Origin of the sequence: Enterococcus sp. MSG3299 (assembly GCF_050555765.1) — a bacterium.
Lineage (GTDB): Bacteria > Bacillota > Bacilli > Lactobacillales > Enterococcaceae > Enterococcus > Enterococcus faecalis.
In genome coordinates this window covers 1,152,564-1,383,249 of the sequence record NZ_CP187869.1, presented here as the reverse complement: position 1 = coordinate 1,383,249, position 230,686 = coordinate 1,152,564, and the positions used below count along the sequence as shown (strand labels likewise).

Genomic DNA, 230,686 nt, shown 5'->3' with positions numbered 1-230,686 from the left:
ACTGTTCGGCCTTTTTCAATCTTGGGCTACAGAATTAATTAGCACCATGGCTGAAATATCACGAAACTAGGAGATGAACAAATTGGATTCAATGAATGAAATTGTTGAAGAAGTTGTTAAACGAATTCAGCAACAACAACAAAATACTTTTGAAGTTGAAGCTTCTGGCCGACATGTTCATTTGTCTCGTCAAGAGATTGATGCATTATTTGGACCAGGATATCAACTAACAAAAGTGAAAGATTTATCACAACCTGGACAGTTTGTTTGTAAAGAACGAATTACGGTTGCTGGACCTAAAGGACTTTTTCAAAATGTGGTTATTTTAGGCCCTGAACGTAGCGAATCACAAGTCGAAGTTTCTATGACGGATACACGTATTTTAGGAATTAATGCCCCAGTTAGAGAGAGTGGCAAGACAGAAGGGACACCAGGCGTCACGCTGATGAACGGATCAGCAGTTGTGACATTAAGTCACGGTTTAATCGTTGCCAAACGTCATATTCACATGACACCAGAAGATGCCTTAAAAAATAAAGTAAGCAATAGCCAAATTGTACAAGTCAAAGTGGAAGGCACACGTCCGTTAATCTTTGATGATGTAGTTGTGCGAATCAGTCCGCGATTTGCAACGTACATGCACATTGACTACGATGAAGCCAACGCTTGCGGCTTAACCAAAGGAGCTCGTGGCTATATTCTTAAGTAAAAGGAGGCAAGACAATGAACGTTTCTGAAATGGAAAATTTGATTCAACAGATTACTGATCGAATTTGCCAACAATTGCTGTCGTCGTCTTATTCAGTGGCTTTAGCAGAAGCAAAAGAAGCATTTCCTGAAGAAATGTTTGTTCGTTTTCCTGATGTAAATTGGGTAACCAAGGAGCAGAAGCTAGCACGAGGCTTGGTTGTAAAGAGGCTAACGATTTCCCAAGTAAATGCGATTGCGCATTTACAGGAAACGGATGAATTAGTCAAAAACATCTTAGCATTCTTATTTGAAGGTAAGCCGGTATTGGTTTTAACCCCAATACCTTCAGTGAGTAAAAACTCACGATTGAAGTATCGTTTGAAACAAACGATTCAGGAAAACGTGGACATGTGCCAACAGTTTGGGATGATTTTTTATCATGATTCAGAAAATTACGCTGTGTTTCAGGCGGCCTGTCAAAAACAACTTCGTTCTTTAGCTGAGACCAAACGAACCTACATTACTGAAAAACAATTGATAAGAATGACAGAATCAGGTGTTTCTTTAAGTAAAAACGCCTATTTAACCCCGTTAGCGAAAGATTATGCTAGGAAACATCAATTGCTGACGTAAGGAGGAAAAACGATGCTTTTAGGAAAAGTGACTGGTAGCCTTTGGTCAACAAGAAAAGATGAAAAATTAAATGGCTGGAAATTTATGATGGTTGATATTTTGAATCAAGAGGACGAAAAGCAAGGATTTCTAATTGCTGCTGACAACGCTGGAGCTGGTGTCGGGGACAAAGTGTTAATTAGTCAAGGCAATGCTGCCCGTATTTCGGCAGAAGATCCGAATGTCCCAATTGATGCAATGATTGTTGGTGTCATTGATTCTACAGAGGAAGAATAGGGAGGACGAGACATGAGCATTAATGAAATTATTATGTATATTATGGTTCTTTTCATGATTATTGGAGGAATCGATAAATGTATTGGCAACAAACTAGGTTTAGGGGAGCAATTTGAGGAAGGGATTATGGCTATGGGTTCTCTAGCGCTTTCTATGGTAGGGATTATCACTTTAGCGCCTGTCTTAGCCAATCTTTTAAGTCCGATTGTCGTTCCTGTCTATGAATTACTAGGGGCTGATCCAGCAATGTTTGCCACAACCTTATTGGCTAATGATATGGGCGGCTTTGCGTTAGCGCAACAATTAGCCAATGATCCACAAGCTGGTTTATTTGCGGGGGCAATCTTAGGTGCAATGATGGGGCCAACGTTAGTCTTTACAATTCCAGTAGCGCTGGGCATTATCCAAAAAGACGATCAGCAATTCTTAGCAACGGGTGTTTTGAGCGGGATTATTACAATTCCTTTTGGTTTATTAGCAGGTGGTTTAACAGCTGGCATGCCATTGTCATTGATTGTTCCTAACTTAATTCCAATTATTATTGTTGCCGCTTTAATTATTTTAGGTTTATGGTTAGCGCCAAATGGCATGATTAAAGGCTTCCAAATTTTTGGTCAAGGCGTAGTGATTGTCGCTATCTTTGGTTTAGTTGTGGGGGCGATTCAACTATTATTAGGAATTACAGTGATTCCTGGTATTGCACCAGTTACTGAAGGAATTGAAGTCGTTGGCGGGATTGCTTTAACTTTAGCTGGCGCTTTCTGTTTAGTAGCAGTGATTACGAAAGTCTTTAATAAACCATTGATGAAACTAGGAAAAGTTTTAGGAATGAATGAAGTAGCGGCTGCAGGAATGGTTGCTACATTAGCTAACAATATTCCCATGTTCCAAATGTTAAAAGACATGGATAATCGAGGAAAAATTATTAATATCGCTTTTGCTGTTTCGGCTTCTTTCGTTTTAGGTGACCACCTTGGTTTTACTGCAGGCGTAGCAAAAGAAATGATTTTTCCAATGATTGTTGGCAAATTAGTTGGAGGGATTACCGCCATTTTTGTGGCTATCTTTATGGCAAATCGAATGCTAGGGAAACCCGAAACAGAAGTGAAATAATGAGGTGTAAATATGACAGAATTAAATCGTGAAATGATTGAAACGCTTGTTCGACAAATTGTCACAGAAAAATTAATGCCGACTAAACAAGTGGATCCCAGTGGAATTATGCCCATCAAATTACCCGAAATTGACGTAACAGAAGACGATCGCTTAGATACAGGCAACCCAGCGGACATTGTTTACACAAAAGATCTGTTTTCTTTAGAAGAAAGCCCGCGCCTTGGTTGCGGTTTAATGGTGATGAAAGATACCACCTTCGATTGGACACTAGAATACGATGAAATTGATTATATTATTTCAGGACAACTAGATATACTGATTGACGGACGTAAAATTTCTGCAACAGCCGGCGAAATTATTTTAATCCCGAAAAGTAGCAAAATTCAATTTTCAGTGACGGGGGATGCCCGCTTTGTCTACGTGACTTATCCAGCAGATTGGCAAAGCCAATAATTATTTTGTCGGTATTCAGAGAATAATTTTGCCAAAACCCTTTACTCAGCGTTATAATAAATAAGAACGAAAAAAGGGGTTGAGTGAATGACATTTGAGAATCCAAGTCAAAATCAAATTTTTGATATTCTAAAACAAGCAAAAAATATTGCGGTGGTTGGTTTGAGTAACAAGCCCGACCGCACGAGTTACAAAATTGCGGAAATTTTACAGCAACATGGCTATCGTGTGTTACCTGTCAATCCAGTTTTAAAAGGTGAAACGGTGCTTGGCGAAACGGTTTATGGGGCATTAACAGAGATTCCTGAAAAGATTGATATTGTTGACGTTTTTCGGCGAAGTGAATTTTTGCCAGAAGTGGCCGCAGAAGCATTGAAAACAGAAGCGCCTGTCTTTTGGGCCCAACTAGGTTTGGAAAATGAAGAGGCAGCGAACTTGTTATTAAATGAAGGTCGTCAAGTTATTATGGACCGTTGTATTAAAATTGAATTGGCAAAAATGGCAGATGCTGAATAAACACGTGTAATTTTATAAAGAAAGAGCGTCCTGAACGGAAAGCTCTTTTTTTTTTGACCCAGATAGAGTATTATTGTAATGATGGTTTTAGAAGGAGCGAACGGAAAACGCAAGAAACCGGCTCACTCTTCTTCTAATTCTTTAAGAAATAGTTAATGTACGCTTATTAACTAAACGAGAATCTAAGTATAAGGAGTTTTTTCTTTGGCTAAAAAAATTAACAATGAGTACAATGATGCCTCTATCCAAGTCCTAGAAGGATTGGAAGCAGTGAGGAAAAGACCTGGTATGTATATCGGTTCAACCGATAGCCGTGGACTCCATCACTTAGTCTATGAAATTGTCGATAACGCAGTCGATGAAGCGTTATCTGGCTACGGGAATGAAATCAACGTAACTATCCAAAAAGATAATAGTATTTGTGTTGCAGACTCTGGCCGCGGAATGCCAACAGGGATGCATGCTTCTGGTATCCCAACAGTAGAAGTAATTTTTACTGTCTTACATGCGGGTGGTAAGTTTGGCCAAGGTGGCTATAAAACTTCAGGCGGACTCCATGGGGTGGGTGCCAGTGTTGTTAATGCCTTATCTAAGTGGTTAGAAGTTCATATTGTCCGTGATGGCGTAGAATACATGGAACGATTTGAGGACGGCGGTAAACCAGTTGGTACCTTAAAAAAAATCGGCAAAACAAAAAAACGCAACGGTACCTCTGTTACTTTTTTACCTGACGACACCATTTTCTCTACGACAAATTTTTCTTACGAAATTTTAGCAGAACGTTTGAGAGAATCAGCTTTCTTATTAAAAGGCGTCAAAATTACTTTAACAGATGAACGTGGGGAAGAACCCAAAGAAGAAGTCTTTCACTACGAAGAAGGCATTAAAGAATTTGTTGCCTATCTAAATGAAGAAAAAGATACATTAACACACGTTGTTTATTTTTCAGGAGCCAAAGAAGGTATTGAAGTTGAATTAGCTTACCAATACAACGATGGCTATTCTGAAAATGTTTTATCTTTCGTTAACAATGTCCGCACAAAAGATGGCGGTACCCACGAAGTCGGTATGAAAACGTCAATGACAAAGGCGTACAATGAATATGCACGTAAAGTAGGACTATTAAAAGAAAAAGATAAAAATTTAGAAGGTAGCGACTTCCGTGAAGGCTTAGCAGCCGTCCTTTCTATTCGAGTACCAGAAAACTTACTACAGTTCGAGGGCCAAACCAAAGGGAAATTAGGTACACCTTTAGCAAGAACCGTTGTCGATAACGTCGTAGGCGAACAAATGGGCTTCTATTTACAAGAAAACAGTGAAATGAGTCAATCATTAATTCGGAAAGCGATTAAAGCCCGTGAAGCCCGTGAAGCGGCTCGCAAAGCCCGTGAAGAAAGCCGGAACGGTAAAAAACGGAAAAAAGGCGAATCGTTACTTTCTGGAAAATTAACCCCAGCTCAATCCAGAAATCCTAAGAAAAATGAATTATATCTTGTCGAAGGAGACTCGGCCGGTGGTTCAGCAAAACAAGGACGCGATCGGAAGTTTCAAGCCATTTTACCGCTACGAGGAAAAGTCATTAATACGGAAAAAGCGAAAATGCAAGACATCTTGAAAAACGAAGAAATCAATACTATGATCTATACAATTGGCGCAGGCGTTGGTCCTGAATTTTCAATTGAAGATTGTAATTATGATAAAATCATCATCATGACCGATGCGGATACCGATGGTGCACATATTCAAGTGTTGCTATTAACGTTCTTCTATCGTTATATGAAACCATTAATTGAAGCCGGCAAAGTCTACATTGCCTTACCACCACTTTATAAAGTCTCTAAAGGAACTGGAAAAAAATCAGTCATTGAGTATGCTTGGACCGATGGTGAATTGGCAGAAGTGATTGATAAAGTTGGTAAAGGCTATATGCTCCAACGCTATAAAGGTTTGGGTGAAATGAATGCAGAACAACTTTGGGAAACAACGATGGATCCTGAAACTAGAACCTTAATTCGTGTTCGGATTGATGATGCAGCTCAAGCAGAACGCCGTGTGACCACATTAATGGGCGACAAAGTCGAACCTCGTCGAAAATGGATTGAACAACATGTTCAATTTACGTTGGAAGAAGATGGCAGTATTTTAGATCGTTCAGAAGAAGACACTTCTGCACCAACAGGAGAAAGTCTTTTAGATGCGGAAAAAACAAAAGAAGCAGAACAAACCGATGACACTGAAATCAGTTTGTTTGACATAGAGTAGGGAGTGACAATTTTGGAAAAACGCCAAGAAGTTCAAGAATTAACCCTTGAAGAAGTAATGGGCGATCGTTTTGGAAGATATTCCAAATACATCATTCAAGAACGGGCCCTACCAGATATTCGAGATGGGCTAAAACCAGTACAACGCCGCATTCTCTTTTCAATGAATAAAGACGGCAATACCTTTGATAAAGGCTTTCGTAAATCAGCAAAATCTGTCGGAAACATTATGGGGAATTATCATCCCCATGGCGACAGTAGTATTTATGAAGCGATGGTGCGTCTAAGTCAAGACTGGAAATTACGGGAAGTACTAATTGAAATGCACGGAAACAACGGAAGTATGGATGGCGACCCACCAGCGGCGATGCGTTATACAGAAGCTCGTTTATCACAGTTAAGTGGTGAGTTGTTAAAAGATATCGACAAAAATACCGTCGATTTCGTTTGGAATTTTGACGATACAGAAAAAGAACCCACTGTTTTACCAGCCAAATATCCTAATTTATTGGTAAACGGCTCAACGGGGATTTCAGCAGGCTATGCAACAGAAATTCCTACGCATAATTTAGCGGAAATCATTGATGGAACTGTGTATTTAATTGATCATCCTAATGCAAGTTTAGAGAAATTAATGGAATACATTCCAGGACCAGATTTCCCAACAGGTGGGATTCTACAAGGAAAAGCAGAAATTAAAAAAGCCTACGAAACCGGCCGTGGTAAAGTAATTTTACGTGCGAAGACAAAGATTGAGCCCTTAAAAGGCGGCAAGCAACAAATTGTCATTTCTGAAATTCCTTATGAAGTCAACAAAGCAACGCTAGTGAAGAAGATGGATGAAATCCGTTTAAATAAAAAAGTAGACGGCATTGCCGAAGTTCGTGACGAAAGTGACAGAACTGGCTTGCAAATTGTTGTTGAACTAAAAAAAGATGTCAATGCAGAAGGTATTTTAAATTATCTATTTAAAAACACTGAATTGCAAATCAATTACAACTTTAACATGGTAGCCATCGACAACATGACCCCGCAACAAGTGGGCCTAAAACGGATTTTAGAAAGTTACATTACGCACCGCAAATCAGTTATCATTAACCGTTGTCAATTTGAGTTGGACAAAGCTCGCAAACGTGAGCACATTGTTGCTGGTTTAATTAAAGCATTGTCTATCTTAGATAAAGTGATTGCAACAATCCGTGGAAGTAAAGATAAAAAAGATGCGAAGAAGAACTTAGTATCCGACTATGCGTTTACTGAAGAACAAGCTGAAGCAATCGTTACTTTACAGCTATACCGTTTAACCAATACGGATATTACTGATTTACAAGAAGAAGCGAAAACTTTAGAACAACAAATTGCTGAGTTATTGAACATTTTAAACAATGAAAAAGAACTATTCTCAGTCATGAAAAAAGAACTTCGCGAAGTTAAAAAGCAATATGGCAATCCGCGCTTAACTCAAATTGAAGAGGAAATCCAAGAAATCAAGATTGAAACAGCCGTGTTAGTTGCGCAGGAAGACGTGGTCGTAACCGTGACGCACGAAGGCTATATCAAGCGGAGTAGTATTCGTTCTTATACAGCATCAAAACCAGAAGAAATCGGCATGAAAGAAGGCGACTTTTTACTATATGCTGGCGAAGTCAATACATTAGATCATCTTTTACTAGTAACAAATAAAGGGAATATGATCTATCGCCCCGTCCATGAGTTGCCAGATTTACGCTGGAAAGAAATTGGCGAACATATTTCTCAAACCATTTTAAATCTTGCTATCGATGAATCGATTATTGCTGTATATCCTTATAAAGAGTTAAGTCCGACAAAAACCTTTGTTTTCATTACAAAAGCTGGCATGATTAAACAGACCAAAATGGCTGATTTTGAGCCTTGGCGCACTTATAAGAGCCGCCCGACATCTTGTATGAAATTAAAATCAGACCAAGATGAAATTACCAATGTTTATTTAACAAATGATCAAGACTTATTAGATGTTTTCCTCGTTAGCAATCGCGGTTTTGGCTTACGCTATCCATTATATGAAGTACCAGTCGTGGGTAGTAAAGCGGCTGGAGTTAAATCAATGAACCTCAAAGAAGACGATTATGTCGTTAATGGTTTACTGGTTCATTCTGAAGGGGATACACCGATTGTCATCGTTACCCAACGTGGCGGTGTTAAACGTATGTTAGCCCAAGAATTAACACAATTAGGACGAGCAAAACGTGGACTAATGGTCTTGCGGGAATTGAAGAAAAATCCACATCGTGTTGTCTTTATGTCTGAAAGTACCGATTTAGATTTATTAGTTACTACGCAAAAAGGCACACAAGAAGTTATTCAGTCGAAAAACTATCCAATCAGTGAACGAACATCCAACGGTTCCTTTGTCATCGATGAACAAAAAGATGGCCAAGTAATGGAAGTCCACGAGATGCATTCTGCAGTGATTGAAGAAGAACAAACAAACTAAACTGTGTTATAAATATCTCCACAGCAGCCATCTGTATTAATACAGATGGCTGCTGTTTTTAATACAGAAGTACATTTTTCACAAGTGATAACAACTATAAATCGTTCTTATTTTCACAAGTATAAATGTTTATATATCAGCGTTTAGAATCTTCAATCCCTATTTATTTATTAAGAAAGTGCAATAAATAATAAAAAAACGCTTGCATCTAAAAGGTTATGTGTTATACTAATCACATAAAGCTGTTACATACAATCAAGTAGCAGTTAACTAAGGAGGCAAACACTTCATGAAACAATGGGAAGGCTTTAAAGGCGACAAATGGAGAACAAGCGTTGACACTCGTGATTTTATTCAAAACAACTACACAGAGTACAAAGGCGACGACAGTTTCTTAGAACCAATCGCTCCGAGCACTGACAAATTATGGACAAAACTACAAGAATTATTTGAAATCCAACATGAAAAAAATGGCGTTTATGACATGGATAGCGATATCCCAGCAACTATTACGTCACATGAACCTGGTTACTTAATCAAAGAAGAAGAAAAAATTGTCGGTTTACAAACAGATGTACCATTAAAACAAGCATTTATGCCATTCGGTGGTATTAAAATGGCGAACAATGCCTTAGTTTCAAATGGTTATGAAACTGACGAAGAAATGACAAAAATCTTCACAGAATACAGAAAAACACATAACCAAGGTGTTTTTGATGCCTACACAGCTGAAATGCGTTTAGCACGTAAAAACAAAATCATTACTGGTCTTCCAGATGCTTATGGCCGTGGCCGTATTATCGGTGACTATCGTCGTATCGCATTATATGGTATCGACTACTTAATGGAACAAAAGAAAAAAGATCATGATAACACTGGTAACAAAGAAATGACAGACGATGTTATTCGCTTACGTGAAGAAATTTCTGAACAATACCGTGCGTTAAATGACTTAAAACAAATGGCTGCTTCTTATGGTTTCGATATTTCTCGTCCTGCTGCAAATGCGCAAGAAGCAATCCAATGGTTATACTTTGGTTACCTAGGTGCCATTAAATCTCAAAATGGTGCGGCAATGTCAATTGGTCGTATCTCAGCATTCTTAGATATCTATATCCAACGTGACTTAGAAGCTGGTTTAATCACTGAATTTGAAGCACAAGAAATGATTGACCATTTAATCATGAAATTACGTATGGTTAAATTTGCACGGACACCAGAATACAACCAATTATTCTCTGGTTATCCAATTTGGGCAACATTATCTATTGCTGGTATGGGTATTGACGGTCGTTCATTAGTTACCAAAAATGACTTCCGTATCTTACACACCTTAACAAACATGGGACCATCTCCAGAACCTAACTTAACTGTATTGTATTCTTCTCACTTACCAGAAGGTTTCAGAACATATGCAGCTAAAATCGCGAAGGAAAGCTCATCTATCCAATTTGAAAACGATGACTTATTACGTGAAAACTGGGGCTCTGACGACTGCGCAATCGCATGTTGTGTTTCTGCAACAGTTATGGGTAAAGATATGCAATTCTTCGGCGCTCGTGCGAACTTAGCGAAAGCTGTTCTTTATGCAATTAACGGCGGGGTCGACGAAAAAACTAAAATGCAAGTAGCACCAAAATATCGTCCAATGACTGGTGACAAATTAGATTACCACGAATTCATGGAACGCTATAAAGACATCTTAGACTGGTTAGCTGAATTGTACGTTAACACATTAAACATTATTCATTACATGCATGATAAATATGCATATGAAGCACCACAATTAGCTTTAATGGATACTGATTTACAACGGACATTCGCAACTGGTATTGCCGGAATCTCTCATGCGACTGATAGTATCATGGCAATTAAACACGGTGAAGTAGAAGTAATCCGTGACGAAGATGGTATGGCAATTGATTATGTACCAACAAAAGAATTCCCAACATACGGAAATGATAACGAAGAAGCCGATGCAATGGCTAACTGGATTTTAGATTACTTTATGACACAAATTAAACGTCAACACACATACCGTAACTCTAAACCAACGACTTCATTATTAACAATCACTTCAAACGTTGTTTATGGTAAAGCAACAGGGAACACGCCTGACGGACGTCGTGCCGGCAAACCTCTTGCACCAGGTGCGAACCCAAGTTATCAAGACGGTAAATTCTTAGGTGAGAAAAATGGCTTGTTAGCTTCATTAAACTCAACAGCTCGTTTAGAATATACAATCGCTTTAGATGGTATTTCTAATACACAAACCATCAACCCTAATGGTTTAGGTAAAGACGACGACACAAGAATTAACAACTTACGTAACGTATTAGATGGCTACTTCGATAAAGGTGGTTACCACTTAAACGTAAACGTATTTACAAACGAATTATTATTAGATGCACAAGCACATCCAGAAAAATATCCAAACTTAACTATCCGTGTATCTGGATATGCCGTGAAATTCCGTGACTTAACTCCTGAACAACAAGCAGACGTTATTTCAAGAACTTCACACGACAGACTATAAAAAACATTTACATTATTTAACTGAAAGGGTGACATTTAACGTGTCATCCTTTTCGTTTGAAAGAAGAGGGATCATTATGACAACACCAGTTACAGGTAGAATTCATTCAACAGAAAATTTTGGTACCGTTGATGGCCCAGGTGTCCGTTTTATCGTATTTACACAAGGGTGTCGCATGAGATGTCAATTTTGTCATAATCCAGATACTTGGAAAATTGGTTCCGGTGGTCGTGTGGTGACGACTGACGAAGTATTAGAGGAAGCATTACGTTTTCGCTCTTATTGGGGCGAAAAGGGTGGTATCACTGTCAGTGGTGGTGAGCCGCTATTGCAAATGGACTTTTTGATCGATTTATTTAAAAAAGCCAAAGCACAAGGCATTCATACAACCTTAGATACGTGTGGCAAACCTTTTACTCGGGAAGAACCCTTCATTAGTCAATTTGATGAATTGATGAAGTACACAGATTTACTCTTATTTGACATCAAACATATTGATAACGAGCAGCATAAACTGTTAACAACGCAATCAAATGATAATATTTTGGAAATGGCTACCTATTTATCTGAAATTGACAAACCTGTTTGGATTCGCCACGTATTGGTGCCTCAACGTAGTGATTACGACGAATATTTAATCCGTCTGGATGCCTTCATAAAAACATTAAACAATGTAGATAAAGTTGAAGTGCTTCCTTACCATACGATGGGCAAGTACAAATGGGAAGAACTAGGTATTCCTTATCCATTAGAAGGAATTGAGCCTCCTAAAAATGATCGTGTTGAAAATGCGAAAAAACTACTACATGTCGAGGACTATCAAGGTTATCTAGCACGTTAACAAACGAAAAAATAGAAAAGAAGACAATTTTTTTGTTGTTTCTTTTCTATTTTTTGTTATCATTAAGAGTGAATCAAAACCAAGGAGTGTGTATTATGTCAAAAATTTTAGTTTTTGGACACCAAAATCCTGATACAGATGCTATCGGAGCAGCAATTAGTTTTGCTTACTTACAAAAAGAATTAGGAAAAGAGACAGAAGCTGTCGCTTTAGGAACACCAAGTGAAGAAACACAATATGCCTTAGATTACTTTAATATTGAAGCGCCACGTGTTGTCACTGAAGCAGCTAGCGAAACAAACCAAGTCATGTTAGTGGATCATAACGAATTCCAACAAAGCATTTCAGATATCGCTGAAGTAAACATTTTAGCAGTAGTGGATCATCACCGGATTGCCAACTTCGAAACAGCAGATCCATTGTATTATCGTGCAGAACCAGTAGGGTGTACCAGTACAATCATCTATAAAATGTTTAAAGAAAATAACGTGACAATTCCAGCTCAAATTGCTGGTATGATGGTCTCAGCGATTATTTCTGATACATTATTATTTAAATCACCAACTTGCACACAAGAAGACATCGATGCAGCGCACGCCCTAGCTGATATTGCTGAAATTAATTTAGAAGGCTATGGTCTTGACTTATTAAAAGCAGGAACAAATTTAAGCGATAAATCAGCTGAAGTTCTTTTAGATTTAGATGCTAAGAGCTTCCCAATGAACGGCAAAACAGTTCGTGTTGCCCAAGTAAATACCGTCGACTTAGCAGAAGTTTTAGATCGTCAAGCTGAATTAGAAGCAGCTATGGCCGCAGAAAATGCAGCCAATAATTATGACTTGTTTGTCTTAATTATTACGAATATCTTAGACAGTGATTCTGAATTATTAGCGATTGGTGCGGAACAAGCCAAAATTGAAGCAGCGTTCAATGTAACACTAGTTAACAATCGTGCGTTCTTACCAGGCGTTGTTTCTCGTAAAAAACAAGTAGTACCACAATTAACAGAAGTCTTTAACTAAAACCGTAAGCGCCTAAGCAACGCGATAAATTCCTTGTTGCTTAGGCGCTTCAATAGTAAAGGGGCGTTAACATGAATGATTTAGCAATTTACTATCATTCTCCGCAACAAACGAAACAATACAATCATTTGCTCAACCAATCACTTTTTTTCCCTCTTGTTACTTTTATGTATGAACATCGGGAAGAAAGAATCATTTTAAGACAATTAAAAGCGGCCTTTGCAACAGAAGCCAAGTTAGAACAATTTTTATCAGAAATGATTGATTGTCAGTTAATCATTCGGGAAAATCGTCAATATCGTTTGAATTTTCCTATTTATACGGCAGCTGAAGTTGCGAGTTTGACCATGGCTGAAGACGAACTTCCTAAGTTTAAAGGAACTGTAACAGAGCAATTATTTTGGCTAGCTGAATCTTTTTGGCCACAAGTGTTTCCAGAAGAGGAAGACTATTTTTTTGGCGTGAGCGGTGGCCCCTCATTTTATCAAAAACAAAGATTGGCCTCGGCACAACTATCTATAATTACGCTTGAAAAAGAGAAGACAGAGGTTCCAACAATGCCGCGTTATTTTGATTATTTGGGCAAAGAGGAAGCCTTGCCAGAAGCCTTCAGCGCTTTATATGACTTGCTAGGGGACGTAAATCCTGAATACTATCTTTCGCAAGCGAGAAGAGTCATTAAACAAGCTCTGCGAGGCCGCAAAGTCAGTACTGTGCCTAATATTTTTCAAGAAAGTTTGCACTTGACCCAAGTGATTACGATTGACCAGGACCACTTAAAACTCCTTTTACCAGTAGCAACGGAACAAGCCGAGCCTTTAGAAGCACAGTCAGATATTCTAGCATTTTATTATGAAAAAATTGCTAACCGATCGGCCATCGAACGCTTAGTTTTTATGCAACAATTGATTGAGCAACTAGGTACGAACTCTCTAAGTTATCTTAGAATAAATTAAAGTTACGATAATTTTATTATGTAAACTAAAAATCAATAACAAGAAATGACGCCGCTTCTTAGTGAGAAATGGCGTCATTTCTTTTGCGAACTTTTTTCGTCCAAAAACCACCGGAAATGAACTTAGGCTCATAGGAAATGATAAATGCTCTCGGCTCTAATTGATTGATTAATTTGTACAATGTACGTTCGTTTTTTCTTGGGGAAAGAATTTCTAAAACCATTCGTTCTCCTTCGCGTCCGTAGGCAACACTTTGTGTAACACCATAGCCGTGTTCACGAAGTGTTTCTGGTAAATGAAATTGTTCAGTAGTAGAAGGGAGGATAACCGATACCATAATATAACCCAAGGCCAAATAGTCTTCGATTTTAATTCCTACACTAATGCCAACAGCGTAACCAAGCGCATAAACAAGTAAATTTAAAGGATTGTCTAACCGATTCAGAACCATACTTAGCCCTAAGACATAAATTGTTATTTCAGCCATACTAACCAGCGGTGCAATAACCCGATAACCTTTCATCGTTAACATAAAACGAATAGTATTTAAGGTAATATACGCAAAATTAATGATAAAAATCATAGCTAACATTTTCAAATCAACGACCATAAAATAAGTACCTCTTTTCAAAATCTTTACATCCAGCCCTCATTATAGTACAGAAAAACTGAGAATCAAAGGCGAAACACTTATAGAAATGAATTCTTTTTTTGAATACTCGCTCATATTATTCGCCTAATTTAACTGTTATTTGATATAATCTTAGTATGAAGTAAGAAGGAGGTAAGCGATGAAAATTTTTGTTTGGATTTTGTTATTTTTATTAGTAATTAACGTTATTGCTGCCTTAATTACTGTTTTTAGAAAACCTCGTAGTATTTCCAGCGTTTTAGCATGGATGATGACGTTGATTTTCTTGCCTGGTATCGGCTTTATTATTTACTTATTCTGTGGACGAGGTATCGATGGACAAGAAGTTTTTAAATTGTCTGATGATGAAAAACAAATGGTTCAACGAATTAAAGAAAAAGTGGACGTTGATAACAAAAAAGCAGGGCGCGATAAACGTTATGATTTACTTTATGATGCGAAAGTTTTAAATCGTTATTTCCGGAATATGGACGCATCACCGTTGGCCAAAAGAAATAGTTTGCAATTATTCACAGATGGCCAAGAAAAATTCCAAGCATTATTTGAAGATATTCGTGCAGCGAAAGAAACCGTTCATGTGGAGTATTATGCGTTTTTTAATGACACAATTGGCAATCAATTTTTAGATGTATTAATCGAAAAGTTGCATGAAGGCGTGGAAGTTTACTTAATTTACGATCCTTGGGGTTCACCCGGCGCAAATAAAAAGTTTTTTGCTCGTTACGTTGACGCTGGAGGAAAAGTAGCTCCCTTTATTACTTCTCGCGATATGATCCGTAAAACACGTCTAAATTATCACTTGCATCGGAAAATTGTTGTCATCGATGGGAAAATTGGCTGGACCGGCGGGTTCAATGTTGGGGATCAATATTTGAATGTCACCGAAAAATTTGGTTACTGGCGAGATACCCATATTCGTTTGGTCGGGACGGCCGTATTTTCATTGCAAGAGATATTTATCATGGATTGGAATGCTTCAGTCAAATATCCTGAAGAACGTATGACGTATCATGAAAAATATTTTAAATTACCAGAAGATCATGAAGTGGAGCATTTGTCCTTACAAGTTGTTTCAGATGGTCCTGATTCAGAAGAAGAAATTTTGAAAAGCGGGTTTGTTCGGATGATTTTTTCTGCAGAAAAGAGTGTCTGGATTCAAACACCGTATTTAATCCCTGACGATAGTATGATTAATGCTTTGTTAGTGGCAGTTCGTTCAGGTGTCGACGTGCGAATTATGATTCCTTGTATGCCTGACCATCCCTTTATTTACCGCGCAACACAATATTACGCGAATTACTTACACAAACGCGGCATTAAAATTTATATTTATGATAGTGGGTTTATTCATGCAAAAACAATGGTGATTGATGATGAATTAGCTATGGTTGGGACAACAAACCAAGATATTCGCAGTTATTCATTGAATTTTGAGGTGAGTACGTTTATTTACAATCCCGACATTGCGTGGATGTTAGCGCAAGTCTTTGAAGAAGATATAGAAAAAAGTGTCTTATTAACCGACGAGATAATAAAAAAACAAGGGTACTGGCTACGCTTCAAGCAAAACTTTTCACGCTTGTTGTCACCAGTCTTGTAATCAAATAAATCAGCAGTGAATGTAGTAAACTACTATTTTCACTGCTGATTTTAGTAACAAAACACTGAGTTGGTCTACCTAATTCATTGATAATCCCTCTAAATAATGGTAAATTAAAAATAAATTCAATCAGCTATTCTATCGTGAGAAACATAGTTATTACGTAGATCAGATCAAAGGGACATTCACGACGAGCAAATATTGAGTGTGTTTGCTGAAACGTGCATGTGTGATTTGGTCTTTTTTATTGAGCTGTTATTTTATAGATAAGGAGTGGTCACCATGGACTACCAAGCAATAGCAAAAGAAATTTTGAAAGACGTAGGTGGCAAAGACAATATCGTGGATGTCACACATTGTTATACACGATTGCGTTTCGTATTGAAAGATACGAAACAAGCGAAGAAAGAAGCCTTACTACAAACAGAAGGTGTCATTTCTGTTGTTGAAAGCGGCGGGCAGTATCAAGTGGTTTTAGGCAATAAAGTCGCGCATGTCTATAATGCTCTAGAACCTTTGTTGGCTCAGCAACTTACGACCAAAACATCCACAAAAGAAAAAAATTCATTAGGTAATCGAATTTTAAATACTGTTGCCGCGATTTTCACACCTGTCGTACCAGCAATTGCCGCTTCAGGCATGTTAAAAGGAATTCTAGCCATCGCTGTGATGGTCGCAAACAATTTTTACCAGGTCGATTTAAAACCTTTGAATACGTATATTATTTTAAGCGCCGCTTCCGATGCACTTTTTTATTTTATGCCAGTTATTTTAGGTTATTCAGCTGCTAAGGTTTTCAAAACAAACGAATATATCGCCATGGTAATTGGTGCCACCTTATGTTATCCAACCATCGTTTCATTAATGACTGAAGAATCAGCGGTTACCTTGTTTGGATTACATGTGACCAAAGCCAATTATGTTTCCACAGTAATTCCTATTATTCTTGCAATTTTTATTTTAGCTTATGTGCAACGCTTTTTGGAAAAAGTCATTCCAGAAGTTCTAAAAATTATTATGGTTCCTACGCTGTCATTACTTTTAATGATTCCAGCCACTTTATTATTATTTGGACCGATAGGGATTTATTTAGGTGACGGCGTGAATTGGTTGTATTATTATATAATGAATTTGAGTCCCATCTTGTTAGGCGGTTTTATCGGGGGAATTTGGTGTGTCTTAGTCATTTTTGGGGCTCACCGTGGGCTTGTGCCAATTGGGATTAATGATGTCGCTCGAACAGGACGGCAAAATTTGCTAGCGTTTGCTGGTGCAGCGAACTTTTCTCAAGCGGGCGCCGCATTTGGCGTGTTTGTCCGCACAAAAAATAAAGGCTTGAAAGCCGTTGCTGCCTCTGCAACAGTGACTGCATTATTTGGTATCACAGAACCAGCCATTTATGGTGCAAACTTGCGGCTAAAAAAACCGATGATTTATGCGGTGGCTAGCGGAGCAGCAGGTGGGGCCCTAATGGGCTGGGGCGGCTCCTATGGGACAGCCTTCGCTAACCAAGGACTCTTGACCATCCCAGTTTACGCAGAAGCAGGAACCAAAGCCTTTATTTGTTATTTATTAGGTTGTGGTATTGCTTTTTTTGGTGCATTTCTATTAACGATTTTTCTAGGCTTTAATGATTTACCGCTTGACGAGTCACGTCAAGAACCAGTCCTAAAGACAGAGGCAACGACAGTCAAAGAAAAGCAACGGATTCAAGCACCTGTTCAAGGACAACTCGTATCTTTAGACCAAATCAACGATGAAGTCTTTGCTTCTCAACAAATGGGAAAAACACTAGCTATTTATCCGATAGAGGAACAAATTGTTTCTCCAGGAAATGGGCAGGTGACGGCTTTATATCCAACTCATCATGCAATTGGCTTAAAGTTAGACAATGGTGCTGAAATCCTCCTTCACATTGGAATCAATACAGTCGAATTAAAAGGGCGGGGATTTGAAACGTTCGTAAAAGTAGGAGAAAGGGTCAGACTAGGACAAAAACTGCTCTCTTTTGATAAACAAATCACCCAAGCTGCTGGTTATGATCCAACCGTCTTAGTCATCGTAACAAATACTGCGGAAATGGCTGTAATTGAGACAACCAAACAAACAGAGATTACACCACAAACAAATTTATTTTTCATGCAAGTAAAGGAGCAAAACTAATGGTTAAACAATTTAAGAACGATTTTTTATGGGGCGCTTCTTCATCCGCTTTTCAAATTGAGGGCGCTTGGAATGAGGACGGCAAAGGCCTAACAGTCGCTGATTACAATTCTTTTAAAAAGTCAGCTGTACAAGCAGATACGAAAGTCGCCAGCGATTTTTACCATCGTTTCAAAGAGGACATTGCGTTAATGAAAGAATTAGGCTTAAAAACCTATCGTTTTTCTCTTTCATGGGCACGAATCATTCCAACAGGTGATGGCGAAATCAATCAAGCCGGCATCGATTTTTATAATGCTGTCATTGATACACTTTTAGAAAACGATATTTTGCCGTTTGTCACACTTTATCATTTTGATTTACCTTTTGCGTTGGTGGAAAAATACAATGGTTGGGCGGATTGTCGCTGCGTTTCCGCATTTCAACGCTATGCGCAAGTCTGTTATCAAGCGTTTGGTGATCGAGTCAAAAATTGGCAAGTTACAAACGAACAAAACTTAATGATTCGTGTCGATGAACGAATGAATATGTACGACGTTGCACCAGAAAATGCTGAAAAAATTCGTGCACAAATGGATTACCATATGTTTGTTGCCCATGCGTTAGCGACGAATGATTGTCACCAATTGGTCGCTGGGGGAAAAGTCGGTCCCTCTGTTTCCTCAACGATGACTTATCCTAGTTCTAATAAGCCTGAAGATGTTTGGGCGGCTCGTATGAATGATAACTTTAAAACGAATTACGCTCTAGAAATGTATTGTTTTGGCGAATACCCAGGTTACTATCAAGAGTATTTGACCAAATGTGGCATTTATCCCGAAACACAGCCAGAAGATCAAGCAATTTTGAAAGCCGCTAAACCAGATTTTATCGCTCTTAATTATTATCGGACGTTAGTCGCTAGCTATTTACCGACAGATGAGCAACACCCATTGGGTACGAAAGAAAAGGACATTGATTTTGATCTATACGGTTATTTTAAAATCGAAAAAAATCAACATTTAAAAACCTCTAAGTATGGTGCCCAAATTGATCCAACTGGTCTACGTTTAGTTTTAAATGATTATTATCGTCAATACCGTTTGCCGTTAATCATTACAGAAAACGGCTTAGGCACACCAGATCACCTAACAGAGGACGGAAAAATTCATGATGACTATCGAATTGCGTATTTGCATGATCATATTGCTGCTTGTCATGCGGCTATTTCTGACGGTGTTGAGTTGTTTGGCTATTGCCCTTGGTCGGTCATGGATATTTTAAGTTCTCATCAAGGATTCAAAAAACGCTACGGTTTTATTTACGTCAATCGTGAAGACCATGAGTTAAAAGATTTACGACGTATTAAAAAAGATAGTTTTTATTGGTACCAATCAGTAATTAAAAATAATGGGTTACCAGAAGAATAGTGCCCAAAAAGGATCATCCATTGCATACGCGGGTGATCCTTTTGTTTTCAAGTTCTGTCATTCCGTGTTAGATTTAAGTTAATAAACCCATTAAAGGTGGTGAGAGAGATGAATAAGTACGATTTATGGAAATGGGCTGCCGGGAAACGAACCGAAAAAGATAAAAATGAAACCTATAGCGCCAAAAATTGGTGGTATGTTTTACTAATGCTCGGTGTATTTGTAGGGATTATGTTGTTGTATTATTTAATCTCTTTGCTTTGGAATTAAGGGAAAATGGGCAAATGAGGAATTAAGAATAAAAAAAGACACCTTTTCAGGTGTCTTTTTTAACAGGATTCAGACAATGATAGCTGAATCGGAATAGGATAATTTTCCTCGAGCGCAACATCAGGATCCTTCATTCTACTAAGCAGTAAGTCAATCATAACGTCACACATCTCGTCGATTGGCTGCACAATGGTTGATAGTTGTGGGGCAATTCTTTTGATTAATTTTGTCCCATCATAACCAATTACTTTTAATTCTTCAGGAATGGCTATCTTCAATTTTTGAGCAATATTCATAACTGTAATTGCTGTCAAATCATCGGTACAAAAGATGCCGTCTACAGTTTTATTTTGAAGCAAACGTTCGATTTCTAGATTTTTTAATGTTGTAGAGGTTCCATTATCAATTTGTAGAATCGTTTTTTCTGTGCCATATTTTTCCATCGTTTGTTTATAACCAGCCAATCGATAATCGCTAGGTGCACCTGTGTTATTAGCACCAGTAATAATTGCAATCTTTTGTGCACCACTTGCAAATAAGGCTTCAGTGGCTTTTTGGCCACCTTGAAAGTTTTGCGAAGAGACAATTGGAATGCCAGGTGCCAAGAAACGGTCAAAGGAAACAATAGGTAGTGAAACATTTTCATATTCGTTAATAGCTAAGTTATGGCTACCAGTGATTACACCGTCCACTTTATTTGCAGCGAGCATTCGTAAATAGGCGCGCTCTTTTTCTGGATCTTTTTCACTATCACATAAAATCACTTTATATCCTTGAACAAAAAGCTTTCTTTCCAGTGTTTCAATTAATTCACCAAAAAATGGATGACTAACAGAAGGGAAGACTAAACCAATCAGCTGCGTACTTTTTCCTTGGAGGCTTCTGGCTAATCCATTAGGTTGATAATTTAATTCTTCCATCGCTTGATGAACTTTATCAATTGTTTTTTGACTAAGATAACCATAATTATTAATCACGCGGCTCACCGTTGTCGGGCTCACCCCAGCAAGCTTTGCTACATCCGTTAATTTAACCACCATCAAAATTCACCATCATTCCTAATTATTCGTATTTTCCAGCTCATAAAAACAAGCTTTTGCCGTCTTGGATAGATGAAGATACTGTTGCGCTTTATCTGGAAAGAAGCGACCAGTCATCGTTTTTTCACCTTTATTTACATAGATTTCTGCAACAGAACAATCAACAAAAATAGTTAACTGAACTGACTTATTTTTCCTAATTTTAGTTTCACGAATTGTGCCATACTTTTCAGCAAAAGGTTGGCCAGCAAATGTTCGATCAAGGGTTATTTTACCATGAATCGTATCAATTGTAATTAAAAGTCCTTTTGAACCCGTTTCGTTCGCTAAAAGCCGAATAAAAGCAATCTCATTTTTGGGAATATCCACTTTTAATTCAAAAGAAGCAGTAGATAAAAAATGGCAGCCATTTGATAAAGTAGTGGCGGATTGACGAAGCATTTCTGTTTCAGAAACTGGATATTGAAATAGTTTCCCGTTGTGAATTGTGAGTTCTTTAACCAGACTTAAGCCATTTGCCCAACCCTCCACATCACTTGGGTAAGTGATTTCTGGCAACCCAATCCAACTGACCGCAAGTGCACGACCATCTGGCGCATTAAAGGCTTGAGTGGCGTAGACATCAAATCCTTCATCTAAATTTTCAAAAGGCCCAGCCTGAACTAAAGAAAGATTCTCCAAATCAAACGTTTCGGCCAATGTGTACATATTCGGATAGATATTCTGATAACTTTTTACAGATGGAGATAGACCTTGTGGGCAAAATAATAAGACAGGCTGGCCATCAATAAATACCAAATTAGGACATTCAACCATGTAGCCTAATTCTTGGTCGGTGAACGTCAATTCGCCAAGTTGATGAAAATTGTGTACGTTTCGATCTTTAGAAAAATAGACCACAATTTTTCCTTGTCCATTTAAATCACTAGCACCAATTAATAAAACAAGTCCTTCTTGATAAGGAAATACCATCGGATCACGAAAATGGGAAGAATAATTGGGGTCAATAGGTAGGAATGGTGTTGATTCCTTTGTGATCGCACCTAAAGAATTCAGCCATGCAATATTTTGATATGCAAATCGTTGCCAAGTTTGATCACGAACATTTCCTGTATAAAATAAACATAGTTGGTTATCTATTGGTAAAGCTGAGCCTGAATAGACGCCATGAGAATCATATTCAGAGTCGGGATAAAGGGCAATTCCTTCATAATCCCAGTGAATTAAGTCGGAGGAAGTTAAGTGGGCCCAACTTTTTAGTCCGTGAACACTCCCGAAAGGAAACGCTTGATAAAATAAATGCCACTGGTTATTGAAATACGAAAAACCGTTGGGATCATTTAGTAGTCCTGTCTGTGGTTGAATATGATACTTAAAACGCCAACTAGATTGCGCGATAATAGAAGTTAGATTTTCGAGGTGAGCAGATGTCCAAGAAGAATAAGGCGCATAACGTAATTCATCAGTCCATTGGTTCATGATGCTTGACATAAGTAATGTCTCCTTTATTAGAAAATAGTAGTTAGTCTAATAGTATAAACAAATCAGAAAAAAGTCAAACGTATAACATATATAAAACTATTTAAATCAAAAGAATATTATAATTTACATTTATTTATGATAAACGTTTGACATATTACGCAAAAACGAGTATCATACAAAATGTAAAAACGGTTACAGAAAAAAATTAACAGGACTAGTTTAAGAGTGAGGAGAACCAGAATGAACAGAAATTGGTGGCAAAAAGAAGTAGCCTATCAAATTTATCCACGTAGCTTTTCGGATAGTAATAATGACGGAATTGGTGATTTACAAGGCATTATTCAAAAACTGGATTACTTAGAAAATTTAGGAATTACGCTGATTTGGCTGAGTCCAATGTACCCTTCGCCAATGGCTGACAATGGATATGATATTTCAGACTATTATGGTATTTCTAGCGATTTTGGTACAATGGCAGACTTCGATGAACTCATTGAAGAAGCAAAAAAACGAAACATAAAAGTTATTTTAGATTTAGTGGTAAACCATACATCTGATGAACATGCTTGGTTTCAAGATGTTTTAAAAAATCCTCAAAGTCGTTTTCGAGACTTTTATATTATAAAAGAAGGACGAGAAGCACCTACAAATTGGCGGTCTAACTTCGGTGGTAGTGTTTGGGAAAAATTACCTGGGGAAGATGCCTACTACTTTCATGCCTTTCATAAAAAACAGCCGGATTTAAATTGGGAAAATCCTGAACTACGCAAAGAAATCTATCAAATGATTCGTTTTTGGTTAAACAAAGGAATTGCTGGTTTTCGTGTAGATGCGATTAATTTTATTAAGAAAGATTTGACTTGGACAAACTTACCTGCTGATGGGGCAGATCAATTAGCCAAAGTAACAAAAGCTAGTAGAAACATGCCAGGAATGAGTGACTTTCTGAACGAATTAAAAGAAAAAGCTTTTGCTGGTTTTGATATTGTCACAGTTGCTGAAGCGGCCGGCGTCAATTATCCAAATTTATCAGAATTTATTGGAGAAACAGGGTATTTCGACATGATTTTTGACTTCAAATGGGCTGATTTGGATGTAAAATCAGGAAGCGAATGGTTTTATAGAATCGATTGGTCTTGGAATGATTTACGTACATTAATTTTCAAACAGCAAGAAGCCATGCAAGAGGCTGGTTGGAGTGCAAATTTTATTGAAAATCATGATCAACCTCGAGCGACAACGAAATATTTAAAAGAACAGGCTCAACAGCCAAATGCGGTTAAAACATTCGGCGCCATGTATTTCTTTTTAAGGGGTACGCCTTTTATTTACCAAGGACAAGAATTAGGAATGACCAATTTTGAAAGGGGTTCGATTGATGAATTCGATGATATTTCTAGCATTGATCAATACTATCGAGCAATAAAAGAAGGATTTACACCCAAAGAAGCCTTGTCACTTGTCAATTTGCGTAGTCGAGACAATGCCCGCACGCCTTTTCCATGGAATGATTCTATGTATGGCGGTTTTTCAAGCGTCAAGCCTTGGTTAGGAATGGTGGATAATTATAAAGAAATCAATGCCGAAGCAGAAATAAAAAATAGTCAAAGTATTTTTCATTTCTATAAGCGGATGATTGCATTTCGTCAAAAGAGTCCCTATACAGACATCTTACTTTATGGAACATTTGAGGGACTATCAAATCTTCCAGATAATGTTATTGCTTATAAACGCAAATTAAATGAAAAAACGATTTACGCCTTTTTTAATTTTGGTGAGGCGGTTCCAATCCCTCATTATTTAGTTAATGGCACAGTTATTTTTGATACACAGTCTGAAGAACGAGAGCAATTAGTTCAGCAGGGAACATTATTAAAAAGCTATCAAGGACTATTGATTACTATAAATGAGTAGCTAGGAGGAGTATAACATGGCAGAAAATTATCAGCAGGCAGCCAAAGACATTATTCAATTAATCGGTATGGATAACATTATATCGGTCACCCATTGTCAAACGCGGTTACGTTTTATTTTGAAGGACCACGAACAAGTAGATGGTAAACAACTAGAAAAAATCGATTTAGTCAAGGGTGTTTTTTATAATGGTGGTCAATACCAAGTGATTTTAGGAACTGGTATTGTGACTAAAGTGTATGATGAAATAGAAAAACTTGGAATCAATGTTGTGTCAAAAGCAGAGCAAACAGCAATTTTAAAAAATAATGAAACGGGCATGCGCAAAACAATGCGCATTTTAAGTGAAATATTCATTCCAATTGTTCCAGTAATTGCAGCAACAGGATTGTTCCTAGGGTTAAAAGGTGTTATTTTTAACGATACTTTTTTACAATTATTCGGAGCAAGTGTAGCCAATATTCCTGAAAGCTTTCAACAAATTGTCTCTGTCATTACAGATACCGTCTTTGCCTTTTTGCCAGCTTTGATTGTTTGGTCTACCTTTAAAGCATTTAATGCGACGCCTGTAATCGGGATTGTTATTGGTTTAATGATGGTATCACCCATTTTACCAAACGCTTATGCAGTTGCAACACCAGATTCTGGCGTGAAAGCTATTATGGCTTTTGGTTTTATCCCAGTTGTCGGTGCACAAGGTTCCGTTTTAAGTGCAATTGCTGCTGGTATAATTGGCGCAAAGATTGAACTTTTTTTCCGAAAAAAGATGCCGAATATTCTTGATCAAATTTTTACACCTTTTATGACTATGTTAATTACTTTTTTAATCATGATTCTCGGAATTGGCCCAATTTTGCATACCGTTGAGTTAGGCATGGTAGATGTTGTCCAATGGTTGATTGGGTTGCCCTTAGGATTAGGTGGTTTCGTGATTGGTGCCTCATATCCTTTAATGGTTTTGATTGGTATTCATCATACACTAACTATGGTAGAAACATCATTATTAGCAAATACAGGATTTAATGCATTGATTACAATATGTGCCATGTATGGGTTTGCCAACATTGGCAGTTGTTTAGCTTTTGCGAAAAAAGCGCAAGATAGCAAAGTGAAGTCGACGGCCATCGGTTCTATGTTGTCTCAATTATTTGGAGTTAGTGAACCTGTGTTATTTGGATTACTTATTCGTTGGAACTTAAAACCGTTGCTATGTGTCTTGTTTACGTCAGGTTTAGGCGGAGCAATTTTAGCTATTTTTCATATTCAATCAAATTCTTATGGATTAGCCGTTATTCCTTCTTTCTTAATGTATATCTATAGTGCACATCAATTAGTGATCTATTTATTAGTCGCACTTTTATCTGTCGGTGTATGTTATGCATTAACCAGTCTATTTGCAATTCCACAAGAGGTTTTAATTTCAGATAAAGTAATCGAAGAGGAAGAACGCGAAGTCTTTGAAATGCAACATAACACCTTAGATGAACAACTTTTTTCTCCGGTAAATGGTTACGCCATGAATCTTACTGCTGTTAATGACCCAGTATTTTCAAGCGAGATGATGGGCAAAGGTTTAGCAATCATGCCAACAGCGAACAAGGTTTACGCGCCTGCAGATGGTTTATTAAACTTGGTTGCAGAAACTGGGCACGCTTATGGTATCCAAACGGACGCAGGAGCTGAAGTATTAATTCATATAGGAATTGATACCGTCACGTTGGGGCAGGAAGTCTTTCAGACACAAGTAACCCAAGGTCACCGTGTTAAAAAAGGAGATCTTTTAGGAACGTTCGATCGAAAAGCCATTAAAGAAGCTGGGCTTGACTCAACTGTCATGGTTATCATTACAAACACTTCAAGTTATTTAAGCGTAGAACCAATGATGTCAGATCATAATGAAATTACGCCGGAACAAATCATTTTAAATCTAAATACACCTAACTAAACAAAAGAACAGCAAGAAGTAGTTATCACTTCTTGCTGTTCTTTTTCTTAATAAAAAACCAATGATTTTCGGTTGTATTTGTCTATCCGTTTGTAGTATGATTGAGTCAGTTTTAAAGGAAACATGCCAAGTATGGAAGACCATACTTGACACGCATTGACTAATTAAACATGGGGAACGTTGCCATAAGTTGATGTTCCAGTAAATAATGCAAGTAAATCAAACATAGCATGTACCTCCTTTAAGTGATAATCAAAGTATAACATTTTTTAATGAATTTACATAATAATACAAGTGGAGGTCTGTTCGTGAAGGTAGCAGGAGACAAAATAAAACAAGCGAGAAAACTTAAAAAAATCACACAATCAGAGCTGGCTAACGGCATCTGTACGCAAGCAACAATTAGTAATATTGAAAACCGTAATCTATGTGACAGTTTAGATATTTTCTCATCTATTTGCCTCCGATTAGATTTAGAAGTAGAAGAATGCATGATGATTTCTGAAGAAAAGAAAATTGAAAATCTACTAAACAAAGTCGAGGATTTATCTTTACGGTTATTTCACTTAGAGGCCTACAATTTATTACAAGAAGTGCCTGAAGGTCTTATCTTATCTAATAATGAACTAACGACTAAATTGTTATATTATAAGGGAATTACTTGTTTATTAGGAAAAAAAGATAAAGCAGAGGCCTTGTTTTACCTATACCGGGGCGCGGAAATTGACCGTAAAGTCAATATTTACAACATTTTAAGCCTGAATGCGCTAGGTACGCTATACGAACTGGAAAAAGATATGAGAAAAGCGCAAGTGTATTACGAAAAATCATTACAAGAATTGGAACAAGTTAAATTAGAATGTTCCTTGGAGCGTTGTAGAATTTATTATAATTCTGCTAAATTCTACTCGGAAATGAAAGACTACCAAAAAAGTGTCATTTTAAGCGAAAAAGGGATTCAGATTTGTCGTGACAAACACTCCATTTATTTGCTAGATTATCTTTTATATGAAAAAGCCTTTAACAAACAAATGCTCGGGGAAGACACAGCCGATGACTATCGTCAAGCCTATTATTTTACACAATTTTTTGGCAATACAGAAGTCCTACAATATATTGAGAAAGATATGAAAGCTTTTAATATTTCCTATTAATTTAATCAAAAAGCCGATAAAAGCTGAAAACCCAGTTTTTATCGGCTTTTTGAAAAGTCTAGGCAAGTTGCTTTTAAAAATCAGCAGTCACGGTTACGATAAGCAAGACGAAGTATTTAGGAGGATTTAAAAATGAAAAGAGTGATGTGGTTTAGACGTGATTTACGATTACAGGATAATAAAGCATTAGCACACGCGTTACAAAATTCTGCAGCTGATGAATTAATTTTATTATTCCAAATGAATCCTCAACAATTTATTCAAGAAAGTGCTAATCATAACGCTTTTTTTGCAAGTTTAGCCTCGTTTAAAGAACGAATCGATCAAGAGGCACATTTACAAATCATGGTCGGCGAACCGTTAGATTTATTTTTACGTTTGAAACGCAAATTACCCGATTGGCAGGCAATTTATTTTAATGAAGATACTTGTGGCTTTGGGGCAAAGCGAGACCAGCAAGCTATGCGCTTTTTTGAAGAAAATAATATTCAGTCTTTCTCTTTTCAAGATGCCTATTTGCATGGCTCTGAAGAAATTAAGAAGAACGATGGCAGCAAGTACCAAGTGTTTACGCCCTATTACAATAAATGGAAAGAGGCGCCTAAAGAAACCCCGATTCCTGTTTCCTATACAGCTGAAAAAATTTTTAGTGCGTGTCTTTTTCCAGAAGAGGAAGCAGCATATGGGGAACAGATTGCGAGGATTCCTTTAACACACTATAGTGTCGGCGAAGAAACAGCCAGAAGGCGCTTAAATACTTTTATTGATCAAAAACTTCAATCCTATGAAAATAAGCGTGATTTTCCTTATCAGGATCAAACGAGTCATCTGTCTACTTTTTTAAGAACGGGAGAACTTTCGATTCGCACCATTTGGCAAGAGCTTGCATCTGTGCCTTCTAGCTTAAGTAAAGAAACCTTCAAAAAAGAATTAGCTTGGCGCGACTTTTACAATATGATCTATAGTGCGTTTCCACAACAAAAAGAGGAAGCTATTCAAGAAAAATTTCGTTATATTCAATGGATAAATGACCCAGAAATGTTTGTCAAGTGGCAAAAAGGGGAGACGGGGTACCCTATAATTGATGCCGCAATGCGACAACTGAATCAAACTGGTTGGATGCACAATCGCTTAAGAATGATTACTGCCTCTTTTTTAGTTAAAAATTTACACATCGATTGGCGTTGGGGTGAAAAATACTTTCAAAAAATGTTGATTGACTATGATGCTGCCAATAATATCGGTGGCTGGCAATGGGCTGCTTCAACAGGAACGGACGCTGTCCCGTATTTTCGGATTTTTAATCCAATTATCCAGTCAAAAAAATTTGATAATGACGGCCAGTTCATCAAAAAATATGTTCCAGAACTTAAGCAAGTGCCACAAAAGTATATTCATCAACCAAATCTAATGAACGAAGCCTTACAAACGCAATATCATGTACATTTAGGAGAAAATTATCCAAAACCCATTGTCGATTATGCATCAAGTAAAAAACAAACATTATTTCTATATGAAGCGAGCAAAGAAATTCATCAAGAAATGAACAATCCAACGTTTCAATAAACAGTAAACCCAACTAGCTTAGCAAACAATTTGTAAGGTTAGTTGGGTAAATTAATTAGTCGAAAGAGAGGTGCAATTTATCGGCTAAAGTTTTTTATTCTATTCTAGTTAACATAATATACATTATACAAAGTAGAGTAAAAAGCATTGAAAAGCAAACAAAACCAGTCTTTAATTTATCTAGACTGGTTTTGTCACGTACGTTATATAAATTATGCTTGTTGATTAATTGCTTGTGCGACACGTGCTCCATATTCTGGATTTACTCTAGTGAACAAATCAATTTGACGCGCGATGATTTCTTGATTTTTCACTTGACCTAAAGATGCCGCTATATTGTTAATTAAGTTTTCTTTTTCTTCGCTTGGCAGCAAATTATACAAAGCGTTTGCTTGTGTAAAGTGATCTTGATTATAGCTATAATTACCAACATTTCCTTCAACTTCAAAGGAACTAATTTTCGCCTTAGGATCTTCTTTTGGTGTTTCAGTATAACTATTTGGTTCGTAATTAATTTCGCTATTGCCATTGTTAAAACGCATATTGCCGTCTTTTTGGTAGTTATTTACAGGCGCTTTTGCTTGGTTGATCGGCAATTGGTGACTATTAGCGCCCACACGATGACGATGTGCATCCCCATAAGCGAACAAACGTCCTTGCAATAATTTATCTGGAGAAGCTTCAATACCAGGAACGAAATTCCCTGGTGAAAAGGTTACTTGTTCAACCTCTGCAAAATAATTCTCTGGATTTCTATTTAAAGTCATCGTGCCAACTTCAATCAGCGGATACTCTTTTTGAGAAACCGTTTTTGTTACATCAAAAAGAGTTTCTTTCATTGTTAACGCATCTGCATACGGGATAATTTGCACAGATAATGTCCAAGAAGGAAATTCTTGATTTTCAATTGCATTATGCAAATCTTCAATATGGAAATCGGGATTTTTCCCAGCAATTTCTTCTGCTAATTGACTTTCTAGATTTTTGATTCCTTGATTCGTCTTGAAGTGATATTTAACAAAAAATACTTCTCCAGCAGCATTGACCCATTTGAATGTATGGCTACCAAAACCATGCATATGACGGAACGACAACGGAATGCCACGATCACTCATTAAAATTGTTACTTGATGAAGGCTTTCAGGTGAATGAGACCAAAAATCCCAAACAGCTTCTGGACTTTTCAAATGCGTCCGTGGATTTCTTTTTTGGCTATGAATAAAATCTGGAAACTTAATTGCATCACGAATGAAAAAAATGGGCGTATTATTGCCAACTAAGTCGTAATTTCCTTCGTCTGTATAGAATTTAAGCGCAAAACCGCGAGGATCACGCAATGTATCTGATGAACCTAACTCTCCAGCTACAGTTGAAAAACGAGCGAATAAAGGTGTTTCTTTGCCAACTTCAGATAAAAAATCGGCTTTAGTATATTGTGCCATTGATTGGCTCACCTTGAAAATTCCATGAGCACCAGCACCTTTGGCATGAACAACCCGTTCTGGTACGCGCTCACGATTAAAATGAGCTAATTTTTCTAATAAATGAACGTCTTGGATTAGGACAGGACCAAATTCTCCTGCAGTTAGCGAATTTTGATTATCGCCAACTGGACTTCCTTGTGACGTAGTTAAATGTTGATTTTTCACCTAAAACACTCCTTCATCTAAAATTATACTCATTGTATAAAAAAACCACTCTGCATAACAAAAATAATGCTTAAAAACACTCGAAAACATTTGTTATTTAATAGAATGATTAAAAATAGCAGTAGAATTTAAATCAAAAACAAATGTATTAACTTTAAACTGTTTACACCACCAAAAATAACAACCAATAATTCAAAGAAAACTAAAATGCTGTTTTTTTATTCAAAAAAGACCTAGCATCCCAATCATGCTAGGTCTTTCGTTACTTTTTTGAGCGACCGTTTTTATTGGTCATTCAGCGTTATTGATTGATCGCAACAGTCGTGTCTTCAGTCGATAGACCTGTCATAGAGGTGCTATCGGAAAATATTTTTTCAACTTCTTGTTCTGATAAAATATTTTCTTTCTTAGGCATTGAAATCGTCGCTTTTTTGGCTTTTTGTGTAATGCTAATTTTACTAGATAATGATTCAAGTCCCATGTCAACGTTCTTGTCTTGCTGCGGTTTCACATTAATCAACATATTTGTTTTATTTTCTTTTGTATTAACAGAAACTTTGGCAGAAACATCTTTGATTTTTTCGAAAGGATCTTGTTCTTTACCTTTTTCAGATGTTTCTGTCGTAATTTTGATTAACTTTTGTAATTCTTTTTTTGTAAACGTATGGGTAATGGTATCCCCTTTTTTCTCGAACGTATCCTTGTCTAATCCTTCTAAAAACTCTTTGTATTCCTTAGCAGACTGTTTTCGTTCTTTTTCCGATTCTTGATACTCTTTGATTGTATCTTGCCATTCTTTCGTACTTTCCTCGTTCATGGCTAAAAGATCAATGTATTTTCCTTTTAGTTTTTCTGTATCTAACTGAGAACTGTCAATAGCACCGTCAGTCATTGAGTCTGCGACAGCGACAATATATTCCATCATATCTGTTGCTAAATAGAGTTTTGGCTCTTTGCCCTCGTTATCTAATGATCCAATCAATGAAATCGGTACATCCATGCCCATCGCTTTTAATTTCATCTCTAAGCTGAATGCTTTTTCTTTTTTTGCATCTACTTGAATCTTCCCAGAAAGCGATGCGTCTTTGATTTGCGTGATGAGCATCCCAATCATAGGATTCGTTTGTGCACCATCTTCTTGTGAAAATTTCATGTCACTAATTGACATAGAGAAATCCCAAACCCCAGATTCTTGTGCGTTTTGATTGCCAATCCCTTGAATGAACTCGTCTTTCGCACTTTTGCCACAGCCTGTCAGTAACAAAGCTGAACAGAAAACGCCTGCGATAATCCCCACTTTTCTTTTTAACACACTTTTTCCCCCTCATTATATAAAAAATTAATTCCCTTTTATTAAGAATAGCAAACATTGCTTATAAATAGCAATGTTTAATTTTAGATTTCCTCTCTTTTAATAAGTGGGATTGATTTAATCTTTTAGGTTTGAATCATTAAGCTGTATTATTTTTAAAATAAAATTGCTTTTCGCCAAAAAATACTGGGAAAAGTTCTGCTAAACTGCCAGCTAAAGGACCTTCTCGCAATTCTTTTTCAGTGACCCAAAACAAGGGTTGTTCCGTTTCTTCTGGTAGTTCATCCGCTGTTTCTGCAATGAATAATGTGGCTAATTCCCGCGCACCCGAACAATCATTCAGCCATTCTGCAACACCTACTAATTGTGGCTTTAGCACTAAGCCTGTTTCTTCAAGGAGTTCGCGAACCATGGCTGTTTCCATGCCCTCGTTTTTTTCAACATGCCCGCCAGGGAACGTCCAACCAGGCCAATCCTTTTTTTGTCGTTCTTGCACAAGGATTTCATTTTTCTGATTTCTAATCATACATAATGTTGTTAATTCCACTTCAAAATTCCGTTTCATTTGGCACCTCATCATTTTTTCCTTTGTTAAGGTTACGATACAGAAAAACAGAGAAAGATTCAACTAAGAATTTTCTCTGTTTTATCATCTAGCTCTTTAATAAGTCGTATTGCGATTGATATAAATGATGATATAACGCATGTTTTGCCATTAGTTGATCATGAGATCCTTCTTCCACAATACGACCACCATCAATATAGAAAATTTTATCGCTATTTTTGATGGTAGAAAGCCGATGAGCAATAATAAACGATGTCCGTCCTTTCAGAAGTTGTTGTAGTCCTTCTTGTAACAACTCTTCTGTTTTTGTATCAATACTGGAGGTAGCTTCGTCTAAAATTAAAATTTTGGGATCTGCCAGTAAAGCACGAGCAAATGAAATTAATTGGCGTTGTCCTGCCGAGAGAGTACTCCCCCGCTCTTCCACAACTGTTTCATAGCCATCTTTTAAATCTTTGATAAAGTCGTGCGCACGAACAATTTTTGCGGCTTGGATAACTTCTTCCTCTGTGGCTGCTAAATTTCCGTACCGAATGTTTTCAATAATTGTTCCTGAAAAAATAAACGTATCTTGAAGCATTACCCCCATTTGTTTTCTTAACGAACGGAGTGTCACATCGCGAACATCATAACCATCAATTTTAACAGCCCCTTCATTCACATCATAAAAACGACTTAACAAATTGATGATTGTTGTTTTACCCGCACCTGTTGGCCCAACCAAGGCGATTGTTTGTCCTGGCTCAATATGAAAACTAACATCGGTCAAAATATTTTTTCCTTCTTCATAACGGAAATAAACATGCTGAAAGTCGACGGTTCCTTTAATTGGCGGCAACGCAATAGCGTGCGGCGCATCTTGAATTTCTGGAACAACATCCATCGTTTCAAAAATCCTTTCCAAATAGGCAGTTGCAGTAATCAGAGAATTGTAGAAGTTACCAATATTGATGACTGGATTCCAAAAGTTATTGATATAACCGATAAAAGCAATTAGCGTCCCAGTAGTAACGGACACACCTAATTGACGGATTCCTACGAAATAGATAAAACAAGTCGTAATGACGGATATATTTTGCACTGCTGGCCATAATAAATACTGGACACGCACAGCTTTCATAAAGGATTGACGATATTCTTCGCTTACCTCGTTAAAAATTTGGAAATTTTCATCTTCTCGTGCAAAAGATTGTGTAATTTTAATTCCTGAAATACTTTCATGAATATAGGCATTTAAGTTTGATTGTTTATTGCTAAGCTCTTGGTAAGCTTTCCGTTGTTTCCCTTGAATAAATAGAACCATCACGAACAACACAGGCAATAGCAGTAAACTGTATAAGGTTAATTTCACATCAATAAATAACATGAAAATTAAGGTAATAATCACATTAAATAAATCAGAAATTAAATTGATCAATCCATTACTTAATAAATCACTTAACGTATTGATGTAATTGACCACCCGAATTAAGATTTTTCCATGCGGCCGACTGTCGAAGTAAGAAAATGGTAATTTTTGTAGATGCTCAAAAATTGAAAAACGCATATCTTTTAAAATATCTTGTCCAATTTCTGTGATGGCATATATTCGATAACGCATACACCAACCAATAATCACCAAGGAAAATAGGAAAATAGCCCCTAGTATCAAGAGTAACGAGAGATTCTTTTGTGGAATTACTTGGTCAATCGCAATTTTAGTAAAGTAAGGGCCTAACATACTTGCCAGATTAGCTAATATGATGACAAATAATGTTTTAAAAACAGCTTTTTTGTAAGGCTTAATATAGGCGCCTAATCGTTTATAATGAGACCAATTAAATTCTTTTTCTAAAGTCTCATCTACATCAAACGTATTTCTAGCCACGCGACTCACCTTCCTTTGTCAGACCTAATTGTTTTTGATATACGTCAAAATATTTGCCTTTTTGTTCGACTAATTCGCTATGCGTACCGCTTTCCACCACACGGCCTTTTTCCATCATCAAAATTAAATTGGCCTCTCTCACAGAAGAAATTCGGTGGGCAATAATAAATGTCGTTTTCTTTTCCGTCAAACGACCTAGTTCTTTTTGAATTTTTGATTCTGTTTCCATATCAACAGCGGAAGTTGTGTCATCTAAAATTAAAATAGCTGGATCTTTGGTTAAAGCACGGGCTAGTGAAATCCGCTGTTTTTGGCCACCAGATAGGCCAACGCCGCGTTCACCAACAATTGTTGCATAACCTTCGGGCATTCTGGAAATAAAGCTATGGGCATCAGCAATTTCAGCCATCATTTGCACTTGTTCCAAGTTAGCCAGTGTATTACCAAAAGCAATGTTATCTTCTATCGTATTGGAAAAAAGAAAGACATCTTGCATAACCATGGAGATATTTTCTCGCAATTTACGAACAGAATAGCTTTTAGCATCTTTTCCATCAATATAAACAGTGCCTTTTGTTGGATCATAGAACCGAGCGATTAAGTTAACTAAAGTGGTTTTGCCTGAACCAGTTTCCCCTAAAATACCAATTGTTTCACCAGGTTTTGCTGAAAATGAAACATCCGATAAAATGGGGGTTTCTGGATCATCTGAAAAATGAAAGGACACGTGATCAAACGTCACATAGCCTTGGATCGGTTCTGCTTCTTTTTCCCGAGCAATGGGAATCTTCGGTTTCGTTGCTAATAACTGACGAATTTTAATGGACGATGCCGTAAAGCGTTGCACATCATTGATCAACCAGCCACTCATTCGCATCGGCATGTTCAACATCCAGAGAAAGCCGTTAAAGGCCACTAAATCACCAATTGTCATCCGACCTTGAATCACAAAGAGGCCACCAAGAACTAAGGCAATAACATTTAAACTACCTGCAAAACCGTCTAACCACGGTAAATATTTTTTTGAGACATCTGCAGAAGCCATATTCCATTTTTTATAGTCTTCATTGTGCTTGTTAAACTTTTCAATTTCATAAGGTTCTTGAGAAAAAGCTTTAACCACCCGATTTCCACCAATATTTTCTTCGACCATTGAATTTAACCGAGAAAAACTTTCCCGAATCTCAAAAAATACCGGATGCGATTCCTTCGACATTTTTTGTGTTAACAGAAAAATCAAAGGTGTAATTAAAATTAATGCCAGCATCAATTGCCAATTGATCGTCCCCATCACAATCACGGCTGCGATGAACCATAAAATACATTCTAAGAGGTTATAAGTGACCCAAGAAACGAAATGGCGGATAGCGTCTGTATCCCCTGTCATTCGCGCCATAATGTCGCCAACACGTGTATGATTAAAGAAATCAAAATCTAATTCTTGAAGTTTGATATACATATCTTTTCTTAAGTCAAATAACGCAGATTGTCCGACCGATTCAAACAAGACTTGATAACTATAACGAACAACTGTCCGAATAACGGTCACCCCAATCATAATCCCAAGAATTGGGACAAGCTCTTCAGTTTTCCCCTGATTGATTACTTGGTCTACAATTCTGCCAGATAACAATGGAATAATAACAATTAAAATAGCGTTAATAACGACAAAAATAACAGCTAGCAGTAACTTATTCTTATTTTTTTTAGCATATTGCCAAATCCATTCAAAACTATTCATTTTCTCCCCTACTCTCTCTTGTTTTTATGGACGTGTATAAGATTACTGTTTTTTTATAGGAAAAGAAATGGGCATTCTTGTATATTTTGATGTACAATATAGTATAGAAAGCGGATACAAGTAGGAGTGATTTTTTATGAACTACACAAATAGTCGAACGTTTAATCCTGAAATTTTATATGCCTTTGATCCTTGGAACGAAGAGACCCACCCTTATAATTGTCATCATCATGAATTTCTGGAAATATCTATTCTTTTAGAAGGTGAATCTGAATATATTGTTCAAGGGCAACAGTACCATGCCACTGCTGGTACAGTGTTTCTTTTTAATCCGCGAACGGAACATGGTGAGCAACAAAAAGCAGGAACTTACTCACATCAACTACACATTGGCATTTCAAATCTCTATTTAGAAGGCTTAGCGCGAAACGTATTTCCAAATAAATCAGCTTTATTAGATTTAAGTCATTTACATGGTGCTTTTTTAGAAAAAGCTTGGCAAATTGTTCATGAATTAAACCATCAAGAAGTTGAATCAGCGTTACAAATTAAAGCTTTAGTTATTGAACTATTGGTCTATATTTTAAGAAGCTTAGCAGTTGATCAAGAAAATAAAATTGAAACTCGGCTATCGAAAACGGAAAAAAGAAAACGAAATTTAGTCAATCATACGATTTATTATCTGGAAACGCACCATGACGAAGAAATTACTTTGGAACAGTTAGCTGAAATGCTATATGTGACCCCGACTTATTTGTCGAAAACCTTTAAAGCGGCCACAGGCGTTGGGCCAATCAATTATTTAATTCAAATCCGCTTAAACCATGCGAAAGAATTGCTGAAAAATGATTCCCTAAGTGTCAAAGAAGTGGCAAAAACGGTTGGTTACGAAGATGCCTATCATTTCAGTAAATTATTCAAAAAATATTATGGAAAATCCCCTTCACAATTTTAAGATAAAAAAACAAGGAATCGTCGGCTTCATTGCGTCCGTTTCCTTGTTTTTGCTTTACGTTGACTCTTTTAACTGTTTCGTCATTGTATAATCGGTATGGCGTTCATTTCCCATATAAAAATCATGTTCATCTGTTTTGACGAAGCCTAACGATTGATAAAATTTTTGCGCTGGATGATTATGTTCCCAAACACCTAACCAAACCGTCTCTTTTTCTGCTTCTTCTGCTAATTCAATTGCTTTCGTAATCAAATGTTTGCCTAAGCCTAAACGCTTAAAAGATTTACGAATATAAATGCGCTCAACTTGTAACGCTTGTGGATGTTGATAGGTAATCTGAGCATCACCGTGATTTAATTTCACATAACCTGCAAGTTCATTATTATAAAAAGCAAAGAAATATTGCGAATCTTTATGTAAGATTTCGCTTTCTAAAACTGCTGGACTAAATTTCCTCTCATAATGTGCCTGTAAATCCTCTTCGTTTTCGCCATCTCCATAAGTATCTGCAAAAGTCTCTTGGCAAATGGCCTCTAATTCTGGTACGTCTGCGACGGTACACTCTCTAATAAATACTGACATACTAAAACTCCTTTGTAGATTAAATCAACTGTTTAATTAAAATTAAACAAGGATTCCAAGCGTCCCATAATGTCGGAAAAACCTCAAGGCGCTTAAAACCCAATGATTCGTAAAAACGAATAGTATGATATTAACCTGTCTAGCGAATGACGTCAATCTTTTTGCTTTGTTTACATAACAAAATTATTGTATACCCAATCTTTTTTATTAAATAATAGCATAGGTAGTTTAAAAATGTAAGTTAGTCATTTATTCTTTATTATTTCCTTAAAACGACGCCTTTTCTCGCTAAATCTGCCCTTTCTTTATTTTTTTCTGTTAAACTAAACGTATTAAGTCTATGAGGAGCGTGCGTATATGGATTATCTGAACACTTATAAGCGGTTGCTAGCATTGGCAGATGCTGGTCTTTTTTACGGGAAAGATGCTTTTGATCAAGAACGTTACCAAGAACTACGAGAACTTACGTTACAACTTATTAGCGCAACCGGACACGAAGCGACTGTCTTGCCCGACTTAGAAAAAATCTTAACTAAAGAAGAAGGTTATCCAACACCGAAAGTAGATGTTCGCGGTTTGATAAAAAAAGAGAATCGTTTTTTATTAGTTGAAGATTTACGGACCAAAGAATGGTCATTACCTGGTGGCTATGCCGAAATTGGCTGCTCTCCTAAAGAAAATATTGAAAAAGAAGTATTGGAAGAAACTGGCTTAGTTGTTACAGCAAAAGAATTGCTTGCTGTTTATGATACAGATAAACGAAAAGACATTCCTCAACTATTTCAGTACTATAAAATGATCTTTTCTTGTGACATTCTAGAAAATCATCCCTTTGAAAAAAACATTGAAACCTCGAATTGTGCTTATTTTTCTTTAGATAATCTCCCCTCTCTTTCTATCAAACGAACAACGAAAGAGCAATTAATGGCATTAATGAACCAAACAACTGGAGCGCTTAGTGACTAACAAAAAGGATGAAGAACTTCTGTTCTTCATCCTTTTTCTATTATTAATTACATATTTTCTAAAGCGGCTTGGGCTAATAAGTTTAAGTAGTTCCAAGGGCGATCAAAATGTGGTTGGAAGAAGAAATCAGAAATCGCTAAATCTTCGACAGTCATTTTATTTTGGACCGCTAATGATAAAGTATTGGCAGATTGTGTGATATCATATTTAGACATCAATTGACCACCAACAATGCGTTGTGTTCCTTTTTCATAGACTAATTCCATCAGAACTTTTTCAGTTGTTGGCATAAACTCTGGACGATAGTTATCTTCGAAAACAGTCGCTTCGACATCTAGTCCGTTTAATTTGGCACTTTCTTTTGTCACACCTGTTGAACCAATTTTCCAACCGAATAAATATAAACCAGAAGTTCCCTGTGTGCCACGATAAGCCAATTTTTGTTCAGTCAAATTACGACCTACTAGCATACCTTGACGAACAGCATTCGTTGCTAATGGGATATAATTTTTTGTTTGACTTGGGTTGTAGTGAACAACTGCACTATCACCCGCAGCAAAAATATCAGGATTGCTTGTTTGCATATACTCATTGACTTCGATTGCACCGTTTGGTAACATGTCAACTTTATCTTTTAATAATTCTGTATTTGGACGGAAACCTACACACATAATCACCATATCTGCTTCGAATTCTTGACTTGGTGTAATAACTTTTGCTACTTTTCCTTGCTCATCTGCTACGAATTGTTGGACATTTTCACCTAAAGCTAAATTAACGCCACGATCAACTAATTCTTTTTCTAGAACATCTGTGAATGGCTTATCTAAATATTTATTTAAAATGCGGTCTAACCCGTCAACTAAAGTGACTTCTTTACCAGATTCTACAAAGGCTTCTACTAATTCAATACCAATATAACCGCCACCAACGACAACGACACGTTTGGCATCTTTCGCTTTTTCGATGATCACGTTGGCTTGTGAATAGTTTTTACATAATAAAATATTTTCAGCATCAATTCCTGGAATTGGTGGAATAATTGGCCAAGAACCAGTTGTCATCACTAATTTATCATAAGAAACGGTCTCAGTTGCGCCCGTTTGTAAGTTTTTCGCTGTAACAGTTTTGTCGTCCACGTTGATTTCTTCAACATTGTGTTCTATCTTCACTGTTGCTCCTAAAGAAGCCAGTTCTTCTGGATTTGAATAAAATAAATCAGCAGCATTTTTAACTACGCCTCCAACGTACAAGGCAATTCCGCAAGATAGGAAGGAAATATTGTCATTTCTTTCATATACAGTGACTTCCGCCTCCGGGTGATTTGCTAAAATACTTTTAACTGCTGAAGTTCCAGCATGGGTACATCCTACGACTACGACTTTCATGTTGTAAATCCCTTCTTTCACAATCTTTGTTTTGCAGAGGTGACGTCTCCCTCTGTCTGTTTAAAATATATCAGAGGAATCAAGCTTATTCGAGTTCTATGCTTGTGAATCGCATATAAAAAAATTCACAAACTGTTGCTAATTCTTAATAATAGCTAGTTAATTTTTTGTTTTTAAGAATTTAAAAGTCAATAACCACACAAAAAAACAAGCATAAGAGTGAAAACTCTTACGCTTGTGAAATTTGCCTAGACAAGTGACTTATCTTTTGATAAATTTTTAACAGTATGTAATTTTTTACACATTCTCCTGTTGTGCTTGTTGGCAATCTGGACATAATCCATATAATTCTAAACGATGTTCATTAATTTCGAAGCCTGTTAATTTACTAGCGGCCATTTCAACGTCCTCTAACCCTGGATAATGAAAATCAACGATTTTACCACATTTTTGACAAATCACGTGATAATGTTTCTTCGAACTAAAATCAAAACGACTAGATGCATCGCCATAACTCATTTCTTGAACGAAACCGATTTCAGTAAATAAACGTAGATTGTTGTAAACCGTTGCTACACTCATATTTGGAAAATGATTTTCTAATGCGCGATAAATTTCATCAGCTGTTGGGTGTGTATGATTTTCGATTAAATATTCCAAGATAGCATAACGTTGCGGAGTAATTCGGATATTGGCTTCTTTTAATTCAGCAAGTGCATTTTTAACCAATACGTTGTCCATCTTTGTATCCCTCCCCTGTCTATCTTTCTTAAATAATACTATTTCTTATTACGATTGACAAGAATTATTGTAGGATTCTCGTGGAAAAAACGAGCATTTTACTAAACTAAGAGAAATGCTCGTTTTTTGGTGTGTTTTTTATTCTGGAAATTCGTAAAGAGCTGTCGAAAGATAACGTTCACCATTATCTGGAACCAGCGCTAAGACACGTTTGCCTGCGCCTAATTCGACTGCCAAATCAATGGCCGCTTTAATTGCTGCCCCTGCTGAGATCCCCACAAGGATGCCCTCTTTTGGCCCCATTAAACGAGCAGTTTCTAACGCGTCTTCACTAGAAACGGCGGCAACTTTTTGATAAACAGTGGTGTCTAAAACTTCTGGGACAAAACCAGCGCCTATTCCTTGGATTTTATGTGGACCTGGTTCGCCACCTTCTAAAACAGGCGACTCCGTTGGTTCTACTGCAACAATTTCAATATCTGGAAAAATCCGTTTCAATTCATGGCCAACTCCTGTAACGGTTCCTCCAGTGCCAACACCAGAAACAAACGCATCTAAGCCACGTTTACCAAAGACATCAACAATTTCTTTTCCTGTTTTTTGTTCATGTACCATTGGATTAGCTGGATTATTAAATTGCAAAGGCATGAAGTACCCGTGTTCTTCTGCTAAGGCTGTGGCTTTTGCAATTGCCCCTTTCATTCCTTCGGTACCAGGGGTTAATAATAAATTAGCCCCATATGCTTGCATCAATTTGCGGCGTTCAATACTCATAGTATCTGGCATCACAATCTTAACTGGATATCCCAACGCAGCACCTACCATTGCTAACCCAATGCCTGTATTACCACTAGTCGGCTCAATAATCGTTTGTCCAGGTTTTAGGCGACCATCTGCTTCGGCTTGTTGGATCATGCTTAAAGCAATTCGATCTTTCACACTGCCACCAGGATTAAAGAACTCTAGTTTAACAAAAACCTCTGCAGCTTCTTCTGGTACCATCCGTTTTAATTTCACAACTGGGCTTTGACCAATTAACTCTGTTACTGATTTTACATAACCTTTAGTCATAATCCTACATCCTCCAATTTTACAAACAATATAACAATTCTTTCTCTAAGCATAGCTCAAAAAAACGATTTCTACCAGAAAAACGAATTTTAGTTTGTGAAATATTAAATAAAAAAACGAATTATACTCATCCAATAATTGCTGCTGGCCCTACCTATTTTCACGATAAAAGACCTTACAAAAACTACTGCTTTTGTAAGGTCTTTCTTCAACTAAATAATTGCAAAATTAACCGATTTGGATGGTTTGACCCACCGATAAAACAGAATCCAATGTTAATCCATTTAGTGACATTAAATTATCAACTGTCGTTCCAAAACGTGCAGCAATGTCCCACAATGTGTCGCCGTTTGCGACAGTGTAACTTTGACTAGCTACAGTTTCTGCTGTTGCTGTTGCAGAAGCCGCTGTATCGATTGTTGTATCAACGGTTCCCGTTGTATCTGAATAACTAGTGGTTTGAGCGACTGGTGCTCCCCAATCATATTGAGTTAAATTATATGCTTCAATTAACCAATTCAATTTTTCGGCATAGCCTGGATCAGTTGCATAACTTCCAGCTAAAGCGGCTGTTGCATCGCGATAACTGCTAGTATTACTCTTCCAAACGCCTGAATAATGGTATGTATCCCCAAAAGCAGTGGAACGAATAACATTGGCATGATCTTGGAACGATTCCGCATAAGAATTATAACTTCTAAATGCTGCTGTGACGGTCACCCATTGTCCGTCTAAATATTCTTTTGTTGGCATATAAACAGATTGTCCATTATAACTTCCTTTTACACCAAACAAGTTATAATTCGGTGCAGATGCTAACCCAGAACTACCATAACTACTTTCTAGCAACGCTTGAGCAATCATGACGGAAGCATACATATCATTGCTATTGGCAACGGCTGCTGCTGAATTTCCGATTTCATTAATAAATGCTTGCTGGCTTGATTCTGCTTGGGCAGGTACCGCAGCACCAACCACAGGTGCTAAAATCATTGAAGTCCCCGCAACGGCGGTAGCACGTTTATAAGCTTTTTGCTTTTTAAGAGCTTTTTGAATATGTTTACTACTTCTTGTTAACTGTTCGCTCATTCATTTTTCCTCCTCACTGTCTCACTTTTCTATTTTACCGTTAATTTCCTATTGAAACAAGAAATAAACGTATTAAATTTTGAGTTTTAAAATTTCTGTAATGTAATTGAAATCTTGTTTGTATTTAATTAACCCTCTTCACACTTGTGAAAACAACCACTTCTTCTTTTCAATTTGATGAGATTTTTGTTATTTATCCTCTTACTTTTCTTTATTTATTGTGATAAAATTTTTAATGGACTTGTCACTTTTTGAACAAACTTTATAGGAGAAGTCTGTTTTTGTAATCAAAATAACTATTGCCGAGTAGTTGTTGTATTACAAAATGAATTACATAGAAATGTAGGTGGTTAGATGAAGAAACAACAATCGGGTTTAACAAATCAAGTGACGTTTTTATTAGCGTTAACTTGCGGGGTCGTGGTCGCCAATATGTATTATATTCAACCAATTGGCACCCAAATTGCTCAGGCCTTTCAAGTCAGTATTGGTTCTATTGGTTTTGTTACTATGCTGACCCAATTAGGCTATGCGCTAGGATTACTTTTTCTTGTTCCATTAGGCGATGTCGTTGATCGTCGCAAATTAATCATTCGAGTAGCCGCGCTCTCCTCGCTGTCTCTAAGTGCTGCGTTTTTTGCACCAAATTTTCTCCTTTTTGCACTCTCTTCTTTTTTTATCGGGCTGCTCTCTATTGTCACCCAAATTATTATTCCTTATGCTGCGGTCATGGCGGGACCAGCGAACCGTGGTAAAGTAACAGGTCGAATGCTGGGCGGACTATTGACAGGAATTTTATTGTCTCGAACGATCTCGGGTTTCATTGCTAGTGCAGCTTCTTGGCGAACAGTCTACTTAATCGCCGTAATATTCGTGTTAGCATTGGTCGTTCTACTTCAATTAAAATTGCCCAAAACACCGATACATACTCAAACTTCAAATCGATTAACTTATTTAGGTTCTTTGAAAAGTCTTCCTAAGCTAATCAAATCGCAACCTTTGTTAAGAGAAGCAACTGTCAATGGCTTTTTTATGTTTGCAACCTTTTCAATCTTTTGGTCTACATTAATTTTCTTTGTTAGTAGTCCAGCTTATTATTGGGGACCGAAAGAAGTCGGTATTTTAGCAATTTTTGGTTTATCGGGAGCATTCGTAGCACCCATCATTGGTCGTCTATCCGATTATTATCCAGAACGGAAGATTGTTTTGATTGGCCTGTTGATGCAGTTCGGTAGTTTTATCTTACTTTTTCTAGGTGGAACACATGTGGTCTTACTAATCTTAGCAATTATTGTTTTAGATATCGGTACTCAATTTGGGCAAGTAGCCAATCAAACACGCGTCCAAAATTTGGGAGAAGAAGCCAGCAATCGTAACAATACCGTCTTTATGTTTTTCTATTTCATCGGCGGTTCACTGGGTTCATTGATTGGTACACTAATGTGGCAAAATTATGGATGGTCCGGGGTTAACTTTAACTGGTATTGGGTTCCAATTGTTCGCATTATTTTTTCACTTTATACTCTTTGCTCCCAAAAAGAAATGAAGCAAAAAAACCTGAATGCTATCACAAGCATTCAGGTTTTTTAATGTTTATTTATAGTGATTTATAGGTATTAACCACATTTTCAGGAGTAAAGCCGAATTTTTCAAGAACTAGACCGCCAGGTGCAGAAGCGCCGAAGTGATCAATTGTAATTGTTTTGCCTTCCGTTCCTACATAGCGTTCCCAACCAAAGCTTGCTGCAGCTTCAATCGCCACACGTTTTGTCACAGCTTTAGGTAACACACTTTCTTTATATTCAGCAGATTGTTTTTCAAATAAATCAAAACTTGGCATTGACACGACAGATACATCGATGCCTTCTTCCGCTAATTTCGCTTGTGCTTCCACTGCTAGATTTACTTCAGAACCAGTCGCAATTAAAATCCCTGCTGGTTGTTCACCTTTTTGTGGTGACAATACATAAGCACCTTTTTGAACAGAATCAGAAGCGTGTTCTAACGTTCCTTCTAAAACAGGTAAGTTTTGACGACTTAGAACTAAAATAGTTGGAGTTTCCGTAGAAGTCATAGCAATTTTCCAAGCAGCAACAGTTTCATTGCCGTCTGCTGGACGAATCACATGAACATTTGGAATGCAACGAACACTTGCTAATTGCTCAATTGGTTCGTGTGTTGGCCCATCTTCACCCACCGCAACAGAGTCATGCGTTAAGACGTAAGTTACAGGAACTTTTTGTAAAGCGGCTAAACGGATTGCTGGACGTAAGTAGTCAGTAAAGACGAAGAATGTCCCGCCATAAACATGGCTACCACCGTGTAATTGAATCCCGTTCATTGCTGCAGCCATTGCAAATTCGCGAACACCAAACCAAATATTACGGCCTTCGTATTGACCAGGTTCGAAATCTTTTTCTGCAGCAACCATTGTATTATTTGAGGCAGATAAATCGGCTGAACCGCCCCAGAAACTTGGAACAACTTTTGAAATAGCTTGAATCGTTTCTTTACTTGTTACACGACTTGCAGCACTTGTTCCTAGTTCATATTTAGGTAATTCTTGTTCCCAACCTTCAGGTAATTGGTTGGCAAAAGCTTCTTTAAATTGTTTGGCTAATTCTGGATGCGCATGTTCATAGTTCTTAAACATCTCATTCCAAGCCTCTTCAGCTTTTTGGCCTTCGTCAATCATCGTTTCTTTAAAACGAGCAGCGACTTCCTCTGGCACAGTAAAGTCAGGATATTCCCAACCATAAACAGCTTTAGCCGCTGTAATGCCCTCTTCGCCAATTGGCGCGCCGTGAACGGAAGAAGTTCCTTCTTTTGGTGCTCCGTAACCAATGACTGTTTTAACTTCAATCAATGTTGGTTTATCCGTTTCAGCTTTAGCCGCTTCAATCGCAGCCTCTATTTCATCTAAATCATTGCCATCTTTAACTAAAATATGTTGCCATCCGTATGCTTCATAACGAGCCCCAACATTTTCAGTAAAGGCTTTAGAAGTTGGTCCATCTAATGAGATGTCATTTGAATCGTACAAGACAATTAATTTACCTAATTTCATATGACCAGCTATTGAACTTGCTTCTTGAGAAACACCTTCCATTAAATCGCCATCACCACAAATTGCGTACGTATAATGATCCATAATAGGGAAACTATCACGATTATAAGTTGCAGCTAAATGCGCTTCAGCCATTGCCATACCAACAGCCATAGCAATCCCTTGTCCTAGAGGTCCTGTTGTTGCTTCAACACCATCTGTGTGGTGCACTTCTGGATGCCCTGGTGTTTTACTATCCCATTGACGGAAATTTTTCAAATCGTCAATTGTTACGTTGTATCCTGATAGATGTAATAAGCTGTACAACATTGCAGAGCCGTGGCCTGCTGAAAGTACAAAACGATCACGATCAACCCAGTTTCTAGAAGTTGTTGGGTTCACCTTTAAATGTTTTGTCCAAAGTGCATACGCCATTGGGGCAGCACCCATTGGTAAACCAGGATGTCCTGAGTTCGCTTTTTGTACGGCTTCAATACTTAATGTCCGGATTGTATTAACGCCCAATTGATCTGTCTTGTCAAACAAAAAAATCATCTCCTAATTTAGGTTTTTTTTACCTTTATTCATAGTGTAGCTTATTTCGACAATGAAAGCAATTACTTTCTGTTGTGAAGTCCTTTTTCACGTTGAATTTGTTTTAGTTTTTCAGGAGTCACATCGGTCCCTTCTTGATCCACGACCTTCATTCCTTCGATATGGTGACGCATCCCTCCACGAAATGCTTCTAAATACTCTTTACGTAATTCTTGTTGTTCGACTTTTTCTTTCGCACTAAGTTCTTCCACTTTTGCTTTATTCGCTAATTCATTTATACGGGCAATTTTTTCTTTCGATAACATCAAAATCCCTCCTTACTCTCACTGTCTATATTATAAGAACTGCCTTAAAAAAACAACTATATTCTGATATTTATAAAACACGAACGCTTGTTTGATTTCGTTCGCATTTTATGGTACACTAATTTTATCAATTGAAAGAAGGTGCGGGTTTTGGCGAAACGTACAGAAACAAGACAATTAGAAGTACTTAAATATATATACGAACAAGTCGAATTAAAGGGTTATCCGCCAACCGTTCGCGAAATTGGGAAGGCTGTTGATTTATCCTCAACTTCTACCGTTCACGGACATTTAGCTCGTCTTGAAAAAAAGGGTCTAATCTTACGTGACCCAACAAAACCGCGAGCAATCGAATTAACACCAGAAGGCTTGGAAAAGATCGGAATTCAACCAACAACTATTCCGATGTTAGGTGTCGTAACTGCTGGTGAACCAATTTTAGCGGTGGAAGAAGCATCAGATTTCTTCCCGTTACCTCCTGATTTACGTACAGAAGAAAATACTTTATTTATGTTGACGATTCGAGGAGAAAGTATGATTAACGCAGGTATTCTAGATGGCGACCAAGTGATTGTTCGTAAGCAATCGAATGCCAATAATGGCGACATCGTAATCGCAATGACCGATGAAGATGAAGCAACCTGTAAACGATTCTTCCGAGAAGTAGATCATATCCGCTTGCAGCCTGAAAATGATGCATTAGCGCCTATTCTTTTAGATAACGTTACAATTTTAGGTAAAGTTGTTGGTTTATATCGCAATCATATTTAATAAAAAAGGAAGTCACTCCGTTGAGCGGCTTCCTTTTTTGCTTGTTAACAAGTAAATAGCCTTTTGAGCTTCCTCGATAACCTCTGCTTCAGTTTCTACAGAAAGTAGATAATTTAAAGCTTCTAAACTTTGCTCGGGTTCTCTTTTTGCGAGCTGACCTAACGACCAAGCAGCTGTTCCGCGAATGACAGGACGCTGATCATTTAAACAGAGAATAATTTGTGGGATAGCTTCACGGCCGCCCAAATTCGCTAACGCAATTAAAGCATTCCGTTGCAATGGTTTTTTACCACGCCAAGATCCTGCTAAGTGTCCGAATTGCTGTTTAAATTCTTTATTGGAAATAGTTAATAACGGTGCCAATTTGGGATAAACTTCTTCAATCTTTGGTTCCATCTCTTCATGAAAATGAAAATCTTTTCCTTTATTATAAGGGCAAACCAGCTGACAAATGTCGCAACCATAAATGACGTTACGCATTTTTTTCCGATACTCTTCAGGCATCATGCCTTTTGTTTGCGTTTGATAAGACAAACATTTTTGAGCATTCATTCGACCGTCCCCTAACAAAGCCCCTGTAGGACACCCTGTGATACAACGAGTACAATCACCGCAACCATTTGGAACAGGTTCATCTGGTTCAAATTGAATGTTGGTGGTCACCTCACCTAAATATACAAAGGAACCAAATTCTTCGGTAATCAGTAGACCATTTTTACCAATGAATCCTAAACCCGCCCGCTGAGCAACAGCGGTGTCAACATATTCGCCAGTATCTACTTGTGGCCGAAAGCGCCAGTGTTCTTTTTCTGCTTCAGTGGCAGCTTGCTCTTCAATAAAAGCAATTAATTTTTGCAACCGATCCTGCAAAATGTGATGATAATCAATTCCCCAAGAGGCTCGCGCAAATTGTCCACGCTTTTCATCTCTAGGCATTTTTTCCTGAGCTTTGGTGGGATAAGCTAAAGCAATGGAGATAATACTTTTAGGATGCTCAAACGTTTTTTCTGGGTAAATTCGTTCTTCCACATTTTGATGTTCAAACCCCGAGTTATATCCTCGCTCTCGTTGTTCATGTAGAGAATCTTCTAATTCAATAAATGGTTCAGCATGAGTAAAGCCGATTTTATCGATGCCTAAACGTTGACTCTCTTGAATAATTTTTTCTTTCAATGTCGGCATTGCTCATGCCTCCCTTCATTTTATTATTTATCGTTTCGATGATACGTTTCATAGTCATGTGCATAGAGATTTTTCTCGTCCACGACGCCGGGAACAGTGGCAACTTTTTCCCAAACAGACCAGTCAATTTCTGGAAAGAAAGTGTCGCCTTCAAACGTTTCATGAATCATCGTCCGATATAAGACATCGCATGCGGGAATCAATTCTTTAAAAACGACAGAACCTCCACCAATAACGGTCACGCCTTCATACTTGTCAGCATACGCAAGAATTTCCTCTACGGAATGCATAACCAAAACGCCTTCAGCTTGGTAATCCGGATTACTGGTAAGAACAATCGTTGTTCGATTTGGTAACGGACGACATCCCATGCCTTCGAAAGTTGCACGTCCTAAGACCAATGTATTATGAATTGTTTTTTCCTTGAAAAATTTCAAGTCGTTGGGTAAATGCCAAGGCAATTTGCCTTCTTTACCAATCACTCCTTGTTCATCTTGGGCCCAAATAGCTGCTAACATAGCTTCTCTCTCCTTTTTTATACGGCAATCGGCGCTTTAATCGTTGGATGTGGGTCATAGCCTTCTACTTTAATATCTTCCATATCAAAATCAAAAACAGAAGCCTTGTCTGGATTCAAAACGAGCGTTGGGAAAGAACGAACTTCTCGTGATAATTGTTCTTGCATTTGTTCCACATGATTTTGATATAAGTGGGCATCTCCTAGCGTGTGTACAAACTCCCCCACTTCTAAACCTGTTTCATGCGCAATCAGATGTGTCAATAAAGCATAGCTTGCAATGTTAAAAGGAACACCTAAAAAAACATCGGCACTGCGCTGATAAAGTTGACAGCTTAATTTTCCTTCATTTACATAAAATTGGAACATAGTGTGACAAGGCGGCAACGCCATTGAAGGCACATCTTCTGGATTCCAAGCGGAAACAATTAAACGGCGAGAATCAGGATTGGTTTTAATCATTTCAATCACATTAGCTAATTGATCGATAAAGCTACCATCTTTGGTTTCCCAGTGACGCCATTGCGCACCATAAATATTCCCTAATTCACCATATTTTTCTGCAAACTCTGCATCATTTAAAATGGCGTCACAGAATTTTTGATGTTCTTCTTTGTATTGTTCTGCAAACGCTGGATCTTGTAAGACACGATGCCCAAAATCCGTCATGTCTGGTCCTTGATAATCTGCGCTTTTTACGTAACGTTCAAACGCCCATTCATCCCAAATATGATTATTTCGCTCTAACAAATAACGAATATTCGTGTCGCCTTTTAAAAACCACAATAACTCACTTTTAATCAAGCCAAACGGTACTCGTTTGGTTGTTAGTAAGGGAAATCCTTTGGCCAAATCAAAACGCATTTGATAGCCAAATAAACTATACGTACCAGTTCCTGTACGGTCTTCTTTAAAATGACCTTCTTCTAAAATCTTTTTTCCTAGCGCTAAGTATGCTTCTTCCATCTTATTCCCTCCGTCTCTTAATCCGCGTATTCACTCAAGTATTCCCAACGATTCATTTTTTCTTCTAACAATTGTTCCGTTGCTGTTACTGCTTCTTGCAATTCTTGTAAACGAACAAAATCATCACCCTGATGATTCATTTCTTCAGTTAATGTTTCTAATTTCGTTTCTAATTGTGTGATGTCTTCTTCAATTGTTGCCCACTCTTTTTGTTCCATATAAGTCAGCTTTGTTTTTTCTTTCTTTTCTGTCGATGCTTCTTTTACTGGTTTATTGAGCGGTTTTTCTTTGACCTTTTCTTGTTCTTTTTGGTTCGCCAAATATTCACTCATTGTGCCATAAAATGATAGGATCTGAGCATTTCCTTGAAAAACTAACAATTTATCCATTGTTTTATCCAAGAAATAACGGTCATGAGAAACCGCAATTACCGCTCCTTTGAACGTTTGAATATAATCTTCTAAAATGGTCAACGTATCAATGTCCAAATCGTTGGTTGGCTCATCCAATAATAACACGTTAGGCTGACTAATTAATAATTTTAAGAGATATAACCGGCGTTTTTCTCCACCAGACAGTTTGCCAATCAGTGTCCCGTGCATAAAACGAGGAAATAAAAAGCGCTCTAACATTTCAGCGACCCCAACGCTGCTTCCATCACTGCGTTTCACTTCTTCTGCTGCTTCTTGCAAATAAGCAATCATCCGTTGATTAGGATCCATTTCTTCGTTTTGCTGGGTATAATAGCCAATTCGGACGGTTTCACCGATACTATATAGGCCACTCTCTAAAGGAATGCGGCCAGCTAAAATATTTAATAACGTGGATTTGCCTGCACCGTTTTTACCAGTAATGCCAATTCGATCGTTTGCTTGAATGAGTAAATTAAAGTCTTTCAAAAGCTGTTTATGATCAATGGCATAATTTCCTTCCTTGATTTCCAGAACTTTTTTCCCTAAACGCTGCGTGGCAAAGTCTGCTTCTAAGGTGCCATTGGTTTGTACCTGATGCAAGTTTTCTTTTAAATCCTGAAACCGATCAATTCTTGCTTGCTGTTTCGTTCCTCGTGCTTGAACGCCTGCTCGCATCCACGCAAGTTCTTGTTTGAAGAGGCGTTTTCTTTTTTCTTCTTGTTCTACAGCGACACGTTCACGTTCGGCTTTTTCCATTACATACATTTCATAGTTTCCTTTGTATTCATACAGTTTTCCAAAAGAAAGTTCGAAAATCCGATTGGTTACTCGATCTAAAAAGTAGCGGTCATGGGTCACCATTAAAACCGCGCCACGATAGTTATTTAAAAAGTTTTCCAGCCATTCAATCGTTTCATAATCCAGATGGTTCGTTGGTTCATCCAATAACAGTAAATCAGGCGCTTCAATTAAGACTTGCGCCAAGCTTACTCGTTTTAACTGCCCACCAGAAAGCTCACCTATTTTCTTTTCCAATGTGGGAATACCTAATTTTTGTAAAATAATTTTTGCATTGGTATCTGCTGTCCAAGCATCTTGTTTATTCATGGCTTCTTCTGCTTGCGTGTAACGTCTTTGAACCCCTTCGTCTAAACCATTCTCACTTAAAGCAACTAACGCTAATTCATAATTTTTGACCGCTTTTATGATCGGGCTGTCTCCCTGAAACACGGCTTCTGCAATCGTAATATTCTCGTCAAATGTTTGATTCTGGGAAAGGTACCCAATTTGATAATCACTTGGCTGCTGAATTGCAGCAAGATCACCATCACCGCTATCTACGCCAGCAATAATATTTAATAAACTGGTTTTCCCTGTGCCGTTAATCCCAATTAAACCAATGCGATCTTTTTCATGAATCAAAAAAGAAAGATGATCAAATAGTGTTTTTTCCCCATATGTTTTGGTTAAATCTATTACTTTTAATTCTTTCACCGACACTACCAACTCCTTCTATTTTGGTCTTGCTTATTGTATCAAAAATCAGCGTATGCGGCTACCAAAAAAATAAATTATAGACGTTCAGAATAATCTTCGTCAAGAGAGAATTTCATATGTAGCGAACCTTAACCTTGGATAAAAATTCAAACCCGTTTTGTCTAAGGTTCTGTATGTTCTTTATTTTCTTGATAAATAGCCTCGAGCAAGCTCCCAAACATTGTCTTCATAATTACTAAAAACTGTGTATATATCTTTTCCCAAAGGATTGAACAGTGAAATACAGGAAACACCGGGATCACAACCTTCAATATAAATATGCGTATGATTTTTTGTTGGATTTACCAACCAAATTCCAAGTCCATAATGTTCTTTTCCATTTCCTGCATGTTTTTTAATCATTTCTGAAATGCTCTTTTCAGATAAGATTTCATAGGAGAACAGTCCATCCCAAAAGTTACAGTTGTTTCATTCAGGACTAAGATGCCTTGCATATTACGACTTGTAGATAGATATTATGTACACTTTGTTATCCTATGTTCATGATTTTTAATTTTAAACAGAGTGATTGTAGTTTGAATTAACTGCAATCACTCTACTTTTTTCTAATGTTATTTACTAATTAATTACCATTAAACACTTTTTTCATAAATTTGTTATATGAATCTTTGAAATGTAATAATCTAATTCCTAATTCGTCTGAGAAATCCCAAGTATCTACTATCAATTGAGGATAAGAAGCTATAATTTTTTTATAGATTGTGGATTTTCAACAGAACTAACCATAGAACTAATTTCTGAATAGATTAGTTTTAATTGTGTTTTTTGAACATCATCAGATATATTACATCTTTTATCTAATTCATTTAACAACTCCTTGCCTTCATTTTTTAACTTTACTTGATTTGTACTAAATTGTTTAGATTGGGAATATACCATTATTTCGCACCACCTATAAATCGTCTCTATTTAAAATAAAATCAAGTAGTAGATTGTATACTTTCACTGAGTTCTGCCCATTCATTATCTGAAAAGCTAGAAAATTCCAGACCAACAATCTCACTGTCTTCATTTAGAAATAAAGATACATGGTTAGACATTTTTACAACAGAATCTATCTTTTCTTTATCTAGCTTAAAATACAACCTTTTATATTCCCTAGATATTTTAAAACCAGATTCTTTAGTTATAATCGAATTTCCATTAAAAATATCTGTTTGAATTACTGGATTTTTTTCTGTATACTCATCAATAAATAAATTAGACTCCTCAATATCATTGATGGCTGTTAATACTACTTCTACAATTTTCTGTGTAACAGAATTGATTTTAAGCTCAACGAAGGATTCGTGTTCGTTAACGAATCTATAATAATAAAATTCTCCTAAACTATACTTATCATCATTTTCTGAAAATGATACCGTGATTGGGACATAATAGTCAACTTCCATATCATCTTTGACTAGTTTATCTTCATAACTTTTAATTTTCATAATTTGCTCCTTCCATAGTTAAGGCAGATATACAGCATGTTTAATAACTGGTAATTGTCCTGCTTCTCTAGCCGGACTAAATATTAATTCCCAATTATCTATTATTATTTTAGCATTAAATTTTATCCCTGTAGAGGTAGCTTGTTCTACAGCACCTTGAAAACTCCTTAATAATTGTTGTTCGGTAAGTTTTTGTCCATGAGATAAATTTCGAGTTGAATATTCTACCATGTGCTTGGTTCCGTTTGGATTTACCCACAATTTTCCCCATTAACACTCATTTCGAACGATTTAGGAATAGTAGTTCCTTCTCTTGGAGGTTGTGTACCTTTAATATCATCCCAGACTGTATTTGTAGACCCATTGACTTTCTTATAAGTCACAGTTCCTGTGCTTTTATTTCTATCTAATACATAATTTTTTCTGTTTTTATTGCTAGTTAAGGCGTCGTTAGCGGAACTTCTCCCTTTTTTCACATTCCCTACATTATCAAGTCCGTCCAGTCGTGAAGCGGCTTTATTTCCATAATATGAGCCTAAAACGACATTTCCAATCTCCGTAAGCGTTCCAGACCATGCAGTATACTTGAATTTATTGGCTTCTCTTTGACTAATTTTCTTTCCTGTATAAGGATTAATGCCTATATTTGCACAAGCAATGGTTTTTCTGCTGATTTCTTCTAGACTGTCGGTTTTCTTGATTAGCTCTATTTTTGGTTTGGCTGTTTCAAGAACCGTAGAAGCTTCTTTTTTAATTTCCGTGAAGTAACTTTTATCCACACCACTTGGCAAGGTGTAGAGACCGTTGCTTTTGACAGTTGTTTCATTCAGGACTAAGATGCCTTGCATCGCCAACTGCATTTCCTCTAAGCTAGTGGCGAACAGGTTTTTAGTTTGTCGATCAAACTCATTGAGCTTTTGTATTTGCTTGTGGAGTTTGTCAATGTCTTGAAGGTTGCGACTTGTAGATTGGTATTATGTAAGTTTTGTTATCGTGTATTAATAATTTTTAAATCCAGGTTCTATATTTATTTTAAACAGAGTGATTGCGGTTTAAATTGACCACAATCACTCTGTTTTTTCTGATAGATATATTTTGTTAGCTATTGACAACTGGATTGATGAACCTATATCCTTACTATCAAGGCCTTATTATTTAATTATCAATCAGTAAATCGTCTTTTTTTATATGATTTACATTAATTCTTTTAAAGCATAGAATACTTCATCTCTAATTTGTTTTTCGCTATAGTACACATTAGGTAATTTCAAATCTTCTGTATTATCAGAAAATCTAGCTGACATATCAGAAATATTTCCTAGAACTGTATATTCTTTATTCGACAATTCATCATAATCTATTTCTAAATCAAAAATTTTCATAAACTGATTTGTAAAATGGTTAATTTCTATTTCTCCAAGATTCAAACCATTTAATAAATAATATAGTTGCTCTTTTTTTGTCATTATAGTTTCCTCCAGTATTATTGTTTTGATACTGCTGGTAATGGGCCCAATGGACTTCTGTCATATTTAAAGTGATAAACAGTGTTTGTTGGTTTATCATAAAGCACTTCAAAATTATACTTCTTGTCATTAATATAAATTTTACTATAATACATTGTCGCACTAGAACCTCTGGGGTCAGACATTGAGATACCACCATTGATTACTTCTTTCAATGTTTGAGCTGGAACTGCTCTATCAGGATTAGCCATGTGCTCGTTCACTTTGTTTGTATAGTTAAAGATATCTTCTCCAGAAAATTTAGCCTCAGCACTCTTATTCCTATCAAGCGTATAAGCCCGTCCATTCTTACTTCCTTTTAAGCCATTACTCGTGCCACCAGTTTCGTTAGAGAATGTCTGGGTACTTCGGATTGCTGCGGTACTTGAGCCTAACATCCACAGGGAATCCCACACACCTGACTCTTGGATTTCATCCATGACTCCTTGACCTTTTGACAGGAGACCTAATCCCAAAACTCTGTCATCTTTTTCAAAGTAATTATAGCCTTTTTTCTGCTGATTATTGACTCGGGTAGTCAGTTCCTTTGGCGTCAATTCTACTACATCTAAGTCATATTTTTTTACTAGAGAAGCCAAGTTTCCTGATAGTTTTTTCTCGTCTATTCGGTAGGAATAGCCGTCCTTTTCTAGCATGTAATAATTGAAACCGTTCTTTTTATCATGAACATAAAGAATGGTGCAACCCGCTAACAGCTGTTTGTCAGTGACTTCATTTTTAGTATCTTTTTTAATCTCCGTAAAGTAACTTTTATCCACACCACTTGGCAAGGTGTAGAGGCCGTTGCTTTTGACAGTTGTTTCATTCAGGATTAAGATACTTTGAATATTACGGCTGTTAGTTTGGTATTATGTAAATTTTGTTGTCGTGGATTTATGATTTTTAATTTTAGATTCTGTATTTATTTTAAACAAAGTGATTGTAGTTGAATCAACTACAATCACTTTGTTTTTTGATAGATATAGCTATATTTTATTAGCTATTGTCAACTTGATTAGTAAGTCACTACTTACAATTCAAAGCTCTATCATTTAACTGACAATCAAGTGATAGTGTTTTTTCAGTTCTCTATATTAATTAAAAAGTTTTTTCCAAAACAAATATTCCCTACCTCTTGATCATCACGATAAATTTTCAAATAGTGATCTGCTTTTTGTAAACTTGAAATATCTTTTAATTCAATAGAAATCATATCCATTTCTTTATATTGCAAAAATACATTAATCCTTTGCTCATACGTATATATAAACATTGTTAAGTTGAAATTTTCATTACTTCTTCGGTATAAAATATCTCCATCTTCTATATTTCCTGTTAAACTTTGTCCTTCTGAATAGAATAGTTCCATTAATTCTAAATCATCGTATTTGATGTCCATTTCCACTCTTCCTTACATAATAATTATTTGGGTATAACTGTTACGACTTTACCACTATCATTAGTGATGACTTTAACATCTTTAGTTTCAAAAGACCAAGTATTGGGTCTGTTTCCTTTCAATTTCGTGCCATTTTGAATAGCCTCTTCTACTACAAAGGGCGGTATATTTCTTGGCTTTATATAATTGTTGACAAATTTATTATATGGATCAGATCCTGGAACTAAATCGTTATTTTTAGCAATTTCTTGAGCTCTTGTTCGCAGTTGTGCTCTGATTTCAGGAGTATGAGGAGCCATTCTTTCTAAAGCATGTCCTGAATAATCACGCCCATTTATATTTGCTCCATTTTTATTTAAACTCCAAGATATATCATCAATATTTTTATTCCCACTGACTTTCTTAGAAAAAGTCTGCGCATTCCTTACCGACGCAATGCCCATTCCTAACATCCACAGGGAATCCCACACACCTGATTCTTGGATTTCATCCATAACTCCTTGGCCTTTTGACAGGAGACCTAATCCCAAAACTCTGTCATCTTTTTCAAAGTAATTATAACCTTTTTTCTGTTGGTTATTGACCCGGGTAGTCAGTTCCTTTGGCGTCAGTTCTACTACATCTAAGTCGTATTTCTTTACTAGGGAAGCTAAGTTTCCTGATAGTTTTTTCTCGTCTATTCGGTAGGAATATCCGTCCTTTTCTAACATGTAATACTCAAAGCCGCGTGATCTATCATGAACACGAATAATCGTACAGCCTTCTAATAATTGTTTGTCAGTCACTTCATTTTTAGTATCTTTTTTAATTTCCGTAAAGTAACTTTTATCAACACCACTTGGTAAGGTGTAGAGGCCGTTGCTTTTGACCGTTGTTTCATTCAGGACTAAGATCCCTTGCATCGCCAACTGCATTTCTTCTAAGCTAGTGGCGAATAGGTTTTTGGTTTGTCGATCAAACTCATTGAGCTTTTGTATTTGCTTGTGGAGCTTATCAATGTCCTGTTGCATGCTTTCTGCCATCTTAATAAAGGTCCGTTGGGCATTTTGTAAGAGTTCATAAATTCCTGGAATTGGCTGACTATGGGCTAATGTGGCGACTGCTCTAGCAGAATCGTGCAATAATTGTTGATTGGCTTTCATGATTTTTATTTTTAATTTGAGTTTGTCTTCATCTAAAAAGCCCTCACTGGCAATAAATGAATCCGCAGCGTTGTATTTGACCAAATCACTTTGGACGTTATCAACGGCGGCAGTCATTCGATGAATCGTCGGAATCACTAATTCTGAAAATAGCCCTTTTCCCGCATTATAAGCAGCGCCAGACAATGTATGACCGTCGATGGCTGCGATTAGTTGCTGACAACCAGCTGTTAGCTCACTGGTGGTTGTTCGGGCAACTGCTAGGTTGCTGGACAGCGCACGCATCATTGCTGAAGAATCGCTACTGGAGTAGATTAATCCCATGACAACCGACTCCTTTCTCTTTGGAGCTGTAGTCGTTCTTCATTCGATTGTGCGGTTGCTTTTGTGTATCTTTGACTTAATTCATGTGTCTGTTGTTGTAAAAAGCCCTTTAAATAGCGTTGTTTTCCAGAGAGCTCCTCTTGCTCCCAACGCGTAAACTTACCGCCTTTATGAATCACTTCTGCATTGAGTTGCTCAAGTTCGCGAAAATTTCTAGTTAGTTCATACTCTAGTGTACCAAAAATGGTTTGGATTTGCTTCTTTTCCTTCGACAATTGATCCATCGCTCGTTCTTTTTCGACAATCTGTTCCGCATAGTTCCTTCTTAATTTTTCATTCGTATCCTTTTCCATCGTTTCTCCTTATTTAAACGTTGTTTGGCTATCTCTAGCCGCCATCGTTGCCGCTAATTTGGGGAATTTATTAGCTTGTGCGTTGACACCATTGACTACTTTTGCTAATTTATTGAGCAGTTGATTACTGACTTTAACCCCTTTTTTCATACTTGAAATATTGCTTTCTCCTAAATGACATGTTTGATTTTTACTCACAGATACATTCTTGATCCCGGCAATTGCCTTTTGGGCAGTGCCTTGATTGGATGCGATTTTTACCATCAGCTTCCTCCTTTAATTATTATATAAAAAGAGCATTCAAAAGAATGCCCTTTCAATTCATTAAAAATCAGAAGAAATTTCTTACTCTTCTGATTCTTCATGTGCTCGAAACATCTGATTATATCTTTCTTCATCTTCTTGATTATCTCTAATGACTTTAGATAAAGTGAATGAAGAAGAAATTAACCCTGCCAATCCCATTAAATAATATCCCTTTACCATTAAAGGCTCCTTTAATGTATAAAGTCCCACCAAAATTAATACCACAAAGAACAGAAACGAACCCCATGCTAACATCACAAAAGCTGGTGTGTTTCGATAAGCTTTTTTCTTTAAATGATTATTCATTTTCCCCTCCAACAACTATAATTATTTAAAAACCAAATGAATGTGCATCCTGTTGATCTCGTTGTGCGACAGTATCAGCGTATTTGTTCAATTGTTGATTGATGCTAATAAGTAATTCTTCCATTTTTTTCACGTTACCCTCTAATTGATTATATTGTTCCAAGTACGCTTGAAATGCTTCGCCTTTCCATTGTTGCGAAATTTGTTGATTCATTGAATTAACTTTGCGAATTGCATTGTTAATTTGATTCGAGGCTTGTGCGTAAACTTTAGCTTGACTCTTAAGTTGTTCTGGAGTTACCGCAACTGTCCCTACCATTTTCACCACTCCTTTTTAATCGTATATTTATTATTACAATAATTAAATTGTACACACAAACACCACATAAATAAAGGTTTTTTTAACGAAATATTAAAAATTGTTATTAAATAACGTTTTAGGCATATATCAAGAAATATAAACAAACGTTGCGAATAATCATTAAAATATTTATTTTATTAAAAATTATATCTATCAATGGATTTTGTTATTATTTTTAATTAAATGTATAATTATTATAAAGAAAAAACCACCGTAAAAATTCTTTAAAATAAAAAATTTTACGGTGGTTTTTAGTCTGTACTTAAAATTTAGTTATAGGATTTTTAAATTTTGAAGGAGATATCAACTCTTCTCATACACTATTACTTATTCTTTATTAAAATTTTTAACAAATCGTTTCAGCGGAACGTTATTCACTTCGCCGCTAATCGAATAACTCTCTAATAAATTGACATTTTTTCGTAACTCGTTCGCTTCGATAATTGAAATGCGTTCAGATTGTTCGTAATGATCAATCATCCGTCGTTCTTCTTGGAAGCCTAATAATAGGTCTTTGACATAGTCTGTCTCCGTATGAACAATATATGAATCAATAAATTCGCCTTTTTCAAACTTATGGGCTAAATCCAAGCGTCCGTCAATGAAGAAATCAATTAAATCATCATCATAGACACCGCGCAAATTATCTAAACTCTTCAGAATAACTTGAGAATTTCTTAGAAAAACTTGGCGAATATTTTCTAGTTCTTCATTTCGTAATTCTTTTTCTTCTTCAGAAGCTTCACCACGATTGAAAAATAGCTTAGGATGTAAAAGAATCGAAATGATTTGTCGAGCAAATAATAACCAAAAGCCTACAATCGATAATAATTGTTTGGCAATCGACCGTTGCATCCGTGTAATCAAGCGTTGATACATACGATAACTTCTGACACTAATTTCTCCTTGTTTCAGACTTTCTTCTAAGCCGTCTCGTTCAATGGACACAATTAACGTCCGCAACTCTTGCACTTCTTGTTTTCGTTCCGCACTTAGCTGCTCGGTATACAATTCTTTTAAACGATCTTGATAATTTTCAATGACCGCATTCATTTCACCACGAGGATTCTCTTCATTTTGCTGTTTTAAGACATCAATGACATCACGTAATAAATCAATTTCGACTGACTCTTCATTTTCCACTTCCGTCTCTGAATCAGTTAAAAATGGTAAAACTAGAATCCCGCCAATCAGAGTCACCAAAATAACACAAGCCGTAATGAATAGTAATAACGGTCGTTCTTTAAAATGCTCCCCGTTAATCGCTGTTGGCAAAATAAAGATGGTGGCTAAACTCACTGTTCCTTTAACACCGCCAAAAGTTAAAATCAGCATTTCATTCATTGCGTTTTTAACTTTCTTAAGGCCATGTTGAAGCGTGTAAACACTGAAAATGGCTAAGAAACGAATCAAAAAGACAACGGCGCTAATAATTAGAACAACCATTAGTAGGAACCAGTTTGAATATTGTTGGTCAATCCAAATTGGCGAAAACACTTGAGAAAGTTCAATTCCTAAGAATAAGAAAACTAAGGCATTTAAAGTGAACTCAATCATACTCCAAATACTTTCGCCAACATTTGACAGCTCTGCTTCAAAAAGCGAAACTTTTTTCAAACTAGACGCTTGCATAATTCCAGCAATCACAGCAGCAATAATTCCAGAAACGCCAATCAACTCTGAAATTAAATAAGCAATAAATGGCAAGAGTAATTCAATCAACAAGTAGCCTGTAACATCTTTTGCCACTGCAGTTTCAAGTAAATGAACAATTTGCTGTTTTAATAGAACTAACACGATTCCGACTACCGCTCCACCAATACTGGAAATAACCAAGGTCCCTGCCGCTTCCACCGGCGAAAATGACCCTGTTAATAAAGCCGCTAATGCAAATTGAAAGGCTGTAACGCCTGATGCATCATTAATGAGTCCTTCACCAGATAAAATGTTCATCGAACGTTCAGGAATGTCAATTCGACCTGATAACGAACCTACCGCCACCGCATCCGTTGGCCCTAAAGCCGCCCCAAAAGCGAAGCAAGCGGCTAATGGTAAAGTAGGCAAAATCATATGCAAGGTCCAGCCGACTCCGACTAAGGTAATTAACACACCAAAAAAGGCCAAGAAAAGAATCATCCCGAAATTTTTCATCATTGCTTTCAGATTGATTAGCTCCCCTTCTCTAAATAAAAGCGGTGCAATAATCATTACTAAAAACACTTCAGGCTCAAATTCAATTTCCTGCCCCATTTTAGTTAAACCAATTAGAACGCCTACAATAATTTGCACAATTGGCAGCGGAATGACGGGAACAATCCGGTTGAATATGTTTGAGAAGGTAATAGACAGTGCAAAAACAATGATTAGAAAGGTAAATTCCATCCTATCATTCCCTTCTATATTAAATTTTTATTGACTTACCGATCAAAACATTTAAGTAATTTTTTCTTTTTAAGAATAATTTTCTTTTCGACTTCTTCTAACTCAGAACTGCGTTCGCAAAGTTCCAATTGAGCGCGTCGTGCTTCTAAACGAAGAAGTTCTCCTTTAATTAATTCAATTTTTTTGTAGCGTAAGAAATTTTTCTTTTGCATACGTTCTGCAAAGTGTTGTCGTTTTTCTTCAGGGATTGCTTGATATTTCTTTTTCAAGTCAGCGACACACTTTTCAAATTCTTCACTCACCGAAACAACTTCCTTCCAAAATTTAATCTGACTAATTATAACAAATTTTACCAAAAGTACAAGCAAAATTGCTTTCTTTTTTTCAAAAGAAATTCAGACAAAACTTAACGCGTGAAAAGCTGATTTCTAGGAGCTGAACATGGTTAATCTTCATTAACAATAATATCAATTTCTGCCTCTTCATTCATCCGTGTTGAAAGAAAAAGAACCATTTCTTCTAGTGGCGCAGAAAAGCGTAAAACCACCCCTCTTCTGCCTTTTTTTAAATACCCTAAACGAATACCGTTCGACTTTTGAACAAGGACAATCTTTTCGATATCTTTAAAGGCCGTGCCCCGATTGTCAAAAGGATGCGTAATAATACAGTCCTCCGCAAAACCTCTTGCATCGTAAAGAAAACTGAAGATAATCAAAATATATAACACACTTCGAATCATTTCAATTTTATCTCCTGCCGAAAATGCATTGGCCAGAATCATTAAACTAAAAAAAGCAACTAAATATTTTGTTGTAGGATGTTTTGCAGCCGGAATTACAATACTTTTACGTACGAAGTAAAAGTAACCATACATAACGACGACAAATAAAAATAGCAATAACGTAAATCCATCGATAATCACAAACGACTCCTTTATTTCTTTTTCTTTTGAATATCTGTTAATATATCATTTATTTCTTTAATTTCTTTTTTTGATTCATTAATCTTTTTGATAACCGCCTCACGGTTTTTTCCAGGCGGTAAGTCAATTGATTCTTGGTAGTAGTTTGCTAAAGCTTGAACTTTTTTCATTTTTTCGCTTTGCAACAAGGCTATATTTCTTTTCATTTAACCGCCTCCTCTTCCTTAGTATACATTACTTTGTAAGGAATTGCTTAATTTGCAAGATATTTTCTAATAAAAAGGAGTAATTTTACATTTTCTTATAAACAAAAAGTATCCGGCTGAGTAACAGCAGCAAACGACAAAATAATAGAATAAAAGATGAGACAGAAGTAGTTTACTTTTGTCTCATCTTTTATTATTGAGCTGAAATCGCTAAACCAATTGCTTTTTCCCCTAGGTGGGTCCCGATAACTGGACCAAAATGACCGATTTCAATTTCTGCATTTGGGTATAGCTTTTGTAATTTTGCTTGTTCTTTTTCAGCAACGATGCGGTTATTGGCATGAATCACGTACAGTTTAACTGGTGCTTCAATCCCTGCGTTTCGTTCACCAATAATCTTTTCTGCACGAGCAAAAGCTTTCTTTGTTGAACGGATTTTTTCAAATAATACAATCTTTCCATCTTCAAAAGTCAAGATAGGTTTAATCTTCAATAGTCCAGCAATCAAGGCTGCGCCATTCGTTAAGCGACCGCCACGAACTAAGTTGTTCAGATCTTCTACAATTAGATATGCATACGTATTGTCACGAATTAAATCTAATTTGGCAAAAATTTCTTCTAAGCTGGCTTTTTCTTCTGTTAAATCTAAAGCAGCTTCTACCATGTGTCCCATTGGCATACTTGTAATTTTTGAGTCATATGGATACAAAGCAACGCCTGGGATTTCATCAGTAAGTCCGTGCAATGTATGAACAAAACCAGAGATTCCTGAAGAAAGATGAATGCTGATGATGGTGTCGTACCCTTGTTCAGCGATTGATTTGTAAAGCTCTAACACTTCTCCTAAAGCAGGTTGTGAAGTCGTCGGAAATTCTTTACTATTATTTAGCAATGCATAATATTCATCTGCTTCAATGTCAATGCCTTCGTTGTATATTTTTCCATCTAAAATGACTGGGATGGGAATTACAAAAAGATTCGGATGATCTTTAATGCGCTCGGGTAAATAAGCTGTACTATCTGTCACAATAGCAATTTTCATTTTGTAACCTCGTTTCACTAATTTTCCACGTTGTTTCTAATATAGCATAAAAAAGGATATTTTAAAATGCTTTCCTTATTCGTTCAGGAATTTTTCGATGGCGTCAGCATTTTTTTGTTCATCTACTTCTAAAATACTGCCTGCATAAGAGGATTCACCAAAATTCCAAGAATCTGGTACCGGAACCGATAATGACTCAACCCCTGTTTTTCCTTTAATCAACAATGATGGCCCATTCGTTAACATGAAACTAACAGGCACATCTGTCGACATATAGCCGACTAATTTCCCAAGTGATTCTGGGGTTCTTAATAAAGTCATTGGGTTTTTCATTTGGCTCATTACAGCTGACATAACTTGTTGTTGGCGACGAACCCGACCAAAGTCGCCTTCTTCATCCATCCTAAAGCGAGCGTATTGAAGTAAGACATGTCCATCCATGACCTGTTGCCCTTTTTCAATATCAACACCATCTAAATTCAGTGATTTTTCTGCATCGATTTTGACACCTTTTGGAAACATAGAGTCAACAATTTTTTCAAATGATTGGAAATCTACCTTAGCATAATATTTCGTATCTAAATTAAAGTTTTGTTTTAACGTTTCACGAACCAATTCAGCACCGCCATAAGCGTATGCGGCATTAATTTTATTCGGCCCGACACCAGGAATGTCCACGAATGTATCACGCATAAATGAAATTAATTTCGGTTTTTTTGATGGTCCATTTAGTTGGAGAACCATTATTGTGTCGGCTCGTCCAGCATCTTCCCCACGTGTATCGCTGCCAAGAATTAAAATATTCTTAGCCCCGTTGCTACTTTTGACACCATTAAATGTTTCTACTTTTTCTTGAGGCAACGAGTCATCATGTTCTGCTGCAGATTTTCCTTTTAAAAACATGACTGTACTATAGGCAAATAACAGAATCAATAGGATCACTAGCCATTTGAAAAAGCGTTTTGTTTTTGATTTTTTACGTTTCTTTTTTGGTTTCTTGTCTTTTTTTCCGCGGGGTGGTTGGTCAGAACCGTTGCCACCACCTGAATCTGTTTGATGTCGCCTCTCACTTCTGCGACTGTCCTCAGTATAGCTGTCTTCGTAAACTGGCTCTTGAAGGCTTTCAGCTAGTTCTTCTGGTTCTTCTTCTCTATGTTCACCCATTGATTTTCGGGGATTAAAGGTCTTTTTATGCTCTGCTGGTCTCGATTTTTCATGAATATGTTTATAACGATCTACACGACTCATCGTGTCACTCCTTTACCTCTGTGTTTTATCACCTTTCTTAGGATACCTCATTTCGCAGGAAATTCCTATTACAAATATGTAATTTAATAAAAAATGAAACTCACTTTATCTAATAAGTAAGCTTCATTTTCATTTTTAACTCTTTAAAGTGTGGACAAAACATAGATCGGGTAATCCCCTAAAATTTTTATTTCTGCGCCAATCAGTTCCAGTTCTGTTAAAGCTGCTTCAATTAGTTTTTCTGGTTGATCATTCACTAAGTCCATTAAAAAGAAGTACTCTCCGAGCTTTGTTTTCAACGGCCGCGATTCTATTTTGCTAAGATTAATCCCTCGCCAACTAAACACGCTTAATGCTTTGTGTAAAGAGCCAGGAACATTACTTGGCATCGTAATCGCCAGCGTTATTTTTTTCTCAGATAGCGGGAAAGAAATCGCTAAATTTTCAGAACCAAGAACCCAAAATCGGGTTTGATTTACCGATAAATCTTGTATATTTTTTTCAACAATGGTCAAATCATACATTTCCGCAGAAAGTTTTGGTGCAATAGCTGCAAAAGGTAATTCTGGATGTTCTGCAATGTATTTGGCGGCGTAAGCTGTTGAAGGCGTTGCTTCTAAAATCGCTTCAGGAAAGTTTTTCGCTAGAAACATCTGCGATTGAGCTAATGCTTGCGGGTGTGATAAAATTTTCTGACTTTGTTGCCAGATCGATTGATTCTCTTTTGCCACCATTAATTGTTGTTGAATTGGTAAAACCAACTCTGCTTGGACAGGTAACTGCGCTTGATGATACAAATAATCTATCGATGCATTAACGGTTCCTTCAATCGTGTTTTCTATTGGGATAATGCTCCATGCCACTTCTTGCTGTTCAATTGCTTTCAAGCAAGCTGGAATCGATGCGTACGGTATCAATGTAGCATCAGGAAAAGCAGCCAACGTTGCACTGTACGTAAAGGAACCAATCGGGCCTAAATAACCAACTTTCATCGTTTCTCTACTCCTTTAATTGTTGCAGAATTTCATTGATAATTTCTTCTGGTGAGCGATTGGTCGTATCAATTGTCATCTTCGCACATTCTTCATAAAAATTTTTACGAGACTCAAATAAAGTAATGATTTCTTTTGAAGAACGTTCTATAGCTAAGGGGCGTTGGTTTTCAGTATCTTCTGCGATTCTTTTTGACAGCTCTTCTGGTGTCGCATGTAAATAAATCACTTGCTGAAAAGATTTCAATAAGCTACGATTTTCTGGTCCGACAACAATCCCGCCACCAGTTGAAAGGACGGCTGTATTTTTTGACAGCTCCTTTAAAAGTTGGGTTTCCTGTTCTCGGAAAGCTGCTTCACCATATTTTTCGAAATAGTCAGGAATTGAGCGTCCTATTTTTTCAATTAACGCTGTATCTAAATCAAGATGAGGCATCTTTAGTTTATTGGCCAAACTTTGGCCGATAGTTGTTTTACCCGCACCCATGAAACCAATTAAAACAATGCTTTCCATGGTTCGTTATCCTCCTTCGTTAACAACTTAAACGTTCTAAGTCGTCAAAAAATGCTGGATAAGAAACTGAAACTGCTTCAGCCTTATCTAATTCAACAGTGCCTTCTTTTACAAGTAATGCAGCAATTTGTAACATCATCCCGATACGATGATCCCCATAACTGGTAACTCTTCCACCATGTAAAGAAGTTGGTCCATGTATAATTAAGCCATCATCAGTAGGCGTGATGTCGGCGCCTAAAATTGTTAATTCTTTCGCTACTGCATCAATCCGATTGGTTTCTTTGACTTTCAATTCTTCTGCATCTCGAATGATTGTCGTGCCAGTAGCCTGAGTGGCTAACAAAGCAATAATCGGTAACTCATCAATTAAACGTGGGATAATAGCGCCACCAATCTCTGTAGCTGTTAATTGACTCGTTTTTACAAGTAAATCGCCAGAGTGATTGGCCTCATCTTCATTTAAAATAGTGACGGAACCACCCATGTTTTTAATCACATCTAAAATACCTGTCCGCGTTTGATTTAAGCCAACATTTTTCAGAAGTATCTCGCTATCTGGGACTACTAAACCCGCAACTAAAAAGAAAGCTGCAGAAGAGATATCACCAGGAACTACCACATTTTGACCTGTTAATTGTTGCTGTCCAGTTAACATAATTTTTTTACCGTCTACTTCAAGTGTCCCACCAAATTGTCGAATCATCTCTTCTGTATGATCACGTGTCTTTTCTTTCTCAACCACTACAGAAGTGCCCTCGGCTTGCAAAGCGGCGAATAAAATAGCCGATTTCACTTGAGCACTCGCAACAGGCATTGTGTAGTCAATCGGTTGCAAATTTTGAGTCCCGCGAATAGAAATTGGCGGAAACTCCGTTTGTCGAACCCCTTGACATTCCGCTCCCATTTGGTTTAAAGGAAGCATCACACGATTCATCGGTCGTTTAGCAATAGACGCATCACCAGCTAGGCGCGTTTCAAAGGGACAGCCAGCTAAAATGCCTAGCATTAGACGAATTGTTGTCCCTGAATTTCCAACATCAATTGTATTCTTCGCCTTTTTTAAGCCTGCAAATCCTTGCCCCTCAACGGTGATTGTCGTCCCGTCATCTTCAATGTTCACACCTAAAGAACGAAACGCCGCTAAGGTACTTAAACAATCTTCGCCTCTTAGAAAATTTGTAATCGTCGTTTTTCCAGAAGAAATCGCTCCAAACATAATACTTCTATGGGAAATCGATTTGTCGCTAGGAACCATCAGAGTCCCTTGTAAATGTTTCACATTTGTACGTAGTTGCACCCTCATCACCTCTTATTTTTCGTAACACGTATAGTTCGTTTTTTTAGATAAAATTTGTTTTGCAGCTTGGCAGTCTGGTTGATTTTTAAAAGACAATTGAAGAATCCCATAGATTTCTTCTCTCGTTTCTAAAATTTTAATATTTGTAAGAGAAAGGTCCGCTTCGCCTAAAATTTGCGTAATTTCAGCAATGATTCCTGGTTGATCTGGTACATCAACAAACAGATCATAGAAAGCTGGGATTGCGCCTTCTTTATGAATGGGCAACTGAGCACGTGTTTCTTTGGCCTTATCAAAAAAATTACGAATAGCTGGGGCATTTTTTTCTGTTAACCATTGGCAAACAGTAGTCATCTCTTTTTGCCAATTTTCTAGTAAGTCCAATAATACTAAGCGATTGCTTAATAAAATATCCGTCCACATCGTTGCATCAGAGGAAGCAATTCGAGTAATATCTCTGAATCCTCCAGCCGCTAGCTGCTGCGCTCTAGGGTAAGTGGTATTCAGTTGCTGACTTTCGTTCACTAACGCTGCGGCAACAATATGTGGCAAGTGACTTAGAGCACCAGTAATTTCATCATGTTCCTGTGCAGGCATCGTAATAAACTTCGCATGCGTTCCTTTTAGTAACGTTTGTAACTCCTGAATCTGTTTGTTTTTTTCGCCATGGTCATCGGTAAAAATATAGTAGGCATTTTCAAACAAACGTTCATCAGCGGCTGTTACGCCAGATTTATGTGAACCAGCCATTGGATGACCACCAATAAAATTTTTCATGTTAAGCTTTGTTGCTAACTGATTAATTTCCACCTTGGTACTACCCACATCTGTGATCAGAGCAGTTTCTAGTGATAATTGGTTTAATTCTTCTAGTTGTACTAAAGTTGCTTTAACTGGGGAACAAAGAAAAATAATCTCTGCTCGTCTTGCCCCACTTGTTAAAGATTCAGCTATCTCATCAATTAGACCCGTTTTCTTAGCAAATTCAGTTGACTCCGCTTGATTATCGAAACCGATAATCTCACTGTTGGGATGTCCTTTTTTGATACACAAAGCCAGTGAACTCCCGATTAGCCCTAATCCTACGATTAAAATACGTTTCTTCATTTTTTCCCTCCATATACTTGCGACTTTCTTCCATTAAAAGTTTTGAGTATATAGACGATAACGTTTCACTGCTTCTTTCATTTGTTCAAATGAGTCACTATCAAATTTTTCGAGCATAGCCTTCGCTACTTCCGTTGCAACAACGGCTTCACAAACAACGCTAGCGGCCGGTACTGCCGTGCTATCAGAGCGCTCAACGCTGGCCTTATAAGGCTCTTTTGTATCAATATTTACGCTTTGCAATGGTTTATAAAGGGTTGGAATAGGTTTCATGACACCACGAACGATGATTGGCATTCCGTTGGTCATTCCTCCTTCAAAACCGCCTAAATTGTTGGAAGTTCTGGTATAACCTGTACTTTCGTCCCAAACAATCTCGTCCATCACTTGACTACCAGGGCGTTGCGCCATTTCAAATCCAATGCCAAACTCAGCACCTTTAAAAGCATTGATGCTTACAACAGCTTGCGCAATTTTGGCATCTAGTTTACGATCCCATTGAACATAGCTACCTAAGCCAGCTGGAACGCCACCCACAAGTACTTCTACTACCCCACCAATTGTATCGCCATTTTTCTTGGTTTGGTCAATTAGTTCTTTCATTTTTTCTTCTACGGAAGGATCTAATACGCGAACGGCAGATTGTTCAGACCGTTCTTGAATTTCACGGATCGTTAAATTTTCAGGGATCGTAGCTTCAATCCCGCCTAATACTGCGACATGCCCAGCGACTTGGATATTCAGTTCAGCTAAGAGTTTTTTAGCAACCGCACCAATCGCCACACGCATCGTTGTTTCTCGTGCCGAAGACCGTTCTAAAACATTCCGTAAATCATCATGTTGATATTTCATGCCACCGACTAAATCAGCATGTCCTGGACGTGGTTTGCTGACGCGGCGGATTTTCTTTTGTTTTTCAGGAACTGGCTCTACTGACATCACGGAGGTCCAATTTTTCCAGTCTTTGTTTTCGACAATCAACGTTACTGGTGAGCCAAGTGTTTTACCATGCCGAATGCCCGAAGTAATACGTACTTGGTCTTTTTCAATTTTCATCCGTCCCCCACGACCGTAACCGCCTTGACGTCTTGCTAATTCTCGGTTAATCTCTTCGCTACTTAAAGGAAGACCGGCTGGTAAGCCTTCAATAATAGCAGTTAATTCAGGTCCATGTGATTCGCCTGCTGTAATAAAGCGCATCTTAAATTCCTCCTTCTCTATTTAAAAATGCTCGAATTTCTTCCGTTGGTAAAGAGACAATTTTCGCTTGACCAATTTTTTCTAAGACAATGATTTTAATCTGTCCCCCACGTGTTTTTTTATCATGTGTAATTGCTTGATAGAGACGTTCTTCTGGCCAACAATCTGTCGTTACTGGTAAATCGAACTTTTCTAGCATGGTGACTAACTCTTGGGTAGTCCCAAGTGGGGAAAGCCCTCGTTGTTCTGCGACTTGAGTTATTTGAATCATTCCTAAAGAAACGCCTTCACCGTGAGCAATCACCCCGTAACCAGCTGTATTTTCTAATGCGTGGCCGATCGTATGCCCAAAATTCAGAATCAAACGTAAGCCCAAATCTAATTCATCTTCTTCGACGACATCACGTTTAATCTTGCAACAGGCCGTGATAATTTCTTCTGCATGTGCCACTAAATCTTGTTCATTTTCCAAAGAGGATAAACGGTGCCACAATTCAACATCAGCGATAGCTGCTGATTTTACAATTTCTGCAATTCCTTCACGCACACGTCTAGGTTCTAATGTTTTAAGTGTATTAGGATCAATTAAAACCCCATCTGGTTGGGCAAAAGTACCGACAAGATTTTTGGCTTTTTTAGTGTTAACCGCTGTTTTACCTCCAATGCTACTATCTACTTGTGCCAGTAAGGTTGTTGGTACTTGCAAAAAGTGAATACCGCGCATATAGGTTGAAGCGACAAATCCAGCTAGATCTCCCACAACGCCTCCACCTAGAGCAATTAGACCATCACTTCGAGTCAATTGCTGTTCCGCTAAAAAATCATAAAGCAGCTGAGCTGTTTCGAGGCTCTTACTTTGTTCACCTGCCGCTACAGCAATCAATGATGTTTCAAAACCAGCAGCTTGCAATTCTTTCTCAACAGCTGCGCCATATAATTTATTCACCGTTTCATCGGTAATAATCGCTACCCGTTGTGGCTGCCACAGGCTACGTACCCAGGTGCCAATTTTATCTAAGGCACCTGTTTCGATGGTTAAATCATATGAATGTGTAGGTAACGTTACGGTTAATTTCATGTCCTCTACTCCTCTGTCTTTACTAATCTTCTAAAGCATTAATTTCTTTCATTGCTTTTTCGATGATATGAACTTCTTTCATCATACGTAGGTAAGTTTTTTCATTCAAGGATTGTGGCCCATCTGACCACGCATTCGCTGGATCTGGGTGAATTTCTACAATCAAGCCGTCCGCACCTGAAGCAACACCTGCTCGGGCCATTGGCGGTACTAAATCCCAGATACCAACACCATGACTCGGATCAACAATAATTGGAAAATGACTTAATTTTTTAATTAAAGGCACCGCACTTAAATCAAGTGTATTGCGCGTAGCGGTTTCGTACGTACGAATCCCACGTTCAATGAAGATCACATTGAAATTCCCTTGCGCAGCAATGTATTCAGCTGCGTTTAGCCATTCATCAATCGTACCAGCAATCCCGCGTTTTAAGCCAATAGGTTTTCCAGTTTTACCAACCGCTTGTAATAACTTGAAATTTTGCATGTTGCGCGCACCGATTTGTAAAATGTCACTGTATTTTGCGACAAGTTCTAAATTCGCTTCATCCATTACTTCTGTAATGACTTGCATATCTAATTCATCAGCCGCTTGGCGAATGTATTTTAGTCCTTCTTCTTCTAGTCCTTGGAAAGCGTATGGCGACGTTCTAGGTTTGAATGCACCACCTCGTAAAATTGTTGCACCGCCAGCTTTAGCAATTCGCGCACATTCACGAATCTGATCTAAGCTTTCGATTGAACAAGGGCCCGCCATCATGGTCATACTGCCGTCACCGATTTTAACACCGTTCACATCAACCACTGTATTCTCTGGATGAAATAAACGACTCGTTAGTTTGTATGACAACGAAATGCGGACACTTTTCTCCACGCCTTCTAATGCTGTTAACTCTGCTTCAACTAATTTTTCTGTATCACCAATCAAGCCTATCACTGTTTTTCCATTATCTTGACTTGTTTGAGTAGTTAAGCCTGCACCTGTTACTAAATCAATGACTTGTTTCATTTGCTTTTCGGTTGCATTTTCTTTCATAATTACGATCATTATATTCTCTCCTCATGCCTTTAAACGGCGCTCTTTTTATCTATTTTCAATTTTACGTTTTACGACTGATACAGGCATTTTTTGTCCTGTCCATTGTTCAAAAGCAGCAGCTCCTTGATAAAGTAGCATGTCCAAGCCGTTGCTTGTTTCTGCGCCACGTAAACGGGCTTCTTTTAATAACTGTGTTTCTCTGGGATTATAAATAGCATCATACACGAATAACTTCGGTTGAATCATTGCATAATTTTCTATAGGACTACTATGTGCATGTGGATGCATACCCACACTCGTTGCATTAACTAACAAGACGCTTTCAGCAACATCTTTTGCTAGTTTTTCAGTATCCGCTAAATCGTTTAAATGAATTACACAGTTGGTTCGTTCAGTGAAATTTGCCAGTTTTTTTTGACTGTCGTTAAACCCCGCGCTTTTCCTGTTGTAAACGGCGATTTCTTTCACGCCATCTAAAGCAGCTTGGGCAATGATTGATAAGGCTGCACCACCTGTTCCTAAGATGGTCATTTTATTCTGAAAAACGTCAACCTTTTTCTCTTTCAAACTCCACATAAAACCAGTACCATCCGTGCTGTCTCCGTAAAGTTTTCCATCTTTGTTGACAATCGTATTAATTGCGCCAACCAGTTGAGCGGTAGGACTTAGTTCATCCATATAACTTACAGCCGCCACTTTATTGGGCATTGATAAGTTGGCCCCTAACATGTGAAACGTTCGAATCGCTTCAATTGCTTGTGGCAATGTCTCTTGTCCAACGTCAAACGCCAGATACCGAGCATCAACTCCTAAATTTTGAAATGCTGTATTATGAATCAACGGTGAAATACTGTGTTGGCTGGGTTTCGCGAATAACCCAGCTAAACGAGTAGCTCCAGTTATTTCTTTCATCCTGTGTGCTCCTTTACGAAATTTTTTTAGTAAGTTTCTGAAATCCTAATTTTTGGCCAAACAAAAAGGATATTCACAGTAAATTTTAAGAAAAATCTACAGTGAATACCCTACAAAAAAGCAATATAAAAGCCACTATAGATTTTCTTAAATCTACATGGCTGAAAGTCATCTTAAATTTCCCTAGCCATTATAGATACAAACGTTTGTTGTCTGTACCCATAATGTTATGAATACAAACCTATCTAAAATAGCTAAAGTAAAAGTTATTCAGTTGTGTATGGTTTTTCTTCGTTGTTGTCATAAGAATCACTCCAAAACTGATTTAATTAAGAATTGTTAACAGTATACCGCTAGAAAAAACATGTGTCAACACTTATTCGCTTATTTTTTTGACTATTCCATTAAAACCAATGTTATTTTATTCGTAAAAAGACTGAAAAAAGCCACAGGAACCAGTCATTTCACTGATTCCTGTGGAGCAAAAATTATTTTAATTCTTCAGCGTATACATCATCAACTGTTTGTGTTGGATCGATAACAATGTATAAGTTTTTAGTTTTTTCGCTGACTTTTGTAGATTGATAGATGTTATCCAAGCCCTCATCTGTTTTATCTTTGTAAGGGAAATAAACTAAATCTGGTGTGCCATTTTTGTAAAGAATTTCCATACGTTCGATATCTTCATATTTTAAAGCACGAGAGAACATCCCTAATTCTAAGCCACCTAAGTTAATATCGTGGGTTTGAACATGATCTCCTTCTTGGAAAATTTCAATTTTGAACCCTTCACATGGATGAATTTCAACAAATTCACTACCATGGATACGGCCAAAACTTGTTGTAATATGTTTGATCCATAAATCACCAATAAAACGACGATCAATCGTCCAAGTTTCACCATTTCTGAAATAAAATTTAAGTCCTGTCATTTCTCTAGCCATAGCACAAATCTCCTTACTTAAAAATAATTTCTTACATTATTAGTTTACCATACTTTTGATAAACGGTCACAAACTTTCGCTGTAGATTCTTAATCTTTTGTTATTCTTTTTAAAAAAGAATCAGTCTCAACTACTGCACGTTGGTGAAAACCTTTGGCAATTTGTCGTTCTCCTTCATAAGCAACAAATTCATAGCGTATTTTGTGCGCAGACTGTTCAATGTTGGTCATCGTAACAACGATTGTCGACCCTACCGCGGATGGATATAAGTGACGCAATTCTAACACCGTTCCGACAGTTGTTTCCCCAACTGATAATTGGTCCTTCACAGCTTCTTTGGCTGTTTGTTCAATCATGGCAGCTAAAGCAGGGGTTCCTAAAACTTCTAAGTCACCAGAACCGAGCATTTTAGCCATTTGTGATTCTTTCACCAAGAATTCTTTTGTGAACATTTCTGTTGGCATTATGCTTTCTCTCCTTTTGAACGTTGTTTTTTGGCAAACGAAAGCAGAACTTCTTGTTTATTCTCTAAGCTACCTTCAACAACGTGTTGCTCGATTTCAGCGATCAGTTCCCCTAACCATTTGCCTGGTGTTTCTTCTAAGACGGCTAAAAGGTCTTTTCCTGTAATGGCCAATTCATGTCTTTGATGGATGGGTAATGCCTTAACTAACTCTTTTGTTACTTGTACTTGACTCTCTTGTTGGTAATAATATAAAAGCCTTTCAACAAGTACTGCTGATTCTTCGCCTAATTCATAAAGCATCATTGGCTGCCAGTCGTTACTCAAGCGAAAACGCAAACCGCGTACTAATTGTGAAACGTTTTGGATTAATTGATTTGAAAGTTTCCAAGCCTTTAAGAAGGAGCGAATTTCTGCTTCTGGTAAATTCAATGATTGGATAAGTAACGTCCACGCTTCTGCTTCTGTTTCAATTTGACGAGCAGGCAAGTCCATTAAACGAAAAAGTCCAGCCCCTTGTTCTCGTAATTTTGGACAGTATTGATAGCATTCTGTTTCAATAAACGGAGCTAAGCCACCTTGTCGATTAACCCCTAAAAGCATTTTTACAAATTCAATTGTAATGCGTTCTACTGAAATTTTTTCCAATAAAGGATGAAATTCAGCGATAGCGGCTAAGGTTTTTTCTTCAATTTTAAAATCTAATTGGCTAGCAAAGCGTAAGCCCCGCATCATTCGCAGAGCATCTTCATGAAACCGCTCATGGGGATTACCGACTGCACGAATGGTTTGATTAGTTAAATCTTCGATACCATCAAATAAATCAATGATTTCGCCTGTGCTGTCAAGCGCCAAGGCATTAATCGTAAAATCTCGCCGTTTTAAGTCTTCTTTCAAGGAGCGAACAAAGGTGACTTCATCTGGTCGACGAAAGTCTTGATAAGTTGACTCGGTACGAAAGGTTGTTACTTCATACTGTTGGTCTTCCATCAATACAAGGACTGTGCCATGTTCGATGCCCACATCAACGGTTCGTTTAAAAATTTGCTTGATTTCTTCTGGATAGGCACTTGTCGCAATATCGACATCATGGATTGGTTTATTTAATAAAGCATCACGGACACTGCCCCCGACAAAATACGCTTCAAAGCCCTGTGCATTGATTTCGCGAATAACGGGAGCGGCTTCTTTAAATTCGTTTGGAATAGTTGTCAATTTCATAGCATCTGTTCCAATCCATAAAGTAGTTCTGTTCTCTGTACCACTTGCCGACAAGCTAACGCCACTCCTGTCATGAATGAACGCCGATCATAAGAATCATGCCGAATAGTGAGCCCTTCACCTACACTACCAAATTGGACTTGTTGGTGTGCCACTAAACCAGGTAAGCGGACACTATGGATTCGCAGACCCTCGAAATCAGCCCCGCGTGCCCCTGGTATTGATTCTACCTCTTGCGGATTCCCTTGTTTTTTTGCTGGCCGAACTTCTTGAATCATTTCTGCAGTTTTTATAGCCGTTCCACTCGGTGCATCCAATTTGTTATCATGATGTAATTCAATGATTTCCACATCTGGAAAATACTGCGCCGCTTTTTGGGCAAATTGCATCATTAAAACTGCCCCAATTGCAAAGTTTGGCGCAATTAAGCCGCCGATGGCTTTTTCTCGAGATAGGTTTGTCAATTCGTTGATTTGTTCTTCCGTAAAGCCTGTAGTCCCAACAACAGGCGCCATACCGTGTTCCAACGCAAAACGCGTATTTGGATAGGCGGCTTCAGGAACCGTAAAATCAATCCAAACATCTGGTTTGACAGCTAGGACTTCTTCTAAGCGCTGAAAAACGGGAATTGCTGTTTCATCATTGAAAGAAACAGTTTCTTGTGCTTCATGAGGATCATACACACCTACTAATTCAAAGTCTGCGGTTTCTAAGACCATTTGTGTAGCAGTACTGCCCATCCGTCCTTTAAACCCAGCGACAATTATTTTAATCATGTGTTTTCCCATCCTTTCTTTCAAAGCGATAGCGATCCCGCTTGTTAAATTTGGCCATATTTTCTTCAAAAACTTCGGTTAAATCAATCTCTAAAGAATTTGCCATGCTAATCAATACAAAAAAGACATCTCCAAGTTCCTCTGATACTGTCTTTGGTTTTTCGTCTGCTTTTTTCTGTTTTTCACCATAATAATGATTGACTTCACGGGCTAATTCTCCGACCTCTTCCGTCAAACGAGCCATTTGTCCTAATGGTGAAAAATAGCCTGTTTTAAACTGTTGAATATAATCATCAACTTCTGTTTGCATCGATTGCAAACTACGTTGTTCTGATTCTGACATTTTACCCCAACCTTTCTTACTCTACCTCCTACATCTTATCAAAAACTTGGCTATCTGGAAAGGTTCTACTTGTTGTTTTATATAGAGAATGATACAGTTTATACTGTAAAAGGACGTGATTAAATGGAAGAACAAAGATTTTATTTTAAAGATGTGTTATTTATTGTATTAGGAAGCTGTATCTATGCCTTTGGTTTGGTTACTTTCAATATTGCCAATGACCTGGCCGAAGGTGGTGTCACGGGGATTACTTTGATTTTAAGAGCCTTATTTCATTTTAACCCAGCATATACGACATTATTAATCAATATTCCGCTCTTATTAATTGGTGGTAAAATTTTAGGCAAACGTTCCCTCTATTATACGCTAATTGGTACCGTGTCGTTATCGGTATTTTTGTGGTTTTGGCAAAAATTTCCTGTTGAAATTAATTTAGATCATGATTTATTGATTGCTGCTCTCCTAGCTGGTTTGGCCGCAGGATTCGGGAGTGGCCTTGTTTACCGCGTAGGCGGAACCACTGGTGGGACCGACGTCATTGCCCGCATTTTCGAAAAATACTTTGGGATTAGCATGGGCCGCTCGTTGTTACTTTTTGATGTTGCAGTCTTACTCCTCTCGTTGACCTATATTGATGTCAAACGAATGATGTATACTTTAATTGTGTCCTTTGTTTTCAGTCGTGTTGTTGATTCTGTACTCGATGGAGCCTATGCTGCGAAAGGAATTTTAATTGTTTCCAATCATTCCGAAGAAATCGGTCAAAGTTTAATGGCTTCTTTAGAACGTGGAGTAACATATTTAAATGGTGAAGGTGCTTATTCACAAGTGGAAAAACGGGTTCTCTACACGGTAGTCAGCCCTCGAGAAATAATGGAAGTCAAACGGATTGCTAATGAAATAGATGAAAAAGCCTTTGTGTCCATCATTAACGTACATGAAGCAATTGGCGAAGGCTTTACTTATGCAAAACCCAGCAAACAACGGCGCTTTAAATTAAAACAATAAATAAAACCCAGCATTTATTGAAAATGCTGGGTTTTATTTATTGTTGTTTCAAACGATTTAATTCATCGGATAATTCTAAAAACGCTTCTTTGTTGCCTGTTTCTAAAGCATCATCAATTTGAGCTTTAATTAATGCCATTCGCTGCGTTTGTTCTTCTTGCTTAAAATATTGATCAATCGCTCTGGCAACTTCCTGATCCACTTGTTCATTCCATGGCGCAAACGGATTATCTTCTAAAACAGATAAATACTGGCTCGTTTGCCAAGCCTCTGGAAATACACATTCTAAATAAAGAGCTTTCCGCCAATTCATCCGAATCTCATGAAAAATTTGTTCCGGATCTGTAAATTCTTGTGCTTGGATAAAAAGCAATAACGGCTCCTTACCTAAACCATCCGCTACCACACGAATCCCCCGATCGGTTTTCTCTACGTTCTCAACAAAATGAACATTATTTAAAATCGCATCGTGCGTTAATAAGTAATTTAAAATCCACAGTACTTCTCTTCTTCCAAAAGGCACGGTATTCACTAACCAAGTTAAAAATTTTTTCTTTTCTGATAAACTAACAAACATCGTCGTTTCCTATCTTTCTTCCATATCTGCTAGCACAGATTGCATGTCGACATCACCAGGTTCATGTTCCAAATAGTGGTATAACAAGTGTTTTGCTTTTTCAAGTTCGCCTTCTTCTCGTAAGAACAATGCGTATTCTTTTAGAAATTCTGGTTCGTGAGACAATTCTTGCGCTGCTTGTTCATAATGAACTTTAGCGACGGCAAAGTCTTCTAATTCGTTGTACGCTTTTGCTAAGTTCCATTCAGCATAAGGATGATCCGTTTCCTCTAAATCATTTAAGATAGTAATTACTTCCTCAAAACGCTCTTCCGTGATGTAGAGATTACTTAAGGTCAAACGACTTTCATCTGTTTTCTCACCTAATTCCAAAGCTTTTAACAACCAGTTTTCAGCACCAGCAATATCGTGTAAGCGATAGGCATTTTCAGAGGCAAATTGGTATAACTCTACTTGGAATGGGTTTTCCGCAATTCCTTCTTCGATCACCGCTTTTGCTTCCTCTAATTGCTCTTCTTCTTGGAGCGCTTCCGCTAAATATAGATAAAGCGATTGATAATGTGGGTTTAGTGTTTTTAATTGCTGGAACAACGCAATGGCTTTTTGATTCTCATGTAACTGTAAATAAGTGAAAGCTAACTGGAATAAACGATCGTCTGTTTGTTCTTCTTTGACCGCGGCTTCCAAATAAGGAACCGCTTCTTCAAAATCACCTAACATGCTGTAACTACTTCCTAAGCGTTCATTCAAGGAAATAGCAGAGATTTGCGCTGTCCCGCTTTCTACAATGCTTTGATAACGAGTGATAGCCTCGACAAATTGACCATTTGTAAAATATAGTTCTCCCAAAGCAAATTGAATTAACGGCTCTTCTGGCATAAGATTAGCCGCTTCTTTTAATTTCGCTTCACTGACTTCTGGAATCCCTAAAACTTGGTACAAATCCGCAGTAACTAAGAGACTTTGAACATAACTGTCACTAGTTTCTGGAATTTTTTCTAAATAGATGAATGCGTCATCTATTTCATTATTTTCAATGGCGATTTCTGCTAATGGAATGTTTAAGCCATCTGCATCGGGAAATTGTTCCAACAATTGTTGGAAAATTTGTTTGGCTTCTTCTAGAAAACCTAAAGATAATAACGTTTCCCCTAAATCAGCTAAGGTATTTTCATCATCTTTCTTTAATGCTTCTTCAAACATTAACTGTGCTTCTGCTAAATTTTCAGCTTGTAATGCTTGAACCATTTTTTCACTGTATGACATAATTTCCCCTCAAATCTCTTTTAAAATTTCTTGGTATCTTTCAATCGTTGTTAACAGTTGATCGGGCGTTGGCTTTAAAGCTGCTCCTAGTTGACCGATTTTTTCCAACACCATAGGAGGACCTAGTGTTTCTGTGTGAAGCAAAACTTGTTCTGCGTAATCAGCACTTAAAATTTCTTTTGGAAACGCCACCGGAAAACCTAAGCGAATAAACCAAACGATAAAATTTTTAAATTGAAAGTCAAAGTGATTGACTTGCTGGCTCCATAAAACTTGTAACAATAATCCCAATAATCGTTTCATGGGACCTGATAACAAATGGCCATTTTCGGTTGTAGCAAAGGCCGCTTCAAAAACTCGGCCAAATTGATCCACTTTTTCCCCTGCTTGTTCATAAAAAGATAACAACTCGTCTAAAATACCATTAAATGACGTTTGATTCAACCGTTTTTTATCTGGATACGTTTGGTATAGCATTTGTAAATAAGCATAATCACAGACAAGACCCGCTCGAATAAAAACGAGCAAATCAATTAAAGGAGCGGCACCTTTTTTAATGGTCAAGGTACTATCAAACAAAATTTCTTCTGAATGATTTTCTATATGCATGGTTGCATGCTGTGCTTGCTGAATTGTGACACTTGGTAAAAGTCCTTGGCGTAACGCTTGAACAGACACAGGCATCAGCCAACATTTGGAGGAACACTTACTTACTTGGTGCAAAAATGCGGTTAATTGTAGTACCCCTTCATTACCCAAACCAATCAATAAAACATCCTGATTTTCTGGCCAATCAGCTAAGAAACGTAACACACTTTCTAATTCTGATAAGTCATTGCAATGAACATCATTGCGACAAATATACCAGTTTAATCCCAACTGTTCCCCAAAGGCATAATTAATCTTCTCCGAAAAAAGATCATAGTAACGCTGATTCGCCAAAACAACGATTGACTCCGTCGTTACTGGTCGTTTTTTTAGGACGGAAGCAAATGTTTCTCCATAAATAATAGCGACCTTGTTTTCCCCTCTAGAATAGTTGTATTTCATTGATTCACCACCTTAAGACTGTTTCCTCTTCCTTCACCCCAAGTCTAGCATAACCACTAAAAAACAGCTACTGGCAACAACTTATTTTTGTCCTTCATTCATAAATCTTTCTCTTTTTATCAAAAAAGCAAGGAGCGAGTGTCGAACCGTTCCCGCTTGATTCTCGGAGCGAAGCACGTTTTTCTCACCTAAGGTTCGTTACAATTTAGCCTTTTAGCGTGCTGTTTCGACCACCTCTTAAAATAACATTTTTTATGTATGATTCAAAAAAGAACCCTTGGAAACCAAGGGTTCTAATTGTCTGTCTTATTTCACTGCATCTTTCAATGCTTTACCTGGTTTGAATGCAGGTACTTTGCTTGCAGCGATTTGAATTTCTTGTCCAGTTTGTGGGTTACGTCCTTTACGAGCTGCGCGTTCGCGAACTTCAAAGTTACCAAAACCGATTAATTGAACTTTTTCACCTTTAGCAAGAGTTTCTTGAATTGTTGAAAAGACAGCGTCTACTGCTGCAGTAGCATCTTTTTTAGTTAAACCAGTTGAAGATGCAACGTTTTCGATTAATTCTGCTTTATTTGCCATGGATCATTTCACCTCCTCTATAAGAGATACGATGTTTTTACACACCTAAAGTTCCGTCTATTTTTGAGTGGTCCAAAAACAGACAGCAAATATTGATCTGGTTCAATATTCTGTTAACAAGATAGCATAAGAAAGTTGTAATAGCAAGGTTTTTAGTGTATTTTAACCAGTTTTTTCAAAAAATAATCATTTTTTCTCAAAGTTGATAAATTTATTTGAATATCTAAAAAAAGTATGGTAGAATGCACTATTTTCGGCGTCGCGGAATGATTTTAATTGGCGTGCCCTCAAACGTAAATGCTTTTCTGATTTGATTTTCTAAAAACCGGGCATAAGAAAAGTGCATTAGTTCTTCTTCGTTGACAAAAATAACAAATGTAGGTGGTTTGACTGCCACTTGTGTTGCATAAAAAATCTTCAAACGTTTTCCTTTATCGGTTGGTGTCGGATTAATTGCTACAGCATCCATTATAACGTCATTTAACAACGCTGAAGGAATCCGTAAGTTTTGATTCATACTAACTGTTTCAATTAGTTCAGGCAGTTTGTTTAAACGTTGTTTGGTTAATGCAGACACAAAAATAATGGGTGCATAATCTAAATATTGGAATTCATCACGAATTTCCGCTTCAAAATCACGCATTGTATTTGTATCTTTTTTGACTGTATCCCATTTGTTGACCACGATAATAATACCGCGACCTGCTTCATGGGCATAGCCCGCCACACGCTTGTCTTGCTCACGAATACCTTCTTCTGCATTCAAGACCATTAAAACAATGTCTGAGCGTTCAATCGCCCGCATTGCGCGCATGACGCTATATTTTTCAGTTGATTCGTATACTTTCCCACGTTTACGCATACCAGCTGTATCAATCATTAAGAACTTTTGACCTTCTTCAGATTCAAAATACGTATCGATTGCATCTCGCGTTGTTCCTTCAATATCTGAAACAATCACACGATCTTCACCAAGAATAGCATTAATCAATGATGATTTACCGACATTTGGACGCCCGATTAAACTAAATTTAATTGTATCTTCGTCCTCTTCTTCTGAAGTGTTAGGAAAATGTTTAACTGCTTCGTCTAACACATCGCCAATGCCTAACCCGTGACTACCAGAAACTGGGAAAGGATCCCCTAGTCCTAAAGCATAAAATTCATAAATATCATTACGCATTTCAGGATTGTCAACTTTATTAACAGCTAAGATAACTGGTTTATTACTACGATATAAAATTTTTGCTACTAACTCATCTGCATCAGTAATTCCTTCACGGCCACTAGCAACAAAGATAATCACATCTGCTTCATCAATCGCAATTTCTGCTTGGTGTTTGATTTGATCCATAAATGGTTCGTCACCTAAATCAATCCCACCTGTATCAATAATACTAAATTCACGCCCTAACCATTCTCCAGTTGTATAAATACGGTCGCGTGTTACGCCAGGAGTATCTTCTACAATCGAGATACGCTCACCGGCAATGCGGTTAAAAATAGTCGATTTACCGACATTCGGTCTACCGACAATCGCAATAGTTGGATTTGCCATTTGATTCCCTCCTTGAGAATTTCAATCCTTACTAGTTTACCTAATCAAACCTTAAAGTGCAAGAAAAGTTTTAGTTTCTGCTGATTTTCTAACCAATTCAAGAAAAAATGAGTTTGACATAGCCGATCTGTTTACGGCTATGTCAAACTCATAAATTTCAAGAAAGTAACGTGTTATTCCTCTTCTTTCGCATCAGATAAAGCGTCACCTAAAATATCGCCCATGGTAAAGCCAGTATTTTCTTCAGGCAATTCATATTCCTGTTCTTCTTTTGGTTCTTCTTGAGACTCAGGTTTTGGTTCTAACGCTTTGATACTTAAAGCAATACGATGTTCCTCTGGATTAACTTCTAAAACTTTCACTTGTACTTGATCCCCTTCATGAAGGACTTCATGAGGCGTTGCAATATGCTTGTGAGAAATTTGAGAAATATGCACTAATCCTTCCACGCCAGGGAAAACTTCCACAAAGGCACCGAAGCTTGTTAGGCGTTTTACTGTGCCATCTAAAACAGTCCCAGCGGCTGCTTTTGTTTCGATATCTGTCCATGGTCCAGGCAGTGTTTCTTTAATAGATAAAGAAATACGTCCTTCTTCTGGATTAATTGAAAGAATTTTTACTTGAACGTCTTCGCCAACAGTTAACGCATCACTTGGTTTGCCCACATGCTGATGAGCAATTTCAGAAACATGAACTAAACCATCCACGCCACCTAAATCAATGAATGCGCCGAAATCTGTTAAACGAGCTACTTTCCCTTCAACAACGTCTCCGTCATGTAAAGAAGAAAGTAATTCTTCTTTTTTCGATTCTTTTTCAGCTTCAACAACTGCTTTATGTGAAAGAATTAAGCGGTTTTCTGAAGGTTCGATTTCAATAATTTTAAATGCTAGTGTTTGACCTTTATATTCAGAAAAATCTGCAACAAAATGATCTTCAACCATTGAGGCAGGAACAAATCCGCGAACACCAACATCAACAACCAAACCACCTTTAACAACATTTGTAACAGGTGCTTCGATTACTTTGCCCGCTTGGAAATCTTGTTCAATTTCTTCCCAAACTTTTTTAGCATCTAAACGGCGTTTTGACAGTAAATAACTGCCGTTTTCTTTATCTTTGCCAATTGATGTGATCACAACTAAATCTAACACATCACCGACTTTCACAAGTTCGTGTACATCTTCAACTGGTAAAGTCGATAATTCCTTTGTAGGAACAACGCCTTCAACGCCCGCTCCTTCAATGCCGACAACAACTTGTTTGTCTTCAATGGCTAAAACTTCGCCTTTAACAATATCGCCAACACTGACTTCTTGAACGCTGTTCATTGCATCTTCCATTGTTTCGTTGTTTGCTACTTGTTTGTCTTCAAAATCTGTCATGCCTCTTATCCTCCTATGCCAACAAAAATTCCAAAACTTAGCTATATATACTTACATAGTACGAGATTTTTGTAAAAAAATAAAGCGATTTCTTCTATTTTTCTTAAAATTCTTTAAAAAAGTTCAAAACCTTTTTGTTTAATCACATTTTGTATGGCGGCGACGACTTCTTCAATCGTCAACCCTGTTGTATCGATTTTCACAGCATCACTTGCTTGGACAAGGGGTGATACTTCTCTGGTTGAATCTAAATAATCCCGACGTTCAATCTCCGCCTTCAAAGTTTCAAAATCCGTCTCAATCCCTTTTTCTTGATTTTCTTTAAAACGACGTTCTGCACGTTCTTCAACGCTAGCCACCAAGAATATCTTTACTTCGGCCTTTGGTAAAACTGCAGTACCAATATCTCGACCATCCATGACAACTCCGCCGGCTTGACCAATTTTCTGTTGTAACGCCACCATTTCTTCTCTAACTTTTGCATGTTTTGAAACAGCTGAAACAGCATTCGTTACATCTGGCTGGCGAATCGCTTCGGTCACTTCATGACCGTCGATAAAAACACGTTGGCCATTCTCTGCTTGCTGAAAAGAAATAGTGTGGTTGACACAAAGCGCTACTAATGGCTCTTCCGCTTGAATGTCGATTTGATTTTGCAAGGCCAAATACGTAATCGCTCGGTACATGGCACCCGTGTCACAATACACATAATTCAATTGTTTTGCTAAAATTTTTGCAACTGTACTTTTGCCTGACGAAGCTGGTCCGTCAATAGCAATACTGATTTTCCCCATGAAAAAACTCCTTAACTGATATGCATCCTTTAAAATGCGCTTCTTCTTTTATATTAAAATCAGAAGAAAAGAACTTGGATTTAAACTGATGACGAGTCTCTAACGAAAAAGCAATAAGCCGAAATCCCTCGAAAGACGCAAAACATCTTTCGGAAATTTCTGCTTATTGGCATTCTCATGTAATCATTCGTCGCGGTTTAGCCCTTGAAAGTGCTGCCCAAACCTCTTTTTCTGGATTATTTAATACGTAATGGTTGGCCTGGATAAAACACAGATGTATCAATCCCAGGATTTAACGCTAAAATTTGTTCTAATGTCATTCCGTTACGTTCGGCAACTTGACGTGCCCCTTCGCCACTTTGAACGGTATCATAAACAGGTTGTTGGTTCTGCGCTTGTTGCTGTTGTTGATTTTGAGCTTCTTGTTGTTGTTGCTGCTCTTGTTGTTGCTGTTGTTGTTGTGCTTGTTGGTCCTGTTGTTGCTGTGCAGCAGCATCTGAACTTGAAGGTGTTGTATTTTCAGCTGGTTGGCTGCTTGCTGGTTCTGAGCTTTCCACTGATTTTGACGTACTTTCTTTTTTCTTCTCTTTTGATGATGATTGGACTAATGAAGAAGATGGCTGGCTATTTTTGCTAGCACTTTCGTTCGGTTTCTTGTCTTGCATCATCCATAAGAAAGTCCCAATTGGAATGGCAATAATTAATAATAGCAAAATAACTAAAACAGTTAGAAATAATGAATTTCCTCGTTGCTGTTGGCGTTTTGCTAAACGAGAACCACCACCATTTTGATCAGGTTCATAAATTGATTGTTCCCATGGCTCACGAGCTTGGTTTTTCTTTTTGTCCTTTTTACTCACTGCTAATTTCCTCCTAAACTTCTCTCGCTTGTTATTATATCATAGCTTTTGCCAACTGCCGACTAAAAAAATGAATTAATCACGTTCTTTAAATAATTTTAGAAATTTAGAACGCCAATCTTCTTCATTTTGATTGCTGGTCTTGTTCGATTTTACTATTGAATCTTGGTAAATGTCAAAGAATAACGCACAATTATCACAACAAGTTTCCAGTGATTGTTTTACAATCGGTTCTTGAAAATAAGTTTGAATCAACGTTCTTCGACAGGTTGTGGTTTCAATATACGTCAGCATCCCTCTTAATTGCGCTTGACGATCTTTTTCTTTCTCCTCTAAACGATGCTCTAGCTCTTCAAAAGAATAATCCTTGGCTAAATAGCCTTGGACCCATTTTTGTTGTAACTCGGTGGCATTTTCTAACAAACCTGCTTGTTCTTCTCCTTCAATCAGCGATTTTAAGGTCGCTCGATTCGCTCTTGTCTCTTCTAAGAAAAACCGATGAATAAATTCATCCCCTTTTTTATACAATAATAGCGCCCAACTTTTTTGACCATCACGTCCAGCTCGCCCGATTTCCTGCAGGTAATTTTCTAAGCTATCAGGCAAATCAAAGTGAATCACTCCACGAACATCAGGTTTGTCGATTCCCATCCCAAAAGCATTCGTTGCACAAAGAATATCGATTTGATTATCAATAAATTGTTCTTGCAAGCGACTACGTTCACTAGCCTCCAAGCCCCCATGATAATAGGCCACCTTAAAACTGGTTTTCGCCTGAATAAGTTGACTAATTTGTTCTGTTTTGTTGCGCGTGGCGCAATAGATAATGATTTTACCAGCCGTTTTAGATAAGTAATCTAGTAACACTTCTTCTTTTTCTGACGTTTCCTTCACGAACAAGCCAATATTTTTTCGATTCACTGAAGAAAGAACTTCTTGATAGCTACCATGAGAAAATAATTGTTTTATAATTGCGTGCTGTACAACGGGTGTCGCTGTGGCAGTTAACGCCAAGGTCAAAGGAAAGTCTAGCTGTTTTTGGACCAGATCTAATTTACTATATTCAGGGCGAAAATCGACGCCCCACTGATAAACACAATGGGCTTCATCCACCACAAATAATGCAATTTTTTGGCGTTGTAACACACTAAGTACTTCTTGCTGCAAAAGCATTTCTGGGCTTAAAAACAGATAATCGTATTGGAACATTTTCGCTAAAATATAACGCTTTTCTGAATATTGTAACGTACTGTTTAAGGCAACCGCACCTTTAATTCCTTGTCTTTGTAATTGACGCACCTGATCTTCCATTAACGAAAGTAAAGGAGAAACAATTACCGTTAGTCCCTCTAACTTCTGGCCCACAAATTGATAACACAATGATTTACCGGTGCCTGTTGGCAAAACAGCCAATGTATTCATACCGTCAAGTAAGTTTGTAATCACTTCTTTTTGACCAGGCTTAAACGCTGCATAACCAAATCGAGTGAATAATTCTTGTTCTAATGTCAACAACACTCACTCCTTTTCTTGCCAAATTTGTTGGATTTGATATAAGCGGAAATCTAAATAAGAAAGCGTCTCTTCTTGCGCTCGCCAATCCCGATACACCCACAACCGCGGATCTTGTTCTATTTGAGCCAATTTTTGGAGCATTGCCTCCTTTTCAAGATAAACAGACGCCTGCAGCTGCCCTTGAATAGCCAACTCTAATAGATGATCATGAATGGTACTCAGTTTTATTTTTCGCTGCTCAGCAATTTCTTGAAGCGTCTTGCCTTCCGTTAACAATCGTTGGGTTTCTTGCATACTTTGGTTTAGATTTTTTTCTAGATACGGCCATACAAGCGTTTGTAAAGCAGGATAGTTTCCTCCGTACATTATCAACTGCAGTAAATGATGAACCGCTTGCGTATGCCATAAACGCTGTTCAAGAGCTGTCTTATGGCTTGTTAATTGCTGAGGAACTTTGCCAGTTTGCTGATAACCAGAAAGTTGCGCAACCAAATAGTCGGTTTCTGCTTCAGGTAGTAACTTAAACCCTCGCAACAGTTCTTCTTTGATTGATTGAATGCGCTGCTCTTTCTTGTCTTGTTGTAACCATCGTTTCAAATATAGTTGCGGAATCGGTGTTGATAAAAGTGGAATATACTGTTTTTCCTCAAATGATAAATACGAAGTCACTTGCACGGCAAATTGAATGAGTTGCCAACTTTCTCGATCACTTCTGCCAAAACGATAAAGATCAATTGCAGGATAATCCAGCAACGAAAAATGGTGCTCCTTTAAAAATAGTTGCCCTTCTTTTGTTAGTTGAATCTCATTTGTCTCTTTGTGATACTGAATTTGTTTCGCCTTCGAAAGTTTTTCAAGAAATTGAAAATAGGCTTGTTCGGAAATCGTTGGCCACCAGCCAATGAATCGTAAACAATCATATAAAAAACCATAAATCAAAACAGAGCTAGTCCGTTTGCCTTTTAAAAGATGATACAAAGTTGATGCACGTACCTTGTATCCATGAGATAATAACGCTAAAATAAAAGTTGCTTCCATAGTAAACCTCTTTTAGATAGGATGTGTCACTGTTTATGCAATCAAGTTTAGTTCCTGAAAAATGTATTGCTTGTGGACTTTGTCAAGTTTATGCGCCCAATATATTTGATTATGATGATCATGGGATTGTCCTTTTTAAAGACGAGCCGCATGCTCGACAACAATTTATTCCAGAAAACGAACGCGAGAATGTGTTAAAAGCGTACCGCAAATGTCCCACGCGTGCAATAGAAATAAGCAAAAATGAGTGCTAAATAATTTAGCACTCATTTTTGCTTAGAGTATTTTTTCGAGCCACGCAAGTGTTTGCTCATCTATCGAAACAAACTGTAATTGTCCTTCTTTTAGCGGTTCTTTGACTAAATGAATTTGATCATTTAGGCCATTGATCCATTCATAACGAAGACCATTTTCTTTTGCTTTAGAATTTTTAGCTTCTAAATAATAATTGACATGGTAATTTTCTTTACCATCCAATTGTAGCGTATTAATGGTCACTTCAAAATCTGGTGAAACATCGGTCGATTTCTTTTCACGTAATCGTTCAAGTGCTTCAATAAAAGAAGGAAATTGAGGATTATTTTCCCCACCAACGAGATATTTTTTAGCAAATTCTGTACTATCCGTATGACTTTTCACTTGTTTGGCAAATGCTTGATAAAAGGTTTCTAGCGCTTTGCGGGCATCATAGTCGCTAGCTAACGGAAAATTCAATTGTAGCGTTGGATTATCGGAGAGCGCTTCGACAAAATCATTTTCACCAATCGTTTCTTTTGATGTTTGAATTTCTTCTCCATTAATCGTCTTTTTAAGTTGAATCGTCATCCCTTTGGACCAGAACAAAGGGCCAATCGTTTTGCTTCCATTCGTTAGCGTACCAACTTTCCGATTATTAATATAAATATCTGCGTCTGGCAGATTGCTTTCCACAACAAAATTCATTCGTTTAAAATCTAAAGGAATACTAGAAATATAATTTTCCTCTTCTAATAAACGATACTCTTCTGTGATAACAGGTTCGCCGGTGCTATCTTTCACTGTGGCTGTAAAAGTATATTGTCCTGGCGCTAAGGGTCCCAATTCCTTTTGATAAGTGGTTGAGTCGGAAGTGCCCACTTCCCGCCCGTTCATTGCCAACGTCACACCGCGCTGATTCGTCGTTAACTGAACAGAAACAGGCGTTAAAATGAATTGATAACGGTGAAAGAAAAATGCTGTTTGACTTGTTTCGCGAATAGTTAAACCATGTAGCTTTTTATCCTTTAATAGCGCTTTTTCTAATTTTTTTAGCTCAGTTGGATTTTTTTGATAATAAGTGATTAAAGGCTTAATGCTTTGCGGATTCACTTGAAATTCAGACTCGTTCGTCCTCATTTTTTTACTTAATTCTTGGGCATCACCATTCTCAATCGCTTCAATAAAATGAGAAATTTGTTGTTCCTTAGAAAAATAATGCGTCCCGAGAAAATAGCTACCCGCTCCAAGAACGATGAACACAAAAAGAAACACCCAGATCCAGCTTCTTTTTGATCTGAGAGGAGTAGATTCGTTCCCTTTATTCATTGATGGTTGTGCTTGGTTTTCCTCTTGATGCATTGATTCATTCATTAGCGGAGCGCCGCATTCTTCACAAAAGGACTCCGTATCACGATTCACGTGACGACAATTTTTACACTTTTTCACTCAGGAAAACTCCTCTTTCTTTGATGATTTCTATCATACCAAGGGAAAGTTAAAATTACAATGCAGATGGTTTAGTATTTTTTAACAGAATGATGACAGATTATGACAACCTCTTTTCTTTTAGGCGTAAATTTTAAAAACCCACTGTCAAACATTGTTCAACAGCAGGTTTTTTATCATTTATTTTGTTAACGGTGTTTTTTTCTGAATAGTATGTTGTTTTTTTGATAGCCATGGCAATAACTTCGCATGTAGTACTAGAAAAACACCACTGACTAAGAGGCCTTTAATAAGGTTGAATGGCACAATACCAATCGCCACATAGCTTGCTAAAGATGTTCCTAAAAATTGTTGTGTGGTCACACCATATAATTGTAAGTAAATGGGTGTAATGACAAAATAATTCGCAATACTCATGAAAATCGTCAAGGCTAAGATCCCACTTACTAGGCCCACTATCCGATTTGTACGGATATTTTTCTTTTTACCAAAGAAATAAAAAATTGGCAAGGTGAAGATACTACTTGCTAAAAAGCTAGCGAAATCTCCCACCATATTTTGCGGTGCTAGTCCGGTTAAGAACAGGTGTAGCAACGAACGAACAAAAGCAGTAATTACTCCTGCTAACGGTCCGTACAAGAACATTCCGAGCAGAATCGGAATATCACTAAAATCGATTTTCAAAAAACTAAACGCCGGCATAATCGGAAATGCCACAAATTGTAATACTGTACCGATTGCGGCCAACATTGCAATGCTGACCATTTTTTGTACCTTGTTGTTCATCTGAAATCCTCCAATTAAGGACCCATCTTCAACGAACTTTTTGATTCGCTTCTTTGTCATACAAAAAAACCCTATTTTTCTGCAGGGAAAAATAGAGTAGGATTATCTGATGAAAAAGCGTCTCAAATAAGCCCTATCTTCTTTATCCAGACTATACTGTCGGTATTGGAATTACACCAATTCAATCGTTAAAAACGAGTCGTGGACTATAACCACCGGTCGGGAATTACACCCTGCCCCTGAAGACGAACCTTGTATTATATTTTTTTACTTACTTAGTGTAACCGATTTGAACAATGAATGCAACTAACTAAGCTTTTTTATTAAATTTCATTGATTGCTTCGTTTCTCAAAAAAAAACAATCCCTTCGCCATAAGCGCGAAGAGATCGAGTCATTTTATCTTATTTAGCTTGATTTAATAATTGACTGATTTCTTTTTTAGTTAAATCACGATATTGCCCTGGTCGCAAACCTTGTAAGGTCAACTCACCGTAACGTTCACGTTTTAATTTTTGAACAGGGAAACCAACAGCTTGAAACATTTTCTTCACTTGATGATTACGTCCTTCATGAATCGTTAATTCCACGACACTGCTACCTGTTTTAATATCCGCTGAAAGAATTTGAAAATTGGCTGGTGCTGTGCGTTTGCCATCAATGCGAATGCCTTTGGCTAATGGCAATAGATCTCGTTTAGTTGGTACACCTTTAATTTTTGCTACGTAGACTTTATCTACTTCATGTTTAGGATGGGTTAATTTTTGTGAAAAACTTCCATCATTCGTTAAAAGTAACAACCCAGAAGTATCATAATCCAGACGACCGACTGGATAAATTCGCTCAGTAACATCTGTAAAATAATCCGTTACTACTTTACGGCCTTTATCGTCAGACACCGCAGAAATAACCCCTCTTGGTTTATAGAATAAATAATAACCATATTCTTCTTGATAAATTGGTACACCATCAACCTCAACAGTATCTTGTTTACTTACTTGCGTTCCTAATTCTTTAACCACTTGGCCATTGACTTTTACGCGACCTTTGACAATTAATTCCTCTGCTTTGCGACGCGAAGTCACCCCAGCATGAGCAATTGCTTTTTGTAATCTTTCCATTGTTTAAGCTTCCTCGCCTTCTGTTGTTTCAGACATTGGGTTCGTTTCTTGATAACGATCAAAAAATAGATCCATTGGTAGTTCTTCTTCTAATTCATCTTCCATTTGTTGGATATCTGGTAATTCATCTAAACTTTTCAACCCAAAGTAATCCATAAAATACTTCGTTGTGCCATACAAAATTGCTCTACCAGGACCATCTACGCGGCCTTTTTCTTCTATCAACTGACGGGCAACTAACTTTTGGATAGAGCCAGAAGTCTGTACGCCACGAATTTCATCAATTTCAATACGCGAAATTGGTTGCTTATAAGCAATAATGGATAATGTTTCTAGCGCCGCTTGTGATAAGGCGTTCGACATAGGCGATTGCGCATATTTTTTTAGTAATGAGGCATATTTTTTCTTAGTTGTTAAGACAAAATGATTGCCGACTTCTAAAATATTCAACGCTGATTTATTGTCAGAAGCATAATGTTCTTTCAATTTCGTTAATTCTTCATAGGTTTTTGCTGTTGACTTCTCTAATAAGTACGCAAGCTCTTCCAAGCCAATTCCTTCTTCGCCAACCACAAATAAAATTGCTTCAATTTGACTAACTAATGTCACTGTGTTTCCTCCACCTCTGTTGTATCTTCCTGCTGGGTTTCTGTATTAAATAACAAAATTTCACTATAATTATTTTCTTGTTCAGCATAAATCACGCCTGTTTTCATTAATTCTAAAAGAGCCATGAACGTTGTCACAATTTCTTGTTTGGAATAAGAATCGAAGAAAGAATCAAACGACACTGCCTTCCCTTTCTGTACTTGACGCATACGTTCTGAAATAGCGGTGATTTTTTCTTCGATGGAAACATCGTCACTAGCAACAGTTGTTTCAACAGGCTGGCGATTTTTTTTCTTTTCTAACATGGCATGAAAGGCTAGAAATAAATCAATTGTATTAATTTGATTAGGCGGTAGTGTTGTATCTTCCTCTTTATAATCATCCATATCCATTGGTTCTTTTGTATAATAGAGTTTACGTTCTTCTTCTTTTTCATGTAAAACAGTCGCTGCATATTTAAATTTCCGATACTCCAATAACTGAGCTACTAAAGCTTCCCGTGGGTCTTCCTCTTCAAAAAAATCTTCATCATCAATGATTTCAAGCTCTTGTTTTGGAAGCAACATCTGACTTTTAATAGCCATTAAGGTGGCAGCCATGACTAGATATTCTCCAGCGACTTCTAACTCTAAGGTTTGCATCGCATGAATATAAGACATGTATTGTTCAGTTACTGCTGTAATGGGAATGTCATAGATATCGATTTCTAATTTTTGAATTAAATGTAGTAGAAGATCCAGTGGTCCTTCAAAGACATCTAGTTTTAAATTAATTTCTTGCAAAAACGACACCTACTTTCTTTTCTCGACTTCCTAGTTTACCATAAATTTATTCGTTTGTGGGCATTCTCGCAAATTAAGCCCGAGGAAAATGTTCCTTATAAACATCTGCCATTCGTTGTTTGGTAATATGTGTATAAATTTGTGTCGTGGAGATATCTGCATGTCCTAATAATTCTTGCACGATTCTAAGGTCTGCGCCATTTTCCAACAAATGTGTCGCAAAGCTATGTCGTAATGTATGCGGGGTAATATTTTTCTCTATCTGGGCTTCTCGAACAATCTGTTTTAAATTTTTCCAAATGCCCTGTCTAGATAACGGTTCACCATGATGGTTAACGAATAGGTGTGTTTCATTCGGATGATTTTTAATCAATTGAGGTCTGGCTTCGTTCATATAGCGCTCAATCCATTGAATCGCATAATCGCCTAAAGGGATAATTCGTTCTTTGTCCCCTTTTCCGATTGTTTGCAATAAACCAATGGATAAATGCAGATCCCCTAATTTTATTTCAATTAGTTCACTAACTCGCAGGCCCGTTGCATACATCACTTCTAAAATAGCACGATTCCGCATACCTAGTGGTTTACTTGTATCAGGCGTTTCAATTAATCGAGTCACTTCGTCAACAGATAATGTACTTGGCAATTTTTGAACTTTCTTGGGGGAGTCAATATGTTGCATCGGATTATGTTCGCTTAAGCGTTCTTGACGTAAAAATTGATGAAATCCTCTCAAACTAGAAATCATCCGAATCACACTTGCTGAAGCTTGCTGTTCTTCGTGAAGGGATTGCAAAAATTCTGTAATCATGTAACGGTCAACTTCGTCCCAAGAATGCAGGCCTTGTTCTTGTAAAAAGGCTACGTATTTTTTTAAATCTCGTTCGTAACTCCGTCGTGTGTTATTTGATAAGCCCCGCTCTATTTGTAAATAGTGTAAATAATCGACTAATTGTTCTTCCATTATCCTTCCCTCATTTCTAGTACTATCCTATCAGATTATGCCCTAGATTGCATGGGTAAATTCCAACTTATTAAAAAAAATCAACTGACAACAAAAGACTTGTTCACTAAGTCGTTAACTTAAGAACAAGTCTTTTGTTGTTGCTACTATTAGTAAAGAATAAATTTGTTATTTTATATATTTATCTAGAAAAGCAGCTACTGTTTCCTTATATTTTTCTGGGTTTTTATTATAAGCTTTCGCATGCTCTGCTCCAGGCACGACATATTTCTCTTTAGGTCCTTGGGTTGCATTATAAACTTCGTCTAACATACTAAACGGCACAAACGTATCATTTTCACCATGAATAAAGAGCATTGGTAAATGATTCTTTTGTAATTGTTTAACAGCGCTTGCTTCCCCAAAGAAATAGCCAGCTCTAAGTTTCGTAATCCCGCTAGTAACATTAACTAATGGGAAACTTGGTAAATTGAAAAGCTCTTTCAATTGATATTGCAACTCCTGATTGACTGTAGAATAGCCACAATCTTCCACAATGGCTTTCACGTTATCTGGTAATTTTTCCCCGCTCGTCATCATGACTGTAGCAGCACCCATACTGACACCGTATAAAGTGATTTGTTCTTGCTGACCATTTTCGGTTAAAACTTTCTCAATCCATTGGACATAATCTTTACGATCGGGCCAGCCGAACCCAATATAATCTCCTTGACTTTTCCCGTGACCACGCGCATCTGGCGCTAACACATTGTAGCCCCAATCATGATACATTTTCGCAAAGACAGACATCGTTTCTGCCGAACCCATATAACCATGCGCCATAATAACGGTACGATTACTTTTTTTGTCGGCTGGTAAATAAATGGCCTTTAGACGTAGCCCATCTTCCGAAGTAATTGACCATTCTTGTCGATTTTTGTCATCTTTAAACCACGCGCCTTCAGGTGTCTGGACCACTTTTGACCCTGGGGTATTCTCATTTATAAAGTCTTTCTTTCCTGGAACTACTGCATAATTATAAAAATATAAGCCTGCCGCAATTAAACCAATTGCAATTACTACAATAAGCGCAATCAAAATTTTTAACCATCGATTCATCTACGTACTCCTTTTATTTAAACTGTATGATTCATTATAAGTTGTCGCCCTTTTTTTGACAACTACCATTCAAAGATTCAGCCATCTTTCTTTACCACTACAATGGGACAATTTTGTTGCGACAAAAAAAGCATAGCACAAAAATATTACCTTTTACGCTATGCTCCACTTATCTATTTATAGGAAACTAAAAATTATTTATTTTCAATAAGTTTAAAACTTGACCATGGTTTCAAAAATTCTAATAAGAAACGTTCGTCATCAGAAATACGACCAACCACATTTACACGGCCATCATTTTTCATTTCTTTTAAAGCAATTTGTGTTTCCCCTTTGTATTGTCCATAGCCAACGTTGTCAATCAAGACATCGCCTCGAACAATATCTCTCGTTGTATGAGCTGGGAAAGGACGATCTTTATAGTAAACACGTGTCATTGTTGAACGCAAAACGTAATCAGAACGATCTCCACGATAACTGTGTAAGTTATCGAACAATGCAATTCTTTCATCTTCTGTGATTTCTGGTTCTGTATCCACTTTGATCGAAGGATACGGTGCATGAAAGGCTTCTGCCATTGCTGCTAATTCTGCTTCTGAGGCATAAGCATTTCCGACAGAAATATCATCGATTAATCCTGTTAAAACTAAATGCTTAACTTGCGTTGCAATTTCTAAATCGCGGTGGTCTTCCAAAGAACATAACCCATCTTGTGTCGGCCATGGCCCAAATGTAGCATCGTGTGAGTTCACAAACGCCATCGTATTTAAATTATATTTTCTAAATTTTTCTGAACAATAAACAAAATGCTCATAGCCTAAGCCTGTATAACGATGTGGATAGAAATTATGTGAGCCTAGTAAATTTTCTGTGTTTGGTGAGTAGGCCATAATATTATCTACATAACTTGTCCCTGAACTCATATTAATTTCAATTTTAATGCCATAAGGGTTTCTTGTCATATTCGCCTCTTCTTGCCCAGTAAAACCAAGATCTAAACGAATACCGTAAGCGCCCATATCATGGAAAAATGATAAATCATCATAAGAGATGCCTAATTGTTCGAACAATGCAGGATTAATATCGACCATCACTTCCATACCTAATTGGTTGGCGTAATCTACGACTTTTTTAAACTCTGCTAATACCTTTTCCCGATCATCATTGATTTGCAATAAACTAGTAAAGACACGCTTAAAGCCGTATTTATGAGCCAAATCCAAATATGCTTTGTCCTTTTCAAATGTTGAACGTTCTGGATAAATTGAAATACCTAATTTTCCCATGTGATTGCCTCCTAAATTGTAAAACATAATAATGTATCTGCTTACATTGTAACAAAAAAAACAAAAGTGGTCTACACCTTTCCTATAGGAAATCTTATAAAAATTCCACTGGTTTGTTATCTTCTCTTTTGTTATGATAAAAAAGAACCTAATTGTCAGTGTGAAAGGAAGAGGAAAACAGATGAAACATAAGAAAATGCTTGCTGTTGCTTCAGTTGCAGCATTCACCTTGCTTTTAGCAGGCTGTAACACAACCAATAATAAAGGCACGACCGCAACGAGTGATTCTGTCGCTAAATCCAGTGAAAGCAAAACAAAGGATCCGGTCGACTTAAATTCACTAGATTTACCACAACTAGATGACAAAGTTGCCGAAGATCAAGACTTAGTCCAAATGGTTACTTCAATGGGAAATATTGAAATCAAACTATTTCCTAAACAGGCTCCAAAAACTGTCGAGAACTTTATGAAACATGCCAAAGATGGCTATTATGATGGATTGACTTTCCACCGCGTCATCAATAACTTTATGATCCAAGGTGGCGATCCTAGCGGTGATGGAACTGGCGGAAACAGCATCTGGAATAAACCATTTGAAGATGAATTTTCAAACCAGTTATATAACATTCGTGGCGCGTTATCAATGGCGAATGCAGGACCTAATACTAACGGCAGTCAGTTCTTTATTGTCCAAAATACAGATGATCAATCTGATGGCCTTTTATATGATGATTATCCAAAAGCAATCATTGATGCTTACAAAAAAGGCGGCTATCCTTCTCTTGATAAAAAACATACTGTTTTCGGTCAAGTTACCAAAGGAATGGATATTGTTGATAAAATTGCCAAAGTCGAAGTTGGTGCCAACGATAAACCAAAAACCGATGTTAAAATTGAAAAAATCAATATTCTTCAAGAAGCAAAAAAATAACAAAAAGTCAGAACGTATCTTCAGCGTACGTTCTGACTTTTTGTTATTTTTGAATCGCTTGTAATGCCTTTTCTGGCACTTGGTCTTGATTGACCTCTTCATACGTATTGATGTGGGCTCCTTTATTTGAGACTTTTAGATAATGATCTGTTTTTAATTCATGGTCCGCTGTGAAAGTTATTTCTCGCGTTTTGCCTTCCTCATCTGCGGCTACTTGCGTATAACTAGCAATTCCATAGCCATTAACACTATCGGCTTTCTTTGTTTTAACATACACATTTCCTTCTTTAACCAATGGATTTAATTGATCTAACACACCAGCTAATTCGCCAGAGTTCTTCTCTGCGTAAAACTTGGCCCCAAATAAACCACCACCAATAACAATTGCTGTCACCACTAAAAATTTAATAAATTTCATCACATAAATCCTCCCGAGTAATTATTCTCTGTTACTTCTTCCAAAGTATAGCAAGTTTTAAACAATCCTTCCTCGGGCGCAACGACCAGTTTTTTCTCAGACTTATGTCGTATTTTTGTTATTTTGAATAAATAACAAAACACTACTCTTCTATCAATAATTGACTTAATAATTGAATTTCTTGATTCTTAGTTAAGTCAATTGTTTTCATTGTAACTGCTGTAGCTAAACCTAAATAGATTACCACCATTTTAGGAAATAATTCGACAAATTTTCCTTTGTCCATTTGTACATATTTTTTATCCAATAATAAACGCTCTTCAAAAAAAGTTTGAAGCATTTGCTGCAATTCTTCTTCATAACCATGTGCTTTCATAAATAACGCCGTATAGATTTTTTGATGTTTTTGGGCAAATAATATAAAGTTCAGACCCAATGCAATCACTGGGTCTGAGGCACCGACATCTGCTTTATAAAATAATTGCATACGATGAAATAACGATTTAATTAAGGTTCGTTTTAAATCGTCCATGTTGACAAATTCTAAATAAATTGGCTGCGTAGAAATCCCCATAGTATCTGCAATATTTCTAGCAGTTAAATTAGAAAAACCTTTATCTACTAAAATTTTTTCAGCTACGTTTAAGATTTTTTCCTTTGTATATACCTTCGTTCTAACCATTTTCATACCCCTTTTCTCTTTTAGTTAACAATAACTTTATTATGTTCACACAAAAGAAAACCATTTTCATTATATATATAATATTTTACACTTTTTTATGCGTTTCTTTTCTCAAAATTTTCTATACATTTCAAAAAAATTGAGAATTTTCATCACCTATAAACAAATAGGTCCAGAACAAAAGGTCATCACCTTTTGTTCTGGACACTAAACGGCTGCACTCTTTATTCTTCTATTTGTTTGCCTTGTTCTTTGGCAAGCTCATTTTTATCATAAGCTACAAAGAACGGATAGTAAATCAAGATGGCCACTAGAATTAAAACAATATTCAAAACAGCAGCACGCCAATCGCCGCCTGTCGCCATAAAGGCGCCAATTGGTCCTGGTAAGGTCCAAGGAGCGGTAAAGACAACTTCACTTACTAAACCTAATTTTGTGGCAAACCAAGCAATCGTTGCTAAAACCATTGGTGCAAAGATAAAAGGAATCATTAAAATAGGATTTAAGACAATCGGTACACCGAAAATAACTGGCTCATTAATATTAAAAATAGACGGTGCTAAAATAGCTTTTCCTAGTTTTGAACCATATTCTGATTTTGCCCGGAAGGCTAATAATATAGCTAAACCAATTGTGGCTCCAGCACCACCAATCCAAATAAACCATTGGTAAAAAGGTTCTGCCGCAATCCGAGGTAATGCTTCGCCAGCTGCTTTAGCAGTCGTGTTTTCCTCTAATAGTTGTAGCCATAGAGGACGCGCCAACGATCCTACGATTGAAGCGCCGTGAATCCCAAAGAACCAGAAAAATGTGGTTAAAAAGACTAACAGCAAGACACTCAATAAAGAGTCCGCTGCTTGAACTAGTGGTCCCACTAAGTTCCCTACAAATGTGTGCCAATCAAAGCCTAAATAATAAGTGATTGAACCAATCAATAACATGACAATTAACGTCGGAGTCAGCGATTCAAATGAACGAGCAACAGCAGGTGGAACGTTATCAGGCATTGTAATTTTGAACTTAGACTTATCTGTCACTCGATAGATTTCGACAGCAATAATTGACGTCACAATCCCAACAAACATCCCTGCACCACCCAAATTAGCCATTGGTAAAACAAACCCAGAAACGCCAGCTGCTTTACTGGCTTCCTCAGGAATCGCTACAGGTACTAATGTTAATAAAAAAGCAATCGTAGCCAAAATCCCTCCAGAGACTTGATCAAGATTATATGATTTCGCTAAACTAGCGCCAATGCCAAAAGTCGCATATAACGCCATAATGTACATTGTCATTCGGTAAGGCAGTAAAATTGTAGCAGCATTACTTGTTAAAAATTGAGTAATGCCCCAAGATTCTGGTAACGGCGGAAACGCAATAATTAGAAAAAAAGAACCGACAATAATTAAAGGTAATGTCGCAATAATCCCATCCCGCACCGCACGTAAATGGCGCTGATTGGCAATTTTAGCCATTGGTCCAGCTAGATGATTTTCAATCCAAACAGTCAGTTTATCTAACATAAATAACACTCTCCTCTGTTTTTCTCTTAAAAAATAACTCCTTTAATCAGCCATAAATAAGAGATAAGCTCTAATAAAATAAGAGAAATTAAAAACAACCAAATAAAACGCTTACAAAAACCTGTTTTCGTTTCAATAAAATAATGACTATACGCTAACGCAAAAGCAATCCCAACAGGCAAAAAAATCATGGCACCAATATTAAACGGCAGACCGAAAGTCCATAATAAAACACTCGGCAACAGGACACCACATAAGAGCCCCATACTAAAAAGAAAACCGGCACTTTTAACTGAAAACTTAGGAACCATTGCTTGATTGTTTTCCATTTCAATTTCGCTCCTTTCGTTTGTTATTTTGTTACATTTAAAATTATAAGCTATTAAAAATATTATTTCAATCTATTCGCTAATTTAATACTAATTTTAAAATAAAAAACCAGTTCACTGAGTGAACTGGTTTTATGCTTATTCGACAAATTCAAATTCAAAATTACCAATCCGAACAATGTCGCCATCTTTCGCGCCACGTGCTCGTAATGCCTCATCGACACCCATACCACGTAATTGACGTGCAAAACGCATTACTGTTTCATCATGATCGAAATTCGTCATTTCAAATAATTTTTCTAATTTTTCACCAGATAAAACCCATGAAGCATCTGGTTCACGATCAATCGTAAATTCTGGACCTTCTGGTTGGAAGCCATAACGAACGGTTTCTTCCTCTACCACTTCATCTTCATATAATGGGAATTCAGGCGTTACTTCCAACAAGTCAGCTGTTGCATTTAATAAAGGTTCAATACCTTTACGAGTAACCCCAGAGATTGGGAAAATAGGTAGCTTATCGGCATACTCATCGGTGCGTTCCTTCGCAAGTTGCTCTTTAAATTTCGCTAAATTCTCTTCTGCTTCAGGCATGTCCATTTTATTGGCAACAATAATTTGAGGTCGTTCCATCAAACGTAAATTGTGTGAAGCCAATTCTTTATTGATTGCCAAATAATCTTCGTAAGGATCGCGTCCTTCCATGCCACTCATATCAATGACATGTAAAATAACACGCGTCCGTTCAATGTGGCGTAAGAACTGTGTTCCTAAGCCGACACCTTGAGAAGCTCCTTCAATTAAGCCTGGCAAATCTGCTGCAGCAAAGCTTCGACCATCACTAGTAGTCACCATCCCTAAGTTTGGAACTAACGTCGTAAAATGATAGACACCAATTTTCGGACGAGCGGACGAGATAATAGAGAGTAACGTTGATTTCCCTACAGAAGGAAACCCAACTAAGCCAACATCTGCTAAAACTTTTAATTCTAATTCAATTTTACGTTCTTGGCCCGGTTCGCCGTTTTCGGCAATTTCTGGTGCAGGGTTTCTTGGGGAAGCAAAGCGAATATTCCCACGACCACCGCGTCCGCCTTTTGCTACTACTAAGGTCTGACCATTCTCAATTAAATCCCCAATTAAGGCTCCAGTTTCTGCATCACGAACTGTTGTACCTGGTGGAACTTTGACAAGTAAATCTTCTGAACCACGACCGTGCATTCCTTTACTCATACCATTTTCTCCAGGTGTCGCCTTAAAATGACGATTAAACCGGAAATCCATTAATGTGCGTAATCCTTCTTCAACAACTAAAACAACGTCGCCACCGCGACCGCCATCACCACCAGCGGGACCCCCGTCTGGTACATATTTTTCTCTACGGAAAGCAACCATTCCGTCGCCGCCTTTACCAGCTTTGACATCAATCGTCACTTGATCTAAAAACATGGACATATAATTTGTCCTCCTATTCTACTTCTACTATCTTTAATCACCTCAAAAAGCGTGATTCGAAAGTCTTTATTATTGTATCGGGAAAACAACCGTTTGTCTAGCAATTCTAGTTAGTTATCGTTGGAAAAAGCAAAATTTCTCATGAATCTTTCGCTTTCTTTTTGTCGCTTCGCTATCAGTCTTTTGACAAAAAAATTTTAGAGGTTCATACTATAGATAGTTGAAGAAAATCACTTTTTCAGCAAGGGTCCAAAGAAACACAAACATCTAAAGGAGGAATTTTTGTTATGACAGTCAAAGTAGGAATTAACGGTTTTGGAAGAATTGGTCGTTTAGCCTTTCGCCGAATAAAAGAAGTTTCTGATGATATTGAAGTTGTGGCAATCAATGATTTGACTAGCCCAACAATGTTGGCTCACTTATTACAATTTGACTCTACGCATGGCACCTATCCTGGCACCGTGACAGCCACTGAAAATGGCATTGTTGTTGACGGCGAAGAAACCCGTGTCTACGCAGAACCAGATGCAAGTAAAATCCCTTGGGTTAAAGAAAACGGAGTAGACATTGTGCTTGAATGTACAGGTTTTTATACCTCTGAAGAAAAAGCACAAGCTCATTTAGATGCAGGTGTGAAACGTGTGGTTATCTCTGCTCCTGCAGGCGCAATGAAAACAATCGTTTATAACGTCAATGATGATACACTTGATGCCAACGATAAAATCATTTCTGCCGGCTCATGTACGACAAACTGTCTAGCACCGATGGCTTACTTTTTAAATAATGAATTTGGTATTGAAGTTGGTACCATGACAACTGTTCATGCCTACACATCAACACAAATGCTATTAGATGGCCCTGTTCGTGGCGGAAATCTTCGTGCGGCACGCTCTGCTGCAGACAATACTATTCCCCATTCAACTGGTGCTGCTAAAGCAATTGGCTTAGTTATTCCAGAACTTAATGGAAAATTACAAGGCCATGCCCAACGTGTTCCCGTTGTGGATGGATCCTTAACAGAATTAGTTAGCATTTTAAGAACAAAAGTAACAGCTGATCAAGTAAATGAAGCAATGAAAAAACACACCATTGATAACCCTTCTTTCGGTTATGATGATCGCGAAATTGTTTCTGGAGACATAATCGGCACGACAGAAGGTTCGATTTTTGACCCAACGCAAACAGAAGTAACGACAGCTGGCGATTTCCAATTAGTGAAAACTGTGGCTTGGTATGACAATGAATATGGTTTTACTTGCCAAATGATTCGCTTATTGGAAAAATTCGCTAATTTATAATGCCAATAAATAAAAAACTGCCTTGCATTGAGCCGACCCCCAAAAGTTAGACCTAGAAATCTAACTTTTGGAGGTTTTTTTGTATGGCAAAATACAGTTTTGAATTTAAACTTAAACTTGTTCATGACTACTTATCTGGTCAAGGAGGTCTAAGGTTTCTCGCAAAGAAGTATGGGTTTAAAGATAGTTCTCAAATAAGCAAATGGATAAATGCCTATAAAGAACTTGGTGAAGAAGGCCTACTTCGCAGTCGAAAAAATAAGAATTACTCTGTTCAATTTAAGCTAGATGCGATAGAGTTATATTTAACAACAGAGTTGTCCTATCAAGAAGTAGCTAATCTTCTAAAAATGAACGAATCGCACGAATCATTCACAGTCTCTGAAGACACTTTCGATTAAAAGATATTTTGGAAACCCTAAGGTTTCCAAAATCTACTTACATGTACTGGCAAAAACGCCTCGACAGAACAGCTTCAACACAAATCATCGAAGAAGAAATTCAAGCGATTCGTAAAAAACATCAACATTATGGCTATAGAAGGATGACCCAAGAATTGAAACGACGTGGATTTCAAGTGAATAAAAAGAAAGTCCAGCGATTAATACAAAAGTTAAAGTTACAAGTCAAAGCTTTTACTAAGAAATCAAGAAAATATAATTCCTATAAAGGAACCATTGGTAAAATCGCTAAAAATTTGATTCGTCGCCGATTTAAAACTTCTGTTCCTCATCAAAAAATTACAACTGATACAACTGAATTTAAGTACTTTGAAGCAGATAACGCAGGCATCTTTCATCAGAAAAAACTATACTTAGATCCATTTATGGATATGTATAATAGTGAAATTCTAAGCTATAGCCTTTCTACTCAACCAAATGGTAAAACAGTTATGGAAGGTCTGAAAGAAGCAATTTCTCAAACAAATGATTGTCCCTATCGGCGCACCTTTCACTCTGATCAAGGCTGGGCTTATCAAATGAATGTCTATATACAAACATTAAAGGACAACAATATCTTTCAAAGTATGTCTCGAAAAGGAACCTGTTTAGATAATTCTCCTATGGAGAATTTCTTCAGTATCCTAAAACAAGAAGTGTACTATGGAAAAATCTATCAAAGTCAAAATGAATTGATAGAAGCAATTGAGAACTACATTTATTATTACAATCATCACCGAATCAAGGAAAAACTTAACTGGAAAAGCCCAGTAGAATTTCGACAATTCAATCAAAAAACTGCATAAAAATAGAGTGGAAAAATCCACTCTATAAAAAGTCTAACTTTTTGGGGTCACTACACATAAATTAATGCAAGGCAGTTTTTTTAATGTTTACTTTGACAACTTTGACAAATACCATGAAAAGTTAAGCGATGATCTTTGACTAAAAAATGATACCGACTTTCAACAATTTGCTCTACTTCACCAAGCAAGTCTTCTTCCACTTCCTCAATTGTGCCACATTCTAAGCATAACAAATGGTGGTGAAAGTGTTTGGCGCCTTCTTTTCTTAAATCATAGCGAGCTAAACCATCGTTAAAGCTCACTTTATCAACGACTTTTAAGTCTGTTAAAATTTCTAGCGTTCGATAGACTGTTGCTAGACCAATTTCCGGACTTTTTTGTTTTACCAAGAAGTAAATTTCTTCTGCTGATAAATGATCTTTTTCATTTTCCAATAATACAAGTACGGTTGCTTCCCGTTGTGGTGTTAATTTAAAGCCTGATTCATGTAATTGTTTTTTTGTCTTTTTTAAAGCAGCAGTCGAATCCATTATTACAGCTCCTTGTTTAGAATGATTACAAATTAAGAAACTTAATTTATCAATCAAATTAAAATAATTATAAAAGAAATAACTGTAATTTGCAAGATATTCTCAATTAGCTACCTTAATTTTTTTCTTTTGATTGTTCTAACGAGCCAATTAGAATTGTTTTACCGTCTTCTTGTTTAATTAATTTTTGTTTCATTAAATGGCCTAAGGCGCGTTTAAATTGAGCTTTACTAATGCCAAAGGTTTGTTTAATTTCATCAGGGCTTGATTTATCGGTGAAAGGAATTTGGTGATCGTTTGCTCTTTCTAAGAAAGTTAGAATCATTAACGCATCATCGCTGATTACTTCATGACTTCTTGGTTTTAATGAAAGATTCAATACGCCGTCCGGCCGCACGCCAATCACACGTCCCACTACTTTTTCACCTAAACGTGGTTCCTGGAATCGTTCAGAAGGATGGATAAATCCAATGTATAAATCATCAGTTAAAATATACGTTCCTGCAAGTTTCAGACGATACACATGCCCAGTTAAGTTTTGGTTTTGCATTTCAGCATTCCCGCGTTTTGCCATTGCTTTAAAGACTTTTTCATCTGCTAATTCGCCCCAAATGCGGTCTTTACTGTCCACTTTTAAAGTAACCATTACTCGGTCTTCTTTTTTAGGCCAAAGTTCCCGCATAGTTGGTAATTCATCCAACGAAATAACGACATCTTTATCTGGTAAGCCAACGTCTACAAAGACACCTAAATCACGTCTCGTTCCTGTGACAGTACCAAAGCCATAGCTACCAATGCGCACAGTAGGAATTGTAGTTGTCAGTGCTGGCTCTTGTTTTTGATTTAAATAACCAAACCCTTCTACAGCTTCCCCTATAGCATGCGTACCTTCTTCTTTTTTTAAACGGAATGTGATGCCATTTTTTTGAACAAAATAAAATTGTTCATTTTCATCGACCACAATGCCGGTAAATGTTGTTGCTAGTAATTCTCTCATTTATCATTAACTCCTCAAGGAAAATCAATCGAACAAAAGATTTCCGCTTTTGTTCGATTGTTTCTATTTTCTTTTATTGCCCTGCATTACGAGAAGCGTTCCCTTTGAACCAACCTGTTTTAGCATTGATTGTAACTAAATACATGTGAACATTTTTCTCTGTAGTGCCTTCTAATAATTTTGATTGATTGTTTGTTGCATAAAGATTGTAGTAACCTTCGCCATTCACAATTTTGGCAGGTTCTAAAGAATATCCGCCAGGAACCACATAGCCACGAGCAATCACTGTGTCTAAGACTTTTTCTTTCACACCTGGTGCCCATGTCCACGCTGGATTGCTACTATCAGCGATATCGGCAGCATCTGGCGCATAAAGCGGACTAGTGTAAACCCCGTCACTGTTCGGCGCCGTGTAGCCATTCGCTTCTGTTTTCGCTGTTTCTTCCTTCTTAGCGTTCTCTTTTTTCGCGGCAGCAGCTTGTTTTGCTTGTTCTTCTGCTTGTTTTGCTTGCTCTGCGGCAGCTTGTTCTTCTGCAATTCTTTTCTGTTCTTCTTCAACCTTGGTTAACGCTTGGTCAGCTGTCGTGACTTGTTTGACCAGTTCTTTTTTCAGCTTATCACTTGTTACTTTATCTACTTCTGCCTTAGCAGCTTGATACGTGTCTCGATTCAGCTGATTGGTAGTTTTTCCATCTTTATAAATGACCTCAACTGTTTTTTTAGCTTTTTGTAATTGGTTGTATTGTTGGTTCGCTTGATCGATAGCTTGGTTCATCAATTGGTCAAATGGATCATTTCCTGTTAATTTCTTTACGGAAATTGGTTGATCAGCAGCTAGAATCGCCGGTTTCAACTCATTGCCATTGACAATCGGGGCCTCAAATAATTGGTTGATTTGTTGAATGATTTGTTGCTTCTCTTTCAATGTTTGAATTTGTTTATTTAATTGAGAATACTCTTCTGAATCTTTAATTTCCGCGACTTGTTTTGAGAGTTTTTCTGGACTAACAGTCACCATATCGGGTTTAATAAAAACTTGCTCCTTCGTGGTATAAAAGGCTGCTAGTTCATCTTTCAGCGTATCTGTTTTCTTGGTTAGTGCCGCCGCCTCTTGTGCGGCAGCTTTTTGCGTTTGATCATGATACGCCCAAGCACTACCTCCAGCTAATAAAACAACCGCAAGCGCAACGAAAACTACTTTTTTTGATGGTTTCTTCGGAGCAGGCGCTGGTTGAGCATTCCCAGTTTCATTCATCGGTGGTATCACACCTGAATCTGAAACTTTTTCCTCGGTTGCATCAGCTTCACTCGGTGCTTCTAGCGACGCTGCACTTGTTAACCCTTCTTCAGAATCTGAAATGGATTCAGTTGGTGTTTCGGCTTGGGTTAATACTGCCTCACCGCTGTTTTCTAACTCTTGGGTCTCTGCTGTTTCTTCTGATGGATTTTCAGACATTTCTGTATCTGCTCGATGCGCTTGAATATAAGCTTGCAAAGTTTCGTTTGGTGTTACATCTTGATCTTCTATCGGTGGTTGTGAAAAAATTTCTTCTTCAGAAGTGGTAGAGATAACTTCAGTTCCTGAAATCTCTGTTAAAGCTTCCTCTTCAGACTTCACCGTCTCAGATACCTCAGCTGTTTCTGCTTCAACAGTAGTTGTTTCTTCCGTTGTTTCTTCTGTTGAATGAGTAGGCGTCTCTTCTGTCGCTAGTGTCGACTCCTCCACCGAATCATGAGTCTCCTCACTACCCCCTTCTTGAAGCGATGTTTCTAGACCAGAAACACCCTCTGAATCAGAGACTATTAAGTTATCTTCTGTTGACTCCTCTTTTTTGTCATCATTACTTTCTTCTTCTGGTGATTCGCCAAACAGTTCCATCACATGGCCTAAGCTCATATCTTTTAACTCAGACCATTCAATATTCTCATTTAATTGATCTTCGTGTTGTTCATTTTCCTGTGTTTCAAAATCTATATTTGTTGAAGTCGTTTCCACTTCTTCTTTATCAACTGTTGTGTCAGTTAGTGAATAGCCACATGTTGGGCAGGTCGTTAATTCTGCATCGAATTCGTTCCCGCACTTCGGACATTTCTTTGTCATTCTTCCGCCTCACATTCTGCTAATATTCCATTACTTCTAATTTACCACAACTTGCGCCTTCTTCCAATAACTAGCAATGACATTTAGAGACTTTTTAAAAATCAAAAGCGGCTCTTCTCGCATGCACGAAAAGAGCCGCTAAACGGTATGTTTATTCTAAAAAGTCTTTTAATTGTTTTGAACGAGAAGGATGTCTTAGTTTTCTTAACGCTTTTGCTTCAATTTGACGAATACGTTCGCGAGTGACACCGAAAACTTTTCCGACTTCTTCTAGCGTACGTGTCCGACCATCATCTAAACCAAAACGTAAACGTAAAACATTTTCTTCACGGTCTGTTAAAGTATCCAGAACATCTTCTAGTTGTTCTTTTAACAATTCGTAAGCTGCATGTTCAGCAGGACTGGTAGCATCTTGGTCTTCAATGAAATCACCTAAATGTGAATCATCTTCTTCACCAATTGGTGTTTCTAAAGAGACTGGCTCTTGTGCGATTTTTAGGATTTCACGAACTTTTTCTGTTGGTAAATCCATTTCCGCACCAATTTCTTCTGGCGTTGGTTCTCTACCTAAATCTTGCAATAGTTGGCGTTGAATCCGAATCAATTTATTGATTGTTTCAACCATGTGAACAGGAATTCGAATCGTTCTAGCTTGGTCCGCAATTGCCCGCGTAATCGCTTGACGAATCCACCAAGTAGCATACGTAGAGAATTTGAACCCTTTACGGTAGTCAAATTTTTCAACAGCTTTCATTAAGCCCATATTACCTTCTTGAATTAAATCTAAGAATTGCATACCACGACCTACATATCGTTTGGCAATTGAAACAACCAAACGTAAGTTAGCTTCTGCTAAACGTTGTTTTGCTTCTTGATCGCCTTCTTCAATTTTAAGTGCCAATTCAACTTCTTCTGCGGCAGTTAATAATTGAACGCGCCCAATTTCTTTTAGGTACATACGCACGGGATCATTAATTTTAACACCTGTTGGCGCAGATAAGTCTTCTGCTTGGGCCTTTTCCGCTTCTTTTTCATCTTTTTTCAAGCTATGTTCACTTGGGTCTCCATTTTCATCGACTACGCTGATACCAGCATCTTCAACTTTTTGGATCAATTTTTCCATAGCTTCTGCATCCAAAGTATACGGTGTGGCTAATTGATTCGCTAAATCATCATAAACCACTGTTCCTTTAGGCTTGTTTTCTTTGATAAATGCTGCCACTGCAGCTTCATATTTTTTACTTGTTTCTTTTTCCATGAAAGAAGGCCCCCTTCATTTTTCGGTTCACGCTTGAAATAACTGATAAATCACTGGGACTTATCAAAATAAAATGAACAAAACGCTTAGTTCTATTCATTTATTGCTTAAGTAAATGTTCGTTGAGCTTTAAGCTGTCGAGCCAATTGGATAATCTCCATTGTTAATTCGGCTTCAAGCTGTTGGTTGCCCACTCGTTTTGCTTCTTGCTGTTGAATCTTTTTCTGCTCAATTGCCTCTGCAATACTTGATAAGGCAATTACATGTAATAAATCGGCAACTTCTCGCTCAGAGCTTTCTTCTGATAAATTCTGATACGCAATTTCAATTGCTAATTGTTTGGTTTGATTATCTTGCAAGAAATTAATAAAATCGGCAATGTCGAAACTTTGATGCAGTGTCGCATAACTTTCTAGCAAGAAATACAATTCTTGGTATTCATCATGAGCGAATGAAAAATCTGGCAATTGTTGAACGGTTTGCCGTACTCCTTGTTCATTCATTAAACGAAATAATAAAGAACGTTCTGCTTTTTGAACTTGGGTTAACGGTAACTTGTTCTGGACGTGATTCTCTTCAAAAACAGGTTCTTCCATTGGTGGTGGCATCATTTCATCTTGATAAAATTGTTGCCTTTCTTGCCGTTGGACTGAACGTTGCTCTTGCTTCAATTGATTGAATTGTTCTTCTAAACTATGAACAGAAAGTTGAAATTCCTGAGCAATTTGGTTTAAATAACGATCACGTTCCAAGGGAGATTGAACATTGGTTAACTCCCGTAACAATTCGTTCACATAATCCAATTGTTCTTTTTCGTTATTCATGTTTCTAGTTAACCGATGATAGTTCATTTTAAAACTAAAAACTGTTTCTCGGCCATGATTGGCTAAATTTTGAAAAGCTTCTGCGCCATATTTCCGCACATATTCATCAGGATCCAGCTTTTCAGGGATGCTGACAATACTCAAGTCAAAATGACTGTTTTCTTGCAATAATTGAATCGCACGGTTTGTGGCTTGAACACCGGCATTATCGCCATCGTAACAAATAACTACTTCCTTAGCGACCCGTTCCAAATGCCGAATTTGTTCATTGGTCAAACTAGTCCCCATTGAAGCCACCCCACTTTTTACGCCTGATTGCCAAGCAGCGATAACATCCATGAATCCTTCAAAAAGCAAGACTGTATTTTCTTTACGAATTTCTTTTCTGGCTTTATCAAAGTTAAACAGCGTTTCTCGCTTATTAAAAAGTGTTGTTTCAGGACTATTCAAGTATTTAGGCATCTCATCCCCTGGAAAATCAGCTGTTTTTAACAAGCGACCAGAAAAGGCGATGACATTGCCTTGGGGATCATTAATTGGAAACATGATTCGTTGATAGAAACGATCCAAAAACGTACCGTTATCTCTTTGGACAAACAGCCCAGAAGGATCAAAAAGCGTTTCATCCAGTTGTTCATTTTTAAAAACTTGACTTAAGAAATCACGTTTTTGCGGCGCGAATCCAATTTGAAAGGTCTCAATTAGTTCTTGTGTTAACCCCCGCTCTAATAAATAGTTTAATGCGGGTTCGCCAATTTTAGTATTCACTAAAATATGATGGTAAAGTTCTGCGGCTTTACTATGCAGTTGTAACAAACTCCGTCTTTGTTGGTTTTCTGGGGTATCCGCTACTTCACGCGGCTCTGACCAATCAAAGTCCACAGATAAATGTTCCAAATCTGCAACACGTTTCACGGATTCTGGAAAACTAATGCCTTCAATTTCTTGCAAGAAATTAAAAACAGTTCCACCTTTCCCGCAGCCAAAACAGTGAAAAATTTGTTTGTCTTCTGCTACTGAAAATGAAGGGGAACGTTCTTCGTGAAACGGACATAAACCCATATAATTTTTACCGGATTTTTTTAACTGGACATACTGCCCAATAATATCTACTATATTCGTTCGGTGACGAACTTCCTCAATGACTTCCTGAGGAATGCGTTGTGCCATTGTCCTCACCTCCTAAGAATAGCATTGTGCTAACTCATGTGATTGACCGTTTAAAAAACGCACTGTCATTTCAGTGCGAATTCCAATGGACACATTTACACATGATTTATTGTATCACATAATCGCTGTTTTTCAAGTATCTTGTTTCACCTCAACAAAAAAAGAAAGTATCTAGGACAAAAGTCATCCTGACTCCTGCCCCAGACACTAACTCTTAAAATAATCAGTGAAACATCAAGCTTGCTCCGACTTCCTTCAAGATTTAAAGAAGAACTGCATTTCTAGAGACGAATACTTTTAGCTCAACCTCTGTTTTTTTATAAATCTTTAATTGTTTTTCCAGCACGTTTCATTTGTACGAAACCAATTGCTACACGCACCACAATATTAATGGCCATCATAATAAAGAAGAGACCCATTGTTTGCGAAGTTAAGAAACCAATTTCTAAAATGTTGTGGAATAACATAGCTGCTACATAAATACCAATAATGGTACTGAAAACCAAGAAAATGCGTAATGGATTTAAAGGCAGACATGCTCGAACAACAGCCATACAGCTAATTCCAACTAATAAATAATACATTAACGTCGTGGTGTCTAAAGAAGAAAATCCTTGATTTTGTCCAATCAGATAAACAGCAATGATATTCGCTACAACTAAAAGCGCATTAACAGACGCATTTTTCAAAGCCGTTGGTAAAAACTTCCCGACAACTTTTCGTTTGTCCCCTTCGAAAGATAAGAAGAAAGCAGGATACCCTTCAATTGCTAAATCAATCAAGGTCACTTGAATCGGAATGAACGGGAACGCAATGGCCGTTAAGGCACAAATGATTGAGAGAATAAACGAATAAATCGTTTTAATGAAGAAAACGCTGGAAACTCGGGTTACATTATTTACCACACGCCGTCCTTCAAACAAGACATCTGGTAACGTTGTAAAATCAGAATCTAGCAAAACTAGATTAGAAATTTGCCGAGTAGCGCCATCTCCTTCTGCCATGGCGATACTACAATCCGCTTCTCGTAACGCTAAAACATCGTTAACGCCATCGCCGGTCATCGCCACCACATGCTCTGTGTCTTTCAACTCACGTACAATGGTTCGTTTTTGCTGAGGCGATACACGTCCGAACACTGTGTATTGCTGAACTGCTTCACGCACTTCTGCTTCTGTCGTTTTGGTCGACAAATCAATATAAGACTCATAACTGGGTAGCCCAGCACGACGAGCAATATTTGAAACAGTCACCGGATTATCACCAGAAATTACTTTTAAGTCGATTCCTTCTTCTTTTAGATAAGCCAGTGTTTCTTTGGCATTTTGGCGAATTGGATCATCAATTTCTAGAATTGCTAATGGCTCTAAATAAGGCATTTTGGTTTCGTTTAACGGTTGTTGTTCCGCAATGGCTAACATCAAGACGCGATACCCATTCTCTTGTGCTGTAAAAACAGCTTCTGGCAACCGACTATCGTCTACCAAACGCTCAGGAGCCCCTAAATAAACTGTCCCAATTTCTGGAAATTCAATAGCCCCCCATTTTCGTTCAGAAGAAAAAGCCAAGACTTCTTTTGCGCCAAATCGATTGGATACTTCATAATGATCACGAATTGCTTGCATTGTAATATTATTATCCGTACTTTCAGATAGGTAGCTTCCGATAATCTGTGGGAAGAGTTCTTCATATTTGTCATGCAAGATAATCGCCTTTTGCACTTTCATTTTACCTTCTGTAATCGTTCCAGTTTTATCTAAACACAAAGTGTCCACATGGGCCAATGTTTCAATTGAGTACATATCTTGTACTAGAATACGTTTTTTGGCTAACTTAATGACACCTGTTGTCAGCGCAATACTAATTAATAGTACTAATCCTTTTGGTAACATCCCTAACAAAGCAGCTGCAGAAGCAACAACAGATGTTTTAATGCCAGCATCTCTTAACCAAAAAGCTTCAACAAATAAAATAATCCCTAGAGGAATAATCACCCAACTTGTAAATTTAGAGACTTTACGAATCGAATTGACTAACTCTGATTGAATTGGTTTATGCACTTTGGCTTCTTGGGTGATTTTCACAGCATAGTTTTCGGCACCAACGTGGATAACACGGGCATAGGCTTGTCCGCTAACAATGAAACTTCCAGAAAGCAAGGTATCGCCGATTTCCTTTTCAATTAAATCTGATTCACCTGTTAACAACGCTTCATTCGCTTCGACTTTACCGTCAATAACTTCCATATCAGAAGGAACTTGTTCCCCTGCAGAGATAATAACAATATCTTCCATAACTAGTTCTTTTGTATCAATTTCTTGTTGTACGCCATTTCGAACAACATGAACATTTTCTTTTGCCACAATAGATAATTTTTGAACTAAATTACGGGCATGAATTTCTTGGAAAATCCCGATTGACATGTTCACAATAATAATCGCTAAGAAAGCCAGATTGGAATACGCTCCGACAAATAGTAAACAAACAGCGATTGCAAAGTTTAAAAAGTTGAATAACGTCATGACGTTATCAAAAATAATATCTTTTGTAGATTTTGCTACATTTTCCTCATAATTATTTTGAAGGCCTAACTCTTTCTGCTTGGCAACTTCTTCTGTACTTAACCCTTTTTTCAGGTCGACTTTATTCAACATCCAGCTCTTTCCCTACCTTTTCAATTAATCAGTTACATCCCTTCTAGTTTACTTGCATTTTCATGAAACTGCAAGAAAAGCCTAAAAAATTCCTGTAAGTTGAAAGAATTCTTTAGACTTTTCTCGTTTTAATTTAACTTTTCAATAAACCAACGATTCATTTTGACAATTTCCGCATAGAACATATTGCCACCATTTTGATAAAGGTAACCACCATTGTAAACTAACGCTTGCCAACGATAATAACGATATTTCGTATTTTGGTCATTTCCTAGCAACGGTGAAAGGACTTCTCTTGAATATTCTTCTGCTAACTCTGTCGTGTGTTTCCCGCCGCGTTCTTTAACAAACTGAATATAATCCAGTCCATAATTATATGCTTGTACGCCTGTCCACTCATCACAGCCAGCTTCTTTTGCTTTCGCTAACGCTTCCGCGAGAAATTTGACGCCATGTGCGATACTTTCCTCTGGTGTTTCAATCACTTCTTGTTGTCCATAAACACTTTCACTGCTCTGCATAATATCGCCAGATTTCCCTTTAGATTCTGTATAGATAATCGCTAAAGCTAATGTTTTGTATTCAGGTATTTTATTTTTTTTGACTTCTGCTTCTACTTGTTTTTCAAAGGTCATTACCGTTTCAACATTTTGATGTATTTTATAGCCAAGATAGCCAAGACCAGCAACTAAACCAACAAACAAAAGTAGCATGATTTTATAAATTATTTTTCTTACTCTACGCATCGAATCATCCAAACTTTTTCTTTTAAGATACGTTCTATGTTACTTGAAATAACTGAAAAAAGCGAAGTTTTTGTTACTTCTTTAGTTTTATTTAATAAAAGTAACTTTTTTGTGAACAAACCGTAACTTCGCAAGATTGAACGTTTTCATCTAGAATAGAATAACAAGTAATTTTGTTCTATTGGCGCTTATTTATTGCATCAAAAAAGCCCAGATAAGAATGAACAAAATTCTTTTCTAGGCTTGATTTTATACAACTTATCTATTCTTTTAACAAACAGTCAATTGTTTTATGGAATTTTTTTCCCTGTCATTTCTTCATAGTCTCTACTCATCATTTTCCAAGCTTTTTCAATATCTTCATCTAATCCAAATAATCCGCTTCTACCAACAATATAAATATCAGGTCCTGCAGCATCAATTCGCTTAAATGAATTTCTATTCGATGAGCCATCCATTTCAATTACATAACGATAACTTTTTTCTTCACGTAAATTACGAAGAGCAACAATTTTATCAAGTGTTCCTTCAATAAATCGTTGGCCAGCAAAGCCTGGATCAACGGTCATGATTGTGATTTTATCCAACAATTCAATATATGGAAAGATTGATTCAATAGGCGTTTCGGGATTAAGGACGATCCCTGCTTTAAGATTAGCATTGTGAATTTGGTCAATTAGGCGAAATGCTAGACCATCTAAAACCTCTGCATGCATACAAATCCATTCACATTTGATATCTACTAGTTGTTGTACCCAAAAGCTTGGATTCGTAACCATTAGATGAGCAGATACTGGGAGCTTCGAAATTTTTCTTAACTCCTCAATAAACCACGGAGATAGCGTGATATTTGGCACATAGTGACCATCCATAATGTCTATGTGATACGAAGCAACATGATCATTCAAAAAGGTGATTTGTTGTTTAAACTTGTCCAAATCCATCGTCATTAGTGACGGAGAAAATTCAACTTTGTTCATTCTAATTTTCAACTCTTTCTATCTGATTATTTGTTTGATGTTTTTGAAAATTTTTCTAACTCGTTATATTCAGACGTTGACACATCTCTGACAGGCAATATAAATTGCATTAATTTTGTTGCGCTTTTTCATTTTGTTTAGAAAATCTGAATATCTTCCAAGTTTATCTCCTCTTCTTCTTTTTCTACTAACGCTTCCATATCTTTCTCAGTTACATCTTTCTTAATAATAGCTAAAACTAAACCAGTAACCACAGCGTTTACAACAATTGCAATAATGCCAGCCAGCGGTTTACTCATTGTTGGAATCATTAAAACACCGCCAAATGGAACTGTCGCATCTGCCCCTAAGATCATTGTTGTTGCGCCACCCACGAAGCCACCAATCGCTGTAGCAATGACTCCTCGGACAATATCATTCATAACTAAAGGAATAACACCTTCAACAATGTTAATCACTCCCATTGGTACGGCAGACTTTAACGTTTCAACTTCTAGTTTTGTATAAATATTTTTTCTAAATAATTTAGCAAAGAAGAAAGCTAATCCAAAGCCTATTGGCGTTGCTGTATTTACTAATTGCAATGCTGTAATTGGTCCATTAAGTCCTTCCGCTTGCATTGTCAAAACAAAGGCAAAAACAGTTTTGTTAATGGGTCCGCCATAGTCTATACCACTTAATAAACCAATTACACCACCAAAAATTAATAATGACGAGTTACCTAAGCTATCTAAAAAGTTCGTTAATAATGAAGTAAATGCCGTTATTGGGGTCCCGATAATATATACCATGATTAATCCACCAGTAATTGAGGTTAAAAATGGAATAATTAATGTTGGCATTAACCCTTTCGCCCAATTGGGTAATTTCACATATTTCAAAATAGCTAATACAAGATATCCTGCCAAGTAACCACCTAAGATACCACCAATAAAGCCGGCACCAACTGCATTCGCAGTTAAACCAATAATAAAGCCTGGAGCAATTCCAGGTTTACCGGCGATTGAAAAAGAAATGCCAGTAGATATAACAACCGGAAGTAAGCCTAAGCCAGCGCCACCCATAGTAGCTAAAGCATCCCAAAGCGAAAATTCACCTGGTACCAAGGTTCCTTGACTTGAGCCACCAAACCCCATACCAATTGCAATTAAAAAGCCAGCACCACAGACAATTGGAATTAAATATGAGATTGCTGTTAATAAATGACCTTTAAGATTTAACTCTTTTAGTTTTTTCATTTTTATCCTCCTAAACATTGTTCTTTTATTTTATTTTCTATTTAAAAAAATTGCTGTTATGAATTCTTCTGTAGAAAATATCCACAATATGCTGTCTCAGTAATTTCATTAAGAGAATGCCTTCACTACATCCTCTGGCGATTTTGATTGAAGGAGTTCTTTCACTACTTCATCATTTCCGAGTTTTCTGGCAAACAATGATAATAGTTTAAGATGGCTAGTTGTTTCTTTATGATCATTGCCCACAGCAAAAAGAATGATTCCTTTTACGCCATTATCATCTAAAGATTCCCAAGGAATTTCTGTACTATTAATACCAATGGCCACGCCTATTTTTTTTACATACGCACTTTTGCCATGTGGAATGGCTAGATAGTTTCCGATGCCTGTTTGGCCTTCCGCCTCTCTAACATAGATATCTTTTATAAAGCCTTTTTCATCTGAAATATTGCCATTTTCAAGCAAAAGATTGGCTAATTCTTTTAACGCTTCCTCTTTTGTATTTACATTCATATTCGTTTTAACGGTTTTTAAGTCAATGATATCCTTTACTTCCATTACAATTCCTCCTAGAAGGTTACTTTTCTTGTGTCATAACTTCTTCTGCTTTTTCAATTAGTTTAGTGGGTGATTTTACAGCAACTTCTGTAGGTACTTGAATGATTCGTTTCCCATCAAAACGCTCTCTTCCAGAAATTTTTACATCAATGGCTAATATAACAATGTCCGCTTCCTTAATTTGTTCATCCGTTAGTTTGTTTTCAATCCCAATGGTCCCTTGTGTTTCTATATGGATCTCAACTCCTGCTTTTTTTGCAGCGTTCTCCAATTTTTCTTGTGCGATATATGTGTGAGCAATTCCTACTGTGCAGGCTGCTACGCCGACTATCTTCATTATTTTTCCTCCTCAAATTTTTCTATATTTTTATAAAAATCTGTTTCTGTTTTTAAACGCAACAACTTTTCTAAGAAGTCTTCATTTGCTAATTTTCTAGTAAATCGACTGATTTCTTTTTTTACTTTTAACCGTTCATTTTCTTTTAGTAAGATGACAATAATTAATTTCACTTGCTTAATGTCTGCCGTCCATTCTTGGATTTCTGTTTTTAAGCTAATCAGATATATTTCACTTTTTTTCAAGAGTGCATTCTCTAAATGTGGCAAGACAACTTGCTCTGCAATCTGATTACTTCCCATCTTCTCACGATTTACCAAAGATTCCTCAATCTGCTTTTTTTCTTCGAGCGTTAACAAAGGTGCTGCTGTTTCTGCAATGAATTGATATACTTGCTGTTTTGAAAGAAGTTCTTGGTTTAGGAAAACTTGGTATAAAGGATTAACGTTCATGATAGATTTCCTCAACTTTTCTTTGTAATCGATACTGATCATCCATTGTAAACATGGCACTTACCAACAATGATTTAATAGGGACCTTTTCCTGTAAATGAATCGTTGTAAGGATCAATTCAATATCAGAATAATCTTTTAATGATTTCCTTATATTTCGTGTGGCAATAATTTCAACAATTTGTAATTCAGGAAATTTCTTTTCAACTTTTACTCTCAATAGTTCTGAAGTTCCAATTCCAGTGGTACACATAATCAAAGTACGAATAGGTAACTGATTGGTTTCAATCATTCGCGCAAAATACAATGTAATAAACCCATTCTCGTCTTCGTTTATAGCCGGTAGTTGATAGTTTTTACTTACTTGCTTAGAAACTTGCGCAATTTTTCTGAAAATTGTTTCATACGTCATTTTTATTTGATCCAATAAACTATTCTTAACATGTATGCCGTTTTCAAGACGATTTATCATTGGTTTTATATGACTAGCCAATTCAAGAAGTAGCTGATCATTATCAGTTAAAATTTTTAGTTGTGCACTCATTTCCTCTAAATAAAATTGAGTAATTTGCATTACTTTGAAAGAAAAATTAGTTACTTTACTAAATGAACCTTGCATCCTAGAAGAAACCAAATATTGATATAAGTAATAAATTTCAACGTTAGGCAGTCTCTTATTTAAATAAGTTTCAATCTGTTGAATCGTTGTTTGCGCGACCTTTTTGAGTACTAAGTCCTTTGTTAATTCTTGTTCTTCTTCGTTAGATAATTGGTATTTTTCAGAAATAGCTACTTTTCGTGAACGACTAATTAAGATATAAAGATGCGAAAAGATGTTTACGTTATATGGATGTGGAATAGTAATATCCAGTTTCTTTTCAATGTTCCTGACTTGATCTAACGTAAAAAGGACATCATAATTATTAAAATTTAATGCTTTGTTGTTTCGAAGATCCTCAATATCGATAATGTTCAACAGTTGTATTCTATCGGAAATGGCTTTCCTGATAGCTCTTTCCTCACCGATAATTGCCAACGTTCGATTTTTCCGTTTGAGTGTTAAATCATATTTCTTTAAATCTTCGGATAATTGTTGTTCATCGCTAAATATCACAGAGTCGCCAACATAATATCTTGCAAATAATTCATAAACATTTTTAGCTTGTGGAGAAGCTAACAACAATTCCTCCAGAATTCGATTGCGTCTTTCCCTTGGCGAAAAATCACTTTCTTTTTCGACTAAATGTCGATTCTGTTCCATAAATCGTTCATAGTCTAGCTTGTATCCTCGTCCTTTCTCAGATAATATGAGTGAACCTTCTGAAAATTCATCGTTAATTTTTTTTATCAAACGATAAACTGTCTTAGGAGAAGTACTTAGGCAGTTTGCCAATTCTTCTGCAGTCATATAATCTTGTTTTTTTGAGAGAAGTAACAACAATTTTTGTCCACGTTCTTTTTTCGAACTCATAGCAACCCCTCCTTGATATATTTATTATAATCCATATAAAAGAAAACGCTTCCTTGTTTTCTGTCCGTTACATTGGCCATTTTTGTGAGTGGTTAAAGTGTTCAATTATGCGAAACTTTCTAAGGCTATTTATAAATAAAAACCTGTAGAGCAAGCGATTTTTATTACTGGCTCTACAGACACTAACACTTTCAAAGAATACAAAAAAAGGGCTGCCTTGCGGCTAGCCCTTTTTTACTTTTATTTTACGGTAACATTTCCGATTACATCATTTATTGAAGTCGTTTGACCTGCTTTTTGTAAATCGTATTGAGCAACGATATCTTGATTTGTGAAAACAACAATTAAATCTGACTTTTTGCCAGCTTGTTCTAATGCGGCTAAATCAATAGTTGCAATTTTATCGCCTTGTTTTACAACTTGGCCTTCTTCAACATGTAATGTAAATGGTCCACCTTGTAACTCAACAGTATCTAGACCCATGTGTAATAATACTTCAATGCCTGAATCTGTTTGGATACCTAACGCATGTTTTGTTGGGAAAATGCTAGTAATTTTCCCAGCAACGGGTGTTGAAACTTCGCCGTCTGTTGGTACGACAGCAAAACCGTCACCCATCATTTTTGCTGAGAAAACATCATCTGGTACTTCAGAAATAGGAATAACTTTCCCATTCGCTACAGAATATAATTCAGTTTCTTTTGTTGAAACCGGTGCTTTTTCTTCAACAACTGGTTGAGAAACAGGTGTTTCTTTGACTGGTGTTGCTGGCGCTTGGTGGTTATATAATCGTTGCATTTCGTCAGCAACAAATTGTACTTCCGTACCAACGATCACTTGGATATTGGTGTCATCAATGACTTTCACACCAGGAACCCCAGTTGCTTTAATTTTTGCTTGATCCACTTTGCCTGTATCTTTCACTGTTAAGCGTAAACGAGTTGTACAGTTATCAATAGAAGTTACATTAGCATCAGCGCCTAAACCATCATAAATACGACGAGCTAGAGAAGCAAATTTGTTGTCGCCTTCCGCAACATCTGGCGTTTCTTCGCCATCGCCTTCTTCACGTCCTGGTGTCATTAAGTTAAACTTAGTGATTGCAAAACGGAAACCGAAGTAGTAAATTGCTGCAAAGACAAGTCCTTGAACCACCAACATCATTGGATGATTCGCGACTGGGTTTTTCAAACTTAAGAAGAAGTCTACAAAACCTGCACTAAAGGCAAAGCCAGCTGTCCAATGCATAAACGCAGCGAATGCTAAAGAAATACCTGTAAAGACTGCATGTAAAACATATAAAGGCCAAGCAACGAACATAAATGAGAATTCTAAAGGTTCAGTTACGCCTGTAAAGAAAGCCGCAAAACCAGCAGCTAACATTAATGAAGCTGTAACTTTTTTCTTCTCAGGACGTGCACATTGATAAATTGCAAACGCGCCTGCTGGTAAACCAAACATCATTACTGGGAAGAAACCAGCTTGATACATCCCTGTTTGTCCTACAATTGCTTTACCAGTATCTAACGCTTGTTGACCAGCTAAAAAGTTCCCAATATCATTGATACCAGCAACATCAAACCAGAAAACAGAATTCAAAGCATGGTGTAAGCCTGTTGGAATTAATAGTCGGTTAAAGAAACCATACAAGCCAGCTCCTACGAAACCTAAGCTAGAGATTCCTTTACCAAAAGCAACTAATCCGTTATAAACAACTGGCCAGAAGAAGAATAAGACAGCTGAGATTGCTAACATCGAAATAGCTGACATAATAGGAACTAAACGTTTTCCACTAAAGAATGATAAAGCCATTGGCAATTTCACACCAGAGAAACGATTATACATTGCCGCGGCAACTAAACCAGCGACAATCCCGACAAAGACATTGTTGTCCATGCTGTTGAAGGCTGGGTTTACTTCAGCAATATCCTTGAAGCCTTTAATGGCTTGGATAGAAGCAGGCGCTAAAACAGTTTTTGGCACTAAATAAGCGACTAAACCAGCTAATGCTGCCGATCCATCTTTATCTTTTGACATTCCTAACGCTAAACCAACCGCAAATAATAATGCTAAATTGTTTAAGATAGCCAAACCACCATTCATTAGAAAAGTTGTGGCTGGACTAGCGCCGATTGTTCCCACGATCCAGTTAGCAATACCGACTAATAAAGAAGCCGCCGGTAATACAGCAACTGGTAACATTAACGAACGTCCCATTCTTTGCATATACGCTTTCATTATACGTAACTCCTCACATAAACTATTTAATTTTTATTATTTGGTCATTCTTAATCGTTCAATGTGAATCGATAAATAACCAAGTTCTTCATTTGGTACTTGATAATGAAAATTTCTCATTAATAAGACTTGTACTTTTTTTGAGATTTCATAGCTTTCAGCATACTTTTTCTTTACGACTTCCAAAATTTCTTCATCTAAAACAGCATATTGATTTTGTTGGAAACGATGAATAAACAAACGTAAATGATTCACCAAACGTGAATAACTGAGACTATTTTTATCATCATGAATATCAATAGCCAATTCCTGCTCGATTAAATGAATAATTTCAGAAACGATTGTAACTTCACGGATACTTTTACTATTATCAGTACGCCCGCTGCGAGCACTATGGATATGAATTGCAATATATCCCGCTTCATCATAACTAAATGGAATCTCTAAGGTTTGTGTTAAATATTCTACAGCCCATTGAGCAATAGCAAATTCTTCACTATATAAAATCTCAATTTCACTTAAAAGCTTGTTCCGAACAATAATATTATTTTGAATATTTTCAGCTGCAAAAGCAATGTGATCACTCAACCCAATATTAATATGTTCATTCAACTTTTCACCCAATACCGTTTCAGCATGTTGGATAATTTCTTCACTCGCTAAAAAGTATTTGTCTTCAATTTGTGATAGCAGTACTTGAAGTTTTTTCAGTCCTTCTGGCTCCATCACAAACATCCGCTCCACCAATTGTCGAGATAAGACATCATTTTTAGTCTTATTAAACCCGACGCCTTTACCGACAGCTACTTTCTCCTGTCCTTCGTCAAGAACAAGTACAGCATTTTGATTTAGCACCTTTTTAATTTTCATAAATGACCCTCTTCTGCAGAAGTAATTCTAACATTTTCAGTGAAAACAACAAAAAAAGCATAGAACAATCCCGTTAAACATGTTGCGTAACCATTGTACACCACATTGTATTACGAAATTCTTCCATGCCTAGTATTATCTAGTCACATGAAAACGCTATTCATTTGTTAACAGTGCTTATTCTAACGAGTATCATTATTTTTGTCAACCTTTTTCAATTATTTTTTTATTAATTGTTGACTATTAACAAAAAAGAAGCTCTTATCGGGAAAAAAGCACCTTCAGCTAAAGGTACTTTTGTTCACTAATTTATTCTTTATAGGCATACTTATATGTGCTCGTTGCACCGAAGTTATGATACTGAATACCTTTGACACCTGGTCGTACAAGCTGACTACGGGCCTCTTGGTATAAAGGAATTAAAGCGGCATCTTCTTCCACCAATACTTTTTCAGCTTTAATTAATGTTTGCCAACGAGTTTCAGGATCATTTGCGTATTTAGTTGTTGACTCTTCAATTAGTTGATCAAACGTTGGGCTAGAATAGTTCATACGGTTACCACTAACTGAGCTTTCTAAGAAAGTCATTGGATCCTGATAATCGGGTCCCCACATGCCAACAGACAATTCATAATCCCCTTTTCTCATTAATTCAATCGCATTATTTAAAGGAACTGTTTTGACATTAATAGTGAGACCTGGCAACGTTTCTTGTAACTGGCCTTGGATAAATTCAGCAACTTTTCGGTCACTATCACCATCTCTTGAAAGAAGTTCAATGGCTACATCTCCGTTTAGCTCTGCTTTTGCTTTATCTAAATACTCTTTGGCTTTTTTGGCGTCTGTTTTGACAAGGGCGCCTGCTTCTTGACGAAAATCTTCATTCGTTTCTGGGTTATATACAAATTTTTCTGGAATGTACCCATAAATTTCTTTTGAACCATCTGCTAAAATATTATCGACTAAACTTTTTTTATCCAAAGCATAAGCTAAAGCTTTGCGGACATTCTCATTTGCAAAAATGGATGGTTTTTCGTTTCTTTTTTGGTTTAAACGTAAGGAATAGACTTTTGACCGTTCGATTGCTTCATAGTCTGGGTTGTCTCGATTTTGTTTAGCAAAATCTCCTGTTAAGACAGCCACATCTAATTCACCTGATTCGTACAAATTATAAACGGTATTGGTTTCTTTAAGAACTTCAAAATGAATCGTTTCTGATTTTACTTTTTCTTTATCGTAATAGTCGGGATTACGCACAAAATCCCACGACATCGCTGACTGATCCCAATTTTTCATTAAAAACGGACCATTAGATACAATCATTTCACTAGAAGTGCCATAGGCTTGTCCTTTTTCTTTCACGAATGCTTCGTTTTGTGGGAAAAATGGAGAAAATGCCAATAACGACGTAAAATACGGTACAGGCTTTTCCAAAGTAACCTCCAAAGTATAATCATCAAGCGCTTTGACACCCAATTCCTCTGGTGCTTTTTCCTCTTTTGTAATAGCTGTTCCGTTCAGAATCGTTCCTTCTAACAAGAAAAAGTAATTGGCTTGGTTTTTGGGATTCGCTAATTTACGCCAAGCAAAAACAAAATCATTGGCTGTTACAGCATCACCATTGGACCACTTGCCATCTTCTCTTAGTTTAATGGTATATCGTTTGCCATCTTCAGAAATTTCTGGCATCTCTTTAGCAGCAGCAGGTATTAGTTGATCTTTTTCATCCAATTGATATAACCCTTCAAAGACATTGGACTGTGCGTTAATACTGGCTTCATCTTGTGTGAAAATAGAATCCATTGAACCGATTTCCGAGTTCTCCATTAAATTTAAAACTTTTTTCGAGACACTGGTTTTCTCAGTTGCTTTCTCGTCTCTTTTTGTTTCTGCTGTTGTGCCACAACCTACCAAGACCGTACTAACAAATAACATAATCCCCATCATTTTTAACTTTTTCATACTATTCCCCCTATGTGTCAATCAAACGGCAACTCTTCCATGGAAAGCCGTTCTTGCGAAACTATCAAGCATGCGTAGGGCAAGCCCTCATTTTCGTACTCAAATTCTCCCCGCTGGTTGTCAATTGGGTCTGCACGCAATTGCATTTTCGCCGGCTGAAAGTCTGCCTGGATCTCACTATTTGCGACCATTCTAAAAACATCTAAATTGCCGAAATAATGATTCCACCGCTGTCTATCCCCGTCTCGGTAAGCACCTCCGCCAAAAGATAAATCCGCAAAGAGCCAGCCGTACGGTTCTATATAAAATTGTGCCCAATCATGACAGCCTGTATAATGTGTAGAAACATATAATCCCGATTGCCATTTGGCTGGTATCCCTGCAATCCGACAAAGCGTGATAAACAAAATCGCTTGCACGCCGCAGTCACCTTTTAAATTAGTTGCGGCATACTCTGAAATATTGGAAATTGTAAAATATTCACGCATGAAAGAATAATGAATCTTTGTCGTCACAAAGTCATAAATCAAGCGTGCCTTTTTTAAGGGATTACTTTCATCGCCCACAATCTCATCTGCTAAATTTCTTAAATAAGGCGTGAATCGAATATGCGGTAAATGTTCCTCTAAATCAAAGCTTGGTTGCATTTTGTCTACGTTATTTTCTTCTAACTGTTGGTAAACCATCCGATTAACATAACAATATTCAACTGTAAACGTTTGATTTTCTTTTAAGATTGTTTCAAAACACAGTGTTCGTTGAGGCGCATCTTCTGCCGCAATATAGGTTGCTTCAGGTGACGTAGCTAGGATTTCAATTTCTGATTGTTGTTGACACGCTTTGGGCAGCGGCAAATGGACACGAACACGCTCACCTGGACGCTCAAATTCTTTTTTCACCTGAATGGTGGCTTTAATTGTTGTTCTCACTTTTCTACCACCGTTTTTTTGCATTTGTTCGATGTTCTCTTTTAGTTCTTTTTTGCGGAGAATTTCTAACTGATTGCTTTCTGCTTCCCGCAAACGTGCAACATATGCCGCATTTGTTTTAATTAAATTGGCCAAAAATCGAAGTTGGAAATACGGTTCACCGTCAATATAAACCCAGTCCACTAATCCCGTTTCTTTTAAACGAATTAATTCCTCTGTTTGATAATCCTGAAAAGTGTCTCTCATCATTTGATCAGCTTTTGCAAAGCTATGAGGATACTCATTCATACGCATCATTTTAATGACATCTTTTTCAATTATCAAACGTTCTTTTAATGCCTGCGGAAGTTCTTTTGTCAACCAAAAATCAATGGCAATATCCGCACTTGCAAAATCGCCAAATTCTTTCACCCTTTGAATTTCCTCAGGCAAAGGAACACTAAGATACTTTAAATCATACTTCATTTGCTTTACTCCTTTTTTAATGAGAAATGCCTAATCCAGCTGCTTCTCCTAATTCCAATAATGGTTTTGCTTCTAAGGATACGCCCCCAGTTACGGGCGCAGTTTCTAAACCGAATGTCGCATCTAAATCTGCTCGTGTGATATTCTTTTGAGCAGCAGCTAAATGGGCAGCAGCCGTGATGCCAATGGTTGTTTCTTCCGCCATGCAACCAATCATGCATTCGATGCCTGCTGTTTCACAAATCTGATTAATTTTCAGCGCTTCATGAATGCCGCCACACTTCATTAATTTTATATTGATAACATCGACTGTGCCTTTTTTAACTAATTCCAACGCATCTTGAGCATCAAAACAGCTTTCATCAGCCATAATTGTCGTATTAACTTGTGAAGTAACGTATTTTAGACCTTCTAAATCGCGTCTTTTAACTGGCTGTTCCACTAATTCAATTTGATAATCTGCTAATTCTTGAATCGCTTTAACTGCATCTTTGGGCGTCCAAGCCTGATTCGCATCTAAGCGGAGCTTGATATCAAAGCCAACTGCTTCACGAATCGCTTTTACTCTTGCGATATCAGCTTCAATTCCTGTTCCGACTTTAATTTTTAATGTATCAAAACCTAGTTTGACTTTTTCGACGGCTTTTTGTGCCATCACATTTGGTTCATCAATACCTAGTGTAATATCCGTTATTACTTGGTTATCATAGCCGCCTAACAATTGATAAAGAGGCAGTTGAGCTTTCTGACCCATCAAATCATAACAAGCAATATCGATTGCTGCTTTTGCCGCTGGAGCGAAAGCAGATATTTTATCCATCACTTCATGAATTTTCTCAATATTAAAGGGGTTTAAGCCAATGATTGCTTGGCCAAATAATTCGATCGTTTCAATCGTGCCAGCCAACGTTTCACCGGTAATAAAAATGCCTGGCCCTCCTTCTCCATATCCAACTAATCCCTCTTCTGTTTCAATTTCCACAATTGCACTATCCGCTGATTCTATCGTCCCCAAAGCGATCGTAAATGTTTCTTTCAGTTTAATTTTCGATGCCCTAACATGTACCTGCTTAATTTTCATAAAATCCTCCCTTTGATATTTCCAATTGACTGAAAATTCAGTTTTTTAAAAATATCCAAAAATTAAATTTAGATTGTTATCGACCATTCTAAACTCATTGTTTTCTAATGTAAATAAAATAATGAGATTCAGATTAAAATAAAATGAATTTCGAATTTTATGAGCTTTTTTAATAAATCAGTAAATTCCATGACATGTGAGATACTTCTCATTTACAAACATTCTTAAAAAAGGTATGATAGTAAAGAGGCAACTTGCAAAGGAGTAGAAGACGAATGAGTGAACAACCTCAACAACGTTCAACCGAAGAAGTTGAAGCAATTAAAGAAGATATTTTAACTGCATTAGAAACAGTGATTGACCCTGAATTAGGCATCGATATTGTTAATTTAGGACTAATTTATGAAGTTGAATTTGCAGAAGAAACTGGTGATACTGTCATCAAAATGACCTTAACCACAATGGGTTGTCCGTTAGCAGATGTTTTAACAGAACAAATCCATGGTGTTTTAAAAGATATTCCTGAAGTGAATAATATCGAAGTAAAATTAGTCTGGTACCCTGCTTGGACAACGGATAAAATGAGCCGTTACGCACGAATTGCTTTGGGTATTCGCTAGTTATTTCGAGACTAATGATAAAAAACATATGAAAGAACTGATTGGTCCGTTCTTTCATATGTTTTTTTGTTTGTTTAATTTACTTATTTGATAAAAATTACCTAATGCCATCAATACTTGGTTTTTTCCAAATTTTTGCTACTGGATGGAAGTCTAATAAAAACTGCAGCTGCGTTCCACCGAAGCCTGACGCTCCAGCAAACATGATATGAAAAGTGAGCCCTCTATCCATAATCAGATACCCTGTATCCAGCACGCCATTTCTTTCATAAAACTGATAACGTTTTTCTCTTTGGGCTTCATTCGCTGCATTTTTGCCAATTTCTTCACTCTCCAAAAGAACCCCCTTAGGATAACGTGTCTTCAATAACGCTAACACGGTTGAACCTAATCGTTTGTTTCGGTGGTGCTGATCAATTGCAAAGAAAAAGACATAGGTTGCTTCAGGTGCAATTTGACTATTTAACAAAATCCCCACGTTCTCATCCGCCTCTTGAATAACAAACAAATGAAATTTTCCTGCTTGAGAAGACGTCAATAATTGATCAAACGGCAGTCTCTCTTCTTCTGGAAAAGCTTCTATGTAGGTTGCTTCCCAATAGGCTTGATTTCCTTGATTTAATAATGTGAATTGCATAAAAGCTCCTTTCTAAAATGATTGCTTCGTACTAATAACTTTTGTTACTTACATAAGACCTAAAAGTTATTTAAACATGCGACTGGTTATCCCTATACGCAATTATTTTTTGATACTAATCTAGTAGTTTAATCGTTCTCTGTTCCTGAGTCAATAAAAGAGCACACGATTCGAGACTTTCAACGTTTAGCGAAAAGGCGATTCTTATTTCATTACAACCGATTCACTATTCGCTGCCCTCTTTTTTCTATTCGTTGATTTACTTGAACTAAATATTCATTTATCTCCTCTATATTCTGAGGTAAGATAAACGAGTCTTTTTTCAAATGATTTTTCCATAGCGCTACTGGTTGATACTGTTCATTTAAAAATGGTTGCATCTCATACGTATGAACATAGCTTTCCCATGAATGAAATGAAGCTAAAAATATCGAAAGTTGTTCTAAAGAATAATCCCAATAATCTTTAAACGATAAACTTCTTCCACTGTTAAATCCTAGTGGAACTACTGTAATGTTTCCAATTGAATGGGTAAGTTCGGCAAAACGCTTTAATTGTGGGTCCTGATGGACTCGATCAAAGTTAGTAAAATTGTCGAGAAGGAATTCATTCCATGTATATTTTTTTGGTACAGGATTTGGTAAATAGTCAGGAAAAACTTGGTCAAAATAAGTTAAATATCGGTCCGAAATCACAGCCGATGTCCCGGAATCATGAGGCGGATACTTGCTATTTACTGCAAGCAAATTCTGTTCAGAAGGTTTTCCTAAATAGCTTTCTTGATTTTCCCCAATTACTTCCGCTGGTCTAAAGAAATTGGGATAAACAAGTTGTAACATAATTTTATACGTTGTCCAAAATGAGTTCATAATATCTTTGTGCGCGGTCGCCTTCCCAGTTAACTTTAAAAAAACATCCTCCACAACCTCGTACTTTTCAATATGGACATTCGATGTTCTAGCTTTTAAAATATTTTTAACTGGCTGCTGTTGGTCATACTCTTGACCCAAAAGCAACTTCTTTAAATCATCTTTCGCTGAAATTGTCTTAACTGTAATCTCCGCCACTTTGAATAACTCCCATCCTACGATTTTCTCTATATTCTTTTATATTATTATACTAAAAAAACGCTCCCTCCTGCCCTTTTTTAATCAACAAATCAGCAATTAGAAAACACCAGCGAAACAGAAGTGCAACACTAGCATGCGAAAAAATGCGATCGCAACTTATTTTTTAGACACTCTGTGTGTTTCGTATAGTCGAGGCTGGTTGCGTGTATTTTTTTCAAGAAAATTGAGAACAGCTATGGTATAGTCAAAACTACGATTATTTCAAACACGGAGCGACAGTTTATGGAAATGTACCAAGTAATTAGATATTTTTTAAATGAAATGGAGAAAAAGATTTGGCATGCCTTGTTAACATTAGTACTTTTTTGTCTTTATATTTCCATTTTTGATGTTCCTTTTACAATTAAAAATACATTCATCGGCAGACTACTTTTCCCGAAAGCTTTTATGAATGCAGGAAGTGCGAATCTGATTTTTTATTTGATTAGTTTTTTTGGTTTTTTATGGTCAATTTTCATTTTTGCTTATCTATTGAATAAGACACGCCTCAAATTATTAAATAAAACCTTTCCTTATCTTTTGGAAATATTAGAAGTCTGTATTTTGCCTTTAGTGATTCTTTTTGCTTACATTTATATTTATTTGCGGGTCCATGGCGAAGGTTTCAGCTATATACGAGAATCTCTTTTACAGCAAGAGTTAACTTATTCAATGAAATGGTTCCTTTGCCTTGGTAGTTTGGCGCCGTTATTTTTCTTTTTAAGCACTTTAAATTTAGCTAAACGAGTCAGACAAAAAAAAGACATGGGATCCTGAAAATCCATGTCTTTTTTAGTCGGATGTTGCTTTTACCGCAGGACAGTTTTCTTCCAAAAATTCAAAAATACTACTGTAATAATTTTCAGGTTCGTAGACACTTGAAGATAAATGTGGTGCTTTAGCAACAATGAGACCTTTTTTTATCCCCTGAGTTGCCGCTAAATTTTCTTCAAACATTGTCATTGGAACAAAGCGATCACCTGTACCGTGAATAAAAAATGTCGGCAACGTATTTTTGTGTAATTGTCTCACGGAAGAAGCGGTTTTCAATTGAAAGCCATAGTTATTTAATGCTAATTGATTAGCAATTGTTAAAATAGGAAAAGCGGGTAAATGAAAAGATTCATGTAGGACGTATTTAAATTCATCATAAACAGAAGTGTAGCCACAATCCACTATTAATCCGCGGACATTCGTTGGTAACTTTTCACCACTTGCCATCATGACAGTAGCCGCTCCCATGGAACCGCCCACTAAAATAATTTCTGCTTCCATATCAATGGCAAGAACTTCACTAATCCAACTTAATAAATCTAACCGATCCAGCCATCCCATCCCAATTTTATTCCCTGAACTTTTCCCGTGCGCACGCAAATCGGGAACTAAAACATTGTAGCCTTCTTCTGCAAAACGTAATGCAGTATATGCCATATCGCGTTTTCCGTTTGAACGATAACCATGCACACAAATCGCCCAACGATGGTTATCTGGATAAGGAATAAAGCACCGTGCATACAATATTTCATCTTTAATTTTCAACCAACGATCTTCAGCAAAAGACTCTGTCCAAAAAGCTTCGCCTTCTTGTTTTTGTTGTTCTTCTATTTTTGTATATCTTGTTTCTCGTTCTTGAAAATTATCAGGATTTAATAACCGATGCCCTTTTTTATGATACCAAGGGTTGTCTTTAAGCAACGCGATTTTCAAAAAATAATTGGCAATGTAAACAGAAAAAACAACGCCAATCATTGCAAAAATGATCAGTAACCCGAGGAGCCATTTCATCTGCAAATCACACCCTCTTCTAAAGTATTTCCTTCTTCATTTAATATACTATGGATTTTTCATTTCTGAAAGAAATCACCCTTACATTTTGTTATTTTTTGAAAAAAAGCAGCCGTCTCAAAAAGAGGCGGCTACTTTTAATCTATCAACAATCCAACGTTGTCATATCTTCATATGTCTCACGGCGAGCAACTAATTTTGCTTGTCCATCTTCGACAAAAACCACCGCTGGTCGAGGATTTCGGTTGTAATTACTTGCCATTGAATAACCGTAAGCCCCCGTACTACTAATGGCCAATAAATCCCCTGCTTTAACTTCTGGCAATAAAATATCTCGAAGTAAGACATCTCCTGATTCGCAATATTTACCAACCACTGTGACTTTCTTGACTGAATCATGCCCATCACGATTCGCTAGAAATCCATCATAAACCGCTTGATACAAAGCAGGCCGTATATTATCACCCATGCCACCATCTACGGAAACAAAATGACGAACACCAGGAACCTCTTTTTGCGCGCCAACTGTATATATCGTTGTGCCCGCTTCGGCAATTAAACTGCGGCCTGGTTCAATCCAAAGCTCAGGCAGTGGATACCCTAATTGTTCACAATGACCTTTCAAGGAATAAACAATTTTTTCAACAAATGTTGCTGGTGCTAATGGCTCATCTTGCTGCGTGTACTGCACACCAAAACCACCACCCATATTTAAAACACGTGCTGTAAATTGATGGACTTGCCGCCAGTCTTCTAAAATAGTGAACATTTTTTCAACAGCAGCTAAAAAGCCTTCCACAGCAAAAATTTGCGAGCCAATATGGCAATGGACCCCTTGCACATCAAAAGAGGGATTTGATAAAAGGCGAACGAGCGCTTCTGTTGCCTGGCCACTTGCAACATCAAAACCAAATTTTGAATCTTCTTGGCCTGTCAAAATGTAATCATGTGTTTCTGCATCCACACCAGGACTCACCCGAAAAAGAACTTTTTGTGTTTGGTTTCGTGTAGTTAATAATTCTTCCAACAAGTCAATTTCGTAAAAATTATCAATGACAATTGTACCTATTTTGTTATCCAAAGCATAACGTAATTCTTCAGGGGTTTTATTATTTCCATGGAACTCAATTTCCGCTGGCTCCATGCCCCCTTTTAAAGCTGTGAATAGTTCTCCACCAGAGACAACATCACAAGCAATATCTTCTTCCTTTAACACTTGATAAATAGCTAAACAACTAAATGCTTTACTTGCATAAACCACTTTATTTTTGATACCTAATTGATTTAACGTTTGTTTAAAACCACGTGCTTGTGCGCGAATATGAGCGACATCATAGACAAATAACGGCGTCCCGAATTTTTGCGCCAACTTTACGGTGTCACAACCACCGATTTCTAAATGATTTTCCCGATTCATTTTTGCTGTACCAAATAACATGTTTTCCCGCCCCTTCATTTTGTTTTATTAAAAATCATAGCATAAAACCCAGTAGCTTCCTATAATTTTCCACATTTTTCTCTGACTTTCTCCTGTTGCTTTTTTTCGCCAAATAGCCTACAATAATTGGCATACGAATAAAAAACCTTTATTATCAAGACTTTAATCTTTTAAATAAAAATTGGTATATACGAAAAAGAAAGAAGGCAGATGACTTGGCTACACTGAACCGCGATCAACAAATTGAAGAAATTATTAATTTGGAAGCAATTTTGAATTTACCGAAAGGAACAGAACATTTTGTCAGTGATTTACATGGTGAATTTGAAGCTTTTGACCATATTTTAAGAAATGGTTCTGGGCGAATCCGAGAAAAAGTTCAATTTTTATTTAAACAAGAATTAAATGCCCATCAGATGGACGAGCTTTGTTTTATTATCTACTATCCAGAAGAAAAATTAACACTTTTAGAAAATGAAAGCGCCCTCTCTTATGAATGGTGGCTATTAACGATTCGCCGTCTGGTTGAAATCGTCCGTTCTTCTTCGATGAAGTACACACGTTCTAAAGTTCGCAAAGCCCTTCCTGAAACCTATGGGTATATTCTCGAAGAATTGATTTATCAATATGATGAAACAACAACCAAAAACGGTTACTATCAACAAATTATTGAAAAAATTATTTTACTAGGTGAAGCCAAACGTTTCGTGACAGAATTAGCTTATCTAATCCAACGTCTGATTATCGATCACCTACATGTTATTGGGGATATCTATGACCGGGGGCCAGCACCAGATAAAATTATGGACCGATTAATGTCCTATCACTCCTTGGATATTCAACTAGGCAATCACGATATGATTTGGCTGGCTGCTTATAGTGGTTCACTGGCTTGTTTAGCCAATGTAGTACGTATTTGTGCTCGCTATGGAAATTTAGATTTGTTAGAAGAACGTTATGCTATCGATTTAACCGCCTTAAAAAAATTTAGTTTAGAAACGTATAAAGAAAATCCTGCTTTTGCACCCAAGAAAAATCCCTATCGTGCGTTAACTGAAGCTGAAAAACAAATAGCGATGCGTGTGCAACAAGCCATTGCCATTATTCAAGAAAAACTAGAAGGCCAAATTATTGGTCGACGCCCTGATTTTAACTTGGCACATCGGCTACGCTTAGATAAGATTCAAGGGGAAACTATTACTTTTGACGAATGTCGTTATACATTAATTAACAGCTGTTTCCAAACCGTTTCTGAAGAGCAGCCTTACCAATTAACACGTGAGGAAAAACAGATAATTGATGATTTATTAACGCAATTTCAGTCTTCACCGCGGTTAACAAAACACATGCGCTTTCTAATGGAAAAAGCTTCTCTTTACCTTGTGTATAATCAAAATTTATTGATTCATGGCTGTCTGCCTCTGAATGCGGACGGTACTTTTCAAGCTTACACATTTAAAGGCCACTCCTATTCAGGAAAAGCTTTAGTTGACTTCTTTCAGAAAATGTTAGAAGAAGCATACGCTCAGCCTGCTAGTACAGATGACTATGCGACAGATTGTTTATGGTATCTTTGGTGTGGCGAAGGTTCCTCATTATTTGGCAAACGAGCTATGAAAACCTTTGAGCGTTATTTTCTCGCTGAAAAAGAAACACATCATGAAGAAAAGAATCCTTACTACTCTTTGCGTGATACGGTTGAAGTTTGTGAAAGAATCCTAGATGAATTTGAAGTGACTGGTGAAAATCGACATATCATTAATGGCCATACACCAGTTAAACGAACAAAAGGCGAATCGCCAATCAAAGCAAATGGCGCGCTTCTCGTAATTGACGGCGGCTTTTCAAAATCTTATCAGACAATTACTGGAATTGCTGGTTATACATTGTTGTACAACTCGTTTGGTTTACAACTGACCGCGCATAAATCTTTTTCTAGTAAAGAAACAGCCATTTTAAATAATCAAGACATTCATTCCATCAAACAAGTCATCGATCGTCCCTTACAGCGGCTATTGGTGAAAGATACCACTATCGGCAAAGAGCTATTAAAGCAATCGCAAGCACTCCAAAAACAAATGAAACAAAACCAGTAGTGCCGTTAAAAAGACGCTTGCGCTCTTATCCGAAAAATGATTAAATGGAGGAGTTGAGAAAAATATCTATTAGAGAAACGGAAAGGGTTTTACATTGAAGAAACAGCAACTCTCACTATACGGCACCATTTTCTTTCTTTGCTTTTTCCTAATTGTGGGCTTCTTCTTCTCAAGTCGTGGCGAAGATTATGCCAAAGAATCTGAACAAAAAGTTACAATTGATTCCGCCAAACATGAGAAGCATACGAAAGACAAGGAAGAAAATAATTCAGCAAATACAGTATTTTTTGATAAAATAAATGACCTGCTCGTCGCTTCTGTCAAAGAATTTGAAGGAACGGTCGGGATTAGTTATTTGGATTTAGAAACTGGCGAACAGCGTTCCGTGAATGGCCAACATGAATTTTATACAGCTAGTACTATTAAAGTGCCACTGACGATGCTAGTCGCCGACACGGTTGCTTCTGGTCAAAAAAAATGGACAGACCTGATTCCCTATAACGCCGAAGAAGATTATGAAGAAGGAACTGGGATCATTGCCTATAATATCCAACCAGAATATCCATTAAAAACGTTACAAGAATATGCCATCACCTATTCTGATAATATCGCTAAAAATATGCTCTATGACACATTGGGTGGTGATGCAAAAGCAAAACGAGAAATGTATCAGCGTTATTTGCACAAGACACCTTCGATTGAAGAGCCACAATTTTCTTCTGAAGATGCGCTTGTTATTCTACAAAAATTATATACTGAAAAAGCAACAAAACCAGATTACCAAGCGATTTATGATTCTATGAAACAAAGTGTTTTCCATGAAAGAATGGAAACTCCCACAACTCAAGGAAAAGTTGCTCATAAAATTGGTTCCTATGATGAATTTATTCATGATATGGGGATTTTAGAAACACCTCACCCCTTTGCTTTAGCAATTTTTACGAAAGGACCTGATAATGCTAAGAGTGCTGCGTTTATTGCTTCAGTGACAGATAAGTTATGGCAATTACAGGTGTCTGAATATCCTAATCAATAACAGTTAAAAAATACCCTTGGTTTATTAAGACGACTTAATAAACCAAGGGTATTTTTATTGTTTGTTATTATTATCCGTTTGTACAGACAACAACTTCGTAAAACGTTCTGCCAACATTTGGTGGGCATCAATTTTTTTGGTTCCTTGTGCTTTTGCTGCAAAACTAGCAAAGTTTAAGCCAGCCCCAAATAGTTGTAACGCACCGTTGCCTAAATCTCCCTTTTTAAGAGCTTCAAGCCCATCTTCGATAAATTGGTTACTTTCATCTAAATGACACTCAGGAAGATATTTCACGCCGTGATGATATCGTTTTACATTCAGAATGATTTGCTTCGCGGCTTCTTCTGAAATAGCCGCTCCCAAGTTTAACAGTAGCTCATTGATTGGTTCCACCAAGCGAGCATAGTCACTTTCATACTTTTGACAATTCAGTGCAATCGCTTTGCGGCGTTCTTCATTTTTCATTTTTTCCACTCCCTTTTTTATTAAAAACGAGCCCGAAAGCTACCAACTGGCTTCGCACTCGTTCTTTCTAACCATTAATTTTCTTTGTTCATGCTTTTAATTTTAATTAGACGTGTAATTTCGCCACGTTCATTTTCTTCTAATTTCATTTGAATGTAGTAAATTGTTTCTTCTAATTGTGGAATCGTCATATACTCTAAGGCGTTGACACGACGACGCGTTTTTTCAATTTCTTTTGATAATAATTGGCACGTCTTTTCAACATTTGCAAGTGCTAATAATTTCGGTAAAATGCTTGAAATTTTAGCAAAAGCTTGATCAAGCTCGCTGTTTGAATTCACGTAGCCATAATCTAAGGGTGCTTCTTGAACCGATTCATCGTAATCAAAAATCATTTTAGGAACTGGCACACTTAAGATGTTCTGTTCAATAATTTCTAATTCAACTTTTTCAGCTGGAATTGCCACTAACTCTTCAATAAAGGCTTCGTTCAACGTTGCGTTTGCCAATACAAAATTTGATAACGCATCCGTCACTTCTTGTTCAACCTGAATACGTAACTCATTGTTTTCTTTGACTAGCGCAATAAACCGTCGCATCAATTCATCTTGTTTGTCTTTCAGCAACTTATGACCTCTCGTGGCCGTAGTTAACTGTTTTTTCAATCGGGAAAGTTCCATACGGGTTGGATTAACATTTAATCGAGCCATTTTTCTACTTCCCTTCAGTTAAATATTGATCGAGCATATCCTCTTTAATTCGTTTTAGTTCTGTTCTCGGTAGCATACTTAATAGTTCCCACCCAAGATCTAACGTTTCTTCAATCGAACGGTTTGTATCGAATCCTTGATTGACATATTCTTCTTCAAAACGTTGGGCAAAAGCTGCGTAAATTTTATCGACATCGGAAAGAGCTGATTCTCCTAAAATGACAGCTAATTCTTTGGCTTGTTTCCCTTGTGCATAGGCTGAGAACAATTGATTCATCGTCGCTGCGTGATCCCCGCGCGTTTTGCCTTCGCCAGTTCCTTTGTCTTTAAGACGGGAAAGTGATGGCAATACATCAATTGGTGGTTGGATACCGCTCTTATATAGTTCCCGAGACAAGATAATTTGCCCTTCCGTAATATAACCAGTTAAATCGGGAATTGGATGTGTTTTATCCTCCTCTGGCATTGTTAAAATAGGAATCTGTGTTACGGAACCTTTTGAGCCACGAATTCGGCCTGCCCGTTCATACAACGTTGCTAAGTTCGTGTAAAGATAACCTGGGTAACCACGACGTCCTGGAACTTCACGGCGTGCTGCTGAAATTTCTCGCAACGCTTCGCAATAATTGGTCATATCCGTCATGATAACTAAGACATGCATGCCCTTTTCATAAGCTAAATATTCAGCGGCTGTCAAAGCCATTCTAGGTGTTGCAATCCGTTCAATGGCTGGATCATTCGCTAAGTTCATAAACAAGACTGAACGATCAATTGCGCCTGTTTGACGGAAATCTTCCATAAAATATTCCGCTTCTTCAAAGGTAATCCCAATGGCCGCAAAAACTACGGCAAATTCTTCTTCACTATTTAACACGTTGGCTTGTCTGGCAATTTGTGCCGCTAATTCTTTATGAGGTAAGCCAGATGCTGAAAAAACAGGTAATTTTTGACCACGAACTAAGGTATTTAAATGGTCAATCGCTGAAATTCCTGTTTGGATGAACTCATCGGGATAATCACGAGCAACTGGATTGATAACTTCGCCGTTAATATCTAATTTTTTCTCAGGTAATAATTCTGGTCCATTATCTTTTAAGCGACCTAAGCCGTCAAAAACGCGCCCCATCATATCTGGCGAAACCCCTAATTCTAAAGGATGTCCCAGAAAGCGAACTTTTGAATCACGAATATTGATGTTACTCGTTCCTTCAAAAATTTGGACCATCGCTTTATCTCCATTGATTTCTAAAACTTGCCCTTGGCGAATTTCGCCATTTTGCATGCGTACTTCAATTAATTCTTCGTACTTTACGCCTGCCACTTTTTCAACAATCATCAGAGGACCAACGACTTCATTGATTGTGCGATATTCTTTAATCATTCGTCATTCCTCCTTCAGCAATGATTTCTTTTATCGTTGTTTTAATTTCTGCTTGTAAACGATCCAATTTTTCTAATTCTTCTTCTGGTAAATACTTGCTACGAGCAATGCGATCACGGATTTCAACTGTTCCCGCCATTAACTCAGAGAAATAAGTGCCTAAACTTAAGGCTTTTTGACCTTCTTCACCAAAAGTTAGAATCAATTGCAACATTTTCGCTTGTTTGGTTCGAGAAGTGAACGTATCCACGTCATCAAAAGCATTTTGTTGCAAATAGTCTTCCCGTAATGATTTGGCTGTTTCCAACGTTAAACGGTCTTTATCCGACAAGGAATCAATCCCAACCAAACGAACAATTTCTTCCAGTTGAGATTCCTCTTGTAAAATCCGCATCCCTTCAGCTACCATAGCGGCCCAGTTTCCTTGCAATTCCAAGTCTAAATATTGCCCTACTTCTGTGGAGTAAAGAGAATAACTTTGCAACCAGTTAATAGAAGGAAAATGACGTTTTTGTGCTAATTGAGAATCTAAGCCCCAGAATACTTTAACAACGCGTAACGTATTTTGTGTGACAGGTTCTGATATGTCCCCACCAGATGGCGAAACCGCACTAATCGCCGTAATGCTTCCTTCACGATGATCTTTTCCTAACGCGATGACTTGTCCTGCTCGTTCATAATATTCAGCTAAGCGACTACCTAAATAGGCTGGATAGCCTTCATCACCAGGCATTTCTTCTAACCGGCCACTCATTTCTCGTAACGCTTCTGCCCAACGAGAAGTAGAATCCGCCATAATTGCGACTGAGTAACCCATATCACGGAAATATTCTGCAATGGTAATCCCTGTATAAATCGAGGCTTCCCGTGCCGCTACCGGCATATTTGACGTATTCGCAATTAAAATCGTCCGATTCATCAAAGACTCACCAGTTGTTGGATCAATTAATTCTGGAAATTCATTTAAAACATCTGTCATTTCATTCCCGCGTTCCCCACAACCAACGTAAACGACTAAGTCGACATCGGCCCACTTGGCAATTTGGTGCTGAACGACTGTTTTTCCTGCGCCAAATGGTCCTGGAACTGCTGCCGCTCCGCCTTTCGTAATTGGGAAAAAGGTATCAATTACGCGTTGTCCGGTCACCATCGGTACTTTGGGACTTAGTTTTTCTAAAATGGGACGTCCCCGCCGAACGGGCCATTTTTGCATCATGCTAAAACTTTCCGTTCCTTTAGCCGTTTCCACTGAGTAAACTGTTTCATCAATGGCAAAGTCACCTGCTTTAATTTCGGCAATCGTTCCTGAAACGCCGAAAGGCACCATAATTTTATGTTGAATAATCGGTGTTTCTTGAACCACACCGACGATGTCACCTGCCGACACTTCTTCACCAACTGCCACAGTTGGTTCAAACGTCCATTTTTTCTCACGATCTAACGCATCAATTTTAACGCCACGGCCTAAAAAGTTACTGTGGGTTACTTCTTGAAATGTATCCAATGGTCGTTGAATACCATCAAACATTTCGGCAATTAAACCTGGGGCTAATTCAACAGATAATGGTTCTCCTGTTGAAATAACTGGTTCTCCTGGTCCAATGCCTGTTGTTTCTTCATATACTTGAATCGAAGCGACGTCGCCTCGCATTTCAATAATCTCTCCGATAACGCCTAAATCTCCTACATGACAAATGTCTTGGATACTAGCATCTGACATGTTTTCAGCTAAAATCAAAGGACCTGAAACTTTGACAATTTTTCCAATTTGCACGCTCATTCTCCTTTGCATTATAAAATATTTTGTCCAATTGCTTTTTCAACATTTTTTTCAATCTCACTTAAACCGATTCCGATTGTACCATTATGACTTGGGATTAAAATAATCGCTGGTGTCACTTGTTCTTTGTATCGTTCAATCGTTTCTTCTGCTAAAGTAGAGGCTTCTTCCGTTATGAAAATGACCCCAAACTTATTTTTCGCCATAGTTTCAATGGCTTCTCTAACTTGCATTTCTGAAATGGCATGATGGACCTCAAAGCCAAACAGTTTAAATGGTAAGATTGAATTTTTGTCTCCAATGACACCAATTTTATACCCCATTGACTTTTCGCATCCTTTCTCGAATTTTTTCATTTGAAAACCCACTATGTTTTCCGACCAAAATTAAACGTAGATTTTTCCATTCAACCTCTTTCGCATTCAAAAAGGCTAGTAATGGGAGCGGCCCAAAAGCAACCGTTCGACCGTTTTCATACATTGAGGTCAGGTAATCATCTTTGAGTTTTTCAAAAGCCAATAAATTTAATTCATTGGTTTCTTTATTGATAATCTTTTCTAATAGTTGTCCGTAATTCGTTGTTCTGACAAATGCTGTAAATTCTACAAGTGACTTTTCCGCATAGGTCAACAGCTCTTTCTTTGAGAGACTGCCAGCGCTAGAAAGCACGGTTGATAAAAAGTTACTGTTTTGATGTTGAACAATCCCTCTAGCCATCGTTGATAGATTGGTTAAATCAATAAAAGCGATGACTTCCTTCGTTAACTCTTCATAGCCCAATTCATCCGCTAATTTTCGCTGTTGCTGTAAAAATGCTCGATCATAAAGGATATCAATTGCTTGCGGCAAACCGCCTTCTTCCAGATAGGCAAAAACATCACGGATCACTTCTAATAATGCTGGCTCAAGTTCGGAAGAGTTTTTTGTATGAATGGCACTTTTGACTGTGTTTAGAGAATAACGACCATCTTCTAAATAAAGATAATCAAAATCTTTACCTGTTCGCTCAGCTTTCGTCAAAATTTTCAAGTTATGGAAGGTAAAACGCATCGTATACAACGTTACTACAGCTGGTTCTGGAGCCATTTCATATAACCAGCGATAAAGACTTCCCAGCGCTTCAGAAGAATGGTAGTCAAATTTTTCTTCAAAAGTTTCGGTTAAATAAGGTTGATAAACCGTACTTTTTAACATATTTTTAACGTCTTCAACTGTTTCCGCTTCTAAAAGTTGTTGAAACTGTTGCTCAGAAAGCAGCTCCGTTTCTTTTAAACGAATCAGCGGATTAATTTGATGATACGTTGGTTTTCTCATTCTACGTCCTCCCTTCTTAACTGAAAAGTTTTTCTGCTACTTTAAAGCCTTCTGTTTTTTGAATCTCTTCAACTAATGCTGAAAAGAGAAAATTATAATCCAAACCGTCTTTTGCAACGATAAAGCCACTTTCTTTTGGAACAACTTCCTCTGAAAGCTCCCATTGAACAGTAGCATCAGAAAGAGCGGTCAGCCATTCTTGCGTCACTTTCGTTTGAGAATACTCGCCTAAAAGAATGGTCGCTTTTCCTGTTAATTCAAGTGAACCTAATTGTGCTTTCATAAATTGTTGAAATTCTTCCGCTGACCATTCACTCATCTTTAAGACCACTTCGTCAAATAATTGGTTAAGATATGCTTGTTTTTTATTTAATGCATCCTGACGAATTTCTAGTGTTTGCCGTTGTTGGCGTTGTTTAAATTCTTTTAATAATTGTTGTTGTCGTTTTTCTATTTCATGTTCTTGCTTCAGCAAAATTTCTTGTTGTGCTGCTTGGAATTCTTGATCGATGCGCGTTTGTTCACTGGTGACATAGGCTTCGACTTCTTGCTTTCCTTGTTGCTTAATTTCACTGATGATTTTTTCAATGGCATCCATCCATCTGCCTCCTCAATTATTTGACGTTCAATACAAGTAAGAAGGAAATTACGAACCCTAAGATGGCATAAGTTTCAACCATGGCAGCATAGATAATTCCTTTTGTTGCATGTTCTGGTTTCTTCGCTAAAATTTGGATCCCCGCAGCGGCTACACGACCTTGGGCAATCCCAGAGAACAATCCTGCAAAAGCAATTGGTAAAGCTGCTACAAAATAGTTCAATCCTTGAACCATACTCATATCGTTTCCTAAGTTAATATAAATTAAGAAAGCAATAACAAAACCATATAGTCCTTGTGTACCTGGTAATAACTGTAAAATTAACGCTTGACCAAATTTTTCTGGCTGCTCCGTCGTTAAAGCTGCTGCTGCTTCCCCAGTAAAGCCAACCCCTTTGGCTGATCCAATCCCAGCAAAAATTGTCGCCATCGCCATTCCTAATACTGCAAAAACAATTCCACCATTATTATTAATTAAGTAATCCATCATCTCTATTTTCCTCCAATAAATAATTTTCTATTTTTTCTCAACATTGACATACTTTTCTTTTGTTTTTAGCGGATTAAACGCCCGGCCACCGCCTGTGTAAAATTTTCCAAAGAACTCAACATATTGCAAACGTGCGCCATGAACATAAGCACCTAATAACGATAAGAATATGTTTAATGCATGTAAAACAATTAACAGCAAGATCCCCACGCTAAAACGGGCAACTGGCGGCATAAACTCAACGAGCATATTAAACGCTGAAGCAATACTTCCCCCAGCAATTCCTAACGCCATCAAACGTGTATAACTAACTAAATCACCGACATAACCTGTCACACCGTATAGTCCATACAGTCCTTTGGCTAAGCCTTTTAATTTGGCCTTCGATTGAATCATTGGAATCACAATAATTGCAATGGCAGAAAGGCTAGCTAAAATCGCACCTGCTGTAAATAAGCCTTCATTTTTAACCACTAATTTACCAACGACTAACAATGCTAAACCAAACAAAATCCCTAACCAAGCGTAACTTTCGTTAATACTATCTAAATAGCGCTTTTGTTTTGATAACTGAATCCCATTAATCATTAAACCGACAACCAATTGGATAAACCCAAAAATAACCGATAAAATAAGAATCGTATTTACATCTTCGGTCGTTGATAAAATCGGAAATGGTGATTTGATTCCAAACATTGTTGGCGGTAATGCTGCACCGAAAAACGAACCGTAAATGAAGCCCCAAATAATTGTTGGAAATGATAAAATCAAGAAAAAGTCGGCAAAACGTTTCATGCCTCTCGGTAGAACAAATGCTTTCAACGCAATAATAGACAAGAGTAGCATCAGTAAGCCATAGCCAATATCTGCTACCATCATGCCAAAAAAGACTAGATAAAACGGCATCATCGCAGGTGTCGGATCAACTTCTTCATATTTTGGTAAGCTATACATCTCTGTTAACATTTCAAACGGCTGCACCAATTTATTATTCGCTAGTTTAACTGGTATATCCGTCTCAATTTCCGCCTTCGTAGGATTTTCAAAAGTAAGAGCTATTTCGTCCTTAGGAACTTTTTCTTCAATCGCTGTCAAAATCTCGGCTTTTTCTTCGACTGGAATCCAAGTTTGCAAGATGAAAAATGATGAAGCATTTAACAAATGTTGACGTGCTTGTTCTCTTTGGATAACCGCCAATAAGACTTCTTCAGCCAAACAAAACGTTTCATAAAAATCATGATAAGAAGCCAGTTGTTGCTTTAAGGCTTTTTCTTCTTTTTGTAAAATTTCATATCGTTCTTTGACTTGTTGATATGCCTCTTTAGGTGGAACATCATAACGGTATTGGAGTGGTTCAAAACTATATTGGTTTAATAACTCGGTTACACTCTGCTGATGTTCCTTCAGGTAAACGAGTGTAAAGTAACTATGATGCATACTTTGATAAATTTCTTCAAAATAAACCGTTGGCCATTGAGACAAAGCGCTCAAGAAACTGGCTTTATTGGCTAGATTTATCGAACCATGAACGACATAACTACTTTTTAACTGTTGTTTATGCGGTAAAATATCCAGATATTGCCAGCGGCCTAATAATTCTTCTTCGGCTTCTAACCCTTGACGATCCGTTTGAATTTGTTTCAAAGATTCTTGAATATTCTTTAATTCCGTCAAATAGCTTTGTAATGTTTTTTCATCAAAGGTTTGTTCCAACTCTTCTAAGGTATAGACTTTTCTTTTTATCTTTAAGCCTTTTCCTGAAGAGCGTGTCAAAAATAAAAGAAGCTCTTGCAATTGTTGTAGCATCGTTTCATATTTACGTAGCTGTTCAGTTGACTGTTCTGCTTGTAAAAAAGAATATTGACTCTTTAAGGCTTGTTCTTCTTCAGGCGAATGAAAAATCCGTTTTACTTCGACAATTTGCAAGCCTTGAATGGCTTGTAGAATTGCTGCTTCTTTTTCGGCAGCGGCAATTATTGTCATTTTTTCCATTTTACTAACTGCCATAAACGTCTTTCACCCTCTCAATAATTGAATCAATGACTTGTTCTTTGTTCGCTTCGTAACGTTCGTGAAGCGCTTGTTCAGTGCGCTTTGTTTCATCTAAAAGTTGTTCTTTTTCAAGTTGTAACATCTTTTCTTGCGTTGCTAGTGAATCCGTCAGCACTTTTTCAACAGCTTCTTCACTCTCTTGACGTAGTTTAGCTAAACGTTCTTGCTTCTGTTCTTCATATAAACGACAATTCATCTTAGCTTGTTGCCGATGCTCTTCCACCGCATCTTCCGCTGCCTTGATTTGCTCTAGTACTTCTTGTACCATTGTCTCCACCTCCTTAGTTTTTACACCTTTAGCATATAAGAAAAAGGACTAGCGAAATAGAGATACGCTCAGCCCTTTTGTTTTAGGTATGCAAAAAGGCGCAAACTCAAAAATTGTTCTTCTCACCCCTTGAAGAACTGAATCCTTGAAGCTTTCGCCCAACCATTCTTTATTCAATACTCTACCATCTTAGCAAAGTTTTTCGCAAAATTCAATACTTACCCAAATGAATTAAAATAACAAATTTTCACTTTTATAATAGGTAATAAAAAGGCATTATTTTTTTCGCTTTATAATTATTGATCTTGAATTTTTTTCACATAGATGTGCTATACTTACGTAAACAATTAAATTTATTTGGAGGGATCTCTGATGAATATACGATATATTTCAATCTCTGGTAATACGCGCTCATTTGTTCAACGTTTAACAACTTATGCTGAAGAGCAACATCAGCAAAACGAAAAAAATCCTACGATTACTTTCAAAGAAATTTCGGAAAATTCTCCGTTAGAAGTAGAAACAGAACCATTTTTTACCTTTGTGCCTACCTATTTAGATGGTGGCGATGGCATCAACAATGGCAATACCGAAATTTTAACAGAAGTCATGCGAGAATATCTTGCTTTTGAAAATAATTATCGTTATTGCTCTGGCGTGGTGGGCAGCGGCAATAAAAACTTTAACCACCAATACTGCCTGACAGCTAAACAGTATGCGGAACAATTTAACTTCCCCTTCTTAGCTGACTATGAATTAAGAGGTACCCAAGCGGATATTGAACGAATTTATGCTATTTTAAAGGAAAATCAATAAGCAAGTTTCATTACTAAAAAGCTCACCTATGATAGACTACATTTTGAGGTGAAGAAAAATGAGAAATACATGGTTAGCAGAACAACTTCAGTCAATCAGCGAAGAACCCAATTCTTTTATTATCGAGGAAACCATCAAATATATTGAACAATTAGAAGATGATAATGAAAGTCTTCAAGTTGCATTGGAAGGAACCATTTGGAGTCCTAAAAAATGGAACGAACCTTTGGAAAAATAATTTAAACAGAAGAAAAGAGCCAGAAACGTAAGTATTTCTGGCTCTTTTTTCTATTATTTACAAATTATAGACGTGCATTTAAATCTTTTGCTAATTCTTCAAAACCTGGTTTACCTAATAAAGCGAACATGTTGCGTTTGTAAGCTTCAACACCTGGTTGGTCAAATGGATTAACCCCATTTAAGTAACCTGAGATACCCACCGCAATTTCGAAGAAGTACATAACATAACCTAATGAATAAGCATCCATTGTTGGCACTTTAACGATCATGTTTGGCACACCACCATCTGTGTGAGCAAGCAACGTACCTTCGAACGCTTTTGTATTGACGAAGTCAATTTCTTTTCCTTGTAAATAGCCTAGGCCATCTAGATCTTCATTTTGTTCTGGAATTGAAATGCTATGGCGTGGATTTTCAATTTTAACCACTGTTTCAAATAAGTTACGCATACCTTCTTGAACATATTGACCCATGGAATGTAAGTCAGTTGAAAAGTCTGCGGCTGCTGGGAAAATACCTTTGCCATCTTTTCCTTCTGATTCACCGTATAATTGTTTCCACCATTCAGAGAAATAGTGCATGCCAGGCTCATAGTTAATTAACATTTCAGTTGTTTTGCCTTTACGATATAAAATGTTACGTAACGCAGCATACTGATAGGCTTGGTTTTCTTTTAAGTCGCTCGTTGCGCCGTATTCTTTACGTGCATCATTTGCACCTTCCATTAAACGATCAATATCCGCGCCGCTAACAGCGATTGGTAAAAGACCTACTGGCGTTAAAACAGTGAAACGGCCGCCCACATCATCAGGAATCACAAATGTTTCCCAACCTTCCGCATCAGCTTCAACTTTTACTGCTCCTTTAGAACGGTCAGTTGTCGCATAAATACGTTTATTGGCTTCTTCTTTGCCATATTTATTAATTAATAACTCTTTAAAGACGCGGAAAGCAATCGCTGGTTCTGTCGTAGTTCCAGATTTTGAAATAACGTTGACAGAAAAATCACGATCACCAATCACATTGATTAAATCAGCTAAATAAGTTGAGCTGATGCTATTTCCAGCAAAGAAGATTTGTGGCGCTTTCCGTTCTTCTTTTGATAATAGATTATTAAATGAATGTGTCAAAAATTCAATTGCTGCACGGGCACCTAAATATGAACCACCGATACCAATGACTACTAATACCTCAGAGTCAGATTGAATTTTTGCTGCTGCTTTTTTAATGCGCGCGAATTCTTCTTTGTCATAGTTTTCTGGTAAATCAATCCAGCCAGTAAAATCATTACCAGCTCCTGTACCTTCACGTAATGCTTTGTCCACTGCAGTGACTTGTGTTTGCATGTATTCCAATTCATGGTCAGCAACAAATGGTGCTAATTTGGAATAATCTAATTGAATGTGTGACATTCCTTTTCCTCCTCGAAAGTAAACTTACTACATGTATACTTTACGTGTTTTTAGACATTTTTTCAAGCAAATTCTTTTGGATAGACCAATTGTTTAATTTTAACTATTTAATTAGAGATATTTATTCTCTTAATCAAACAAACCAATAAAAAATGCTAGGAAATCCTAGCATTTTTTGTTATTAAACGAGTCCTTGACTTAGCATCGCTGCCGCTACTTTTTCAAAGCCAGCAATATTCGCACCTAAAACAAAGTTATCTCGTGCCTGATATTCGTTAGCTGTATCACGACAAGTCTCATAAATGTTTTGCATAATTTGATCTAGCATACCGTCAACTTTTTCAAAGGACCAAGCTAAACGTTCAGCATTTTGGCTCATCTCTAATGCAGAAACCGCAACACCACCTGCATTAGCGGCTTTGCCTGGACAATAAATTACAGCTGATTTAGCAAAAACGGCGACTGCTTCTAGTGTACAAGGCATATTTGCGCCTTCTGCCACGACTTTCACTCCGTTTTTCACTAAAATAGCGGCTTGCTTTTCGTTGATTTCATTTTGTGTTGCACATGGTAACGCAATATCATACGCTGTTTCGAAATCCCAAACAGATTCTTTATCATAATAAGTTGCGCCTTTACGTGTTTCAACATATTTTGAAATGCGTTCACGATTTTTTTCTTTTAGTTCTTTTACTAACGCCACATCAATTCCTTCTGGATCATAGACAAAACCAGACGAATCGGAACATGTGATTACTGTGGCGCCTAGCTCAGTTGCTTTTTCCATGGCATAAATTGCGACATTCCCACTACCAGAAACAGCGACTTTTTTGCCTTCAAACGTATCGTTTTTATCTGCTAATAAATGTTTAACAAAATAAACCGTTCCATAACCCGTCGCTTCTGTTCTTGCTTGGCTTCCCCAGTATCCTAAAGGTTTTCCAGTCAACACTCCTGCATCATAGTTGCGCAAGCGTTTATACATGCCAAACAAATAACCAATTTCACGAGCGCCTACGCCAATATCGCCTGCTGGAACATCTGTACTTGGACCAATATGTTTTTGAAGTTCGGTCATGAAACTTTGACAAAAACGCATGACTTCAGCATCTGACTTGCCTTTTGGATCAAAATCACTACCGCCTTTGCCGCCACCGATTGGCAAACCAGTTAAACTATTTTTAAAAATTTGTTCAAAGGCCAAAAACTTCATCACACTTAAATTCACACTTGGATGAAACCGCAAACCACCTTTGTATGGTCCAATCGCTGAATTATATTGGACACGATAGCCTCTGTTCACATGCCAGTTGCCCTGGTCATCTTGCCACGGCACACGAAATTGAAAAATACGTTCAGGTTCAATCAAGACACCTAAAACATTTGCTTCAATGTATTGAGGATTTTTTTCTAAAAAACCTTCTACGGTTGGTAAAAACTCATCGACTGCTTGTAAATATTCTGTTTGACCTTGGTCTAATTGGTGAATCTTTTCTTGAATATTTTTAACATATTGTTTTGCGTCCATTTAATCATCCTCTCATTGTTATAGGTTTATTTTAACTGAAAATTCAAAAATTACCATAGTCAAACGTTTATTTTTTTATTTATTTCTTTTTTGCATTTTTATTGCGCTAATGAAAGCGTTGACATATTTTTGTAAAGTATGTAATATAAAATTAGTAAGCAAAGATAAAAATTTGTTGATATTTTGCATTAAATACACTCTTATACATCAAGATATATTTAAAGAAAAGAGGAATATTTATGGAAATGGAAAAATTTAAAGATGATTTAAAATCGTTAGGTAAAAGAGTAACAAAATTAAAGGAAAATATTGCTACCGAAGAAGCAACCAAAACTTCTTTAATTATGCCCTTCTTTCAAATACTGGGTTATGACATTTTTAATCCTTTGGAATTCGTTCCAGAATTTACTGCTGATGTAGGGATTAAGAAAGGGGAAAAAGTAGATTATGCGATAGTAATTGATAGTATTCCTACTATGTTAATTGAAGCAAAATCTGTCAACGAGCAATTAACAAAACATGATTCTCAATTATTTAGATATTTTGGGACTACGACATCAAAATTTGGAATATTAACAAATGGTAAAGAATATAAATTTTTTACCGATTTGGAAGAACCCAACAAAATGGACGTCTCTCCATTTTTAACTATTGATATAACTAATTTGAAGGATACACAAATACCAGAAATTGCTAAATTCCATAAAGACACATTTGATATTGATAAAATTACAAGTAGCGCTTCTGAATTGAAATATTTAAATAAATTTAAAGCTTTCTTATCAGATCAGCTTTTAGACCCTTCAGAAGATTTTGTAAAATATTTTGTTGGAGAAATTTATGGCGGAGTAAAAACTAAACAAACATTAGATAAGTTTACACCTATAATAAAAAAAGGAATAAATCAATTTATCAATGAAAAAGTAAATGAAAAGTTAAGTGCTGCATTAAATACTTCTGTTTCGGACAAAGAAGATGATTTGTCTGAACAGCCTGAAGATGAAATCGAGAATAATATAGTTACTACTCCTGAAGAATTAGAAGTTTACACAATTTCTAAACTCATTTTAAAAGATACAGTAGTGTTGGATAGGATATTTTACCGAGATAATAAAAGTTACTTTAATGTACTCCTTGATAATAATATCAGAAAATGGATTTTAAGATTTTACATGAATAATAATGGTATGAAAATAGAACTAAACAACGGATTAAAAGAATTAATTTCAATCGAATCACCATTAGATGTGTCTAATCATTCAGAAAAAATAATAAAAATTGTAAACGAGTTCTTATAAAACTAAGGAGCCAGTTAGTAAATTTTCAATTAGCTGGTTCCTTAGTTTTATTTATTTTTTCCTTAAATCCAGAAAAAATCCCGTAATTATGGTACACTACCTATTGAATTGGAGGAGAACTATGAAGAAATTTGATGTAATTATTGTCGGCGCTGGGACGAGTGGTATGATGGCCACGATTGCGGCTGCAGAAGCAGGCGCTCAAGTATTATTGATTGAAAAAAATCGCCGTGTTGGGAAAAAATTATTAATGACTGGTGGCGGCCGCTGTAATGTAACTAATAATCGGCCCGCAGAAGAAATCATTTCATTTATTCCTGGGAATGGAAAATTTTTATACAGCGCATTTTCACAATTTGATAACTATGATATCATGAACTTTTTTGAATCCAATGGTATTCACTTAAAAGAAGAAGATCACGGACGCATGTTCCCTGTTACAGATAAATCGAAGTCAATTGTTGATGCGCTATTTAACCGCATTAACGAATTAGGAGTCACTGTTTTTACAAAAACACAGGTCACAAAATTACTACGAAAAGACGATCAAATAATTGGCGTTGAAACCGAACTGGAAAAAATTTATGCACCGTGTGTTGTATTAACAACTGGCGGCCGCACTTATCCTTCCACAGGAGCAACTGGTGATGGCTATAAACTAGCCAAAAAAATGGGGCATACCATCAGCCCACTATACCCTACCGAATCACCTATTATTTCTGAAGAACCTTTTATCCTTGATAAAACGTTGCAAGGTCTCTCTTTACAAGATGTTAATTTAACTGTTTTGAACCAAAAAGGAAAACCTTTAGTTAATCATCAAATGGATATGCTGTTTACACATTTTGGCATTTCAGGACCTGCCGCGCTCCGCTGTTCTAGTTTTATTAACCAAGAATTAACTCGCAATGGCAATCAGCCTGTCACGGTAGCCTTGGATGTGTTTCCGACAAAATCTTTTGAAGAAGTGCTGAAAAATGTTGATTGCATGATTGAGGAACAGCCAAATAAAGTGGCAAAAAATGCCTTTCATTCTTTAATACCAGAACGTCTGCTCACTTTTTATCTAGAGAAACTAGCAATTGAAGAAGTGCCTGCCAAACAACTAACAGAAAAGCAACGTCTTTCCTTTGTGGAACTACTGAAAGACTTTCAGTTCACTGTTACGAAAACATTGCCTTTGGAAAAATCTTTTGTCACAGGCGGTGGGATTTCCCTCAAAGAAGTGACCCCTAAAACAATGGAGAGCAAATTAGTCAATGGTTTATTTTTTGCTGGTGAACTTTTAGATATTAATGGCTATACTGGAGGCTACAATGTTACAGCTGCATTTGTCACTGGACATGTTGCTGGCTCCCATGCCGCAGAAATTGCAGAATACACCTATTTACCAATTGAAGAAGTCTAAACAAAAAGTCGCTAAAATAGCGACTTTTTGTTTGCTTTTTTTATTTATCAATAATTTTCCCGTTTTCTAAATAAATAGTGCGGGTGGCTACTTTTTCCACAAACGTTTCATCATGCGAGGTGAAAATTACTGTTCCTTGATAGGCACTTATAAATTCTTCAAGTGCTTTGATTGTCTCTAAATCAAGAAAATTGGTGGGTTCATCCAATAAGATAATATTATTTGGTTCTATAAACAATTGAGCCAAAGTAATTTTTATGGCTTCGCCACCACTTAGAGAAGATATCTTTGTCTGTAAATTTTCTTGTTGAAAACCTAGCCGATATAAACGTGAACGCACAACCTTTTCAGAATAATTTGTCCGCTTCAATAAATAAGTCAACAGTGGCTCATCATTTTTTAATCGATAATCTAATTGATGATACGTTCCTAACTGGACTTTGGGAGAAAAGTAAATGGCCGGGTGACGGGCTTCAATTTGTTGAAGGAAGGTACTCTTCCCAGCACCATTTTTTCCACAAAGTGCTATTTTTTCGTTTAAAGGAATTTGAACGTTCACTTGGTTAAGAATTGTTCGATTCTCATAAGCGAAAGTTAAATTTTCAATTCTAATTGGATATGGATTGTATAAAGAGAACTGATTATTAGTAGGAAAAATAATTTTTCGCTCTTGTTTTGCTTGCGCAACATCGGGTAATCTGTCAATTCTGGCATTAATCGCTTTCGCTTGTTTTTGGAGTGCTTTTTGTACGGTATCTTTTTGTTTAGAACCAGCTAAACGACTAGGTTTAATTTGCTTTTGTTTTTTTGAAACATGACTAGATTTTTGCGCTTGTGCTTGTTTCTTTGTGTAAGATTCCTGTAATTTTTTCTTTTCCTTTTGATACTGATGATAGACATTATATCGTGTTTGCTGTTCCAATTCTTTTTGACGACAATAGGCATCGTAGTTTCCTAAATATTCTTTGACATGTCCATCCGAAACTTCCCAAATTTTCTCTGCTAATTGATTCAAGAAAAAGCGATCATGACTAACAAACAAAACGGTCCCATAATAATACGTTAAATCTGCCACTAACAACTGACGATGTTCTTTATCTAAATGTGTGGTTGGTTCATCTAAAATAACCCCGGTTGGATACTCTGAAAATAATGTTGCTAAGCGTTTTTGGACTTTTTCGCCACCACTTAGTTTTTGATTTTTCTGATTTAGCAAACAGTTTTTGTCAGTTTTCTCTGATTCATTCGTTATTTCTTCAGCTACTTGTGCCAAGTAATGAAAGTCGTTCAATCTTTGCACTTTTCCTTTATCTGATTGAATCTTACCCATAATTAAATTGAGCAGTGTTGATTTTCCTGCGCCGTTTTTACCAATAATCCCAATTTTTTCATTTTCATATACAAATAATTCATCAATTTCTAGAATTGGTTTTCCCGAAAAGTGAATACTTACGTCTTTCAGATGAATACTTAATTTTTTCATTTTGCCCTCTTCTTTCATTTCTGAAACGAAAGAATCTTGGGTACGCAAAAAAGGACAGCCTAATCGCTATCCTTGTAGTTTCGTATAAAAGTACACACGTCACCCATGAATTTTAATTTCAGACTTTTTGATAAGATTTATTCAATTTATTTTGTCAAAAAGTCAATCCAAATTCTGATAGATGCCAACATACAATTATACCTCCTCGTTTAATTACTCCCACACTAACACCTCTGCTTTCTTTTGTCAATTCTGACCCTAAAATGAGAGAATCGGACTTTAGTAGGATACAATTTTACCGAAACTATGGCAAAATAAAGACGGAGGTGAAAACCATGAAGATTACATTGACACGAAAAACATCAGCTTGGGGCGCGTTACGCTATTTTACATTTTATAAAAATGGTGTGCATCAAGGGAAACTTTTTACTAATGTACCTATTGAAATTGAGGCTGATCCTGGAGATGTTTTAACGTTCTATGAAGGCTGGTTCCAATTTTATCGGCGCATTGAAGTTACTGAAGATACCAAAGAAATCACGATTATCAATTCTAAAAAATTGCAACATGTTTTTTATACCTGTGTCGTCTTATTTTTAATTTTAACGCTATTATTCCTTTCCGCACAGAAACTTTCGACGTTTATTATTGCTGAAATTTTAATTTACTCTGGTATTCAGTGGCTGTTCCGGCAACAAACCTATCATTTTACTGTCAAGAAAAAAACGGAATCCTTTGCTTCCTATTCTAAAAAAAGTATCGCACACTAAACGAATCTTTAGCGTGCGATATTTTTTAATTACTTTTCATTAATTCGGCCACATATGTGACTGTTTCTGGTTGTGTTTCTTCAATTTTATTAATCGCATCTGCAAAATTCGGTAAATGTGCTTTGTGGGCAATTAATAATTCGTCCAACAAGGTCTTCGCCATGACGCCGCCAGGAACTAATGGATTAATAGTGAAAGCATGCAATGCTGCGCCGTAATCACCATTGATGGCTGCTCGAATAACCGTTTCTTCCATAGCTTTCATATTTTGAATAATTCCTCGTGCTGCTGGCGGAAAGGCCCCCCAGTTGTAAGGTTCATGGCCATGTGCTGTCACAGGACCAGACACTTCTACAACACAATCATACGGTAAATCAGTAATTGTCCCATTATTTTCAGTAGAAACAACCATATCCGTTCGTTTATCATTATAAATTGATGCGATCATTTCACAAGCTGCATCGCTATAGTGTGTGCCGCCCCGTTCTTCTAATTCTTTTGGTTTGTAATCTAGTTTGGAATCTTTATACAATTCAAACAGACGACCTTCCGTTTCTTTAACCACTTGTGCTCTTGTTTCGCCCCGTTCATACTCTTCGATGGAATGCTTCAACATCTCATCTTCAATATAATAATAGCGATGATAACCACATGGTAACATTCCTAAATCTTTTAACTGTTCATAATGGAACGGCGCATCAAAAATATTTTTCAAATGACTTTCTTGCTCTTGCTTAGGTCCGTAAATTAAATCAATGAGTTCTTGTGTTCGCTCTTGTCCTTCTTTGTCCCAAACGCGGTGCCAATGGAAATGATTAATTCCAGCAAATTTAAAGAATAAGTCTTCTTCTGGAATTCCCAGCATTTCGGCCGCTTGTTTTCTATGACCAATCGGCACATTACATAAGCCAACTGTTTTTTTCCAACCGCCATGTTTAATTGCAGCTTCCGTAACCATTCCAGCTGGATTAGTAAAATTCACTAACCAAGCATCTGGGCAAAGGCGTTTCATATCGTCAATAATAGCTAAAATGACAGGAATTGTTCGAAATGCTTTAAACATTCCTCCCGCGCCATTTGTTTCTTGGCCTAATACTCCATGGGACAAAGGAATCCGTTCATCTTTAATGCGAGCATCTAATAATCCTACACGAAACTGTGTTGAAACAAAATCCGCCCCTTTTAAGGCTGCTTCACGGTCCAATGTTAAATGAACTTCCCAATCTAAACCAGCAGCTTTAATCATGCGCTTCGCCATTGCACCTACGATTTCCAATTTTTCTTTACCAGCTTCAATATCGACTAACCAAATTTCCTTAATTGGCAGTTCATCTTTTCTTTTAATGTATCCTTCAATTAATTCAGGTGTATAACTAGAACCGCCACCAATTGTTGCAATTTTTAATGCTCCTCTTGTCATCCGTCTTCTTCCTCCTTGATTAAATTGTTATCGTTTACATCTTTAGGATAAATTATGGGAATGTTCCCATGTCAAGCACTATTTTCAAAAAAATGTATGCTATACTTCTTATAAGAATACATTCCACTTTGGAGGTAAAAAATGACGTCTATCATTGATGTAGCAAAAGTTGCCGGTGTCTCGAAATCGACTGTTTCTCGCTTAATTTCTGGAAAAGGATATGTAAGTGCCGATAGTCAAGAAAAAATTCTCAAAGCAATGAAAGAATTAAATTATACCCCGAATTATGTGGCGCGGAATTTACGAGCAGGTGCCACAAAAACCATTGGCTTTTTAGCCCCTAGCTATTTAGGTTCCTTAGGCATTTTCTTGAATCGCTTTATTTCAATTGCCAAAAAATACAATTATTCCGTAACCTTATTTTTTACAGACGGCGATCAGCAGAAAGAAATTGATGCCTTGAACCAATTAAAATACAAACAATTAGATGGCTTGTTTTTATTGACACGAACAAATGAATGGTCGGTGATTGAGCCATACAGCGCGTATGGTCCTTTAGCAACCTGGCATCGTATCGATTCACCTAATATATACTCTTCCTACATTGATCATTACTCTGGTTATTATCGTTCCTTAGAATATTTACAACAACAAGGATACCAAAAAATTGGTCATGTCCTCGGTAATCCCGAAAATTTAAACACGCACGCACGAAAACGTGCAATGAAAGATTTTTATGAAAACACTCAGGCACCTTGGCAAGCTGAGTGGCTGATTAATGATCAGTATACTAACCATTCTGGTCGCAAAATTGCCCATTACTGGCAACAATTAACCGAAAAGCCAGAAGCTTTGGCCTTTTATAATGATCACGTAGCAGCTGAGTTTATTTCAGAACTTGAAAATCTAAATTATGCCGTTCCTCGCGATGTCGCTGTCATTGGCTTTGATAATAGTTATGTCAGTGAGTTGATGCATATTACGACTGTTGATTATGCCATTCAGTATCAAGCCGAAAACTCATTTATTTACCTATACAACCAATTAAATCAGACGAAGATTCCTGAAAAAAAATTAACCGTTCGTCTAGTTGAACGACGAACGGTGCCTAAAAAAGACCCGGCAGATCAGTCACTTTGACTGATTTACCGGGTCCTTTTAGAGTTAAACAAAAATTATTTATGCTTTTGTTCATTTTTTAAAATAGAAATTGACTGTTTTAAGGATTGAATCATACCGCCTTCGCTGTATACAAGAACGTTTGATTTGTATAAACGAGCAGAGAAGATTGTTAAAATAATTCCAAAAACTGCCAAAATCACTAATGAGACAATTGCTTCCATTGTTGATGCCGTTTCGGTCGCCAAGCGTACTGGCATAATGTATGACGAAATCAGCGGAATAAAGGAAGTCACTTTCACCACGATATTTTGTGGATCATTCGTCCCAAACGTAATGCCAATCATATAACCGATTAAACCAATATACATGATGGGCTGAACTGCTTTTGCTGTATCCTCTGGTTTGGAAACAAGAGAACCACAAAGTGCTGCCAAAACAGCAAAAACGAGAATACCAATAATGAAAAAGCCTAATGTAAAAATAAAGGTTGATGAAAAGATACTTTGTGGTGAAATACCACTTAATAGACTTTTCATAAAATCAAGATTTTTCAATTGAGAATAGCCGAGAACAAACGCCACTCCGTAAATAAAAATTTGTGTTAAAGCTACTAGAATAACCCCAGTTAATTTGCCATAAAAATGGGTTTGCGCTTTTGTACTAGAGAGAATAACTTCCATGATTCTAGTGCCTTTTTCAGAAGCAATCTCTTGGGCAATAATTGAAGAATAACTGCTGATGAAGACAAATAACAAAATTGTTATCCCCATTGCTAACGCCATTTGAATCCCTGTGTTATCTTCTCCTGTTTTTATTTTGCCATTTTCATCAAAACTAATTTTGGCTTTTTTAAATGTTGCTTGTTGATTCAACATGGCAACTTGCTCAGCTGTTAGGTTTAAACGATTGGCATTCGCCATTGTTTGTAATTGGTTTAACATTTGAGGAATTAGCATCTCGGTTGCATTTCCTAAAGAGCGTTCAGAGTAAAGCTGACCAGAAATCTGATTATCTGTAGTGTCCAAAAGTAAATAGGCATCAATTTTCTCGTCTTTTAATTGTTCTTGGGCTTTTTTCTCAGAAGAAACAGCTTTGAAAGAAAAGTCCTCTGTTTTATTCTTTGTCAACTCTTTAACCAGCGTTTGGTTTTCCGAAACCAGACCAATGGTAGTATCTCCTGAAAAACCGCTAGCTAGAGAGCCCGCTAAGTAAACAATTCCTACAAGAAGAAATGGCGCTAAAATCATGATTAAGAAAGACAGCGACTTCACATTTTTCTTATAGACATCAGTCGCAATAATCCAAAATTTACTCATCTTGCCCACCTACTTTCATTTTGAAAATTTCTTCCAATGTTGGTGGTTGTTGATTAAACATTGGAATGTAGCCGTTGGCTGTCGCTTTATCAAACAACACTTTGCCCACTTCAGCGTTTTCTAATGTCGCTTCTAAGACGCCATCTTGTCGCAAGTGTGCTTCTTTCACACCTGCTGTAGCAGCAACTTCCTCAACAGATAACGGTGATTCTAAGAATAATTTTGTTCGACCAAATTGTTGTCGAATTTCATGAACCTGACCATCTAAAACCATGCGTCCATTTTTTAACATGACTAAATGGTCACAGATTTTCTCCACATTGTCCATATTATGACTGGAAAAAATGACACAAGAACCTTGATTTTTCAATTCAATAATGCCGTCTTTTAATAATTCTGCATTAACTGGATCCAAGCCACTGAATGGTTCGTCTAAAATAATTAACTTCGGTTCATGAATAAGTGTCGCAATCAATTGAACTTTTTGTTGATTGCCTTTTGATAAAGATTTAACTTTATCCGTTTTTTTGCCTTTAACTTGGAATTTTTCCATCCAAAAGTCAATTTTAGGTTCAATTTCTTTTTTAGTTTTTCCCCGCAACGAAGCGAAATAAATTAGTTGGTCTTCAATCGTAATTTTAGGATATAAACCCCGTTCTTCTGGTAAATAACCAATAATATTGTACTCTTTTTCATTTAATGGTTGACCATTCCATAAAACCGACCCGCTATCTTGTGTTAAAAAATTTAAAATCAAGCGAAACGTAGTTGTTTTCCCGGCACCATTTTGGCCAATTAATCCTAAAATTTTCCCGTCCGGTATCGTAAAGGATACATGATCAACTGCTTTAAAATCCCCAAAGGTTTTGACTAACTCTTTTACCTCTAACACATAAACGCCCCCTTCACTTTTTCTAAACCGCTGTTTAGTTACTCATATCGTATCTTTCCTGTGTTGGCTTGTCAATGACAATTGTTATGGAAAGATGTTGCACTTTAATCAGACGCTTTATTTTCTGCTAAACGAAAAAGGCCATCCGTCTCGGCAGAAATATACACTTCATTTGCGGACAAGCCTGTACTTTCATAAAATGTATTTTTAAATTCCTTTGCCGATTTTGATGATTGACAGGCCCAAATTCGACCTGTACGATTCAGCCACGTACCCAATTCATTCATTAAACGCTCATCAATCAGTAATTGATTTGGTACTTTTTTAAATTTTATTTGATAAACGGGTGTTAGTATTTTCATGATCAGACGTCCTCTCTTTTAAGTTAGTTTTAGTATATCACGAAAGAAATCGTTATCATATTTTCTTGAGAGTTCAACTTTTCATGAAAAAATTGAATAAAAAAAACCAGACAAATTAGGAAAAGCACCTAATTTGTCTGGTTCATTTTCATTTATTTTTCTATCTCAGAGGTTGTTTCTTGGTGCAAATGACGATACACATTCTTTGCGACAGTTTCAGGTAACCCAGCTTTTCTTAATTCTTCAACACTGGCTGCCGTAATATTTTTAAGCGATTTAAATTCTTTTAAAAGATTTTTTTTACGTTTTGGTCCCAAACCTTCAATGTTATCTAATTTGGAAGCAAAACTATTTTTACTACGTAATTGACGATGAAATGTGATGGCAAAACGATGGACTTCATCTTGGATTCGTTGCAACAAGAAAAATTCTTGTGAGTTTCTTTCCAATGGTACAACTTCTAAGTTTGGACCAAATAAAAGTTCACTCGTTTTGTGCTTGTCGTTCTTGGCTAATCCAGCTACAGGAATATCGACTCCTAGTTGATTGGCTAACACATCTTTGGCAACATCGACTTGACCTTTACCACCATCGATTAAAATTAAATCAGGAAAAGGCAAGCCTTCTTTTAAAACTCGTGAATATCTGCGATAAATGACTTCTCTCATAGAAGCGTAATCATCAGGACCTTGGACAGTTTTTATTTTATATTTTCGATACTCATTTTTAGCTGGCCGTCCGTCAATAAACACAACCATCGCAGAAACAGGGTTTGTTCCCATAATATTTGAATTATCAAATGCTTCAATTCGAATGGGCGCAGGTATGTTCATCGCATTGCCTAATTTTTCAACTGCACCAATTGTTCGTTCTTGTTTCCGTACAATCAAATCGAATTTTTCATTTAAAGCAACTGCAGCATTTTTACTGGCTAATTTAACCAGTTTTTTCTTTTCTCCCCGTTGCGGCTGCAAGACTTTCGTAGCTAATAAAGCTTCGACGCTTTCTTTATCAATGTCATCAGGAATCAAGACTTCTTTTGGCACAAAATGCTCATTCTCTTGATAAAATTGTCCAATAAAAGTTAAAAATGCTTCACTGGCATCATCATAAAATGGAAAAATCGATACATCACGTTCGATTAATTTTCCTTGTCTGACAAAGAATACTTGGACACACATCCAGCCTTTATCAACAGCATAACCAAACACATCACGATCAATTAAATCCACATTCGTCATTTTTTGGCGGGTCATAACTGTTTCAATCGCTTTAATTTGATCGCGAAATTCTGCAGCTTTTTCAAATTCCATATGTGCAGCTGCATAAGCCATTTTTTCTTGTAAGCGGTCCTGAATTTCTGTATGTCCACCAGAGAGAAACCCTTTAATCTCTTCCACCATATCTTTGTAGACTTGCGGATCCACATCAAAAGCATAGGGACACAAACATTGTCCTAAATGATAATACAAACAAGGTGTTTTTTGCGATGGATTACATTTTCGCAAAGGAAAAAGCCGATCTAACAGTTTCTTTGTTTCATTCGCTGCATTTACATCTGGATATGGCCCGAAATATAACGCTTTGTCTTTTAAAACCTTTCGAGTAATCATTAAACGAGGATATTTTTCGTTTGTGATTTTGATAAAAGGATAGGTTTTATCGTCTTTTAACATGATGTTATATTTGGGATTATTTTTATGGATTAAATTAATTTCTAATAAAAGTGCTTCAATATTCGATTCTGTCACAATATATTCAAAATCATCGATTTCACTGACTAATCGTTCTGTCTTAGTATCATGGCTACCACGAAAATAAGATCGGACACGGTTTTTCAAAATTTTGGCTTTCCCAACATAGATAATCGTGCCGTTTTTATCTTTCATTAAATAACAACCAGGTTGATCAGGAAGCAGTGCTAATTTATTTTTTATTCGTTCGTTCATACGATACTTCCTTTCTAACAAAATGCTTCATCTATTATACACCTCTTTTTGTAATTAAACAAAAAAAGCCGCTACTTTATGTACGAAAGAAACAGCCTGAAAAGACAATCGCTAATGATTTCTCTTCAGACTGAATCAGACTATTCGTAATGACTAATCAACGTTTATAAGTGTTTGGCAATCATTGCTTGCAATTGGTCTTTTGTATGAACACCGACTGCTTTTTCAACAACTTCGCCATCTTTTTTCAATAGCAATGTTGGGATGCTCATGATTCCAAAACTTGCTGGTGTTGCAGGATTTTCATCCACATCCATTTTGACGATTTTCACTTCGTCTTCATCATATTCTTCAGATAATTGTTCTAAGATGGGTGCTTGCATACGACAAGGGCCACACCAAGTTGCCCAAAAGTCGATTAAGACTAATCCTTCATCTGTTTCTGTTGCAAAATCTTTATCGGTAATTGCTTGTGTCATTTCACAAACCTCCTACTCTTTACTCTTATTACATGCTTAGTATAACACGTCATCTCTAAGATAGCGAGTGTTCTGCTTACTTATTGTAAGTCCTTATTTATTGGAATTTTACGACAGTCGCACCATTACCACCTTGGTTTTGTGGCGCAAATTCATAGCTTTTCACACTGCGGTGATTTTTTAAAAATTCCGTTATTCCTGTTCTTAATGTACCTGTTCCTTTGCCGTGAACAATGGTTACTTGTGGATAGCCCGCTAGAATCGCAGCATCAATGTATTGGTCAACTTCTGCCAATGCTTCTTCGTAGCGTTTGCCACGTAAGTCTAGTTGTGTGCCAACATGACTGCTTTCTGCAGAACGAACCGTTGTAACTCTTGGTTTTGCTTCTTTTTGTGGAGCGACAGGCGTCATATCCTCTTCAGAGACGTTCATTTTTAAAATGCCCAATTGGACTTGCCATTGTCCTTTGCCGTTGTCTTTTAATAATGTCCCTCGTTGGCCGTAAGTATTGACAATTACTTCATCGCCAGCTTTTAATTTTTTCTGTTCTTTGGCCTTCTTCAACACTTTGTTTTTAGCAAGCTTGGTTTCTTCATGGTGTAATTGAGAAAGTTGTGTTTTCGCATCAATTAACTGATGTTCTTTGACACCACCTTGTTGGCCACTTTCCAATTGCATTTTGCGAATATCAGAAATAATGGTTTCCGCATTTTCTTCCGCTTCTGCAATAATTTTATTCGCTTCTTTCCGCGCTTTTTGTAATTCTTTTTCTCGTTCTTCAAAAAATACTTGATAGGCTTCTTTCAGTTCTTTATGCAAAGCGGCCGATTCATCGACATAGTGGCGAGCTTCTAAATATTCAGTTTCGGCCATTTTGCGACGGTTTTCCAGGTCTTCAATCATTTCGTTTAAATCTTGACTTTCACCGTCCATTATTTGTTTTGCAGCTTCAATAATACTGTTGTCTAATCCAAGACGTTTCGAAATTTCAAAAGCATTACTTCGGCCAGGCACGCCAATTAATAAACGATAGGTTGGACTCAAGGTATCTACATCAAATTCCATACTGGCATTGATTGTTCCAGCTCGATTATAGCCATACACTTTTAATTCAGGATAATGGGTTGTTGCCATCACATAGGCTCCTTTAGCACCCAATGAATCTAAAATGGCAATCGCTAAAGCGGCCCCTTCTTGCGGATCTGTCCCAGCACCTAATTCATCAAATAGTACTAAACTTTGATGATCGACTTTCTTTAAGACAGACACGATATTCGTCATATGTGAAGAGAAAGTACTTAAACTTTGTTCAATCGATTGTTCATCCCCGATATCCGCAAATACTTCTGTAAAAATACCCATTTTACTCTCTTCTTCAACTGGAATAGGTAATCCAGCTTGACCCATTAATTGTAAAAGACCTAACGTTTTCAGAGTAATGGTTTTCCCGCCGGTATTAGGCCCTGTAATCACAATTGCTTGATATTCTTCTCCAATCAAAATGTCATTGGCTACAGCTTTTTCTGGATCCAATAGCGGGTGCCGGGCTTGTTTAAAAACTACATGATTTGCTTGACTAATTTCTGGAACAACTGCTTTTAGTTCTTTTCCTAGTCGCGCCTTAGCATTAATAAAATCAAGTTTACCGATGACATAAGCATTATGCGTAATTTCACGGCGATAAGGGACCAACTCGGCCGACAGTTCTGCCAAGATGCGAGTAATCTCATTTCTTTCGGCAATTTGTTGTTGTCGCAAACGATTATTCATTTCTAAAATTTGTTTAGGTTCAATAAATAAGGTTTGTCCTGAAGCACTTTGGTCGTGAACCACGCCACCAAAAACATTTTTATATTCTTGTTTGACTGGAATCACGTAGCGTTCATTTCGCATAGTAACAAGGGCATCACTAAGGTAACGTGCGTTTTTCCCACGAATAATACTATCTAGTTCTTCTCGAATGGTCTGCTCACTACGTCGAATATTTTGCCGAATTGCCTTTAAGGCTGGCGAAGCTTCATCTGTGACGTAGCCATCATCATCAATGGCTTGTTTGAGTTGGCGATTTAATTCAGGCAAAACTTCTAGTTGCTCTCGCCACATATATAAACGTTCAAAATCCACTTCATTTTCACTTAACTCATCAAAAAAACGAGTCAGTTCTGAAGTAGTCGACAAGACACGGCCTACTTGTGCTAATTCTATGCCATTTAAATCCGCACCAATTTCAATCCGTTTCATGTGTGGTTGGATATTTTCTAATTTAGGAATGGGGATTCCACCACGTAATCGTTGAACTTTTAAACCATCCTGTGTTTCATTTAGCCATGATTGAATTTTATTTTCATCAGCAATCGGTAATAATTCCGAAACTTCGTTTGTCCCCTGAGCTGTCACAATAAATTGCAACAACTGTTGTTTTACTTTATCAAACCCTAATGTTGATAGAATACGCTGATTCATTTTTCCACCTACTTTTCTAACTTTTTCATTTGTTGAAAAGACTGAGACATAACATAAGAAGTTTCGCTTTGCTCACTTACTTCTTATCTCTATCTCAGTCCCATTCAGCTTTATTTCGTAATTGGTTCAACCCATAATTCATATGCTTGTTTTGTTAGAATTGGGGTATTTTTTACAATGCCTCGTGCCAAGCCACTTGACCGAAACTGATTTTGGACAATATCTGACGGAATCATTGACGCCGTAGCTAACACTAGAAAAAGACCCACGTATAACACAAGAACACTTAATACGCCACCTAATAGTCCATTTACCTGTTTCAAAACTGGAATAAATGTTAATCCATGTAAAAAGATAGCTAAAAAACGAACGACCAACCAGCCTGCAAACAGCAATAATAGAAACGCAACCGCTGAATAAAAGGCTTTGTCCAAGTCTAAAGAAATCTCTTGATTAAAAAAGACAAGCTTTGACGTTGGCGTAACCGATGGATATGGAATATACAATTCTAAATGAGAAGCGACCTCTTTGTAATAGGTTCGAGCAACAAAATATGAAATTAAGTAACCCACTGAATAGAGCACTTGTAAAATCAAGCCTCGTTTAGCTCCTGTATAAAATCCAAAGGCTAAAAGTAATAAAATAAGTATTGTTAACATCTTGTCATCCTTTCAGGAACTACTCCGAAACACCTTTATTTTGAATCTGCTGTTTTCGATTTTCATTCAAAATTTGTTGGGCTTCCACATGATTATGAATTTCTACATCTTCTTGTCCATTCTTTTTCAAAACATCTCGTGCTTCTTCTTCGATAATTTCCATTCGGCGCACACGATTCTCTAATTCAGCCAAACGAATGGTTTTCTGTTTTAAATCTGCTACTTGTTTTTCCAATTTTAAAGCATATTCTTGTTTTTTTAGTTGATCTGAAATTGCATTAATTGCTAATAAAACAGAAGCTTGTTCCGTATCAGTTTGCGGAGAAAGATGTTTAATTTCCGCCAGTTGTTCGTTGACAATTTTTGTGACTAAATCCATATGTTGTTTTGACTCTTGGCCAATAATTGTATACGTATGGTCTGCAATGATTGCTTTATATCGTGTTTTTTCATTTGATGCCATGTTGAGGTTCCCTCCTGTAAATCAATCCATTCTTGCTTATTGTACCATGAAAAAAAAGCGAAGCGCAATTTTCGTACAAATTCTCTCTTATTATATGCCACAAAGCGAAAAATTTAAAGATTTCTTTACAAGAACTCTGGCAATTTAAGAACGAATAGAAATTGTGTAGGAGAAAAAGCGTGGAACAAAAAGTCAAAGTGATTTTTGTCCCACGCTCAAACTCTGATAATCAGCTAAAAATGTTTGTTTCAGCTGTACTTTTTAAGGCTTAGTTATTATCTTTCATCTTTTCTACACGTAAACAACGCATAGCATTTAAAACAGCGATAATAGTTACACCAACATCAGCAAACACTGCTGCTTGCATTGAAGCCAAGCCTAATGCACCTAGTGCCAAGACAATGATTTTAACAGCAATCGCAAAGATAATGTTTTGTTTAACAATTCTCAATGTTTTTCTTGATAATTTAATCGCAGAGGCGATACGACTTGGTTCATCATTCATAATCACCACATCAGCAGCTTCAATTGCCGCGTCACTTCCTAAACCACCCATGGCAATCCCAACATCAGCCCGGGCTAAAACAGGTGCATCATTCATGCCGTCACCAACAAAGGCAACTTTGTTTTTAGGTGAAGATGCTTTTAACAACTCTTCTAAACGATCCACTTTGCCATCTGGTAAAAGTTCTGCATAAACTTTGTCAACACCAACTTCTTTTGCAATAGCTTCTGCAACTTGTTGATTGTCTCCAGTCAGCATAACAGTTTGTTTGACCCCTTCAGCTTTTAATTCTTTTATTGCTGAAATGGCGTCTGGTTTCAATTGATCCGCAATCACTAAGTAGCCCGCAAATTGATTATCAATAGCGACAAAAATTAAAGTTCCCGCTTCCTTCACTTCTGGTGCTTCGATACCAAATTGTCTCATTAACTTCGCATTACCGACTAAAACTGTTTTGCCTTCAATTGTGGCTTTGATACCGTGTCCGGCAACCTCTTCAATTGCTGTTGCTGGAACTGTTTCTTTGCCATAGCTTTCTTTAATAGAAATAGCAATAGGATGAGTGGATAATTGTTCTGCTGTTGCTGTTAAACGTAACAACTCTTCTTCAGGTAAAACAACACTAGTTATGTTTTGAACCACAAAATTTCCTTTTGTTAGCGTACCAGTTTTATCAAAAACAATCGTTTCCGTATTCGCTAAAATTTCTAAATAGTTGCTTCCTTTAATTAAAACACCTAGTTTGCTGGCTCCGCCAATTCCACCGAAGAAACTTAAAGGAACAGAAATGACTAAGGCACATGGACAAGAAATAACCAAGAACGTTAATGCCCGATAAACCCATTCATTAATAGAAGTATCAGGGAAAATAAATGGTGGAATCACTGCCAATAAGACAGCTAAAACAACGACAACTGGTGTATAGTAACGAGCAAATTTAGAAATAAAGTTTTCTGCAGGGGCTTTTTTACTGCTAGCATTTTCAACTAAATCTAAAATTTTGCTAACTGTTGAATCCCCAAATTTTTTCGTAACATTAATGGTCAAGGCCCCATTTTTATTGATAAAACCACCTAAGATTTCATCGCCGACTTTGACCGTTCTTGGAACGGATTCACCAGTTAACGCAGAGGTATCTACCATGCTTGATCCATCAATAATGTGGCCATCTAACGGAACTTTTTCACCTGGTTTCACTAATATTTGTTGCCCAATTTCAATTGTATCTGGAGCGACCGCTTTTATTTGTCCATTTACTAAAAGATTTGCTGAATCTGGACGAATATCCATTAATTTGGCAATTGATTTTCTGGATTGATCAACTGCAGCACTTTGGAACCATTCGCCGACTTGGTAGAATAACATTACTGCCACAGCTTCGGGATATTCCCCAATAAAGAATGCCCCAATCGTTGCCACAGACATTAAGAAATTTTCATCAAACACTTCCCCACGAAAAATATTCGTTACCGCTCGTTTGACAATGTCGCCACCAATTAAGACATAAACGACTAAATAAGACGCCAAAGCAACCCAATTATTACTTGGTTTAATGATAATAAGTGCTAAAAATAAAACAAATGCAATAATGATACGAATTAAGCGATTCTTATTTGGATTACGTCCCTCTTCTTCTTTGACATCTTTTAAAGAAATAACTTTGACATCTGGTTCTAACTTACCAATCACTGCACGCGCTTCATTTTCGACTTCTAAATCATGTCCTGATTCAACTTCCAGTGTCATTTTTTCAGCCATGAAGTCCACACGCGCTTTTTCTACTCCGTGAATTTTTTGGACAGATTTTTCAATTTTGTCTGCACAACTTGCACAATCAAGTCCTTCTAGTTTATAACTCTTTTGCATTTAAACACCTTCACTCCCTATATAATAGCGATTATTCCGTTTACATGAATAACCTTTCATGAATCCATTATAAATGAAGATGCAATCATATGTCAACCGCTTCACGTAATCTTTTTCTATTTTATAGACATAATGGCATAATTGCTGTAGGTGGAATGGATAACTGAGTAATAACTTTCGGATTGAGTCTATTGCTGCCTTTCCACCAAATTTTGGTTTGTTGGTGTTGAAACCAAGCACTTTGTTCAAAAGGTGCTGACAATGTTTGTAAGTGATGCACTTCGATTTGATTGGTTGCCTGCGGTTCTGTTGTGAAATCATGGGCCCGAATTCCAATAGAATGACAAGAAATAGGAACTTCTTGTGTAACCGTTAGTGTTTGTTGCCAGCCAATCACTTGGACTCTGTGCGCATCTATGCGTTTGACAGGCCAAATATTTTTACAACCAGTGAGTTTAGCTGCTTCAATCGTTTGAGGTTGGTTAAATAATTGATTTGTTGTACCAAAAAGTGTTTGGTTTTTTGTGATTATCACTAAACTCTGACATAACTTATACAGTTCATCTAAACTATGACTCACAATTAAGGCATGTTGATTTAAATTACTTAATCGCTGTTGAAGTTCAATTTGCAGCTCTTCCTTTAAGGGTGCATCTAATGCGGAAAATGGCTCATCTAATAACAGGTAAGCCGGCTGAGCCGCTAGCATTCGCGCAAAAGCCACTCGCTGTCTTTGTCCTCCAGAAAGTTGACTAGGATATTGTTGTTGGATTTTAGTTAAGTGAAAAGATGCAAGCAATTGAGTGACCAATTGTAAATCTTTTGTCACGCACGTCAGATTTTCTACTACCGACAAATGAGGAAACAACGCATACTGTTGAAACAAAAGACCAATTTTTCGTTGTTGCGGCGACAAATTGATCTTTTGTTCAGCATCGAATAAGACTTGATCATTTAAAACAATCTGACCTTTATCCGCAGTCTCAACACCCGCAATACATTTTAATAACATACTCTTGCCACAACCAGAAGCACCTAAAATTCCTGTTGTTTGCGTCTTTGTCTCAAACTGAATTTGCAAAGTATGACTTTTCAATTCTTTTTGAATATCAACAATTAATCTCATTCCGATCTTCTCCAAGCGCGCTGACTAAAAAATTCCGTAAAAAATAAAATAATCAGGCAAAGTAATAACATAATCACAACATATTGATTGGCTAAGCGCCAATCCCCACTTGCTACAGCAGAGTAGATAGCTAAAGGAAGCGTTCTTGTTTTGCCAGCAATATTCCCTGCTAACATTGTCGTCGCTCCAAATTCGCCTAACCCACGGGCAAAGGCTAACACGCCACCGGCCAAGAGACCGTTCATCGACAAAGGTAACGCAATTTTTCTAAAATATCGACTTTCCGAAAATCCGAGTGTCTGGGCCACCGCCAACAATTCACTATCCATTTGTTCAAACGCCGTTAAGGCTGAACGATACATTAAAGGAAATGAAACAGCAACGGCAGCAATAACCGTAGCTGGCCACGAAAAAACAACTTGAATGGCAAAAAAATCAAGTAAAAACTGGCCCACTGGTTGCTGAACACCAAAAATAGTTAAGAGAAAAAAACCAAAAACAGTCGGCGGTAAAACTAATGGCAACGTAAATAAACTATTCAAAAGAATTTTTAATTTACGATTTTTCAAACGAAAAACAATATATGCAACGCTTGTTCCTAAAACAAAAGTAAATAAAATGGCGATTATTGCTGTCTGAAAAGATAAAAGAATTGGTCGAACATCCATTTTCCCACCTACTTTGTTAACTTAAAGCCAATATTTTCAAAATATTTTCTGCATTGTTGACTCTGTAAAAAATTTAAAAAAGCATCCGCTGATTTTTGTTTCTTAGAGGCGGCAACTTTACCAACTGGATAGATGATTGGCTTTTTCAAAGCAGCTTCAGGCATGGCCGCAACAATCGCTACTTTTGAATTGGTTGCTGCATCTGTCGCATAAACCAAGCCAGCTTCTGCACTTGCATTAGCCACCCATTCAAGGACTTCTGTTACATTCGTACCAAAGCTTGCGTGTTTTTCTACATAAGACCAAGCGCCTAAAGCTTTTAAGCCTTCTTCGGCATATTGACCAGCTGGAACACTTGCAGGATCACCAATTGCTATCATTTGGGCTTTTTTTAAATCAGAAAAATCATGCCACTTTGCTTGATCTTGGTTAGGCACAATAAGAACGAGCTGGTTTTCCAATAAAGGAACGACACTTTTTTTATTAATTAGTTTTTCTGCAACCAATGCATTCATTTGTTTTGTCGAAGCCGAGAAAAATACATCGGCTTTTAGGCCTTTTTCAATTTGCATCTGTAATTTTCCAGAACTATCATAGGTTCCAGTTACCTGAATATCTGGATGCTCTTTTTCAAAGGCTGGAATAATTTTCTTCTCCATGACTGATTCTAAGCTAGCTGCTGCCGCAAGGGTTATTTCTTCTTTTTTTGTTGAAACTGTTTCTTTTTGCGGCTGATTTGTACATGCAGCAATTAGGGCAACTAAACTGAATAAACTAAGCAAGAACACAGCCTTTTTTTGTTTAGACATTTGAACGCCTCTTTTCTTTTATAAATACCCGCCATAACTCAAGTCAATAATTTCAGATTTTTTTATCACTTCTTTGGCCATTAATCTTGGTAACAACAAATCAAAAACCGTTTTTTCTGAAAATAAAACACCACCTGGTAAGCCAATGATCGTTTGCTCTCCTTTATAAGCCAGCAAAAACATTGAGCCTGGTAAGACTGGTGTCCCATGGGTTACGATTTCAGCACCTGTCTGCTTAATTGCTAACGGTGTCAAGTCATCAGGATCTACACTCATACCACCTGTACAAACAATCAGATCAAGCCCTTGTGCTAACATCTTTTTGATCGCAACAGTAATTTTTTGCGGCTGATCATCGACAATTTCTTGCTTGACAATCGTAACTAAAGGATACGCGGAGAACTTGGCTTTTAACACAGGGTAAAAAGCATCCTCAACCAATCCTGTGTAAACTTCACTGCCAGTAGTTACAATCCCGACCCGTATTTTTTTGAAAGGTTTCACAGAGATTAGTGGCTCAGACGTGCTGAGCTGGCGTGCCTTTTCTAATTGGCTTTTAGAAATCGTTAGTGGAATCACTCGAAAGGCTGCAACTTTTTCATCTTTCTGAACTTCTATATTGGTAATTTTAGTTGACAAGGCAAGACCTTCAATTTCATTTAAAGCAATTAATTTTTCTCGATTGACTTTTAAAAGACCTCTCGTGCTAGCTTTAGCAACAATTTTTCCTTCATGGACTTCACTCGGCTGACATGAGTCATCTGTTAACAGGTTATACAAAAATGTCGCTGCCTCTTCTTCATGTATTTCTGCTGGATCCAAGGAAACAAACAGATGTTTTTTCCCTAATGATAAAAGAATTGGAATATCTTCTTGAACAACTATATGTCCTTTTTTAAAACACACTTCCTTGGTCTTCCCATAGTCAATTCGCGTAATATCATGACTCAACGGAAGGCCAACTGCCTCTTCTGTTCGAATTGTTTTCATGGTTTATTCCTCATCATGTATGATTTTTTTATTTGTGATTAAATCCAAAGCGTGGGGCAAAACAGGCAACAAAAAATGCAAATGTTCTGTTACACTTTTCGGGCTACCAGGCAAATTAACAATGAGCGTGCGTCCTCTTTGAACAGAAACGCCTCGACTTAACATAGCAAATGGTGTTTTTTCCAAGCTAAGTTGACGCAAGCCCTCACTGATCCCAGGAATGATTCGCTCTGCTACACGTAAGGTAGCTTCTGGGGTCCGATCCCGTTCACTCAACCCTGTGCCGCCTGTCGTTAAAATCAAATCACAGGTCTTAGACCACTCTTGCAATAGCTCTACTAATTGATTTTCTTCATCTGGTAAAATGGTTTGTTTAGTTACCTGGTAGAGCGCAGGTAACTGTTCACGAAGCAAGGGACCCGATTGGTCGACAGCAAGCCCTTGAAAGCAACGATCACTTAATGTTACAATGCCCACTTTAAACAACGTCTAACTGGTCTCCTTTTTTAATATGACCTTCTGTCACAACAACTGCAAAGATTCCTTCTCTAGGCATGATGCAATCGCCCACTCGCGCGTATATCTGACAGTGTTTATGGCACTCTTTCCCAATTTGAGTAACCACCAATTCAGAATCGCCTATTTTCATTTTCGTTCCAACGGGTAATTGACGTAAATCAATCCCTGAGACGATAATATTTTCCCCGAAAGCACCATTGCCAACCCGAGCTCCTTTTTCATTGAAAGCCGTTATTTCTTCAAAAGATAACAAACTGACTTGTCGATGCCAATTACCGCCGTGCGCATCATTTTCTAATCCGAAACCTTTAATTAAGTTGACTTCAGGAATTTCCTTTTTCTGTGTGCCTCTTCGCGGGCTAATATTTATTGCAATAATTTCTCCTGTTTTCATACTTACCCTCCTATTTGTGACATAAATCGTTGTTCTCCTTGTTGTTCCAAGAAAAGATGTTTTTCAGGCTTACAGGCAATGCCACTCTTGATAATCCCTAACAATTCTGCTGTTTGTTCCATAGCTAAAGCTTCCTTTAACGAGTAGCCGTCTGCAGAATGCAGGCACGTTTTTAAATGACCGTCTGCAGTAATTCGAATCCGATTGCACGTCTCGCAAAAACAATGCCCTAATGCACTAATAAAACCTATTTTTCCTTTAAAATCTTTTAAGGCGTAATAACTAGCAGGGCCATTGCCCAATGGTTTTTGGTATGGTTGTAACGTTCCATAATGTTGGGTTAAAATGTCTTCTACTTCTTCTTGTTGCTTACCTGGATGCTCCTTCCCTAATCCAATTGGCATCATTTCAATGAAACGAAGATGCACAGTCTCTTTCTTAGCGATTTCAGCCAGTTCTACAATTGTTGCTTCACTTAGCTCTTTCCTAGCTACAGTATTAATTTTGATATTAGGTAATCCCACATCAATCGCTTGTTCTAAGCCCGCCAGAACATCCCTTAACTGACCAACTCTTGTTATTTCTCGAAATTCTTCTGGATCCAAAGTGTCTAAGCTAATATTAATGCCGTCCAAGCCCGCCTCTTTTAACCCTTGAGCCTCACGAGCTAACTTCATGCCATTAGTCGTTAGGGTTACTTTTTCGATGCCTGAGATTTGCTTTATCCTTTTAATTAAAGAGAGTAAATTCGGTCTAACAAGCGGTTCACCACCTGTTAATTTAACTTTTTTGATGCCTTCTTTCGCTAATATCCTCAATAAAAAAATAATCTCATCATCTGTTAGAAGCTGCTCTTTTTTTAAAAAGCAAAGACCTGTTGCTGGCATGCAATACGTGCAACGTAAGTCACAACGATCTGTTAAAGACAAACGAACATAATCAATTTCACGGTTAAATGCATCTTCCATGCTGTTCACTCATCACTTTCCTTTGATTTAATTGAAGAACGAATGAAATGACCACTGCGTCCACCATTTTTCTCTAATAAACCAATGTTTGTCATTGTCATTCCTCGATCAATTGCTTTACACATGTCATAAATTGTTAAGAGTGCTGTCTGCACACCTGTTAGCGCTTCCATTTCAACGCCAGTTGAACCCACTGTTTTTGTAAAGCAACGTACTTCTAAACAAGTTTGATTGCGCCAATTAAACTGAATTTCACACTTTGTCAAAGCAACCAAATGACACAAAGGAATCCATTCAAACGTTCGTTTTGCGGCGGTAATCCCAGCGACTCTTGCTACCTGTAATACTTCACCTTTTTTAATCATTTGGGTCTGGATCGCTTCTGCTGTCGCTTCTAACATGTGAATTTCTCCATAAGCGAGGGCTGTTCTTTCAGTGTCATTTTTTTCCGAAATATCAACCATATGCACTTCTCCTTGTGTATTCAAGTGCGTAAATTCCTTACTTTGAACCATTTCTCCACCTCACATTTGACATTTGTTAACGTTTACACAATACTTCTTTTTCAAGTGTATCACTCTTGCATCAAAAAAACAATCTGGCATCCACAATTTTTTTTAGCGAGAAATCGAAGTTAAAAAAGTTAAGCGACAAAAATTACGTGCTTCGCTTAGCCTGACCAGACTTTTGTCTTAGTCTTAAAACTTGATAAGCAATAAGCCACCAGTCGACTCGACTGATGGCTTACTTTCATACTAATCTTAGGTCAGGTTGTCATCAAGTTTGCCAATAATAGACTTTTACAAGCGCGCCTTTTTTGAGTAGTACACCAGCTGGTTGTTCTAGCAGGCAATTTGTTTCTAAAGTATTTGATAAATTGGATGAAAGATGACTTTTTGTCACTAAATTTACTGTGCCATCTATTTCTTTCGCTCGGTAAAATCGACGTAGTCTACTGGGGGCTAATTCATGCGCTAAAATTACTGTTCGTTCCTTTAGATTTAACTCGACACAATTAAAAAAAGTAGCTAATAATGTCCAGTAAAAAAGATGTAAATTAACCATTGCCGCAAACGGATTGCCTGAAACGCTTAAAATGAGTGTTTCTTGAAATTGACTTCCCATAACTGGGGTTCCAGGTTTCATATTTACAAAATGAAACAACTCTGTTCCTCCGATACGTTTAATCGCCAAAGGTAAATTGTCCTTTTCACCTACCGAAACACCACCACAAGTAATTAATAAATCAAGTTTTGGTGAAATCTCAATCAGCCTATTCGCTAATTCTTCAGGGTCATCTGAACAATGGTCTAGGTGGATTACTTCATTACCACTCGCTTTGACAAAAGCTGCTAACATGTAGAGATTACTATTATAAATTTTCCCAACTGACAGTGGTTCTTCCAAAGAAACTAACTCACTACCGGTCGCTAAAATCCCCACCTTCATGCGCTTCAAAACAACAACTTTATCAATCCCTTGCATTGCCAACAAACCAATCATGCGACTATTAATCTGTTGATGTTTTGCTAAAATTTTTTGCTGAAAAGCAATATCTTCTCCAATTTCCGCATAGTTTTGACCCGCAGTGACAGAGCGAAAAATTTTAACATGGTCTTGCCCAAAATCCGTCCATTCTTGTGGCACTACAGCATCAAAATCGGTTGGAATAAAAGCACCTGTCGTTATTTTAATCGCACAGTTATTCGTCTGATTACAATAAAACATGGAATCCCCTGCCACTAAAGAACCGACGACTTTTAAACAACTTGGGCTTTCAGCAGTCGCACCTCGTGTTTCTACTGCACGAACGGCATACCCATCCATCCCGGCACGAGGAAAATGAGGAATCGCTGTCTCTGCAAAAATGGTTTCTCCGCTAATCCGCCCCAAGGAATCAAGCAGCGCCACTTCTTCTGTTTCACATTGACTCTTCATATGTTGGGTCATTTTCTCTCGTGCTTCTTCCAACTCGATCATGTTTTAACCATCCTTTTTTATTTATTCACTGGTTTAATCGCAACGGCACAAACTTTATATTCAGGAATTGTGGCGATATCATCAAATACAGCATTGGTGATTTCGTTAACATTCCCATCTGGAAAGTGGAATGTCATAAAGACTTCTTGCGGAAATACTCGATTTCCGACAGCCGCATAGGTTTCGATTTTGCCACGTCGAGAATGAACTTCAACTTTGTCACCTTCTTGGATTCCCAGAGCTTGTGCATCGACTGCATTTATCTCAATATAAGAGTGATTCGCTATTTGGTTAATCCCTTCCGTTCGCCCTGTCATTGCTCGGGTATTGTAATGGTAAAGCATTCGGCCTGTCGACATTAAATACGGGTACTCTTCATCTGGTAATTCTTGTGCTTGTTTATACGGAATTGCTTTAAATAAACCTTTCCCACGAGCAAAACTGCCCACATGCATAATCGGCGTGCCTGGATCTGTCAAGCTCCGACAAGGCCATTGTAAGCTCTCCTTCTCTAATCGTTCATAATTAATTCCACCAAACGAAGGCGTCACAGCTGAAATTTCTTCCATAATTTCTTTTGCAGATTCATACGCACAAGGATAGCCCATTCGTGTCATGACTTCACAAAAAATTTCATAGTCTTCTCGCGCTTGCCCCCTTGGTTCAACAGCTTTACGAACTCTTTGCACGCGCCGTTCTGTATTTGTAAATGTCCCGTCTTTTTCTGCATAACTGATGCCTGGTAAAACGACATCTGCATAAGCAGCCGTTTCTGTCATAAATAATTCTTGAACAACTAAAAAGTCTAAACTTTCTAAAGCTTGACGAACATGTCCTGTGTCTGGATCCGTAACAATTGGATCTTCTCCAAAAATATAAAGGCCTTTGACGTTTCCTGCCGCTGCTGCTGGCAAGACTTTAGTAGAAGTTAAACCTGTGTTTCGATTTAACGGCACATGCCAAGCTTTTTCAAATTTGTCGATTACTTCTGGATTATTGACTTTTTGATAGCCTGGGAAATCATAAGGCATACAGCCCATATCGCAAGCACCTTGAACATTATTTTGACCTCGCAAAGGATTGACACCACAGCCTGGTTTTCCAACTTTACCAACCAACATTGCCAAATTAGACATACTCATAACACCCTCAGTTCCTGTCGAATGTTCCGTTACGCCTAAACAATAAATGATTGGTGCTTTCTCTGCTTTTGCATACATGCGTGCTGCTTGAATTAAATCTTCTGGATGAATATGACAAATTTCTGCGACTTTTTCCGGCGTATAATCAGCCACCATTTTTTCTAAATCTGAAAATCCTTCTGTCCGTTCTTCAATAAAGTGGCGATCTGCTAAACCTTCTTTCAAAATCACATGCATCATGCCATTAGCAAATGCGACATTCGTTCCCGCCTGAACTTGTAAATGCAGTGCACTATCCTTCACTAAGTTAATTTTCCGCGGATCAACAACAACAACTTGTGTTCCTCTTTGGACAGCTTGGCGAATTTGCGCACCAATAACTGGATGAGCTTCTTCTGGATTGGAACCTACTAATAAAATCATGTCGACATCTTCAGTGATATCAGCAATAGGATTGGTCATCGCACCAGAGCCTAAGGTTTGGGCTAAACCATGGACCGAAGCCGAATGACAAACACGGGCACAGTTATCAACATTATTGGTACCAAAAGCAGCACGCACCATTTTTTGAAAGACATAATTATCTTCATTTGTTGCTCTAGAGCACGAAAAACCAGCAAGAGCATCCGCGCCGTTTTCTGCTTTAATTTCGTTAAATTTTGACGAAACAAGCGTTAAGGCTTCTTCCCAAGAAGCAGGTTCAAAAATGCCATTCCGTTTAATTAATGGCTCCGTTAAGCGATCTCCTGACCCAACAAATTTATATGAAGCAAATTTTCCTTTCACACAAAGTAAATTTTTATTAGCTGGTCCATCCAGGGGTTCAACACCCACCAAACGATTATTTTTAACGAGTAAATTCATCTGACAGCCTGTCCCACAATGCGGACAAGTTGTAGGAATTTTCTGGGTTTCCCATTTGCGGTACTCTTTCGTATCTTTTGCTGTTAACGCTCCTGTAGGACAGGAAGAGACACAATTGCCACATGATTCACAGATAGATTGATCAAACGCCTGCCCATAACTCGGCATCATTTTTGTTTCAAAGCCACGATTAGCAATACTAAGTACATCTCTTCCCTGCCGCAATTGACAGACACGAGCACAACGACGACACATGATACACTTTTCTGGATCATAAGAGAAAAATGGATTACTGGTATCTTCTTGATGGCAAGGCATTCTTTTTCCCTCGGTAAAGCTAGTGGCATCAATCCCATAATCTAGCGCATACTGTTGTAATTGACAATCCCCGTTTTTTCCACAAGAAAAACATTCTAATTTATGATTACTCAATAATAAATCAAGAATAAAACGTCTGGAATCAGCAACTTTTTCAGAATGTGTTGCCACAACCATGTCCTCTTGACAATGTGCCGTACAAGCAGTTGTTAAGCCACCACGTCGGCCGCCTTCCACCTCAACCACGCACATCCGACAAGAACCATCAGGCGCTAATTCCTTTAAATGACAGAGCGTTGGGATTTCAACACCTAGCCCTTTCGCTGCTTCGAGAATGGTAGTCCCTTTAGGCACAGTTACTTCTTGGTTATCAATAGACAATGTAACTGTTTGCGTATGCAACTTTGTTTTCATTTTTACCAACCTCCTTTGCTGGTGGCATAGATTTCTGTTTCAGCAGTCGTTTCAAATTCTTCTGGAAACAAAGCCAATGCACTCTTCATTGGATTTGCGACGGATTGGCCCAAACCACAAGCTGATAATCGCGTGACATGCGTGAGCATCTTTTCCAATCGTGGCAAATCACTAGCTGTTGCCTCGTTCCGATTGAATTTACTCAATAATTCCAAAATCCTAGTTGTTCCCAATCGACAAGGGGTGCATTTACCACAGGACTCATGAGCAAAAAAGGCTGCCACGTGTACTAAATAGTCCACAACATTGACTGAATCATCCATTACTACAATTGCACCAGAGCCGACAGATAAGTCATGGGCCCATAAATCTTCGTAGGAATACAAACAATCCCTTAACGTTGCGACAGCACCAATTGGACCGGATTGTCCACCGAAGTGAATAAATTTTAATGATCGACCAGTTGCAGAGCCTCCGCCGTATTGCTCGCCATAAATTATTTCTTCTAATGGTGTTCCAAGGTTGACCTCGTATAAGCCCCGATTTTTAATATGTCCAGACAAACAAATTAGCTTTGTGCCGCCACCATCGGCAGTACCCATCTCTAAAAAGGCTTGTCCACCTTCTCGTAAAATTACGGGAACACTTGCAAATGATTCAACATTATTCACTAATGTTGGTTGCAAATATAAACCAACATCTGCTAAGTGTGGTGGTTTGACACGCGGCCGCCCCGTTTTTCCTTCAATTGAATTTAAAAGTGCTGAATTTTCCCCACAAATATAGGCGCCAGCACCAGAAATAATCGTAATATCATAATTGAATCCTTCAATTCCTAAAATGTTTTCCCCTAAAAAGCCAGCTTGTCGTGCATTATCGAGTGCTTCTTGAAATGTTTTTTGGATTCTGCGATATTCTCCTCGCATATAAATATAACCTGCTTTTGCTGAAAATAAATAGCCAGCAATGATCATTCCTTCAATCACACTCAATGGATCTTCAGATAAAAGTACTTTATCCTTAAAGGTCCCTGGTTCGCCTTCATCAGCATTACAAACAATGTACTTTGTGGTTCCTTTTGCATGATAAAGATGGCGCCATTTTTTTCCTAAAGGATAGGCTGCTCCACCGCGACCTCTTAAGTGAGCAACATCAAGTTCGTTTAAAATTTCTTCATCCGATAGTGAAATTGCTCTTTTTAAACCATCAAATCCATCGTATTTACAATATTCAGCAACATCGGTCGCAGATTGCATTTTTCCCATTCTCTCTAATAACATTGGTTGGTTTCTCTTAAGCATTGACTCACCTCCTACAGTCCTTCATAGCAATCATTTTGTAAATGTTGAATTAATTGATAAATTTTCTCTTCTGTTAGTTGACTAAAAACGGTGTCCTTAATTTTAATTACTGGACCTAAATCACAAGCCCCGATACAAGGAATACTGTGATACATAAATAAGCCATCTGGTGTCGGCTGATTCTCTGGCACTTCTAAAATGGTTTCTAAAACTTCGGCAACCATCGCCCCACCAGTATAATGACACGGTGTGCTGTTACAAATCTTCAAGACATACTTCGCTTGCGGTTCCGTCTTTAAAATGGCATAAAAACTGACGATTTCATAGACTCGCGCTTCCGTTAAATGTAGATGCTCTGCAACTAATTGAGCTGTCTCCTGATCGATATACCCTTCTTCTGAAGCAAATTGTAATTCAATTAAAATATTTAAAATTCGTTGTGGATCAGCATCGTTTTCTAGAATAATCGCTTCTTTTTCAATTAAGCTTAATGCACACATTCCTTTTTATTCCCCCTTTTTAGTGAAACTTGAAGTTGTTCTCCTTGATAATAGATACGCAATTCTTTTGGTATTTCAGCAGATAGTAAACAAAAATCGGCTTTATCTATGACTTTTTTTGCTGATTCTTTTTGGCGATTCTGGTTATTCATCATAAGAAATAGTCCTGGCTGCACAACATTACGTAATGAATTTGACTCACAAATGATTAATGCTTGGGCCGGCACAGCTTTCAAAAATTGCTGAATGGCTTCCGCCAAATTTTCTTGAAAAACTTTCAATAGAAAAACTTTTTGACAGCCTGCAGCTAATAATTTCATGGTATCTTTATTGCCAATCGTCTCTTGCTCTTCTACTAATTCATAACCAGCTGTAATACTGGTACAAATTCCGCATCCTTTTGTGCCTCGTTGACACACCCCTCGTTGACCACTAATCGTAATAATCTTCAAGCCATAAATTGGATAGACTTCTTGGTACTGTTTAATAAGAGCTTCGGCTAATGTCGTTTTGCCACTATTCCGACCAGTAGATCCAATTTGAATCATGTTTGGTACCTCAATTGCCATAGAGCTCCTCCGTCTGAATCGTTTTCTCAACTCTTGGTTTGACAGTTGCTGGTTTTGTCATAAAGATCAATGGTACGGCCATAAAAAGACTGCCCCCTACTGCATTGCCTAAAAATACCCATAATGTATTCTGCAAATAATCCCACCAACTGATTGTGGTACTTTGTGAAAAAATTGCCGCTGGAATAATAAATGCATTGGCGACCACGTGTTGAAACCCACAAACAACGAAAACCATGACAGGAAACCATAAGCCAAACATTTTACCTAAATATGATTTTGCCAACGCTCCGAGATAAACCGCTAAACAAACAAAAATATTACAGCCAATCCCTGAAACAAAAGCAACTAGCGGTGGATCAGCAATTTTCGCCTGAGCAACTGCGACTGTTTTATCCAGAAACGCACCTTCGGTTAACCCAACAATATGGCCAAATAAATACGCCACAAGAAATCCGCCTAGACAATTGGTCAATAAAACAACTAGCCAGTTATAACAAAGAGCGCCCACTCGAACCTTTTTCTGTAATACGCCTAATGTCATTACCATCATATTGCCTGTTGCTAACTCACCACCAACAAAAGTAAGCGCTATCAATCCAACTGGAAATAAAGCTCCACCCAGAAAGTTGTTAAAACTTCCCCATTCTGTGGGGGCGGTTCCAGTGATACGAATAAACGCCAAGTAACCTAGTGCAATACAAAAACCAGCCATGATGCCTAAAATACAGAGTCGAACAAACGATAATTTCCCTTTCATTTTTGCCTTATCACCTAAGCTTGCAACTATTTCTTCACTACTGAAAAAATCCATTACGATTCCTCCTTTTTATCGATACCACTGAGACAATTCTTCTTTTCGATTGACATTTTTAAGTTGATTCTCTTTTGATAGTTGCACCGTTTTTACAGATAGATGCTCAAATTCTTGCCGAATCTGATAGTTATTTTGCGCAAGCTGTTTTTGAAATGTTGGTAAACAAGAACATCGATAAAAGCCAAATAATGGTTCTTGACGACCTTCAAAGTCAAAGATTGTTACTTGATTTTGTCCACGCTTAGAGGCTAACTGATACACAAGTTTAGGAGAAAAAGTTGGTATATCACAGGCAATTACAAACACTTCAGCTTTCTGAGTATAGTTCATTGCTGTCACAATCCCACCTAATGGCCCCTTTCCAAGATACATATCTTGAATGATTGTGCATTTTCTAAACGCCTTAGGAAATTTTTGACTATCATTCGTTACTAAAATAACCTCTTCGAACAGTTCCATTAACTTTTCAGCTGTTTGCAAGATCACGTATTGGCCTTGAATTTTCAATAATGCTTTATCAAATCCCATCCGTGAACTTTTCCCGCCGCATAACAGCACTGCTGTACAATCAGCAATAATTTTCGCCACCCCTTTACCATAATTTTTATTAGCTCAAAAAAATATTTTTTAGTCATGTATTAAGTCTATTATAAGACATCCCTCGTACAAGTCAATTCCTTTTAAAAAAAAAGAACGAGAAAAAGAGCGACTCTTTTTCTCGTTCTACCTTATTCATCTGTTTGACGTTTTATTTCTTCAATCTCAATGCGTAATGATTTTCGTTTCTCAATGGCGACATAAACCAAGCCAATCAAAAAGGGTAACACAAAGCTACCAAATCGATACAGTAAAACAGATGCTACGGCATCAACATTGCCGACCAATGGTTTAAACAACAATAAGTAAACAAATTCAAATGGACCAATGCCAGCAGGTGTCGGAATAACTCCTGAAAGAATAACAGCAAAACTGGTAAAGGACATCACTAATAATAAATCAATATTCGGGTGATTTTCTACTAAAACAATGTAAGGAATAATGTACCAAAATAATAATTTAAATACATTCCATGAAAAGATTCGAAGCAACGCTGAGCGATCTTGTGTAATTGTTTGGACAGCTGCCCGCAAGGAATAGATTTGTAAATTACAATTATCCACCCAATCTCTTAGTTTTGGTCGTTTAAACCAACGATTGGCAAACTTAACCAATAAAACTTGCAACTTTAAGCTACTAGATAAAATAAGTAATGCTGCAATTATTACTAATGTTAAAATAACACCTGCTAAAATGAATGGAATCATCTTAGGCGCATTTTCATAAAACAGGGAAAATTGAATAATCAAACCAATAATTGCTAAAAAAATCACGGCTGCTTTGTACATAATCATATGTAATGCCGTTATCCCCACACTTTTAGAAACAGGAATTCCCTTTTTCTTATAAAAATAAATTTCTGAAAGCAAGGTTCCCGTGCCAAATGAAATAATCCGATAAAATGCTACATAACAAGAAGTAAAAAAACCATCCACTGTTGTAAAGTCTTTGTTAAAATAACGAGCTATTTCCTTGATTGAGCGCCCTTCTGCAAATTGATAAACTACTCCAAAAAAAATAACAGCAATCAGCACCAGCCAACTCGTTTCCATCAGTTGAGCAAAAATATCACTTAATGAATTATCCATGACATAAAAGATTACGCCTAAAACGATAATCATTAACAACATATTTAAGCCAATTTTTACTTTTCCTTTCATCGCTTCTCCTTTTTTGTTCTTACTTAAACGTTAGATAGATGCAACTAATCATCGCGATTACGCCAATTGAATAACACAATGCAAAAACTGGTTTTTGGGTTTTATGATGAAATTTCTTTTGTCCCATTAGCCCACCTAGACCGCCACCGACAAGTCCTATCGTCAATAAGCGGCGTTCTGGAATACGCCAGTTCCCACGTTTTGCTTGTTTTTTATCATAACCCATCATACTAAACAATACTAAATTAATGACGAGGAAATAAATGATTACTATCCACTGAAGCATTCTTTCTGGCCTCCTAACTAGTTACTGTACTAGGATACCTTGTTCTGATTCTAATTGCAAAAAAATTTTCAACGACTCATGAAACTACAACAGGAAAGTAAGTTCTCGGTTGCCCGTTTTCTTACTTTCCTATTGAGTGCCTCATTTATTTTGCATTTAATTCAGCAATTTTAATAATCACATTGGTCGCTTTTTCCATGGCTTGTAATGAAACAAATTCAAAACGGCCATGCATATTTTCGCCACCAGCAAAGATATTTGGTGTTGGAATCCCTAAATAAGAAATTTTTGAGCCATCCGTTCCACCGCGAACAGGTTCAATAATTGGTTGAATTGACAATTCTTCCATTGCTTGTTTAGCAATTTCGACAATGGACATATCTTTTTCAATCACTTCTCGCATATTATAGTATTGATCAAATAAATCAACTTTGATTCGTTCTTCATCAAATGGTGCATTCAATGTTTGCTGAATTTCTTTAATTTTAGCTTTACGTGCTTCAAAAATCTCGCGATTGTGATCGCGAATAATATACGTCATTGTAGCTTCTTCTGGCGTTCCAGCAAACGCTGCTAAATGATAAAAGCCTTCTTCACCTGCTGTTTTTTCTGGAACTTCGTCAGCAGGTAAGGCATTATGGAAATCAATTCCTAATTGTAACGCATTAATCATTGTATTTTTTGCTGTTCCTGGATGAACGTTTTTCCCTTGAATTGTAATTTCTGCTTGCGCCGCATTAAACGTTTCAAATTGTAATTCACCTACTGGTCCGCCATCCATTGTATAAGCAAAATCCATGTTAAATTGAGCGACATCAAATTTGTCGGCACCTACACCAATTTCTTCGTCAGGACCGAAAGCCACACGAATGGTACCATGTTTAATTTCTGGGTGATTAATTAAATATTCCATGGCTGTCATTATTTCCGCAATACCTGATTTATCATCAGCCCCTAATAAAGTGGTACCATCGGTTGTGATAAGTGTTTCACCACGATAATTTTTTAAGTTAGGAAAGTCTTTCGTATTTAAAGTGAATTTGCCTTCTTTATCTAAAGGAATCGTTGATTCTCCGTCATAGTTCTCAACAATTTGCGGAGAAACATTCACTGCATTAAAATCAGCCGTATCCATATGGGCAATAAAGCCGATTGAACGAACGTCTTTCTCCACGTTACTAGGTAACGTAGCAATCACAAAACCATTTGTTTCGTTATAAATAACATCGCTCATCCCTAATTCTTCTAATTCTTTTTTTAAGGTTTGTGCAAAGGCTACTTGTGTTTGTGTTGATGGTGTCGTTGTGCTAGTTGCATCTGAGCGTGTTTCTGTTTTCACATAGCGTAAAAAACGAGGTAATAAATTTTCATACATAAAAGAACACTCCTTTAATCTTCATTTTTTTATTTAAAACGAAATGGGTTGGTATTCGCTTCTGATTCAAAAATGGATACAGCCCACTCATTTTCTTGTTTCCATTGATTCATTAATTCCACAAGTTTTGGCTTACAAAGCGCTTCAATGTAATGACCAGGATCGATGACTGGTAAATCTTCAGCAATCATGTCATGTGCCGTATGATAATACACATCACCAGTAATATAGACATCGGCTTGTTTACGTAATGCATCATGATAGAACTTTTCACCACTTCCACCACAAATGGCTACCCGTTGAATCATTTTAGTATCATCTTTTGCAATGACCCGCAAGCCATCCAATTGGAAAGCTTCCTTGACTTGCTGTACAAAATCAGAGAGTCTCACAGGCTTGTCTAATACTCCAACCCGACCTAAACCAAATTCTTTTGATTGATTTTCAATGATATAAACATCATACGCCGGTTCTTCATAAGGATGCGCCTGTAACATAGCTGCAAGAACTTGTTCTTGCTTAGTTTCGGGGAAAATCACTTCGATTTTTGCTTCTTGGACGACACTTTCTTGACCAATTTCGCCAATCGTGGGATTTGCTCCTTGTGTTGGTGTAAAACGTCCTGTTCCAATTAAAGAGTAACTTGTTTTAGAATAATCACCTTGAGCTCCAGCGCCAGCTAGACCTAAAGCTTCTCTCATTTGCGGAGCTTCATCAATTGGCACAAAAACGGCTAATTTTTTATAAGGAACAGTATGTGTTTTAGTTAAAAAGGTGGTCTGTTTAATTCCCAATAATTCACAAAACCAATCATTTAGCCCATTGTCAATAATATCCATATTAGTATGCGCTGCGTAAACAGCAATATCGTGTTTTAATAAATCAGCGTACATTTTTTCTTGAAAATTATCTGTGGTTAATCGCTTAACTGGGCGGAAAATAGGTGGGTGTTTCGCAATAATTAAATCAACCTGCTTCTCAATTGCTTCTGCAACGACCTCAGGACGAACATCTAAGGTAACCATCACATTTTCAATTGGTTTATCTAACGTACCAATGTGCAAGCCCACAGGATCTCCCGTTTCAGCTAGCCACTCGGGACAATAGTCATTGAAGCGTCGAATCAATGTCTTACCGTTCACAGCCATTGGCCAGCACCTCCTCAATTAATTGTTGGTCTTGCTGTAGTTTCACTTGTTTTTCAATATGTTCTCCACTTGCTTTTGCTAGTTGTGCAAGAACAGTTTTGCGCTGTTTTAATTCTCGTTGCCATTTTTTGGTAAAAACCGGTCCTTGTTTTTTAATTAAAACTGGCCCAAATAGTAATTCTTGGTCCGTATAAGAAACGGATTGCTCTGTTTTTTCGGCTACGATAATTTCATACAACTTACGGTTTTCTTCCACGATTGTTTCATCAATAATACTGTAGTCGTTTGCCATTAACCAGCGGCGTAAAGTTGGTTCACCAATATTCGGTTGTAAAACAAGGCGTTCCTTCCCTGTTAAACGATTTTTTTTGCGTCCAGCTTCTAAAATATCTCGGATTAATGTGCCGCCCATTCCACAAATACTAATGACGTCTATTTGATCTTCAGGTTCAATTGCATCTAGCCCGTTCGCTAAACGTACGATAATTTTATCCGTCAAATTGGATTTACTGACTTGGGTTTTGGCAGATTGATAAGGTCCTTCTACCACTTCCCCAGCCACAGCAAAAGACAGTTTATTTTCTAACATTAAAGCAACTGGTAAATAAGCATGGTCTGAACCAATGTCTGCTAAGCGACTTCCTCTAGGGATTAAATCACCAACCGTTGCGAGACGTTTTGATAATTGATTTTCATTCATATTTTTGATTCCTCCGTTGCTTATTATACCATTGTCAATTGAAGATGAAAACTTACACATTCGTGCAATCTACTGTTTCCTCTCCTTAATCATTTAAAAAAAAGAACCCCCTTCAAAATCAATTTCATAACTTTGAAGAGGGCTGTCATTATTGCTATAAAGAGCATTCTCCTTATATTAATAATAGGGAAAACATTTTTAATTAGGCATTTGCCAACCAGTTTTCAACTTCTGCTAAGGCATCCGCAATCCCTGCTGGATTTTTCCCACCAGCTTGAGCCATATCAGGACGACCACCGCCGCCACCGCCAACTTTTGGCGCAATTGCTTTAATTAAGTCACCGGCTTTTAAGCCTTTTTCGTTCATGTCTTTTGTCATAGCCGCTAACAAGCTTACTTTTTCATCTTGTGCAGTTGCTAGAACTAGTACATCAGACAATTCTTTTTGTTTCCATTGGTCGGCCAATTGGCGTAATTGATTCATGTCTTTAACATTGACTTGAGCGGCAATATAACGAACACCGTTGACGTCTTTGACATCTTTAAAAATGTCACCAGCTTGTTGGTTCGCTAATTTGCCTGCCAATTGTTCGTTTTCTTTTTGTAGATCACGTAATTGTTGTTGCAATTGCTCTGTTTTCATAACCACTTCTTTTAATTGAGGTGATTTAACTAATGTAGCAATCTCTTTCAATTGACGTTCTTCTTCTTGTAAAAGTTGATACGCTTCTTTACTCGTCACTGCTTCAATACGGCGTACTCCTGCACCAATTCCAGATTCAGAAACAATTTTGAAAATCCCGATATCTTCTGTATTAGCAACGTGTGTTCCACCACATAATTCGATAGAGTAATCCCCAATATTAACTACACGGACTTCTTTGCCATATTTTTCGCCAAATAACGCCATTGCGCCCATGTTTTTCGCTGTATCAATATCTGTTTCAATTGTGACAACAGGAATAGCTTCCCAGATTTTTTCGTTAACGATGGCTTCCATCCGCGCTAGTTCTTCTGATGTAACTTGCCCAAAATGAGTAAAGTCAAAACGTAGATGTCCTGGTGCAACTAATGAGCCTGCTTGGTTGGCATGCTCCCCTAACACATCTTTTAAAGCACGATGCAATAAATGGGTTGCCGTATGGTTTTTCAAAATACGTGTCCGCATCCGTTCGTCCACTTGCAATTGATAAATTTGACCTTCTGCTAATGGCGCCAAAACTTCTACTTTGTGTAAAAATTGACCGTTTGGTGCTTTTTTCACATCCACCACGTTGGCAACGACTTCCCCTGCGGTATTTTTTACATAGCCGCGGTCAGCAATTTGTCCACCCATTTCAGCATAAAATGGTGTTTCAGCAAAAATTAATTCGGCTGTTCCTGCAGATGCTTCATTTACTAGTGCGTCACCTTGAATAATAACAAATAATTCACTATCATGTGTTAATTCTGTATAGCCAACAAATTTACTTTCTACTTTAATATCTGTTAATAAAGCAGATTGAACACCCATTGAAGTTTCTTTACTGCGGGCAGAACGAGCGCGTTCACGCTGTGCTTCCATTTCTGTTTCAAACCCAGCATGATCGACTTTCAAGCCTTCATCTTCCGCAACTTCTTCCGTTAATTCTACCGGGAAGCCAAAAGTATCATAAAGTTTGAAGATAATTTTTCCATCTAATGTATCGCCTTTTGCATCTTTAACTTCTTTAATAACCTCATTTAACATGCTCAAACCTTCATTGATGGTTTCATGGAAACGTTCTTCTTCTGTCCGAACCACTTTTTCGATGAAGTCTTTTTGTTGTAATACTTCTGGATAGTAGCTTACCATGATTTCGCCAACAACAGGCACTAATTTGTATAAAAAGGCTTCATTAATGCCTAATTTTTTCCCGTGCATTACCGCACGACGTAATAAACGACGTAACACATAGCCACGACCTTCATTTGAAGGAAGCGCACCATCACCAATTGCAAAGGATAAAGCACGAATATGGTCAGCAATCACTTTAAAGGAAACATCCGTTTGTGGTGCATCTCCATATTTTACGTTGGTTCCTAAAGCTTCTACCGCATGAATGATTGGCATAAATAAATCAGTTTCAAAATTTGTTGGTGCATCTTGAATGATAGATACAACACGTTCCAAGCCCATGCCCGTATCAATGTTTTTATGTGGTAATGGTTCGTACGTATCTTCTGGTGTATGATTAAATTCAGAGAACACTAAGTTCCAAATTTCTAAATAGCGTTCATTTTCGCCACCAGGATAATTTTCTGGATCATCTTCTGGAATATCTAAAAATTCTTCGCCGCGATCATAAAAGATTTCCGTATCTGGACCACTTGGACCAGCACCGATATCCCAGAAGTTATCTTCTACATCAATAATATGATCTTCAGATAAACCAACTTCATCACGCCAAATGCGTTTTGCTTCTGTATCTTTCGGATAAACAGTCACATATAATTTTTCTGGGTCAAAAGCAAGCCATTCAGCACCAGTTAAAAATTCCCAAGCCCAGTGAATCGCTTCATTTTTAAAATAATCTCCAATTGAGAAGTTCCCTAACATTTCAAACATTGTATGATGACGAGCCGTTTTCCCAACATTCTCAATATCATTTGTACGAATAGATTTTTGAGCATTCGTAATTCTTGGATTTTCTGGCACAACAGAGCCATCAAAATATTTTTTCAAGGTTGCAACACCAGAGTTAATCCATAATAATGTTGGATCGTTTACTGGTACTAAAGAAGCACTTGGTTCTACTGAATGTCCTTTAGACTTAAAGAAGTCTAAATACATTTGACGAACTTGACTACTTGTTAATTCTTTCATTGATTTTCCTACTTTCTATTAATAATTAACTATTTATATTTTGTACCCTCTTAAGTGGCAGATTGTGAACACAAAAAACACCATTGCAGTCAAGGACGATTGCTCGCGGTACCACCTTGATTGCAATGATGTTGGATCATTACCTCTTAAGCTCTATAACGCAGAGTCGCGTTGATATTTCTATCAAGTCCATCTAAAGGGAGCAAGTAAATTTATCTGATGCCCTTCTCTCAGCAATGAACGGCTTTCTGTGATCAAAATAAGATTCCTCATATCCTTTAGCTTATAGTCAAAAGTATAAGAAAGATCTGCTAAAAAGTCAATTGTTTTCGTAGGAATCTTTCCTTACTGAGCTGTTTCAAATAACGTTTGCTCTAAATAAGGCAAAATTTGTTCATTTATTTGATACCCTTTTCCCCAAGAGGTTGTAATAATCTCTTCGTTCATACCTGCATCACTAAATTTTTGTTTCACTCGTTTACATACGAAAGACAGCTGCGATTTTGTAGAAGCATCTGGTTCTTTCTGCCAAAGCAAGCGACAAATTTGATCACGATCCAACCCTTCGTGGGCATGCTGATACAAGATTTTTAAAAAGCGTTGCTCGTTTTTTGTAAAGCGAATCTTTTTTACTTGGTCATCAAGTAGCTCGGCTGTGACTTCGGCAAAACTTTGATTGACAGTGTCAATTTTTTCACGAATATCTTCCAATGAATCTTTGAGGCCTAACCACCGGATAATACCTCTTTCCTGCCAAATCTCTGCTTCACGTTTATTACACATCGATTGTGAACGTCGATAAATCGGCTTCTCTAACGATGAAAGACTTCCTAATAATCTCAAGCAATCGTTCTGAGATAGTGTTTCACTTAATACAATTGCATCAAAATAATTAAAAAAAGTTAACTCATGTTCTATAGTTTCTTCACAGCAGTTCGTACAAAAGACTTCATAATTTAAATGTTGTAATTGCTGCTGAAATGTTTGCTCAACTAAAATGTTCTTTGTTAATACCAAAATCCTTCTCATTTCTTCTTTCCTCCTAGAACTCTTTCTGCTACCAATAACTAAACGCACCAATCAAAATACGTTACCAAATCGCGTGTTTTCTCCATCGATTGGTTAATAAACACCTTTTTATCTTCATCTCTCTTCGCTCCTTTATTCTTTATTTTGGTGGTTATTTATATTATATTAGAAAATGATTTTTTTTGTGTGTAAAATTTTTTTATCCTCCGTAAAAAAAAATGAATTTCCTTTAATATCAATTAATAAAGCTGATTTTTTAACAAAAAAAGTGCCGAAACTTCCTACTTTTTGCTAAAACACGCCAAAAATTCTGTAATTTTATTATTTTTTTCTCGAGAAAACATCAAAATGTTGATGTTTAACACTAACATTTTGATGTTTTCGACAAAAATCTTTACAATTAATCGGTAATTTTCTCTACTTTTAACGATAACTACTTTTAAAAAAGAGTTATTTTAAAAGTGACTTAAATATTTATCATATAAAAAGTAAGGGACTAGAATCTATACGATTCTAGTCCCTTACTTTTTATAATCCACAATGTTTTTAGTTAGAAGAATTCTTTTTTGCTTTTCTAGCAGAACGATCTTTTTGACGACGTTCAATTTTACGTTTTTTCTTATTGCTGTCTTCAATTGCCCAATTAATTTTTTTCTTGTATCCTGGTTTAATTTTTTTCTTTTTCTTTTTCACTAAACCAATTAACGTTGGGTCTAATTCTTCTCGAGATTTTTCTCGTTTTGTTCGACGGTTGCGATCATACGTCTCTACAATCTCACCATTTTTAATTTCTTTTGGTTTGAAAGAAACACCTAACTGCTCAATCTGAGTAATCGCTTCATCATCTGCTGGTGAATATAATGTTATGGCAGTCCCATTCAATCCATTACGTCCTGTGCGGCCAACCCGATGGATAAAGAAGTCCAATTCATGTGGAACTTCTGCATTGATGACATGTGAAACCCCTTCAATATCAATCCCACGTGCGGCTAAATCAGTAGCTACCACATATTGGTAGTCAAGATTTTGAACTTGACGCATCACACGTTTTCTTTCGCGTGGTGTAATGTCTCCATGAATTTTGGCAACTTTTAGGCCCTGATCTTTTAAGTAATCGGTGATTTCATCAACTCTTTGTTTAGTATTTGCAAAAACAATCGCTAAATAAGGATGTCCGATAGTCAATAATTGATAAATTATTTGATTGCTGTTTTTTCCTTTGGTGGAAATCAACCAATTGTCAATTGTTTCTGAAATAACTGCTTTTGGTTTGATATGTTCAATCACTGGATTTTCTAAATATTTTTTTAAAAATGGTCGTAATTTTTCTGGAATGGTTGCAGAAAAAACGAGCATTTGTAATTTTTCTGGCAAACGACCAGCAATTTGATCGACTTCTGCTAAAAAGCCCATATCTAATGTCATGTCTGCTTCATCGACAACAAAGGCAAAAGCCGTATGCACTTTCAAGGCTTGTTCATTCATCATATCTAAAATCCGCCCTGGTGTACCAATCACCACATGAGGTTGTTGATGCTTTAATTTATTTAATTGACGTTGTTTATCTGTTCCGCCAACAAAATTTGACACTCGAATTTCTGGTTGACTGAAACGAGCCAGTTGCTGCGCTTCTTGATAAATTTGATTGGCTAATTCACGACTAGGCGCAGTAATCACAATTTGTACTTCGTCGATAGTTGGCTTAACTTTATCCATTAATGGAAGTAAAAACGTATGCGTCTTTCCACTTCCTGTTTGCGATTGTCCAATAACACTTTTCCCTTTCTTAATGATTGGGATTAATTTTTCTTGGACTTCTGTTGGTTCTTCAAACCCTTTTTCTGCGAGTGCTTCGTTGATAAAAGGTTGAAATTGAAATTGTTTAAATGAAGGCACTTGCCTCACCTCTTCTCGTTAAATTCTTTATGCACTTTGGCATTATAACACAAAAACAACTTTTACTCACCTGCTGATTCCTTTGTTTTCGCAACTTCTAATGTACTGACTGTATAAGTGTGGCTGGCTTTTTCATAAAACAAACGCCGTTTTTTACGAATCAAGGTTAAAAAAACGTTGATCAAAAATAGTAAATATAAAATTAAACAGAACAAATACAGAAGCAGTGACACCATTTGCAACATCCGATTAGAAGAATTCAATAAATCAGTGGCATTGGCTAGATAAATACTAATTAAACCATACACAAAATACAAATAACCGTAGCGAACAAACAAGGCTTTTAAACGAATTTTTTCATGTCCTGTTTCAACCACCCGAATGCGAACAACTTTTTTCCCTAACGTTTGACCATTTGTCAGTTTCATCATGACGATAAAGACCGCAAACACCATGATAAAGAACCACATCCGATCTGAAAAAATCGGATAATTGGTTGCCCAATTTTTATAAGCTGGAATGAAATTTAGTCCAAAAACGAGCAGGCCTTGCACAAAGCCAATCACCAACCAATCAATCCCCCATGCAAAGAAACGTCTCAACAGGCTAACTGTCTGCCCTTTTTCATAAGAGGTGGCATCAATTTCTTCTCGTGTTGGCAATAAAAAGGTAAAGAGTGGCGTCAACCAATAACCGACCATGCCTCCGACGGTATTATTAATTAAATCATTGACATCCGCCAAGCGATACGAACGTGGATAAATAAAATAAAGGCCAGATAACTGTGTTAATTCAAAAAATAATGACAATAAAAAACTCGCAAGAACTGTTTTTAAAAATGAACATTTGAAATAATACCGTAAATACACACCAAAAGGTAAAACTAATAAAACATTAAACAGTGGTTCTAAAACGGCATGCTGTTTTAATGCTGGCAAATACGTACTAGGATCTTTGAGCGAAAAAACAGTTTCGTTTAAAATCCCTGAAATAAAATGAAAAGGCCGCAGTTCCATTGTTGGTCCTGTGTATTGAGCCACCTCTGCCCGAGAAGGCAACGGTAAAATCACCAAGAAATAGGCACATAATAAATAAAAAACAAATGAATACAAAATCATTGCTCGTGTCCAAACAAAGGAACCATATTTGCGGTATTCATAGATTAATAATGCCCCAGAAATAAAAAATGCTAGAAACGGGAAAATAATGATTGCCCATTTAATTGGTTCGCTATATACTGCCATAAAAATTCCTCCAAGATAAACAATTTCAAGTATGAATGCCTCAATAACACTATACTTGTTTCTAAAAAAATGTACCAACAATAAATTTTATTTTGCAAATCCTCTCCTTTGCAGTATCATTAAGAAAAAGGAGGACGTTCTCATGTTACAGCCATATTTTGCGTTTGGAGTGCCGCTATTTTTACTTGTGCTCTACTTACTCTTTGCACTGATTCACCGTCAAACAACGATTCATTATTTACGGTTTATTTTGTTACTTATTTCAACATTTCTCATGGTTTTTAGTTTCCAAGTATTGCAAGAATCATGGACCATCAACCCTGAAACGTTAAAAGATGCCGCTTATTCTCCGCAATGGTTATGGATTCCTTTAGGTATCGGGTTAATCCTCACACTTTACAACGCTTGGCACGGCCTTCGTACAATGATAAAATACAAGACCGATAAACATTAGTAAGAGTCTAGGACGATGGTTGTGTCCTAGACTCTTACTGTCTCATCATTCAAATGAAATTTAATTTTTCTTAACAAACTCTGATTTTAACTTCATTGGACCAAAGCCATCTACCTTACAGTCGATGTTATGATCGCCTTCCACTAAACGAATGTTTTTCACTTTTGTGCCTTGTTTAATTGCGCCACTGGCACCTTTAACTTTCAAATCTTTGATTACAGTAACACTGTCACCATCCGCTAAAAGATTGCCATTTGAGTCCTTGACTACTAAGCCTTCTTCTGCAACTTCTTCTGTTGGTGACCATTCATGACCGCATTCTGGACAAATAAATAATCCGCGATCTTCATAGGCATATGCCGACCCACATTCAGGGCAGTTTGGTAATTGCTCTGTCATTAACGTTCTCCTTTGTAAAAAATAATTCTTTTTCATTTTACCTTATTTTCTAGTGAATGAAAAGTAGTCCTAATGATTTATCAACGTCCGATAACTACTTTCTAATTACTTATTTATTTTTGAGCCCACTCTTGGCAAGCTGCTTGGATTTCTTGGTAAATCACTTCAATTTCAGTCGCATCACCTGCATTAGCGCCACTTGCCAAAGGATGGCCGCCGCCATGATGTTTTTTAGCAATTGTATTAATGATTGGTCCTTTGGAACGTAACCGAACGCGATAATAACCTTCCGGCTGTTCAACAAAGATTGCCCATGAGAGAACATCTTCAATTTTTCCTGGCATTGAAACAATGGCTGCCGTTTCAGAATCGACAATATCATAACTGTTTAAAATACTTTGTGGTAAAACGACACGAGCAGCGCCATTTGCGTCGATTTCTAAATTTTGATAAATATAACCCGCTAATTTAGCAACCTTTAAAGGCATTTGGTCTAACTCACGATTTAAGTCTGCGGCATTAAAGTTAAACGTACGCAATTGCGCAGCGACAGCGAGTGTATGCGCCGAAGTGGAAGGATAAAGAAAACGTCCTGTATCCCCCACAATCCCAGCATACAATAAACGAGCTGCATTATCTGTCATCGTTAATTCTGCTAAATGCTGTTGCCAAAAATCAACAATAATTTCACTACAACTACTTGCATTTGTATTCACCCAAACTAAATCTCCATAAGGTTCATCATTCGGATGATGATCGATTTTAATTAATTGATCGCCTAAAGAAAAACGCGCATCACTAATTCGTGGAGCATTTGCAGTATCTGTTACAATGACTAATGCACCTCGATAGACATCGTCAGTAATAACGTCCATTTCAGCTAAAAACTCTAAGCCTTCCACTGGTCCGCCTACTTGATAAATATTTTTTTCAGGAAAGCTCGCTCTTAAGAGTTCTGCTAATCCAACCTGTGAGCCAATCGCATCTGGGTCGGGCCTTTGATGTCTATGAATAATAATTGTTTCATATTGTTTAATTGCTGCCATAATTTCTTTTACTACGTCCATTCTTTGTAGCCTCCTACGTTCTCTCCATCACTTGGCAAACAACAATTGCTTTTGCCACAATGACATTTTCTAAATAAACTTCAATATCTAATTTTGCAGAGCGACGACCAATTTCTAAAATCCGTGGACGAATGTCCAATTCACTTTCCAACTGGATTAGCCGCAAATAATGTAGATTCACTTGTTCAATTAGTACATTTCTTTTTTGATTCATCAACATTGTCCGTTGTGTCACGTTAGAAATAATTTCACTTAGGACACCGAACGAGATGGTACCAACACTGTTAACCATTTGGGGCGCAACCGAAAAACGGAAACGGGTTGTTTCTTTGCCATTTTCTTCAACAGGCATCACTTCCCCGGAAATTTGATCTGAAATTGTATCTGCAATTTGTGGTTGTCGTTGCACCAATTGCATAGCTTTCATCACATCTTGACGAGAAACAATCCCAACAAGCGCTAAATCATCTTCCACCACCGGCATGACTTCTAGACCATCCCAAATCATTTGATGACTAACACTTGCTACACTCATCATCTTTTTCACAACATTGGGATCCTTGGTCATGACTTTATCCACGGTTAAATGTTCACTTTTACCAATGACATCTTTGGCTGTGACAATCCCCACTAAACGTAATTTCTTATTTACTACTGGGAAACGAGAATGATGGGTACTTTCAGATAATGCCTGATAATCTGCAATCGTCTGAGTTGTCAACAAATAATTGGTTTTTTCAAGCGCTGTATAAATATCACTGACAAGTAAAATATCTTTTTTAATCAACTGATCACTTAAGGCACGGTTAATCATAGTAGCCACAGTAAATGTATCATATGTGGTTCTCAAGACAGGCATACCCAGACGATCTGCTAACTGTGCAATCTCTTCAGATGTTTCAAATCCACCTGTAATTAAAACGGCTGCCCCATTTTCTAAAGCAAGCTTTTGCACGCCTTGGCGGTTACCAACAATCATTAAGGATCCGGGAGTAATATATCGCGTCATTGCGGTTTCTGTCATTGCACCAATTACAAATTTATTAAGGACTTTGTCTAGACCAGAGCTACCGCCTAACACATCCCCTTCAATAATCCGGACCACTTCACCAAATGTTAATTTTTCAATATGTTTTTTTAACTTCCGCTCAATTCGTATCGTACCAACACGTTGAATGGTGGAAACAAGCCCAATATTTTCTGCATCTTTGATGGCCCGATACGCTGTTCCTTCACTAACACTTAAACTTTTGGCAATGCTTCGAACAGAGATTCGATCGCCAATTGGTAATTCTTCAATATGTTTTAAAATTTGATCATGTTTCGTCGCCATAATTTCCTCCTAAACTAGGATCGTCTCTCCTGGGTTTAATACTTTCCCGCCAACCACTTGCTCTACGAATATTGCTGGATTTTGTTGGATAACAGGAAAGGTATTGTAATGAATTGGAATTGTTATTTCGGGATTTAAGTAAGAGACTGCTTCTAGCGCATCCTCTGGTCCCATCGTGTAATTATCGCCAATTGGTAAGAACGCTACATCAATGGATTTGTCTTTTGCAAAAAGGCGCATATCTGAAAACAACGCCGTATCACCAGCGTGATAAATTTTTTTATCTTCTGCTTCTAAAATAATCCCACTTGCTTCGCCCATGTAGGTCATTACGCCGTCTATTTCATAACCGGAACTATGCAAAGCTGGCACAAATTTAACCGAACCAAAAGGAAAGACATAACGCCCGCCTAGATTCATTCCATGCGCTTTTACCCCTTGCGACTGTGCATACGTAGCCACTTCAGCTATCGCAATAATCGTTGCCTTGTTGGCTTGAGCAATTGCTAGCATATCGCCAATATGATCGCTGTGTCCGTGGGTGATTAAGATGTAATCAGGGTGTAAATCTTCAAGTGAAACGCCCGCTAAAGGGTTGCCATTAATAAAAGGATCAAATAAAAGGTTCGTGCCGTCGTTTAGACGAATTTCAATACAGGAATGTCCATGTCCTATCAGTTCCATTTGTATTCCTCCTACGGTATTTTCTACACAATCTTATGATAATTAATCGTCAAATTCATTCTTAAAAGTAGTACAGTTTAGTACAGTTTACTTTCTTTATTGTAACAGAGAATTAGAAATATACAATCGCATTTGCTTATTTTCTTAGCTAGTAAAGAAACAGACGAGAAAAATCATGAATCTTTCTCGTCTGCTTCTTTTTACTTATTTGGTTGTTTTCCGAAAACGTAAAATCGTTAATATAAAGGCCGCCACACATAATAGAAAGGCGACAAAAAAGGTTTCACGCATTCCCACAATAAATATATCTGGGCGATTAGCCAGATACGTGGTTACTCGTTCACCATAAGCTTCACTCATGCCACGATATAAAATGGTCGTTGACAACGCAATCCCAATGACCATTCCTAAGTTTCTAGCAAAAGAATTCATACTTCCTGCTACACCTAAATCTTGCTTTTCAACACTGCTCATAACCATTGTATTGTTTGGAGACTGGAAAAGTGCATTTCCCAAGCCCATAATGGCTGTTGCAATCACATAATACCAGATAGGCGAATTCATATCTAAAAACATATACATTAACGACGTACAGCACAAGAGCAACAATCCGCCAAATGTTAAAATACCTGGGCCAATTTTATCCGTCAAATAGCCACTCAGAGGAGCCCCAACCACCATTAATAACGGAAATACCATCATTAATAGACCAGCATAACTAGCACTTAGTTTGCGTGCATCCTGCAAATAAAATGGAATGACAACATTTACAAAAAAGTTTGAGGCAAAAATTAAAACGGCGGACAATAAACTTAAAGTAAAAATTTTGTTTTTAAAAATTGCGAACTTGATAAGTGGGCTTTTTCTTTTCCGTTCAACCATTATAAATAATCCTAATGCGATTACTGCAATAATGAACAATAAATAGGATTGTAACGAGCCAAACCCGCTCTCTTGTCCGAGGAAAATCCCGCCGAAGAACGTCATAATCGCAATGGCAATACAAGCAAATCCTGGAAAATCGATTTTTTCTTTTGTTTTTGTAATATCTTTTGGTAGAAACTTTTCGCCAATTAAAATTGTAACTAGCCCCACAGGAACATTAATCCAAAAAATATACGACCAAGAAAAGTTTGATAAGATCAATCCACCAATCCCAGGACCAGCAATCGCGCCTAAAGAGACAAAGGCACCTACTGCACCAAGCGCCCGCCCTCTTTCATTTAAAGGGAATACTTCCGTAATAATTCCTGAATTGGTCGCCATGGTCATGCTAGCACCAATACTTTGAACGACTCGCGCAAATAATAGAAAACTCAGCGATTGATTAAAGCCACAAAGTAATGAACCAATCGTAAAAATAACCGTGCCAATTCGATAAACTTTTATTTTTCCAAAACTGTCGCCAATTTTTCCAAATAATAATAAACAAGCACAGACAACCATTAAATAAATAGATACGACCCATTCCGCTTGATTCATGGGTACGGACATTTCTTTTGAAATAGTCGGTAAAGCAATATTTACAATGCTGGAATCTAATGTAGACATGAAGGTAAACATAGCCACAGAAACTAAAATCCACCAACGATTTTTCTGCACTTCAGAATCCTCTTGGTAACTTTTAATTTTCTCCATTGATTCATCCCCTCTCGCTCCAAAACAGTTTACTTACTAATAATAACTCTATTTCTTCTTTTTTTCATCGGAAATTTTCTAAAAAATCACTCATGAGATGTTCACCTTCTTATTACACGCTCGCAATTGACAACCATTCGCTTTTACGCTAATTTAAAATTAGCAAACGGAAAACGCAAGGAGGACTTGAAATGACCTTAATTTCTCGCATTAAACAACTAGCTCAGTCAAAGCAATTAACCCTCGCCCAATTAGAAAGAAACGTCGGCATTTCCAATGGACAAATTCGTCGTTGGGATACCTCTTCGCCTAAAGTAGAGAATCTTTTAAAAATAGCAGACTATTTTTCTGTTTCCTTGGACTATTTAATGGGCCGCACCCAACAAACAGAGATCAATCATCAGGCACCTATGACAAGCACACAAAAAGAGTTACATATTCACATTACTACGGAAGAGTTAACAGAAGAAGAAATTACTCAGTTAGAGGAAGAAGCAAATCGTTTCTTGCGGTTCCGTAAATTTGAAATGACAAATTCTTAAAGAACGTTCACTTCTCCTAGTCAATTGATAGCAAAAAAACTAGCACCTAAACAAAAAAAACCACCACGACCGTCGTCTGTGGTGGAAATGAAGGTTGTTATTTACTCTTGGTAGGAGTAAGTATGAAAAAACCAATTCGGGATAATTGGCATAACGTAAGTATAGTAGTTTGTGCCTTTTTTATCATGAGTTTCAGCTATATTTTTTATAAAACTTTTATTAGAACACCATTAACAGTCCTTTATTTAGATTCTTTAAAGCGTTTTCTTTTATTGAACATATTGTTTTAAACATTCGATTTCCTGTGCTACACTTACTTTTAGAAGGGGGATTTTATTATGGCAAATCAAAAAAAAGATAGCTTATCAACATTATTTTCTGAAGAAGTTCATGGACCGTTTGTTACTTTCTTGTTTAACACCCATGTCGCTCATCAAAACGTAGAAAAAGATTCGCTTGTTTTGAAAAATTTTGCAAAAGCGGCAAAAACACGCTTTGAAAAAAAATTTCCTGAGGAAAAATGGGCTGTTTTCCAAGAAAAAATTGACGCACTTCTAGCTGATGCTTCCTTCTGGCGCAACGGCACAGCAAGTGTTTCAATCATCTTATCTCCAGAAAACACCTTTGTTCAACGATTAGATGTGCCCGTTGACGATCAATATTACGTGGACACGATCCCTTATTTACTTGGACTAGTCAAAGACAAACAATTTAACTACCATTATTACCTACTTGCTCTAAATCGCGATTCAATGAAACTTTACAAGGTTGATCATACGACTGTGACTCCTGTTGAATTGCCTAAAGACGCGCCAACAGACGTGGTCACAGCTTTAGGTGATGAATTAACGGGTGGTAATTTAAACTTTTCAACTCAAGGTAGTTCTAACGGTTCTAAAGAAGGTGTCGCTTATCATAGCATCAATACTAAAGATAAAGAAGTTGAAATTGATTGGGTGAACTACTATCAAGCAGTCGATACTTTCTTAAAAGATCAACTGGATAATCCTGAAAAATTACCGCTTTATCTTTATGCTTTACCAGAAAACCAAACACTCTTTAAAAAGATTGCTAAAAACCCTTATTATGATTGCTCAATTTCAGTTGCTGCTTCACCTGCACAAGCAACCATTCAAGATATCCGCAGCGCTAGTGAAAAAATAGCTGCAGAGTTAACAGAAAAAGAAACAGCTTCTTATAACAAATTACTAGATCGTAAATTCTTAGATCAATTTACAGATATTTCGCCAGCGGCAGCTGACGGTAAAATTTCCCATCTTTTTATTGCAACGTCACTCTTTGTTACTGAAAACAATGAAATGTCATCTGAAGAGTACGATCGCCGCAAACTTTTAAACACCATTGCTTACCAAGTCATTCAAAACGGCGGTCAAGTTTTTGTTTTAGACCAAAAAGCTGCACCAGATGAAAAGTCTTTAGCGGCTATCCTCCGTTATTAAAAACAGGCAAAAAGCCCATTGTAAGAAAGCGCCTTACAATGGGCTTTTTTTCTGAGACTTATTGAAACAGCACTATAACAGCCTTATCTTCACTTTCTAGTTTTTAAAAAACATCCGATAAAAAAGAAAATAAGGTTATCGCTATACAAAAACCAGTTAGTATGCTATAGTAATAGATGTAGTTTTTGTTCGGTAATATGGGTAGCTGTTTCAAATAAACATCTTCCACATTTTTCACCTTTCAAGTAATTGCAAAATATGAATGTGTTATAACACACATCTAGGAGGATATTTATTATGGAAACAGGTACAGTAAAATGGTTTAACTCAGACAAAGGCTTTGGCTTCATCACTGCAGAAAACGGAAACGATGTATTCGTACATTTCTCAGCTATCCAAGGTGACGGCTTTAAAACTTTAGAAGAAGGTCAAGCAGTAACTTTCGAAATCGAAGAAGGTCAACGTGGCCCTCAAGCAACTAACGTTACTAAAGCTTAATTAAACAATACTGACTCAAAAACCTGACGTTAATCGTCAGGTTTTTTTTATAAAAAAAAGAACAAGAAAACTTTCTGAAACTAAGTGCTTCCTCTATTTTTTTTGAAGAGTTTTCGTTATACTGAAGAGGAAAAATGTTTTAAAGGAGTTTATTTATGCAATTTTATGGTGATTTAACCTTTTTAGGTGTTTATTTATTGGGTCTCTTTTTCATTCCCTCGTGGCGGAAAAAGAAAAAAGAACACGATTGGTTGCCGTGGATGTTTGGCTGGACCGTCTTTATGTTCTTCTCATATGTTTTATATTTAGAAATCATTCGTGGCACAGCCTTCTTTTTAATTCCCATTGCTTTTTTTGGCTTGTTTGCGCTCTTCTACTTCAAAGAAAAAAGGCGTTTACTGAATGGAACATTATTTAATATTTTTCTTGTGGTTCTAGCGACTTATTTAGGGATTACTGCGATTCGTACAAACAACTACTTTCTAATCACCTTAGCAATTATTGCCCTGCTGGCAATTTTTATCGCTTTGGCTTTAGGACTCTATGCCTTAATTATTTTCCTCTATTGGAATGCGGTCGTTGTTATGAGAAAAGAAGGTCGGTCTCTAGGGAACTTGTTGACGTTGTTGCTGGCAATTGGCTTAACATTACTATTAATTTATAATTTCTTTTTTCAATCGTTGTTACCAACGTGGCTCTCCTTACCATTAACTATTGCGCCATTTATTTTGACTTATTTCGCGTTTGTTTTTTATAATTTTTTAACTGTTTCTACGTTGTATCAATTTAATCAGCCAAAATATACACAGGATTATATTGTTGTGTTAGGTTCGGGGTTAATCAATGGTGAGATTGTGCCGCCGTTATTGCAAGCCCGTATCAACAAAGCCATTCAATTTTACAAGGCTCAAAATCGCGCAACGTTAAATCCACCAAAAATCGTCATGTCTGGTGGCCAAGGTCCCGATGAATTACTTCCTGAAAGTGTCGCAATGAAAATGTATGCTTTGACACAAGGTATTCCTGATGATGATATTTTAGTAGAAGCTCATTCAAAAAACACACTAGAAAATATGCGTTTTTCCAAAGAAACAATGATTGAGGATTTTGGAAATGCTAATTTCCAAGCCATTTTTACTACAAACAATTATCACCTTTTCCGAGCGGGTCTTTTCGCTCGAATGGCTGGCTTAAAAGCTGACGGCATTGGTGCAAAAACCGCTTTTTATTTTTTACCTAACGCGTTTATTCGAGAGTTCATCGCCATTGTAGTGATGTACAAACGCCGCCATATTATTGTTTGCGGCCTAGCTGCCATCGGTATGGTTATGTTATTCTTAACAGGATTGATTATTCAGTAAAGAAGGAGTTTCCCCTATGAGTTTGTATCAAAAATTTATTCAAAATGAACGTTTGCGACGTTTTTGCGTCCTTGCTTTGATTATTTTTGTGCTTTATTTATCCAGAAGTATGATTACAACAATTCTTTTAACATTTATCTTTACCTATTTAGCTGTTCGTTTGGTCCATTTTGTTCAACGCTATATGAAAATCCCGACGATTGTCATCGTTCTCTTAACCTATGCATTGGTTGTTTTTCTAATCTATTTAGCGATTACTAAATATGTTCCCGTTCTAGTTAACCAAACGACTCAAATGATTAATTCTGTAGTTGATTTTTATCAAAGTCCACATACAGATACAAATCAAGTATTGCAATTTATTGATCAATACTTGGAAAAATCTAACTTACTCTCTCAACTCCAGAATGGTGCTTCAATGATTTTGCGCTACATTCAAGATATTGGCGCTGTCGGTTTATCATTTGTCATGTCCTTTATTTTAAGTTTCTTCTTTATGATTGAGAAGAAGCAAATGGCCGATTTTTCTAAGTTATTTTTAAAAAGTGATTTTGATTGGTTTTTTCAGGATATCTATTATTTTGCCAACAAGTTTGTCAACACATTTGGTGTCGTAATGGAAGCTCAGTTTTTCATTGCTGTGGTGAATACAGTCATTACTACCTTGGCCTTGGCGATAATCGGCTTTACTCAGCTACCTAGTTTAGCTATTATGATCTTCATTTTGAGCTTAGTCCCAGTTGCTGGTGTGATTATTTCCTGCATTCCGCTAAGTTTCATCGCTTATTCCCAAGGTGGCTTGAACGATGTGATTTATATCTTAGCTTTAATTACAATCGTCCATTTATTTGAATCTTACGTGCTAAATCCTAAATTCATGTCTAGTAAAACAGAGTTACCAATCTTTTATACGTTTGTCATTTTATTAGTTAGTGAGCGTCTCTTTGGTGTATGGGGACTTATTGTAGGAATCCCTGTGTTCACTTTCTTCTTAGACGTCTTAAAAGTAAAACCGATTCGTGGCCTGAAACGGCTACCTAATGTGAAAAAAAATAGTTCAGCAGAATAATTTCTGCTGAACTGTTTTTTTATTGTTTTCTTAAATCATTTAAAATAGCCAAGGCTCGGTCTTGGTTCATCGTTTTTTGACGTTTTAATTGTTGAGCGACTGCCTCAACTTCTTTACCAGTAGCTCCGACCGTCATCGCTAAAGAACGTGCTTGTAGAGCCATGTGTCCTTTTTGAATTCCTTCAGAGACTAAGGCCCGTAACGCCGCTAAATTTTGGGCCAAACCAACAGCCGCTACTACTCGACTTAGTTCTTTTGCATCCGTCACTGCTAACAAATCAGCGGCTGCTTGAGATTTAGGTAAGACTTTTGTGGCACCGCCAACCGTGGCTAAAGCAAGCGGAACTGAAATTTCACCAATTAGTTGTTCGCCATCCAGCGTCCAACTAGTCAAACCTTGGTAGCGACCTTCCTTCACCGCAAAAGCATGACAAGAAGCGCTAACAGCGCGTGTATCATTTCCTGTAGCTAAAACTACAGCTTCAATGCCATTCATGATTCCTTTGTTATGCGTGACTGCCCGATAAGGATCTAATGAAGCATAGCGTGAAGCTAAAACAATTTTTTCAGCAATTTCCCGGCCATTGATCCCCTTACTTAAACGTGAAACTGGAATAGCCGTTTTCATCGTAACAACCGACTCCGTTGCGTAATTACTTAAAATACTGAATAAAATCTTTTGCTCCGCAAACCATTCACGGAACAACTCGGCCACACCTTCCAACATAGCGTTAACGATATTTGCCCCCATTGCATCCTTAACATCTACTAAAAAGTCGACAGATACAAATGATTCATCAAAAGCACGATACTGCAAATCTCTTAAGCCGCCGCCGCGTTTAACGATAGATGGATAACTTAACTCTGCTTGTTGAAAAATTTCCGCTTCTCTTACTTGTAGTTTATCAATCAATGACTCGGGATCTGCAACATCGTAAAAAACGATTTGTCCACGCATTAAACGTTGTTGATTCACTGTTTTAAATCCTTGTGCTATTTTTGCACCATTACTCAAAGCCGCAATCACTGAGGGCTCTTCTGTCGCCATTGGTACCAAATAATCAGTTTCGTCCACTGTTAAATGTAAGCCAACGCCCATCGGCACTTCTGTTTCACTGATTTGATTTTCAATCATATGATTGGCAATCTGCGAAGATAAAGCCGTATTTTCAAATTCTTTTTTTGTATCAGCAGAAATCTGGCCTTCATTAAGAAGAGAAGCCAGGCGTTCCTCAGGACTCATTTGATAAAATCGGCTGTTTTTTTTTTGCTGAGGTCTCTCTAGTAGCATAGCGAGTCCTAAGCCACCGCCGATACATAAAGAAGCCACTCCATATTTCTTTTCTTTTTGATTTAATTGATAACTTAAACTTGTTAATAAACGAGCACCTGTGGCACCAATCGCATGACCTAATGAAATACCGCCACCATAAATGTTAACCTTCTCCTCTGGTAAAGCCAGCTCTCTTTGGACCACAATTGAAGTTGCTGCAAAAGCTTCGTTGATTTCATACAGATCAATTTCTTCCGTAGTAAGTTGATTCCGCGTTAACAGTTTTTGAATGGCTTTAATCGGCGAAATTCCCATATAGGCTGGATCAATACCGACTTCCACACTGTCTCGAATAATAGCTAAATAAGGAAGACCGTGTGCTTCGGCATATTCTTGTGAAGCAATAATCAAAGCAGAAGCCCCATCATTAATGGTTGATGCATTCCCTGCTGTTACAGTACCGTCTTCTTTAAAAACTGTTTTAAGCGTTCCTAGCTTCTCAACGCTCGAATTAGGGCGAATCCCTTCATCTTTCTCCACAAGCGTTCCTGACACTTCTAATGGGGCTATTTCGTCAGCGAATATCCCTTCTGCTTGTGCTTGAGCTGCTTTTAATTGTGAATGTACAGAAAATTGATCTTGCTCTTCTCTAGTTACATGATACTTTTCGGCCACATTTTCAGCAGTTAAGCCCATTGCTTGACCACTAAAGGCATCCGTTAACCCATCGTACATCATACTAGAAAAAGGCGCATCGTAGCTTTCTGTTTCGTAATTAAATCGTTGTAATTTAGGTGCTTGGGACATATTCTCAATCCCGCCAGCAATTAAAACTTCCGCTTCTCCTAATTGAATCAATTGTTTCGCCAAAATAACGGCCTTCATTCCTGATCCGCAGACCTCATTAACCGTCATTGCGGGAATTTCATGAGACAAACCGCTGTTTATTGCTATTTGTCGTGCGGGATTTTGCCCATTTCCAGCTTGTAAAACATTTCCAAAGATTACTTGATCAATTTCTTCAGAAATAGTGGAATGTCTTTTTAAAAGTTGTGTTGTAACATGTGTTCCTAAGTCTACGGCACTTACTTGACTTAAGCTGCCTTTATATTTTCCAATTGGTGTTCGTAATGCATCAATAATAACTACTGTTTTCAACTAAATGCACCTCCATCTTGAAATATATCATAAAATCCCAGAATCACAAGTGCCAATTACTGAATGTTAACAGACTTATAAGATATTTTTTAATAATCTATGAAGTTAATACAAAAATTCCCCATTTTGGTTCATTTCGTGCTATTTTATATAATGAATCTATTTATCGTAAAGGAGTTAAAGAAATGACAATTGGGATTGATAAAATTAGTTTTTTTGTGCCCCCTTATTATATTGATATGACGGCACTGGCTGAAGCCAGAAATGTAGACCCTGGAAAATTTCATATTGGTATTGGGCAAGACCAAATGGCGGTGAACCCAATCAGCCAAGATATTGTGACATTTGCAGCCAATGCCGCAGAAGCGATCTTGACCAAAGAAGATAAAGAGGCCATTGATATGGTGATTGTCGGGACTGAGTCCAGTATCGATGAGTCAAAAGCGGCCGCAGTTGTCTTACATCGTTTAATGGGGATTCAACCTTTCGCTCGCTCTTTCGAAATCAAGGAAGCTTGTTACGGAGCAACAGCAGGCTTACAGTTAGCTAAGAATCACGTCGCCTTGCATCCAGATAAAAAAGTCTTGGTTGTAGCGGCAGATATTGCAAAATATGGCTTAAATTCTGGCGGTGAGCCTACACAAGGAGCTGGGGCGGTTGCAATGTTAGTTGCTAGTGAACCGCGCATCTTGGCTTTAAAAGAGGATAATGTGATGCTGACGCAAGATATCTATGACTTTTGGCGTCCAACAGGCCATCCGTATCCTATGGTCGATGGTCCTTTGTCAAACGAAACCTACATCCAATCTTTTGCCCAAGTCTGGGATGAACATAAAAAACGAACCGGTCTTGATTTTGCAGATTATGATGCTTTAGCGTTCCATATTCCTTACACAAAAATGGGCAAAAAAGCCTTATTAGCAAAAATCTCCGACCAAACTGAAGCAGAACAGGAACGAATTTTAGCTCGTTATGAAGAAAGCATCGTCTATAGTCGTCGCGTAGGAAACTTGTATACGGGTTCACTTTATCTGGGACTCATTTCCCTTTTAGAAAATGCAACGACTTTAACCGCAGGCAATCAAATTGGGTTATTCAGTTATGGTTCTGGTGCTGTCGCTGAATTTTTCACTGGTGAATTAGTAGCTGGTTATCAAAATCATTTACAAAAAGAAACTCATTTAGCACTGCTGGATAATCGGACAGAACTTTCTATCGCTGAATATGAAGCCATGTTTGCAGAAACTTTAGACACAGACATTGATCAAACGTTAGAAGATGAATTAAAATATAGTATTTCCGCTATTAACAATACCGTTCGTTCTTATCGAAACTAAGTATTTATATCCCCCGATTCAATCAACAAAAGAGCTAGACATTCAAGTTTTTGCTTGAATGTCTAGCTCTTTTTATGAAAGCCAAACTTCTTTGACCCCGTCTGTCACGGCGATACCATCTGTCAAAGCTAAACGTTGTGAATAAGAAACGTAGCCATAATAAACATCAACACCGCCGCCATTGTTCCAAGTAACAGTGATTTTAACATTTGGAGTAATCGATTTTGTAGCTGGTTGGGTCGTCGGGCGATAACTAGTCGTATCATAACTTAAAATAGTGCCCGAAGCTCCACTTATTTCGGCTTTTCCTGTGTAAATTTCGCCATTCGTATTCGTCTGCGTGACCGCTCCATTCGCTTCAATGATTAACCCCGCTTGCTTTTGATCTCCTCGTGGATAATAAAAAAGATACGTGGTTGCCCATTTAGCAAACTCATCTGGAATTGGTTTAAGTGATTCCGTTGGTGCCGGACTCGACTTCGTTTGCTTTTCAACCGCGACTTCTTCTTGTCTTTTTAAGCCTTCATTATTTTGATTATTTAGTTTCTCAACCGTTTCTTTAACGATTGAATAATGAGGTTTCCCTAAATCGCTAACAGGGATCGTAGCTAATTTTTCTTCTGATTCTTTATATTGCCTCTCTGCCGTTAACTTTTTAGCTTCTGTAATAATGGCATCATACTTGGTTTGGTCTACAGAAGAGGATGTGCTTTGTCCCGTAGCTTCGACTTGTTTTGTGACACTGGTTTTTTCCGTGGTCACGTCTGACGAACTTCCACAAGCACTTACAAACATTGAGCTAACGATTAATAAACATCCCACAATCACATGCTTTTTCATCTTTAAATCCCCCATTTGTTTATCTTTGTTATTTTTTGTTACTTAAATTATCCCATACATGAACAAAAGAAACCATTATTTATAAAAAAGTTTAGCAAGCGCTTCAAGAGAGGCACTTGCTAAACTTTTTTCTCACTGTTATTGATTGATTACTTTGACTAGTTCTTCAAATAATAATGCACTAGATGCTGCTCCTGGATCAATATGACCAATTGCTCGTTCCCCTAAATAAGAGGCACGTCCTTTTTTCGCCACCCAATCTTTTGTTGCTTCAGCAAATTGTTCAATTTTTTCTTCATTAAATTGTTCCGTTCCAATTACTTCAGCAACAGGTGACCAGACATCAACCATCGTTTTATCTCCTGGTTCAGCTTTGCCGCGCATCTGAATCCCAGCTAGACCTTGCTGAACAATTTCTTTTAATTGCTCTAGCGAACTGATGGTTTCCAAATCTTTTGTCGCTTTAGTCATATTCATAAACGCAGTACCATATAAAGGACCAGAAGCTCCGCCAACTTTTGAAATCAAAGCCATGGATAGGACTTTAAATGTCTCCGTGATTGTTGTTGGTACTTTTTTGTCAAACGCAATTTTGTATTCAGCCATACCACGAGCCATGTTGTTACCGTGATCCCCATCACCAATCGGCGTGTCTAATTCACTTAAATAGTCTTTTTTTTCTTCAATAACTTTTGAATAATTGTCTAACCATGTTTGAATATCTTTTACTGTTAATTCCATCTTTTATCACCCTTACCAAGAAATTGTTGTTACATTGCTTTCTAGCGCTGTTTGCCAGTCTTTTGTCGCCAAGTCAATCATCGTTAAAGATAATCCTTGCATGTCAATAGACGTCATATAGTTACCCACTTTATGGAAGGTCACTTGAACACCTTTATCTTCTAATAATGTTAGCACGTCGTTCATAAATACAAATTGTTCCATTAATGGCGTGCCGCCCATGCCATTGACAAGTACCCCCACTGTTTGTGGTTGTTGTTCATAGCTACTTAATGTTTTTTCAACTAATTCTTTCGCTAACTCTTTCGATGGTTGGATTTTTTCACGACGATAGCCTGGTTCTCCGTGAATCCCTACGCCAAATTCAATTTCATCTTCTGGTAAAGTAAAACCTGGTTTGCCAACTTCAGGCACAGTGGCTGCTTTTAAAGCCACTCCAATTGTTTTCGTGGCTGCTACAATCTTTTCTCCTAAAGAAACGAGCTCTTCTAAAGAAGCACCTTGGCGGGCATGATGTCCTAAAATTTTATGGACAAGAACAGTCCCGGCAACGCCTCGTTTGCCAGCGGTATAGGTGCTATCTTCGACAGCAATATCGTCATCGACAACGACCATTTCTACATGAATGTCTTCCATATCAGCCATATCTTTGGCCATTTCAAAGTTCAAAATATCGCCTGTATAATTTTTTACGATTAACAGAACACCGGCCCCTTGGTCTGCCGCTTGGATTCCTGTTAAAATTTGATCTGGTGTTGGTGAAGTAAAGACATCACCTAAAACTGCGGCATTTAACATTCCATCACCAACAAACCCAGCATGTGCAGGCTCATGACCACTTCCACCACCAGATACTAACCCAACTTGTTTGTTTGAGTCGTTGCGAGCAATCACGCGAGAATCTTCGACTTGATGAACAAGGTTTCCATAGCTTTTCACAATTCCTTGGAGCATTTCTTCGACAATTTTACCAGGTTCATTAATAATTTTTTTCATTTAGTTCCACCCTTTCTTACCAGCATTTTGAGCTTCTGCTAAAATTTGCGTCAAATCATCTGAGACACCTGCAGTAATTGCTGCCGCAAAGGCACCTTCAACCAATGGTGCATCGACTAAATGATAATGTTTCTGTTGGTCTTCTTCTAGCATATCAAAAGCTAATTCTGAACTTAAAACGGCACTGCCTAAATCGGCAAAAATTAAAAATTCTCGGTCAGAGTCCGCTTCGTTAATCGTGTCAATGATTTTCATTGGATCTGAACCTAATGAACCATCTGATGTACCACCAAGTGAATGAATCGTAGTTTCTTCACTGGCGTTCATCTGTTCAATCATCTCTTTAATACCATCTGTAATCATTTTGCTATGTGAAACGAGTAAAATATCTGCTTTCATGTGGACACTTCCTTAATCTAATTTATGTCTTGTTTTATATTCTTGTCCGACTTTATCTGCAACAATGATTGCATTCGCTACTTCTTCAACGACAATTGGGAATGGCATTGAATGAATTGATTCTTCTGGAATGCAAGCAATTTTGGCTACTTCCAACGCTTCTTCATAAGTGATTTCATCGACACCAATGTCTGAAAGCGTTAATGGTAAACCTACAGAAGCGCTAAAGTCTAAAACAGCTTCTAATTCGTCTTTTGCTGCATCTTCTAATACAAGTTGTGCAATCGTTGCAAAGGCTACCTTTTCACCATGTAAATAACTGTGCGCACCAGGTAAGACTGTCATACCGTTATGAATCGCATGCGCTGCAGCTAAACCGCCACTTTCAAAACCTAAGCCTGAAAGTAAGATATTTGTTTCGATAATCTTATTCAATGATTCAGTAACCACGTTTGCATCACAAGCTAATTTCGCTTTTAACCCATCTTCCTGTAGATTTTCCCAGCAAAGTTTTGCCATGGCCAAAGCTGCATATGTGCCGCTAGCAGCAGGCGTTAAGCCTTCTCTTGAACCCATTGGCAAACTAGCATTAACCCGAGAATATGAATTGTGTGTTGCGCGTGCTTCAAAATATGTGGATAAGGCATCCCCCATTCCAGCAACTAAAAATCTAGTTGGCGCTTTGGCAACCACTTTTGTATCAACCATAACGACGCTTGGACTTTGTTTAAAGTAAGCATAATCATCAAATGAGCCATCTTCATGATATAGTACAGCTGAATGCGAAGTTGGTGCATCTTGAGCCGCAATCGTTGGTACAATAATTAAGTTTTCACCTTCTGCTACGACTTTTGAAGCATCGATTGCTTTACCGCCACCTAAACCAATGATACAGTCTGCTTGTTCTTTTTGTCCAACGTTTTGCAAGCGCTTTGTTTCTTCACGCGTTACTTCTCCACTAAAGCCACCCTCTACGAAGGTAATGTCAAACTTTTTCGCTGTTTCTTCCAATTGTGGACGTACACGATCAACGTCAGCAGGATTTGCAATTAGTAACGCTTTTTTTCCAAAAGTTGAAACGAAGTAACCTAAGTTTAGTAATTCATCTTCCCCTTGAACATATTTCGTTGGTAAAATCAATGCTTTTCTCATGTTGATAGCCTCCTATATTTTGTTTACATACATAGTATAAAACGCTTTCATCCAAAAAGCATTGAACTTTTGGTATCGTTTTCTTGCAAAAAATGATAGAATTATTTTGTGAAATAATAAAATATTATGATTTTTAAACTTTAGATTGAAGGATTGCCTTATGACTGTAGAATTAAAAAATATTTTAGATTTAGAAAAGTGGGAAAAATTGCAAGAATCATTGGCCTTAAGCACTCGTTTAGCCATTATTTTAGTCGATTATAAAGGTCGACCTGTGACGAAACATAGCCAAGTTCAACCCTTTTGCCAACTGGTACGTCACTCCCCTGAGCTCTCGAAACTTTGTGAAAAATGTGATGCTCGTGGTGGCTTGGAAGCCGTTCGCACTGGTCAGCCTTTTATCTACCGTTGTCACTTTAACATCGTTGATATGGCCATCCCCATTATTGTTGATGACCAGTATGTAGGAGCCATTATGGCTGGTGAAGTTTTGCTCGAAGATCACCAAGAAGAGTTAGAACAGGTTTTAACCATGAATGATGCCTTCATTCAAGAATTTTTAGTAACACACCAAGAGCTGTATCAACAATACCCTGTTTTAGAACTAGCAGACTTAGAAAAGAGCGCGACATTAATCGCTGATCTAAGCCAATATATTATTTCTGAAGCCATCAAAAAAGATTATTTAATCAATACGTACAAACAATCCTTACAGATTAGTTCGCGAAAAGAAGAGCTGGAGCCATTGAATATGATCCAAAAAGATATTCAACAAACTTTATTAACTGCTCAATTAACTCCTTCAAGTGCCTATCAAACTAAAAATAAGCAATTACAACCGGTTTTAGATGCCCTTTGGGAAAACAAATCGCTGCGTTTAAATTTACAAGAACTGGCAGACCTTGTTCATTTGACACCGACGTATTTAAGTCGTTTATTAAAAGAGGAGTTTGGTATTCCCTTTAGTCAATTTTATCGACAATTAAAAATCACATGGGCTAAACAGCTTCTTTTGGAGACAGATAAAACGATCGCCCAAATCAGTGAAGATTTAGGGTTTGTTGAAGATAGCTATTTTGTCCGTATCTTTAAACAAGAAACGGGTGAAACACCTCTTAAATACCGTAAAAGAAAGAACAGAGCATAAAAAAAACAACGACTCCGAGAAGTCGTTGTTTTTTTTACACCTTTTGCACTTGCTGTGGCTAATGCAACAAGTGCAAAAGGCGCATTATATCTGTCGTGCGACAAAGTGATACTATTAAATATGAATTGGTAAACCTAAAGCCAATTCAGCTGTATCCATAGTAATTTCGCCCAATGATGGGTGTGGGTGGATTGTTAAAGCAATGTCTTCTGCATTCATGCCAGATTCAATAGCTAAAGCTAATTCAGAAATCATGTCACTTGCACCGACACCGGCAATTTGTGCACCGATGATGACATTGTCTTCTACAGTTGTAACTAAACGCATGAATCCTTCAGTTTTATCTAAAGAGATTGCACGGCCGTTACCAGCAAATGGGAATTTGTAGCCTTTTGCTTCGATTCCCGCTTCTTTTGCTTCTGCAACAGTCATACCAACGCTTGCCAATTCTGGATCAGTAAAGGCAACAGCTGGCATTGCTTTGTAATCAACTGCAACTTTCTTACCAGAAATTGCTTCAGCAGCAATTTTTGCTTCGTAGCTTGCTTTATGCGCTAACGCAGCACCTGGTACGATGTCGCCGATTGCGAAGATGTTTTTCACGTTAGTACGTCCTTGGTTATCAACTGGGATTAAACCACGTTCGCCAATTTCAACGCCCGCTTGTTCTAAGCCTAAGTCGTCTGTGTTTGGACGACGTCCAACAGTGACCATTACGTAATCTGCTTCAACACTTTCTTCTTTTCCGTTAACTTCATATTTAACAGTGACGCTATCGCCATTGTCAACAGCTTCTTTAGCCATTGCAGAAGTCACGATTGTTACGTTTTTCTTCTTGAAATCGTCTGTGACAACTTTAACCATATCTTTTTCATAAGTTGGTAAAATTGATGGGCTACCTTCTAAAATTGTTACTTCTGAACCTAAGTTAGCATAAGCGCCACCTAATTCAGCACCGATGACACCGCCACCGATAATAACGAATTTTTTAGGAACTTCTTTTAAGTTTAAACCGCCTGTAGAATCTAACACGCGTCCGCCAAATTTGAATCCTGGGATTTCAATTGGACGAGAACCTGTTGCTACAATAGCATTATTGAATGAGTAAGTTTGTGCTGAGTCTGGGTGAATAACACGCAATGTATTTTCGTCAACGAAGAATGCTTCGCCTTCAATAATTTCTACTTTGTGTTTTTTCAATAACATGCCAACGCCGCCTGTTAATGATTTAACAACTGTGTTATCTTTCCAGTCTTGTGTTTTTGCAAAGTCTAATTCGACTCCTTTAGCTGTTACACCAAAAGTTGAAGAATCTTGTGCTTCTTGGTAATGATGTCCAGCAGCAATTAAAGCTTTTGAAGGAATACATCCAACGTTTAAACAAACGCCTCCGATGTATTCACGTTCGATAATCGCAACTTTTTGACCCATTTCTGCGGCACGAATTGCGGCAACGTATCCTCCAGGACCAGCTCCGATTACGACTGTATCTAGTTCAATGGCGAAATCTCCTACTACCATTTGTTAATCATCCTTCCATTAATAGTAATTCTGGATCAGCTAATAAGCGTTTAATGTTGTTCATTGCTTTTTGAGCAGTTGCGCCGTCAACGATACGGTGGTCAAAGCTTAATGATAATTTCATCATGCGTCCCACAACGATTTCGCCGTCTGCATTAACAACTGGTTCTTGTGCAATTGTACCAACGCCTAAAATAGCAACTTCAGGGTAGTTGATTACTGGTGTAAACCAGCCGCCACCGACTGAACCAATGTTACTAATTGTGATTGTACCATCACGCATATCTTGTGCAGTTAATTTGCCTTCGATAGCCAATGCTGCTTTTTCGTTGATTTCATCAGCGATAGCAAACATGCTCTTCGTATTAGCATTTTTAACATTTGGTACATATAAGCCATGATCTGTATCAGTAGCGATACCAATGTTAAAGTAATTTTTGTAAACAATTTCTTGTGCTGCGTCATCAATTGATGCATTCAAGATTGGGAATTTTTGAACAGTTGAAGTCAATGCTTTTACAACGTATGGTAAGAATGTTAATTTTGTACCATTTGCAGCAGCAACATCTTTAAATTTCTTACGGTGATCCCATAATTTAGAAACTTCTACTTCATCATGTAATGTTACGTGAGGAGCAGTGTGTTTGCTGTTAACCATTGCTTTAGCAATTGCTTTACGTGTTGGTGTCATTTTTTCACGTGTTTCCATTTCGCCTAAATCAGAAGTAAAGGCTTTTGGCGCTGCTTTAGGTGCAGCTGCTTCCGCTTTAGGTGCTGCTTCTGTTGCGGCAGCTTCAGTAGCTGGTGCTGCTTGAGAACCACCAGAAGCAAAGGCATCAATATCCGCTTTAATGACACGGCCACCTTTACCAGTTGCAGTTACTTGTGTAATATCAACGTCTTTTTCACGTGCATACTGACGAACAGATGGCATTGCTAAAACGCGTTTGTTTGGATCCGCGGCTGCAACCACACCTGTTGAAGCGGCTGGAGCTGATGCTTCCGCTTTAGGAGCGTCAGTAGCTGGTGCTGCGGCTGCCGGTGCTGCTGAATTATGACCAGGTGCGTCAATTTCAACTAACACGTCACCCACATTGGCAACTGTTCCTTCTGGTACAACGATATTTTTTACAGTACCTGTTACTGGTGATGGAATTTCTTCTACTGATTTGTCATTTTGTACTTCTAATAATGAATCATCTTCATTAATTGTGTCGCCCGCTTTAACGAACCATTTAACGATTTCGCCTTCGGCAATTCCTTCACCGATGTCTGGTAATTTGAATTGGAAAAATCCGCCAGCTGCTTCGGTTGTTGGTACAGCAGCAGGTTGTGCTGGTGTTTGTTCTTGTGCAGGAGCTGCTGGTGCTGCATCGTTATCTTCGTGACCAGGTGCGTCGATTTCGATTAACACGTCACCAACGTTTGCAACTGTTCCTTCTGGTACAACGATATTTTTTACAGTACCTGTTACTGGTGATGGAATTTCTTCCACTGATTTGTCATTTTGTACTTCTAATAACGTATCGTCTTCGTTGATTGTATCGCCAGGTTTTACAAACCATTTAACGATTTCGCCTTCGGCAATCCCTTCACCGATATCCGGTAATTTAAACTGATAAGCCATTTTTTAAGTCTTCCCTTCTTCGTTGGATCTGTCTATTTTCTTAGGAGCAAAACGCGGGGAAACGACTATAGTAGCTGAACATTTCATGCCTATAGCCGTATTCCACCTGTTTAATTCTTCGTTTATCTACTTCGAATAACTATTAAAATTCGACGATTTCTCTAGCTTTTGCTTCGATATCTTTCGCATTTGGTAACCAGATATTTTCTGCTTGTCCGAATGGGAAGATTGTATCTGGAGCAGATACACGTCCGATTGGTGCTTCTAATGATAATACGGCACGTTCAGAAATTTCAGAAACAACCATAGCGCCAACGCCAGCTTGTTTTTGTGCTTCTTGAACGACAACCACACGGCCAGTTTTTTCAACAGAGTTAATAATTGTTTCCACATCTAAAGGAGCCACTGTACGTAAGTCAATGATTTCTGCTGAAATATTGTCTTTCGCTAAGCTATCAGCTGCTTTAATCGCTTCACGAACCATAGCACCGTAAGTGATGATTGATACGTCTGTTCCTTCACGAGTTACAGCCGCTTTATCTAAAGGCACTTCATAAGCTTCGTCTGGCACTTCCTCACGGAATGAACGGTATAATTTCATGTGCTCTAAGTAAACAACTGGATCGTTGCTACGAATAGATGAAATTAATAGTCCTTTTGCATCGTAAGGGTTTGATGGAATAACAACACGAACACCTGGTGATTGTGCGATTAATCCTTCTAAGTTATCTGAGTGAAGTTCTGGTGTATGAACACCACCACCAAATGGGGCACGAACAGTAATTGGCATATTACGAGTTCCACCCATACGGTAACGCGTACGAGCCATTTGACCAACGATTTCGTCAAATACTTCAAAAACGAAACCAAAGAATTGGATTTCAGGAACTGGACGGTAACCTTGCAAGGCAAGACCGAAAGCCAATCCACCGATACCAGATTCAGCTAAAGGTGTATCGAAGACGCGGTCTTCACCAAATTTTTCTTGTAAACCTTCAGTTGCACGGAAAACCCCACCGTTGTTACCAACGTCTTCACCGAAGATTAAGACATTTTCGTCTTTCTCTAATTCAAGAGCTAAGGCATCTGTAATTGCTTGGATCATAGTTTTTTGTGCCATTTTTATTTCGACTCCTTCGCTTCATAAAATGCAATTTGTTCTTTAATTGTTTGAGGTTGAACTTCAAACATATTTTTCAAGAAATCAGAAACTTTTTGTTTTGGCGCTTTATCCGCTTCTGCAATCGCTACTTTGATTTCTTCTTTTGTTTTTTCAATAATTTCTTCTTCTTTTGCTTCAGACCATAAGCCTTTATCTGTTAGATATTTACGGAAACGAGTCAATGGATCTTTTTGTACCCATTCGTCATCCATTTCTTTTGAACGGTAACGTGTTGGATCGTCTCCAGATAAAGTATGTGGACCATAACGATAAGTTAATGTTTCAATTAAAACTGGACCGTTTCCTGCAGCTGACCAATCGCGTGCTTCTTTTGCAATTGCGTAAACTGCTAATGGATCCATACCATCAACTTGAATACCAGGAATTCCTGCTGCAACAGCTTTTTGAGCTAAAGTTTTAGCCGCTGTTTGTTTTTCACGAGGTGTAGAAATCGCAAAACCATTGTTTTGGATAATGAAGACACCGTTTGCTTGGTAAGCACCAGCAAAGTTAATTGCTTCATAGAAGTCCCCTTGTGAAGAACCGCCGTCACCAGTATAAGTGAAGACAACATTTTCTTTTCCACGTTTTTTCAATCCTAAAGCAACACCAGCTGCTTGGATGTATTGAGCACCAATGATAATTTGTGGTGGTAATGCATTTAAATCTTCCGCGTAGTAGTTCCCTGCTACGTGACCACGAGACCATAAGAAAGCTTCTCTTAATGGTAAACCATGTTGCACTAATTGAGGTACATCACGGTAACCTGGTAGTAAGTAGTCTTCTTTTTCCATTGCAAATTGGCTTGCCAATTGGCTTGCTTCTTGTCCAGCTGTTGGTGCGAAGAATCCTAAGCGTCCTTGACGGTTTAATGCAGTAGAACGTTGGTCTAACACACGAGACCAAACCATGCGTGTCATTAATTCAACTAATTCCTCATCCGATAAATCAGGTACTAAATCTTCATTCACAATTTTTCCATCTTGATCCAAGATTTGGAAAGTTGGGAAATCAGCGTCGACTTTAGCCATTAGCTCTTTAAAGTCAATAGGTTTTTGTTTCTTAGCCTTTGCCATTTTGTCACACAATCCTCTCTATTACGTTTCTTTAATTTCGATAAAAGTAAAACAGAGTGCGAAACTGTATTACTTTTTATCGACTACACTTAACAAATTATCACTAAATTCGAAAAAGCGCAAGAAAAAAACTCTAATTTCTTCATTTTTTCACAAAAGAGCAAAACCGCATGTTTTTGCGGTTTAGTGATAATTTTCACAAACAAGAAAACGGTTTCCGTTCTACACTTCTTCTGTACTATTTTTCTCCTAACTGTTATATTCTATTTTGAAAATATTATATAACAGTTCTATTAATTCGAGTCCCCTCATCCCCGAGCTGGCTAGTAATCTGATTTCCGAACTTTGCGTTTTCATGAAAATTATCTTGAAAAAACCAAAAAATAAAAACCGTCAGCCGAGTAACCTACTCAGCATGCGGTTTTTTATTTTTTAGAGAACAAAGTTTTTTTCGTTAATTTTTATTTTTTTTTGGCTCGTTTTTTTGCCAAATACTTTACCTTAGGTTTTATCACGAACATTCATTGCTTAAAATCACCAAATTTTCGCAAAACGAGTAATACAGCTTAGCAAATTCTTTTCTCTTTCAGTAGATTTTACTAAATCCATTCCTTGGTAATTTTAATATATAAACGTTTAGCTACTTCAACAGTTAACATGTACGCAATGATGATTCCAAAGAACCATGGCCAGTAGTTAGCCGGAAGTTTCACAAAGTCAAAAACCTCTCTTATAGGCGTTGCTACAATCAAGAAACCGAGTAAAATTGCGCCTAAACTACTTAACATCACAGGCATTGACGCACGACTTTGAATGAATGGTATTTTCCGCGTCCGGACCATATGAACAACTAACGTTTGACTAACAAGTCCCACCATAAACCAACCTGTTTGGAATAAATGTTGAGTTGCCAAACTATTGGCGCTAAACACAAACCACATGACAAGATACGTTAGAATATCGAAAATACTACTTACCGGGCCAATACATACTGTAAATTTCGCTAGTCCGTTCGTTTCCCACCGAACAGGGCTTAATAACTCTTCTTCATCGACATTATCCCAAGGAATTGTCAACTGAGCCACATCATAAATCAAATTTTGAATCAAGAGTTGTAAGGAAAGCATTGGTAGAAATGGTAAAAAGGCACTGGCTACTAAAATTGAAAAGACATTCCCAAAATTAGAACTGATGGTAATTTTAATATATTTCATCATATTGCTAAATACTTTTCGTCCTTCAATCACACCAGATTCCAGTACATTTAAACTTTTTTCCAGTAAAATAATCGAGCTAGCATCTTTAGTAATATCAGCTGCAGTATCTACTGAAATGCCCACATCAGCTTTTCGTAATGCTGGTGCATCGTTAATGCCATCCCCCATAAAACCAACCGTATGACCTTTCGCTTGTAGCAATTCAATGATTTTAGATTTTTGCATCGGATTTAATTTGGCAAATAAACTAGTTTCTTCCACTTGCGCCCGCAACTCTTCATCTGTCATTGCTTCAATTTGAGAACCTAATAACACATGGGAAACTTCAATACCTACATCTTTACAGACTTTTTTGGCGACAATATCATTATCGCCCGTTAGCACTTTCACGTTGACACCATGTTCATGTAAGGAGCGGATAGCGCTGACGGCTGACTCTTTTGCTGGATCAAGAAAACCCATAAATCCAATCAATGTCATCTCTTTTTCATCTTCAACTGAATAAACTGCTTCTTTGTGGACATCTTTTTTTACAGCTACCGCTAACACACGCATCCCTTGTTTGTTCATTTGAACATTCACTCGGCGTAGTTCTTCTCGTACAGCACTGCTTAATGGTACAATTTCGCCATTAATTTGCGCATGCGTGCACACTTCTTCCATTTCTTCCACGGCGCCTTTCGTAATCATCAATTGATGATCATCTGCATTCACGACAACCGTTAAGCGGCGTCTGGAAAAATCAAAAGGAATTTCATCAATTTTAGTGACATTTTTAAACGGCGTTTTCCATTGATGCTCTTCATAAAAATTAATAACGGCAATATCCATTAAATTTTTCCAACCTGTTTGATAAGAAGAATTTAAGTAGGCTAAATTTAGAACCTCGTCACTCAAATCACCTAATGGATTCAAATGTTGAACCAAAACTACACGATCTTCGGTAATCGTTCCAGTCTTATCTGTACAGAGCACATCCATACCACCCAAATTTTGGATAGCCGCTAATTCTTTAACAATGACTTTATGTTTCGATAAGGATAATGCACCCTTGGCTAAGTTACTCGTAACAATCATTGGCAACATTTCTGGTGTCAAACCAACTGCAACGGCAATCGCGAAGAAAAACGCTTCGCCCCAAGCACCTTTAGTTAAACCATTAATCAAGAAAACGATTGGAAACAAAATCATTACCATTCGTAATAAAAACTTACTGACTTTTGCTAAGCCTAAGTCAAAACTAGTTTTTCCTCGTTGTGTTGTAGCATTTTTAGCAATATCACCAAAAAATGTATGTTGCCCAGTTTTTAAAATAATCGCTTTTCCTTGTCCACTCAAGACATCTGTGCCCATAAACACTAGGTCTTGCATATCTAATGCAGAAACCTCTGTTTGTTGACGATCCACACCTGCATCCACAAATTTTTCGACAGGCATGGATTCGCCTGTTAGCGACGATTGATTAACGAATAAATCTTTGGTCCAAATCAACACGGCATCTGCAGGAATCATGTCTCCTGTAGCTAAAGTTACAATGTCTCCTGGAACAATTTCGTCCATTGGAATTTCTTTCGTAATTCCTTCCCGTGTCACTGCAGCGGTATTTTCAATTAATTCTTTTAAATCCAAACTCGCTTTTTGAGAACGATATTCTTGTATAAAAGCAATCAAGACACTGGCTAAAATCATCACGCCCATCACGATAGCGGCTTCGAAATCTTTCGTTAAAGTTGAAACGACCATCAATAAGGCTAAGACATAGACAAACGGATCTTTGAATGCACTTAAAAATAAAATAATTGCTGGGGTTGGCTTTTGTGCAGAAACTTCGTTTGGTCCAAATTCCTCTAATCTTTTTTCGGCATCTTCATTCGAGAGTCCTTTTTCAGATGTCCGTAATTCCATCATTAATTCCCGTTCAGAAAGCAACGCCAATTTACGTAATTCTTGATCTTTGGTGGCTTTTCTCATATCCATTGTTTTTTTGTTCATCATTTTCTTTTCCTCCAAGGTTGTGGTCACCTGCCGAAAAGAGCGCTAAAATCTTCTCCTTTCGTTGGTGACTGTATTTTGTTTCTCTGTTCACTTCCAGGGTCTTCCATGACAGTCATCCTTTCTTTTTCTTATTTATACTTCCAGTGAATAATTGCTTTTTTGCCAAACACACAAAAAAGGACCTACTCAACAATAGAGTACGTCCCAAAATACCATCTTTAAATAAGATTCTCTATCGTTGAGCTTTAGCACTATAGGGCGTAGATAACATGTATCAGCTACATTATGAATAACCTTCACGATTATTCCTGTTCAACCAACTAAGGGTCTCTCGATCCTTTCGCGGCAGCAGCATTTGTCCAAATAGGAGCCTCACCTAACAATTATTCAGTTTTTATCCACTTCTTATAATAGAGGAGTTTGACATTCTTGTCAAAAGATTTATGACTTTTTTGTTATAAATAAAAAATGACTACTTTAAAATTTCCTTTATTTCTGCTTTTCGCTCAGGAATAAACCACATGACTAAAACAATCGTATCAATAATCAGGACAGCGATTGGCGCTACCATTTTACCCACAATCAACGCAATAATATTCAACACAATCGAAAGCGTTAATTTTGGATAGTGGCCAAACAAACGTTGTACTTCGGATTTGGGCCCATTTGCCTGAATTAATGCCCGCACCACTAGATAATAAGCAACATCAGCTCCTAATACTACTAAGCCATACAAAGCTTGTGGCGGCCAAGAAAACGGATGTTCACCTACCCAACCAGTAACAAACGGGAAAAACGTCAACGTCAAAATTAATAAATTATTCATCCAAAGGACACGTCCATCAATTTTACGGACACTTTGAAATAAATGATGATGATTGTTCCAATAAATTAATAAAGTAACAAAACTAATTAAATAAATAATGATTTTGTGTCCAGATTGGGTCAGAGCAGACCAATCTGCTTTTTCAGGAATTTTTAATTCTAAAATTAATAACGTTAAAATAATCGCAATGACTGCATCTGTAAATGCTTCTACACGTGTTTTCGGCATCATTTCCCCCTACTTTCATAAAAATTAAATAACTTACCCAAAGTAAGTATAACGCATTTCTGTAAAAATTCAATTATTTATGAAGTCTCTCGGTTGTTGAAGTTCCTAAAAACGAGTGCAAGAGCCCCACTTAAAAGTAAGCCTCTTGCACTCGTTATAGAACAAATCAGTTATTGGAAGACGCCTGCCTGATAAGGTGCTAACTGCATCCGTTTCTTCACCGTAAAATCTTGATTCCCTAATAATTGTTGCCACTTTCTGCCTAGTAATTTATTCGGCAAGTCAAATTGGCACTTTTCTCCACTTAAATTGACAATCACTAACGCTGTTGCCTCAGTTGTTTTTCTTAAAAAAGCAAAAACAGACGGATGATTGGGCGCTAATAGTTCAAACTGTCCATCTGTAAAGACCGGATTGTCTTTCCGCAACGCAATTAACTTTTTATAATAATTCAACACGGATTGCGCATCCGTTTCTTGGTCAGCCACATTTATTTCTTTGAAATTGGGATGAATTGCTAACCACGGATGCCCCGAGGTGAATGAACTTGCCTCTTGACTCGTCCACTGCATAGGCGTACGCGAATGGTCCCGCGTCCAATGCGCCACTTCTTTTAATGCTTGTTTCGCATCGTAGCCACTTTCTATAAGCAAACGATAATGGTTATGAGAATCTTTAGCATCTAACTCGTCAATCTGTTGAAACGGATAATTAACCATGCCGATTTCCTGTCCTTGATAAATAAACGGTGTTCCTCGCAAGAGCAAGGCGATTGTTCCAATCGCCTTAGCAGAATGAGAGGTTTCATTGCCTAAAATTGAATTGATTCTGGGATTATCATGATTTTCTACATATAATGCATTCCAGCCTTCTGTCCCTAAATGCTTTTGCCAGCGAGCCATTACTTTTTTATAGCCTAAAATATTTAACCGTTCTTCTCCTGGCTTTCCTTCTCGAACATTGTGCTCTAATTCAAAAATCATATTCAGATAGCCCGCATCATTGGTCCATTCCACCGCTTTTTTACTTGAAACGCCACTAGCTTCCCCCACTGTCATGATGTCATACTCAGCAAAAATAGCTTTCAAATCCAGCATATAGTCTTCAATGCCTTTTACATTCATAAATGGAGCCCACGGATTCGTGGTAATTTTAAAATCCCAAGGTTCTTTTTGGATATGACTAATCGCATCCAATCGGAAACCATCAATTCCCAAATCTAACCACCAGCGAATCATCGCATAAATCTCTTCACGAACTTTAGGATTTTTCCAGTTCAAATCAGGTTGCTCTTTTGAAAACACATGAAAATATGCTTGCTTTGTACCCGCGTCATACGTCCAAGTCGAGCCACCAAAAAAGCTTTGCCATTCATTCGGCATACGATCTGGTGTCGCATCGGCCCATAAATAATACTCACGATACGGATTATCTAAACTTTTTTTCGCTTCAACAAACCACGGATGTTGATCACTTGTATGATTGACCACTAAATCAAGAATAATCTTCAAACCTAATTGATGCGCTTGGTCCAAAAGTTCTTGAAAATCTTCCATCGTACCAAATTCTGGCTGAATCCCTTGATAATCCGCAATATCATAACCATTGTCAACGTTTGGCGAAGTGTAAATCGGATTTAACCATAAAAAATCGACCCCTAGTTCTTTTAAATACGGTAATTTCTCAATAATTCCCTGCAAATCACCAATGCCATCCCCGTTGCTATCTTTAAAACTCCGAGGATAAATTTGATAACCGACAGCATTTTTCCACCATTGTTCCATCTTATTGACTCACTTTCACAACAAATGCTTGCCAAGGCGCTAACGAATAGTCTGCTAAAGCAGTGACATCTGTCGGCATATTTTCAATCATTACTTGTTCTACAGAAACATCTGCAGAAAATGGCTGAACTTTGTCAGAAAAGTTCGTTAAAACAAGCCAGCGTTCCTCACCATAGGTACGATAAAAACTGATCACTTCCTCCACTGTTTCCAGCAATTCAAAGTCGCCCCAAACAATTAAAGGATGTTCTTTTCTCAAACGAATCATTTCTTGGTACGTATAGAATAGTGAATTTTTATCTGCCAAAGCAGCAGCGACGTTAATCGTTTGATAATTGGGATTAACATCAATCCAAGGTGTACCCGTCGTAAAGCCAGCATTTTTTTCAGCGGTCCACTGCATAGGCCGGCGTGCATTGTCGCGACCTTTAGTATTAATTTTCAGCAAAATTTCTTCTTTAGAATATCCTTTTTCCAAATACTCATGGTACATGTTAATCGTTTCGATGTCCCGCGCTTCACGAATATCTGTAATCGGCGTATTGGTCATACCAATTTCTTCCCCTTGATAAATATAAGGTGTGCCTTTCATCATGTGCAGTAAAATAGCGAATAACTTACTACTTTCCAACCAATATTCCTGATCATTTCCCCAACGTGAAATCATTCTCGGTAAATCATGGTTATTCCAAAACAAAGAATTCCAGCCATCATTTCCTAATTCTGTTTGCCATTTTGCAAAAACCTGTTTCAACTTGGCAACTTCCATTGGCTGAAGGTCCCATTTTTCTTTACCTGGTTGTTGATCCAAGCTCATATGTTCAAACTGAAAAATCATAGATAATTCATGACGCTCTGGACTAGAGTACATTTTTGCAATCTCAGGTGTGGCCCCCCATGTTTCACCTACAGTTAACAGCTCTTTGCCGCCAAATGTCGCGGCGTTCATTTCTTGTAAATAACGATGTAAATGAGGCCCATTCGCGGTGATCTCTTCTCCTGGAATTTTACCCACTAAGTCAATTACATCTAAACGGAAACCGCCAATTCCTTTATCAATCCAAAAATTCATCATCTCGTAAACCGACTGACGCATTTGTTGGTTTTCCCAATTTAAATCTGGTTGTTTTTTACTAAACAAATGCAAATAGTATTGCCCACTCGCTTCATCAAACGTCCACGCCGAACCCGAAAAGGCAGATTTCAATCGGTTAGGCACACCGCCATCTGAAGCAGGATCAGCCCATACATAATAGTCTCGGTAGGGGTTCTCCTTGCTTTTTTTCGCTTCAATAAACCAACGATGTTCATCTGACGTATGGTTAACCACTAAATCCATAATAATTTCAATCTTTCGCTTTTTCGCTTCCTCAATTAGACGATCCATATCCGCCATCGTCCCAAACTCTGTCATAATCGCTTCATAATCAGAAATGTCATAACCATTGTCATCATTGGGTGATTGATAAACTGGTGATAACCAAATAGCCCCAATGCCTAACGTTTCCAAATAATCCAATTTTTCAATAATTCCTGGTAAATCTCCAATGCCATCTCCATTGCTATCCTTAAAACTGCGAGGATAAATCTGATAAACCACGACTTCTTGCCACCAATGTTTTTCCATTCTTCTTCACATTCCTTTGCTTAATTATTATGCTTGATATAAAAGAAAACCTTTTGGTAAAACCATTATCTGTTCTGAAGCAATTTCGATAGAAGAACTTAGCAAAACTTCTCGATCAGTTCTATCGACAAATTGTGTCTCTTGGCCAGTATTAAAAATCCCATAGATCGTTTGTTCCTCCAAACGACAAGCGAGTCTAATCAACCCCGTTTCAAAAGAAGTGCCTGTCCAATCGATTGTTCCACCAGAAAAAACAGCCGCATACTTTTTGCGAAGGGCAATCAATGATTTTACAAATTCCTTCAAATCCAAATCTTGCTGATTTTCCTCCCAAACCATACAACGACGACAATCAGGATCCATATCACCTGTCATACCAATTTCATCACCATAGTAAAGACAAGGGACGCCTGGTTGAATATACGTAAACGCTAATACTTGGCGCATCAGCTCTTTATCCTCTTTCGTTTCATGCAATAAGCGTGGTGTATCGTGGGAATCTAAAACATTAAACTGCATTTGATTCGTTTGTTGTCGATAAAGCATTAACTGGTTGTTCATTTCAGAGAGCATCTTTTCCAAGGACAGTTCTTGCTTGACAAAGTAGCCCATAATCGCATCTGTGTATGCATAATTCATCACTGCATGAAATTCGTCTCCTTGGAGCCAGCTTTGCGACGAGTGCCAAATTTCTCCTAAAATATAAAAATCTTTTTTTGCGTCATCACATGTTTGCCGGAATTTTTTCCAGAACGCATGATCCACTTCGTTTGCCACATCTAAACGCCAGGCATCAATATCATATTCCTCAATCCAATAACGAGCAATTTCTAAAAGATAGGCTTGCACCTCTGGATTTGCTGTATTTAATTTAGGCATATGCGGAGTGAATGCAAAAGTATCATAAGTAATGTTGCTTGCTTCTTCAAAATCAGCACTTTCTTCATAGCTAGCTGGAAACTCATTTACGTGGAACCAATCGGCATAAATTGAGTCCTGGCCATTTTTTAACACATCTTGCCATTGAGGCGAAGTGTCCCCCATATGATTAAAAACGGCGTCCAACATAATCTTAATGCCCCGTCGATGACACTCTTCGACTAAACGCTTAAAGGTAGCGCCATCACCAAAAGCTGGGTCAATTTTTAAATAATCAATCGTATCATATTTGTGATTAGAAAACGCTTCAAAAATCGGGCAAAAATATAAGCCGTTAACACCTAAATCTTCAATGTAATCAAGATGATCTAGCACCCCTTGCAAATCCCCACCAAAAAAATCTTGTCGATCTGGTCTTTTAGATCCCCACGGCAACGTCCCTTCAGGATCATTGGCGGGATCACCATTTGCAAAACGCTCTGGAAATATTTGATACCAAACCGTTTCTTTTACCCATTCAGGTGCTTTAAAACGATCGATTTCATGAAAATACGGCATCCGAAAATAATTATTCGCCATCGCTAAATACTTTTCTTCTAAAGGATAAATGCCGTGTTCGCCATAAAACGCCGTCAAGCCATCCGTCCCTACTAAAGTAAAAGCATATGAAAGGCGTTTAAATTTTGCACTTAATGCAATAAACCAGTAATCATATAACTCCGTAGATACTAACTTCTTCATTGTTAACGACTGTTGGTACCACTTTTCTTTCCCTAAAAGATAAGGATCTCCTTGCACTAATTGGACAGAGGCAATGTCGCCTTTTGCCGTACGCAAACGAATATGCATTGTTTCTTCTGTATAAAGATAAGCAAATTCACTTTCTGGACGATGGTAGATTGCAGCAGTGTTCATTTAATTCTCTCCTTTAATTGTCGCTTTTCGTGTATTTTCTAATACTCGAACACATTTTAGCGCAAACGATTGCATTTGTATACCCTTTTTTATTTTTTTATTTAAAACGCTTAATTAGTGGTATACACCACTTTAAACAAACAGTATGTTATTTATAACAAAAAACTTTTTTAACTTTCTCGATGAAAAACACTTGATTATTTCCGCAATCGGTTGCATAATAAGACTTGTAAAAAATAATTTTTGGAGGGTTCAAAAATGAAAGCGAATTGGAAAAAGATTTTAATGGGCGGTATCCTTTTAAGTGCTTCCGCGGTTTTACTTACTGCCTGTGGTGGCGCAGAAAAAACGAAAGCTGAAAATGAAAGCGGTTCAGCAAATAAAGCAGCTGGTGACGTAAAATTATGGGTTGATACTGAATATATGGGCGTCTTTAAAAAAGTTGTCGCCGATTTTGAAAAAGAAAACCCCGATATTAAAGTTAACTTAACTGCTGGAAATTCGGCAGATGCTAAAAAAGACATTGCAAAAGATCCTAAAGCTGCCGCAGATGTTTTCATGATGCCACATGATCAAATTGGTCAAATGGCAGAAGCTGGTCTGATTTACCCTAACACAAAATATGAAAAAGAAGTCAAAGAAAACAATATCGACTCGGCAGTAGCAGGAGTCACTTGGAAAGACAAAGTCTATGCCTACCCTTATGCCGTAGAGTCACAAGTTCTTTATTATAACAAAGATACGTATTCTCCAGAGGAAATCAAAACTTGGAAGTCTTTAACTGAAAAAGGCAAAATCGGTACCAATTTTGGCGAAGATGGCGCAAATTATATCTTCGGTCCTCTATTTATGAGTAACGGCGATTACTTATATGGTGAAAATGGCGAAGATCCAAAAGGTACCAACTTTAACAACCAACAAGGTATAGAAGTATTACAATGGATTGCCGATCAAAAAAATAATCCTGGTGTGATCCAATCAAATACAGAAGCATTGTCTAATCTAGGTTCTGGCAAAACGGATGCCTTCCTTTCTGGCCCTTGGTCTAAAAACGATGTAGAAAAAGCTCTTGGCGACAAAATGGGGGCCGCTGCCTACCCAACCATTGATTTTGGCAATGGAGAAAAACAAATGAAAGCTTTCTTGGGCGTTCGTAGTTTTGCTGTCAACCAACAAACACAAGCACCATTGGCCGCTATGACATTAGCAAACTATTTAACCAGCGAAAAAGCACAAATGACTTACTTTAAAGAAATCGGTTTTGTCCCTTCAAACAAAAAATTACAAACAAACGAAGAAATTACACAAGATACTGTTGCAAAAGCTATCTTAGAAATGGCGCAACCAACCCACTCTGTGGTAATGCCAAAAATCCCAGAAATCGTTTCATTCTGGCCTGCGATGGATGCAGTGATCAATGATACGTACAAAGGCAATATCAAACCTGCGGATTATCAAGCAAAATTAGATAAATTAGTCCAAGACACATCAAAAGAAGCAAAAGAATAAAAAGAGTAAAGAAATGGGACGAGCTTCAATCTGCTGTCCCATTTCCTCTATCTTTTTTATTTAAGTAGAAAGTGAGTGAACGAAGATGTTCAAGAAAAAGAAAGCCCAGACGTCATTTCGAGAGGTCTTTAAAAAAGGCGACTTCGCTACAAAACTATCTTTTTTAGTTATGGGTGCTGCAAACTTCGCCAACAAGCAGTGGTTAAAGGGAATCATCTTTTTAACAGCTGAAATTGGCTTTATCTATTGGTTAATCCGTAATGGTTTCCACGCATTAATGATGCTAGGAACACTAGGGACCCAACAGCAAGGATTAGTATATGATGATTCTTTAGGGATTGAAGTTCTAAAAGAAGGCGATAATTCAATGCTCTTATTATTATTCGGAATTGCAGCAATTTTAGTCTGTTTATCGCTAATCATTTTATATGTAATCAATTTAAAAAGCGCCCGTCACCTATATGAATTAAAGACAGCCGGCAAAAAAATTCCAACAACTATGGATGATTTACGTAGCTTGTTAAACGAACGTTTCCATGCAACTTTAATGACGATCCCCTTACTAGGCGTTCTTTTCTTTACCATCTTGCCGTTGTTGTATATGATTTCAATTGCCTTTACCAACTACGACCATAACCATTTGCCACCGAAAAACCTTTTTACTTGGGTTGGATTGGCAAATCTAGGCAATGTAATCACAGGCGATATGGCTTCAACGTTCTTTCCAGTACTTGGCTGGACCTTGATTTGGGCTGTTTTCGCAACCGCAACTTGTTTCTTTTTTGGAATCATTTTAGCCTTGCTTATCAATACAAAAGGCTTAAAATATAAAGCATTTTGGCGGACTATTTTTGTTATCACGATGGCCGTACCTCCGTTTGTTTCACTTTTAATTATGCGAAACCTCTTAAATGGTTCTGGACCTATCAATGCTCTGTTGTTAAATTGGGGCTTAATCGATTCTTCTATCCCCTTCTTAACAGATCCGAATTGGGCAAAATTAACCATTATTGTTGTCAATATGTGGATTGGTATTCCTGCTACGATGTTAATCTCTACAGGGATTATCCAAAACCTTCCTGAAGATCAAATCGAAGCAGCTAGAATTGACGGTGCCAATAAATGGCAAATTTTTAAAAGTATTACGTTTC

Annotated in this window: 210 protein-coding genes, 4 pseudogenes, 2 riboswitches and 1 other annotated feature (2 of these 217 only partly in view); of the genes and pseudogenes, 50 read left to right on the top strand and 164 right to left on the bottom strand. The window is 37.4% G+C overall.

All coding sequences use genetic code 11. The annotated features are described in order from the left end of the window. The 13 genes from IGL23_RS06810 to IGL23_RS06750 form a co-directional block, all read left to right on the top strand. Window positions 1-70 carry the 3' end of a hypothetical protein gene (locus IGL23_RS06810; RefSeq protein ID WP_002415554.1) on the top strand. Its footprint begins 500 nt before the window's first position, so the window shows 70 of its 570 coding nt (coding positions 501-570); its start codon lies off the left edge, out of view; its stop codon occupies window positions 68-70. A gap of 3 nt (window positions 71-73) precedes the next feature. Further along, window positions 74-709, top strand: coding sequence for an ethanolamine utilization phosphate acetyltransferase EutD (gene eutD, locus IGL23_RS06805; RefSeq protein WP_002357516.1), 636 nt, complete (start codon window positions 74-76; stop codon window positions 707-709). 14 nt (window positions 710-723) lie between these two features. Then, the gene (locus IGL23_RS06800; RefSeq protein WP_033594736.1) at window positions 724-1,323 is read left to right on the top strand and encodes a TIGR02536 family ethanolamine utilization protein; all 600 of its coding nucleotides are present in this window, start codon (window positions 724-726) and stop codon (window positions 1,321-1,323) included. A gap of 12 nt (window positions 1,324-1,335) precedes the next feature. Then, complete coding sequence (locus tag IGL23_RS06795; protein WP_002357519.1) at window positions 1,336-1,599, top strand: EutN/CcmL family microcompartment protein; 264 nt, start codon at window positions 1,336-1,338, stop codon at window positions 1,597-1,599. 12 nt (window positions 1,600-1,611) lie between these two features. Beyond that, a complete protein-coding gene (gene eutH, locus IGL23_RS06790; protein ID WP_002379468.1) occupies window positions 1,612-2,712 on the top strand; it encodes an ethanolamine utilization protein EutH in 1,101 nt (366 codons plus the stop codon). A gap of 12 nt (window positions 2,713-2,724) precedes the next feature. Further along, the gene (locus IGL23_RS06785) at window positions 2,725-3,168 is read left to right on the top strand and encodes an ethanolamine utilization protein EutQ (RefSeq protein ID WP_033594734.1); all 444 of its coding nucleotides are present in this window, start codon (window positions 2,725-2,727) and stop codon (window positions 3,166-3,168) included. Window positions 3,169-3,255: 87 nt separating this feature from the next. Beyond that, complete coding sequence (locus IGL23_RS06780; RefSeq protein WP_010713382.1) at window positions 3,256-3,684, top strand: CoA-binding protein; 429 nt, start codon at window positions 3,256-3,258, stop codon at window positions 3,682-3,684. A gap of 204 nt (window positions 3,685-3,888) precedes the next feature. Then, entirely contained in the window at window positions 3,889-5,946 is a 2,058-nt protein-coding gene (parE, locus tag IGL23_RS06775; RefSeq protein WP_033594732.1) for a DNA topoisomerase IV subunit B, read from the top strand. A gap of 12 nt (window positions 5,947-5,958) precedes the next feature. Further along, window positions 5,959-8,421 (top strand): DNA topoisomerase IV subunit A, encoded by a 2,463-nt coding sequence (gene parC, locus IGL23_RS06770; protein WP_002357527.1) that lies wholly within the window; start codon window positions 5,959-5,961, stop codon window positions 8,419-8,421. Between the two features lie 289 nt (window positions 8,422-8,710). Beyond that, a complete protein-coding gene (gene pflB, locus IGL23_RS06765) occupies window positions 8,711-10,957 on the top strand; it encodes a formate C-acetyltransferase (RefSeq protein ID WP_002357529.1) in 2,247 nt (748 codons plus the stop codon). A 76-nt stretch (window positions 10,958-11,033) separates the two neighbouring features. Next, complete coding sequence (gene pflA, locus IGL23_RS06760) at window positions 11,034-11,798, top strand: pyruvate formate-lyase-activating protein (RefSeq protein ID WP_002357530.1); 765 nt, start codon at window positions 11,034-11,036, stop codon at window positions 11,796-11,798. Between the two features lie 95 nt (window positions 11,799-11,893). Continuing rightward, window positions 11,894-12,820, top strand: a complete 927-nt coding sequence (locus IGL23_RS06755; RefSeq protein WP_002360265.1) for a manganese-dependent inorganic pyrophosphatase — start codon at window positions 11,894-11,896, stop codon at window positions 12,818-12,820. A gap of 71 nt (window positions 12,821-12,891) precedes the next feature. Beyond that, entirely contained in the window at window positions 12,892-13,776 is an 885-nt protein-coding gene (locus IGL23_RS06750) for a DUF1803 domain-containing protein (RefSeq protein ID WP_002396319.1), read from the top strand. Window positions 13,777-13,834: 58 nt separating this feature from the next. Here IGL23_RS06750 and IGL23_RS06745 read toward each other — a convergent pair whose 3' ends face one another. After that, window positions 13,835-14,386: a DUF2179 domain-containing protein gene (locus IGL23_RS06745; protein WP_002361848.1), complete on the bottom strand. Its 552-nt coding sequence runs from the start codon at window positions 14,384-14,386 to the stop codon at window positions 13,835-13,837. Window positions 14,387-14,567: 181 nt separating this feature from the next. On the opposite strand from IGL23_RS06745, the gene cls reads away from it, so the two are divergent. The 4 genes from cls (at window position 14,568) to IGL23_RS06725 (ending at window position 19,870) form a co-directional block, all read left to right on the top strand. Further along, window positions 14,568-16,028, top strand: coding sequence for a cardiolipin synthase (gene cls, locus IGL23_RS06740; protein ID WP_002371124.1), 1,461 nt, complete (start codon window positions 14,568-14,570; stop codon window positions 16,026-16,028). A 282-nt stretch (window positions 16,029-16,310) separates the two neighbouring features. Then, window positions 16,311-18,191: a beta-glucoside-specific PTS transporter subunit IIABC gene (locus tag IGL23_RS06735; protein ID WP_033594731.1), complete on the top strand. Its 1,881-nt coding sequence runs from the start codon at window positions 16,311-16,313 to the stop codon at window positions 18,189-18,191. Then, entirely contained in the window at window positions 18,191-19,600 is a 1,410-nt protein-coding gene (locus IGL23_RS06730) for a glycoside hydrolase family 1 protein (RefSeq protein ID WP_033594729.1), read from the top strand. The genes IGL23_RS06735 and IGL23_RS06730 overlap by 1 nt, the downstream gene beginning before the upstream one ends. Window positions 19,601-19,708: 108 nt before the next feature. Then, complete coding sequence (locus IGL23_RS06725) at window positions 19,709-19,870, top strand: hypothetical protein (protein ID WP_033594727.1); 162 nt, start codon at window positions 19,709-19,711, stop codon at window positions 19,868-19,870. A gap of 59 nt (window positions 19,871-19,929) precedes the next feature. On the opposite strand, the gene IGL23_RS06720 is transcribed toward IGL23_RS06725, so the two are convergent. Together IGL23_RS06720 and IGL23_RS06715 are read right to left on the bottom strand one after the other, a co-directional pair. Next, window positions 19,930-20,910, bottom strand: coding sequence for a LacI family DNA-binding transcriptional regulator (locus tag IGL23_RS06720; protein ID WP_033594725.1), 981 nt, complete (start codon window positions 20,908-20,910; stop codon window positions 19,930-19,932). Between the two features lie 18 nt (window positions 20,911-20,928). Next, window positions 20,929-22,389, bottom strand: a complete 1,461-nt coding sequence (locus IGL23_RS06715) for a sucrose-6-phosphate hydrolase (RefSeq protein WP_033594827.1) — start codon at window positions 22,387-22,389, stop codon at window positions 20,929-20,931. A 243-nt stretch (window positions 22,390-22,632) separates the two neighbouring features. On the opposite strand from IGL23_RS06715, the gene IGL23_RS06710 reads away from it, so the two are divergent. The 4 genes from IGL23_RS06710 to IGL23_RS06695 all read left to right on the top strand — a co-directional run bounded on the left by IGL23_RS06710 (window position 22,633) and on the right by IGL23_RS06695 (window position 28,971). Beyond that, window positions 22,633-24,306, top strand: coding sequence for a glycoside hydrolase family 13 protein (locus IGL23_RS06710; RefSeq protein WP_002404311.1), 1,674 nt, complete (start codon window positions 22,633-22,635; stop codon window positions 24,304-24,306). 16 nt (window positions 24,307-24,322) lie between these two features. Then, window positions 24,323-26,251 carry a sucrose-specific PTS transporter subunit IIBC gene (locus IGL23_RS06705; RefSeq protein ID WP_033594723.1) on the top strand — a complete coding sequence of 643 codons (1,929 nt, stop codon included), beginning with the start codon at window positions 24,323-24,325 and terminating at the stop codon, window positions 26,249-26,251. Between the two features lie 272 nt (window positions 26,252-26,523). Continuing rightward, window positions 26,524-27,405, top strand: coding sequence for a helix-turn-helix domain-containing protein (locus IGL23_RS06700; RefSeq protein ID WP_430619688.1), 882 nt, complete (start codon window positions 26,524-26,526; stop codon window positions 27,403-27,405). 132 nt (window positions 27,406-27,537) lie between these two features. After that, window positions 27,538-28,971 carry a cryptochrome/photolyase family protein gene (locus tag IGL23_RS06695; RefSeq protein WP_033594722.1) on the top strand — a complete coding sequence of 478 codons (1,434 nt, stop codon included), beginning with the start codon at window positions 27,538-27,540 and terminating at the stop codon, window positions 28,969-28,971. A 212-nt stretch (window positions 28,972-29,183) separates the two neighbouring features. Here the strand turns inward: IGL23_RS06695 and IGL23_RS06690 are convergent, their stop codons facing one another. From IGL23_RS06690 to IGL23_RS06670, 5 genes are all read right to left on the bottom strand, one after another. Beyond that, window positions 29,184-30,620, bottom strand: coding sequence for a catalase (locus IGL23_RS06690; protein ID WP_002357549.1), 1,437 nt, complete (start codon window positions 30,618-30,620; stop codon window positions 29,184-29,186). Window positions 30,621-30,921: 301 nt separating this feature from the next. After that, window positions 30,922-31,932 carry a hypothetical protein gene (locus IGL23_RS06685; protein WP_033594721.1) on the bottom strand — a complete coding sequence of 337 codons (1,011 nt, stop codon included), beginning with the start codon at window positions 31,930-31,932 and terminating at the stop codon, window positions 30,922-30,924. A 139-nt stretch (window positions 31,933-32,071) separates the two neighbouring features. Then, on the bottom strand, window positions 32,072-32,497 hold the full coding sequence (locus tag IGL23_RS06680) for an 8-oxo-dGTP diphosphatase (protein WP_002394459.1): 426 nt from the start codon (window positions 32,495-32,497) through the stop codon (window positions 32,072-32,074). Between the two features lie 88 nt (window positions 32,498-32,585). Then, window positions 32,586-34,364 carry an ABC transporter ATP-binding protein gene (locus IGL23_RS06675; RefSeq protein WP_002378276.1) on the bottom strand — a complete coding sequence of 593 codons (1,779 nt, stop codon included), beginning with the start codon at window positions 34,362-34,364 and terminating at the stop codon, window positions 32,586-32,588. Further along, a complete protein-coding gene (locus tag IGL23_RS06670; protein WP_002369380.1) occupies window positions 34,357-36,105 on the bottom strand; it encodes an ABC transporter ATP-binding protein in 1,749 nt (582 codons plus the stop codon). Before IGL23_RS06670 ends, IGL23_RS06675 begins: the two co-directional genes overlap by 8 nt. Window positions 36,106-36,241: 136 nt before the next feature. Here IGL23_RS06670 and IGL23_RS06665 point away from each other — a divergent pair, with 136 nt between their 5' ends. Continuing rightward, the gene (locus IGL23_RS06665) at window positions 36,242-37,060 is read left to right on the top strand and encodes a helix-turn-helix transcriptional regulator (RefSeq protein ID WP_002357554.1); all 819 of its coding nucleotides are present in this window, start codon (window positions 36,242-36,244) and stop codon (window positions 37,058-37,060) included. Between the two features lie 54 nt (window positions 37,061-37,114). Here IGL23_RS06665 and IGL23_RS06660 read toward each other — a convergent pair whose 3' ends face one another. Then, window positions 37,115-37,642 carry a GNAT family N-acetyltransferase gene (locus IGL23_RS06660; RefSeq protein WP_002357555.1) on the bottom strand — a complete coding sequence of 176 codons (528 nt, stop codon included), beginning with the start codon at window positions 37,640-37,642 and terminating at the stop codon, window positions 37,115-37,117. A 19-nt stretch (window positions 37,643-37,661) separates the two neighbouring features. Continuing rightward, a pseudogene (locus tag IGL23_RS06655) lies at window positions 37,662-37,766 on the bottom strand (GNAT family N-acetyltransferase); the annotation flags it as partial. 233 nt (window positions 37,767-37,999) lie between these two features. Here IGL23_RS06655 and IGL23_RS06650 point away from each other — a divergent pair. Further along, entirely contained in the window at window positions 38,000-38,608 is a 609-nt protein-coding gene (locus tag IGL23_RS06650) for an NUDIX hydrolase N-terminal domain-containing protein (protein WP_002357557.1), read from the top strand. Window positions 38,609-38,655: 47 nt separating this feature from the next. Here IGL23_RS06650 and IGL23_RS06645 read toward each other — a convergent pair whose 3' ends face one another. The 4 genes from IGL23_RS06645 to IGL23_RS06630 all read right to left on the bottom strand — a co-directional run bounded on the left by IGL23_RS06645 (window position 38,656) and on the right by IGL23_RS06630 (window position 42,897). Beyond that, window positions 38,656-39,996, bottom strand: coding sequence for an NADH oxidase (locus IGL23_RS06645; RefSeq protein ID WP_430619693.1), 1,341 nt, complete (start codon window positions 39,994-39,996; stop codon window positions 38,656-38,658). 297 nt (window positions 39,997-40,293) lie between these two features. Beyond that, window positions 40,294-40,737 carry a Fur family transcriptional regulator gene (locus tag IGL23_RS06640; RefSeq protein WP_430619687.1) on the bottom strand — a complete coding sequence of 148 codons (444 nt, stop codon included), beginning with the start codon at window positions 40,735-40,737 and terminating at the stop codon, window positions 40,294-40,296. A 138-nt stretch (window positions 40,738-40,875) separates the two neighbouring features. Next, the gene (gene cysK, locus IGL23_RS06635) at window positions 40,876-41,808 is read right to left on the bottom strand and encodes a cysteine synthase A (protein ID WP_033594719.1); all 933 of its coding nucleotides are present in this window, start codon (window positions 41,806-41,808) and stop codon (window positions 40,876-40,878) included. Window positions 41,809-42,036: 228 nt separating this feature from the next. Then, the gene (locus IGL23_RS06630; protein ID WP_002357562.1) at window positions 42,037-42,897 is read right to left on the bottom strand and encodes a glucosaminidase domain-containing protein; all 861 of its coding nucleotides are present in this window, start codon (window positions 42,895-42,897) and stop codon (window positions 42,037-42,039) included. A 354-nt stretch (window positions 42,898-43,251) separates the two neighbouring features. Between IGL23_RS06630 and IGL23_RS06625 the strand changes: the two are divergent. Next, a pseudogene (locus IGL23_RS06625) lies at window positions 43,252-44,443 on the top strand (MFS transporter). 51 nt (window positions 44,444-44,494) lie between these two features. On the opposite strand, the gene tkt reads toward IGL23_RS06625, so the two are convergent. Then, window positions 44,495-46,489 carry a transketolase gene (tkt, locus tag IGL23_RS06620; RefSeq protein ID WP_033594717.1) on the bottom strand — a complete coding sequence of 665 codons (1,995 nt, stop codon included), beginning with the start codon at window positions 46,487-46,489 and terminating at the stop codon, window positions 44,495-44,497. A 71-nt stretch (window positions 46,490-46,560) separates the two neighbouring features. Further along, window positions 46,561-46,803, bottom strand: coding sequence for a DUF896 family protein (locus IGL23_RS06615; RefSeq protein WP_002384502.1), 243 nt, complete (start codon window positions 46,801-46,803; stop codon window positions 46,561-46,563). A gap of 150 nt (window positions 46,804-46,953) precedes the next feature. Here IGL23_RS06615 and lexA point away from each other — a divergent pair, with 150 nt between their 5' ends. After that, window positions 46,954-47,574, top strand: coding sequence for a transcriptional repressor LexA (gene lexA / locus IGL23_RS06610; RefSeq protein WP_010825248.1), 621 nt, complete (start codon window positions 46,954-46,956; stop codon window positions 47,572-47,574). A 12-nt stretch (window positions 47,575-47,586) separates the two neighbouring features. On the opposite strand, the gene queG is transcribed toward lexA, so the two are convergent. From queG to IGL23_RS06430, 36 genes and pseudogenes are all read right to left on the bottom strand, one after another. Further along, complete coding sequence (gene queG, locus IGL23_RS06605; protein WP_002369389.1) at window positions 47,587-48,756, bottom strand: tRNA epoxyqueuosine(34) reductase QueG; 1,170 nt, start codon at window positions 48,754-48,756, stop codon at window positions 47,587-47,589. 23 nt (window positions 48,757-48,779) lie between these two features. Next, a complete protein-coding gene (dfr, locus tag IGL23_RS06600) occupies window positions 48,780-49,274 on the bottom strand; it encodes a trimethoprim-sensitive dihydrofolate reductase (protein WP_002360302.1) in 495 nt (164 codons plus the stop codon). A gap of 17 nt (window positions 49,275-49,291) precedes the next feature. Beyond that, complete coding sequence (locus IGL23_RS06595) at window positions 49,292-50,239, bottom strand: thymidylate synthase (protein ID WP_002357569.1); 948 nt, start codon at window positions 50,237-50,239, stop codon at window positions 49,292-49,294. A 17-nt stretch (window positions 50,240-50,256) separates the two neighbouring features. After that, the gene (locus tag IGL23_RS06590) at window positions 50,257-52,146 is read right to left on the bottom strand and encodes an ABC-F family ATP-binding cassette domain-containing protein (RefSeq protein ID WP_033594825.1); all 1,890 of its coding nucleotides are present in this window, start codon (window positions 52,144-52,146) and stop codon (window positions 50,257-50,259) included. Between the two features lie 183 nt (window positions 52,147-52,329). Then, window positions 52,330-52,551 (bottom strand): hypothetical protein, encoded by a 222-nt coding sequence (locus IGL23_RS06585; protein ID WP_016617329.1) that lies wholly within the window; start codon window positions 52,549-52,551, stop codon window positions 52,330-52,332. A 339-nt stretch (window positions 52,552-52,890) separates the two neighbouring features. After that, window positions 52,891-53,088 carry a hypothetical protein gene (locus tag IGL23_RS06580; RefSeq protein ID WP_016617328.1) on the bottom strand — a complete coding sequence of 66 codons (198 nt, stop codon included), beginning with the start codon at window positions 53,086-53,088 and terminating at the stop codon, window positions 52,891-52,893. 41 nt (window positions 53,089-53,129) lie between these two features. Further along, window positions 53,130-53,642, bottom strand: coding sequence for a hypothetical protein (locus tag IGL23_RS06575; RefSeq protein WP_016617327.1), 513 nt, complete (start codon window positions 53,640-53,642; stop codon window positions 53,130-53,132). A gap of 18 nt (window positions 53,643-53,660) precedes the next feature. Further along, window positions 53,661-53,873 (bottom strand): hypothetical protein, encoded by a 213-nt coding sequence (locus IGL23_RS06570; protein ID WP_016617326.1) that lies wholly within the window; start codon window positions 53,871-53,873, stop codon window positions 53,661-53,663. Window positions 53,874-53,893: 20 nt separating this feature from the next. Next, window positions 53,894-54,496: a hypothetical protein gene (locus IGL23_RS06565; RefSeq protein WP_050443321.1), complete on the bottom strand. Its 603-nt coding sequence runs from the start codon at window positions 54,494-54,496 to the stop codon at window positions 53,894-53,896. A gap of 339 nt (window positions 54,497-54,835) precedes the next feature. After that, window positions 54,836-55,108 (bottom strand): hypothetical protein, encoded by a 273-nt coding sequence (locus tag IGL23_RS06560; protein WP_016617324.1) that lies wholly within the window; start codon window positions 55,106-55,108, stop codon window positions 54,836-54,838. A gap of 17 nt (window positions 55,109-55,125) precedes the next feature. Beyond that, a pseudogene (locus IGL23_RS06555) lies at window positions 55,126-55,995 on the bottom strand (hypothetical protein); the annotation flags it as partial. Window positions 55,996-56,228: 233 nt separating this feature from the next. Further along, window positions 56,229-56,546 (bottom strand): hypothetical protein, encoded by a 318-nt coding sequence (locus IGL23_RS06550; RefSeq protein WP_029742320.1) that lies wholly within the window; start codon window positions 56,544-56,546, stop codon window positions 56,229-56,231. A 23-nt stretch (window positions 56,547-56,569) separates the two neighbouring features. Further along, window positions 56,570-58,012, bottom strand: a complete 1,443-nt coding sequence (locus IGL23_RS06545) for a T7SS effector LXG polymorphic toxin (protein ID WP_033594712.1) — start codon at window positions 58,010-58,012, stop codon at window positions 56,570-56,572. After that, entirely contained in the window at window positions 58,003-58,365 is a 363-nt protein-coding gene (locus IGL23_RS06540) for a hypothetical protein (RefSeq protein WP_016617320.1), read from the bottom strand. Before IGL23_RS06540 ends, IGL23_RS06545 begins: the two co-directional genes overlap by 10 nt. A 9-nt stretch (window positions 58,366-58,374) precedes the next feature. Beyond that, a complete protein-coding gene (locus IGL23_RS06535) occupies window positions 58,375-58,629 on the bottom strand; it encodes a hypothetical protein (protein ID WP_016617319.1) in 255 nt (84 codons plus the stop codon). Between the two features lie 81 nt (window positions 58,630-58,710). Further along, the gene (locus tag IGL23_RS06530; RefSeq protein ID WP_033594710.1) at window positions 58,711-58,977 is read right to left on the bottom strand and encodes a YiaA/YiaB family inner membrane protein; all 267 of its coding nucleotides are present in this window, start codon (window positions 58,975-58,977) and stop codon (window positions 58,711-58,713) included. Between the two features lie 25 nt (window positions 58,978-59,002). Then, the gene (locus tag IGL23_RS06525) at window positions 59,003-59,296 is read right to left on the bottom strand and encodes a WXG100 family type VII secretion target (RefSeq protein WP_033594709.1); all 294 of its coding nucleotides are present in this window, start codon (window positions 59,294-59,296) and stop codon (window positions 59,003-59,005) included. A 369-nt stretch (window positions 59,297-59,665) separates the two neighbouring features. After that, a complete protein-coding gene (locus IGL23_RS06520; protein ID WP_002360309.1) occupies window positions 59,666-61,720 on the bottom strand; it encodes a cation:proton antiporter in 2,055 nt (684 codons plus the stop codon). A 35-nt stretch (window positions 61,721-61,755) separates the two neighbouring features. Then, complete coding sequence (locus tag IGL23_RS06515; RefSeq protein ID WP_002357572.1) at window positions 61,756-62,088, bottom strand: ACP phosphodiesterase; 333 nt, start codon at window positions 62,086-62,088, stop codon at window positions 61,756-61,758. A gap of 77 nt (window positions 62,089-62,165) precedes the next feature. Beyond that, window positions 62,166-62,642, bottom strand: coding sequence for a hypothetical protein (locus tag IGL23_RS06510; protein ID WP_002357573.1), 477 nt, complete (start codon window positions 62,640-62,642; stop codon window positions 62,166-62,168). A gap of 11 nt (window positions 62,643-62,653) precedes the next feature. Next, window positions 62,654-62,848 (bottom strand): hypothetical protein, encoded by a 195-nt coding sequence (locus IGL23_RS06505; RefSeq protein WP_002357574.1) that lies wholly within the window; start codon window positions 62,846-62,848, stop codon window positions 62,654-62,656. A 193-nt stretch (window positions 62,849-63,041) separates the two neighbouring features. After that, the gene (locus tag IGL23_RS06500) at window positions 63,042-63,890 is read right to left on the bottom strand and encodes a DegV family protein (RefSeq protein ID WP_002382324.1); all 849 of its coding nucleotides are present in this window, start codon (window positions 63,888-63,890) and stop codon (window positions 63,042-63,044) included. 75 nt (window positions 63,891-63,965) lie between these two features. Beyond that, window positions 63,966-65,138, bottom strand: a complete 1,173-nt coding sequence (locus tag IGL23_RS06495; RefSeq protein ID WP_002384513.1) for an LCP family protein — start codon at window positions 65,136-65,138, stop codon at window positions 63,966-63,968. Between the two features lie 143 nt (window positions 65,139-65,281). Continuing rightward, window positions 65,282-66,130: a prephenate dehydratase gene (gene pheA, locus IGL23_RS06490; protein WP_002379448.1), complete on the bottom strand. Its 849-nt coding sequence runs from the start codon at window positions 66,128-66,130 to the stop codon at window positions 65,282-65,284. Between the two features lie 7 nt (window positions 66,131-66,137). Further along, complete coding sequence (locus tag IGL23_RS06485) at window positions 66,138-66,644, bottom strand: shikimate kinase (RefSeq protein ID WP_010777637.1); 507 nt, start codon at window positions 66,642-66,644, stop codon at window positions 66,138-66,140. Window positions 66,645-66,663: 19 nt separating this feature from the next. Next, window positions 66,664-67,950 (bottom strand): 3-phosphoshikimate 1-carboxyvinyltransferase, encoded by a 1,287-nt coding sequence (gene aroA / locus IGL23_RS06480; RefSeq protein ID WP_033595193.1) that lies wholly within the window; start codon window positions 67,948-67,950, stop codon window positions 66,664-66,666. 6 nt (window positions 67,951-67,956) lie between these two features. Continuing rightward, window positions 67,957-69,051, bottom strand: a complete 1,095-nt coding sequence (locus IGL23_RS06475; protein ID WP_002379446.1) for a prephenate dehydrogenase — start codon at window positions 69,049-69,051, stop codon at window positions 67,957-67,959. Window positions 69,052-69,084: 33 nt separating this feature from the next. Then, window positions 69,085-70,251: a chorismate synthase gene (aroC, locus tag IGL23_RS06470; protein WP_010713405.1), complete on the bottom strand. Its 1,167-nt coding sequence runs from the start codon at window positions 70,249-70,251 to the stop codon at window positions 69,085-69,087. 1 nt (window position 70,252) lies between these two features. After that, on the bottom strand, window positions 70,253-71,329 hold the full coding sequence (aroB, locus tag IGL23_RS06465; protein WP_033595195.1) for a 3-dehydroquinate synthase: 1,077 nt from the start codon (window positions 71,327-71,329) through the stop codon (window positions 70,253-70,255). 22 nt (window positions 71,330-71,351) lie between these two features. Next, the gene (aroF, locus tag IGL23_RS06460) at window positions 71,352-72,377 is read right to left on the bottom strand and encodes a 3-deoxy-7-phosphoheptulonate synthase (protein ID WP_002363948.1); all 1,026 of its coding nucleotides are present in this window, start codon (window positions 72,375-72,377) and stop codon (window positions 71,352-71,354) included. A 36-nt stretch (window positions 72,378-72,413) separates the two neighbouring features. Then, window positions 72,414-73,280: a shikimate dehydrogenase gene (aroE, locus tag IGL23_RS06455; protein WP_002369402.1), complete on the bottom strand. Its 867-nt coding sequence runs from the start codon at window positions 73,278-73,280 to the stop codon at window positions 72,414-72,416. Window positions 73,281-73,768: 488 nt separating this feature from the next. Next, window positions 73,769-74,224 carry a hypothetical protein gene (locus tag IGL23_RS06450; protein WP_002357586.1) on the bottom strand — a complete coding sequence of 152 codons (456 nt, stop codon included), beginning with the start codon at window positions 74,222-74,224 and terminating at the stop codon, window positions 73,769-73,771. A gap of 89 nt (window positions 74,225-74,313) precedes the next feature. Next, entirely contained in the window at window positions 74,314-74,688 is a 375-nt protein-coding gene (locus tag IGL23_RS06445) for a thioesterase family protein (protein ID WP_033595197.1), read from the bottom strand. After that, on the bottom strand, window positions 74,688-75,908 hold the full coding sequence (locus tag IGL23_RS06440) for a CCA tRNA nucleotidyltransferase (protein ID WP_002365655.1): 1,221 nt from the start codon (window positions 75,906-75,908) through the stop codon (window positions 74,688-74,690). Before IGL23_RS06440 ends, IGL23_RS06445 begins: the two co-directional genes overlap by 1 nt. After that, window positions 75,905-76,684 carry a 4-hydroxy-tetrahydrodipicolinate reductase gene (dapB, locus tag IGL23_RS06435; RefSeq protein ID WP_002357591.1) on the bottom strand — a complete coding sequence of 260 codons (780 nt, stop codon included), beginning with the start codon at window positions 76,682-76,684 and terminating at the stop codon, window positions 75,905-75,907. The genes IGL23_RS06440 and dapB overlap by 4 nt, the downstream gene beginning before the upstream one ends. Further along, window positions 76,677-77,027, bottom strand: a complete 351-nt coding sequence (locus IGL23_RS06430) for a nucleotide pyrophosphohydrolase (RefSeq protein WP_002363944.1) — start codon at window positions 77,025-77,027, stop codon at window positions 76,677-76,679. Before IGL23_RS06430 ends, dapB begins: the two co-directional genes overlap by 8 nt. A gap of 123 nt (window positions 77,028-77,150) precedes the next feature. On the opposite strand from IGL23_RS06430, the gene IGL23_RS06425 reads away from it, so the two are divergent. Then, window positions 77,151-78,035 carry a YitT family protein gene (locus IGL23_RS06425; protein ID WP_002357595.1) on the top strand — a complete coding sequence of 295 codons (885 nt, stop codon included), beginning with the start codon at window positions 77,151-77,153 and terminating at the stop codon, window positions 78,033-78,035. Window positions 78,036-78,072: 37 nt separating this feature from the next. Here the strand turns inward: IGL23_RS06425 and IGL23_RS06420 are convergent, their stop codons facing one another. The 10 genes from IGL23_RS06420 to IGL23_RS06375 all read right to left on the bottom strand — a co-directional run bounded on the left by IGL23_RS06420 (window position 78,073) and on the right by IGL23_RS06375 (window position 88,660). Then, a complete protein-coding gene (locus IGL23_RS06420) occupies window positions 78,073-78,612 on the bottom strand; it encodes a ReoY family proteolytic degradation factor (protein WP_002361802.1) in 540 nt (179 codons plus the stop codon). Between the two features lie 9 nt (window positions 78,613-78,621). Beyond that, window positions 78,622-79,878, bottom strand: coding sequence for a tetratricopeptide repeat protein (locus IGL23_RS06415; RefSeq protein ID WP_002360336.1), 1,257 nt, complete (start codon window positions 79,876-79,878; stop codon window positions 78,622-78,624). Window positions 79,879-79,887: 9 nt separating this feature from the next. Continuing rightward, complete coding sequence (locus tag IGL23_RS06410) at window positions 79,888-80,928, bottom strand: hypothetical protein (RefSeq protein WP_033595199.1); 1,041 nt, start codon at window positions 80,926-80,928, stop codon at window positions 79,888-79,890. A 306-nt stretch (window positions 80,929-81,234) separates the two neighbouring features. Beyond that, the gene (locus tag IGL23_RS06405; protein WP_002357604.1) at window positions 81,235-81,510 is read right to left on the bottom strand and encodes an HU family DNA-binding protein; all 276 of its coding nucleotides are present in this window, start codon (window positions 81,508-81,510) and stop codon (window positions 81,235-81,237) included. Window positions 81,511-81,757: 247 nt separating this feature from the next. Continuing rightward, on the bottom strand, window positions 81,758-83,068 hold the full coding sequence (gene der / locus IGL23_RS06400; protein ID WP_002360340.1) for a ribosome biogenesis GTPase Der: 1,311 nt from the start codon (window positions 83,066-83,068) through the stop codon (window positions 81,758-81,760). Window positions 83,069-83,241: 173 nt separating this feature from the next. After that, on the bottom strand, window positions 83,242-84,453 hold the full coding sequence (gene rpsA, locus IGL23_RS06395; protein ID WP_033595201.1) for a 30S ribosomal protein S1: 1,212 nt from the start codon (window positions 84,451-84,453) through the stop codon (window positions 83,242-83,244). A gap of 113 nt (window positions 84,454-84,566) precedes the next feature. Beyond that, a complete protein-coding gene (cmk, locus tag IGL23_RS06390; RefSeq protein WP_002357612.1) occupies window positions 84,567-85,247 on the bottom strand; it encodes a (d)CMP kinase in 681 nt (226 codons plus the stop codon). Between the two features lie 236 nt (window positions 85,248-85,483). Further along, a complete protein-coding gene (locus IGL23_RS06385) occupies window positions 85,484-86,107 on the bottom strand; it encodes a LysM peptidoglycan-binding domain-containing protein (RefSeq protein ID WP_002371160.1) in 624 nt (207 codons plus the stop codon). A gap of 75 nt (window positions 86,108-86,182) precedes the next feature. Then, complete coding sequence (locus IGL23_RS06380) at window positions 86,183-87,625, bottom strand: RecQ family ATP-dependent DNA helicase (RefSeq protein ID WP_050443330.1); 1,443 nt, start codon at window positions 87,623-87,625, stop codon at window positions 86,183-86,185. Beyond that, window positions 87,626-88,660, bottom strand: coding sequence for a helix-turn-helix domain-containing protein (locus IGL23_RS06375; RefSeq protein WP_033595205.1), 1,035 nt, complete (start codon window positions 88,658-88,660; stop codon window positions 87,626-87,628). 35 nt (window positions 88,661-88,695) lie between these two features. Here IGL23_RS06375 and IGL23_RS06370 point away from each other — a divergent pair, with 35 nt between their 5' ends. Further along, window positions 88,696-88,914, top strand: coding sequence for a ferredoxin (locus tag IGL23_RS06370; RefSeq protein ID WP_033595207.1), 219 nt, complete (start codon window positions 88,696-88,698; stop codon window positions 88,912-88,914). Between the two features lie 22 nt (window positions 88,915-88,936). On the opposite strand, the gene IGL23_RS06365 is transcribed toward IGL23_RS06370, so the two are convergent. The 8 genes from IGL23_RS06365 to IGL23_RS06330 form a co-directional block, all read right to left on the bottom strand. Then, on the bottom strand, window positions 88,937-90,268 hold the full coding sequence (locus tag IGL23_RS06365; protein ID WP_033595275.1) for a zinc ribbon domain-containing protein: 1,332 nt from the start codon (window positions 90,266-90,268) through the stop codon (window positions 88,937-88,939). 255 nt (window positions 90,269-90,523) lie between these two features. Next, the gene (locus IGL23_RS06360; RefSeq protein ID WP_002382314.1) at window positions 90,524-91,189 is read right to left on the bottom strand and encodes an ECF transporter S component; all 666 of its coding nucleotides are present in this window, start codon (window positions 91,187-91,189) and stop codon (window positions 90,524-90,526) included. Between the two features lie 71 nt (window positions 91,190-91,260). Further along, window positions 91,261-91,380: riboswitch (FMN riboswitch) on the bottom strand. A gap of 152 nt (window positions 91,381-91,532) precedes the next feature. Further along, window positions 91,533-92,249 carry a pseudouridine synthase gene (locus tag IGL23_RS06355; protein WP_002357624.1) on the bottom strand — a complete coding sequence of 239 codons (717 nt, stop codon included), beginning with the start codon at window positions 92,247-92,249 and terminating at the stop codon, window positions 91,533-91,535. A gap of 3 nt (window positions 92,250-92,252) precedes the next feature. Continuing rightward, on the bottom strand, window positions 92,253-92,858 hold the full coding sequence (gene scpB, locus IGL23_RS06350; RefSeq protein WP_002357625.1) for an SMC-Scp complex subunit ScpB: 606 nt from the start codon (window positions 92,856-92,858) through the stop codon (window positions 92,253-92,255). Beyond that, a complete protein-coding gene (locus IGL23_RS06345; RefSeq protein WP_002390627.1) occupies window positions 92,855-93,649 on the bottom strand; it encodes a segregation/condensation protein A in 795 nt (264 codons plus the stop codon). Before IGL23_RS06345 ends, scpB begins: the two co-directional genes overlap by 4 nt. A 64-nt stretch (window positions 93,650-93,713) precedes the next feature. Then, on the bottom strand, window positions 93,714-94,604 hold the full coding sequence (xerD, locus tag IGL23_RS06340) for a site-specific tyrosine recombinase XerD (RefSeq protein ID WP_002360354.1): 891 nt from the start codon (window positions 94,602-94,604) through the stop codon (window positions 93,714-93,716). Window positions 94,605-94,772: 168 nt separating this feature from the next. Further along, window positions 94,773-95,702, bottom strand: a complete 930-nt coding sequence (locus tag IGL23_RS06335; protein ID WP_002357629.1) for an alpha/beta hydrolase — start codon at window positions 95,700-95,702, stop codon at window positions 94,773-94,775. Between the two features lie 194 nt (window positions 95,703-95,896). Then, window positions 95,897-96,988: a DUF871 domain-containing protein gene (locus tag IGL23_RS06330; protein WP_002360357.1), complete on the bottom strand. Its 1,092-nt coding sequence runs from the start codon at window positions 96,986-96,988 to the stop codon at window positions 95,897-95,899. Between the two features lie 181 nt (window positions 96,989-97,169). Between IGL23_RS06330 and IGL23_RS06325 the strand changes: the two genes are divergently transcribed. After that, window positions 97,170-97,919, top strand: coding sequence for a peptidylprolyl isomerase (locus IGL23_RS06325; protein WP_033595209.1), 750 nt, complete (start codon window positions 97,170-97,172; stop codon window positions 97,917-97,919). A 43-nt stretch (window positions 97,920-97,962) separates the two neighbouring features. Here the strand turns inward: IGL23_RS06325 and IGL23_RS06320 are convergent, their stop codons facing one another. From IGL23_RS06320 to obgE, 5 genes are all read right to left on the bottom strand, one after another. Further along, entirely contained in the window at window positions 97,963-98,337 is a 375-nt protein-coding gene (locus IGL23_RS06320; RefSeq protein ID WP_002357632.1) for a YxeA family protein, read from the bottom strand. Between the two features lie 142 nt (window positions 98,338-98,479). Further along, the gene (locus IGL23_RS06315; protein WP_002360361.1) at window positions 98,480-99,025 is read right to left on the bottom strand and encodes a TetR/AcrR family transcriptional regulator; all 546 of its coding nucleotides are present in this window, start codon (window positions 99,023-99,025) and stop codon (window positions 98,480-98,482) included. A gap of 218 nt (window positions 99,026-99,243) precedes the next feature. After that, a complete protein-coding gene (locus IGL23_RS06310; RefSeq protein ID WP_002363934.1) occupies window positions 99,244-100,542 on the bottom strand; it encodes a PTS sugar transporter subunit IIC in 1,299 nt (432 codons plus the stop codon). 26 nt (window positions 100,543-100,568) lie between these two features. After that, window positions 100,569-100,871 (bottom strand): hypothetical protein, encoded by a 303-nt coding sequence (locus IGL23_RS06305; RefSeq protein WP_033595210.1) that lies wholly within the window; start codon window positions 100,869-100,871, stop codon window positions 100,569-100,571. Between the two features lie 138 nt (window positions 100,872-101,009). Beyond that, the gene (gene obgE, locus IGL23_RS06300; protein WP_430619686.1) at window positions 101,010-102,326 is read right to left on the bottom strand and encodes a GTPase ObgE; all 1,317 of its coding nucleotides are present in this window, start codon (window positions 102,324-102,326) and stop codon (window positions 101,010-101,012) included. A 287-nt stretch (window positions 102,327-102,613) separates the two neighbouring features. Here obgE and gap point away from each other — a divergent pair, with 287 nt between their 5' ends. Both gap and IGL23_RS06290 read left to right on the top strand, forming a co-directional pair. Then, window positions 102,614-103,624, top strand: coding sequence for a type I glyceraldehyde-3-phosphate dehydrogenase (gene gap / locus IGL23_RS06295; RefSeq protein ID WP_033595214.1), 1,011 nt, complete (start codon window positions 102,614-102,616; stop codon window positions 103,622-103,624). Window positions 103,625-103,707: 83 nt separating this feature from the next. Beyond that, window positions 103,708-104,870 (top strand): annotated as a pseudogene (locus IGL23_RS06290) (IS3 family transposase). An 80-nt stretch (window positions 104,871-104,950) separates the two neighbouring features. Here the strand turns inward: IGL23_RS06290 and IGL23_RS06285 are convergent. The 18 genes from IGL23_RS06285 to IGL23_RS06200 form a co-directional block, all read right to left on the bottom strand. Continuing rightward, window positions 104,951-105,400: a Fur family transcriptional regulator gene (locus tag IGL23_RS06285; RefSeq protein ID WP_002357640.1), complete on the bottom strand. Its 450-nt coding sequence runs from the start codon at window positions 105,398-105,400 to the stop codon at window positions 104,951-104,953. Between the two features lie 115 nt (window positions 105,401-105,515). Then, the gene (locus IGL23_RS06280; RefSeq protein WP_002361792.1) at window positions 105,516-106,397 is read right to left on the bottom strand and encodes a CvfB family protein; all 882 of its coding nucleotides are present in this window, start codon (window positions 106,395-106,397) and stop codon (window positions 105,516-105,518) included. A gap of 73 nt (window positions 106,398-106,470) precedes the next feature. Continuing rightward, window positions 106,471-108,498, bottom strand: a complete 2,028-nt coding sequence (locus tag IGL23_RS06275) for a cell division site-positioning protein MapZ family protein (RefSeq protein ID WP_033595218.1) — start codon at window positions 108,496-108,498, stop codon at window positions 106,471-106,473. Window positions 108,499-108,649: 151 nt separating this feature from the next. Next, on the bottom strand, window positions 108,650-109,756 hold the full coding sequence (gene rpoD / locus IGL23_RS06270) for an RNA polymerase sigma factor RpoD (protein ID WP_002360364.1): 1,107 nt from the start codon (window positions 109,754-109,756) through the stop codon (window positions 108,650-108,652). 107 nt (window positions 109,757-109,863) lie between these two features. Next, window positions 109,864-111,750, bottom strand: coding sequence for a DNA primase (gene dnaG / locus IGL23_RS06265; protein ID WP_033595220.1), 1,887 nt, complete (start codon window positions 111,748-111,750; stop codon window positions 109,864-109,866). A gap of 317 nt (window positions 111,751-112,067) precedes the next feature. Continuing rightward, the gene (locus IGL23_RS06260) at window positions 112,068-114,404 is read right to left on the bottom strand and encodes a cation-translocating P-type ATPase (protein WP_002369424.1); all 2,337 of its coding nucleotides are present in this window, start codon (window positions 114,402-114,404) and stop codon (window positions 112,068-112,070) included. 128 nt (window positions 114,405-114,532) lie between these two features. Then, a complete protein-coding gene (locus IGL23_RS06255; protein WP_002357646.1) occupies window positions 114,533-115,150 on the bottom strand; it encodes a lysozyme family protein in 618 nt (205 codons plus the stop codon). A gap of 290 nt (window positions 115,151-115,440) precedes the next feature. Beyond that, entirely contained in the window at window positions 115,441-116,130 is a 690-nt protein-coding gene (gene alsE, locus IGL23_RS06250; RefSeq protein ID WP_002379434.1) for a D-allulose 6-phosphate 3-epimerase, read from the bottom strand. 137 nt (window positions 116,131-116,267) lie between these two features. Continuing rightward, window positions 116,268-117,368: a PTS fructose transporter subunit IIC gene (locus tag IGL23_RS06245; RefSeq protein WP_002371174.1), complete on the bottom strand. Its 1,101-nt coding sequence runs from the start codon at window positions 117,366-117,368 to the stop codon at window positions 116,268-116,270. A gap of 108 nt (window positions 117,369-117,476) precedes the next feature. Continuing rightward, a complete protein-coding gene (locus tag IGL23_RS06240) occupies window positions 117,477-117,926 on the bottom strand; it encodes a PTS sugar transporter subunit IIA (RefSeq protein ID WP_010710400.1) in 450 nt (149 codons plus the stop codon). Between the two features lie 19 nt (window positions 117,927-117,945). Next, the gene (locus IGL23_RS06235; RefSeq protein WP_002408519.1) at window positions 117,946-118,263 is read right to left on the bottom strand and encodes a PTS fructose transporter subunit IIB; all 318 of its coding nucleotides are present in this window, start codon (window positions 118,261-118,263) and stop codon (window positions 117,946-117,948) included. Beyond that, window positions 118,263-118,715 carry a PTS sugar transporter subunit IIA gene (locus IGL23_RS06230; RefSeq protein WP_033595222.1) on the bottom strand — a complete coding sequence of 151 codons (453 nt, stop codon included), beginning with the start codon at window positions 118,713-118,715 and terminating at the stop codon, window positions 118,263-118,265. The genes IGL23_RS06235 and IGL23_RS06230 overlap by 1 nt, the downstream gene beginning before the upstream one ends. Then, entirely contained in the window at window positions 118,705-120,186 is a 1,482-nt protein-coding gene (locus tag IGL23_RS06225) for a BglG family transcription antiterminator (protein WP_033595224.1), read from the bottom strand. The genes IGL23_RS06230 and IGL23_RS06225 overlap by 11 nt, the downstream gene beginning before the upstream one ends. Window positions 120,187-120,426: 240 nt before the next feature. After that, the gene (gene nagE, locus IGL23_RS06220; RefSeq protein ID WP_002369431.1) at window positions 120,427-122,424 is read right to left on the bottom strand and encodes an N-acetylglucosamine-specific PTS transporter subunit IIBC; all 1,998 of its coding nucleotides are present in this window, start codon (window positions 122,422-122,424) and stop codon (window positions 120,427-120,429) included. Between the two features lie 36 nt (window positions 122,425-122,460). Next, window positions 122,461-123,294 carry a PRD domain-containing protein gene (locus tag IGL23_RS06215; RefSeq protein ID WP_002357655.1) on the bottom strand — a complete coding sequence of 278 codons (834 nt, stop codon included), beginning with the start codon at window positions 123,292-123,294 and terminating at the stop codon, window positions 122,461-122,463. 309 nt (window positions 123,295-123,603) lie between these two features. Next, a complete protein-coding gene (locus IGL23_RS06210) occupies window positions 123,604-125,256 on the bottom strand; it encodes a peptide ABC transporter substrate-binding protein (RefSeq protein ID WP_033595226.1) in 1,653 nt (550 codons plus the stop codon). Between the two features lie 17 nt (window positions 125,257-125,273). Continuing rightward, window positions 125,274-126,650 (bottom strand): transglutaminase-like domain-containing protein, encoded by a 1,377-nt coding sequence (locus IGL23_RS06205; protein WP_010822801.1) that lies wholly within the window; start codon window positions 126,648-126,650, stop codon window positions 125,274-125,276. A gap of 16 nt (window positions 126,651-126,666) precedes the next feature. Beyond that, on the bottom strand, window positions 126,667-127,731 hold the full coding sequence (locus IGL23_RS06200) for a dipeptide epimerase (protein ID WP_002360381.1): 1,065 nt from the start codon (window positions 127,729-127,731) through the stop codon (window positions 126,667-126,669). 275 nt (window positions 127,732-128,006) lie between these two features. Between IGL23_RS06200 and IGL23_RS06195 the strand changes: the two genes are divergently transcribed. Beyond that, window positions 128,007-128,351, top strand: a complete 345-nt coding sequence (locus tag IGL23_RS06195; RefSeq protein ID WP_002357660.1) for a metal-sulfur cluster assembly factor — start codon at window positions 128,007-128,009, stop codon at window positions 128,349-128,351. A 97-nt stretch (window positions 128,352-128,448) separates the two neighbouring features. On the opposite strand, the gene IGL23_RS06190 is transcribed toward IGL23_RS06195, so the two are convergent. Both IGL23_RS06190 and IGL23_RS06185 read right to left on the bottom strand, forming a co-directional pair. Further along, window positions 128,449-128,988, bottom strand: a complete 540-nt coding sequence (locus IGL23_RS06190) for a GNAT family N-acetyltransferase (protein WP_002369435.1) — start codon at window positions 128,986-128,988, stop codon at window positions 128,449-128,451. A gap of 212 nt (window positions 128,989-129,200) precedes the next feature. After that, window positions 129,201-130,055 (bottom strand): hypothetical protein, encoded by an 855-nt coding sequence (locus tag IGL23_RS06185; RefSeq protein ID WP_033595228.1) that lies wholly within the window; start codon window positions 130,053-130,055, stop codon window positions 129,201-129,203. 285 nt (window positions 130,056-130,340) lie between these two features. On the opposite strand from IGL23_RS06185, the gene IGL23_RS06180 reads away from it, so the two are divergent. After that, a complete protein-coding gene (locus IGL23_RS06180; RefSeq protein WP_002379424.1) occupies window positions 130,341-130,874 on the top strand; it encodes a hypothetical protein in 534 nt (177 codons plus the stop codon). Between the two features lie 15 nt (window positions 130,875-130,889). Here the strand turns inward: IGL23_RS06180 and IGL23_RS06175 are convergent, their stop codons facing one another. Together IGL23_RS06175 and lysA are read right to left on the bottom strand one after the other, a co-directional pair. Next, on the bottom strand, window positions 130,890-131,882 hold the full coding sequence (locus IGL23_RS06175; RefSeq protein WP_033595279.1) for an alpha/beta hydrolase: 993 nt from the start codon (window positions 131,880-131,882) through the stop codon (window positions 130,890-130,892). Between the two features lie 145 nt (window positions 131,883-132,027). Beyond that, entirely contained in the window at window positions 132,028-133,338 is a 1,311-nt protein-coding gene (gene lysA, locus IGL23_RS06170) for a diaminopimelate decarboxylase (RefSeq protein WP_002361781.1), read from the bottom strand. A 197-nt stretch (window positions 133,339-133,535) separates the two neighbouring features. Between lysA and IGL23_RS06165 the strand changes: the two genes are divergently transcribed. Together IGL23_RS06165 and IGL23_RS06160 are read left to right on the top strand one after the other, a co-directional pair. Continuing rightward, complete coding sequence (locus IGL23_RS06165) at window positions 133,536-135,416, top strand: fructose-bisphosphatase class III (RefSeq protein ID WP_002357667.1); 1,881 nt, start codon at window positions 133,536-133,538, stop codon at window positions 135,414-135,416. 154 nt (window positions 135,417-135,570) lie between these two features. After that, window positions 135,571-136,452: a serine hydrolase gene (locus IGL23_RS06160; protein WP_002374908.1), complete on the top strand. Its 882-nt coding sequence runs from the start codon at window positions 135,571-135,573 to the stop codon at window positions 136,450-136,452. Between the two features lie 54 nt (window positions 136,453-136,506). Here the strand turns inward: IGL23_RS06160 and IGL23_RS06155 are convergent, their stop codons facing one another. The 10 genes from IGL23_RS06155 to IGL23_RS06110 all read right to left on the bottom strand — a co-directional run bounded on the left by IGL23_RS06155 (window position 136,507) and on the right by IGL23_RS06110 (window position 145,510). Beyond that, the gene (locus IGL23_RS06155) at window positions 136,507-136,917 is read right to left on the bottom strand and encodes a hypothetical protein (RefSeq protein WP_002374910.1); all 411 of its coding nucleotides are present in this window, start codon (window positions 136,915-136,917) and stop codon (window positions 136,507-136,509) included. 74 nt (window positions 136,918-136,991) lie between these two features. Next, the gene (locus IGL23_RS06150; RefSeq protein ID WP_002357673.1) at window positions 136,992-137,627 is read right to left on the bottom strand and encodes a V-type ATP synthase subunit D; all 636 of its coding nucleotides are present in this window, start codon (window positions 137,625-137,627) and stop codon (window positions 136,992-136,994) included. A gap of 4 nt (window positions 137,628-137,631) precedes the next feature. Next, window positions 137,632-139,008 carry a V-type ATP synthase subunit B gene (locus IGL23_RS06145; RefSeq protein ID WP_002357674.1) on the bottom strand — a complete coding sequence of 459 codons (1,377 nt, stop codon included), beginning with the start codon at window positions 139,006-139,008 and terminating at the stop codon, window positions 137,632-137,634. Continuing rightward, window positions 139,001-140,782: a V-type ATP synthase subunit A gene (locus IGL23_RS06140; protein WP_002371187.1), complete on the bottom strand. Its 1,782-nt coding sequence runs from the start codon at window positions 140,780-140,782 to the stop codon at window positions 139,001-139,003. Before IGL23_RS06140 ends, IGL23_RS06145 begins: the two co-directional genes overlap by 8 nt. 17 nt (window positions 140,783-140,799) lie before the next feature. After that, on the bottom strand, window positions 140,800-141,111 hold the full coding sequence (locus IGL23_RS06135; protein ID WP_002357676.1) for a V-type ATP synthase subunit F: 312 nt from the start codon (window positions 141,109-141,111) through the stop codon (window positions 140,800-140,802). After that, window positions 141,101-142,102, bottom strand: coding sequence for a V-type ATPase subunit (locus IGL23_RS06130; protein ID WP_002363908.1), 1,002 nt, complete (start codon window positions 142,100-142,102; stop codon window positions 141,101-141,103). Before IGL23_RS06130 ends, IGL23_RS06135 begins: the two co-directional genes overlap by 11 nt. 16 nt (window positions 142,103-142,118) lie before the next feature. Next, window positions 142,119-142,700, bottom strand: coding sequence for a V-type ATP synthase subunit E (locus IGL23_RS06125; protein ID WP_002365627.1), 582 nt, complete (start codon window positions 142,698-142,700; stop codon window positions 142,119-142,121). A gap of 16 nt (window positions 142,701-142,716) precedes the next feature. Beyond that, a complete protein-coding gene (locus IGL23_RS06120; RefSeq protein WP_002363905.1) occupies window positions 142,717-143,190 on the bottom strand; it encodes a V-type ATP synthase subunit K in 474 nt (157 codons plus the stop codon). Between the two features lie 27 nt (window positions 143,191-143,217). Continuing rightward, window positions 143,218-145,197: a V-type ATP synthase subunit I gene (locus IGL23_RS06115; protein ID WP_033595230.1), complete on the bottom strand. Its 1,980-nt coding sequence runs from the start codon at window positions 145,195-145,197 to the stop codon at window positions 143,218-143,220. Then, the gene (locus IGL23_RS06110) at window positions 145,187-145,510 is read right to left on the bottom strand and encodes a hypothetical protein (protein WP_002391201.1); all 324 of its coding nucleotides are present in this window, start codon (window positions 145,508-145,510) and stop codon (window positions 145,187-145,189) included. Before IGL23_RS06110 ends, IGL23_RS06115 begins: the two co-directional genes overlap by 11 nt. A gap of 116 nt (window positions 145,511-145,626) precedes the next feature. Further along, window positions 145,627-145,674 (bottom strand) — a sequence feature (sodium ion sensor (DUF1646 type); this cis-regulatory element may regulate processes involved in with the transportation of sodium ions). Window positions 145,675-145,882: 208 nt separating this feature from the next. Here IGL23_RS06110 and nrdI point away from each other — a divergent pair. Next, on the top strand, window positions 145,883-146,326 hold the full coding sequence (gene nrdI, locus IGL23_RS06105; RefSeq protein ID WP_002389303.1) for a class Ib ribonucleoside-diphosphate reductase assembly flavoprotein NrdI: 444 nt from the start codon (window positions 145,883-145,885) through the stop codon (window positions 146,324-146,326). Window positions 146,327-146,384: 58 nt separating this feature from the next. Then, the gene (locus IGL23_RS06100) at window positions 146,385-146,564 is read left to right on the top strand and encodes a hypothetical protein (RefSeq protein WP_002357684.1); all 180 of its coding nucleotides are present in this window, start codon (window positions 146,385-146,387) and stop codon (window positions 146,562-146,564) included. Window positions 146,565-146,628: 64 nt separating this feature from the next. On the opposite strand, the gene IGL23_RS06095 is transcribed toward IGL23_RS06100, so the two are convergent. Continuing rightward, window positions 146,629-147,978 (bottom strand): glucose-6-phosphate isomerase, encoded by a 1,350-nt coding sequence (locus IGL23_RS06095; protein WP_002369451.1) that lies wholly within the window; start codon window positions 147,976-147,978, stop codon window positions 146,629-146,631. A 181-nt stretch (window positions 147,979-148,159) separates the two neighbouring features. Beyond that, entirely contained in the window at window positions 148,160-149,506 is a 1,347-nt protein-coding gene (gene gdhA, locus IGL23_RS06090) for an NADP-specific glutamate dehydrogenase (RefSeq protein WP_002360402.1), read from the bottom strand. 239 nt (window positions 149,507-149,745) lie between these two features. On the opposite strand from gdhA, the gene IGL23_RS06085 reads away from it, so the two are divergent. Beyond that, window positions 149,746-150,804: a type I restriction endonuclease gene (locus IGL23_RS06085; RefSeq protein WP_002357690.1), complete on the top strand. Its 1,059-nt coding sequence runs from the start codon at window positions 149,746-149,748 to the stop codon at window positions 150,802-150,804. Between the two features lie 121 nt (window positions 150,805-150,925). After that, window positions 150,926-152,212, top strand: coding sequence for an NAD(P)/FAD-dependent oxidoreductase (locus IGL23_RS06080; RefSeq protein ID WP_033595232.1), 1,287 nt, complete (start codon window positions 150,926-150,928; stop codon window positions 152,210-152,212). Window positions 152,213-152,252: 40 nt separating this feature from the next. Here the strand turns inward: IGL23_RS06080 and abc-f are convergent, their stop codons facing one another. Further along, window positions 152,253-153,713, bottom strand: a complete 1,461-nt coding sequence (gene abc-f, locus IGL23_RS06075; protein ID WP_033595281.1) for a ribosomal protection-like ABC-F family protein — start codon at window positions 153,711-153,713, stop codon at window positions 152,253-152,255. Window positions 153,714-153,958: 245 nt separating this feature from the next. On the opposite strand from abc-f, the gene IGL23_RS06070 reads away from it, so the two are divergent. Further along, window positions 153,959-154,465, top strand: a complete 507-nt coding sequence (locus tag IGL23_RS06070) for a hypothetical protein (protein ID WP_002357693.1) — start codon at window positions 153,959-153,961, stop codon at window positions 154,463-154,465. A 25-nt stretch (window positions 154,466-154,490) separates the two neighbouring features. On the opposite strand, the gene IGL23_RS06065 is transcribed toward IGL23_RS06070, so the two are convergent. After that, a complete protein-coding gene (locus IGL23_RS06065; protein WP_033595234.1) occupies window positions 154,491-155,885 on the bottom strand; it encodes a 6-phospho-beta-glucosidase in 1,395 nt (464 codons plus the stop codon). Between the two features lie 141 nt (window positions 155,886-156,026). On the opposite strand from IGL23_RS06065, the gene IGL23_RS06060 reads away from it, so the two are divergent. Beyond that, complete coding sequence (locus tag IGL23_RS06060; RefSeq protein ID WP_033595236.1) at window positions 156,027-157,025, top strand: LacI family DNA-binding transcriptional regulator; 999 nt, start codon at window positions 156,027-156,029, stop codon at window positions 157,023-157,025. A 35-nt stretch (window positions 157,026-157,060) separates the two neighbouring features. Here IGL23_RS06060 and IGL23_RS06055 read toward each other — a convergent pair whose 3' ends face one another. From IGL23_RS06055 to IGL23_RS05895, 33 genes are all read right to left on the bottom strand, one after another. Beyond that, window positions 157,061-158,323, bottom strand: a complete 1,263-nt coding sequence (locus IGL23_RS06055) for an ABC transporter permease (protein WP_002404204.1) — start codon at window positions 158,321-158,323, stop codon at window positions 157,061-157,063. Then, a complete protein-coding gene (locus tag IGL23_RS06050) occupies window positions 158,316-159,215 on the bottom strand; it encodes an ABC transporter ATP-binding protein (RefSeq protein WP_002357699.1) in 900 nt (299 codons plus the stop codon). The genes IGL23_RS06055 and IGL23_RS06050 overlap by 8 nt, the downstream gene beginning before the upstream one ends. Before the next feature lie 104 nt (window positions 159,216-159,319). Continuing rightward, window positions 159,320-159,577, bottom strand: coding sequence for a DUF3884 family protein (locus tag IGL23_RS06045; RefSeq protein ID WP_002377612.1), 258 nt, complete (start codon window positions 159,575-159,577; stop codon window positions 159,320-159,322). Window positions 159,578-159,729: 152 nt separating this feature from the next. Then, window positions 159,730-161,526 carry an excinuclease ABC subunit UvrC gene (uvrC, locus tag IGL23_RS06040; RefSeq protein WP_002357701.1) on the bottom strand — a complete coding sequence of 599 codons (1,797 nt, stop codon included), beginning with the start codon at window positions 161,524-161,526 and terminating at the stop codon, window positions 159,730-159,732. Between the two features lie 164 nt (window positions 161,527-161,690). Next, window positions 161,691-162,005 carry a thioredoxin gene (gene trxA, locus IGL23_RS06035; protein ID WP_002357703.1) on the bottom strand — a complete coding sequence of 105 codons (315 nt, stop codon included), beginning with the start codon at window positions 162,003-162,005 and terminating at the stop codon, window positions 161,691-161,693. Between the two features lie 97 nt (window positions 162,006-162,102). Further along, window positions 162,103-164,469, bottom strand: coding sequence for an endonuclease MutS2 (locus tag IGL23_RS06030; RefSeq protein ID WP_033595238.1), 2,367 nt, complete (start codon window positions 164,467-164,469; stop codon window positions 162,103-162,105). A 110-nt stretch (window positions 164,470-164,579) separates the two neighbouring features. Continuing rightward, window positions 164,580-165,128 carry a CvpA family protein gene (locus IGL23_RS06025; protein ID WP_002357705.1) on the bottom strand — a complete coding sequence of 183 codons (549 nt, stop codon included), beginning with the start codon at window positions 165,126-165,128 and terminating at the stop codon, window positions 164,580-164,582. 19 nt (window positions 165,129-165,147) lie between these two features. Next, entirely contained in the window at window positions 165,148-165,591 is a 444-nt protein-coding gene (gene zapA, locus IGL23_RS06020; protein WP_002357706.1) for a cell division protein ZapA, read from the bottom strand. 268 nt (window positions 165,592-165,859) lie between these two features. Further along, complete coding sequence (locus IGL23_RS06015) at window positions 165,860-167,962, bottom strand: heavy metal translocating P-type ATPase (protein WP_033595240.1); 2,103 nt, start codon at window positions 167,960-167,962, stop codon at window positions 165,860-165,862. A gap of 121 nt (window positions 167,963-168,083) precedes the next feature. Continuing rightward, entirely contained in the window at window positions 168,084-169,088 is a 1,005-nt protein-coding gene (locus IGL23_RS06010) for an ATP-binding cassette domain-containing protein (RefSeq protein WP_033595242.1), read from the bottom strand. Then, window positions 169,085-169,756, bottom strand: a complete 672-nt coding sequence (modB, locus tag IGL23_RS06005) for a molybdate ABC transporter permease subunit (protein WP_010828167.1) — start codon at window positions 169,754-169,756, stop codon at window positions 169,085-169,087. Before modB ends, IGL23_RS06010 begins: the two co-directional genes overlap by 4 nt. Window positions 169,757-169,764: 8 nt before the next feature. Continuing rightward, window positions 169,765-170,565 carry a molybdate ABC transporter substrate-binding protein gene (modA, locus tag IGL23_RS06000; protein WP_002360416.1) on the bottom strand — a complete coding sequence of 267 codons (801 nt, stop codon included), beginning with the start codon at window positions 170,563-170,565 and terminating at the stop codon, window positions 169,765-169,767. 18 nt (window positions 170,566-170,583) lie between these two features. Continuing rightward, entirely contained in the window at window positions 170,584-171,555 is a 972-nt protein-coding gene (locus IGL23_RS05995; RefSeq protein ID WP_033595244.1) for a molybdopterin-binding protein, read from the bottom strand. Between the two features lie 3 nt (window positions 171,556-171,558). Beyond that, complete coding sequence (locus IGL23_RS05990; protein ID WP_033595246.1) at window positions 171,559-172,041, bottom strand: MogA/MoaB family molybdenum cofactor biosynthesis protein; 483 nt, start codon at window positions 172,039-172,041, stop codon at window positions 171,559-171,561. Continuing rightward, entirely contained in the window at window positions 172,034-172,468 is a 435-nt protein-coding gene (locus IGL23_RS05985) for an MOSC domain-containing protein (RefSeq protein WP_002357714.1), read from the bottom strand. The genes IGL23_RS05990 and IGL23_RS05985 overlap by 8 nt, the downstream gene beginning before the upstream one ends. A 2-nt stretch (window positions 172,469-172,470) precedes the next feature. Next, window positions 172,471-173,445: a GTP 3',8-cyclase MoaA gene (moaA, locus tag IGL23_RS05980; RefSeq protein ID WP_080279908.1), complete on the bottom strand. Its 975-nt coding sequence runs from the start codon at window positions 173,443-173,445 to the stop codon at window positions 172,471-172,473. Beyond that, a complete protein-coding gene (moaC, locus tag IGL23_RS05975) occupies window positions 173,442-173,951 on the bottom strand; it encodes a cyclic pyranopterin monophosphate synthase MoaC (protein WP_033595250.1) in 510 nt (169 codons plus the stop codon). Before moaC ends, moaA begins: the two co-directional genes overlap by 4 nt. A gap of 262 nt (window positions 173,952-174,213) precedes the next feature. Further along, complete coding sequence (locus tag IGL23_RS05970) at window positions 174,214-175,416, bottom strand: molybdopterin molybdotransferase MoeA (protein ID WP_033595252.1); 1,203 nt, start codon at window positions 175,414-175,416, stop codon at window positions 174,214-174,216. Window positions 175,417-175,433: 17 nt separating this feature from the next. Beyond that, window positions 175,434-178,154 carry a formate dehydrogenase subunit alpha gene (gene fdhF, locus IGL23_RS05965; RefSeq protein WP_033595254.1) on the bottom strand — a complete coding sequence of 907 codons (2,721 nt, stop codon included), beginning with the start codon at window positions 178,152-178,154 and terminating at the stop codon, window positions 175,434-175,436. A gap of 2 nt (window positions 178,155-178,156) precedes the next feature. After that, the gene (locus IGL23_RS05960; RefSeq protein WP_002394421.1) at window positions 178,157-179,455 is read right to left on the bottom strand and encodes a complex I 51 kDa subunit family protein; all 1,299 of its coding nucleotides are present in this window, start codon (window positions 179,453-179,455) and stop codon (window positions 178,157-178,159) included. Between the two features lie 11 nt (window positions 179,456-179,466). Continuing rightward, window positions 179,467-179,955 (bottom strand): NAD(P)H-dependent oxidoreductase subunit E, encoded by a 489-nt coding sequence (locus IGL23_RS05955; protein WP_002357722.1) that lies wholly within the window; start codon window positions 179,953-179,955, stop codon window positions 179,467-179,469. Next, the gene (locus IGL23_RS05950) at window positions 179,943-180,524 is read right to left on the bottom strand and encodes a hypothetical protein (protein WP_002363879.1); all 582 of its coding nucleotides are present in this window, start codon (window positions 180,522-180,524) and stop codon (window positions 179,943-179,945) included. The genes IGL23_RS05955 and IGL23_RS05950 overlap by 13 nt, the downstream gene beginning before the upstream one ends. Next, complete coding sequence (locus IGL23_RS05945; RefSeq protein WP_002366617.1) at window positions 180,514-181,338, bottom strand: formate/nitrite transporter family protein; 825 nt, start codon at window positions 181,336-181,338, stop codon at window positions 180,514-180,516. The genes IGL23_RS05950 and IGL23_RS05945 overlap by 11 nt, the downstream gene beginning before the upstream one ends. A gap of 15 nt (window positions 181,339-181,353) precedes the next feature. Continuing rightward, window positions 181,354-181,929 carry a molybdenum cofactor guanylyltransferase gene (gene mobA, locus IGL23_RS05940; RefSeq protein ID WP_002361748.1) on the bottom strand — a complete coding sequence of 192 codons (576 nt, stop codon included), beginning with the start codon at window positions 181,927-181,929 and terminating at the stop codon, window positions 181,354-181,356. Between the two features lie 140 nt (window positions 181,930-182,069). After that, entirely contained in the window at window positions 182,070-183,098 is a 1,029-nt protein-coding gene (locus IGL23_RS05935; RefSeq protein WP_002360426.1) for a lysylphosphatidylglycerol synthase transmembrane domain-containing protein, read from the bottom strand. Window positions 183,099-183,117: 19 nt separating this feature from the next. Continuing rightward, on the bottom strand, window positions 183,118-183,384 hold the full coding sequence (locus tag IGL23_RS05930) for a DUF1294 domain-containing protein (protein ID WP_002360427.1): 267 nt from the start codon (window positions 183,382-183,384) through the stop codon (window positions 183,118-183,120). A gap of 145 nt (window positions 183,385-183,529) precedes the next feature. Continuing rightward, a complete protein-coding gene (gene pepT, locus IGL23_RS05925; RefSeq protein WP_430619685.1) occupies window positions 183,530-184,759 on the bottom strand; it encodes a peptidase T in 1,230 nt (409 codons plus the stop codon). A 29-nt stretch (window positions 184,760-184,788) separates the two neighbouring features. Next, window positions 184,789-185,907 carry a Nif3-like dinuclear metal center hexameric protein gene (locus IGL23_RS05920; protein ID WP_033595256.1) on the bottom strand — a complete coding sequence of 373 codons (1,119 nt, stop codon included), beginning with the start codon at window positions 185,905-185,907 and terminating at the stop codon, window positions 184,789-184,791. Then, a complete protein-coding gene (locus tag IGL23_RS05915) occupies window positions 185,891-186,607 on the bottom strand; it encodes a tRNA (adenine(22)-N(1))-methyltransferase (protein WP_002360431.1) in 717 nt (238 codons plus the stop codon). Before IGL23_RS05915 ends, IGL23_RS05920 begins: the two co-directional genes overlap by 17 nt. Window positions 186,608-186,809: 202 nt before the next feature. Continuing rightward, a complete protein-coding gene (gene alaS / locus IGL23_RS05910; RefSeq protein WP_033595258.1) occupies window positions 186,810-189,452 on the bottom strand; it encodes an alanine--tRNA ligase in 2,643 nt (880 codons plus the stop codon). A gap of 345 nt (window positions 189,453-189,797) precedes the next feature. After that, the gene (locus IGL23_RS05905) at window positions 189,798-190,481 is read right to left on the bottom strand and encodes a helix-turn-helix domain-containing protein (RefSeq protein ID WP_050443332.1); all 684 of its coding nucleotides are present in this window, start codon (window positions 190,479-190,481) and stop codon (window positions 189,798-189,800) included. A gap of 546 nt (window positions 190,482-191,027) precedes the next feature. After that, window positions 191,028-192,386 (bottom strand): DEAD/DEAH box helicase, encoded by a 1,359-nt coding sequence (locus IGL23_RS05900; RefSeq protein ID WP_002385937.1) that lies wholly within the window; start codon window positions 192,384-192,386, stop codon window positions 191,028-191,030. A 53-nt stretch (window positions 192,387-192,439) separates the two neighbouring features. After that, window positions 192,440-193,621: a VanZ family protein gene (locus IGL23_RS05895; RefSeq protein ID WP_033595262.1), complete on the bottom strand. Its 1,182-nt coding sequence runs from the start codon at window positions 193,619-193,621 to the stop codon at window positions 192,440-192,442. Window positions 193,622-193,676: 55 nt separating this feature from the next. Here IGL23_RS05895 and IGL23_RS05890 point away from each other — a divergent pair, with 55 nt between their 5' ends. Next, window positions 193,677-194,075 carry a hypothetical protein gene (locus tag IGL23_RS05890; RefSeq protein WP_002382283.1) on the top strand — a complete coding sequence of 133 codons (399 nt, stop codon included), beginning with the start codon at window positions 193,677-193,679 and terminating at the stop codon, window positions 194,073-194,075. A 60-nt stretch (window positions 194,076-194,135) separates the two neighbouring features. Here the strand turns inward: IGL23_RS05890 and IGL23_RS05885 are convergent, their stop codons facing one another. From IGL23_RS05885 to IGL23_RS05865, 5 genes are all read right to left on the bottom strand, one after another. Continuing rightward, complete coding sequence (locus IGL23_RS05885; RefSeq protein ID WP_002357741.1) at window positions 194,136-194,474, bottom strand: zinc ribbon domain-containing protein YjdM; 339 nt, start codon at window positions 194,472-194,474, stop codon at window positions 194,136-194,138. 113 nt (window positions 194,475-194,587) lie between these two features. Beyond that, window positions 194,588-195,541 (bottom strand): DHH family phosphoesterase, encoded by a 954-nt coding sequence (locus tag IGL23_RS05880; protein WP_033595264.1) that lies wholly within the window; start codon window positions 195,539-195,541, stop codon window positions 194,588-194,590. Between the two features lie 13 nt (window positions 195,542-195,554). Next, window positions 195,555-196,874 (bottom strand): DRTGG domain-containing protein, encoded by a 1,320-nt coding sequence (locus IGL23_RS05875; RefSeq protein ID WP_002357743.1) that lies wholly within the window; start codon window positions 196,872-196,874, stop codon window positions 195,555-195,557. A 9-nt stretch (window positions 196,875-196,883) separates the two neighbouring features. Then, entirely contained in the window at window positions 196,884-197,558 is a 675-nt protein-coding gene (locus tag IGL23_RS05870) for a metal-dependent hydrolase (protein ID WP_033595266.1), read from the bottom strand. Between the two features lie 204 nt (window positions 197,559-197,762). Further along, on the bottom strand, window positions 197,763-199,196 hold the full coding sequence (locus IGL23_RS05865) for an MFS transporter (RefSeq protein ID WP_002369482.1): 1,434 nt from the start codon (window positions 199,194-199,196) through the stop codon (window positions 197,763-197,765). Window positions 199,197-199,387: 191 nt separating this feature from the next. Here IGL23_RS05865 and IGL23_RS05860 point away from each other — a divergent pair, with 191 nt between their 5' ends. The 5 genes from IGL23_RS05860 to IGL23_RS05840 all read left to right on the top strand — a co-directional run bounded on the left by IGL23_RS05860 (window position 199,388) and on the right by IGL23_RS05840 (window position 204,126). Then, entirely contained in the window at window positions 199,388-199,738 is a 351-nt protein-coding gene (locus tag IGL23_RS05860; protein WP_002357747.1) for a helix-turn-helix domain-containing protein, read from the top strand. Window positions 199,739-200,076: 338 nt separating this feature from the next. Next, entirely contained in the window at window positions 200,077-201,198 is a 1,122-nt protein-coding gene (locus IGL23_RS05855) for a hypothetical protein (RefSeq protein ID WP_002357749.1), read from the top strand. 297 nt (window positions 201,199-201,495) lie between these two features. Further along, window positions 201,496-201,696: a cold-shock protein gene (locus IGL23_RS05850; RefSeq protein ID WP_002357750.1), complete on the top strand. Its 201-nt coding sequence runs from the start codon at window positions 201,496-201,498 to the stop codon at window positions 201,694-201,696. Between the two features lie 155 nt (window positions 201,697-201,851). After that, window positions 201,852-203,057, top strand: coding sequence for a YdcF family protein (locus tag IGL23_RS05845; RefSeq protein ID WP_002382277.1), 1,206 nt, complete (start codon window positions 201,852-201,854; stop codon window positions 203,055-203,057). Between the two features lie 16 nt (window positions 203,058-203,073). After that, entirely contained in the window at window positions 203,074-204,126 is a 1,053-nt protein-coding gene (locus IGL23_RS05840) for an AI-2E family transporter (RefSeq protein ID WP_002357754.1), read from the top strand. A 19-nt stretch (window positions 204,127-204,145) separates the two neighbouring features. Here the strand turns inward: IGL23_RS05840 and IGL23_RS05835 are convergent, their stop codons facing one another. Continuing rightward, entirely contained in the window at window positions 204,146-206,557 is a 2,412-nt protein-coding gene (locus IGL23_RS05835) for a hydroxymethylglutaryl-CoA reductase, degradative (RefSeq protein ID WP_010712394.1), read from the bottom strand. Window positions 206,558-206,742: 185 nt separating this feature from the next. Between IGL23_RS05835 and IGL23_RS05830 the strand changes: the two genes are divergently transcribed. Further along, window positions 206,743-207,894, top strand: coding sequence for a hydroxymethylglutaryl-CoA synthase (locus IGL23_RS05830; RefSeq protein WP_002361740.1), 1,152 nt, complete (start codon window positions 206,743-206,745; stop codon window positions 207,892-207,894). Between the two features lie 72 nt (window positions 207,895-207,966). Here IGL23_RS05830 and IGL23_RS05825 read toward each other — a convergent pair whose 3' ends face one another. From IGL23_RS05825 to IGL23_RS05805, 5 genes are all read right to left on the bottom strand, one after another. Beyond that, window positions 207,967-208,749 carry a hypothetical protein gene (locus tag IGL23_RS05825; protein WP_033595268.1) on the bottom strand — a complete coding sequence of 261 codons (783 nt, stop codon included), beginning with the start codon at window positions 208,747-208,749 and terminating at the stop codon, window positions 207,967-207,969. A gap of 123 nt (window positions 208,750-208,872) precedes the next feature. Next, complete coding sequence (dhaL, locus tag IGL23_RS05820; protein ID WP_033595270.1) at window positions 208,873-209,475, bottom strand: dihydroxyacetone kinase subunit DhaL; 603 nt, start codon at window positions 209,473-209,475, stop codon at window positions 208,873-208,875. A gap of 12 nt (window positions 209,476-209,487) precedes the next feature. After that, window positions 209,488-210,471 carry a dihydroxyacetone kinase subunit DhaK gene (dhaK, locus tag IGL23_RS05815; RefSeq protein ID WP_002357760.1) on the bottom strand — a complete coding sequence of 328 codons (984 nt, stop codon included), beginning with the start codon at window positions 210,469-210,471 and terminating at the stop codon, window positions 209,488-209,490. Beyond that, window positions 210,472-210,870 carry a dihydroxyacetone kinase phosphoryl donor subunit DhaM gene (dhaM, locus tag IGL23_RS05810; protein ID WP_033595272.1) on the bottom strand — a complete coding sequence of 133 codons (399 nt, stop codon included), beginning with the start codon at window positions 210,868-210,870 and terminating at the stop codon, window positions 210,472-210,474. A 12-nt stretch (window positions 210,871-210,882) separates the two neighbouring features. After that, window positions 210,883-212,022: a glycerol dehydrogenase gene (locus tag IGL23_RS05805; protein WP_002363858.1), complete on the bottom strand. Its 1,140-nt coding sequence runs from the start codon at window positions 212,020-212,022 to the stop codon at window positions 210,883-210,885. 160 nt (window positions 212,023-212,182) lie between these two features. Here IGL23_RS05805 and IGL23_RS05800 point away from each other — a divergent pair, with 160 nt between their 5' ends. After that, entirely contained in the window at window positions 212,183-213,169 is a 987-nt protein-coding gene (locus tag IGL23_RS05800; RefSeq protein ID WP_002382271.1) for a PocR ligand-binding domain-containing protein, read from the top strand. A 114-nt stretch (window positions 213,170-213,283) separates the two neighbouring features. Here IGL23_RS05800 and lpdA read toward each other — a convergent pair whose 3' ends face one another. The 9 genes from lpdA to IGL23_RS05755 form a co-directional block, all read right to left on the bottom strand. After that, on the bottom strand, window positions 213,284-214,690 hold the full coding sequence (lpdA, locus tag IGL23_RS05795; RefSeq protein WP_002357765.1) for a dihydrolipoyl dehydrogenase: 1,407 nt from the start codon (window positions 214,688-214,690) through the stop codon (window positions 213,284-213,286). A 7-nt stretch (window positions 214,691-214,697) separates the two neighbouring features. Then, window positions 214,698-216,317 carry a dihydrolipoyllysine-residue acetyltransferase gene (locus IGL23_RS05790; protein WP_104869643.1) on the bottom strand — a complete coding sequence of 540 codons (1,620 nt, stop codon included), beginning with the start codon at window positions 216,315-216,317 and terminating at the stop codon, window positions 214,698-214,700. A gap of 142 nt (window positions 216,318-216,459) precedes the next feature. Continuing rightward, on the bottom strand, window positions 216,460-217,437 hold the full coding sequence (locus tag IGL23_RS05785; RefSeq protein WP_002357767.1) for an alpha-ketoacid dehydrogenase subunit beta: 978 nt from the start codon (window positions 217,435-217,437) through the stop codon (window positions 216,460-216,462). A 2-nt stretch (window positions 217,438-217,439) separates the two neighbouring features. Next, the gene (gene pdhA / locus IGL23_RS05780; RefSeq protein WP_002357768.1) at window positions 217,440-218,555 is read right to left on the bottom strand and encodes a pyruvate dehydrogenase (acetyl-transferring) E1 component subunit alpha; all 1,116 of its coding nucleotides are present in this window, start codon (window positions 218,553-218,555) and stop codon (window positions 217,440-217,442) included. Window positions 218,556-219,154: 599 nt separating this feature from the next. Then, window positions 219,155-221,767, bottom strand: coding sequence for a magnesium-translocating P-type ATPase (mgtA, locus tag IGL23_RS05775; RefSeq protein WP_080279870.1), 2,613 nt, complete (start codon window positions 221,765-221,767; stop codon window positions 219,155-219,157). 223 nt (window positions 221,768-221,990) lie between these two features. After that, window positions 221,991-222,158, bottom strand: a riboswitch (M-box (ykoK) riboswitch). A gap of 81 nt (window positions 222,159-222,239) precedes the next feature. Then, entirely contained in the window at window positions 222,240-222,821 is a 582-nt protein-coding gene (locus tag IGL23_RS05770) for a TMEM175 family protein (RefSeq protein WP_010820795.1), read from the bottom strand. A gap of 170 nt (window positions 222,822-222,991) precedes the next feature. Next, window positions 222,992-224,605, bottom strand: coding sequence for a glycoside hydrolase family 13 protein (locus IGL23_RS05765; protein ID WP_010820794.1), 1,614 nt, complete (start codon window positions 224,603-224,605; stop codon window positions 222,992-222,994). Between the two features lies 1 nt (window position 224,606). Next, a complete protein-coding gene (locus IGL23_RS05760) occupies window positions 224,607-226,232 on the bottom strand; it encodes a glycoside hydrolase family 13 protein (RefSeq protein ID WP_430619684.1) in 1,626 nt (541 codons plus the stop codon). 27 nt (window positions 226,233-226,259) lie between these two features. Beyond that, window positions 226,260-228,026, bottom strand: coding sequence for a glycoside hydrolase family 13 protein (locus IGL23_RS05755; protein ID WP_033593927.1), 1,767 nt, complete (start codon window positions 228,024-228,026; stop codon window positions 226,260-226,262). A 258-nt stretch (window positions 228,027-228,284) separates the two neighbouring features. Between IGL23_RS05755 and IGL23_RS05750 the strand changes: the two genes are divergently transcribed. After that, window positions 228,285-229,535, top strand: a complete 1,251-nt coding sequence (locus IGL23_RS05750; protein WP_002382263.1) for an extracellular solute-binding protein — start codon at window positions 228,285-228,287, stop codon at window positions 229,533-229,535. A gap of 85 nt (window positions 229,536-229,620) precedes the next feature. Further along, window positions 229,621-230,686, top strand: the 5' portion of a protein-coding gene (locus IGL23_RS05745; protein WP_002357775.1) for a carbohydrate ABC transporter permease. Its footprint extends 278 nt past the window's final position; the window shows 1,066 of its 1,344 coding nt (coding positions 1-1,066); the start codon lies at window positions 229,621-229,623; its stop codon lies off the right edge, out of view.

Bases quoted from the DNA above. Each gene is read 5' to 3' on its own strand.
- IGL23_RS05865 (WP_002369482.1), bottom strand. From the start codon at position 199,196: ATGGAGAAAATTAAAAGTTACCAAGAGGATTCTGAAGTGCAGAAAAAT.
- dnaG (WP_033595220.1), bottom strand. From the start codon at position 111,750: ATGGCACAACGCATTCCTCAGGAAGTCATTGAGGAAGTTCGTCACCGA.
- IGL23_RS06735 (WP_033594731.1), top strand. From the start codon at position 16,311: ATGGACTACCAAGCAATAGCAAAAGAAATTTTGAAAGACGTAGGTGGC.
- IGL23_RS06110 (WP_002391201.1), bottom strand. From the start codon at position 145,510: ATGGTACAAGAAGTACTAGAGCAAATCAAGGCAGCGGAAGATGCGGTG.
- IGL23_RS06530 (WP_033594710.1), bottom strand. From the start codon at position 58,977: ATGAATAATCATTTAAAGAAAAAAGCTTATCGAAACACACCAGCTTTT.
- IGL23_RS06225 (WP_033595224.1), bottom strand. From the start codon at position 120,186: ATGAGTTCGAAAAAAGAACGTGGACAAAAATTGTTGTTACTTCTCTCA.
- IGL23_RS05825 (WP_033595268.1), bottom strand. From the start codon at position 208,749: ATGGGGGATTTAAAGATGAAAAAGCATGTGATTGTGGGATGTTTATTA.
- IGL23_RS05885 (WP_002357741.1), bottom strand. From the start codon at position 194,474: ATGACAGAGCAATTACCAAACTGCCCTGAATGTGGGTCGGCATATGCC.
- cmk (WP_002357612.1), bottom strand. From the start codon at position 85,247: ATGGGGAAAATCAGTATTGCTATTGACGGACCAGCTTCGTCAGGCAAA.
- IGL23_RS06410 (WP_033595199.1), bottom strand. From the start codon at position 80,928: ATGAAATACAACTATTCTAGAGGGGAAAACAAGGTCGCTATTATTTAT.
- IGL23_RS06335 (WP_002357629.1), bottom strand. From the start codon at position 95,702: ATGAATCGATGGTTAAAAATTTTGATTGCGCTTATTGTAGTAATTGCA.
- IGL23_RS05995 (WP_033595244.1), bottom strand. From the start codon at position 171,555: ATGAAAACAATTCGAACAGAAGAGGCAGTTGGCCTTCCGTTGAGTCAT.
- cls (WP_002371124.1), top strand. From the start codon at position 14,568: ATGAAAATTTTTGTTTGGATTTTGTTATTTTTATTAGTAATTAACGTT.
- IGL23_RS06365 (WP_033595275.1), bottom strand. From the start codon at position 90,268: ATGAATGAATCAATGCATCAAGAGGAAAACCAAGCACAACCATCAATG.
- IGL23_RS06450 (WP_002357586.1), bottom strand. From the start codon at position 74,224: ATGGCTAGAGAAATGACAGGACTTAAATTTTATTTCAGAAATGGTGAA.
- IGL23_RS06015 (WP_033595240.1), bottom strand. From the start codon at position 167,962: ATGCAAAAGAGTTATAAACTAGAAGGACTTGATTGTGCAAGTTGTGCA.
- IGL23_RS06585 (WP_016617329.1), bottom strand. From the start codon at position 52,551: ATGATTAAAAAACATGCAGGAAATGGAAAAGAACATTATGGACTTGGA.
- IGL23_RS06535 (WP_016617319.1), bottom strand. From the start codon at position 58,629: ATGGTAAAAATCGCATCCAATCAAGGCACTGCCCAAAAGGCAATTGCC.
- eutD (WP_002357516.1), top strand. From the start codon at position 74: ATGAACAAATTGGATTCAATGAATGAAATTGTTGAAGAAGTTGTTAAA.
- IGL23_RS06505 (WP_002357574.1), bottom strand. From the start codon at position 62,848: ATGAAAAGAAATATAGCCTTGTTGCAAAGCGAAAAAATGAAAAAAGTT.
- IGL23_RS06615 (WP_002384502.1), bottom strand. From the start codon at position 46,803: ATGTTATCGAAAGAAAAAATTGCCCGTATAAATGAATTAGCGAATAAA.
- aroF (WP_002363948.1), bottom strand. From the start codon at position 72,377: ATGATCGTAATTATGAAAGAAAATGCAACCGAAAAGCAAATGAAACAA.
- IGL23_RS06175 (WP_033595279.1), bottom strand. From the start codon at position 131,882: ATGAAATGGCTCCTCGGGTTACTGATCATTTTTGCAATGATTGGCGTT.
- IGL23_RS06650 (WP_002357557.1), top strand. From the start codon at position 38,000: ATGGATTATCTGAACACTTATAAGCGGTTGCTAGCATTGGCAGATGCT.
- dhaM (WP_033595272.1), bottom strand. From the start codon at position 210,870: ATGAAAGCAGATATTTTACTCGTTTCACATAGCAAAATGATTACAGAT.
- IGL23_RS05950 (WP_002363879.1), bottom strand. From the start codon at position 180,524: ATGGCAATTGAGGTACCAAACATGATTCAAATTGGATCTACTGGTCGG.
- dhaL (WP_033595270.1), bottom strand. From the start codon at position 209,475: ATGGAATTAACAGTAAAAGATATTCAAACATGGTTAGACAATTATTCA.
- IGL23_RS06745 (WP_002361848.1), bottom strand. From the start codon at position 14,386: ATGGTCGTTGATTTGAAAATGTTAGCTATGATTTTTATCATTAATTTT.
- IGL23_RS06355 (WP_002357624.1), bottom strand. From the start codon at position 92,249: ATGGAAAGATTACAAAAAGCAATTGCTCATGCTGGGGTGACTTCGCGT.
- IGL23_RS06135 (WP_002357676.1), bottom strand. From the start codon at position 141,111: ATGGGGTATAAAATTGGTGTCATTGGAGACAAAAATTCAATCTTACCA.
- trxA (WP_002357703.1), bottom strand. From the start codon at position 162,005: ATGACACAAGCAATTACCGATAAAGATTTTGCAACAGAAACAGATGAA.
- IGL23_RS06670 (WP_002369380.1), bottom strand. From the start codon at position 36,105: ATGAATAGTTTTGAATGGATTTGGCAATATGCTAAAAAAAATAAGAAT.
- abc-f (WP_033595281.1), bottom strand. From the start codon at position 153,713: ATGAAAGAAGAGGGCAAAATGAAAAAATTAAGTATTCATCTGAAAGAC.
- IGL23_RS06055 (WP_002404204.1), bottom strand. From the start codon at position 158,323: ATGAGTAAATTTTGGATTATTGCGACTGATGTCTATAAGAAAAATGTG.
- dhaK (WP_002357760.1), bottom strand. From the start codon at position 210,471: ATGAAAAAAATTATTAATGAACCTGGTAAAATTGTCGAAGAAATGCTC.
- dfr (WP_002360302.1), bottom strand. From the start codon at position 49,274: ATGTTAGCAGCTATTTGGGCCCAAGATGAACAAGGAGTGATTGGTAAA.
- aroB (WP_033595195.1), bottom strand. From the start codon at position 71,329: ATGAAATTAACCGTAACGTTACCTACACATTCATATGATTTAACCATC.
- IGL23_RS06230 (WP_033595222.1), bottom strand. From the start codon at position 118,715: ATGAACGTTAATCCTTTATACCAAGTTTTCCTAAACCAAGAACTTCTT.
- IGL23_RS06570 (WP_016617326.1), bottom strand. From the start codon at position 53,873: ATGGTAGAATATTCAACTCGAAATTTATCTCATGGACAAAAACTTACC.
- IGL23_RS05805 (WP_002363858.1), bottom strand. From the start codon at position 212,022: ATGAGAAAAGCATTGATTTTACCAACGAAATATGTTCAAGGGGAAGAT.
- IGL23_RS05880 (WP_033595264.1), bottom strand. From the start codon at position 195,541: ATGGACGTAGTAAAAGAAATTATGGCAGCAATTAAACAATATGAAACA.
- nrdI (WP_002389303.1), top strand. From the start codon at position 145,883: ATGAATATACGATATATTTCAATCTCTGGTAATACGCGCTCATTTGTT.
- IGL23_RS06755 (WP_002360265.1), top strand. From the start codon at position 11,894: ATGTCAAAAATTTTAGTTTTTGGACACCAAAATCCTGATACAGATGCT.
- IGL23_RS06285 (WP_002357640.1), bottom strand. From the start codon at position 105,400: ATGGATTCGACTGCTGCTTTAAAAAAGACAAAAAAACAATTACATGAA.
- IGL23_RS05840 (WP_002357754.1), top strand. From the start codon at position 203,074: ATGAGTTTGTATCAAAAATTTATTCAAAATGAACGTTTGCGACGTTTT.
- IGL23_RS06560 (WP_016617324.1), bottom strand. From the start codon at position 55,108: ATGACAAAAAAAGAGCAACTATATTATTTATTAAATGGTTTGAATCTT.
- pflB (WP_002357529.1), top strand. From the start codon at position 8,711: ATGAAACAATGGGAAGGCTTTAAAGGCGACAAATGGAGAACAAGCGTT.
- aroE (WP_002369402.1), bottom strand. From the start codon at position 73,280: ATGAAAGAAATAACTGGAGCTACTCGTTTAGCTGGGTTATTCGCGAAA.
- IGL23_RS06780 (WP_010713382.1), top strand. From the start codon at position 3,256: ATGACATTTGAGAATCCAAGTCAAAATCAAATTTTTGATATTCTAAAA.
- IGL23_RS06280 (WP_002361792.1), bottom strand. From the start codon at position 106,397: ATGAGAGAATTACTAGCAACAACATTTACCGGCATTGTGGTCGATGAA.
- IGL23_RS06155 (WP_002374910.1), bottom strand. From the start codon at position 136,917: ATGAAAAATGAAGAACGCCGCAAAGCGATTGCACTGAATTGTCAAAAG.
- IGL23_RS05955 (WP_002357722.1), bottom strand. From the start codon at position 179,955: ATGTGTGCATTAAGCTTAATTGAAAAAGAAGCGATTATTCTAGAAAAC.
- IGL23_RS06475 (WP_002379446.1), bottom strand. From the start codon at position 69,051: ATGAAGAAACGTATTTTAATCGTAGGATTAGGGCTAATCGGGAGTTCA.
- IGL23_RS06630 (WP_002357562.1), bottom strand. From the start codon at position 42,897: ATGAGCGAACAGTTAACAAGAAGTAGTAAACATATTCAAAAAGCTCTT.
- pdhA (WP_002357768.1), bottom strand. From the start codon at position 218,555: ATGGCAAAGGCTAAGAAACAAAAACCTATTGACTTTAAAGAGCTAATG.
- der (WP_002360340.1), bottom strand. From the start codon at position 83,068: ATGGCAAATCCAACTATTGCGATTGTCGGTAGACCGAATGTCGGTAAA.
- IGL23_RS06580 (WP_016617328.1), bottom strand. From the start codon at position 53,088: ATGGTATATTCCCAATCTAAACAATTTAGTACAAATCAAGTAAAGTTA.
- alaS (WP_033595258.1), bottom strand. From the start codon at position 189,452: ATGAAAGAATTAACAAGTAGTCAAGTTCGTCAAATGTATTTAGACTTC.
- IGL23_RS06245 (WP_002371174.1), bottom strand. From the start codon at position 117,368: ATGAAAAAACTAAAAGAGTTAAATCTTAAAGGTCATTTATTAACAGCA.
- IGL23_RS06425 (WP_002357595.1), top strand. From the start codon at position 77,151: ATGGAAGAACAAAGATTTTATTTTAAAGATGTGTTATTTATTGTATTA.
- IGL23_RS06195 (WP_002357660.1), top strand. From the start codon at position 128,007: ATGAGTGAACAACCTCAACAACGTTCAACCGAAGAAGTTGAAGCAATT.
- fdhF (WP_033595254.1), bottom strand. From the start codon at position 178,154: ATGAAAACAAAGTTGCATACGCAAACAGTTACATTGTCTATTGATAAC.
- IGL23_RS06200 (WP_002360381.1), bottom strand. From the start codon at position 127,731: ATGAAAATTAAGCAGGTACATGTTAGGGCATCGAAAATTAAACTGAAA.
- IGL23_RS05905 (WP_050443332.1), bottom strand. From the start codon at position 190,481: ATGAGAAGGATTTTGGTATTAACAAAGAACATTTTAGTTGAGCAAACA.
- IGL23_RS06680 (WP_002394459.1), bottom strand. From the start codon at position 32,497: ATGAAACGGAATTTTGAAGTGGAATTAACAACATTATGTATGATTAGA.
- IGL23_RS06115 (WP_033595230.1), bottom strand. From the start codon at position 145,197: ATGGCAGTTAGTAAAATGGAAAAAATGACAATAATTGCCGCTGCCGAA.
- IGL23_RS05960 (WP_002394421.1), bottom strand. From the start codon at position 179,455: ATGCTTAAGAGAAACCAACCAATGTTATTAGAGAGAATGGGAAAAATG.
- IGL23_RS05785 (WP_002357767.1), bottom strand. From the start codon at position 217,437: ATGGCACAAAAAACTATGATCCAAGCAATTACAGATGCCTTAGCTCTT.
- IGL23_RS06405 (WP_002357604.1), bottom strand. From the start codon at position 81,510: ATGGCAAATAAAGCAGAATTAATCGAAAACGTTGCATCTTCAACTGGT.
- IGL23_RS06705 (WP_033594723.1), top strand. From the start codon at position 24,323: ATGGCAGAAAATTATCAGCAGGCAGCCAAAGACATTATTCAATTAATC.
- gap (WP_033595214.1), top strand. From the start codon at position 102,614: ATGACAGTCAAAGTAGGAATTAACGGTTTTGGAAGAATTGGTCGTTTA.
- IGL23_RS05930 (WP_002360427.1), bottom strand. From the start codon at position 183,384: ATGCTTCAGTGGATAGTAATCATTTATTTCCTCGTCATTAATTTAGTA.
- IGL23_RS06215 (WP_002357655.1), bottom strand. From the start codon at position 123,294: ATGAAAATTAAAAAGGTGCTAAATCAAAATGCTGTACTTGTTCTTGAC.
- IGL23_RS06315 (WP_002360361.1), bottom strand. From the start codon at position 99,025: ATGAAAATGGTTAGAACGAAGGTATATACAAAGGAAAAAATCTTAAAC.
- IGL23_RS06440 (WP_002365655.1), bottom strand. From the start codon at position 75,908: ATGAAATTGACAACTATTCCAAACGAATTTAAAGAAGCCGCTCCCGTT.
- IGL23_RS06800 (WP_033594736.1), top strand. From the start codon at position 724: ATGAACGTTTCTGAAATGGAAAATTTGATTCAACAGATTACTGATCGA.
- IGL23_RS06320 (WP_002357632.1), bottom strand. From the start codon at position 98,337: ATGAAATTTATTAAATTTTTAGTGGTGACAGCAATTGTTATTGGTGGT.
- pepT (WP_430619685.1), bottom strand. From the start codon at position 184,759: ATGTATGAAAATTTATTACCTCGTTTTTTACGCTATGTGAAAACAGAA.
- IGL23_RS05750 (WP_002382263.1), top strand. From the start codon at position 228,285: ATGAAAGCGAATTGGAAAAAGATTTTAATGGGCGGTATCCTTTTAAGT.
- IGL23_RS06125 (WP_002365627.1), bottom strand. From the start codon at position 142,700: ATGGATGCCATTGAAAAAATCATCAGTGAAATTAAGCAACAAGGAAAG.
- IGL23_RS06545 (WP_033594712.1), bottom strand. From the start codon at position 58,012: ATGGGATTAATCTACTCCAGTAGCGATTCTTCAGCAATGATGCGTGCG.
- lpdA (WP_002357765.1), bottom strand. From the start codon at position 214,690: ATGGTAGTAGGAGATTTCGCCATTGAACTAGATACAGTCGTAATCGGA.
- IGL23_RS06370 (WP_033595207.1), top strand. From the start codon at position 88,696: ATGCAATCAAGTTTAGTTCCTGAAAAATGTATTGCTTGTGGACTTTGT.
- IGL23_RS06700 (WP_430619688.1), top strand. From the start codon at position 26,524: ATGAATTTACATAATAATACAAGTGGAGGTCTGTTCGTGAAGGTAGCA.
- IGL23_RS06595 (WP_002357569.1), bottom strand. From the start codon at position 50,239: ATGGAAGAAGCATACTTAGCGCTAGGAAAAAAGATTTTAGAAGAAGGT.
- IGL23_RS06145 (WP_002357674.1), bottom strand. From the start codon at position 139,008: ATGATTAAAGAATATCGCACAATCAATGAAGTCGTTGGTCCTCTGATG.
- IGL23_RS06045 (WP_002377612.1), bottom strand. From the start codon at position 159,577: ATGAAAATACTAACACCCGTTTATCAAATAAAATTTAAAAAAGTACCA.
- IGL23_RS06525 (WP_033594709.1), bottom strand. From the start codon at position 59,296: ATGGTAGGGACAGTTGCGGTAACTCCAGAACAACTTAAGAGTCAAGCT.
- IGL23_RS06305 (WP_033595210.1), bottom strand. From the start codon at position 100,871: ATGGAAAACAATCAAGCAATGGTTCCTAAGTTTTCAGTTAAAAGTGCC.
- IGL23_RS06430 (WP_002363944.1), bottom strand. From the start codon at position 77,027: ATGTCAGAATCAGAACAACGTAGTTTGCAATCGATGCAAACAGAAGTT.
- rpoD (WP_002360364.1), bottom strand. From the start codon at position 109,756: ATGGAAAAAGAAACAAGTAAAAAATATGAAGCTGCAGTGGCAGCATTT.
- dapB (WP_002357591.1), bottom strand. From the start codon at position 76,684: ATGATTAAAATAATTGTCGCTGGGTTTAAAGGACGGATGGGCAGTACT.
- IGL23_RS06750 (WP_002396319.1), top strand. From the start codon at position 12,892: ATGAATGATTTAGCAATTTACTATCATTCTCCGCAACAAACGAAACAA.
- IGL23_RS06100 (WP_002357684.1), top strand. From the start codon at position 146,385: ATGAGAAATACATGGTTAGCAGAACAACTTCAGTCAATCAGCGAAGAA.
- IGL23_RS06025 (WP_002357705.1), bottom strand. From the start codon at position 165,128: ATGTTAACAATACTTATTTTATTACTTTTAGCCTTTGGATTTTATACA.
- modB (WP_010828167.1), bottom strand. From the start codon at position 169,756: ATGGATGTTCGACCAATTCTTTTATCTTTTCAGACAGCAATAATCGCC.
- queG (WP_002369389.1), bottom strand. From the start codon at position 48,756: ATGCCGACATTGAAAGAAAAAATTATTCAAGAGAGTCAACGTTTAGGC.
- IGL23_RS06240 (WP_010710400.1), bottom strand. From the start codon at position 117,926: ATGGAAGTAAAGGATATCATTGACTTAAAAACCGTTAAAACGAATATG.
- IGL23_RS06210 (WP_033595226.1), bottom strand. From the start codon at position 125,256: ATGAAAAAGTTAAAAATGATGGGGATTATGTTATTTGTTAGTACGGTC.
- IGL23_RS06720 (WP_033594725.1), bottom strand. From the start codon at position 20,910: ATGGTGGTTAAATTAACGGATGTAGCAAAGCTTGCTGGGGTGAGCCCG.
- alsE (WP_002379434.1), bottom strand. From the start codon at position 116,130: ATGAACAAAGTTGAATTTTCTCCGTCACTAATGACGATGGATTTGGAC.
- xerD (WP_002360354.1), bottom strand. From the start codon at position 94,604: ATGGAAGAACAATTAGTCGATTATTTACACTATTTACAAATAGAGCGG.
- IGL23_RS06120 (WP_002363905.1), bottom strand. From the start codon at position 143,190: ATGATGGATTACTTAATTAATAATAATGGTGGAATTGTTTTTGCAGTA.
- IGL23_RS06725 (WP_033594727.1), top strand. From the start codon at position 19,709: ATGAATAAGTACGATTTATGGAAATGGGCTGCCGGGAAACGAACCGAA.
- aroC (WP_010713405.1), bottom strand. From the start codon at position 70,251: ATGCGCTTTATTACAGCAGGCGAATCACATGGACCTGAATTAACTGCT.
- IGL23_RS06130 (WP_002363908.1), bottom strand. From the start codon at position 142,102: ATGAGAAAACCAACGTATCATCAAATTAATCCGCTGATTCGTTTAAAA.
- mgtA (WP_080279870.1), bottom strand. From the start codon at position 221,767: ATGATGAACAAAAAAACAATGGATATGAGAAAAGCCACCAAAGATCAA.
- cysK (WP_033594719.1), bottom strand. From the start codon at position 41,808: ATGACTAAAGGTTATGTAAAATCAGTAACAGAGTTAATTGGTCAAAGC.
- IGL23_RS06640 (WP_430619687.1), bottom strand. From the start codon at position 40,737: ATGGACAACGTATTGGTTAAAAATGCACTTGCTGAATTAAAAGAAGCC.
- IGL23_RS06375 (WP_033595205.1), bottom strand. From the start codon at position 88,660: ATGGAAGCAACTTTTATTTTAGCGTTATTATCTCATGGATACAAGGTA.
- IGL23_RS06645 (WP_430619693.1), bottom strand. From the start codon at position 39,996: ATGAAAGTCGTAGTCGTAGGATGTACCCATGCTGGAACTTCAGCAGTT.
- IGL23_RS06415 (WP_002360336.1), bottom strand. From the start codon at position 79,878: ATGTCATACAGTGAAAAAATGGTTCAAGCATTACAAGCTGAAAATTTA.
- rpsA (WP_033595201.1), bottom strand. From the start codon at position 84,453: ATGACAGATTTTGAAGACAAACAAGTAGCAAACAACGAAACAATGGAA.
- IGL23_RS05855 (WP_002357749.1), top strand. From the start codon at position 200,077: ATGGCAAATCAAAAAAAAGATAGCTTATCAACATTATTTTCTGAAGAA.
- IGL23_RS06710 (WP_002404311.1), top strand. From the start codon at position 22,633: ATGAACAGAAATTGGTGGCAAAAAGAAGTAGCCTATCAAATTTATCCA.
- IGL23_RS06500 (WP_002382324.1), bottom strand. From the start codon at position 63,890: ATGAAAATTGCTATTGTGACAGATAGTACAGCTTATTTACCCGAGCGC.
- obgE (WP_430619686.1), bottom strand. From the start codon at position 102,326: ATGTCCATGTTTTTAGATCAAGTGACGATTGATGTCAAAGCTGGTAAA.
- uvrC (WP_002357701.1), bottom strand. From the start codon at position 161,526: ATGAACGAACGAATAAAAAATAAATTAGCACTGCTTCCTGATCAACCT.
- IGL23_RS06785 (WP_033594734.1), top strand. From the start codon at position 2,725: ATGACAGAATTAAATCGTGAAATGATTGAAACGCTTGTTCGACAAATT.
- IGL23_RS05870 (WP_033595266.1), bottom strand. From the start codon at position 197,558: ATGGAACTGATAGGACATGGACATTCCTGTATTGAAATTCGTCTAAAC.
- IGL23_RS06095 (WP_002369451.1), bottom strand. From the start codon at position 147,978: ATGTCACACATTCAATTAGATTATTCCAAATTAGCACCATTTGTTGCT.
- IGL23_RS05845 (WP_002382277.1), top strand. From the start codon at position 201,852: ATGCAATTTTATGGTGATTTAACCTTTTTAGGTGTTTATTTATTGGGT.
- IGL23_RS06660 (WP_002357555.1), bottom strand. From the start codon at position 37,642: ATGTCAGTATTTATTAGAGAGTGTACCGTCGCAGACGTACCAGAATTA.
- IGL23_RS06550 (WP_029742320.1), bottom strand. From the start codon at position 56,546: ATGGACATCAAATACGATGATTTAGAATTAATGGAACTATTCTATTCA.
- pheA (WP_002379448.1), bottom strand. From the start codon at position 66,130: ATGAAAGTTGGTTATTTAGGCCCGATTGGTTCCTTTACGTACAGTGCA.
- IGL23_RS06665 (WP_002357554.1), top strand. From the start codon at position 36,242: ATGAACTACACAAATAGTCGAACGTTTAATCCTGAAATTTTATATGCC.
- eutH (WP_002379468.1), top strand. From the start codon at position 1,612: ATGAGCATTAATGAAATTATTATGTATATTATGGTTCTTTTCATGATT.
- IGL23_RS06540 (WP_016617320.1), bottom strand. From the start codon at position 58,365: ATGGAAAAGGATACGAATGAAAAATTAAGAAGGAACTATGCGGAACAG.
- modA (WP_002360416.1), bottom strand. From the start codon at position 170,565: ATGTCTAAACAAAAAAAGGCTGTGTTCTTGCTTAGTTTATTCAGTTTA.
- IGL23_RS06190 (WP_002369435.1), bottom strand. From the start codon at position 128,988: ATGCAATTCACATTATTAAATCAAGGAAATCAAGCCTATTGGGAAGCA.
- IGL23_RS06060 (WP_033595236.1), top strand. From the start codon at position 156,027: ATGACGTCTATCATTGATGTAGCAAAAGTTGCCGGTGTCTCGAAATCG.
- IGL23_RS06715 (WP_033594827.1), bottom strand. From the start codon at position 22,389: ATGAACCAATGGACTGATGAATTACGTTATGCGCCTTATTCTTCTTGG.
- IGL23_RS05875 (WP_002357743.1), bottom strand. From the start codon at position 196,874: ATGGCGACGAAACATGATCAAATTTTAAAACATATTGAAGAATTACCA.
- IGL23_RS06080 (WP_033595232.1), top strand. From the start codon at position 150,926: ATGAAGAAATTTGATGTAATTATTGTCGGCGCTGGGACGAGTGGTATG.
- gdhA (WP_002360402.1), bottom strand. From the start codon at position 149,506: ATGGACGCAAAACAATATGTTAAAAATATTCAAGAAAAGATTCACCAA.
- IGL23_RS06520 (WP_002360309.1), bottom strand. From the start codon at position 61,720: ATGGAATTTACCTTTCTAATCATTGTTTTTGCACTGTCTATTACCTTC.
- IGL23_RS06495 (WP_002384513.1), bottom strand. From the start codon at position 65,138: ATGAGTCGTGTAGATCGTTATAAACATATTCATGAAAAATCGAGACCA.
- IGL23_RS06085 (WP_002357690.1), top strand. From the start codon at position 149,746: ATGGAAATGGAAAAATTTAAAGATGATTTAAAATCGTTAGGTAAAAGA.
- IGL23_RS05915 (WP_002360431.1), bottom strand. From the start codon at position 186,607: ATGAATGAAAATCAATTATCAAAACGTCTCGCAACGGTTGGTGATTTA.
- IGL23_RS06235 (WP_002408519.1), bottom strand. From the start codon at position 118,263: ATGAAGATAGTCGGCGTAGCAGCCTGCACAGTAGGAATTGCTCACACA.
- IGL23_RS06030 (WP_033595238.1), bottom strand. From the start codon at position 164,469: ATGAATCAGCGTATTCTATCAACATTAGGGTTTGATAAAGTAAAACAA.
- IGL23_RS06695 (WP_033594722.1), top strand. From the start codon at position 27,538: ATGAAAAGAGTGATGTGGTTTAGACGTGATTTACGATTACAGGATAAT.
- IGL23_RS05830 (WP_002361740.1), top strand. From the start codon at position 206,743: ATGACAATTGGGATTGATAAAATTAGTTTTTTTGTGCCCCCTTATTAT.
- IGL23_RS06065 (WP_033595234.1), bottom strand. From the start codon at position 155,885: ATGACAAGAGGAGCATTAAAAATTGCAACAATTGGTGGCGGTTCTAGT.
- zapA (WP_002357706.1), bottom strand. From the start codon at position 165,591: ATGGCATCAAATGAAAAAACACGATATAAAGCAATCATTGCAGACCAT.
- IGL23_RS06330 (WP_002360357.1), bottom strand. From the start codon at position 96,988: ATGGGAAAATTAGGTATTTCAATTTATCCAGAACGTTCAACATTTGAA.
- IGL23_RS06010 (WP_033595242.1), bottom strand. From the start codon at position 169,088: ATGAGATTAATTGTTGATATTCAAAAAGAATTGAAAAGTCATACTTTG.
- IGL23_RS06255 (WP_002357646.1), bottom strand. From the start codon at position 115,150: ATGCGTAGAGTAAGAAAAATAATTTATAAAATCATGCTACTTTTGTTT.
- IGL23_RS06445 (WP_033595197.1), bottom strand. From the start codon at position 74,688: ATGCCAACAGAAATGTTCACAAAAGAATTCTTGGTGAAAGAATCACAA.
- IGL23_RS06485 (WP_010777637.1), bottom strand. From the start codon at position 66,644: ATGGAAAGCATTGTTTTAATTGGTTTCATGGGTGCGGGTAAAACAACT.
- IGL23_RS05970 (WP_033595252.1), bottom strand. From the start codon at position 175,416: ATGATCGAGTTGGAAGAAGCACGAGAGAAAATGACCCAACATATGAAG.
- IGL23_RS06260 (WP_002369424.1), bottom strand. From the start codon at position 114,404: ATGTTGAATAAAGTCGACCTGAAAAAAGGGTTAAGTACAGAAGAAGTT.
- IGL23_RS05755 (WP_033593927.1), bottom strand. From the start codon at position 228,026: ATGAACACTGCTGCAATCTACCATCGTCCAGAAAGTGAATTTGCTTAT.
- IGL23_RS05945 (WP_002366617.1), bottom strand. From the start codon at position 181,338: ATGGATTTTTTCAGTAGTGAAGAAATAGTTGCAAGCTTAGGTGATAAG.
- IGL23_RS05920 (WP_033595256.1), bottom strand. From the start codon at position 185,907: ATGGCTGTGAACGGTAAGACATTGATTCGACGCTTCAATGACTATTGT.
- IGL23_RS06795 (WP_002357519.1), top strand. From the start codon at position 1,336: ATGCTTTTAGGAAAAGTGACTGGTAGCCTTTGGTCAACAAGAAAAGAT.
- IGL23_RS06575 (WP_016617327.1), bottom strand. From the start codon at position 53,642: ATGAAAATTAAAAGTTATGAAGATAAACTAGTCAAAGATGATATGGAA.
- nagE (WP_002369431.1), bottom strand. From the start codon at position 122,424: ATGAAAGCGTATATGCAAAGAATGGGACGTTCGTTAATGTTACCAGTT.
- IGL23_RS06275 (WP_033595218.1), bottom strand. From the start codon at position 108,498: ATGACAAAGAAATGTCCGAAGTGCGGGAACGAATTCGATGCAGAATTA.
- IGL23_RS05760 (WP_430619684.1), bottom strand. From the start codon at position 226,232: ATGGAAAAACATTGGTGGCAAGAAGTCGTGGTTTATCAGATTTATCCT.
- IGL23_RS05860 (WP_002357747.1), top strand. From the start codon at position 199,388: ATGACCTTAATTTCTCGCATTAAACAACTAGCTCAGTCAAAGCAATTA.
- lysA (WP_002361781.1), bottom strand. From the start codon at position 133,338: ATGAAGGGGCGGGAAAACATGTTATTTGGTACAGCAAAAATGAATCGG.
- IGL23_RS05850 (WP_002357750.1), top strand. From the start codon at position 201,496: ATGGAAACAGGTACAGTAAAATGGTTTAACTCAGACAAAGGCTTTGGC.
- IGL23_RS05985 (WP_002357714.1), bottom strand. From the start codon at position 172,468: ATGAAAACAGGAGAAATTATTGCAATAAATATTAGCCCGCGAAGAGGC.
- IGL23_RS06070 (WP_002357693.1), top strand. From the start codon at position 153,959: ATGAGAGAATCGGACTTTAGTAGGATACAATTTTACCGAAACTATGGC.
- IGL23_RS05765 (WP_010820794.1), bottom strand. From the start codon at position 224,605: ATGGAACAATGGTGGAAAAATGCTGTCGGTTATCAAATTTATCCTCGG.
- moaC (WP_033595250.1), bottom strand. From the start codon at position 173,951: ATGGTTCAAAGTAAGGAATTTACGCACTTGAATACACAAGGAGAAGTG.
- IGL23_RS05800 (WP_002382271.1), top strand. From the start codon at position 212,183: ATGACTGTAGAATTAAAAAATATTTTAGATTTAGAAAAGTGGGAAAAA.
- IGL23_RS05790 (WP_104869643.1), bottom strand. From the start codon at position 216,317: ATGGCTTATCAGTTTAAATTACCGGATATCGGTGAAGGGATTGCCGAA.
- aroA (WP_033595193.1), bottom strand. From the start codon at position 67,950: ATGAGGGTGCAACTACGTACAAATGTGAAACATTTACAAGGGACTCTG.
- IGL23_RS06325 (WP_033595209.1), top strand. From the start codon at position 97,170: ATGAAACATAAGAAAATGCTTGCTGTTGCTTCAGTTGCAGCATTCACC.
- IGL23_RS05770 (WP_010820795.1), bottom strand. From the start codon at position 222,821: ATGCCGAAAACACGTGTAGAAGCATTTACAGATGCAGTCATTGCGATT.
- IGL23_RS06180 (WP_002379424.1), top strand. From the start codon at position 130,341: ATGGAAATGTACCAAGTAATTAGATATTTTTTAAATGAAATGGAGAAA.
- IGL23_RS06205 (WP_010822801.1), bottom strand. From the start codon at position 126,650: ATGAAGTATGATTTAAAGTATCTTAGTGTTCCTTTGCCTGAGGAAATT.
- IGL23_RS05895 (WP_033595262.1), bottom strand. From the start codon at position 193,621: ATGGCAGTATATAGCGAACCAATTAAATGGGCAATCATTATTTTCCCG.
- IGL23_RS06310 (WP_002363934.1), bottom strand. From the start codon at position 100,542: ATGTTAGATAAACTGACTGTTTGGATTGAAAATCATCTAGCTGGACCA.
- IGL23_RS06360 (WP_002382314.1), bottom strand. From the start codon at position 91,189: ATGACAAAGAAGCGAATCAAAAAGTTCGTTGAAGATGGGTCCTTAATT.
- pflA (WP_002357530.1), top strand. From the start codon at position 11,034: ATGACAACACCAGTTACAGGTAGAATTCATTCAACAGAAAATTTTGGT.
- IGL23_RS06730 (WP_033594729.1), top strand. From the start codon at position 18,191: ATGGTTAAACAATTTAAGAACGATTTTTTATGGGGCGCTTCTTCATCC.
- IGL23_RS06420 (WP_002361802.1), bottom strand. From the start codon at position 78,612: ATGTTTGTTAGTTTATCAGAAAAGAAAAAATTTTTAACTTGGTTAGTG.
- IGL23_RS06150 (WP_002357673.1), bottom strand. From the start codon at position 137,627: ATGGCTCGATTAAATGTTAATCCAACCCGTATGGAACTTTCCCGATTG.
- IGL23_RS05935 (WP_002360426.1), bottom strand. From the start codon at position 183,098: ATGAAAGGAAAAGTAAAAATTGGCTTAAATATGTTGTTAATGATTATC.